This window comes from Nocardia sp. CY15 (assembly GCF_009829295.1).
Classification (GTDB): Bacteria; Actinomycetota; Actinomycetes; order Mycobacteriales; family Mycobacteriaceae; genus Nocardia; species Nocardia sputi.
The window spans coordinates 396,981-626,615 of the sequence record NZ_VUOT01000001.1 but is presented as its reverse complement, the minus strand read 5'-3'; the positions used below and the strand labels follow the sequence as shown (position 1 = coordinate 626,615).

217 protein-coding genes, 2 tRNA genes, 1 pseudogene and 1 riboswitch (2 of these 221 running past the window's edge) are annotated in these 229,635 nt (G+C 68.4%); of the genes and pseudogenes, 131 read left to right on the top strand and 89 right to left on the bottom strand.

The features are described 5' to 3' along the window. Positions 1–552, top strand: partial view of a LysR family transcriptional regulator gene (locus GVY39_RS03050; protein ID WP_159920103.1) — the 3' portion only. It extends 336 nt beyond the left edge of the window; 552 of the gene's 888 nt are visible here — the last part of the coding sequence; its start codon lies off the left edge, out of view; the stop codon is at positions 550–552. A 108-nt stretch (positions 553–660) separates the two neighbouring features. Here GVY39_RS03050 and GVY39_RS03045 read toward each other — a convergent pair whose 3' ends face one another. Beyond that, on the bottom strand, positions 661–1,767 hold the full coding sequence (locus GVY39_RS03045) for a PQQ-dependent sugar dehydrogenase (RefSeq protein WP_159920101.1): 1,107 nt from the start codon (positions 1,765–1,767) through the stop codon (positions 661–663). Between the two features lie 120 nt (positions 1,768–1,887). Here GVY39_RS03045 and GVY39_RS03040 point away from each other — a divergent pair, with 120 nt between their 5' ends. Next, a complete protein-coding gene (locus GVY39_RS03040; RefSeq protein WP_159920099.1) occupies positions 1,888–2,763 on the top strand; it encodes a DoxX family protein in 876 nt (291 codons plus the stop codon). Between the two features lie 94 nt (positions 2,764–2,857). Here GVY39_RS03040 and ilvD read toward each other — a convergent pair whose 3' ends face one another. Next, positions 2,858–4,699, bottom strand: a complete 1,842-nt coding sequence (ilvD, locus tag GVY39_RS03035; protein WP_159920097.1) for a dihydroxy-acid dehydratase — start codon at positions 4,697–4,699, stop codon at positions 2,858–2,860. A gap of 415 nt (positions 4,700–5,114) precedes the next feature. Continuing rightward, a complete protein-coding gene (locus GVY39_RS03030; RefSeq protein ID WP_201295135.1) occupies positions 5,115–5,609 on the bottom strand; it encodes a PH domain-containing protein in 495 nt (164 codons plus the stop codon). 425 nt (positions 5,610–6,034) lie between these two features. Between GVY39_RS03030 and GVY39_RS03025 the strand changes: the two genes are divergently transcribed. The 3 genes from GVY39_RS03025 to ilvC all read left to right on the top strand — a co-directional run bounded on the left by GVY39_RS03025 (position 6,035) and on the right by ilvC (position 9,698). Next, positions 6,035–7,969: an acetolactate synthase large subunit gene (locus tag GVY39_RS03025; protein ID WP_159920095.1), complete on the top strand. Its 1,935-nt coding sequence runs from the start codon at positions 6,035–6,037 to the stop codon at positions 7,967–7,969. Then, on the top strand, positions 7,966–8,469 hold the full coding sequence (gene ilvN / locus GVY39_RS03020) for an acetolactate synthase small subunit (protein WP_039799659.1): 504 nt from the start codon (positions 7,966–7,968) through the stop codon (positions 8,467–8,469). Before GVY39_RS03025 ends, ilvN begins: the two co-directional genes overlap by 4 nt. Before the next feature lie 227 nt (positions 8,470–8,696). Next, the gene (gene ilvC, locus GVY39_RS03015) at positions 8,697–9,698 is read left to right on the top strand and encodes a ketol-acid reductoisomerase (RefSeq protein ID WP_174188615.1); all 1,002 of its coding nucleotides are present in this window, start codon (positions 8,697–8,699) and stop codon (positions 9,696–9,698) included. 69 nt (positions 9,699–9,767) lie between these two features. On the opposite strand, the gene GVY39_RS03010 is transcribed toward ilvC, so the two are convergent. Further along, a complete protein-coding gene (locus GVY39_RS03010) occupies positions 9,768–10,055 on the bottom strand; it encodes a hypothetical protein (RefSeq protein ID WP_159920091.1) in 288 nt (95 codons plus the stop codon). Positions 10,056–10,514: 459 nt separating this feature from the next. Between GVY39_RS03010 and GVY39_RS03005 the strand changes: the two genes are divergently transcribed. Next, positions 10,515–11,510, top strand: a complete 996-nt coding sequence (locus GVY39_RS03005; RefSeq protein WP_159920358.1) for a hotdog domain-containing protein — start codon at positions 10,515–10,517, stop codon at positions 11,508–11,510. A 58-nt stretch (positions 11,511–11,568) separates the two neighbouring features. Here the strand turns inward: GVY39_RS03005 and GVY39_RS03000 are convergent, their stop codons facing one another. From GVY39_RS03000 to GVY39_RS02990, 3 genes are all read right to left on the bottom strand, one after another. After that, complete coding sequence (locus GVY39_RS03000) at positions 11,569–12,111, bottom strand: hypothetical protein (protein ID WP_159920089.1); 543 nt, start codon at positions 12,109–12,111, stop codon at positions 11,569–11,571. Between the two features lie 73 nt (positions 12,112–12,184). Beyond that, the gene (locus GVY39_RS02995; protein WP_159920087.1) at positions 12,185–12,787 is read right to left on the bottom strand and encodes a GNAT family N-acetyltransferase; all 603 of its coding nucleotides are present in this window, start codon (positions 12,785–12,787) and stop codon (positions 12,185–12,187) included. Continuing rightward, entirely contained in the window at positions 12,784–14,124 is a 1,341-nt protein-coding gene (locus GVY39_RS02990; RefSeq protein WP_159920085.1) for a hypothetical protein, read from the bottom strand. The genes GVY39_RS02995 and GVY39_RS02990 overlap by 4 nt, the downstream gene beginning before the upstream one ends. A gap of 189 nt (positions 14,125–14,313) precedes the next feature. On the opposite strand from GVY39_RS02990, the gene GVY39_RS02985 reads away from it, so the two are divergent. Then, positions 14,314–14,805, top strand: coding sequence for a DNA-directed RNA polymerase subunit beta (locus GVY39_RS02985; RefSeq protein WP_236565258.1), 492 nt, complete (start codon positions 14,314–14,316; stop codon positions 14,803–14,805). A gap of 306 nt (positions 14,806–15,111) precedes the next feature. Then, positions 15,112–15,408 carry a hypothetical protein gene (locus GVY39_RS02980; RefSeq protein ID WP_159920083.1) on the top strand — a complete coding sequence of 99 codons (297 nt, stop codon included), beginning with the start codon at positions 15,112–15,114 and terminating at the stop codon, positions 15,406–15,408. Between the two features lie 79 nt (positions 15,409–15,487). Here GVY39_RS02980 and GVY39_RS02975 read toward each other — a convergent pair whose 3' ends face one another. Continuing rightward, positions 15,488–16,375 carry an NgoMIV family type II restriction endonuclease gene (locus GVY39_RS02975; protein ID WP_201295134.1) on the bottom strand — a complete coding sequence of 296 codons (888 nt, stop codon included), beginning with the start codon at positions 16,373–16,375 and terminating at the stop codon, positions 15,488–15,490. Positions 16,376–16,741: 366 nt separating this feature from the next. On the opposite strand from GVY39_RS02975, the gene GVY39_RS02970 reads away from it, so the two are divergent. Further along, complete coding sequence (locus tag GVY39_RS02970; RefSeq protein WP_159920081.1) at positions 16,742–17,698, top strand: NaeI family type II restriction endonuclease; 957 nt, start codon at positions 16,742–16,744, stop codon at positions 17,696–17,698. Here GVY39_RS02970 and GVY39_RS02965 read toward each other — a convergent pair. Together GVY39_RS02965 and GVY39_RS02960 are read right to left on the bottom strand one after the other, a co-directional pair. Then, a complete protein-coding gene (locus tag GVY39_RS02965) occupies positions 17,692–18,849 on the bottom strand; it encodes a DNA cytosine methyltransferase (RefSeq protein WP_236565257.1) in 1,158 nt (385 codons plus the stop codon). The two genes, GVY39_RS02970 and GVY39_RS02965, sit on opposite strands and share 7 nt — an antisense overlap. Positions 18,850–19,378: 529 nt before the next feature. Continuing rightward, positions 19,379–20,743 carry a cytochrome P450 gene (locus tag GVY39_RS02960; protein ID WP_159920077.1) on the bottom strand — a complete coding sequence of 455 codons (1,365 nt, stop codon included), beginning with the start codon at positions 20,741–20,743 and terminating at the stop codon, positions 19,379–19,381. A gap of 123 nt (positions 20,744–20,866) precedes the next feature. Here GVY39_RS02960 and GVY39_RS02955 point away from each other — a divergent pair, with 123 nt between their 5' ends. After that, positions 20,867–21,334 (top strand): NUDIX hydrolase, encoded by a 468-nt coding sequence (locus GVY39_RS02955; RefSeq protein ID WP_159920075.1) that lies wholly within the window; start codon positions 20,867–20,869, stop codon positions 21,332–21,334. Between the two features lie 38 nt (positions 21,335–21,372). Here the strand turns inward: GVY39_RS02955 and GVY39_RS02950 are convergent, their stop codons facing one another. Together GVY39_RS02950 and GVY39_RS02945 are read right to left on the bottom strand one after the other, a co-directional pair. Next, positions 21,373–22,392, bottom strand: a complete 1,020-nt coding sequence (locus tag GVY39_RS02950; RefSeq protein WP_159920073.1) for a Gfo/Idh/MocA family oxidoreductase — start codon at positions 22,390–22,392, stop codon at positions 21,373–21,375. Between the two features lie 32 nt (positions 22,393–22,424). Further along, positions 22,425–23,438 carry a LacI family DNA-binding transcriptional regulator gene (locus GVY39_RS02945; protein WP_159920071.1) on the bottom strand — a complete coding sequence of 338 codons (1,014 nt, stop codon included), beginning with the start codon at positions 23,436–23,438 and terminating at the stop codon, positions 22,425–22,427. Positions 23,439–23,681: 243 nt separating this feature from the next. Between GVY39_RS02945 and GVY39_RS02940 the strand changes: the two genes are divergently transcribed. The 10 genes from GVY39_RS02940 to GVY39_RS02895 all read left to right on the top strand — a co-directional run bounded on the left by GVY39_RS02940 (position 23,682) and on the right by GVY39_RS02895 (position 33,731). After that, positions 23,682–24,578, top strand: a complete 897-nt coding sequence (locus tag GVY39_RS02940; protein WP_159920069.1) for a TIM barrel protein — start codon at positions 23,682–23,684, stop codon at positions 24,576–24,578. Positions 24,579–24,592: 14 nt separating this feature from the next. Next, on the top strand, positions 24,593–25,600 hold the full coding sequence (locus GVY39_RS02935) for a sugar ABC transporter substrate-binding protein (RefSeq protein ID WP_159920067.1): 1,008 nt from the start codon (positions 24,593–24,595) through the stop codon (positions 25,598–25,600). Positions 25,601–25,618: 18 nt separating this feature from the next. Further along, positions 25,619–26,659, top strand: coding sequence for an ABC transporter permease (locus GVY39_RS02930; RefSeq protein WP_159920065.1), 1,041 nt, complete (start codon positions 25,619–25,621; stop codon positions 26,657–26,659). After that, positions 26,656–27,438, top strand: a complete 783-nt coding sequence (locus GVY39_RS02925; protein ID WP_159920063.1) for an ATP-binding cassette domain-containing protein — start codon at positions 26,656–26,658, stop codon at positions 27,436–27,438. Before GVY39_RS02930 ends, GVY39_RS02925 begins: the two co-directional genes overlap by 4 nt. Before the next feature lie 20 nt (positions 27,439–27,458). Further along, on the top strand, positions 27,459–28,397 hold the full coding sequence (iolC, locus tag GVY39_RS02920; RefSeq protein WP_159920061.1) for a 5-dehydro-2-deoxygluconokinase: 939 nt from the start codon (positions 27,459–27,461) through the stop codon (positions 28,395–28,397). Positions 28,398–28,670: 273 nt separating this feature from the next. Next, positions 28,671–29,558: an aldolase gene (locus GVY39_RS02915; protein ID WP_201295145.1), complete on the top strand. Its 888-nt coding sequence runs from the start codon at positions 28,671–28,673 to the stop codon at positions 29,556–29,558. Between the two features lie 85 nt (positions 29,559–29,643). Further along, positions 29,644–30,534, top strand: a complete 891-nt coding sequence (gene iolB / locus GVY39_RS02910) for a 5-deoxy-glucuronate isomerase (protein ID WP_159920057.1) — start codon at positions 29,644–29,646, stop codon at positions 30,532–30,534. Further along, positions 30,531–32,372 carry a 3D-(3,5/4)-trihydroxycyclohexane-1,2-dione acylhydrolase (decyclizing) gene (gene iolD / locus GVY39_RS02905; RefSeq protein ID WP_159920055.1) on the top strand — a complete coding sequence of 614 codons (1,842 nt, stop codon included), beginning with the start codon at positions 30,531–30,533 and terminating at the stop codon, positions 32,370–32,372. Before iolB ends, iolD begins: the two co-directional genes overlap by 4 nt. Before the next feature lie 511 nt (positions 32,373–32,883). Next, a complete protein-coding gene (locus GVY39_RS02900; protein WP_014987157.1) occupies positions 32,884–33,087 on the top strand; it encodes a cold-shock protein in 204 nt (67 codons plus the stop codon). A 119-nt stretch (positions 33,088–33,206) separates the two neighbouring features. Beyond that, positions 33,207–33,731, top strand: a complete 525-nt coding sequence (locus tag GVY39_RS02895) for a helix-turn-helix domain-containing protein (RefSeq protein WP_159920053.1) — start codon at positions 33,207–33,209, stop codon at positions 33,729–33,731. A gap of 8 nt (positions 33,732–33,739) precedes the next feature. Here the strand turns inward: GVY39_RS02895 and GVY39_RS02890 are convergent, their stop codons facing one another. Both GVY39_RS02890 and GVY39_RS02885 read right to left on the bottom strand, forming a co-directional pair. Beyond that, a complete protein-coding gene (locus GVY39_RS02890; RefSeq protein ID WP_159920051.1) occupies positions 33,740–34,546 on the bottom strand; it encodes a nucleotidyltransferase domain-containing protein in 807 nt (268 codons plus the stop codon). Between the two features lie 51 nt (positions 34,547–34,597). Continuing rightward, positions 34,598–35,788 carry an MFS transporter gene (locus GVY39_RS02885; RefSeq protein WP_159920049.1) on the bottom strand — a complete coding sequence of 397 codons (1,191 nt, stop codon included), beginning with the start codon at positions 35,786–35,788 and terminating at the stop codon, positions 34,598–34,600. A 77-nt stretch (positions 35,789–35,865) separates the two neighbouring features. Here GVY39_RS02885 and GVY39_RS02880 point away from each other — a divergent pair, with 77 nt between their 5' ends. Further along, positions 35,866–36,807 (top strand): LysR family transcriptional regulator, encoded by a 942-nt coding sequence (locus tag GVY39_RS02880; RefSeq protein WP_236565256.1) that lies wholly within the window; start codon positions 35,866–35,868, stop codon positions 36,805–36,807. A 345-nt stretch (positions 36,808–37,152) separates the two neighbouring features. On the opposite strand, the gene GVY39_RS02875 is transcribed toward GVY39_RS02880, so the two are convergent. Next, complete coding sequence (locus GVY39_RS02875; protein ID WP_201295133.1) at positions 37,153–38,862, bottom strand: alpha/beta fold hydrolase; 1,710 nt, start codon at positions 38,860–38,862, stop codon at positions 37,153–37,155. Positions 38,863–38,935: 73 nt separating this feature from the next. Then, on the bottom strand, positions 38,936–39,490 hold the full coding sequence (locus GVY39_RS02870; RefSeq protein ID WP_159920045.1) for a TetR/AcrR family transcriptional regulator: 555 nt from the start codon (positions 39,488–39,490) through the stop codon (positions 38,936–38,938). Between the two features lie 143 nt (positions 39,491–39,633). Between GVY39_RS02870 and serA the strand changes: the two genes are divergently transcribed. Together serA and GVY39_RS02860 are read left to right on the top strand one after the other, a co-directional pair. Further along, positions 39,634–41,232 carry a phosphoglycerate dehydrogenase gene (gene serA / locus GVY39_RS02865; protein ID WP_159920043.1) on the top strand — a complete coding sequence of 533 codons (1,599 nt, stop codon included), beginning with the start codon at positions 39,634–39,636 and terminating at the stop codon, positions 41,230–41,232. Positions 41,233–41,485: 253 nt separating this feature from the next. Beyond that, positions 41,486–42,493: a 3-isopropylmalate dehydrogenase gene (locus GVY39_RS02860; RefSeq protein WP_159920041.1), complete on the top strand. Its 1,008-nt coding sequence runs from the start codon at positions 41,486–41,488 to the stop codon at positions 42,491–42,493. A gap of 300 nt (positions 42,494–42,793) precedes the next feature. On the opposite strand, the gene GVY39_RS02855 is transcribed toward GVY39_RS02860, so the two are convergent. Then, a complete protein-coding gene (locus tag GVY39_RS02855) occupies positions 42,794–43,975 on the bottom strand; it encodes an MFS transporter (RefSeq protein WP_159920039.1) in 1,182 nt (393 codons plus the stop codon). Between the two features lie 202 nt (positions 43,976–44,177). Between GVY39_RS02855 and GVY39_RS02850 the strand changes: the two genes are divergently transcribed. The 4 genes from GVY39_RS02850 (at position 44,178) to GVY39_RS02835 (ending at position 46,861) form a co-directional block, all read left to right on the top strand. Further along, positions 44,178–44,951, top strand: coding sequence for a fumarylacetoacetate hydrolase family protein (locus GVY39_RS02850; RefSeq protein ID WP_159920037.1), 774 nt, complete (start codon positions 44,178–44,180; stop codon positions 44,949–44,951). A gap of 13 nt (positions 44,952–44,964) precedes the next feature. Beyond that, positions 44,965–46,449: a glutamate--tRNA ligase gene (gene gltX / locus GVY39_RS02845; RefSeq protein WP_159920035.1), complete on the top strand. Its 1,485-nt coding sequence runs from the start codon at positions 44,965–44,967 to the stop codon at positions 46,447–46,449. Between the two features lie 121 nt (positions 46,450–46,570). Then, positions 46,571–46,642: transfer RNA gene (locus GVY39_RS02840), tRNA-Gln, on the top strand. A gap of 146 nt (positions 46,643–46,788) precedes the next feature. Then, positions 46,789–46,861 (top strand) — tRNA-Glu (locus GVY39_RS02835). Positions 46,862–47,920: 1,059 nt separating this feature from the next. On the opposite strand, the gene GVY39_RS02830 is transcribed toward GVY39_RS02835, so the two are convergent. The 3 genes from GVY39_RS02830 to GVY39_RS02820 form a co-directional block, all read right to left on the bottom strand. Continuing rightward, positions 47,921–48,100, bottom strand: coding sequence for a DUF5302 domain-containing protein (locus tag GVY39_RS02830; protein ID WP_159920033.1), 180 nt, complete (start codon positions 48,098–48,100; stop codon positions 47,921–47,923). Between the two features lie 140 nt (positions 48,101–48,240). Further along, a complete protein-coding gene (locus GVY39_RS02825; RefSeq protein ID WP_159920031.1) occupies positions 48,241–48,741 on the bottom strand; it encodes a PPOX class F420-dependent oxidoreductase in 501 nt (166 codons plus the stop codon). Between the two features lie 33 nt (positions 48,742–48,774). Further along, complete coding sequence (locus tag GVY39_RS02820) at positions 48,775–49,476, bottom strand: IclR family transcriptional regulator (RefSeq protein ID WP_159920029.1); 702 nt, start codon at positions 49,474–49,476, stop codon at positions 48,775–48,777. Positions 49,477–49,646: 170 nt separating this feature from the next. On the opposite strand from GVY39_RS02820, the gene leuC reads away from it, so the two are divergent. The 3 genes from leuC (at position 49,647) to GVY39_RS02805 (ending at position 52,520) form a co-directional block, all read left to right on the top strand. Beyond that, positions 49,647–51,068, top strand: a complete 1,422-nt coding sequence (gene leuC, locus GVY39_RS02815) for a 3-isopropylmalate dehydratase large subunit (RefSeq protein WP_159920027.1) — start codon at positions 49,647–49,649, stop codon at positions 51,066–51,068. Between the two features lie 39 nt (positions 51,069–51,107). Beyond that, complete coding sequence (gene leuD, locus GVY39_RS02810; protein ID WP_159920025.1) at positions 51,108–51,716, top strand: 3-isopropylmalate dehydratase small subunit; 609 nt, start codon at positions 51,108–51,110, stop codon at positions 51,714–51,716. Between the two features lie 156 nt (positions 51,717–51,872). Continuing rightward, on the top strand, positions 51,873–52,520 hold the full coding sequence (locus tag GVY39_RS02805) for an HU family DNA-binding protein (RefSeq protein ID WP_159920024.1): 648 nt from the start codon (positions 51,873–51,875) through the stop codon (positions 52,518–52,520). A 203-nt stretch (positions 52,521–52,723) separates the two neighbouring features. On the opposite strand, the gene GVY39_RS02800 is transcribed toward GVY39_RS02805, so the two are convergent. The 3 genes from GVY39_RS02800 to cofC form a co-directional block, all read right to left on the bottom strand. Continuing rightward, complete coding sequence (locus GVY39_RS02800; RefSeq protein WP_159920022.1) at positions 52,724–53,686, bottom strand: bifunctional NUDIX hydrolase/histidine phosphatase family protein; 963 nt, start codon at positions 53,684–53,686, stop codon at positions 52,724–52,726. Further along, positions 53,683–55,854: an RNA degradosome polyphosphate kinase gene (locus GVY39_RS02795; protein ID WP_159920020.1), complete on the bottom strand. Its 2,172-nt coding sequence runs from the start codon at positions 55,852–55,854 to the stop codon at positions 53,683–53,685. The genes GVY39_RS02800 and GVY39_RS02795 overlap by 4 nt, the downstream gene beginning before the upstream one ends. A gap of 71 nt (positions 55,855–55,925) precedes the next feature. Beyond that, positions 55,926–56,609: a 2-phospho-L-lactate guanylyltransferase gene (cofC, locus tag GVY39_RS02790; RefSeq protein WP_159920018.1), complete on the bottom strand. Its 684-nt coding sequence runs from the start codon at positions 56,607–56,609 to the stop codon at positions 55,926–55,928. A 31-nt stretch (positions 56,610–56,640) separates the two neighbouring features. Between cofC and GVY39_RS02785 the strand changes: the two genes are divergently transcribed. Continuing rightward, on the top strand, positions 56,641–57,636 hold the full coding sequence (locus tag GVY39_RS02785) for an NAD(P)H-dependent glycerol-3-phosphate dehydrogenase (protein WP_159920016.1): 996 nt from the start codon (positions 56,641–56,643) through the stop codon (positions 57,634–57,636). Between the two features lie 87 nt (positions 57,637–57,723). Beyond that, a complete protein-coding gene (locus GVY39_RS02780) occupies positions 57,724–58,827 on the top strand; it encodes a D-alanine--D-alanine ligase family protein (protein ID WP_159920014.1) in 1,104 nt (367 codons plus the stop codon). A gap of 322 nt (positions 58,828–59,149) precedes the next feature. Here the strand turns inward: GVY39_RS02780 and GVY39_RS02775 are convergent, their stop codons facing one another. Next, entirely contained in the window at positions 59,150–59,896 is a 747-nt protein-coding gene (locus GVY39_RS02775; RefSeq protein ID WP_223512545.1) for a DUF3515 domain-containing protein, read from the bottom strand. Positions 59,897–60,077: 181 nt separating this feature from the next. Here GVY39_RS02775 and thiL point away from each other — a divergent pair, with 181 nt between their 5' ends. Genes thiL through GVY39_RS02750 form a run of 4 tightly spaced genes read left to right on the top strand, consistent with a single transcriptional unit; the run spans position 60,078 to position 63,135 of the window. Further along, the gene (gene thiL / locus GVY39_RS34205) at positions 60,078–61,238 is read left to right on the top strand and encodes a thiamine-phosphate kinase (protein WP_236565255.1); all 1,161 of its coding nucleotides are present in this window, start codon (positions 60,078–60,080) and stop codon (positions 61,236–61,238) included. Between the two features lie 11 nt (positions 61,239–61,249). Next, positions 61,250–61,933 carry a uracil-DNA glycosylase gene (locus GVY39_RS02760; protein WP_159920012.1) on the top strand — a complete coding sequence of 228 codons (684 nt, stop codon included), beginning with the start codon at positions 61,250–61,252 and terminating at the stop codon, positions 61,931–61,933. A 52-nt stretch (positions 61,934–61,985) separates the two neighbouring features. After that, positions 61,986–62,213 carry a hypothetical protein gene (locus tag GVY39_RS02755; RefSeq protein WP_159920010.1) on the top strand — a complete coding sequence of 76 codons (228 nt, stop codon included), beginning with the start codon at positions 61,986–61,988 and terminating at the stop codon, positions 62,211–62,213. Between the two features lie 58 nt (positions 62,214–62,271). After that, positions 62,272–63,135 carry an alpha/beta fold hydrolase gene (locus GVY39_RS02750; RefSeq protein WP_159920008.1) on the top strand — a complete coding sequence of 288 codons (864 nt, stop codon included), beginning with the start codon at positions 62,272–62,274 and terminating at the stop codon, positions 63,133–63,135. Positions 63,136–63,142: 7 nt separating this feature from the next. Here the strand turns inward: GVY39_RS02750 and GVY39_RS02745 are convergent, their stop codons facing one another. The 3 genes from GVY39_RS02745 to rpmB all read right to left on the bottom strand — a co-directional run bounded on the left by GVY39_RS02745 (position 63,143) and on the right by rpmB (position 64,787). After that, the gene (locus tag GVY39_RS02745; RefSeq protein WP_159920006.1) at positions 63,143–63,931 is read right to left on the bottom strand and encodes an enoyl-CoA hydratase/isomerase family protein; all 789 of its coding nucleotides are present in this window, start codon (positions 63,929–63,931) and stop codon (positions 63,143–63,145) included. Between the two features lie 32 nt (positions 63,932–63,963). Beyond that, entirely contained in the window at positions 63,964–64,494 is a 531-nt protein-coding gene (locus GVY39_RS02740; RefSeq protein WP_159920004.1) for an N-acetyltransferase, read from the bottom strand. A 101-nt stretch (positions 64,495–64,595) separates the two neighbouring features. Next, a complete protein-coding gene (rpmB, locus tag GVY39_RS02735; RefSeq protein WP_011210730.1) occupies positions 64,596–64,787 on the bottom strand; it encodes a 50S ribosomal protein L28 in 192 nt (63 codons plus the stop codon). Positions 64,788–65,121: 334 nt separating this feature from the next. Between rpmB and GVY39_RS02730 the strand changes: the two genes are divergently transcribed. Continuing rightward, positions 65,122–66,906, top strand: coding sequence for a DAK2 domain-containing protein (locus GVY39_RS02730; protein ID WP_159920348.1), 1,785 nt, complete (start codon positions 65,122–65,124; stop codon positions 66,904–66,906). Positions 66,907–66,909: 3 nt separating this feature from the next. Next, positions 66,910–69,192: an ATP-dependent DNA helicase RecG gene (gene recG, locus GVY39_RS02725; RefSeq protein WP_159920002.1), complete on the top strand. Its 2,283-nt coding sequence runs from the start codon at positions 66,910–66,912 to the stop codon at positions 69,190–69,192. Positions 69,193–69,269: 77 nt separating this feature from the next. On the opposite strand, the gene GVY39_RS02720 is transcribed toward recG, so the two are convergent. Then, positions 69,270–70,733: an MFS transporter gene (locus GVY39_RS02720; protein ID WP_159920000.1), complete on the bottom strand. Its 1,464-nt coding sequence runs from the start codon at positions 70,731–70,733 to the stop codon at positions 69,270–69,272. A gap of 175 nt (positions 70,734–70,908) precedes the next feature. Between GVY39_RS02720 and sigJ the strand changes: the two genes are divergently transcribed. Further along, on the top strand, positions 70,909–71,844 hold the full coding sequence (gene sigJ, locus GVY39_RS02715; protein WP_159919998.1) for an RNA polymerase sigma factor SigJ: 936 nt from the start codon (positions 70,909–70,911) through the stop codon (positions 71,842–71,844). Here the strand turns inward: sigJ and GVY39_RS02710 are convergent. Further along, on the bottom strand, positions 71,823–73,244 hold the full coding sequence (locus tag GVY39_RS02710) for a short-chain fatty acyl-CoA regulator family protein (protein ID WP_201295132.1): 1,422 nt from the start codon (positions 73,242–73,244) through the stop codon (positions 71,823–71,825). The two genes, sigJ and GVY39_RS02710, sit on opposite strands and share 22 nt — an antisense overlap. 367 nt (positions 73,245–73,611) lie before the next feature. Here GVY39_RS02710 and GVY39_RS02705 point away from each other — a divergent pair, with 367 nt between their 5' ends. Then, positions 73,612–73,983 (top strand): limonene-1,2-epoxide hydrolase family protein, encoded by a 372-nt coding sequence (locus tag GVY39_RS02705; protein ID WP_159919996.1) that lies wholly within the window; start codon positions 73,612–73,614, stop codon positions 73,981–73,983. Positions 73,984–74,347: 364 nt separating this feature from the next. On the opposite strand, the gene metE is transcribed toward GVY39_RS02705, so the two are convergent. Next, positions 74,348–76,618, bottom strand: coding sequence for a 5-methyltetrahydropteroyltriglutamate--homocysteine S-methyltransferase (gene metE / locus GVY39_RS02700; RefSeq protein ID WP_370523775.1), 2,271 nt, complete (start codon positions 76,616–76,618; stop codon positions 74,348–74,350). 164 nt (positions 76,619–76,782) lie between these two features. After that, positions 76,783–76,971: riboswitch (cobalamin riboswitch) on the bottom strand. A 380-nt stretch (positions 76,972–77,351) separates the two neighbouring features. Here metE and GVY39_RS02695 point away from each other — a divergent pair. Genes GVY39_RS02695 through coaD form a run of 3 tightly spaced genes read left to right on the top strand, consistent with a single transcriptional unit; the run spans position 77,352 to position 81,854 of the window. Next, positions 77,352–80,756, top strand: a complete 3,405-nt coding sequence (locus GVY39_RS02695; RefSeq protein ID WP_159919992.1) for a pyruvate carboxylase — start codon at positions 77,352–77,354, stop codon at positions 80,754–80,756. Further along, the gene (rsmD, locus tag GVY39_RS02690) at positions 80,753–81,316 is read left to right on the top strand and encodes a 16S rRNA (guanine(966)-N(2))-methyltransferase RsmD (RefSeq protein ID WP_159919990.1); all 564 of its coding nucleotides are present in this window, start codon (positions 80,753–80,755) and stop codon (positions 81,314–81,316) included. The genes GVY39_RS02695 and rsmD overlap by 4 nt, the downstream gene beginning before the upstream one ends. A gap of 52 nt (positions 81,317–81,368) precedes the next feature. Continuing rightward, positions 81,369–81,854 carry a pantetheine-phosphate adenylyltransferase gene (gene coaD, locus GVY39_RS02685; RefSeq protein ID WP_159919988.1) on the top strand — a complete coding sequence of 162 codons (486 nt, stop codon included), beginning with the start codon at positions 81,369–81,371 and terminating at the stop codon, positions 81,852–81,854. Between the two features lie 34 nt (positions 81,855–81,888). Here the strand turns inward: coaD and GVY39_RS02680 are convergent. Next, positions 81,889–82,113: pseudogene (locus GVY39_RS02680) on the bottom strand (GtrA family protein); the annotation flags it as partial. Between the two features lie 249 nt (positions 82,114–82,362). Here GVY39_RS02680 and GVY39_RS02675 point away from each other — a divergent pair. From GVY39_RS02675 to GVY39_RS02620, 12 genes are all read left to right on the top strand, one after another. After that, positions 82,363–83,109 carry a DivIVA domain-containing protein gene (locus GVY39_RS02675; protein WP_159920344.1) on the top strand — a complete coding sequence of 249 codons (747 nt, stop codon included), beginning with the start codon at positions 82,363–82,365 and terminating at the stop codon, positions 83,107–83,109. Positions 83,110–83,207: 98 nt separating this feature from the next. Continuing rightward, complete coding sequence (locus GVY39_RS02670) at positions 83,208–83,837, top strand: DUF177 domain-containing protein (protein ID WP_159920342.1); 630 nt, start codon at positions 83,208–83,210, stop codon at positions 83,835–83,837. A gap of 52 nt (positions 83,838–83,889) precedes the next feature. Next, positions 83,890–84,072: a 50S ribosomal protein L32 gene (gene rpmF, locus GVY39_RS02665; protein WP_014987105.1), complete on the top strand. Its 183-nt coding sequence runs from the start codon at positions 83,890–83,892 to the stop codon at positions 84,070–84,072. A gap of 22 nt (positions 84,073–84,094) precedes the next feature. After that, positions 84,095–84,808 (top strand): ribonuclease III, encoded by a 714-nt coding sequence (rnc, locus tag GVY39_RS02660; protein ID WP_159919986.1) that lies wholly within the window; start codon positions 84,095–84,097, stop codon positions 84,806–84,808. Position 84,809: 1 nt separating this feature from the next. After that, positions 84,810–85,670, top strand: a complete 861-nt coding sequence (gene mutM / locus GVY39_RS02655) for a bifunctional DNA-formamidopyrimidine glycosylase/DNA-(apurinic or apyrimidinic site) lyase (RefSeq protein WP_159919984.1) — start codon at positions 84,810–84,812, stop codon at positions 85,668–85,670. Positions 85,671–85,734: 64 nt separating this feature from the next. Then, a complete protein-coding gene (locus GVY39_RS02650) occupies positions 85,735–86,316 on the top strand; it encodes a dihydrofolate reductase family protein (RefSeq protein WP_159919982.1) in 582 nt (193 codons plus the stop codon). Between the two features lie 3 nt (positions 86,317–86,319). Continuing rightward, entirely contained in the window at positions 86,320–87,381 is a 1,062-nt protein-coding gene (locus GVY39_RS02645; protein ID WP_223512592.1) for a PHP domain-containing protein, read from the top strand. A 65-nt stretch (positions 87,382–87,446) separates the two neighbouring features. Further along, complete coding sequence (locus GVY39_RS02640) at positions 87,447–89,030, top strand: PstS family phosphate ABC transporter substrate-binding protein (protein WP_236565252.1); 1,584 nt, start codon at positions 87,447–87,449, stop codon at positions 89,028–89,030. Positions 89,031–89,118: 88 nt separating this feature from the next. After that, entirely contained in the window at positions 89,119–90,228 is a 1,110-nt protein-coding gene (locus tag GVY39_RS02635; RefSeq protein ID WP_159919980.1) for a winged helix DNA-binding domain-containing protein, read from the top strand. A gap of 363 nt (positions 90,229–90,591) precedes the next feature. Further along, complete coding sequence (locus GVY39_RS02630) at positions 90,592–91,788, top strand: glycosyltransferase family 4 protein (protein WP_195139103.1); 1,197 nt, start codon at positions 90,592–90,594, stop codon at positions 91,786–91,788. Beyond that, positions 91,785–93,914, top strand: a complete 2,130-nt coding sequence (locus GVY39_RS02625) for a glycogen debranching N-terminal domain-containing protein (RefSeq protein ID WP_370523760.1) — start codon at positions 91,785–91,787, stop codon at positions 93,912–93,914. The genes GVY39_RS02630 and GVY39_RS02625 overlap by 4 nt, the downstream gene beginning before the upstream one ends. Before the next feature lie 98 nt (positions 93,915–94,012). Beyond that, the gene (locus GVY39_RS02620; protein ID WP_159919978.1) at positions 94,013–94,201 is read left to right on the top strand and encodes a hypothetical protein; all 189 of its coding nucleotides are present in this window, start codon (positions 94,013–94,015) and stop codon (positions 94,199–94,201) included. Between the two features lie 82 nt (positions 94,202–94,283). Here the strand turns inward: GVY39_RS02620 and GVY39_RS02615 are convergent, their stop codons facing one another. The 7 genes from GVY39_RS02615 to GVY39_RS02585 all read right to left on the bottom strand — a co-directional run bounded on the left by GVY39_RS02615 (position 94,284) and on the right by GVY39_RS02585 (position 99,348). Then, the gene (locus GVY39_RS02615) at positions 94,284–94,739 is read right to left on the bottom strand and encodes a DUF350 domain-containing protein (protein WP_159919976.1); all 456 of its coding nucleotides are present in this window, start codon (positions 94,737–94,739) and stop codon (positions 94,284–94,286) included. 65 nt (positions 94,740–94,804) lie between these two features. Then, complete coding sequence (locus GVY39_RS02610) at positions 94,805–95,971, bottom strand: glutathionylspermidine synthase family protein (RefSeq protein ID WP_159919974.1); 1,167 nt, start codon at positions 95,969–95,971, stop codon at positions 94,805–94,807. Further along, positions 95,972–96,760 (bottom strand): hypothetical protein, encoded by a 789-nt coding sequence (locus GVY39_RS02605; RefSeq protein WP_236565251.1) that lies wholly within the window; start codon positions 96,758–96,760, stop codon positions 95,972–95,974. Positions 96,761–96,791: 31 nt separating this feature from the next. Then, positions 96,792–97,070 (bottom strand): acylphosphatase, encoded by a 279-nt coding sequence (locus GVY39_RS02600; RefSeq protein WP_159919972.1) that lies wholly within the window; start codon positions 97,068–97,070, stop codon positions 96,792–96,794. After that, entirely contained in the window at positions 97,070–97,537 is a 468-nt protein-coding gene (locus GVY39_RS02595) for an OsmC family protein (RefSeq protein WP_159919970.1), read from the bottom strand. The genes GVY39_RS02600 and GVY39_RS02595 overlap by 1 nt, the downstream gene beginning before the upstream one ends. 102 nt (positions 97,538–97,639) lie before the next feature. Further along, positions 97,640–98,266, bottom strand: a complete 627-nt coding sequence (locus GVY39_RS02590) for an MBL fold metallo-hydrolase (RefSeq protein WP_159919968.1) — start codon at positions 98,264–98,266, stop codon at positions 97,640–97,642. After that, positions 98,263–99,348 carry an S-(hydroxymethyl)mycothiol dehydrogenase gene (locus tag GVY39_RS02585; RefSeq protein WP_159919966.1) on the bottom strand — a complete coding sequence of 362 codons (1,086 nt, stop codon included), beginning with the start codon at positions 99,346–99,348 and terminating at the stop codon, positions 98,263–98,265. The genes GVY39_RS02590 and GVY39_RS02585 overlap by 4 nt, the downstream gene beginning before the upstream one ends. 229 nt (positions 99,349–99,577) lie before the next feature. Here GVY39_RS02585 and GVY39_RS02580 point away from each other — a divergent pair, with 229 nt between their 5' ends. Beyond that, positions 99,578–100,003: a DUF1707 domain-containing protein gene (locus tag GVY39_RS02580; protein ID WP_159919964.1), complete on the top strand. Its 426-nt coding sequence runs from the start codon at positions 99,578–99,580 to the stop codon at positions 100,001–100,003. A gap of 58 nt (positions 100,004–100,061) precedes the next feature. On the opposite strand, the gene GVY39_RS02575 is transcribed toward GVY39_RS02580, so the two are convergent. Beyond that, a complete protein-coding gene (locus GVY39_RS02575) occupies positions 100,062–101,738 on the bottom strand; it encodes a hypothetical protein (RefSeq protein WP_159919962.1) in 1,677 nt (558 codons plus the stop codon). 430 nt (positions 101,739–102,168) lie between these two features. Here GVY39_RS02575 and smc point away from each other — a divergent pair, with 430 nt between their 5' ends. Beyond that, positions 102,169–105,789: a chromosome segregation protein SMC gene (smc, locus tag GVY39_RS02570; RefSeq protein ID WP_159919960.1), complete on the top strand. Its 3,621-nt coding sequence runs from the start codon at positions 102,169–102,171 to the stop codon at positions 105,787–105,789. A 199-nt stretch (positions 105,790–105,988) separates the two neighbouring features. Here the strand turns inward: smc and GVY39_RS02565 are convergent, their stop codons facing one another. Next, positions 105,989–106,906, bottom strand: a complete 918-nt coding sequence (locus GVY39_RS02565) for an NmrA family NAD(P)-binding protein (protein ID WP_159919958.1) — start codon at positions 106,904–106,906, stop codon at positions 105,989–105,991. Positions 106,907–107,012: 106 nt separating this feature from the next. Between GVY39_RS02565 and GVY39_RS02560 the strand changes: the two genes are divergently transcribed. Continuing rightward, complete coding sequence (locus GVY39_RS02560) at positions 107,013–107,786, top strand: TetR/AcrR family transcriptional regulator (protein ID WP_159919956.1); 774 nt, start codon at positions 107,013–107,015, stop codon at positions 107,784–107,786. Positions 107,787–107,915: 129 nt separating this feature from the next. Here GVY39_RS02560 and GVY39_RS02555 read toward each other — a convergent pair whose 3' ends face one another. Further along, positions 107,916–108,305, bottom strand: coding sequence for a DUF2237 family protein (locus GVY39_RS02555; RefSeq protein ID WP_159919954.1), 390 nt, complete (start codon positions 108,303–108,305; stop codon positions 107,916–107,918). Between the two features lie 193 nt (positions 108,306–108,498). On the opposite strand from GVY39_RS02555, the gene ftsY reads away from it, so the two are divergent. The 13 genes from ftsY (at position 108,499) to trmD (ending at position 122,317) form a co-directional block, all read left to right on the top strand. After that, positions 108,499–110,007: a signal recognition particle-docking protein FtsY gene (gene ftsY, locus GVY39_RS02550; RefSeq protein ID WP_236565250.1), complete on the top strand. Its 1,509-nt coding sequence runs from the start codon at positions 108,499–108,501 to the stop codon at positions 110,005–110,007. Positions 110,008–110,356: 349 nt separating this feature from the next. After that, positions 110,357–111,736 carry an ammonium transporter gene (locus GVY39_RS02545; RefSeq protein WP_304654067.1) on the top strand — a complete coding sequence of 460 codons (1,380 nt, stop codon included), beginning with the start codon at positions 110,357–110,359 and terminating at the stop codon, positions 111,734–111,736. Positions 111,737–111,741: 5 nt separating this feature from the next. Next, complete coding sequence (locus tag GVY39_RS02540) at positions 111,742–112,080, top strand: P-II family nitrogen regulator (protein ID WP_040868325.1); 339 nt, start codon at positions 111,742–111,744, stop codon at positions 112,078–112,080. Between the two features lie 145 nt (positions 112,081–112,225). Beyond that, positions 112,226–114,625 (top strand): [protein-PII] uridylyltransferase, encoded by a 2,400-nt coding sequence (locus GVY39_RS02535; RefSeq protein WP_304654068.1) that lies wholly within the window; start codon positions 112,226–112,228, stop codon positions 114,623–114,625. 137 nt (positions 114,626–114,762) lie between these two features. Further along, positions 114,763–115,077, top strand: coding sequence for a hypothetical protein (locus tag GVY39_RS02530; protein WP_223512631.1), 315 nt, complete (start codon positions 114,763–114,765; stop codon positions 115,075–115,077). A gap of 104 nt (positions 115,078–115,181) precedes the next feature. Next, on the top strand, positions 115,182–116,741 hold the full coding sequence (gene ffh, locus GVY39_RS02525; RefSeq protein ID WP_159919948.1) for a signal recognition particle protein: 1,560 nt from the start codon (positions 115,182–115,184) through the stop codon (positions 116,739–116,741). Positions 116,742–116,930: 189 nt separating this feature from the next. Continuing rightward, positions 116,931–118,025: an amidohydrolase family protein gene (locus GVY39_RS02520; RefSeq protein WP_159919946.1), complete on the top strand. Its 1,095-nt coding sequence runs from the start codon at positions 116,931–116,933 to the stop codon at positions 118,023–118,025. Between the two features lie 54 nt (positions 118,026–118,079). Further along, entirely contained in the window at positions 118,080–119,063 is a 984-nt protein-coding gene (locus GVY39_RS02515; RefSeq protein ID WP_195070441.1) for an LLM class F420-dependent oxidoreductase, read from the top strand. A gap of 49 nt (positions 119,064–119,112) precedes the next feature. Next, complete coding sequence (locus GVY39_RS02510; protein WP_159919944.1) at positions 119,113–119,850, top strand: class I SAM-dependent methyltransferase; 738 nt, start codon at positions 119,113–119,115, stop codon at positions 119,848–119,850. Between the two features lie 398 nt (positions 119,851–120,248). Beyond that, positions 120,249–120,677, top strand: a complete 429-nt coding sequence (gene rpsP / locus GVY39_RS02505; RefSeq protein WP_159919942.1) for a 30S ribosomal protein S16 — start codon at positions 120,249–120,251, stop codon at positions 120,675–120,677. 94 nt (positions 120,678–120,771) lie between these two features. Beyond that, positions 120,772–121,014, top strand: a complete 243-nt coding sequence (locus GVY39_RS02500; RefSeq protein ID WP_040708791.1) for an RNA-binding protein — start codon at positions 120,772–120,774, stop codon at positions 121,012–121,014. Further along, on the top strand, positions 121,015–121,539 hold the full coding sequence (rimM, locus tag GVY39_RS02495; RefSeq protein WP_159919940.1) for a ribosome maturation factor RimM: 525 nt from the start codon (positions 121,015–121,017) through the stop codon (positions 121,537–121,539). A gap of 70 nt (positions 121,540–121,609) precedes the next feature. Next, complete coding sequence (gene trmD / locus GVY39_RS02490) at positions 121,610–122,317, top strand: tRNA (guanosine(37)-N1)-methyltransferase TrmD (RefSeq protein ID WP_159919938.1); 708 nt, start codon at positions 121,610–121,612, stop codon at positions 122,315–122,317. 73 nt (positions 122,318–122,390) lie between these two features. Here trmD and GVY39_RS02485 read toward each other — a convergent pair whose 3' ends face one another. Then, positions 122,391–123,242 carry a LuxR C-terminal-related transcriptional regulator gene (locus GVY39_RS02485; RefSeq protein ID WP_236565249.1) on the bottom strand — a complete coding sequence of 284 codons (852 nt, stop codon included), beginning with the start codon at positions 123,240–123,242 and terminating at the stop codon, positions 122,391–122,393. A gap of 98 nt (positions 123,243–123,340) precedes the next feature. On the opposite strand from GVY39_RS02485, the gene GVY39_RS02480 reads away from it, so the two are divergent. The 12 genes from GVY39_RS02480 (at position 123,341) to GVY39_RS02425 (ending at position 136,810) form a co-directional block, all read left to right on the top strand. Beyond that, entirely contained in the window at positions 123,341–124,975 is a 1,635-nt protein-coding gene (locus tag GVY39_RS02480; RefSeq protein ID WP_159919934.1) for an AMP-binding protein, read from the top strand. Between the two features lie 2 nt (positions 124,976–124,977). Further along, a complete protein-coding gene (locus GVY39_RS02475) occupies positions 124,978–126,600 on the top strand; it encodes an AMP-binding protein (RefSeq protein WP_159920324.1) in 1,623 nt (540 codons plus the stop codon). Between the two features lie 105 nt (positions 126,601–126,705). Next, positions 126,706–129,078, top strand: a complete 2,373-nt coding sequence (locus GVY39_RS02470; RefSeq protein ID WP_159920322.1) for a Tex family protein — start codon at positions 126,706–126,708, stop codon at positions 129,076–129,078. 26 nt (positions 129,079–129,104) lie between these two features. Next, the gene (locus GVY39_RS02465) at positions 129,105–130,025 is read left to right on the top strand and encodes a hypothetical protein (protein WP_223512641.1); all 921 of its coding nucleotides are present in this window, start codon (positions 129,105–129,107) and stop codon (positions 130,023–130,025) included. A gap of 233 nt (positions 130,026–130,258) precedes the next feature. After that, entirely contained in the window at positions 130,259–130,600 is a 342-nt protein-coding gene (gene rplS / locus GVY39_RS02460) for a 50S ribosomal protein L19 (protein WP_011210681.1), read from the top strand. Between the two features lie 77 nt (positions 130,601–130,677). Next, on the top strand, positions 130,678–131,460 hold the full coding sequence (gene lepB, locus GVY39_RS02455) for a signal peptidase I (RefSeq protein WP_159919932.1): 783 nt from the start codon (positions 130,678–130,680) through the stop codon (positions 131,458–131,460). 27 nt (positions 131,461–131,487) lie between these two features. After that, entirely contained in the window at positions 131,488–132,294 is an 807-nt protein-coding gene (locus GVY39_RS02450; protein WP_321212474.1) for a ribonuclease HII, read from the top strand. Positions 132,295–132,340: 46 nt separating this feature from the next. Next, the gene (locus GVY39_RS02445; protein ID WP_011210678.1) at positions 132,341–132,646 is read left to right on the top strand and encodes a DUF2469 domain-containing protein; all 306 of its coding nucleotides are present in this window, start codon (positions 132,341–132,343) and stop codon (positions 132,644–132,646) included. Between the two features lie 101 nt (positions 132,647–132,747). Further along, on the top strand, positions 132,748–133,104 hold the full coding sequence (locus GVY39_RS02440) for a YraN family protein (RefSeq protein WP_159919930.1): 357 nt from the start codon (positions 132,748–132,750) through the stop codon (positions 133,102–133,104). Further along, complete coding sequence (locus GVY39_RS02435; RefSeq protein WP_159919928.1) at positions 133,104–134,612, top strand: YifB family Mg chelatase-like AAA ATPase; 1,509 nt, start codon at positions 133,104–133,106, stop codon at positions 134,610–134,612. The genes GVY39_RS02440 and GVY39_RS02435 overlap by 1 nt, the downstream gene beginning before the upstream one ends. Next, the gene (gene dprA, locus GVY39_RS02430; RefSeq protein ID WP_159919926.1) at positions 134,609–135,832 is read left to right on the top strand and encodes a DNA-processing protein DprA; all 1,224 of its coding nucleotides are present in this window, start codon (positions 134,609–134,611) and stop codon (positions 135,830–135,832) included. The genes GVY39_RS02435 and dprA overlap by 4 nt, the downstream gene beginning before the upstream one ends. A 54-nt stretch (positions 135,833–135,886) precedes the next feature. After that, positions 135,887–136,810, top strand: coding sequence for a tyrosine recombinase XerC (locus GVY39_RS02425; RefSeq protein WP_159919924.1), 924 nt, complete (start codon positions 135,887–135,889; stop codon positions 136,808–136,810). Positions 136,811–137,016: 206 nt separating this feature from the next. On the opposite strand, the gene GVY39_RS02420 is transcribed toward GVY39_RS02425, so the two are convergent. Continuing rightward, entirely contained in the window at positions 137,017–137,535 is a 519-nt protein-coding gene (locus GVY39_RS02420; protein ID WP_201295131.1) for a GNAT family N-acetyltransferase, read from the bottom strand. A gap of 169 nt (positions 137,536–137,704) precedes the next feature. On the opposite strand from GVY39_RS02420, the gene GVY39_RS02415 reads away from it, so the two are divergent. Beyond that, a complete protein-coding gene (locus GVY39_RS02415; RefSeq protein WP_159919922.1) occupies positions 137,705–138,391 on the top strand; it encodes an FHA domain-containing protein in 687 nt (228 codons plus the stop codon). 47 nt (positions 138,392–138,438) lie between these two features. Here GVY39_RS02415 and GVY39_RS02410 read toward each other — a convergent pair whose 3' ends face one another. The 3 genes from GVY39_RS02410 to GVY39_RS02400 all read right to left on the bottom strand — a co-directional run bounded on the left by GVY39_RS02410 (position 138,439) and on the right by GVY39_RS02400 (position 141,268). Next, positions 138,439–139,104 (bottom strand): serine protease, encoded by a 666-nt coding sequence (locus tag GVY39_RS02410; RefSeq protein ID WP_159919920.1) that lies wholly within the window; start codon positions 139,102–139,104, stop codon positions 138,439–138,441. Between the two features lie 199 nt (positions 139,105–139,303). Next, positions 139,304–139,681 carry a hypothetical protein gene (locus GVY39_RS02405; protein ID WP_159919918.1) on the bottom strand — a complete coding sequence of 126 codons (378 nt, stop codon included), beginning with the start codon at positions 139,679–139,681 and terminating at the stop codon, positions 139,304–139,306. A gap of 123 nt (positions 139,682–139,804) precedes the next feature. Then, positions 139,805–141,268: an MFS transporter gene (locus tag GVY39_RS02400; RefSeq protein WP_255466078.1), complete on the bottom strand. Its 1,464-nt coding sequence runs from the start codon at positions 141,266–141,268 to the stop codon at positions 139,805–139,807. 54 nt (positions 141,269–141,322) lie between these two features. Between GVY39_RS02400 and GVY39_RS02395 the strand changes: the two genes are divergently transcribed. The 5 genes from GVY39_RS02395 (at position 141,323) to GVY39_RS02375 (ending at position 146,100) form a co-directional block, all read left to right on the top strand. Then, positions 141,323–142,060, top strand: a complete 738-nt coding sequence (locus GVY39_RS02395; protein WP_159919916.1) for a TetR/AcrR family transcriptional regulator C-terminal domain-containing protein — start codon at positions 141,323–141,325, stop codon at positions 142,058–142,060. Between the two features lie 143 nt (positions 142,061–142,203). Next, positions 142,204–142,935: an acetoacetate decarboxylase family protein gene (locus tag GVY39_RS02390; protein ID WP_159919914.1), complete on the top strand. Its 732-nt coding sequence runs from the start codon at positions 142,204–142,206 to the stop codon at positions 142,933–142,935. A 548-nt stretch (positions 142,936–143,483) separates the two neighbouring features. Continuing rightward, positions 143,484–143,849 (top strand): YidH family protein, encoded by a 366-nt coding sequence (locus GVY39_RS02385; protein ID WP_159919912.1) that lies wholly within the window; start codon positions 143,484–143,486, stop codon positions 143,847–143,849. After that, on the top strand, positions 143,846–144,202 hold the full coding sequence (locus tag GVY39_RS02380; protein WP_159919910.1) for a DUF202 domain-containing protein: 357 nt from the start codon (positions 143,846–143,848) through the stop codon (positions 144,200–144,202). Before GVY39_RS02385 ends, GVY39_RS02380 begins: the two co-directional genes overlap by 4 nt. Further along, positions 144,199–146,100 carry an alkyl/aryl-sulfatase gene (locus GVY39_RS02375; protein WP_159919908.1) on the top strand — a complete coding sequence of 634 codons (1,902 nt, stop codon included), beginning with the start codon at positions 144,199–144,201 and terminating at the stop codon, positions 146,098–146,100. The genes GVY39_RS02380 and GVY39_RS02375 overlap by 4 nt, the downstream gene beginning before the upstream one ends. 87 nt (positions 146,101–146,187) lie before the next feature. Here GVY39_RS02375 and GVY39_RS02370 read toward each other — a convergent pair whose 3' ends face one another. From GVY39_RS02370 to GVY39_RS02355, 4 genes are all read right to left on the bottom strand, one after another. Beyond that, positions 146,188–146,673, bottom strand: coding sequence for a hypothetical protein (locus tag GVY39_RS02370; RefSeq protein ID WP_159919906.1), 486 nt, complete (start codon positions 146,671–146,673; stop codon positions 146,188–146,190). Between the two features lie 176 nt (positions 146,674–146,849). After that, positions 146,850–147,362, bottom strand: coding sequence for a DUF1990 family protein (locus GVY39_RS02365; protein WP_159919904.1), 513 nt, complete (start codon positions 147,360–147,362; stop codon positions 146,850–146,852). A 180-nt stretch (positions 147,363–147,542) separates the two neighbouring features. Beyond that, on the bottom strand, positions 147,543–148,076 hold the full coding sequence (locus tag GVY39_RS02360; RefSeq protein WP_159919902.1) for a M23 family metallopeptidase: 534 nt from the start codon (positions 148,074–148,076) through the stop codon (positions 147,543–147,545). After that, positions 148,073–148,354, bottom strand: a complete 282-nt coding sequence (locus tag GVY39_RS02355) for a hypothetical protein (protein WP_159919900.1) — start codon at positions 148,352–148,354, stop codon at positions 148,073–148,075. The genes GVY39_RS02360 and GVY39_RS02355 overlap by 4 nt, the downstream gene beginning before the upstream one ends. A gap of 381 nt (positions 148,355–148,735) precedes the next feature. Here GVY39_RS02355 and rpsB point away from each other — a divergent pair, with 381 nt between their 5' ends. The 5 genes from rpsB (at position 148,736) to GVY39_RS02330 (ending at position 153,119) form a co-directional block, all read left to right on the top strand. Next, complete coding sequence (gene rpsB, locus GVY39_RS02350; protein WP_159919898.1) at positions 148,736–149,548, top strand: 30S ribosomal protein S2; 813 nt, start codon at positions 148,736–148,738, stop codon at positions 149,546–149,548. 96 nt (positions 149,549–149,644) lie between these two features. Beyond that, positions 149,645–150,469, top strand: coding sequence for a translation elongation factor Ts (gene tsf, locus GVY39_RS02345; protein ID WP_159919896.1), 825 nt, complete (start codon positions 149,645–149,647; stop codon positions 150,467–150,469). Between the two features lie 194 nt (positions 150,470–150,663). Next, the gene (gene pyrH, locus GVY39_RS02340) at positions 150,664–151,392 is read left to right on the top strand and encodes a UMP kinase (RefSeq protein WP_040780648.1); all 729 of its coding nucleotides are present in this window, start codon (positions 150,664–150,666) and stop codon (positions 151,390–151,392) included. Positions 151,393–151,442: 50 nt separating this feature from the next. Next, positions 151,443–152,000 (top strand): ribosome recycling factor, encoded by a 558-nt coding sequence (gene frr / locus GVY39_RS02335; protein ID WP_040868343.1) that lies wholly within the window; start codon positions 151,443–151,445, stop codon positions 151,998–152,000. 108 nt (positions 152,001–152,108) lie between these two features. After that, positions 152,109–153,119 (top strand): phosphatidate cytidylyltransferase, encoded by a 1,011-nt coding sequence (locus tag GVY39_RS02330; protein WP_201295130.1) that lies wholly within the window; start codon positions 152,109–152,111, stop codon positions 153,117–153,119. 9 nt (positions 153,120–153,128) lie between these two features. Here GVY39_RS02330 and GVY39_RS02325 read toward each other — a convergent pair whose 3' ends face one another. Then, positions 153,129–153,473: a lipopolysaccharide assembly LapA domain-containing protein gene (locus GVY39_RS02325; protein ID WP_159919894.1), complete on the bottom strand. Its 345-nt coding sequence runs from the start codon at positions 153,471–153,473 to the stop codon at positions 153,129–153,131. A gap of 124 nt (positions 153,474–153,597) precedes the next feature. Here GVY39_RS02325 and rlmN point away from each other — a divergent pair, with 124 nt between their 5' ends. Beyond that, entirely contained in the window at positions 153,598–154,707 is a 1,110-nt protein-coding gene (gene rlmN / locus GVY39_RS02320) for a 23S rRNA (adenine(2503)-C(2))-methyltransferase RlmN (protein ID WP_159919892.1), read from the top strand. A 6-nt stretch (positions 154,708–154,713) separates the two neighbouring features. Here the strand turns inward: rlmN and GVY39_RS02315 are convergent, their stop codons facing one another. Continuing rightward, on the bottom strand, positions 154,714–155,127 hold the full coding sequence (locus GVY39_RS02315; protein WP_195070453.1) for a DUF5997 family protein: 414 nt from the start codon (positions 155,125–155,127) through the stop codon (positions 154,714–154,716). Between the two features lie 126 nt (positions 155,128–155,253). On the opposite strand from GVY39_RS02315, the gene GVY39_RS02310 reads away from it, so the two are divergent. Beyond that, positions 155,254–156,174, top strand: a complete 921-nt coding sequence (locus GVY39_RS02310; protein WP_159919890.1) for a LysR family transcriptional regulator — start codon at positions 155,254–155,256, stop codon at positions 156,172–156,174. Between the two features lie 63 nt (positions 156,175–156,237). Here the strand turns inward: GVY39_RS02310 and GVY39_RS02305 are convergent, their stop codons facing one another. Beyond that, a complete protein-coding gene (locus GVY39_RS02305) occupies positions 156,238–156,552 on the bottom strand; it encodes a hypothetical protein (RefSeq protein ID WP_159919888.1) in 315 nt (104 codons plus the stop codon). Between the two features lie 102 nt (positions 156,553–156,654). Then, the gene (locus GVY39_RS02300; RefSeq protein ID WP_159919886.1) at positions 156,655–156,924 is read right to left on the bottom strand and encodes a DUF2631 domain-containing protein; all 270 of its coding nucleotides are present in this window, start codon (positions 156,922–156,924) and stop codon (positions 156,655–156,657) included. Positions 156,925–157,070: 146 nt separating this feature from the next. On the opposite strand from GVY39_RS02300, the gene dxr reads away from it, so the two are divergent. From dxr to GVY39_RS02275, 5 genes are all read left to right on the top strand, one after another. Continuing rightward, entirely contained in the window at positions 157,071–158,210 is a 1,140-nt protein-coding gene (gene dxr / locus GVY39_RS02295; RefSeq protein ID WP_159919884.1) for a 1-deoxy-D-xylulose-5-phosphate reductoisomerase, read from the top strand. 166 nt (positions 158,211–158,376) lie between these two features. Further along, positions 158,377–159,576 (top strand): RIP metalloprotease, encoded by a 1,200-nt coding sequence (locus tag GVY39_RS02290; RefSeq protein WP_159919882.1) that lies wholly within the window; start codon positions 158,377–158,379, stop codon positions 159,574–159,576. 152 nt (positions 159,577–159,728) lie between these two features. Then, a complete protein-coding gene (gene ispG / locus GVY39_RS02285; RefSeq protein ID WP_159919880.1) occupies positions 159,729–160,886 on the top strand; it encodes a flavodoxin-dependent (E)-4-hydroxy-3-methylbut-2-enyl-diphosphate synthase in 1,158 nt (385 codons plus the stop codon). Between the two features lie 67 nt (positions 160,887–160,953). Next, positions 160,954–161,817, top strand: coding sequence for a GNAT family N-acetyltransferase (locus tag GVY39_RS02280; RefSeq protein ID WP_159919878.1), 864 nt, complete (start codon positions 160,954–160,956; stop codon positions 161,815–161,817). Positions 161,818–161,883: 66 nt separating this feature from the next. Continuing rightward, complete coding sequence (locus GVY39_RS02275; protein WP_159919876.1) at positions 161,884–163,671, top strand: penicillin-binding transpeptidase domain-containing protein; 1,788 nt, start codon at positions 161,884–161,886, stop codon at positions 163,669–163,671. 208 nt (positions 163,672–163,879) lie between these two features. On the opposite strand, the gene GVY39_RS02270 is transcribed toward GVY39_RS02275, so the two are convergent. The 16 genes from GVY39_RS02270 to GVY39_RS02200 form a co-directional block, all read right to left on the bottom strand. Beyond that, the gene (locus GVY39_RS02270; protein ID WP_159919874.1) at positions 163,880–164,881 is read right to left on the bottom strand and encodes a hypothetical protein; all 1,002 of its coding nucleotides are present in this window, start codon (positions 164,879–164,881) and stop codon (positions 163,880–163,882) included. A gap of 119 nt (positions 164,882–165,000) precedes the next feature. After that, entirely contained in the window at positions 165,001–168,933 is a 3,933-nt protein-coding gene (locus GVY39_RS02265; protein WP_159919872.1) for an IPT/TIG domain-containing protein, read from the bottom strand. Between the two features lie 324 nt (positions 168,934–169,257). Then, complete coding sequence (locus tag GVY39_RS02260) at positions 169,258–169,563, bottom strand: hypothetical protein (RefSeq protein WP_159919870.1); 306 nt, start codon at positions 169,561–169,563, stop codon at positions 169,258–169,260. Continuing rightward, complete coding sequence (locus tag GVY39_RS02255) at positions 169,560–169,997, bottom strand: hypothetical protein (RefSeq protein WP_159919868.1); 438 nt, start codon at positions 169,995–169,997, stop codon at positions 169,560–169,562. Before GVY39_RS02255 ends, GVY39_RS02260 begins: the two co-directional genes overlap by 4 nt. After that, positions 169,994–170,215 carry a hypothetical protein gene (locus tag GVY39_RS02250; protein WP_159919866.1) on the bottom strand — a complete coding sequence of 74 codons (222 nt, stop codon included), beginning with the start codon at positions 170,213–170,215 and terminating at the stop codon, positions 169,994–169,996. The genes GVY39_RS02255 and GVY39_RS02250 overlap by 4 nt, the downstream gene beginning before the upstream one ends. Beyond that, positions 170,212–171,300: an N-acetylmuramoyl-L-alanine amidase gene (locus GVY39_RS02245; protein WP_159919864.1), complete on the bottom strand. Its 1,089-nt coding sequence runs from the start codon at positions 171,298–171,300 to the stop codon at positions 170,212–170,214. The genes GVY39_RS02250 and GVY39_RS02245 overlap by 4 nt, the downstream gene beginning before the upstream one ends. Before the next feature lie 882 nt (positions 171,301–172,182). Continuing rightward, positions 172,183–172,785 carry a hypothetical protein gene (locus tag GVY39_RS02240; RefSeq protein ID WP_159919862.1) on the bottom strand — a complete coding sequence of 201 codons (603 nt, stop codon included), beginning with the start codon at positions 172,783–172,785 and terminating at the stop codon, positions 172,183–172,185. Further along, the gene (locus tag GVY39_RS02235; protein WP_159919860.1) at positions 172,770–173,615 is read right to left on the bottom strand and encodes a hypothetical protein; all 846 of its coding nucleotides are present in this window, start codon (positions 173,613–173,615) and stop codon (positions 172,770–172,772) included. Before GVY39_RS02235 ends, GVY39_RS02240 begins: the two co-directional genes overlap by 16 nt. A 2-nt stretch (positions 173,616–173,617) precedes the next feature. Next, a complete protein-coding gene (locus tag GVY39_RS34925) occupies positions 173,618–173,749 on the bottom strand; it encodes a hypothetical protein (protein WP_255466076.1) in 132 nt (43 codons plus the stop codon). Positions 173,750–173,929: 180 nt separating this feature from the next. Further along, positions 173,930–174,508, bottom strand: a complete 579-nt coding sequence (locus GVY39_RS02230) for a hypothetical protein (RefSeq protein WP_159919858.1) — start codon at positions 174,506–174,508, stop codon at positions 173,930–173,932. Between the two features lie 150 nt (positions 174,509–174,658). Beyond that, the gene (locus GVY39_RS02225) at positions 174,659–175,435 is read right to left on the bottom strand and encodes an ESX secretion-associated protein EspG (RefSeq protein ID WP_159919856.1); all 777 of its coding nucleotides are present in this window, start codon (positions 175,433–175,435) and stop codon (positions 174,659–174,661) included. A gap of 105 nt (positions 175,436–175,540) precedes the next feature. Next, positions 175,541–176,692, bottom strand: a complete 1,152-nt coding sequence (locus GVY39_RS02220; RefSeq protein WP_159919854.1) for a WXG100 family type VII secretion target — start codon at positions 176,690–176,692, stop codon at positions 175,541–175,543. Beyond that, positions 176,689–177,168: a hypothetical protein gene (locus GVY39_RS02215; protein ID WP_236565247.1), complete on the bottom strand. Its 480-nt coding sequence runs from the start codon at positions 177,166–177,168 to the stop codon at positions 176,689–176,691. Before GVY39_RS02215 ends, GVY39_RS02220 begins: the two co-directional genes overlap by 4 nt. A 34-nt stretch (positions 177,169–177,202) precedes the next feature. Continuing rightward, a complete protein-coding gene (locus tag GVY39_RS02210; protein WP_159919852.1) occupies positions 177,203–177,775 on the bottom strand; it encodes a DUF3558 family protein in 573 nt (190 codons plus the stop codon). Positions 177,776–177,981: 206 nt separating this feature from the next. Continuing rightward, positions 177,982–178,194, bottom strand: coding sequence for a DUF397 domain-containing protein (locus GVY39_RS02205; protein ID WP_159919850.1), 213 nt, complete (start codon positions 178,192–178,194; stop codon positions 177,982–177,984). Continuing rightward, a complete protein-coding gene (locus tag GVY39_RS02200; protein ID WP_159919848.1) occupies positions 178,191–179,072 on the bottom strand; it encodes a helix-turn-helix transcriptional regulator in 882 nt (293 codons plus the stop codon). Before GVY39_RS02200 ends, GVY39_RS02205 begins: the two co-directional genes overlap by 4 nt. A 357-nt stretch (positions 179,073–179,429) precedes the next feature. Here GVY39_RS02200 and GVY39_RS02195 point away from each other — a divergent pair, with 357 nt between their 5' ends. Together GVY39_RS02195 and GVY39_RS02190 are read left to right on the top strand one after the other, a co-directional pair. Next, entirely contained in the window at positions 179,430–179,786 is a 357-nt protein-coding gene (locus GVY39_RS02195) for a DNA-directed RNA polymerase subunit beta (RefSeq protein ID WP_223512750.1), read from the top strand. Then, positions 179,783–180,211, top strand: a complete 429-nt coding sequence (locus tag GVY39_RS02190) for a DUF4254 domain-containing protein (RefSeq protein ID WP_159919844.1) — start codon at positions 179,783–179,785, stop codon at positions 180,209–180,211. The genes GVY39_RS02195 and GVY39_RS02190 overlap by 4 nt, the downstream gene beginning before the upstream one ends. Positions 180,212–180,229: 18 nt before the next feature. Here the strand turns inward: GVY39_RS02190 and GVY39_RS02185 are convergent, their stop codons facing one another. Next, on the bottom strand, positions 180,230–180,727 hold the full coding sequence (locus tag GVY39_RS02185) for a peroxynitrite isomerase (protein ID WP_159919842.1): 498 nt from the start codon (positions 180,725–180,727) through the stop codon (positions 180,230–180,232). 152 nt (positions 180,728–180,879) lie between these two features. Here GVY39_RS02185 and GVY39_RS02180 point away from each other — a divergent pair, with 152 nt between their 5' ends. Then, positions 180,880–182,199 (top strand): TIGR03118 family protein, encoded by a 1,320-nt coding sequence (locus GVY39_RS02180; RefSeq protein WP_159919840.1) that lies wholly within the window; start codon positions 180,880–180,882, stop codon positions 182,197–182,199. Between the two features lie 49 nt (positions 182,200–182,248). Here the strand turns inward: GVY39_RS02180 and GVY39_RS02175 are convergent, their stop codons facing one another. The 3 genes from GVY39_RS02175 to GVY39_RS02165 form a co-directional block, all read right to left on the bottom strand. Beyond that, complete coding sequence (locus tag GVY39_RS02175) at positions 182,249–182,749, bottom strand: hypothetical protein (protein ID WP_159919838.1); 501 nt, start codon at positions 182,747–182,749, stop codon at positions 182,249–182,251. 8 nt (positions 182,750–182,757) lie between these two features. After that, positions 182,758–183,831, bottom strand: coding sequence for a MerR family transcriptional regulator (locus GVY39_RS02170; RefSeq protein ID WP_159919836.1), 1,074 nt, complete (start codon positions 183,829–183,831; stop codon positions 182,758–182,760). A 104-nt stretch (positions 183,832–183,935) separates the two neighbouring features. After that, positions 183,936–184,286: a helix-turn-helix domain-containing protein gene (locus tag GVY39_RS02165; RefSeq protein WP_236565246.1), complete on the bottom strand. Its 351-nt coding sequence runs from the start codon at positions 184,284–184,286 to the stop codon at positions 183,936–183,938. A 71-nt stretch (positions 184,287–184,357) separates the two neighbouring features. On the opposite strand from GVY39_RS02165, the gene GVY39_RS02160 reads away from it, so the two are divergent. The 3 genes from GVY39_RS02160 (at position 184,358) to GVY39_RS02150 (ending at position 186,271) form a co-directional block, all read left to right on the top strand. Further along, on the top strand, positions 184,358–185,101 hold the full coding sequence (locus tag GVY39_RS02160) for an SDR family oxidoreductase (protein ID WP_159919834.1): 744 nt from the start codon (positions 184,358–184,360) through the stop codon (positions 185,099–185,101). A gap of 105 nt (positions 185,102–185,206) precedes the next feature. Next, positions 185,207–185,557 carry a hypothetical protein gene (locus tag GVY39_RS02155; RefSeq protein ID WP_159919832.1) on the top strand — a complete coding sequence of 117 codons (351 nt, stop codon included), beginning with the start codon at positions 185,207–185,209 and terminating at the stop codon, positions 185,555–185,557. Positions 185,558–185,827: 270 nt separating this feature from the next. Next, positions 185,828–186,271, top strand: coding sequence for a DUF4254 domain-containing protein (locus GVY39_RS02150; RefSeq protein ID WP_223512788.1), 444 nt, complete (start codon positions 185,828–185,830; stop codon positions 186,269–186,271). On the opposite strand, the gene GVY39_RS02145 is transcribed toward GVY39_RS02150, so the two are convergent. The 3 genes from GVY39_RS02145 to GVY39_RS02135 all read right to left on the bottom strand — a co-directional run bounded on the left by GVY39_RS02145 (position 186,272) and on the right by GVY39_RS02135 (position 189,303). Beyond that, complete coding sequence (locus GVY39_RS02145) at positions 186,272–186,769, bottom strand: hypothetical protein (RefSeq protein ID WP_159919830.1); 498 nt, start codon at positions 186,767–186,769, stop codon at positions 186,272–186,274. It abuts the gene before it with no gap. A gap of 91 nt (positions 186,770–186,860) precedes the next feature. Beyond that, on the bottom strand, positions 186,861–188,249 hold the full coding sequence (locus tag GVY39_RS02140; protein WP_159919828.1) for an APC family permease: 1,389 nt from the start codon (positions 188,247–188,249) through the stop codon (positions 186,861–186,863). 184 nt (positions 188,250–188,433) lie between these two features. Further along, a complete protein-coding gene (locus tag GVY39_RS02135; protein ID WP_159919826.1) occupies positions 188,434–189,303 on the bottom strand; it encodes a helix-turn-helix transcriptional regulator in 870 nt (289 codons plus the stop codon). A 589-nt stretch (positions 189,304–189,892) separates the two neighbouring features. On the opposite strand from GVY39_RS02135, the gene GVY39_RS02130 reads away from it, so the two are divergent. From GVY39_RS02130 to GVY39_RS02120, 3 genes are all read left to right on the top strand, one after another. Next, positions 189,893–190,564: a PAS and ANTAR domain-containing protein gene (locus GVY39_RS02130; protein ID WP_159920304.1), complete on the top strand. Its 672-nt coding sequence runs from the start codon at positions 189,893–189,895 to the stop codon at positions 190,562–190,564. 329 nt (positions 190,565–190,893) lie between these two features. Further along, positions 190,894–192,006, top strand: a complete 1,113-nt coding sequence (locus GVY39_RS02125; RefSeq protein WP_159919824.1) for a terpene synthase family protein — start codon at positions 190,894–190,896, stop codon at positions 192,004–192,006. A gap of 119 nt (positions 192,007–192,125) precedes the next feature. Beyond that, a complete protein-coding gene (locus tag GVY39_RS02120; protein ID WP_223512794.1) occupies positions 192,126–193,412 on the top strand; it encodes a GGDEF domain-containing protein in 1,287 nt (428 codons plus the stop codon). 90 nt (positions 193,413–193,502) lie between these two features. Here GVY39_RS02120 and GVY39_RS02115 read toward each other — a convergent pair whose 3' ends face one another. Further along, entirely contained in the window at positions 193,503–196,925 is a 3,423-nt protein-coding gene (locus tag GVY39_RS02115) for a serine/threonine-protein kinase (RefSeq protein WP_159919822.1), read from the bottom strand. Between the two features lie 367 nt (positions 196,926–197,292). Here GVY39_RS02115 and GVY39_RS02110 point away from each other — a divergent pair, with 367 nt between their 5' ends. Next, positions 197,293–197,673: a DUF1304 domain-containing protein gene (locus tag GVY39_RS02110; protein ID WP_159919820.1), complete on the top strand. Its 381-nt coding sequence runs from the start codon at positions 197,293–197,295 to the stop codon at positions 197,671–197,673. 494 nt (positions 197,674–198,167) lie between these two features. Beyond that, on the top strand, positions 198,168–198,611 hold the full coding sequence (locus GVY39_RS02105; RefSeq protein ID WP_236565245.1) for a DUF4254 domain-containing protein: 444 nt from the start codon (positions 198,168–198,170) through the stop codon (positions 198,609–198,611). A gap of 195 nt (positions 198,612–198,806) precedes the next feature. On the opposite strand, the gene GVY39_RS02100 is transcribed toward GVY39_RS02105, so the two are convergent. Beyond that, positions 198,807–199,415 (bottom strand): DUF4126 domain-containing protein, encoded by a 609-nt coding sequence (locus GVY39_RS02100; protein WP_159919816.1) that lies wholly within the window; start codon positions 199,413–199,415, stop codon positions 198,807–198,809. A 54-nt stretch (positions 199,416–199,469) separates the two neighbouring features. Further along, on the bottom strand, positions 199,470–200,480 hold the full coding sequence (locus tag GVY39_RS02095) for an LLM class flavin-dependent oxidoreductase (protein WP_159919814.1): 1,011 nt from the start codon (positions 200,478–200,480) through the stop codon (positions 199,470–199,472). Between the two features lie 118 nt (positions 200,481–200,598). On the opposite strand from GVY39_RS02095, the gene map reads away from it, so the two are divergent. From map to GVY39_RS02070, 5 genes are all read left to right on the top strand, one after another. Beyond that, the gene (gene map / locus GVY39_RS02090) at positions 200,599–201,462 is read left to right on the top strand and encodes a type I methionyl aminopeptidase (protein ID WP_159919812.1); all 864 of its coding nucleotides are present in this window, start codon (positions 200,599–200,601) and stop codon (positions 201,460–201,462) included. A gap of 41 nt (positions 201,463–201,503) precedes the next feature. Continuing rightward, on the top strand, positions 201,504–203,042 hold the full coding sequence (locus GVY39_RS02085) for a cobyric acid synthase (RefSeq protein WP_159920300.1): 1,539 nt from the start codon (positions 201,504–201,506) through the stop codon (positions 203,040–203,042). An 88-nt stretch (positions 203,043–203,130) separates the two neighbouring features. Further along, positions 203,131–203,418, top strand: coding sequence for an AbrB/MazE/SpoVT family DNA-binding domain-containing protein (locus tag GVY39_RS02080; protein WP_223512809.1), 288 nt, complete (start codon positions 203,131–203,133; stop codon positions 203,416–203,418). Continuing rightward, positions 203,415–203,807, top strand: a complete 393-nt coding sequence (locus GVY39_RS02075; protein ID WP_159919810.1) for a PIN domain-containing protein — start codon at positions 203,415–203,417, stop codon at positions 203,805–203,807. Before GVY39_RS02080 ends, GVY39_RS02075 begins: the two co-directional genes overlap by 4 nt. Positions 203,808–203,862: 55 nt before the next feature. Then, a complete protein-coding gene (locus GVY39_RS02070; protein ID WP_159919808.1) occupies positions 203,863–204,426 on the top strand; it encodes an alpha/beta hydrolase in 564 nt (187 codons plus the stop codon). On the opposite strand, the gene GVY39_RS02065 is transcribed toward GVY39_RS02070, so the two are convergent. Then, positions 204,406–205,476, bottom strand: a complete 1,071-nt coding sequence (locus GVY39_RS02065; protein ID WP_159919806.1) for an alpha/beta hydrolase — start codon at positions 205,474–205,476, stop codon at positions 204,406–204,408. The genes GVY39_RS02070 and GVY39_RS02065 overlap by 21 nt on opposite strands. 298 nt (positions 205,477–205,774) lie before the next feature. Here GVY39_RS02065 and mqo point away from each other — a divergent pair, with 298 nt between their 5' ends. The 6 genes from mqo (at position 205,775) to GVY39_RS02035 (ending at position 212,745) form a co-directional block, all read left to right on the top strand. Further along, entirely contained in the window at positions 205,775–207,289 is a 1,515-nt protein-coding gene (gene mqo / locus GVY39_RS02060; protein ID WP_159919804.1) for a malate dehydrogenase (quinone), read from the top strand. Positions 207,290–207,308: 19 nt separating this feature from the next. Further along, entirely contained in the window at positions 207,309–207,764 is a 456-nt protein-coding gene (locus GVY39_RS02055; RefSeq protein WP_039799420.1) for a GNAT family N-acetyltransferase, read from the top strand. 159 nt (positions 207,765–207,923) lie between these two features. Beyond that, positions 207,924–209,924 (top strand): VWA domain-containing protein, encoded by a 2,001-nt coding sequence (locus tag GVY39_RS02050; RefSeq protein ID WP_236565274.1) that lies wholly within the window; start codon positions 207,924–207,926, stop codon positions 209,922–209,924. 227 nt (positions 209,925–210,151) lie between these two features. Continuing rightward, positions 210,152–210,766: a cob(I)yrinic acid a,c-diamide adenosyltransferase gene (cobO, locus tag GVY39_RS02045; RefSeq protein ID WP_159919800.1), complete on the top strand. Its 615-nt coding sequence runs from the start codon at positions 210,152–210,154 to the stop codon at positions 210,764–210,766. Positions 210,767–210,857: 91 nt separating this feature from the next. After that, positions 210,858–212,390, top strand: coding sequence for a cobyrinate a,c-diamide synthase (locus tag GVY39_RS02040; RefSeq protein ID WP_159919798.1), 1,533 nt, complete (start codon positions 210,858–210,860; stop codon positions 212,388–212,390). Beyond that, complete coding sequence (locus GVY39_RS02035; protein ID WP_195070477.1) at positions 212,377–212,745, top strand: cobalamin biosynthesis protein; 369 nt, start codon at positions 212,377–212,379, stop codon at positions 212,743–212,745. Before GVY39_RS02040 ends, GVY39_RS02035 begins: the two co-directional genes overlap by 14 nt. A 57-nt stretch (positions 212,746–212,802) precedes the next feature. Here GVY39_RS02035 and GVY39_RS02030 read toward each other — a convergent pair whose 3' ends face one another. Continuing rightward, positions 212,803–213,900 carry a hypothetical protein gene (locus GVY39_RS02030; RefSeq protein WP_159919796.1) on the bottom strand — a complete coding sequence of 366 codons (1,098 nt, stop codon included), beginning with the start codon at positions 213,898–213,900 and terminating at the stop codon, positions 212,803–212,805. A gap of 2 nt (positions 213,901–213,902) precedes the next feature. Continuing rightward, complete coding sequence (locus tag GVY39_RS02025; RefSeq protein ID WP_159919794.1) at positions 213,903–215,033, bottom strand: phosphotransferase family protein; 1,131 nt, start codon at positions 215,031–215,033, stop codon at positions 213,903–213,905. A gap of 250 nt (positions 215,034–215,283) precedes the next feature. On the opposite strand from GVY39_RS02025, the gene GVY39_RS02020 reads away from it, so the two are divergent. Continuing rightward, complete coding sequence (locus tag GVY39_RS02020; RefSeq protein WP_370523753.1) at positions 215,284–216,531, top strand: DoxX family protein; 1,248 nt, start codon at positions 215,284–215,286, stop codon at positions 216,529–216,531. Positions 216,532–216,759: 228 nt separating this feature from the next. Beyond that, positions 216,760–218,118, top strand: a complete 1,359-nt coding sequence (locus GVY39_RS02015; protein WP_236565244.1) for a DoxX family protein — start codon at positions 216,760–216,762, stop codon at positions 218,116–218,118. Between the two features lie 27 nt (positions 218,119–218,145). On the opposite strand, the gene GVY39_RS02010 is transcribed toward GVY39_RS02015, so the two are convergent. Next, positions 218,146–218,589: a nucleoside deaminase gene (locus GVY39_RS02010; RefSeq protein WP_159920292.1), complete on the bottom strand. Its 444-nt coding sequence runs from the start codon at positions 218,587–218,589 to the stop codon at positions 218,146–218,148. A gap of 492 nt (positions 218,590–219,081) precedes the next feature. Here GVY39_RS02010 and cobA point away from each other — a divergent pair, with 492 nt between their 5' ends. After that, positions 219,082–220,356 carry a uroporphyrinogen-III C-methyltransferase gene (cobA, locus tag GVY39_RS02005; RefSeq protein WP_159919792.1) on the top strand — a complete coding sequence of 425 codons (1,275 nt, stop codon included), beginning with the start codon at positions 219,082–219,084 and terminating at the stop codon, positions 220,354–220,356. A 43-nt stretch (positions 220,357–220,399) separates the two neighbouring features. On the opposite strand, the gene GVY39_RS02000 is transcribed toward cobA, so the two are convergent. Further along, positions 220,400–221,056: a LysE family translocator gene (locus GVY39_RS02000; RefSeq protein ID WP_159919790.1), complete on the bottom strand. Its 657-nt coding sequence runs from the start codon at positions 221,054–221,056 to the stop codon at positions 220,400–220,402. Positions 221,057–221,155: 99 nt separating this feature from the next. Between GVY39_RS02000 and GVY39_RS01995 the strand changes: the two genes are divergently transcribed. Further along, positions 221,156–221,551, top strand: coding sequence for a hypothetical protein (locus tag GVY39_RS01995; RefSeq protein ID WP_159919787.1), 396 nt, complete (start codon positions 221,156–221,158; stop codon positions 221,549–221,551). Positions 221,552–221,746: 195 nt separating this feature from the next. Continuing rightward, positions 221,747–223,207, top strand: coding sequence for an MFS transporter (locus GVY39_RS01990; protein WP_159919785.1), 1,461 nt, complete (start codon positions 221,747–221,749; stop codon positions 223,205–223,207). 1 nt (position 223,208) lies between these two features. Here GVY39_RS01990 and GVY39_RS01985 read toward each other — a convergent pair whose 3' ends face one another. Continuing rightward, a complete protein-coding gene (locus GVY39_RS01985) occupies positions 223,209–223,622 on the bottom strand; it encodes a PPOX class F420-dependent oxidoreductase (protein WP_159919783.1) in 414 nt (137 codons plus the stop codon). Positions 223,623–223,724: 102 nt separating this feature from the next. Then, entirely contained in the window at positions 223,725–224,468 is a 744-nt protein-coding gene (yaaA, locus tag GVY39_RS01980) for a peroxide stress protein YaaA (protein ID WP_159919781.1), read from the bottom strand. A 58-nt stretch (positions 224,469–224,526) separates the two neighbouring features. On the opposite strand from yaaA, the gene GVY39_RS01975 reads away from it, so the two are divergent. After that, entirely contained in the window at positions 224,527–226,284 is a 1,758-nt protein-coding gene (locus tag GVY39_RS01975) for a proline--tRNA ligase (protein WP_159919779.1), read from the top strand. Positions 226,285–226,462: 178 nt separating this feature from the next. Next, complete coding sequence (locus tag GVY39_RS01970) at positions 226,463–228,214, top strand: acyl-CoA dehydrogenase family protein (RefSeq protein WP_159919777.1); 1,752 nt, start codon at positions 226,463–226,465, stop codon at positions 228,212–228,214. A 118-nt stretch (positions 228,215–228,332) separates the two neighbouring features. On the opposite strand, the gene GVY39_RS01965 is transcribed toward GVY39_RS01970, so the two are convergent. Continuing rightward, the gene (locus GVY39_RS01965; RefSeq protein WP_159919775.1) at positions 228,333–228,767 is read right to left on the bottom strand and encodes a ferritin-like domain-containing protein; all 435 of its coding nucleotides are present in this window, start codon (positions 228,765–228,767) and stop codon (positions 228,333–228,335) included. After that, positions 228,764–229,312 (bottom strand): hypothetical protein, encoded by a 549-nt coding sequence (locus tag GVY39_RS01960; protein WP_159920290.1) that lies wholly within the window; start codon positions 229,310–229,312, stop codon positions 228,764–228,766. Before GVY39_RS01960 ends, GVY39_RS01965 begins: the two co-directional genes overlap by 4 nt. Before the next feature lie 209 nt (positions 229,313–229,521). Here GVY39_RS01960 and rimP point away from each other — a divergent pair, with 209 nt between their 5' ends. Continuing rightward, positions 229,522–229,635, top strand: partial view of a ribosome maturation factor RimP gene (gene rimP, locus GVY39_RS01955; protein WP_159919773.1) — the 5' end (the start) only. The gene runs 552 nt beyond the window's last position; 114 of the gene's 666 nt are visible here — the first part of the coding sequence; its start codon is at positions 229,522–229,524; its stop codon lies beyond the right edge, outside the window.

Below are 229,635 nucleotides of genomic sequence, written 5' to 3'. Positions count from 1 at the left end.
TTCCGCCTGCGGCACCCGCACGTGCGCATCAGCCTGCGGGTGGGCGCGAGCGAGGAACTGGTCGAGAAGGTCGAGCAAGGAGCCCTCGACGTGGCCTTCCTCGGCCTGCCGACCACCGCGCGACCCCGAGGTGTCGCCGCCCAGGAACTCGCCCGCGACCGGCTGGTCGCCGTGGTCGCGCCGGACCATCCACTCGCCGGCGAGCCGACGATCGATCTTCGCAGGTTGTCCACCGAGGTCTTCGTGGACCTGCCGGCCGGGACAGCCGGACGCCTCCAATCCGACCAAGCCTTCTCGGCCGCCGGTCTCGACCGGGACGTCGCCTTCGAAGTGACCAGCGCGGACTACATCGCTCGCCTCGTCAGACCCGGCCTGGCCGTGGCCATGCTCCCCTCCGGCTTCGCGCCACAGCTGGAGGGCGTAGTCACCATCGAAGTAGCCGACGCTCCGGCTCGCGTCGAATACGTCATCTGGAACCGCACCCGCACACCCGCGGCAACTGCCTTCCTCGCCATTCTCGGCATCCCCGCACAAGATCGACCCGACTCCTGAGGCGCCCCGCTGGATCTGCCACATGGCCAGCTGGTCCGGAGCTCGTGCAGCCAGGGGACCGCAAGCGACCGCGAATACGCCGCGCGAAGGCGCGGAATCGAATACCGCTCAGTCCGTTCCGCCGCCTCCGGCCTGGGGCGGCGGGATGCGTACGACGCGGTCGTCGAAGGGTCCCGGCTGGCCGTCGGTCTTGTTCACCGTGGTCACCCAGACGGTTCCGTCGGCGCCGACCGCCGCGCCGCCGAGCTGGCCGTATCTGTCCTGCGCCAACAGGGTCGGGGCCGCGGTGACCGCGTGGGTGTTCGGGTCGGCGGCGGCGATGGCGAGGGCTTTCGCGCGGGTCAGCGAGATGGCGACGCCATCGGGGGCCGCCGCGCAGCCCGCGACGCCGGGCCGGTCCGGCCAGGTCCACATGGTGGTGACCACGCCGTCGCCGCCGAGCCGCTGCAACCGGTCCTCGGCGGCGGTGCGGTCGGTGATCCAGATGCTGTCTTTGCTGTCGCGGCACACGTCGCCGGCGGTGCCTATGCCCGAGACGGCGATCTCCGGCGCGGGCGTACGGCCGGGCACCGGCGAGTTCACGCGCAGCAACTTGCCCGCGAGCGAGCTCGCCGACGCGGCCGCGCCGGGGTTGCCCGCGTCGCCGGTCAGCACGAGCATCTGGTCGGGTGAGACGAAGTCGATCGCGCCCCGGTTCCCGCTGTCGCCTTTCGGGATCCCGGTGAGCACGTCCTTCGGGGAGCCGCCCTCGCCGATGCGGACCACCCGGTTGTCGCTCGATGTGGTGATGTAGGCGTACATCAGGCCGTCTTCGCGGTAGGTGGGCGACAGCGCGATATCGCTGAGGCCGCCGTCGCCGGAGCCGTCCACGTCCAGTCGCGCGATCTCGACCGGCGGCTGCTCCGGGACCACCTTCATGATGCGGCCGGTCCTGCGCTCGGCGACCAGCGCGCCGTCGGCCAGGGTGACCAGGCCGCCGGTGGTGTCCAGGCACGTGGCCACGACCGCCGGGTCCGGGTCGATGCACGGGCCGCTGGGGCGGGTGGTGGAGGTGGGTGACTGGTTCGGTTTCTTCGGGTCGATGTCGGCTCCGCGCAGGGTCGGTTCCGGGGTGAACGGACTGGACGCCGAATCGTCGAACCGGGCGCACCCGACCAGCAGGGCGGAACCGAGCGCCAAGCTCGCCGCGACGCGGCCCACGACAACCAAACTCATAGTTCAGACGTTACGGAAATACCGTCGCCCGCGCCCCCTCCGGGTGGGGTGTCGCGCGCACACTGACACGCCACGCCGTTACTCGCCCGCTATAGCGCGGTGCCGCATAGGGTATTGGCCGTGACCGACAAGCCGAAAGACACGCCCGAATCCAAGGCCGGGAACGCCACGCCCTCCACGGCAGAGCAGTCGGCGGTGTCGTCCACCGGTCGAGGGGTGACCAGCCCGTACGATTCGCCGACCGAGCAGTTCGAGCGGGTGGACACGGCCCAGCGGCCGGGATTGCGCAAGGACGTCCCGCGCACCGAGGAGGAGCTCGGACTCGACCCGGAGGTCCCGAGCACCGCCGAGAGCAAGGCCGCCGGGGGCGCGGCGCCCACCTACGATTACGCCAGCATCCCGCCCGCTCCGGCACCGCCGAACGAGACCGGGCGTCTGCGCCGCCGCACCGGCGAGAACCGCCGGGGAACGCTCGATCTCGGTTTGCTGCTGTTGCGTCTGGTCGTCGGCGCCACCTTCCTCTACCACGGTCTGCAGAAGCTCACCGGCTGGTTCCACGGCCCCGGTCTGGACGGCACGCGCGACATGATGGAGCGCGGCGGCTGGGATCATCCGACGGTGTCCACCATCCTGCTCACCGCGGGCGAGGTCGGCGGCGGTGTCCTGCTGATCCTCGGGCTCGCCACCCCGTTGGCGGCGGGCGCGGTGCTGGCGGTGATCCTGGACGCCTGGGCCTGGAAGCAGGGCATGGCCCCCGGATTCCAGTACAAAGCCGGACCCGGAGCGGTGGAAATGGAGAGCATCCTCGCGGGTGTCGCCACCGTCATCATCCTGACCGGCCCGGGTCGCTTGTCCTTCGACCGCAACCGAGGCTGGGCGATCCGCCCCGCGGCGGGCTCCTTCGTCGTGCTGCTCCTCGCCATCGCGGCCGCGGTCGGGGCCTACTGGTACCTGCACGGCGGCAACCCGCTGACGGGCATCGGTCCCTTCGCCTGAGTTGCCGGACGAAGCGAAAGGCCCCTTCATCCGATCGAGGATGAAGGGGCCGTCGTGTTCGTAACGGAGCTGCTGCCCCGTGAAGACGCGGACCTTACGGCACGTGCCGGACCGCGCCCTTGTCTGCGGAAGTGGCCAGCGCGGCGTAGGCGCGCAGAGCGGTCGTCACCGGACGGTCGCGGTTGACCGGCTGCCAGGGCCGTTCGGAGGCTTCCATCTTCGCGCGGCGCTCGGCCAGGACGGCGTCGTCGACGAGCACCTCGAGAGTGCGGGTGGAAACGTCGATGCGGATCTGATCACCGTTCTCGATCAAGCCGATGACGCCGCCGCTGGCCGCCTCGGGAGAGATGTGCCCGATCGACAGGCCGGAAGTGCCGCCGGAGAACCGGCCGTCGGTGATCAGGGCGCACTGCTTGCCGAGCCCGGAACCCTTCAGGAAGGCGGTCGGGTGCAGCATCTCCTGCATGCCGGGGCCGCCCGCGGGGCCCTCGTAGCGGACCACGATCACGTCGCCGGGCTTGATCTTCTTGCCGAGGATGACCGACACGGCTTCTTCCTGCGACTCCACCACGACCGCCGGGCCCTGGAAGGAGAACAGCTCTTCGTCGATACCTGCGGTCTTGAGCACCGCGCCGTCGGGCGCGATGTTGCCGCGCAGCACGACCAGCCCGCCTTCCTTGGTGTAGGCGTGCTCGAGGTCGCGGATGCAACCGCCTTCGGCGTCGGTGTCCAGCGACGACCAACGGTTGTCGGTGGAGAACGGCTCGGTGGTGCGCACCCCGCCCGGCGCGGCGTGGAACAGTTCGATGGCTTCCCGGGAGGCCTTGCCGGAGCGGATGTCCCAGGTGTCGAGCCACTCGTCGAAGCTCGCGGTGTGCACCGTGGTGACATCGGTCTCCAGCAGCCCGGCGCGGCGCAGCTCGCCCAGGATGGCGGGGATGCCACCGGCGCGGTGCACGTCCTCCATGTGGTAGTCCGAGTTGGGCGACACCTTCGACAGGGTGGGCACCCGGCGGCTGATCTCCTCGATGGAGTGCAGATCGAAGTCGATCTCACCTTCCTGCGCTGCGGCCAGCGTGTGCAGCACGGTGTTGGTCGAGCCGCCCATCGCGACGTCCAACGCCATCGCGTTGCGGAAGGCTTTGACGTCGGCCACGTTCCGCGGCAGCACGGACGCGTCGTCCTCGCGGTACCAGCGGTTGGCGATGTCCACCACCACGGTGCCCGCCCGCTCGAACAGCGCCCGGCGCGCGGCGTGCGTCGCGAGGGTGGAGCCGTTGCCGGGCAGCGAGAGACCGAGCGCTTCGGTGAGGCAGTTCATCGAGTTCGCGGTGAACATGCCCGAGCACGAGCCGCAGGTCGGGCACGCCGACCGCTCGACCTCGGACAGGCCCTCATCCGAGACGGCCTGATTCGCGCTCGCGGAGATCGCGGTGACCAAGTCGGTGGGCGCTTGCGCGACGCCGCCGACGACCACCGCCTTGCCCGCCTCCATCGGCCCGCCGGAGACGAACACCGTCGGAATGTTCAGCCGCATGGCGGCATTCAGCATGCCGGGGGTGATCTTGTCGCAGTTGGAGATGCAGACCAGCGCGTCCGCGGTGTGCGCGTTCACCATGTATTCGACGGAGTCGGCGATGATCTCGCGCGAAGGCAGCGAGTAGAGCATGCCGCCGTGGCCCATGGCGATGCCGTCGTCGACGGCGATGGTGTGGAATTCGCGCGGCACGCCACCGGCGGCGCGCACCGACTCGGCCACGATCTCGCCGACGTTCTTCAGGTGCACGTGGCCGGGCACGAACTGGGTGTAGGAGTTCGCGATGGCGACGATCGGCTTGCCGAAGTCGGTGTCGGTCATGCCGGTGGCGCGCCAGAGTGCGCGTGCGCCTGCGGCATTGCGGCCGATGGTGGTGGTTCGTGAACGAAGCGGTGGCATTTCGATGGTCCTCGGGTCGCGGGGGCTGACGTGCGACGGCGCAGAGCCTGCTCGGCGGAGCACCACGTTACTCCCGGTAGGCGTGTCCGCCCGCCGGTGGTGCGGCCGCGGCGTCCATGGCTGTCAGCCGGGTTCGGTTTGCCGCCCCTGTGTGGTGTCGCGGGCGGCGACGGTGACGCCGGAGGTGCCGGACCGTCGAGGGTGGGGATGCGAAGGAGGATCACTGCTCCGGTGAAATCATCCCATCACCCGACCGCAACAGCTTACGTGGAGGGAATGTTCCACCTCGACGCGATCGCTGAGTTCACTGCGTACCTGCGGGGCATCCACGCGGCCCAGCGGGGCGGCGGGTTCGTCGTCGCCGGTCAGGTGCGGTCGGCCCCGCTCAGGATCCGGAGCCCTGCGCGAGTAATCGCTACGGCGTGTCCTCGCCGGTGGAGTCCTCGGCGGACTTCGCCGTCCCGTTGGTTCGCAGTCCGCCGTCGCCACTCGCGTTCGTGTCCGGTTCCGCGAATCCTGCGGGGGACTCGTCCTCCAGGGACGTGTCCGGCCGCGCGAACGGGTCCGGGATCCGTCCGCCGGAGGCCGCCGCCAGATCGCGCAGCCGGTCGTAGCTCACCGCGGGCAACTTCACCTCGGTGCCGTCGGTCAGGTCGGCGCGCACGTAGCCGCGCTTGGGGATGCGGACCCCTTTCACCTGTGACCAGTCGAGGTGACGCGAACCGAACAGCGTCCGCAGGTCCAGTCCCGCGCGGGAGACCGTGGTCTGGGTCCGCAGCACCCACACCAGCACCACGACGGGGAGCAGCAGCAGCCACCACAGTCCGGCCGGCCAACCGACGAACGGGAAGAACACGCACATCAGCAGGATGAACACGCCCAGGAAGGCCAGCCGTGGGATGCGGATCACACGGGCGTCCGAGACGCCACCCGTATCCGTTGTCGCGGCAGGAGTGTGGGACGATTCAGAAGGTGGCACGGACTGATGCGGTGATGACACACCACCATCCTCGCATCCTGGTGAAGGGCACAAGCATCCGCACTGTCCCACATAATGGGACACAAGGGGTCATCTGTTTGACTCTTCGGTTCACACCCGCTTAACGTCGTGCGCGTGAATCGAAACGAGTTGCTCGTAATCGGCCGGCGCGTCCAGCGTTGAGCCTGACACACTGAGTCGAATACGTCAGCTCGCGTTGCGACGCGCCACCCTCGATCAGCCCTGTGCTGTCGGGGGCTTTTTTATGTTCGGACTAATGTCCAGCATGGCGAAGCGCAAGACACCGCTGGCACAAATTCCGGGGTCAGAACCACAACCAGTAAGGAACGAAGACGGTGAGCGCACCTACCGCACGGCCCGGGCCCTCGGCCCGAAGGCCAGCGCCTTCGGCGAACCAGCAGGCCACGCCCGCTGCCAACCCGACCTCCGCGGCCAACCGCCGCCCGGTCCCGCCCGAGCGGGTCACCGGCGCGCAGTCGGTCGTCCGGTCGCTCGAGGAGCTCGGCGTCGACACCGTATTCGGCATCCCGGGCGGTGCGATCCTTCCCGTGTACGACCCGCTGTTCGATTCCACCAAGGTGCGCCACGTCCTGGTCCGGCACGAGCAGGGCGCCGGTCACGCGGCCACCGGCTACGCCCAGGCCACCGGCAAGGTCGGTGTGTGCATGGCCACATCCGGTCCCGGCGCGACCAACCTGGTCACCCCGATCGCCGACGCGCAGATGGACTCGGTCCCGATCGTGGCCATCACCGGCCAGGTCGGCCGCAGCCTGATCGGCACCGACGCGTTCCAGGAAGCCGACATCTCCGGCATCACCATGCCGATCACCAAACACAACTTCCTGATCACCGACGGTGTCGACATCCCGCGCATCATCGCGGAGGCGTTCTACCTCGCCGCGTCCGGCCGCCCCGGCGCGGTGCTCGTCGACATCCCCAAGGACGTGCTGCAGGCGCAGACCACCTTCAGCTGGCCGCCGGAGATGCGGCTGCCCGGCTACCGTCCGGTCACCAAGCCGCACGGCAAGCAGGTGCGCGAAGCCGCGCGGATGATCATGGAAGCCAAGGCTCCCGTGCTCTACGTCGGCGGCGGCGTGATCAAAGCGGACGCCTCCGCCGAGCTGCTGCGGCTGGCCGAGCTGACCGGCATCCCCGTGGTCACCACGCTGATGGCGCGCGGCGCGTTCCCCGACAGCCACCGCCTGAACATGGGCATGCCCGGCATGCACGGCACCGTGGGCGCCGTCGCCGCGTTGCAGCGGTCGGACCTGCTGATCACGCTCGGCGCCCGCTTCGACGACCGCGTCACCGGCCAGCTGGACTCCTTCGCGCCCGGCGCCAAGGTGATCCATGCCGACATCGACCCGGCAGAGATCGGCAAGAACCGGCACGCCGACGTCCCGATCGTCGGCGACTGCCGCGAGGTGATCGTCGAGCTCATCGAGACGCTGAAGGCCGATCCCGCCGCGGGCAATTCGCTGCCGCTGCCGTTGACCGACTGGTGGACCTACCTCGACGGCGTGCGCGACGCCTACCCGCTGGGCTGGACACCGCCCGCGGACGGCTCGCTGTCGCCGGAGTTCGTCATCGAGGCGCTGGGCCGGCTGGCCGGACCCGACGCGATCTACTGCGCGGGCGTCGGTCAGCACCAGATGTGGGCCGCGCAGTTCATCAAGTACGAGAAGCCGCGCACCTGGCTCAACTCCGGCGGCCTCGGCACCATGGGCTACGCCGTCCCGGCGGCCATGGGCGCGAAGATGGGCGCGCCGGACAAAGAGGTGTGGGCGGTCGACGGTGACGGCTGCTTCCAGATGACCAACCAGGAGCTGGCCACCTGCGCCGTCGAGGGCGTCCCGATCAAGGTCGCGCTGATCAACAACGGCAACCTCGGCATGGTGCGCCAGTGGCAGACGCTGTTCTACCAGGAGCGTTACTCCAACACCGACCTGGGCACGCACACCCTGCGCATTCCCGACTTCGTGAAGCTCGCCGAAGCCCTCGGCTGCCACGGCATCCGGGTGGAGCGCGAGGAGGACGTCGAGGCCGCCATCCGCGAGGCGCAGTCCATCAACGACCGTCCCGTGGTGATCGACTTCATCGTCGGCAAGGACGCCCAGGTGTGGCCCATGGTCGCGGCGGGCACCAGCAACGACGAGATCATGGCCGCTCGCGGCATCCGCCCGCTGTTCGACGAGGACGAGCAGGCCGCCGAGCCCTCGGTCATCCACGCGGCGATGTCGCACGAACAGAACAAGGTGAACAACGGATGAGCACCACGCATACCCTCAGCGTTCTCGTCGAGGACAAACCGGGCGTGCTGGCACGGGTCGCGGCGCTGTTCTCCCGCCGCGGCTTCAATATCGAATCGCTGGCGGTCGGCGGCACCGAGCTGCCGGAGATCTCGCGCATGACCATCGTCGTCACCGTGGAGGATCTGCCGCTGGAGCAGGTCACCAAGCAGCTCAACAAGCTGGTGAACGTCATCAAGATCGTGGAGCAGGACTCCGACAGCTCGGTGGCCCGCGAACTGATCCTGGTGAAGGTGCGCGCCGACGCCAGCGTGCGGACCCAGGTGATCGAAGCCGTCGGGCTGTTCCGCGCGAAGGTCATCGACGTGTCGCCGGACGCGCTCACCGTCGAGGCGACCGGAACCCGGTCCAAGCTCGACGCGCTGCTGCGGATGCTCGAGCCGTACGGCATCAGGGAGATCGTGCAGTCCGGTGTCGTCGCGGTGGGCCGTGGGCCGAAGTCCATCACCGCCACTCGGTGAGATAGCGAGCGGCACACCGATGGGGCCGACCGTCCGGCGGCGGCCACACGCTAGTCTTTCTGCGATCGACGGTTGGCGTGCCGCCTCCCCGCGTACGCGGGAATGATCCCCTCCCGCTACCGCGGAGGTGATCCGATCCAGAACAACGTAAATCCGCACCGGCGCAAGCACGGTGTGCCCCGCCTCGCGCGGGGATGATCCCGGAAGGAACCACAGTGGCAGTCGAGATGTTCTACGACGACGATGCCGACCTGTCGATCATCCAGGGCCGCAAGGTCGCTGTCATCGGCTACGGCAGCCAGGGGCACGCGCACTCGCTGAGCCTGCGCGACTCGGGCGTCGAGGTCCGCGTCGGCCTGGCCGAGGGTTCGAAGTCGCGTCCGAAGGCCGAGGAGGCGGGCCTGACCGTCGGCACTCCGGCGGAGGTCTCGGCGTGGGCGGACCTCATCATGGTGCTCGCGCCCGACACGGCGCAGGCGTCGATCTTCACCAATGACATCGAGCCGAACCTGAACGACGGCGACGCGCTGTTCTTCGGCCACGGCCTCAACATCCACTTCGGCCTGATCAAGCCGCCGGCCAACGTCACCATCGGCATGGTGGCCCCGAAGGGTCCGGGCCACCTGGTGCGTCGTCAGTTCGTCGACGGCAAGGGCGTTCCGGCGCTGATCGCGATCGATCAGGACCCGAAGGGTGAGGGCCAGGCGCTGGCGCTGTCCTACGCCAAGGGCATCGGCGGCACCCGCGCGGGCGTCATCAAGACCACCTTCAAAGAAGAGACCGAGACCGACCTGTTCGGTGAGCAGGCCGTGCTCTGCGGTGGCACCGAGGAACTGGTCAAGACCGGTTTCGAGGTCATGGTCGAGGCCGGTTACGCGCCGGAGATGGCCTACTTCGAGGTGCTGCACGAGCTGAAGCTGATCGTCGACCTGATGTACGAGGGCGGCATCGCGCGGATGAACTACTCGGTGTCCGACACCGCCGAGTTCGGCGGCTACCTGTCGGGTCCGCGGGTGATCGACGCCGACACCAAGAAGCGCATGCAGGACATCCTCAAGGACATCCAGGACGGCAGCTTCGTCAAGCGCCTGGTCGCCAACGTCGAGGGCGGCAACAAGGAGCTCGAGGCGCTGCGCAAGCAGAACGCCGAGCACCCGATCGAGGTCACCGGCGCCAAGCTGCGCGGCCTGATGAGCTGGGTCGATCGTCCGATCACCGAGACCGCCTGACCTCTCGGCTGATTCGCACGGGTGGCCCGCTCCGGACTCGGAGCGGGCCACCGGCGTCTTCACGGACTTCTAGCTGCTGCCGAACATGCCTGGCGCTTGCTGCCCGAAACCCTGACCGAAGGGGCCGCCGTACTGGTTGTCGCCCCAGTCCAACAGCGGGTTGTTGTTGCAACTCCAATTCTGGAACGGACCGAAGGCGCACCGGTCGTAATACGGGTCGTACCAGGCGTGAGTGACCCCGGGTGTGCCCGGGGTGGCCGAGGCAGGCATCGCCGACGCGGTCAACGGGATTGCGGTGATCGCACCGGCGACGGCCACGCGGGCCAGGGTGCGGCGTGCGCTGATTGTGGAGAACAACGTAAATCCTTTCGTTCTACGGTGAGTGTTTCGCTCACCATCCCCCCGTTGCGGGTCTGCCCACGGCCTTACCCCCGCAGACAGGTCTGGATCTACGGTCGCTGCTTCGCGGTCGCGCTCAACGACGGGCAGCGGCTGCTGTTTCACTCTTGCGCACTTGCCGCGAAAGGTCACGGGTGTTCGCGCCTTTGCGGGTGAAATCGAACCGCCGTATTAGGGGCGACCCCTATACGCGTTGCTCGCCGATCGCAGAAGCTTGTGTCTTCCCCTCGACGAGGTGATTGGCGGCGGCGCACTGCGCGGGCCCAGGCTGGTTACTCGCTCGTACCGACGGCAGCGCCTAGGGTTCTCCCGGACAACGGGGTCGAATAGCCGAGAATTCTCTGCCCGAACGGAGGGTGACCCTTGCCCGACTCGCCACACCCGCGCCCTGTCGCGACCGCCCCGAATCCGGCCTCGATCGGTCGGCGTCCCGAGGCGATCCACCGCTTCCTCGTCCAACCCGCCGACGCGGGCATCCTCGGATCGGTCGACGGCGGCAAACTCCTCGAATGGATCGACAAAGTCGCCTACGCGGCGGCGGCCCAGTGGAGCGGCCGCTACTGCGTGACCGCCTATGTCGGAAACATCCATCTCGACCGCCCGATCGCGGTCGGTGAGCTGGTCGAATTGCACGCCAACCTCGTCCACACCGGGCGCACCAGCATGCACATCCTCGTGACGGTCTATTCCACCGATCCCACCCGGGTGAAGCAGGTGCAGTCGGCGCAATGCCTGACGATCTTCGTCGCGGTAGACGAGGAGAGGCGCAATGTGGAAGTCCCGCAATGGAATCCGACGACCTTGCTGGAAATGCAGCGGCATCGGCAGGCGCGGGCCAGGATTTCGGTGCGCAAGCAGATCGAGGAGGCGATGGCCGCGCAGCGGTACACCTCCGCGGGCATCGCGCCGAGCGCCACGCTGCGCTTCCTGGCAGCCCCTTCGGACATCAACTGGGGCGGCAAAGTTCACGGTGGCCGGACGATGCGGTGGATCGACGAGGCGGCGTACGTGTGCGGCGCCGACTGGGCCGGGCAGCGCGTCCTCACCTCCTACTTCGGCGGCATCCGCTTCTACCGTCCGATCGTGATCGGCCACGTCGTCGAGGTCACCGCGCGATTGATCCACACCGGCCCGCGCAGCATGCATGTCAGCGTGCACGTGACCTCCACCGATGCCCACTCCGACGAACCGGCGCTGGCGGCGCACGGTCTCGCGGTGGTCGTCGCGGTGGACGACGACGGAAAAGCGCGTGCCGTACGCCAGTGGGAGCCGGTCTCCGAGGAGGATCGCGCCCTCGACACGCACGCCCGGCACCTGATCGACCTGCGCGCGCTGGTCGAGCCGTTCACCATGGCGAGCGCCGTGCCCTCCGACGCCGAACCGAGCCATTTCCGAGCGCCGGGGCCGAGCTGACGTCGAGCCTGCCTCGCTAGCTGTTCACCGTTCACGCTGCGGATGCGGGGCGGCGAGCTTATCTCCGGAGGTCTCTGACGATGACCCGGTCGTCCGGGGCCCGCAAAAGACTTTCGGCACGGGGTAGTACTGCCGTCACAGGAAAGTAGTCGCGGTTGAGTGTGCACGTTATCCGGGTGCCTGGACTTCCGGTTGGCTCTTGCTCGCGCGGCGATGAGATGGGTGTGGTCCCCGAGAACTCATGCAGCTGATGCCGATTCGCTGTGCGGATCTCGATCCAGGTTCGTGCGCTGACCGCGAGCAGCGGGTTGAGAACCCATCGCCGCAATGGCAAGCCATTCCCGTCGAGTTTGCCCATCTGGTTGACGATGTTGTCGGTGACGGTGAACCGGTGGTCCGACTCGAGGACCACCTCGACCCGAATGTCTACTTGATCCGGCTCCGACAACGCGTCCAGCACCACCGCATTGACAACAGCGCCGACCAGGCCGGCATTCTCACGGTGGCAGCCGAAATACATCTGAGGCCGGGCTCGAACATTTTCCTCGAACGACATCAGAACGATTTCGGTTGTCGAGTAGTCCTCCGGCTGCGCTGCCACAACCTCCATCCTTCCAGACCAAATCACCGGAAGGTGTCCCAACGCACTGAACGGAGACCGTGGGGTGACAGCACTAGCTCGCCTCAGCCTGCGGTTGATCGCGCATCAGAACGTCGAACTGCGGGGCTTCGTGCCAGCTCGGTCGCAGAGTGCCGACGCGGTACCACCCCCACCGGCGATACCTGTCATACGCCAGGTGATTATCCGGGCGAACCAGCAATGTCGCGCGCCGCTCGGGTCGGAACGCGAGCAGTTCGTCATGCAGGGCGCGCGCGATTCCCTTCCCGGTAAACGGTTTGCGCACCATGATCTCGCTGAACGCGAATGTGCGGGAACCATTCTCGGCAGTGAAGTCCGCCCGGTCGCCTTCATCGAGCCTCAGCCCGTCCCACCACGCGGTATCGGCAGTGAGCGGCCAACCCCACGCTTGGCCGCAGGGCTCAGCGTCGAGGCGGGCGATCACCAACTCGAACCCACCGGCGCGGGCGGGGTCGGTGTAGGCATCGAATCGGTGCATGAACGCCTCGGGGGATTCGAACTCTTCGCCGGACTCGATCGCATCGACGTAGGAGTCGCGGAAGATGCGTTCGACTTCGTCGCGGAGTTCGCGGGCTTGTGCTGCGGTGTAGTGCTGGAAGTGGATGCCGTCTATCGGCGCAAACTGCTCGGGCTTCACGCAGTGACCACCTTTCCCGCCAGTTCATCGAATCGGGTCGTGAACTCCTCGTAACGGCCTTCGGCTGCGATGCGCACCGATTCCAGCCGGTGCAGGGTGCGAATGGAGGACACGGAACCTTCAAGGTCGGCCAGAACAGAGATCCCTTGCTCGACGGCAGCGTCGATTTCACCGACTTCTGCTAGCGCCGTCGCCGAGCCTGCCCGATAGCACGCCGAGTTTCGAGCTCCAGCCTGTTCCAGAACAAGGCCGGCGTGCAGGTCGGCGGACTTCGCATAGTCGCCGAAATGTCCATATGCGCAGGCTTCGTGGTACCTGATTTCGCTGGTGTTGACGAATCGCACCCATGAGGGGCATTCGTCGTGCGTCTCGTGGTCGAGCGCGAAATCGAGTTCCCGCCATGCTGTGGCGATGGCTTTACCGAACGCGGCCCGGTCGCCGAGAATCCCGAACGCCTGCGCCTCGCGCGTGGCGATGAGGGCATGGATACGGCCGGGCGCGTCGCCACGGGTGAGTTCCCGGGCACGGTCGGAGAGGTTGAGCGCGCGATGGGGGTTCGTCTGTCCGCTGCGCTCACGGGACACCGCCAGCAGTGCGGCGTTCATACACACGTGTACGGTCAGCCCGTCGTTGCCTGCCTGGTTCGCCAAACCGAATGCGTCGGCGTAGCAGCGACGGGCGAGTGGGTAGAGTTCGGAGTCGTATGCCAGCCATCCGGCGATGGTCGCGAGTTCTCCTGTGGCGCTAATGAATGCGCGGCCAGCGTTTTCGGAGAAAGCGCACGTGTCGAGCAGGCGTTTCGCAGCTTCGAGCGCTTGGACGGCATCTTGCACGAGCGCCGCGCCGCCGATTTCCTGTTCGCGGTGGCACAGGTAGGCGGCGAAGTCATCGAGGCGTCGCGCGTCGGCGACACCTATGCGAGCCGGAACCGCATCACCATCGCCGCTGGCCGCTAGCAACGCGGCTCCCATCAGCATTCCGAATTCGCGTCGCTTCACATCAACCTCGGTTTCTGCCGTGCTGTGTTGGCCGCCCACAACCAGGCTATCGCCCGCCGCCTCGGTGGGGCGTCGACGAGCGAGCGGTATCGCGGCGTCGCGCAGGTCGTGAACCTCGGCTCGGAAGCGGGCACGCTGTTCGTCTGTGAGCCGAGCGAGTTCGGTGTCCAATGCGCTTGCGGAGTCATTGCGTACTGGCTTGTCCGCGGTGGCGCGCTCCCACTTGCGGATCGTCGCAACCTGAAAGCCTGTTCGTTCCGCGAACTGCTCCTGCGTCAGCCGAAGGGCCGCCGAGCGCAGCGCCTTGACTTCGACCTTCGTCCATTTGTTGACGATCATCCTCACCCCCTGATTCCCCTGCAATGCATGGTGGCGCAAGCGTATTACGTCTGTGCGGCTTCTATGGCTGGGATCACATGCCGAACATGGCGAAGCTGAAGGCAGCCCCACCGCCGGGTCGAATCGGACCTACACGGACTCCCCGGCGGTGGGTGCCTACCACGTTGAACCAGGCGGAGGGACGCCCGAATGAGTATGCCGAGCGACATCCAGGACACGCCGTTGTCGGTGTGCCATTTCTACCGAAAGGTGTGTGATCTGCCCGCTGAAGTAGACCCGCCGCATACGGGGCGGATCGTGATCCGAACCGGCGTTGTGTGCGGGCTGATGATGCCAGCCTTCATCGGCTCTGAAGTGAAGATGCGGATGCAGTGCCACGGCTGGCAGGTCGGCCCGATTCTGACGCATCCGCGCTCGCAAAGCTGGACATTCCTGGCGTGTGCGGATCTCCCGGACGCGATCGGGTTGTTCGCAGAGATGTCGCGGTTGCAGATCTCCATCATCCGTGGCGGAGGGATCATTGCCCTACCTGGGCCGGGCCAGCGCCCGGGTTTGTTTCGTGCGTGGGTGCAGCCGCCACGCGACCCGTTCCGCCCGTCCGGGACTGCAGTGATCGATGCGATTCGGCGATGTGTTGTGCAGCGTGCGAGCAAGCGGCGGGGCCTGGTGAACCATGTCTGATGGCGCGCACGGATGCGGTCCGGAATGCGAACCATGGATCACCGCAACGCATTGTGGCGTGACGAAGTTCGATCACGCGACAGGTGAACTTCTGGCAGTGCGCTGTCCGTCGAAGACCTGCTGTGACCTCGTTGTGCCGCTCACTGCAGGCCGGATCGCACCGCATGCCGCTCCGGTCGGTGTGACTCGCAGCCGGTGCCCGTGGATCGGTATGCGTGTGGTTGATGACCGCAACCCGTTCCAGACCGGAGTCGCCGAGCTACACCCGACCGATCTGTGTACTCCTGGGGAAGGGCGGTCCGAGTCGTGAACTACGACGCCCGATGCGAGGCGGAAGTCGACGTGCTCATGGACGTGCTGACAGCGCTCGCCAACACCGCCGAGAGACCCGCCATCTGCAATCTGAGCGAGGCCGACCGTGTGCGCCTGTTCGCCGTGGTGCTGTACGAGCTGATCGTCAGTGCGCGTAGCGTGGCCGGCCCCGACGCCGGACGGTTGTACGCCGCGCCGATCCTGGACCCGATAATCGAAGGTGTCGTCGAGGAGGTGACGCCGTTGGATCTGCTGATATCAGCGCTCCTCGGCCACCAGACCCCGACATAGAGGTCTCGAATTGCCGTGGATCGCAAAGATCGCGCCTCGATCGATCTGCGAAGATGCTTTAGTCACACGATCTATCGAGTCAAGAATTTTCTTCGCTCCCCGCGATCGCTGACTGATAGATAGGTAGGCGCCTAATCTCGTCAACTAGGTCTTGATACGGACGAACGCGCCGCTGTGCGACCATCCGCTCGAGGTTGACTCTAGGCAGCCAGATTCCGCCGCGCTGTGCTTCGATGGTTTGAGCGGCGATGCGAAGCTCAGGCAACGCCAGATGGTATACGCAGTCGACAGCACCCGATCCGTACGCGATGAGTTTCAGCATCGCAGGACGCGGCTCCATCGTCAGAACTGCGTAGTGAGGCATGTGCCCTCGGCGTAGATTGACCAGTTTCGCGCCCTGGGAGACGCAATCCTGGGCTCGGTCGGTGCGAAGGGTCCACTTAGAGGACAAGCCGACAAGCAACCGAGCCGGCGTGTTCGGCGCACTGACGGTGATGTCAATCTTGAGCATCGATTCCTCGGGCATTGTGCCCACGAGCTGAGACACAAGGCCGTGGTTCTCTTGGACGCCTTCTCTCACGGCTTGAAGGCGAACCGTGAGGTCGGCGATCGCCGGAGATGGGGGTAGCTGCTGTAGGTCTCGGAGGACGAGTTCCAGCTCGTCGGTCGGTTGGCGATATGACTTCTGGAACTGGCGAAACACGCCGAGGTGGCGGTACTGCTCGAAATCCATCGCTGGCCTGGACTGTCGAATAGCCAAGTCCGGTCGCACTGAGTTCAGGTGCTCCGCAGCGGCGTTCTCCATCATCCTGCCGACATTGGGAATCTCATGTCTCGCCGGCTCTACGCCAAGAGCCTGGAACATTGCGTGACCCCATTCGATCGACCCGGCATCGTTGTTGTCAGACGTCGACGGGTTACCGTTGCGACGGTAGCCGCAAAGTGCGGCTGCGAATGGTGCGGTCACGGCACAACCATGCCAGCTGCGAACCGGATTAGCGGCACCACCCCTCGGTCGTGGTGGTTGACGTCGACATCGGTGCGCTCACGGTGTCCTCCGTCAGCATGGAAACCTCGGCATCAGTCCAGTGGAGGCGTGATGGCACCGTCTGTACTGAGACCGTTGCCGGTCCCGGGGTGGTGGTGGCAGTGGCACCCCCGCAGGCGTACGCGGACCCGCAACGTGGCGTACTGGTCGCAGCTCACGGGGTCCATCAAGGTCGCCGGGATCCGAGATGCTCCCGCTCAATGCGGTTGTGCCTGTGGGGGATACAAAAGCCTCGGGAAGTCGGAAACGTCAGGAGGGCGCTATGCCTTGAGTTACGTTCTTACGGTGAGTGACCCAAGTGCGTTGTTTGAAGTTCAAACTCCATCCCAGCCTCGATCAGTCTCGATGCCTGCTGGCGAGGATGCAGGCTTGGATGAGGTCGTAGCGTGGTTTCGAGGTCAGAAGAACCTAGAGGCGCGTTTCGCTGCGGTTTTCCGACAAGCTCTCGACGAAGTTCTCGACGGACAGCGAACCGGTCGGTTTGATATTAATCAGCTTGCGAAGACCGAAAAGACCTATCTCGGCACCAAGGTTGAGATCGTTGTACGCGCTGCCTTCGAGCTTCCTCCCGGTGACCGCATGGACTACAAAGTTGCAGGCCACGACATCGATGCCAAGTTCTCCTTGTCCGGCGGGTGGGCGATACCGACTGAAGCCATGGGGCATCTCTGCCTGCTCATGGCAGCAAATGATCACAAGGGCGTGTTCGACGTGGGCATCATGCGGATACGAACGGACGTGCTGAACAAGGGCTTCAATAAGGATGGTAAGACAACGATCACCAAGAATGCTAGAGAGTCCATCGTCTGGTTGGCGCGAAACTCCTCCCTACCGCGCAACTTGCTGCTGTCGCTTCCGGAGAACGACGTCAAGCAAATCATGGGTGCCAGGTCAGGGCAGCAGCGGATCAATGAGTTGCTGCGTCGCGTGCAAGGAGTGATTATCGATCGCAACACGGCCGTGACGGTGGCTCAGCAGCATGACGGATTGAAGCGGTGCCGCGACGCACGTCCGGTACTGCGTCGGGAGGGCATTGCAGTCCTGGGTCATCAAAAAGACAGCCCGAGGATTGCTCGAGGGTTAGAACTGCCGGTACCGGCGAAGGGTAATTTTATCGCCGTTCGGCTTGTTCGTGTCGCCGACAGTGCTGTTGGTCGACCAGCAGTACTGATAGGTGGGCACCGCTATGCCGCAGCGCATCCCGAGGAGCCACTTGAGTACCTTCCGGACATCCTCTATTGATGCCCGTCGCACAACCGGCACGACGGCCGCCTTGACTTCTTTTTGCCCTGCTCTCCGGCTGTGCCACGCAGGTATGGCTTGAGGTGGTGAGCGATGGCCTCCGCGAGTATGGGCGGAACGGCGTTGCCGATCTGCTTTGCGACCTCGATCTTGCTGCCGCACCAACCGAACGAGTCGGGGAAGCTTTGCAGACGCGCTGCCTCATAGTGGGTGATCGGGCGATCCACGCTTCGGTCTGGATCGTGCCGGTCCCATTGAGGATGCAGGTACTGACCCTTCTCTGGCTTGTAAAACTCGGTCCGAATCGTGAGAGATGGCATATCCCACCGCATACGGCCCATGACGTCGGTCGTGCCGGTCTTCTTCTCCCTCCAGCACCGCGACAACAAATGGTCCGGCAGATCGAATCGGCCACCACCGGGCGGAATATGGCGATAGCGCTGCAGAGACAGGGCCGTCGGATTGCGTCCAATGTGTAGTTCCGGAGTCTTGAACACCCCTCGTACTCTCTCGCCGAAGACCTGAATCCAGGAGTCGGGCAGTTCCCGAGTCGGAGGGACCTCGGGGAGGCCTGTCAACACATCACTAGTCGTATGCCAGGCTGGCTCGTCTCCCATGGAGCCAGGTCGGCGATGCGTCGGGTTCGGCAGGGGGATCGATCCGATACGGGATCCGATGACAATCGTCCGCTTTCGCCGCTGCGGAACGCCGAAGTCGGCAGCCAGCAGTAACCCGGACTCTAGGTGATACTCCTCCAACAACCCTCCAGGCCGCGCTTCGGCTTGGAGGAGGGCGAACTCGCTGGAGGAGAAAAACCGATCGACATTCTCGATGACAAAGACCTTCGGGTGGGCGTGGCGGACGAAGCGGATGTACTCCTTCCACAGCTTGTTTCGTGGGTCGTCCACGTTCTTTGAGCCGAGGTTGGAGAAGCCCTGGCATGGGGGCCCGCCGATGACGATGTCGGCTTGCGGGATCTCGTCATCGCCTATATCGGCGATGTCGGCGTAGTGGGTGTGGCCCTCGCCGAAGTTCAGCGCATAGGTTGCTGCCGCCTCCAGGTTGAACTCCACCGCCATGACGGGCTTATAGCCCTTAGCGGCCGCAAAGCCTGAGGTCATTCCGCCGCAGCCTGCGAACAAGTCGATCATCGTTAAGGATCGTGAACCCACGGTTCGAGACATTAGCCGACCCCTCCGACAATCCGCCGGATTGCCTGTACAAGTTCGCTCCAGTGATTTGCTTGCAAGTCATCTCCCCAAGTCAGAGGTGGATATCCACCTCTGACTGTATCGCATGCTTCGATGGATATCCACCTGTAGGATGGTGGAACCATGCCCAGCCAACACCGCTTCCCTGCCGCGATCTACCGGGCCGACCCCCAGCTGCAACGAAGAGTGAAGATGGCTGTCAGTCAGTTGGATTCGGACGTCAACAGTCACATCGTGGCTTTTCTTCGTTGGCTGGTGCACGACACCGAAGAACTACCACCTCGACCAGCCAAGCCGGTACCGCGGATTGACAAGACAAAATGAGAGCGGGGTCCGAGATGGTGCCGCGATTCTGATTCGAACTGGTAGCTGGTCCTGAGTACTGCACCAGTCTGCGGCTGCGTCCGCTTGGCCTGTCCACGTCGCGCTCCTCGGCAACGCGAGACCTCCGCAACACAGCTGAGGACGTTCAGGCCGACGGCGTGGTCAGCGCTGCGTTACTCAACCGCACCGTCACCGGGAGGTGGTTCACTTCCAGGGTCGCGCGCGCAACTTCGTGCACAGCAGCTCCCGGCACCAACTCCAGCCGCGCCCGCGCAACGACCGTAGCCAAAATGGTGACCGCTTCGTACCACGCGAACGGTTCGCCGATGCAGTTTCGGTTGCCGAGGCCGAAGGGCTGGTATACCCCGGACCGGGTCACGGTCTTGCGGTATTCCGGCGTCCACCGGTCGGGGTCGAACCGTGCCGGATCGTCGAAGTACTTCGGGTTGTTGTGCAGCGTGTACGGTGAGTAGAGGAGCGTGGTGCCCGCTGGGAGTGTGACTCCGCCGAGGTCGAGTTCCTCGATCGTCTCGCGCGTGCCGAGCCAAGTGGGAGCGTATCGGCGCAGCGTCTCTGCCATCACTCGCTCGGTGTAATGGAGGTGCTGGATGTTGTCAGCGGTGACCGGGCCGCCGCGCAGCACCTCGGCGACTTCCTCTTCGACCCGCTCTCGCACATCCGCGCGCCGCGCCAGCTCGTAGAAGGCGAAAGCCATGGTGTTGGCGGTGGTGGCGAACCCTGCGGCATAGAGCGTCATCACCTCGTCGTGGAGCTCGCGATCGGTGAGTGAGGTGCCGTCGTCGAATCGCGCGGTGAGCAGCATCGACACCAAGTCGCCGTAATCGGTTCCAGCCGTCCGGTATTCGGCGATGATGTGGTCGATCGCATCGGAGAGCCTGCGCACCGCGGCATCGAAGGTGCGGTTGCGTAGCGGGATGTGAGCCAGCCACGGCATCATGGTGCGTTTCGGTAGCTCGTCGACGATCACCGGGAACGAGCGCAGCGACTCCGCGACCACCGCTTCGCCGAGTTCTCTGGCGAACAACGCCTTCGCGACGATCCGCATGGCCAGCACTCGCAACCGGTCATCGAGCTCCAAGCGGTCGCCGTCATTCCAGCTGTCGACCATCGCATCGACTTCGCGCTGTATGACCTGCACATAGCCGGCGATTTTCTCGTGGTGGAAGGCCGGTGCCATCAGGCGGCGATGCCGCAGGTGCTTGGGCTCGGCCGACACCGACAGACCATCGCCCAGCAGTGCGCGCATGGCCTCGAAGAACGCCCCTTTCTCGACGCTGTGCGCCGCCTTGCCGCGCAGTATCGAATCGATCAGCTCCGGGGCGGTCACCAGATAGGCGTCTCTGCTGCCCAATCGGATGCGCGCCAGGGGTTCCGGCGCCCGGTGCAGCTCCGCGAAAAAGTCCAATGGCCTGCGTCGTAGGGCTAGGCCGTGGCCGACGACCGGCCATGCTCGCTGGGCAGGGCGGCCGACAGCCGTATGCGCACTCATGGAGGCCCCTCGTGAGAGTTCCTGCGCCAATTTTCCCTTACCCGTTCGTGTTTGTCGCGGCTGTCGACAGCGAGTCGCCGGAGTGGAGGACGTTGGGATAGGGTCCGCCGGGAGGTGTCGGGGATGAGTTTCAGGCTGGCGGCCTACGCCGTCTGCATCGAGGATGGACGGGTGCTGCTCGTCCGTTACGTACCACCGAGGGGCGAGACCAACTGGACTCTTCCGGGCGGTGGGGTCGAGCACGCGGAGGACCCGTTCGACGCGGTGACCCGAGAGCTCGCTGAAGAAACCGGCTGCCACGGGGTGGTCGAACGTCTACTCGGCGTGGACTCGAGGGTAATTCCCGCGGCAGCCGCGCATGCCGGATCCGAGCACCAGAATATCGGCATCTTCTACCGGGTCCGCGTTACCGGCGGGCGACTGCGGCATGAGCCCAATGGTGAGACCGCCGAGCCGATCTGGACCCCGATTCCCGATGTCGCCTGGCTGCGCCGGTCATCACTGGTCGACATCGGTCTGGCGCTGGCTCGGACGGTTCCGGCAACCGGCCATGTCGCTCCCGTCCCGGTCGGCGGCTTGATCCAGCATTGAAGCGCGTCCAGCCTCTCTCGGGTCTTCCCGGCGACCTCTCAGCGCCGCACTTCAGCTATCTCGACAGCCCGGCCTTCCCGCCGGGACAGATCGCAGGCTTCGGCAACATAGAAGGCCTCCAATGCGTCGGCGGGAGGGCAGGGATTCTCGAGCTGACCGGTCGCGACTTCGATAAATGCCGCCAGTTCGTCGGCATAGGCTGGACGGAACCGCTCCATGAAACCCCCATAGGGGGGATAGGGGGAGGGGCTGTGGTCGGGCTCGACGGAAGTCAGCGGCGCGCGGTCGTCCAGTCCGACAATGGCGTTCCCCTTGGAGCCCATCGCTTCCAGTCGTACGTCGTACCCCGCCCCGTTGTAGCGGGTCAGTGACACAGTCGCCAGGGCTCCATCGTCCAAGCGCAGCAGCACCGCCGCTGTGTCGACGTCGTCTGCTTCGGCGAAGAACGACGCACCCCGGTTCGCCCCGAGTGCGAACACTTCGGTGACCTCCCGCCCCGTCACCCACCGGATGATGTCGAAATCGTGCACCCCGCAGTCGCGGAAGATGCCGCCCGAGCGCGGGATGTAGTCGGCGGGCGGCGGAGAAGGGTCGAGGGTGGTCGCGCGCAACGTATGCAGCCAGCCGAGTTCGCCGGACCGGACAGCGTCGCGGGCGGCTCGGTAGCCGGCATCGAAGCGGCGTTGGAAGCCGATCTGAACGGGAACGCGGGAGTCGCGGATGTGGTCGACCACGGCGAGGGTGCCGGTGATGTCGGCGGCCACGGGCTTCTCGCAGAAGACGGGGATGCCCGCGTCGACGGCGCGGATGATCAGGTCGGGGTGGGAGTCGGTGGCGGTGGCGATGATCAGGCCGTCGAGGTCGGCGTCGAAGAGGGCGTCGAGGTCGGCGGCGAATTCGATGCCGAGGTCGGTGGCGGCGGCGCGGGCGCGGTCGGGGACGGCGTCGGCGACCAGGACGGTGGCCACGTTCGGGAGTTTCCTCAGGGTGGCGGCGTGCGAGGTCCCGATGCGGCCGGTTCCGGCGAGGCCCAGTGTGACGGCTCGGTGGGAGGACATCGGCTCTCCTTCATGTGGGATCGCGACGGGCATCAGAGACCGGTTCGGCGTGGAGCGGTCGTGGTGGCGCGGACGATGAGCGAGGGTTCCACTCGGCGGCGGACCGGTGTGGTGCGGCCGTCGCGGAGGCGTTCGGCGAGGGCGTCGATCGCGAGGCGGCCCATCCGGATGCGCGGTTGGTCGATGGTGGTCAGCGCGACGTGCCGCAGGGCGGCCAGCGAGGTGTTGTCGTAGCCGACCACCGAGACATCCTCCGGCACCCGCAATCCCGCTTCCTCCAGCGCGGACATCGCCCCCACGGCGTTGAAGTCGTTGCCGCACACCAGTGCCGTGGGAAAGTTGTCGTGGGAGAACAGGTTCAGCAGTTTGCGCACCGCGGCCATGCCCGCGGAGTCGGTGTGCTCGCTGGGCACGACCATCGGTTCCAGGCCGTGGCGTTGCATGGCGGCGCGGTAGCCCTTGCGGCGCGGCGCGGAGGTGAAAGCGCCGCCGCCGTCCAAGTGGACGATGCGCCGATGCCCGAGCGAGACCAGGTGATCGACGGCGAGGGCGGCGCCTGCCTCGCCGTCGTCGGTGACCGTGTCGACAGCGGCGACGGTGGAGGAGCGGGAGACCAGCACCAAGGGAGCTTGGTGCGCCGCTGCGCGAATGGCGGCGGCGGGCAGGATGGGGGACAGCAGGATGACGCCGCCGGGCCGGAAGGAGAGCAGGCTCTCCAACGCGGTGCGTTCGCGCGCGGCGCTGCGCTGGCCGGTGTTGAGGATCAGTTCGAGGCCGGATTCCCGCGCGGCGGCGTCCATGCCCTCGACGACATCGGCGAAGAAGGCGTTGCGCAGGTCGGAGACCATGACGCCGACGATGTTCGAGGTCCGGCTGGCCAGCGACCGGGCCATGAAGTGCGGTTGGTAGCCGAGGTCTTTCGCCGCGTCCAGCACGGCGCGGCGGCGATGCTCGCTGACCTTCGGGGAGTTGCGCATGACGAGTGAGACCAGAGCGCGGGAGACGCCCGCGCGGGCGGCGACGTCCTCCATGGTCGGGCGTGCCATGTCGCCTCCGTTCCCGTCCGCCGAGCCCTGCCGGGACGGACGATACAAGGTGGGTGGGAGCGAGGCAATAGAGCGCTCTAATCGGACTCCCGGGACGCCACTACTCAGTCAAATCCGAAATATCCGCAGGTAGTGACGCTTTGGGCGATGAGTATGCGGCTCTTGACACGATATGACCTGCGTTACATAGTTGGAGCGCTCCAACAGAGCGCAGTCAACTCGACGTCGAAGGTCGGAGTGCCGATGACCGAATCCCTCTCCTCGCTGCGCATCGCGGCCGCGCCGATCTCATGGGGAGTCTGCGAGGTCCCCGGCTGGGGCCATGTGCTCGACGCACGCACCGTCCTGTCGGAGATGGCCGCGCTCGGCCTGACCGCCACCGAGCTCGGACCACCCGGCTACCTGCCGGGCGACCCGGGTGAACTGCGTCGGCTGCTCGAGAACTTCGGAATCGCTCCGGTCGGCGGGTTCCTCGCCGTCGTGCTGCACCGCGATCGGCAGTCGGCCCTCGCGCACGCCGAGCGCACGGCCGCGTTGCTGGCCGCCACGGGCGCGGAAGTCCTCGTGCTCGCCGCCGCGACGGGTCTCGGCGGATACGACGAGCGCCCGCGCCTCGACGACGCAGAATGGCGGGCCTTGGTCGACGCCTCCCGCGCCATCCGCGATGCCGCCGCCGCGCACGGCCTGCGCACGGTGCTGCACCCGCATGTCGGCACGCACGTGGCGAGCGAGGCCGAGGTCGAGCGGTTCCTCGCCGATTCCGACCTCGACATCTGCCTGGACACCGGGCATCTGCTCATCGGCGGCGCCGACCCGGTTCGGCTCGCGCGGCGACATGCCGAGCGGATCGGGCACATCCATCTCAAGGACGTCCGCGGCGCGCTGGCCGAGGAGGTCCGCGCCGGAACGCTGGAGTACAGCGCGGCCGTGCGCCGTGGGCTGTATGTCCCACTGGGTGAGGGTGACGTCGATATCGCAGCACTCGTGCGCACCGTGCAGGCCGCGGGCTATCGGGGCTGGTACGTGCTGGAGCAGGACACCGCGCTGTGGCCGGGCGACTCGGCGCGGCAGGCGAGCATCGACACCGGGCGCAGCCTGCGCCGTCTCGCGGACATCGCGCTGGCCGCGGCCGGGATCTAGAGGAAGCGACGAGGATGTTTTCGAGACCGCAACGCGGCGCGAGCGCGGGACGGCGGCGTTCGAGCCGCCTGTTGCCGTGGATCGCCACGGCCGCTCTTTTGGCCGCGTGCAGCGGTCCCGGCTCCGACGCGCCCGCCCCTACACAGCCGCCTGTCGCCGCCGGGACGGTGAGATCGGTAGCGGTGGTGACCCACGGCAGCCCCGGCGACGCGTTCTGGAATGTCGTCAAGAACGGCGCGGAGGCCGCGGGCGAGGATCTCGGTATCCGGGTGGAGTACAATGCCTCCGGTGATCCGGGGCAGCAGGCGAAGCTGATCGACAACGCGGTGGCCCAAGGCGTCGACGGCCTCGTCGTCTCCATGGCCAATCCCGAAGCGCTTCGCCGGTCCGTGGAAAAGGCTCTGGCCGTGGGTATTCCGGTGGTGACGATCAATTCGGGCGAATTCGAGAGCGCGAAGTTCGGCGCGTTCGTCCATGTGGGGCAAAGCGAGTCGCTGGCCGGGCAGGCCGCGGGCAAACGGCTCGCCGAGGCCCGGCGCACGAAGATGCTGTGCGTCATCCACGAAGCGGGCAATATCGGCGCGAACGAGCGCTGCGCGGGCGCGACGAAAGCGTTCGGCACCGCGGTCACGCTCCAGGTGGACATCAACAATCCGACCGACGCGCAGTCGAGGATCAAGGGCGCGCTCGAGGCCGACCGGTCCATCGACGCGGTCCTGACGTTGAACTCACAGGTCGCGGCGCGGGCCGTGGACGCCGTCCGGGAGGCCGGTTCGCCTGCCGCCGTAGCCACGTTCGACCTCAATTCCGAAGTGGTGGAGGGGATTCGGGCCGGAAGGCTGCTGTTCGCGGTCGATCAGCAGCAGTACGAGCAGGGCTACCTGCCGATCGTGCTGCTGCGGCTGTACCGGACGAACCTGAACACCGTCGGAGGCGGCGCGCCGGTGCAGACCGGGCCGGGCTTCGTCGACAAGAGCAATGTGGAAGCCGTCGCCGCGCTCGTCGCGCAGGGCACGCGCTGAGGTCGGGAGCCGAGGAAAATGACAGCCACCACAGAGACGTCCGAGAAGGCGCACGAGGGACTTTCACCGCTCCAACGTCTGGCCGTGCGGCCGGAGATCGGCGCGGCGCTGGGCGCTCTGCTGGTATTCGTGTTCTTCTCCCTCGTCACCGACCGGTTCCTCAGCCCGCTCGGCGTCGCGACCTGGCTGGACGACGCCTCCACGCTGGGCATCATGGCGGTGGCCGTGGCGCTGCTGATGATCGGCGGCGAGTTCGACCTGTCCGCGGGCGTGATGACCGCCTCCACGGCGCTGGTCACCGCGTTGCTCGCGGTGCACGCCGGGTGGAACGTCTGGTTCGCCCTACTCGCTTCGCTGGCGTTCGCCCTGGCCGTCGGCGCGTTCAACGGCTGGGTGGTGATGCGCACCGGCCTGCCCAGTTTCATCGTCACGCTGGGCACCTTCCTCGCCCTGCAGGGCCTGAACCTCGGCGTGACTCGGCTGGTCACCGACACGGTGCAGGTGTCGGGAGTGCGCAGCGCGGACGGCTACCAGTCGGCGGGTTGGGTGTTCGCCTCGACGCTCGACATCGGGGACGCGCACATCCAGGCCTCGGTGGTCTGGTGGATCGTGCTCACCGCGATCGCCGCGCTCGTCCTGGTCCGCACCAGGTTCGGCAACTGGATCTTCGCCGTCGGCGGTGCGCTGCCCAGTGCGCGCGCGGTCGGCGTGCCCGCCGATCGCACCAAGATCCTGCTGTTCATGGGCACCGCGTTCGCGGGCTGGGTGGTCGGCTCCTGCAACATCCTGCGGTTCGCGAGCGTGCAGGCCAACCAGGGCGTCGGGCTCGAACTGCACTACATCATCGCCGCGGTGGTCGGGGGGTGCCTGCTCACCGGCGGCTTCGGCTCGGCGGTCGGCGCCGCGATCGGCGCGCTGATCTTCGGCATGGCGCGCCAGGGCATCGTGTTCGCCCGCTGGGACAGTGACTGGTTCATGCTGTTCCTCGGTGTGCTGCTGCTGGCGGCGGTGCTGGTCAACAACAGATTCCAGAAACGAGCCGAAAGGGTGCGCCGATGACTCCCCTCATCGAGGCCGTGGACCTCGGCAAGAGCTACGGCGGTGTCGTCGCTCTGCGCGAGGTGTCCACGGTGGTGAAAGCGGGCGAGGTGACCTGCGTGCTCGGCGACAACGGCGCGGGCAAGTCGACGCTGATCAAGATCCTGGCCGGGGTGCATCGGCACGACCGCGGCGAACTGCGCGTCGAAGGAGTACCGGTCCGGTTCGCATCACCACGCGAGGCCTTGGATCGCGGTATCGCCACGGTCTATCAGGATCTCGCGGTGGTGCCGTTGATGAGCGTGTGGCGCAACTTCGTGCTCGGCTCCGAGCCCACCTTCGGCTACGGCCCCTTCCGGTTGCTGGACCGCAAGAAGGGCTGCGAGATCGCGCGAACCGCATTGGCGGACATGGGTATCGAGATTCGCGATATGGAACAGCCGGTCGGCACGTTGTCCGGTGGCCAGCGGCAATGCGTAGCCATCGCACGGGCCGTTCATTACGGCGCGAAGGTGTTGATCCTCGACGAGCCGACCGCCGCGCTGGGCGTGAAACAGGCCGGGGTGGTGCTGAAGTACGTCGTGCAGGCGCGTGAACGCGGACTCGGTGTCGTGCTGATCACGCACAACCCACACCACGCCTACCCGGTCGGTGACCGGTTCCTGCTGCTGAAGCGGGGCGCGGTGCTCGGTTCGTACGAGAAATCGGAGATCGAACTGCCGGAACTGACCCGACAGATGGCGGGCGGGGCGGAACTGGAGGCGTTGCAGCACGAATTGCGGCGCGTGGTGACGCCGTGAATACGCCAGGAGGCGAGTTCGTGACCGAACTGGAGGCGTTGACCGTCGGCCGGGTCGGGGTGGACTTGTATCCCGAACAGAGCGGCGTCGATTTGGCGCAGGTGCGTAGTTTCGCGAAATCGCTGGGCGGCACCGCCACCAACGTCGCCGTGGCCGCTGCCCGGCTCGGCCGTCGTTCGGCGGTGCTGACGAAGGTGGGCCCCGACGGCTTCGGCGACTTCGTGCGCACGGCGCTCGAGGACTTCGGCGTGTCGTCCCATTACGTGACGACCGCGCCGGACCTTCAGACGCCCGTGGTCTTCTGCGAGCTGATGCCGCCGTCGGATCCGCCGCTGCTGTTCTACCGTGCGCCGATCGCGCCGGATCTCACCATCACCGCGGATGACGTGCCCTGGGAAGTCGTGGACGCCGCGCCGCTGCTGTGGGTCACGGGTACCGGAGTGAGCGCGGAACCGGCGCGCGGCACGCAGCGGGAGATGCTGCTGCGGCGCGCTCGACGCGGGCACACGGTGCTCGACCTGGACTACCGGCCGATGTTCTGGCCCGACGTCGACACCGCTCGGGCCGAGATCGGGTGGATGGTCGACCACGTGAACGTGGTGGTCGGTAACCGCACGGAGGCCGAGGTGGCAGTGGGCACCGCCGACCCGGACGCGGCGGCCGATCGGCTGCTCGACCGTGGGGTGCGCCTGGCGGTGATCAAGCAGGGCGGCGACGGCGTGCTGGTGGCCACCGCCGAAGAACGCTGGACGGTGCCGCCGTGCCGGGTGGACGTGGTGTGCGGGCTGGGTGCGGGCGACGGTTTCGGCGGCGCGCTGATCCACGGCCTGCTCTCGGATTGGGACCCACAGCGCATCGCCACCTACGCCAACGCGGCGGGCGCGCTGGTCGCCGCGCGTCTGGCCTGCGCGGATGCGATGCCCACGGCGGCGGAGATCGAGGAATTGCTGTGCGGCTGAACCGGCGTGGAAATCGAGGAACCGCTGGGCGGCTGCGCCAGGACGGGAGTGGGGACACTGTTGTACGGCTGAGCGGGGCGCAGAGTGGAGACACCGTTGTGCCGCTGGGCGGAGTGGAGAGCCTGCTGTGCCGCTGAGCAGGGCGCGGGCAGGAGGAGCAGCTGTGCGGCCGAGTCGTACGCGGCATGGCGGAACTACTGCTGTGCCGCTGAGCGGGGCGCAGATCAGAAGAGCGGCTGAGTATCGAGCGCGGAAGGAGGCGCCGCCGTGCATGTGACCGACGAACGTTGGCGTGAGTTACTGCACGTACGTGCCACAGACCCGGCAGCGGTCGAACGGGCCTACGCGAAACGGGTGCGCCGCGCCGACCTGCTGGCGGGCAAACAGACCTTGTTCCTGGTCGCCGCCGATCACCCCGCTCGCGGCGCGCTCGGTGTCGGCGCGGACCGCACGGCCATGGCCGATCGGCGCACCCTGCTGGAACGGCTGTTGATCGCATTGGCGAACCCGGACGTCGACGGTGTGCTCGGCTCCCCGGACGTGGTGGAGGAGCTTCTGCTGCTGGACGCGCTGGACGACAAGGTCGTGATCGGGTCGATGAACCGCGGCGGGCTGGCGGGCGCGGAATGGGAGATCGATGACCGCTTCACCGGATACGACGCGGACTCCCTGGCTCGGTTCCGGCTCGACGGCGGCAAGATGCTGCTGCGCTTGGTCGATTCCGACGCGGGGACCGTGCCGACGCTGCAAGCCTGCGCGCGGGCGGTCTCGGCGTTGGCGGCGCACGAGTTGATGGCGATGGTCGAGCCGTTGCCGTACCACCGGGACGCCACCGGTGCGCTGGTGATGAGCAAGGACGCGGTGTCGCTGTCGAGGGCGATCACGGTGGCTTCCGGTCTCGGCGTCACCTCGGCCTACACCTGGTTGAAGATTCCCGCGCCGCAGGACATCTCGGTACTGGACGCGACCACCTTGCCGGTGGTGGTGCTCGGCGGCGCACCCTCCGGCGACCAAGCGGTGGATCGCGCGTTGTGGGGTGGAGCGCTCGGCCACGACGTGGTACGAGGACTCGTCGTCGGGCGCACCTTGCTGTACCCGCCGGACGGCGACGTCGCGCGGGCGGTGGACTCCGCCGCTCGTTTGCTGAAGGAAACCCGATGAAGCGGGGGAGTGTCGCCGGACATAACTGGGCACCGACCTCGCCGCCGTTCGCCGGTGTCCGCGAACCTTGTACGGAGGAGGCACGATGACACTTCATCGGCCCGACGGCTCGCTGTGCCGTGACGGCGATCCGATCCTGTTGACCCCCGAGGACGCCGGATGGACTTACGCGGGGCTGCGCGTCCTGCGGATCGGCGCAGGCGAGTCACGGACAGTGCGGACGGGGGAGTTCGAGGCGTTCGTCCTGCCGCTGGCCGGAGCGTGCACCGTGCGTGTCGACGGTGCGACCTTCACGCTGGTCGGCCGGGAATCGGTGTTCACCCGGGTGACGGATTTCGTCTACGTCCCCAGAGACGCCGAGGTGGAGTTGGTGGCCGAGGGCGGCGACCTGGAGGTGGCGCTTCCGATGGCCCGCTGCGCGAAACGGCTGGAGCCGCGATACGGCCCCGCCGAGCAGATCCCGGTCGAAGTCCGCGGTGCGGGCAGTGCGACGCGCCAGGTCACCAACTTCGGGATACCCGGCGTGTGGGAGCACGCGGACAAACTGAACGCCTGCGAGCTGATCACCCCGGACGGCAACTGGTCGTCCTATCCGCCGCACAAGCACGACGAAGTGAGCGAGTGCGAGGTCGTCAACGAGGAGATCTACTACTTCCGCATCGCCGGACCGGATGGGGTCACGCCGTCCCGCGAAGGATTCGGTATGCACCGGACCTACACGGCCGACGGCACGGTGAACGAGAACGTCGCGGTCGGTGACGGTGACGTCTTCCTGATCCCACGCGGCTATCACGGGCCGTGCGTCGCGGCGCCCGGCTACCCCATGTACTACCTGAACGTGCTGGCCGGTCCGGCGCCCGAACGATCGATGGCGTTCTGCGACGATCCGGCGCACAGTTGGGTGCGGGCGCGCTGGGACGACGAGCCCCTCGATCCGCGCTGTCCGGTCACCTCGCACGAAGGACGGGTGCGATGAGACTGACCACGGCGCAGGCGCTGGTGGCCTGGTTGATCGCCCAGCGTTCCGAGACACTCGACGGCAGCGAAGTGCCGCTGTTCCCCGCCGTCTTCGGCATCTTCGGTCACGGCAACGTGCTCGGCCTCGGCGCCGCGCTGCACGAGCGGCGCGCCGAACTCCCGCTCTGGCGCGGGCACACCGAGGAGGGGATGGCGCTCGCGGCCGTCGGCTATACCAAGGCCACCCACCGGCGTCAGGTCGGTGTCGCGACATCGTCGATCGGCCCCGGCGCGCTCAACATGGTGACGGCGGCGGGCGTCGCGCACGCGAACCGTCTTCCGCTGCTGCTGCTCCCGGGTGACACCTTCGCCGGTCGGGCGCCCGACCCCGTTCTGCAGCAGGTCGAGCACTTCGGCGACCCGACCCTCACGGTGAACGACGCGTTCCGGGCGGTGAGCAGGTATTTCGACCGCATCACCCGCCCGGAACAGCTGATCGCCACCCTGCCGCAGGCGGTCGGGGTGCTCACGGATCCGGCCGATGCCGGTCCGGTCGTCCTGGCGCTGCCGCAGGACGTTCAGGCCGAGACCTACGACTTCCCCGACGCGCTGTTCGATCCGGTGGCGCACCGGCTCACCCGGCCACGCCCCGATCAGCGGGCACTCGCCGCCGCCGGTGCCGCACTGCGCGCCGCGCGCCGCCCGCTGCTTGTCCTCGGCGGCGGTGTCCGCTATTCGGGTGCGGGACGCACCGTGCTGGAGTTCGCCGAGCGCCATCGCATTCCGGTCGTGGAGACCACCGCGGGCCGCACCCTCGCGCCGCACGATCACCCGCTGTTCGCGGGACCGCTCGGCATCACCGGCTCGGCGTCGGCGAACGCGATGGCGGCCGGAGCCGATCTCGTCCTCGCGGTGGGGACCCGGTTGCAGGACTTCACCACCGCGTCCTGGACGGTCTTCGCGCCGGACGTCCGGCTGGTGACGATCAACGTGGCACGTTTCGACGCCGTCAAGCACGGCGCTCTCGCGGTGGTCGGTGATGCCGAGGTCACCGTGCGTGAGCTGGCCGGGCAGCTGGGGCAGTGGCGCGTCGACCCCGGGTGGACCGCGCGCGCCGCCGCACTGCGCAGCACCTGGGACGCGCACATCGACGGTCTGCGCGCACCGACCCCGGGCACGCCCAGCTATGCCCAGGTCGTGGGCGCGGTGAACGACCTGAGTGAGCCGACCGATTACGTGATGACGGCATCCGGCGGGCTGCCCGGCGAACTCGTCGGCGGCTGGCGGGCCGGCGGCGGCGCGCCGACCATGGACGTGGAGTACGGCTTCTCCTGCATGGGCTACGAGCTGGCCGGCGCGTGGGGCGCGGCCATGGCGCACATCGGCGGCGTGGTGACGACCCTGCTCGGGGACGGCTCGTATCTGATGCTGAACTCGGAATTGTTCTCCGCGGCGTTCGCCGGGCACGCGTTCGTCGCGGTGGTGTGCGACAACGACGGCTACGCCGTGATCGCCCGGCTGCAAGAGGGCCAGGGCGGCGAGCCGTTCAACAACTTCTACGCCGACTGCCGCACCACGCACGAGCATCCGCCGCGCGTCGACTTCGCCACCCATGCCGCAGCGCTCGGCTGTTCCGTTTTCACCGCCCGCGACCTGACCGAATTCCGGGACGCCTACGCGCGGGCGCGGGCGGCGGCAACGGCCGAGCGCCGTCCGGCCGTGCTCGTCGTGCGCACGCAGCCCTCGGCGTGGACCGACGCGGGCGCTTGGTGGGAGGTCGGCGTGCCGGAGCATCTGCCGGGCCGCGAGAGCTACGAGGCGACGAAACCGCGTCAGGTGCGCTACCTCCGGTCGTGAACAGAATTTAACGAACAGTGCGCGCGGTGGCTCCGCGGACGTAGGCTGAAATGTCGACGCCTGCGTGGGTGAACTGGAATTCGTTGCGGCACAAGCGAATCGGTAGCACATGCGTATCGAGGCCGAGCCGCGTCGAAGAAGGAGTTCCATGATGTCGGGCGCGGTGGCCCCTCCGAATGGGTTGTGTTCGTCGAGGGAGGACGGCGGGTGTTATCCCGGGCGGAGTGTGGGTACCCGCGTGACGGGTCCGGTGGTGTTGCCCGGATCGGACCCGGACCGAACGTGGGAGGTGACAGGCGCAGTCCGCTCGTGAACGAGCGTCGGCAAGTGAACCAAGAACAGCGCGCGCGAGAGCGCAGACGAAGCTGTGCGCCCGCCGAGGCGACGTCGTGAGCGTTAGCTCACAGTTGATGGTCCGATACGTGAGGAATTCATCGGATCATGGCATCGTTGATCTACGAGGCCAGGGAATCTCATAACACCTCTCTGGCTCGTCTACAGAAAGTATGAAATGGCTCAAGGCATTGTGAAGTGGTTCAACAGCGAGAAGGGCTTCGGCTTCATCGCACAAGACGGCGGGGGGCCCGACGTCTTCGTGCATTACTCGGCTGTGAGCGGCTCGGGTTTCCGGTCCCTCGATGAGGGGCAGCGCGTGGAGTTCGAGATCGGCCAGGGACAGAAGGGTCCGCAGGCCCAGGACGTCCGCGTTCTCTGATCGCGACCTAGCTTCCGAAAGGCCCCGCACCGGGACGGTGTGGGGCCTTTCGCCTGTTCGGAGGCATGACTTCTGATTGTATATTGCAAGCAGTAGCCGCCGCTCGAGAGGAGTGCCGGATGAGGCAGGACGGACGGTCGGGGTGCCCGATCAACGCGACCATCGAAGTGATCGGCGATCGGTGGACGCTGCTGGTGCTGCGTGACGTGATGTTCGGCAACCGGCGCCACTTCCGCGAGCTGCTGGCCGGCTCGGAGGAGGGCATCGCCTCCAACATCCTCTCCGATCGGCTCAAGCGGCTGGTGGCGGCCGGACTGCTCAGCCGGGCGGACACCCGGCCCGGCCAGAAGGCCGAATACCGGCTCACCGAACCCGCTATCCAGCTGGTGCCCGTCATGGCCCAGCTCGGTGCGTGGGGATTGCGGCACCGCCCGACCACCGAGCATCTTCGGGTGCGGGCCGAATTGCTCGAGGCGGGCGGTCCGCCACTCTGGGGTGAATTCATGGACGAACTCCGTGAGAGCCACCTCGGTATTCCGCGCCCGGACCCGGATCGTCCGTCGGCGACGCACCGACTCGCGCAGGCTTACACGGACGCGGTGGCCGCGTCGGGCGACCCGGACGAGCCGAAAGCCGCGTCGTAGGCGCTCGGTCAGCCCGCCAGCGCCTCGGCGCGGAAGAACTCCGCGGTGATCGCCCGGGCATGCGTGAGATCGCGGGGCCCGGACTTGACGAACACCTCGGCGGCGCAGGCAAGTTCGCTGGTGATGAACGCGGTGACCGGCGCGGGAACCGACCCGCTGCCCATCTCGCGGGTCCGCGACTTCAGATCGGTCAACTCTGTCACCGCCGCCGACAACTCGGTGGGCAGATCGCACTGCCGCAGCAGCGTCGGCAGATGCATCGGCGTCACCGCCGCCGCGGGATGCTCGCGCAGCCACCGCAGCGCCATCGCCGGACGCAGCGCGTAGAACACCTTCTTCAGCGACCCGGTGCGCTCGAACAATGCCCACTGCTTGGCGCCCAAGTGCAGATAGTGCCGAGCGACCTTGTCGCGGTCGGCGACCTCGTCGGCCACCGCGCGCAGTCGGTCGCGGAACCCGGCGTCGCCCCGGTAGACGATCGGTGACATCAGCCACTCGATGAGCACGGCGTTGCCCTGCACCAGCAGCCGCAGCGCCTTGCCGAGATCCCAGCCGTTCACGTCGAGCAAGCCCGCCAGCGGCGTCTCCACCACGTTGCGGGTGCGCCACGGGGACAGATAGGTCTCCAGCGCCGCGACGTACACGAACCGGCAGTCGTAGTCGGAGTCGGGTGACGGGAATCCCCAGGCACGGCTGCCGCTCTCGATCGCCAGCCGAATCGACACCCGATGTTCCCGCTCGACCCGGTCCAGCTCCCCATCGATGGACCCGACCACCGCCGGGTCCATCGAAGCCGGTATCGCACGCAGAGACATGGACGAATGGTAGGTGCCCGAACGCGACTGTCGCAGCCGCTTTTTCGTCGGTCAGGGTCGGCGCGCGCCGCTGCCGAACGCGGCCACGAGCACGGCGACCACGGCGAGCGCACCGCCCAGCCACATGGCGGCGGCGACGGTGATCCCGTCCGCGGCCAGTCCGCCGGCCGATGCCCCCAGTGCGATGGCGGCGTTGAAGACCCCGGCGAACAGTGCCGAAGCGCCCTCCTCGGCTCCGGGCGACGCGGCGAAGACCCAGCTCTGGGTACTCACCGAGACGCCACCGTAGGAGACGCCCCATACGAACATCAGCACGAATGTCTGCGGGAGCGAGGCCCCGAGCAGGGGCAGGGCGATCGCGGCCGCGGCCAGGACCGAGCCGATAGCGATCAAGGTCTTCCTCGGTGCCCGCGCCGCCGCAGCGCCCGCGGCGAAATTCCCTGCTACCCCGGCAACTCCGTAGATCAGCAGCAGTGTGCCGATCGTCTCCGCGCCGACACCGGTAACCTCCTCCAGCACCGGCCGCACGTAAGTGTAGGCGGCGAAGTGACCGGTGACCAGGAACGCGACCGCGAGCAGGGCGACGCGCAAGCCCGGCTGCCTGGTCAGCCGTAACACGCCGCTCAACGCCACGGCATCGGTGGCAGGAAGACGCGGCAGCGAGGCCGCCATCGCCACGAGGACCAGCAGCGCGAGACCGGCGGCGGCGACGAACGTCGCCCGCCACCCGGCGAGCGCGCCCACAAAGGTTCCGGCGGGGATACCGAGCACCGAGGCGACCGCGACGCCGGAGAAGACCAGCGAAGTCGCGGCGGTGACCGACCGCGCGGGCACCAGCCGCGCCGCCAGGCTCGCCGCGATCGCCCACACCCCGCCCATGCCGACGCCGACCAGCACCCGCGCCCCCATCAGCACACCGAAGGTGGGCGCCCAGGCCGAACCGAGATTGCCCAGCGCGAGCACCGCCATCAACCCGCACAGCACCGCTCTGCGCTCGACCCGGCCCAGCGCCGCGGTGACCAACGGCGCCGACAGGGCGGCGACCAAGCCCGTCACCGTCAATGCGAGACCGGCGCGGCCCTCGCTCACCCGCAGCGCGGAGCCGATCGGGGTGAGCAGGCCGACCGGCAACATCTCGGAAGTGACCACCGTGAACGTCCCCGCTGTCACGGCGCCCACGCCGAGCCAACCGCGCAGCACCGAGACCGGCTGCGGCGCAACGACTTCCTGAACCTGTGTCATGTCTTCCAGACAAGAGCCCGGGAACGGAGGAAACAACGGCGAAGGTCTCATAGTTCTATGAGCTGGACTCATCGACCGTGGAAGGGAAGCTGATGGGTGGGCTGGAGGTCCGTGAGCTGGAGGCGTTTCTCGCGCTCGCCGAGGAATTGCATTTCGGGCGGGCCGGTGAGCGGCTGTATGTGTCGCAGAGCCGGGTCAGCCAGCTGCTGCGCTCGCTGGAGCGGCGCATCGGCGGGCGGTTGGTGGAACGGACCAGCCGCAGCGTCCGGTTGACCCCGCTCGGCGCGGACTTCCTCGCCGAACTGCGGCCCGCCTACGCGGCTTTGCGCGCGACGGTCGACAGCGCCCGCGCGGCCGCCAGAGGCACGGACGGGATCTTGCGCATCGGGTTTCAAGGTGCGGGCAGCGACCACCTGATGGCCGCGGTCGAGCTGTTCGGGCGGCGTCACCCGGAATGCTCGGCCGAGCTGGTCGAGATTCCGCTGGCCGATCCGTTCGGCCCGCTGCGGCGCGACGAGGTCGACGCCGCCGTCGTGTTGCTGCCGATGGGGGAGCCCGATCTGGTGCTCGGATCGGTGTTCGCGGGGCAGTCGCAGACGCTCGCGGTGGCCAGCTCGCATCCGCTCGCGGGGCGTGCGGCGCTGTCGGTGGAGGAGATCGCCGAGGTGCCGTTGATCGGAGTGCGGTCTCCGGCGCCGGAATACTGGCGCAGGGCGCAGGCGCTGGACGTGACGCCCGGGGGACGGATGGTGCGCAGCGGTCCGGAGGTCGGCACGCTGGAGGAGGGCCTCGCCGCGGTGGCGGCAGGCAGGGGGGCGATGCTGCTGTGCCATCCGACCGCGGAATCACACCGCAGGCGGCCGGTGACCTTCGTGCCGGTGACCGGGATCGCCGAGTCCCGCCTCGGGCTGGTGTGGCGTCGCCACGGCGAGACCGCACGGGTGCGTGCGTTCTCCCGTGCCGTGGCCGACACGCAGGGAGCGGGCGATGTGCGGTTGGTCACCGCGGAGGCGTCCTGAGCGTCCGGTATGCGGAGCCGCTCCAGCCGCCGGGTATCGGTGCCGGATGGCGTCGATAGGCGGGCGGGTATCCGACACCGGTAGCGCTTGCCCTGAACGGTCTTTTCAATACGCTCGACGCTGCTCTGCACGGCCTTGTCGACACCCTGTGGACGGGTTCCTTCGGCGGCCGCTGACCGACGTGACGGTCGAGCTGATCGGCCGGGTTCCACGCCGACCCACGGCGTGACCGAGCGGACCCTCGCACCGAGATGGTGCGGGGGCCCGCCGCTGTACGGCCTGGTCGCGGGGCAGCGGAAGGTGATCGAATCCGACGCCGCAACGGCCGGATCGCGCGAGACGCGATCAGCCGCGTGCCCCGACGGTGGACATTCGGGCGAGTTCCGCCGCCACGCGCGCGGGATGGGTCAACTGCGGATAGTGGCCCGCGCCTTCGATCGCGACCGAGTCCCGCGGCGTCGTGACGGTGAGCGGATCGGCGGAACCGGTGACGATTCGCACCGGCACTTCGATCCGTTCGAGCAGTTCGCGCAACTCCGCGCGTCGCGCGGTGGCGCTCGCGCGGCGCAGCGCGGCGACGGTGCGTGCGGCGACACCCGGCCTGCGGAGGTTCGCGGCGGCGCTCGCGATCGCGGCGCCGTCGGGCACGCCGAGCCGTTTCGCCAAGGCGGCGGCCGGCATCCGGCGCATCGCCGCCGTCATAAGTGGTGAGCGCAGCAACAGGCCCGATCGAGGCTGCAAGAACGCGGGGGCCACCAGCACCACGCCGGAGACGCGCTCCGGATGCTCCGCCGCGTATCGCAGCACCGGACCGCAGCCGAGCGAGTGGCCGACCAGCACGGGGCGGGTGCGGACCGAGGAGAGCGATTTCGGCAGCACGGCATCCTGGTCGCCGGGCGCCGAGCGTCCGAGGCCGGGCAGGTCGACGGCCAGGCTCGGCCCGTCCAACTCCGCGCGTACCGCGCCCCACGATTCACCGTCGAGCGGAAGCCCGTGCACAAGAACGTAGGCCGGGCGTTGCCGTTCGCCGCTCACCCAGACGCCATCGGCGAATCCGGCGGTCGGATCGTCGGCGACCGCGCCGAACCGGCTGGCCACCAGGTGGTCGGCCCAGGCAAACAGGGTGGCCTCGGTCGGAGGCATGGTGAGTCCGGCGCGGCGGGCCACGTCCTGCGCCGCCGAGGTGTCGTAGCGGTCGTCGGCGATGAAGGGCAGCGACTCGGGATCGGCGCCGGTCAACGCCCGCGGAAGTTTCTCGATGACACCGACCGGAATCGAGAACCGCGGCGCGGGGACACCCATGTGCCCGGCCAGCAGCCGCATCAGCTTCGGCAGCACCGGAGTTCGATCGTCGAGAACCGTGTAGGACCGGCCCGCGGTGTCCGGCAGGGCGGGCAGACTGATCAGGAAGTCGGTGAAGTAGTCCAGATCGACGATCGGCACGAACGTATCCGCCCCGCCGGGGGTGGCCGGGAGTCTTCCGTTCCACAGTTGCTCGACCACACCGGCGAGCCCGACGTATTGACCGGGGCCGATCACACTGCTCGGGTTCGCGATGGTCAGCGCGACGCCCAGCTCGGCGGCCCGCCGTCGCAGCAGCGGATCCGATTCGAACTTGGACGCGCCGTAAGCGCCCTTCTCCCAATACTGTTCCTCGGACTGCTCGACGGTGATCCGGTAGCCCGTGATGTGGACGAGCCGTCGCAGGCCGGGCAGGGCGGCGGCCCACTCCAGGACGTGCAGCGCGCCGGTGACGTTGACCGCGTACGCGTCCTCTGGCGTGAGTCCGAAGGCGAAGCGGGCCGCGCAGTTGTACACGTCGCGGATGCCGGACGGGTCGAATCCGGCGGGCAGACCCAGGTCCTCTGCGGTGACGTCACACGCGACGATTTCCAGCGCGCCCGAGTCGACGCCGCGTCCGCGCAGCCAACTGGTGAGCCGCTCCTCGCTGCCCGCACGCAAGGCGGCGGTGACGGAATGCCCCTGCTCGAGAAGCCGGGCGACCGCTGCGCGGCCGAGGAATCCAGCGGCTCCGAACACGATGCTGTCGGACATGACATGCTCCTTACTAGACCGGTCTACATATTTTGATGCCATGAAAAACGAAGCGGGTCGGGTGGAACCCGACTCAGAGCAGGGCGTGCAGAGTGCGTTCGACGCGTTCCAAAGGTTCGCGACTGCGTTGCGCGCGCGCCAGCAACAGCGCCCCCTCGACCATGGCGAGCACCGTGGCGGCCAGGTCGTCGGCGTTCTCGCGGCCATCGGCCCGCAACCGCAGCCGCAGCGCCTGTTGCCAGGCGGCGTACGCGGCGGCGCACTCGGCTTGGACCGCGTCGTTCGCCGCCGCCACGTCCAAGGCCACGGTGGCGACCGGGCAACCCTGTTGCCAGTCGGACGCTTCCAGCCGATCGCCGAACACGCGAAGCAGCCTGCTCGCGGCCGCTGCGGCGTCACCGGGTTCGATCGTGTCGATCAGCGCCGCGATCTCCTTGCCCGCTTGGGCGATCGCCGCCGCGACCAATTCGTCCTTGCCGCCGGGGAAGTGGAAGTACAGCGAACCGCGTGGCGCGCCGCTGGCCGCCAGGATCTGGTTGAGCCCAGCGCCGTAGTAACCGTGCCGCTCCACCAGCGTGCGCGCCGCGTCGACGAGTTTGCCGCGAGTCTCGATGCCTTTGACGCCCATATCCCGACTGTAGACCGGTCTTCATATTTTTTCCACCGGAAAGACTGAGGACGCCCGCCTACCAGGTGGTAGCCGACGCGGAAATCGCGCGCACTAAGCTGGTCGGCGGTAAATGCCGACCCCATTCCCCAGGAGTACTCCACGTGAGCCAAGCAGGCCGTCCTGTAGTTCTGATCGCCGACAAGCTCGCCCAGTCGACCGTCGACGCGCTCGGTGACGGTGTCGAGGTTCGGTGGGTAGACGGACCCGACCGCCCGGCCCTGCTGGCCGCCGTGCCCGAGGCCGACGCGCTGCTCGTGCGATCGGCGACCACGGTCGACGCCGAGGTCCTGGAAGCCGGGAAGAACCTGAAGATCGTCGCCCGCGCCGGCGTCGGCCTGGACAACGTCGACGTGCCCGCCGCCACCGAGCGCGGCGTCATGGTCGTCAACGCGCCCACCTCGAACATCCACACCGCCGCCGAGCACGCGGTCACCCTGATGCTGGCCGCCGCCCGCCAGGTTCCCGCCGCCGACGCCACCCTGCGCGAGCACACCTGGCAGCGCAGCAAGTTCAACGGCGTGGAGATCTTCGGCAAGACCGTCGGCGTCGTCGGCCTCGGCCGCATCGGCCAGCTGTTCGCCGCCCGCCTGGCCGCGTTCGAGACCAAGATCGTCGCCTACGACCCCTACGTGTCGCCCGCGCGCGCCGCCCAGCTCGGCATCGAGTTGCTGAGCCTCGACGAGCTGCTCGAGCGTGCCGACCTGATCTCGATCCACCTGCCGAAGACCCCGGAGACCAAGGGCCTCATCGGCAAGGAGGCCATCGCCAAGACCAAGCCGGGCGTGATCATCGTCAACGCCGCCCGCGGTGGCCTGGTCGACGAGGCCGCGCTGGCCGATGCCATCAAGTCCGGCCATGTGCGGGCCGCCGGTCTGGACGTGTTCGAGACCGAACCGTGCACCGACAGCCCGCTGTTCGACCTGCCGCAGGTCGTGGTGACCCCGCACCTGGGCGCCTCCACCTCCGAGGCCCAGGACCGCGCGGGCACCGATGTCGCGAAGTCGGTCCTGCTGGCCCTGGCCGGTGAGTTCGTGCCCGGCGCGGTGAACGTCACCGGTGGCACGGTCGGCGAAGAGGTCGCCCCCTGGCTGGACATCGTGCGCAAGCAGGGCGCGCTGCTGGGCGCGCTGTCCAACGAGCTGCCGGTCAGCGTCGAGATCCAGGTGCGCGGCGAGCTGGCCGCGCAGGAGGTCGGGGTGCTGGAGCTGTCCGCGCTGCGCGGCATCTTCTCCGCGCTGGTCGAGGACCAGGTCACCTTCGTCAACGCCCCCGCCCTGGCCAAGGACCGCGGGATCACCGCCCAGGTCACCACGGCGTCGGAGAGCCCCAGCCACCGCAGCGTGGTCGACCTGCGCGCCGTGTTCGGCGACGGCAGCACCCTGAACGTCGCGGGCACGCTGACCGAGCCGCAGCTGGTGGAGAAGATCGTCAACATCAACGGCCGCAACTACGACATGCGCGCCGAGGGCCTCAACCTGGCCATCCTGAACTACGAGGACCGGCCGGGCGCACTGGGCAGGATCGGCACCAAGCTCGGCGAGGCCGAGGTCGACATCCTGGCCGCGCAGCTGACCCAGGACGTCGACAAGGAAGGCGCCACCGTGGTGCTGCGCGTGGCCCGCGAGGTGCCCGCCGACGTGCAGGACGCGATCGCCGAGTCGGTCGGCGCGGCCAAGGTCGTCCAGGTCGACCTGTCCTGACCGGACGGGGCCGCAGCGTCCCGGCACCCGCGGAATCGGCGCCGCGCACGAACCACTCGTGCGCGGCGCCGGTCGCTCGGTCGGCGCGCGGACCCGCCGCGTCATCGCGCCCGGTGCTCGGCGCTCCGGCCGCGCCGAGTACCGTGACGATGCTGCGGTCACCCCGGCCGGACTGTCGTGCGCACCCCGGCGGTCATCTCCGGGCCGCACGTCGTGTCGGCCGTTACCGGCAACATCGAACGGAGCATTTGTCATGAAGCTTGCTGTCATCCCGGGCGACGGGATCGGGCCCGAGGTCATCGCCGAGGCGCTCAAGGTGCTCGACGTGGTCGTGCCCGGTGTCGAGAAGACCGAGTACGACCTCGGCGCGCGTCGCTACCACGCGACCGGCGAGATCCTGCCGGATTCGGTGCTGCCGGAGTTGAAGCAGCACGACGCGATCCTGCTCGGCGCGATCGGCGACCCGTCGGTGCCCAGCGGCGTGCTCGAACGCGGCCTGTTGCTGCGCACCCGGTTCGCGCTGGACCACCACGTCAACCTGCGTCCGTCCAGACTGTTCCCCGGCGTGACCAGCCCGCTGGCGGGCGATCCCGACATCGACTTCGTCGTTGTGCGTGAGGGCACCGAGGGCCCCTACACCGGCACCGGCGGCGCGATTCGCGTCGACACCCCGCACGAGGTGGCGACCGAGGTCAGCACCAACACCCGCTTCGGCATCGAGCGCGTCGTGCGCTACGCCTTCGCCAAGGCGCAGGCGCGGCGCAAGCACCTGACGCTGGTGCACAAGAACAACGTGCTCACCTTCGCCGGCTCGCTCTGGCAGCGCGCCGTGGACGAGGTCGCGGCCGAGTTCCCCGAGGTCACAACGGCTTACCAGCACATCGATGCCGCCACCATCCACATGGTCAACGACCCGGGCCGGTTCGACGTGATCGTCACCGACAACCTCTTCGGCGACATCATCACCGACCTCGCCGCCGCTGTCAGCGGCGGCATCGGGCTGGCCGCCAGCGGCAACATCGACGCCTCCGGGACGAATCCCAGCATGTTCGAGCCGGTACACGGCAGCGCCCCCGACATCGCCGGTCAGTCCAAGGCCGACCCCACCGCGGCGATCCTCTCGGTCTCTCTCCTGCTCAACCACCTCGGCGACACCGAGGCGGCCACGCGCATCGAGTCGGCCGTCGCCAAGGACCTCGAGTCCCGCTCGGGCACCGCGTCGACCGTGGAGATCGGCGACCGGATCGCCGCCACCCTTTGATCCCCGCCACCCGAAGGTCCCGTTTCCTCCTTGGGAAACGGGGCCTTCGCGCATCCCCGGCGAAAGGATCGCGACCACTCCGTTCCACGTGTCCGAGAGTGAGACGGCGTGCCGCTGGCAACTTCTTCATCGCCTCGCCTGGGAGACCAGCCTCCGCGCGGCACCGACCGTGCGACGCCGTCACCGTGATCCGATGCGGAGACATGGATCCACGTCCGCGAGAGCGTGCTGCTTGCCGCGGTTGCCCTGTATCAGGGTCGGGTCGGTGCGTATCCGGCTGCGCGGATCCGGATTCTCTCCTCAGTCCGGGTCGCGGGGGACCAGCGGGACTGCCGCGACGGCCGCGACAGCGGCCAGAAGGAAGGCGGCGGGGAAGCCGCTCGCGGTGATCAGAGCGCCGAACAGGGGCGGTACGGCGGCCATGGCCAGGTTCTGCCCGGTGTTCTGGACGCCGAGGCCCCGGCCGCTCCAGTAGGGGCCGGCGATCTCGGCGACCGCGGTGAAGGCCAAGCCGTTGTCGGAGACGCTGATCACGGACGCGGCGATCAGCAGCGGGATGGCGGCCCACCACCACTGGGTCCACGCGGTCAGCGCCAGCGCGGCCATGGCGAGCACGGCGGCGACCGCGATCGTGCGCAGGGGGCCCATCCGGCTGCCGGCGCGATCCGACCAGGCGCCCGCGCCGATGCGGCCGAGCGCGCCGAGGATCTGGGTGATCGTCACCAGCGCACCCGCGGCGGCGAGCGACCAGCCGATGTCGCGGTGCAGCCACAGCAGCGCGAACGTCCACACGGTGCCCTGCGGGACGACGAGCAGCACCGAGACCAGGTGGATGCGCCACAGCGTGGCCGAGTCGCGATAAGGGTTGGCTCGCAACGCCGGATCGGCGGCCGAAGCGGCGGGACGTGGCGGGTCGACGATGCCGGCCAGGCAGCCAAGGGCCGCCACGCCCGCCATCAGCGCGGGAACGAGAACGGCCGCGGGCACACCGTAGGCGGCGGCGACGGCCGGAATCGCCAACGCGCCGACGCCCACTCCCAGCGGCTGGGCGGTCTGCCGGATACCCATCGCGAGCCCCCGCCGATGCGGCGGGAACCACCCGACGATCACCCGGCCGCTGGCGCCGTTGGTGCTGGCCGCCCCGACGCCGCCGAGGAACAGCAACGCGCCCAGCGTGATGTCGTCGGTCGTGGCCGCAGCGACGCACCCGGCCGCCAGCATCAGCAGCGGACCGGCGACCAGCACCTTGCGCTCGCCGATCCGGTCGACCACGTAACCCCACGCGATCAGCGTGCACACCAGGCCGACGGTGGGCATGGCCACCAGCAGGCCCGCCGTCGCCAGCGGCATGCCGCGGCCGGTCAGCGCGGGCAGCAGAAACGGGACGCCGTGGATGAAGACCGCGCTGGAGGCCTGGGCGAACACGCCCAGCCCGAGCATCGACCAGCGACGTACCCCGTCGATCTGCGTAACGGTCGCCATCGACCTCACCTCAGAATCTCATTATTCGGGATTGTATTCCCACTTTGTGAACCGCGATGCTCACCGTACACCCCTCGGGCCATGCGATTCGACGCCCGGGGCTGTCGGACTGCTCACATGCGCCGTGGCCCCGCCCCGGCTGGTTCCGACCACTCGGTCGGGCGCGTTCGAGCAGGTGGCGGCGGGTCGATAGACTCCCGGCATGCGTCTAGGTCGAGTTGCCAGTCCCGATGGGGTCGCCTTCGTGAGCATCGAGGGCGACGGAAGCGACAGCGTGGCCAAGGAGATCGCCGAACACCCGTTCGGCACACCGACGTTCACCGGACGGAGCTGGCCGCTGGCCGACGTGCGGCTGCTCGCGCCGATCCTGGCCAGCAAGGTGGTCTGCGTCGGCAAGAACTACGCCGCCCATGCCGCCGAGATGGGCGGTCCAGCCCCCGCGGATCCGGTGATCTTCCTGAAGCCGAACACCGCGATCGTGGGGCCGAACGCCCCGATCATCCTGCCGCCCAGTTCGTCTCAGGTCGACTACGAAGGGGAGCTGGCCATCGTCATCGGCCGGCCCTGCAAGGACGTGCCCGCCGCCCGCGCGCTGGACGTGGTGCTCGGTTACACCGCGGCCAACGACGTCACCGCCCGCGACCAGCAACGCCACGACGGCCAATGGACCAGGGGCAAGGGGTACGACACCTTCTGCCCGCTGGGGCCGTGGATCGAAACGTCCTTGGACCCCTCGGATCTGGAGATCGTCACCGAGCTCGACGGCGAGGTGCGCCAGCGCAGCCGCACTTCGCTTCTGCTCCACGACATTCCGAAGCTCATCGAGTGGGTCACCACCGTGATGACGCTGCTGCCCGGTGACGTCATCCTCACCGGCACCCCCGAGGGCGTCGGCCCGATGCGGGAGGGACAGCAGGTGTCGGTGACCGTCGAGGGCATCGGAACCCTCACCAATCCCGTTGCCGCCAAACGCTGATCGAAAGAGAGCCATGACTGAAGTACGGGTCCGATTCTGCCCGTCACCGACCGGGACACCGCACGTCGGCCTGATCCGGACGGCGCTGTTCAACTGGGCCTATGCCCGCCATCACGGTGGCACATTCGTCTTTCGAATCGAAGACACCGATGCCGCACGCGATTCCGAGGAGTCCTACCGGGCGATTATCGACGCGCTGCGCTGGCTCGGCCTCACTTGGGACGAGGGACCGGAGGTCGGCGGGCCTTACGAGCCATATCGCCAGTCGCTGCGAAAAGATTTGCATCTGGATGTGGTTCGGCGTTTGCTGGAGGCCGGTGAAGCCTATGAGTCATTCTCCACACCGGAGGAAGTCGAAGCTCGCCATCGTGCCGCGGGACGCGATCCGAAACTCGGTTACGACAACTACGATCGTGATCTGACGCCCGAGCGGATCGAGGCGTACCGGGCCGAGGGGCGCGCCGCCGTGATCCGGCTGCGGATGCCCGACGAGGACCTGTCCTGGAACGACCTGGTGCGCGGCGAGACGACCTTCAAAGCGGGCAGCGTCCCGGACTTCGCGCTCACCCGAGGCAACGGCAACCCGCTGTACACCCTGGTCAATCCGGTCGACGACGCTTTGATGCGGATCACCCACGTGCTGCGCGGGGAGGACGTGCTCTCCTCGACCCCCCGGCAGCTGGCGCTGTACGCAGCGCTGCGCCGGATCGGGGTCGCCGAATTCACTCCCCAGTTCGGTCACCTGCCGTTCGTGATGGGGCAGGGCAACAAGAAGCTGTCCAAGCGGGATCCGGAATCGAATCTATTCGCCCATCGCGATCGCGGCTTCATTCCCGAGGGTTTGCTGAATTATCTCGCGCTACTCGGCTGGGGGCTGTCGGAGGACCGCGACGTGTTCTCCATGGCGGAGATGGTCGAAGCATTCGACATTTCGAAAGTAAATTCGAATCCGGCCCGTTTCGACCAGAAGAAGGCGGACGCGCTCAATGCCGAGCACATCCGATTGCTGGCGCCGGGTGATTTCGCGCACCGGCTGCGGGAGTATCTCACCGAGCACGGTCGTATCGGCGCGGAGATCGATGAGAAGGTGTTCGCCGCCGCGGCCGAACTCGTGCAGACCAGGATCGTGGTGCTGGCCGACGCGTGGGAACTGCTGCGTTTCTTGTTCGCACCCGCGGGGGAGTTCGCGATAGACCCCGCCGCGGGCGCCAAAAATCTGGGTTCCGACGCCGAAGAAGTATTGCAAGCCGCTATTGCCGCATTGCAGTCGCTGTCCGGGTGGACCGCCGAGTCGATCGAAGAGGTGCTGAAAAAGGCGCTGATCGATGATCTCGGGCTCAAACCGCGCAAAGCCTTCGCGCCGGTGCGGGTCGCGGTCACCGGGTCGCATATCAGCCCGCCGCTGTACGAATCGCTGGAACTGCTCGGTCGCGGCCCCACGATGGAGCGGCTGCGCGCGGCGCTGACCTGGCAAGCAGCGGGCCAAACGCCGTCCTGACGGCAAAAATATGGCTTTGACCAGGCGATTTGTAGTTAACCGGTAGCCGTTTGGTACTCTTCTTCTCGGCCCGGAACACGGTCTCGAGTCACCCAGACGCGAGGCTGAACAACCTGGTCATTGGGGTATGGTGTAATTGGCAACACAGCTGATTCTGGTTCAGCCATTCTAGGTTCGAGTCCTGGTACCCCAGCGGAGAGTGTTGTTCGACTTCGGTTCGCGGCCGGAATCAATCAGCATCCTGGCGATTTGGTCGCCGGGCCTCGGCCGGTTAAGCTAGCCGAGCCTCCTGATCGAAAGATCAACACGGCGCTCCTCGCGACAGTGAGAAGCAGTCCTGGCCCCGTCGTCTAGCGGCCTAGGACGCCGCCCTCTCAAGGCGGTAGCGCGGGTTCGAATCCCGTCGGGGCTACACGAGTGGAAGGCCCATGCTCATGGAGCATGGGCCTTTCTCGTTTCGCTATGTCTTGTGGGGGTGCAACCCCCACACCCCGCCCGGAGGGCTTCGCCCCCGGACCCCTGGCGAGGGCTTCGCCTCGCCTGGATGGTTGGGGTCCGGTGTTCCTGTGATCTGCGGACTGAGGCTTCGCCCCGCTTGGGTTGTGGTTCGGGGTGGCTGTGAGCTGCGGGTTGGGGCTTCGTCCCGAGCTGGGTGGCGGTGTGGCTGTGTTCTGCGGACTTGGACTTCGTCTCCCCGTGGTCGGTGTGTCCGTCCGGCGTGGTGGCTGGTGGCTCAGATGGTCGGTGGTGCTACAGGTGGTCGTTGGCGACAGAGGTGGTCGTTGGCGACACGGGGATCGTTGGCGACACAGGGGGTCGTTGGTTGGTCGCTGGTGACTCGCGTGGTCGCTGGTGACTAGGGTGGTCGCTGGTGACTCGGATTGACGGTCTTGACCCGCTCGGTCGAAGTGTCGTCTTGGGCGGCTTGGTTCTCGAAGGGTGTTCGCAGCAGACGCTCGTCGTGGTGCCGAAGAGGTTCGGGCTGGCGAGGAGAAGCCCCGAGTGACGAAGTTCATAAACCGACTGCACGGCAGTGCCGGCGGTAGTGAACGATTTCGGACGGGCGCGCCGCCTGCTTCGAGTCGGTAGGGGGTGCGGGCGTCAGCGTCGGATCGGTTCGTTCGGCGAGTTCGCGGGCGATCGCAGGGAATCCGCGACGTGGACCCGGCGAGTCGGTAGGCGGATCTTCCCCGTCGCCGAACATCCAGCAGGCCGCATGCGTACGGTGCGAGCAGATGATCCGGATCGTGCCTGCCGAGGTGCCATGGAGCCGTGTTGTCGGCTGCGCGACTGTTCGACCAGCTCCGGCGAGTTCGGTCCTGCTCGCCGCACCCACAATCAGAGCTCGAAAGTCTCGCCGGAAGGAGTTACCGGGCCGAATGGCCCGACTGCCTGCGGCGGGCCGCACGCCCCGGCGCAAAGATAAGGCCCTCCAGCGGTCTTGCCGGAGGGCCTTCGCCGTCTGCGCGGACTAGCCGCTCTTACGCCGGAATTCCCGCTTGTGGCCGACCGCGGTGTGAGCACCGGAGGCCTTGGACCGTCCGTCGAGGTGGTCGACCGCGCGGGCGTTCTGCTGGTTCTTGCGCTCCAGTGCTTCCCGGAACTTGCGCTTCACCTCGTCGGCGCCATTGGACTTACCCGAATCCGCCATCGCTGCTCCTCGTCGTCGCGGCCGCGCAGCGCGGGCTGCGATGCCCGGCCGATTCTTGTCGAACCCCCTGACGCTAGCCCGTGGGAGGTGGTTGTGTCAGTTCGATTTCGTGCGCGTCGCGCGGGCCGAGCCCGCTCCGGTCAGTCCAGCGACTGCGCGGTGGTGCCGCCGAGCGGCATGGCGGGCAGGCCGAGCTTGCGGTGATCCCAGCTGCGCGTGCGCTCGGGCACCACACGGACGGCGACCCGTTTGTGCAGCATGGCTTCCACCATCGGCCGCACCTCCTCGTTGTAGGGGCCGGTGTAGCGCTCCCAGACGCTCACGCCGACCGCGAAGAGTTTCTCGGCGTCCTCGACGATCTCGCCGCGGCCCTCGATCGATACGCCCCTGAGCTGGTCGTAGGTCTGGCCCGCCTCCACCATGCAGGTGATCCGAGGATCGCGGCGCAGATTCACCGCCTTCTGCGATTTGGCCTTGGTCTCGAACCAGATCTCGCCGTTGATGAGCGCGTACCACATCGCGGTCAGGTGCGGCGTGCCCTTCGGGCCGATGGTCGCCAGCGTCGCGATCCGGCTGCGCTGCAAGAACTCGGTGATCTCGGTGTCGGACATCACGATCTGTGCCCGTTGGTTGACTCCCATGGGCCAACTGTAGAGAGTCCGAATTGAAACGCGTTACAGGCGCTTGTGCAGGGCCTCGGCGGCCGCGACCAGATCCGCCGCCCACCGGGCGCCCGGCCTGCGGCCCATTCGGTCGATCGGTCCCGACACCGAAACGGCCGCGACCACGGTGCCTCCGGCGTCGCGCACCGGAGCGGAAACGCTGGCCACGCCCGCCGCGCGCTCGGCCGCGCTCTGCGCCCACCCGCGCTTGCGCACCTCCGCCAGCGCGCGCTCGCCGAACACCGCGTCGGCCAGGATGGTGCGCTGCAGCTCCGGGTCGGCCCACGCCACCAGTACTTTGGCCGCCGAGCCCGCGGTGAGCGGCAGCCGCGCCCCGATCGGCACGGTGTCCCGCAGCCCGGCGGGGGGTTCAAGCGCCGCGACGCAGACGCGCGCGTTCCCGTCGCGGCAGTAGAGCTGCACGCTTTCGCCGGTGATCTCGCGCAACCGGGGGAGGATGGCCGAGGCGGCCTCGAGCAGCGGGTCATCGGCGCTGGTCGCGAGCTCGGCGAGGGCCGGACCCGGCCGCCACGTGCCGTTGCCGTCGCGAGCGAGCAGGCGATGCACTTCCAGGCCGACGGCGAGTCGGTGCGCGGTGGCGCGGGGCAGCCCGGTGCGGGCGCACAGCTCGTTGAGACCCGACGGATGCTCGGCTACGGCGTAGAGGACCGCCACTGCTTTGTCGAGGACGCCGATGCCGCTATGCTGTCTCATAGAACGATACTAGCGTCTCGAATGCTGAGAATCGAGTGCTTAGAATCCCACCTTCGCGGATTCTCGCCGTCAGTGTTCGGACCAGGCACAGCCAGCCCAACTCGTGCAACCGTCGCCGCATCGCCAGTCCGGATCGCGGAACGGCTGCTTCGTCCGAAAGGTGATCGACAATGGCCGAACCGCGCACGCTGGCCGAGAAGGTATGGGATCAGCATGTGGTCGCTCGCGGGGAGGGCGAGGGCGCCTCGCGCGAACCTGACCTGATCTATATCGACCTGCACCTCGTCCACGAGGTGACCAGTCCGCAGGCCTTCGACGGGCTGCGCGCCGCGGGCAGGCCGGTGCGACGGCCGGATCTCACGATCGCGACCGAGGACCACAATGTCCCGACGATCGATATCGACAAGCCGATCGCCGACCCGATTTCGCGCACCCAAGTCGACACGCTGCGGCGCAATTGCGCGGAATTCGGTGTGCGGCTGCACCCGATGGGGGACCTGGATCAGGGCATCGTGCACGTGGTCGGGCCGCAGCTGGGCCTGACCCAGCCGGGCATGACCGTGGTGTGCGGCGACAGCCACACCTCGACCCACGGCGCGTTCGGCGCGCTGGCGATGGGCATCGGCACCTCCGAGGTCGAGCATGTGCTTGCCACCCAGACGCTCTCGCTGCGCCCGTTCAAGACGATGGCGATCACGGTGGACGGCGCCTTGCCCGACGGCGTGACCAGTAAGGACCTGATCCTGGCCGTCATCGCGAAGATCGGCACCGGCGGCGGCCAGGGTTACGTCCTGGAGTATCGGGGGGAGGCCATCCGGGCCATGTCGATGGAGGCCCGAATGACGATCTGCAACATGTCCATCGAGGCGGGCGCACGGGCCGGCATGATCGCGCCGGACGAAACGACCTACGAATTCCTCAAAGGACGGCCGCACGCGCCGCAGGGAGCCGACTGGGACGCCGCGGTGGCCGCCTGGGAGGCGCTGAAGACCGACGAGGGCGCCGCTTTCGACGCCGAGGTGCACATCGACGCCGCCGAGCTGACCCCGTTCGTCACCTGGGGCACCAACCCCGGCCAGGGCGCCCCGCTGGGCGAGGCCGTGCCCGACCCCGCCGCCATCGCCGACGAGGCGGCCCGCGAGTCCGCGGAGAAAGCTCTGCGTTACATGGACTTGGAGCCGGGTACTCCACTTCGGCAAGTACCGATCGACACCGTATTCGTCGGTTCGTGCACCAACGGACGCATTGAGGATTTGCGTGCGGTGGCCGGGATTTTGAAGGGACGTCATGTCGCCGACGGCGTGCGAATGTTGGTTGTACCGGGGTCGATGCGGGTTCGCGCACAGGCGGAAAAAGAAGGACTGGGCGAGATTTTCACCGCGGCGGGCGCCGAATGGCGGCAGGCGGGCTGCTCAATGTGCCTGGGAATGAATCCGGACCAGCTCGAGCCGGGCCAGCGTTGCGCGTCGACCTCGAACCGTAACTTCGAGGGCAGGCAGGGCAAAGGCGGCCGTACGCACCTCGTTTCTCCCCTCGTAGCGGCCGCGACGGCGGTCCGCGGAAGACTGTCGTCGCCTGCGGATCTGGACTGACCGCCCCCGATTCACTCATTCAAACCCAGGAGATTCGTAATGGAAGCCTTCACCGTGCACAAGGGCATCGGGGTGCCGCTGCGCCGCTCCAATGTCGATACCGATCAGATCATCCCGGCCGTCTACCTCAAGCGGGTGACTCGTACCGGATTCGAAGACGGGTTGTTCGCCGCATGGCGGGCCGATCCGGACTTCATTCTGAACACGTCACCATACAACAGGGGTAGTGTTCTGGTGGCGGGACCGGATTTCGGTACCGGGTCCTCTCGTGAACACGCTGTTTGGGCGCTGTCGGACTACGGCTTTCGGGTGGTCATCTCATCCCGGTTCGCCGACATCTTCCGCGGCAATGCGGGCAAGGGCGGGCTGGTGGCCGCTCAGATGTCACAGAACGATGTCGAAATGCTCTGGAAGTTGCTCGAGGAACAGCCCGGCTTGGAATTGGTTGTGGACCTCGAGGCGCGCACGGTGACGGCCGGAACCGTCGTGTTGCCGTTCGATATTGATGACTACACCAGGTGGCGTCTGCTGGAGGGATTGGATGACATCGGGCTGACCCTGCGCCGGGAGGACGCGATCTCCCGGTTCGAAAAGGCAAGGCCAACATGGAAACCCACTACCCTTCCAGCACATATTTCGCAGACGTAATCACCCTCGTCAGTTAGCTGGACAGCCGGAGTTGTGGTATCTGGACGTGTGCTAAACCACATGAATTTTGGCGTGGCACATAGACTCTTGCCCAAAGTGGGTTTACCGTGGTACCTAGTCGGTCCGACGACGGGCCATTAGTCTGCGGAGGATTCAATGAACAAGGCGGAACTGATCGACGTTCTGACCGAAAAGTTGGGTACGGACAGGCGCACGGCCACCGCGGCAGTCGAGCATGTGGTCGACACCATCGTGCGCGCGGTGCACAAGGGTCAGAGCGTCACAATCACCGGTTTCGGTGTGTTCGAACAGCGTAAGCGGGCGGCTCGCGTCGCGAGGAACCCGCGTACCGGCGAAACGGTGAAGGTCAAGCCCACTTCGGTGCCCGCGTTCCGCCCCGGCGCTCAGTTCAAGGCGGTGATCGCGGGCAAGCAGAAACTGGCCGCGACCGGGCCCGCCGTCAAGCGCGGGGTGAATGCGCCGGTGGCCGCCAAGAAGGCGGCGGCGAAGAAGACGGCGGCGAAGAAGACCGCCGCCAAGAAATCGACGCCGACCAAGGCGCCTGCCAAGACGACAGCCCGCAAGGCCGCCGCCAAGGCCCCGGCCAAGACCACCGCGCGCAAGACGACCGCTACCAAGACCGCTGCGAAGAAGACGCCCGCGAAGAAGACCGCGGTCGAGAAGAAGGCTCCGGCCAAGAAGGCGGCCACCAAGGCCACGGCGGCCAAGAAGACCACCGCCGCCAAGAAAGCACCTGCGAAGAAAACCGCGGCCAAGAAGGCCCCGGCTCGTCGAGCCCGCTGATCTCGAGCCACCGCCGGATCGGCGCTGAATGCGCGGCCCCACGACCGGGCCCCTTCGCCTCAACGTCGAGACGGCCCCGGGAGACACCCGGGGCCGTTTTCGGCTGTCCACCCACCGAGACCTCACGGTCGCGGCTCACCCGGGTCATCCTCGAGCGCGCGGCGACCGCCGACGCGCGCGGTGACGGGCGAGCTTCGCGCGTATCAGGACTGCGCCACGTAGGCTGACAGCGTTCGATCCAGATGGTCGGCGGCCACCAAGCGCTGGCCGACGAACGACAGCACCCACACACTGCCCTTGCGATTGCGCGCCGACGGCAGCGCGATTCCGTCGCGTTCGGCCAGCCATCCCAGCAGATCCGGGATCACCTTGCCCTGACTGCAGACGACGCGAACGGCATTGTCCGACACCAGGGCTCGAAGACGTTCCCGGGCCTCGTCCGGGTGCTCGGCGTACCCGGTCTCGGAAAATAATGGCTCCATGCCGATTTCGCGGCCGAGCTTCTCCGCCAGCGGCGCCATGGTCTGCACGCAGCGCAGCGGAGGGGCCGAGTACACCTCGGATGCGCCGAACGCCAAGAGATTCGGCGCCAGCGCACGTGCCTGCGTCTCGCCTTCGCGGTCGAGCGGACGCTGCTCGTCGGGACCGTTGAAGCGGTCCCTGCGGCCGGCTCGGGCATGCCGGACCAGCAGAAGGGTGTCGGTGCGTGCGGGCAGCCGGGTGAAGGCGCGCACCACTTGCCGGTCCATCGGATACGACAGTTGCTCCATCACCCGGTCCAGCGGGTGCCAGCTGAGCACGTCCACCTCGGAATTGGCGGTGAACTCCCCGCCCGCCACTTCGGCGGCCCAGTAGTCGACCCGCTTCAGCTTGCGATGGCCTGGAATCGGGTAGGTCACGTAGCCGAGATAGCGGCCCAGTCTGCACTCCAGGCCGGTCTCTTCGCGGACCTCGCGGACCGCGGCCAGCACCGGTGTCTCACCCGGGTCGAGCTTGCCCTTGGGCAGGGACCAATCCTGGTACTTGGGGCGGTGGACGAGCGCGATCTCGATCGCACCCGCAGCCGACTCCCGCCACAGCAACGCACCCGCCGCGTGGATGTTGGCGGTGACGCGGGGATCCCAGAACGGGCTCCCCCCCTGTTCGAACCCCGTTGTGGCGTTCACTGCTGCTCGGGCCTGCGCAGCCGCATCAAGAACTCCTGATGATCTCTGATCTTGTCCCCGTCCCCGGAGGAGCCCGGTGACGCCTGCCAGGTGCCGTCGGGTTGCAGCACCCAGCAGCGCGTGGTCGCCGACAGCGCGGAGTCGAACACCTCACCGAGTTGCTCGGTCAATCGCGGATCCTTCACCTGCGCCATCACCTCCACCCGGCGATCCAGGTTGCGGTGCATCATGTCGGCGCTGCCGATCCAGTACTCGTCCTGCGCCTGGAAGTGCATGACACGGGAGTGCTCCAGGAACCGGCCGAGGATGGAGCGTACTTGAATGTTCTCGCTCATCTCGGGCACACCGGGACGCAGCCCGCAGATGCCGCGCACCACGATCTGCACCGGTACGCCCGCCTGCGAGGCCCGGTACAGCGCGTCGATGATCTCCTCGTCGACGATCGCATTGGCCTTCAGCCGGATTCGGGCGTCCGCACCCTGCGCCGCGAGCTCGGTCTCGCGCTGGATGCGCTCGATGATGCCGGAGCGCACGCCGTGCGGGGCAACGAGCAGATTGCGGTAGTTCTCTTTCCGCGAGTAACCGGTCAGCGAATTGAACAGGTCGGTCAGGTCGGCGCCGATTTCGGGTGCGGCGGTGAGCAATCCGACGTCCTCGTAGAGCCGTGCGGTCTTCGGGTTGTAGTTGCCGGTCCCGATGTGGCAGTAGCGGCGGATGGTCGCGCCCTCGCGCCGCACCACCAGGCAGGTCTTGCAGTGGGTCTTCAGTCCGATGAGGCCGTACACCACGTGCACACCGGCCTGTTCCAGCGCGCGGGCCCATTTGATGTTGGCCTGCTCGTCGAACCGCGCCTTGATCTCGACCAGGGCGACCACCTGCTTGCCCGCCTCTGCGGCGTCGATGAGCGCGTTGACGATCGGGGAGTCGCCGGAGGTGCGGTAGAGCGTCTGCTTGATGGCGAGCACCTGCGGGTCGGCGGCGGCCTGTTCGATGAACCGCTGCACGCTGGTGGAGAACGAGTCGTACGGGTGGTGCACGAGCACGTCGCCCTCGCGCAGGGCGGCGAAGACGTTGCGTGGCGTCTCGCGCTCGCCGAACGCGGGCGGCGTGGCGGGGACGTACGGAGTGTCCTTCAGATTCGGCCGGTCCACGCCGTATACCTGCCAGAGGCAGGACAGGTCGAGCAGGCCGGGCACCTGGATCACGTCGCCGGGGTCGACATCCAGCTCCCGCAGGAGCAGATCGAGCATGTGTTCGGTCATGTCGTCGGACACCTCCAGGCGCACCGGCGAACCGAACCGGCGCCGGGCCAGCTCGCGCTCCAGCGCCTGCAGCAGATCCTCGTCGCGATCTTCGTCGACCTCGAAGTCCGCGTTGCGGGTGATCCGGAACGAGTGGTGCTCGACCACGTCCATACCGGGGAACAGCAGATCCAGGTGCGCGGCGATGAGCGCTTCCATCGGCAGGAAAGCGGCGATGGGTGAGCCGGAGTCGGTGCGGCGCACGCGGACGAACCGGTCGACGTTGTCGGGCACCTTGACGCGGGCGAAGTGCTCGCCGCCCGTGGCGGGTTCCTTCACCGTCACCGCGAGGTTGAGGCTCAGCCCGCTGATGTAGGGGAATGGGTGCGCCGGGTCCACCGCGAGCGGGGTGAGGACCGGGAACACCTGATCCTGGAAGTAACCGGAAAGACGCCTGCGTTCGTCGTCGTCCAGATCGCTCCAGTCGATGATCGCGATGCCCTCGGCGGTCAGCGCGGGCAGCACGCTGTCGAGGAAGACGCGGGCATGACGCACCGCTATCTCCTGTGCGCGCGCGGCGATCAGCTCCAGTTGCTCGCCGGGGGAGCGGCCGTCGGCCGAGCGCACCAGCAGACCGGTCTCGGCGCGGCGCTTCAATCCCGCGACCCGCACCATGTAGAACTCGTCGAGATTCGACGCGAAGATCGCCAGGAACTTCGCCCGCTCCAGCAACGGAAGCGACGCGTCCTCGGCGAGCGCGAGTACGCGGGCGTTGAAGTCCAGCCAGCTCAATTCACGATTGAGGTAGCGATCACGTGGCAACCGTGGCGCCACCGAGTCGGCGGACAAGGGTGTCGCCGCCGGGGGTGGCGTGGGAAGCAACGGCTGCTGCTTGACGATTTCCGTATCGCTCACGCCAACGATCATCCCTTACCGGACAGCTCATGTGCATCCCGTGAGCGTGATCGGTCTGTGTCTCACGCCACCATGGCGATCGTCTAGCACACGTGTGGAACGTGTTCGTGAACGCCGCCCGGCCAGCCGATGTCGTGCAGGACAGCACGAGTCGCGTTGCCGGCCCCCAGGGCCACCGCGCGGTCCAGATCGTCGGCGGTGTCGACGTCCAGGCGCAGTCCCGGCCAGTCCCCGGTGAGATCCACCGCGCCTGCCCCGATGTGGCTGCGGGCGGACCCGGGGCCGAAGCGGGGGTCGAGTGCGGCGAGGGGATCGCGCACCACCAGCGCGGCGGTGCCGCTGCCCTCGTGGTCGACCACGATCGAGCGCAGGCCTCGGGGAGCGGCGGCGAGCATGTCCGACAGTTCTTCCGGCCGCAACGCGGGCAGGTCGGCCTGCAGTGCGAGCAGATCGATCGGCCCGTGCGCATCGCGCAACGCGGCGGCGGTGGCGGCCAGCGCGGTGTTCAGCCCGCCCGAGCGCGGCCCGCGTGGTTCCGGATGGACGTCGGCGCCGAGCGTGCGAGCCAGATCGGCGACCGCGGGGTCGGGCGTGACCACGGTCACGGATACGACATCGCCTACCGCCGTGGTGGCGGTCACGGTGTCGGCGAGCATGGCCAGCACCAGCCGCGCCCGGTGCTCCGGGCGCAGCCGGTCGGCCAGTCGGCTCTTGGCCCGATCGAGGCTCTTGACCGCGATCACGGCATGCACGGCGTGCGGGCGCATGCGAGCAATCCTTCCATGGCATATTGGGCTGATGACGAGGGCGGCAGTGCTGGGCGCAGGATCGTGGGGCACCGCGTTCGCGAAGGTGTTGGCGGACGCGGGAACCGAGGTCACGATCTGGGCCCGGCGGCCCGAGGTCGCCGCGACGCTGGCCTCCGAACATCGCAATCCCGATTACCTGTCGGATATTCCGCTGCCGCCGATCGCGGCGACCCACGACCCCGCGGTGGCGCTCGCGGAAGCCGACATCGTCGTGCTGGCGGTGCCGTCGCAGTCGCTGCGCACCAACCTCGCGGAGTGGAAGGGGATGATCCCGGCCGATGCCACGCTGCTGAGCCTGGCGAAGGGGATCGAGACCGGGACGCTGCTGCGCATGAGTCAGGTCATCGAGGAGGTCACCGGGGCCGACCAGAGCCGGGTCGCGGTGCTGTCCGGGCCGAACCTGGCGCGGGAGATCGCGGTGGAACAGCCCGCCGCGACCGTGATCGCCTGCTCGGACAACGACCGGGCGGTCGCGGTGCAGCACGCCAGCGCGACCGGATACTTCCGGCCCTACACCAATACCGATGTGGTCGGCTGCGAGATCGGCGGGGCGTGCAAGAACGTCATCGCGCTCGCCTGCGGCATCGCCTCGGGCATGGGCCTGGGTGACAACTCGATCGCCAGCCTGATCACCCGCGGTCTGGCCGAGATCATCCGGCTCGGGGTGGCCCTCGGTGCGGAGCCGGTCACGCTGGCCGGGCTCGCGGGAGTCGGGGATCTGGTCGCCACCTGCACCTCGCCGCTGTCGCGCAACCGGTCCTTCGGCCATGTGCTCGGCGCGGGCGGATCCATGGAAGCCGCCCAATCGGCCACTCATGGACAGGTCGCCGAGGGTGTGAAGTCCTGCACATCGGTGCGCGCGCTGGCCGAGCGGCACGGCGTCGAGATGCCGCTGACCACCTCGGTGCACCAGGTCTGCCACGAAGGACTTTCCGTGCGCGAAGCCGTCGGCAACCTGCTCGGACGGCGGATGAAGCCGGAGTGATCCGGCTGCGCACGCCCTGAGCGGAGACCGCGGTGTCCCGGACGGTCAGCGGTGGGTGCGCGGGTCGAAACGGGTACGGTTCGGGTCATGACGAACCGGATCAGGGTAGCTGTGGTCTTCGGCGGGCGCAGTAACGAGCACGCCGTGTCCTGCGTATCGGCCGGTAGTGTGCTGCGCCACCTGGATCCGGAGAAGTACGAGGTCGTGCCGATCGGCATCACCGCGGAGGGCCGCTGGGTGCTCGGCGGTGCGGACGTGGCCGCGCTCGGCATCCACGATCGCGCGCTGCCGTCGGTGGATGCCACCGGCACGGCGCTGACCCTGGCCGCCGACCCGAGCCGCTCGGGGGCGCTGATCGCGCTCGACGATCCGAGCGCCGCTCTCGGCTCGGTCGACGTGGTCTTCCCGATCCTGCACGGACCGTTCGGTGAGGACGGCACCTTGCAAGGAATGCTGGAGCTGGCCGGGATCCCGTATGTCGGACCGGGGGTGCTGGCCAGCGCGGCGGGCATGGACAAGGAATTCACCAAGAAACTGCTCGCGGCGGAGGGACTGCCGATCGGCACCCAGGTGGTGCTGCGGCCCGGCACGGCGACCGTCGCCGAGGAGGACCGGCTGCGCCTTGGCCTGCCGGTGTTCGTCAAGCCGGCCCGCGGCGGATCATCGATCGGCATCACCAGGGTGACCGACTGGAACGAGCTGGACGCGGCCATCGCCGCGGCGCGCGCGCACGACCCGAAGGTGATCGTGGAAGCGGGCATCGTCGGACGCGAAGTGGAATGCGGGGTGCTCGAGCATCCGGACGGGCGGGTCGCGGCGAGCGTGGTCGCCGAGATCCGGATGCCGGAGACCGGCGTCACCGCCGAGCCTCCCGCGTTCTACGACTTCGATACCAAGTACCTCGACGACGTCTGCGAGTTCGACGTTCCCGCCAAGCTGGACGACGAGGTGTCCGAGCAGATCCGGGAACTGGCCGTGCGTGCCTTCCGAGCTCTCGACTGCCAGGGCCTGGCGCGGGTCGATTTCTTCGTCACCGACCAGGGCCCGGTGATCAACGAGATCAACACGATGCCGGGCTTCACCGCCATCTCCATGTACCCGCGCATGTGGGAGGCCACCGGTGTCGACTTCGCCGCACTGATCTCCACACTCATCGAAACCGCGCTCGCCCGCGGCACCGGCCTGCGCTGAGCGGTACCGCGCAATCGGCGCGGATTTGAGTTTGCGGAATAATTGCTGTGCACCGATCCGTAGGCCGCCGAGCCGGGTGACCCTGATGGATCGCACGTCGAAATTGATGCCCGGGCCACCGGGTTACCTTCGTCCGCGTCCTGGATAGTTCGGCACCACACAATCGCCTACGTGACCGACCGTGCCGGTCTGCGGCACAGATCGTGCAGCAGTGGTTCACCGCGTCGCGAATCCGGTCCGGGGGCACGGAGTGAAGCGATCGGCTGTCTGGCAGGCGTCCGCCGGGCTGCGATGACGACAACGCCGATCACCGAGCCGCGCGTCAGTTGGGCAGCGGTCCCGGATCGATCGGCTGGGCCGGGATGGTGGCGGTGACCATGTCGGAGACTTCTTGCAGCGGCGTCGGACCGGAGCCGTCGGGGACGGTGAGGGCGATGTAGGTTCCGCGGTCGACGGCGAACCAGGTGCTCACCTCGGCGGTCTGGTCGCGGACCTCGAACCACTGCACGCCGTTCACGACCTGCAACGGTGAGGCGCGGTTGAATTCCAGCGGTCGATCCAAACCGCAGCGCAGGACGATGGGGTCCCCGCCTTCGGCGCGCTGCCACGCGCGGGTGGCGGGCGGAGCGGGCTCGACCAGGGTCGATTTGGTGAACTCACCCAGGTCCGCGGGCAGCGCGGGCAGCAGGGCGGCGCAGGCTGGACCCTCCGCCGCAGGGGCAGGGACAGGGCCGAGCACCAGTGGTTCCCGCTCGACCGGCGCGCGGCTCGCGAGCACGGCGGCCACGAGCACCGCGACGACCAGCACGACGGGAAGCGCGACGGCGGTGGCGATGATCGCGGGCGAATATTGATGTGCGGGCGCGTTGTCCGGCTCGTCGGCTTCAGCGGCCGAATCCGCCGTCTGCTCCGCTGCTTCGGAGGCGGCGGCCTGCGCGTTCGAGTCCGCGGCGTCGGCGCTGCCTGCCGGACCGCCCGGTGCGGCGGGCTTCCGAGCGTCCGCACCGGCTTGCGTGCCGTCCGAATGCTCGCGTTCCGCGGAATCGCGGTCCGGCGAATCCGCCGCCATACAACACTCACCGATCCTTTCTCGTTCGCGCGTCGGCGCCGGTCGGTGGCCGCGCGATGGTGGCGCGATGGACCGGCCCGGTAGTACTCGAGGTGCCTCCGAAAGGGTACCGTCGGGCTCATTCCAGCAAGCAGCGCGCCGGAAAGGATCGGTCATCAGCGCCAGTAGGGGCCCGAGGACAGTGCGTGAACTGGGGGAGTTCGCGCTGATCGACCGCATCAACGCGGGCCGGGTGCAAGCGCCGGGTGTGCTGCTCGGCCCTGGCGACGACGCGGCGATGGTCGCCGCGCCCGACGGCCGGTTCGTGGTGTCCACCGACATGCTCGTGCAGGATCGGCACTTCCGGTTGGACTGGTCCAGCCCCGAGGACATCGGCCGCAAGGCGATCGCGCAGAACGCCGCCGACGTGGTCGCCATGGGCGCGACGCCGACCGCGTTCGTCGTCGCGCTCGGCTGCCCGGCCGACACTCCGCTCGAAGTCGTCGACGGGCTTGCGGACGGCATGTGGGCCGAGGCGGCCAGAGCGGGCGCCTCGATCGCGGGCGGCGACCTGGTCCGCAGCCGTGAGCTGATCATCTCCGTCACCGCGTTCGGCGATCCAGGGGAAGGCGCGCCGATCACCCGAGCGGGTGCGCGCGCGGGGGACGTCGTCGCGGTGGCCGGCCGTCTAGGCTGGTCGGCCGCGGGACTCGCCGCCTTCACCGCTGGGGTGACCGGACCCGAGGTCGCGGAAGCGCTTGCCGCTCATCGTGTCCCGCAGCCGCCGTACGCCGCCGTCCTGGACGCGCTGGGCCGCGGAACGCTCGACGGGTCGAATTCGACTGTGGCGCAGAAGTCTTCCGCGCGGTCGTGTCCCGGATCGATCGACCCGGCGGCGGACATGCCCGGTACCACGACAGGCGAGGAGCTTTCGCGGCGGCAGCCGCCGAACGGCGACCACGAAGCGCGAGTGGGAAGGTCGCGGGCCCGGACCGGCTCGACCGACGTGGGGTTGCGCGCGTTGACCGACGTGTCCGACGGGTTGCTAGCGGATCTGGGGCACATCGCATCGGCATCAGGTGTCGCCATCGATCTGGATTCGGCGGCGCTGCGCGACCCGGCGTTGGAGCACGTCGCCGCTCGGCTGGAAGCCGATGCAACGCAATGGATCCTGACCGGCGGCGAGGACCACGCCTTCGCGGGAACATGGGCGCCGGACCGCGCGCTGCCGTCCGGATGGGTCGCGATCGGGCAGGTTGTGGCCGGTCGCGGGCTTACCGTCGACGGCGTGACCCAGACCGGCGACGGCGGGTGGGAATCCTTCCGTGGGGCGGACTCGGCCCTCGACGGCGACCCACGCTAAGTTGTGCGGTCATGGGCACGAAACCATTGACGGAAATCATGGATCCGGGCTGGGCGAAGGCACTCGAGCCGGTGGCGGACCGGATCGCCGCCATGGGCGAATTCCTTCGTGCCGAGAACGCCGCGGGCCGCGGCTACCTGCCGTCCGGTGAGAACGTCCTGCGCGCCTTCCAGCGTCCGTTCGACGCGGTGCGCGTGCTCGTCGTCGGCCAGGACCCCTATCCGACGCCCGGCCATCCCATGGGGCTGAGTTTCTCCGTCGCGCCGGACGTTTCGCCGATCCCGCGCAGCCTGGCCAACATCTTCGCCGAATACAGCAAGGATCTCGGCCACCCCACGCCCTCCTGCGGCGATCTGAGCCCGTGGTCGGACCAGGGTGTGCTGATGCTCAACCGAGTGCTCACCGTTTCTCCCGGCAAGCCCGCCTCGCACCGGGGCAAGGGCTGGGAGGCGGTCACCGAACAGGCGATCCGCGCCTTGGTCGCCAGGGACGAGCCGTTGGTGGCGATCCTGTGGGGCAGGGACGCGGCGACGCTCAAGCCGTTGCTGGCAGAATCCGAGATTCCCTATATCGAGTCCGCGCATCCGTCGCCGCTGTCGGCGTCGCGCGGGTTCTTCGGTTCCCGCCCCTTCTCGCGAGTGAACGAACTACTCGACGAACTGGGGGCCGAACCGGTTGACTGGCGCCTGCCCTGAATCGGGCGTCTGTGTGTGATCGACCGAGAGAAAACGAGTGAGGAGCTCTTCCATGCACAACACCACCCTCCGCGGCGCTACCGCGACCCTGGCCTTCTGCGCCGCGCTCACCAGCGGCGCCGCTGTCGCAGGTGCGGCCCCCCTGCGGCTCGAGCCCGCCGCGGAGACCACGACGGCTCCGGTCGCCGAGGAGTACACCTCCAGCGGCTCCTCCACCATCTCCGCGTCGGTGAATGCCAAGATCGCGTGCCTGTTCTTCGTGGGCAATCTCGGCTGCTGAACCCTCGATTCGCCGGGTTCACGCCGGTGCGGACGGGCGTTGTGCGATCCTACAGATCGTGAGTAATGCGAACAATCTTCTCGAACCGTCCCGGCTCCGGCTGCGCGGTTCGGGCGGAATCGAGCTGGCCGCCGATCAGTTCGGCCCGGTCGACGGCCCGCTCGTCGTCTTCCTGCATGGTGGCGGGCAGACCCGGCACTCGTGGAAGCAGACCGGCGCGCGGCTCGGCGCGTCGGGAATGCGGGTCGTCACCGTCGACGCCCGCGGTCACGGCGACAGCCAGTGGGCGCCGGATCGCGACTACCGACGGCAGACCATGGCCGAGGACCTGCTGCGGGTGCTGGAACAGCTGGGCGCGCCCGCGGTGGTCGTCGGGGCCAGCATGGGCGGGATCACCGGACTGCTCGCCACCGCACGGCCCGGCGGGGAGGCGATCAGCGCTCTCGTTCTCGTCGACATCGTGACCAGGCCCGAGCCGGAGGGAATCGCCCGGGTAATCGACTTCCTCGGCAAGCATCGCGACGGCTTCGACACCATCGAGCAGGCGGCCGACGCGGTCGCCGAGTACCTGCCGCACCGTCCGCGCCCGAAGAGTACCGACGGCCTGCTCCGCAATCTGCGCGAGCGCGACGGCCGCTGGTACTGGCACTGGGACCCGGACATGCTCGGCGACCGGGTCGAGGACCCGTCGGCGATGACCGAGCCGATGGAGGACGCGGCGCGGGCGCTGCGCATTCCGGTGCTGCTGGTCCGCGGCATGCGTTCGGATGTGGTGAGCGCCGAGGGAGCCGAGGCGTTCCAGCGGCTGGTGCCGCACGCCCAGCTCGTGGAGATCGGCGGCGCCGCGCACACCGCCGCAGGCGACGACAACGACTCGTTCACCGACGCGGTGGCGAAATTCGTACTCGCCACCTGGGAATGAAGCCGGATCAGGCGAGTCCGGCGTAGTCGGGCTCACGCTTCGCCACGAACGCGTCCACGCCCTCGCGTCCGGTGGCGGAGCCGGCGGCCGCAGCGATGCCGTCGCGCTCGCTGTCGAGCTGATCGCTCAGCGTCGCGCTCTCGGACTGCCGCAGCAGCGATTTGATGCTCGCGTGGGTGGACCGCGGTCCCGCGGCGAGGGTGCGCGCCAGTCGCTGCGCCTCCTCGGCGATCTCGTCGTCGGCGACCAGCCTGCCCAGTACGCCGAGGCGCACCGCCTCGTCGGCGTCGAGGACGGCATCGGTGAGCAGGATCTCGCGGGCCCGCGCCCGACCGACGATGCGCGGCAGCGTCCAGGACATGCCGCCGTCGGGGCTCAGGCCGATTCCCGGATAAGCGGGGCGCAGCTTGGTGCCCGGACCGCCCAGGGCGATGTCGGCCACGCAGACCAGGCTCATGCCCGCACCCGCCGCCCAACCCTGGACCGCGGCCACCACCGGGAGCGGTACAGCGTCCAGCGCCCGGACGAATTCGTGCAGGTCGGTGGCCAGACCGTGAATGTGCGCCGAGCGGTCCTGCGCCGCGGCGAAGCCGCGCACGTCGCCGCCCGCACAGAAGTTGCGACCGGTGCCTCGCAGCAGCACCGCGCCCGCTTCGGAGCCGAGTGCGTTCAGCGCGGCGGTGCCCGCGTTGATGCCCGCGAAATCCATGGACGTGCCGTTGGCGGAGGTGGCGATGGTGATCTGGAGGACGCCGTCGACGGTTGTCACGTACCCGGCTTGCTCGCTGGAGGTCATGATCTGCACCTTAAGCGAAGGCGCGGATACGCCTAGCGAGTGCCGTCCGGTGCGGGGTCCGCGCGCATCGTCGGCTTACGCACCATGCGCACCTCCATCGCGGCGGTGAACGACTCGACCTTGCGGGTGCCGTCGAGCACGAAACCATGCCGCCGGTAGAACGCCTGAGCGCGCGCGTTCCGCTCGAACACCCAGAGCGAGCACGCAGCGGCCGGGTCGAGTGCGGCGCGGATCAGATCGTCGGCCACACCGCTGCCGTGCCAGCGGGATCGAACGTAGAGTGCGTGCAGTTCGAGTGGAGTCACCGCGTCCGCGTCATCGGGCGGGCCCGCGCTGGAGAATCCGATCACTTCGTCATCGATGATCGCGACGTGGGTGCGGCCCGGATAGCGCACCCGATCGCGTTCCCACTGCTCGGCCCGCCGCCCGACATCGAAGGCGTCGAGCACGTGCGCGGGCGCCAGTCCCCGAAACGCCTCGCGCCAGCAGGCGATGTGACATTCGGCGAGGCTGTGGGTGTACCCCGCGGCCAAGGGCTGGACTCGCCACGGATGTTCGCTCACAGTGGCCGCACTCGCTGACCCCCACAGTCATGACGACGCCCCGGACCACCCGATACGGGTGCCGGGGCGTGTGCCGGGGTGCTGGTCAGCCGGAGGGCGGATCAGCCGCGGACGACCTTGCCCGCCTTCAGGCACGAGGTGCACACGTTCATGCGGCGGGTGTTGCCCGGGGCGACCTGCGCGCGCACGGTCTGAATGTTCGGGTTCCAACGACGGTTGGTGCGCCGGTGCGAGTGCGAGACCGACTTCCCGAAGCCGGGGCCCTTGGCGCAGACGTCGCAGACGGCAGCCATAGTCGCGAACTCCTTCATGTCAATGGTGGGGACCGCCGCTTTCGCGGTGCGGCGCGTCCTCGTGCAATGTCGAGTGTGTGCCTTGTCGGCGGGGAGCCGACCAGCGCAGACCGGTGACGGCCGCGCGAGGCAACCCTGCAAGGGTAGCTGTGCCGACACCGATCCACCAAACCGGTCCCCGTGCCACGAGTGCCGGAGCGGTTGCTGGGCATCCCCAGTCTAACGGCGCGGTCTTGCCGGTCGCCTGTCGGGACCGCCCGCTAACCTGGCGGGCGGTGGTGGTGCGCAGGTGGCGGAAGGGAGTGAGGGGACGGTGTCCGGAGCGCGAGATGGGATGGACGGCACGGCATTGCTGCGCTGGGGCCGCACCTGTCTCGCCGGCCTGGAACACCGGCGCGCGGAGATCAACGCGCTCAATGTCTTTCCCGTCCCGGACGCGGACACCGGCACCAATCTGCTGGCCACCATGCGCGCCGCCGTCGAGGCGGGGGAAGCGGCCGCGGCGCAGCGGGCGAACTCGGGCGGGAGCGTGGCCCATGCCGTCGCCGTCGCGATGGCCCACGGCGCGACCATCGGCGCCCGCGGCAACTCGGGCATCATCCTGTCTCAGGTGCTGCGTGGCGTCGCGGATGCGGTGGACGGTGGTCCGTTCACGGCCGACAGTCTCCGGGCTGCGCTGACCAGGGCATCCGAACTGGTCCGCGAGGCGCTGAGCGTGCCGATCGAGGGAACCATTCTCACCGTGCTGGACTGTGCGGCCGCGGCGGCCGCGGGGTGCCCGGATCAGGCGCTCGGGGACGTGGCGCTCGCGGCGGCCGACGGTGCGGCCAAAGCGCTCGGCGACACGACCTTTCAATTGGGTGTGCTGCGGCAGGCCGGTGTCGTCGACGCGGGAGCTCGCGGGCTGGTCGTACTGCTGGACAGCTTGGTCACCGTCACACGAGGTGCGGCGCCCGCTCGGCCGGAGTACCCACGGCCCCCGACGGCGGCGCGAATCGCGCCCCCCGGCGAGGCCGAACCGCAGTACGAGGTGATGTACCTGCTGGCCGACTCCGACGAGCCGAAAGTGGCCGCGCTGCGCGCCCGTCTCGGCGAACTCGGCGACTCGGTCGTGGTCGTCGGCGACGGTGTCGGAGCCTGGTCGGCGCATGTGCACTGTGCCGACGCGGGTGCGGCGGTGGAGGCGGGCATCGCGGCGGGCAAGCTCAGCCGCATCCGCGTCGAGAACGTCGCCCTCGGGTCGCGCCCGGACGTGCTCGCCGGGTCCGGCGACCTCGTCGCGGCCGATCGCGGCGGGAGAGCACGAACAGAGGACAGGACCAACCCCGGCGACCGCGCCTGCGACTCTCGTGTCCCGCCGATGCGGACCGAAGACGTCACGGGATCGGCTCCGCCCGCCGATTCGACCCAGGTGGTGGCGGGTTCGCTCGGCCCGGCTACGGCGGCGGCTCCCGGGACTCCGGCCGATCGCGGAATCCTGGCGGTGGTCGACGGCGCGGGCGCCGCGACGCTGTTCGAGGACGCGGGCGCCGTGGTGCTGGCGGGCGACGAGCCGGTCGCCGCCACGACGCTGCTGGCCGCGATCCGGCGGATGCCCAACCGCGAGGTGCTGGTGCTGCCCAACGGCGCGCTGCCCGCGCACGAGTTGGTCGCCGTGGGCGTCGCCGCGCGCGACGCCCACCGGGACGTGCTGTTGCTGCCGAGCGCGTCGATGGTGCAAGGGTTGGCGGCCCTGGCCGTGCACGACCGCGGACGGATCGCGGTGGACGACGCCTTCGCCATGTCGGAGGCCGCCGCCACGACACGCTGGGGGTCGCTGCGCGTGGCGACCGAGCGCGCGCTCACCATGGTCGGCACCTGCGCGCCGGGCGACGGGCTCGGTCTGACCGGTCACGATGTCGTCGTGATCGAGCGCGACGTGCGCACGGCCGGGCGGACCCTGTTGGATCGGCTGCTCGCCTTCGGCGGCGAGCTGGTCACGCTGCTGATGGGAGCGGCGGCTCCGGACGACCTCGGCGACGAACTCGCCGCCCATATCGCACAGAACTTCCCCGGTGTCGAGGTGATCGTGTATTCCGGTGGGCAGCAGGGTGATTCGGTGCAGATCGGAGTGGAGTAGGGCATGGCGACACTGAGCGATCGGCTCGACCACATTCTCGGGGCCAAGGCGGCGGCCTCCCTGGCGGACGCGTTCGACATGCAGACCGTCGAGGATCTGCTGCGGCACTACCCCCTGCGGTACGCGACGCAGGGCCAGCCGCTCACCGAGGAGGCGCCGGAGGACGGTTCGCACATCACCGTCATCGGACGGATCACCAAGGCCGAGCTGCGTCCGATGCGCAACCGCCGCGGTTCCCTGCTGAAGGTGGTGCTCGACACCGGCTCCGGTCGCGGCGTCGACGTCACCTTCTTCAATGGCGACAAGGTGAAATACGTTGTTCGCGAAGGCCTGCGCGCGATGATGTCGGGCACGGTGAACTACTGGCGCCCCGGGCAGTGGAATCTCAGCCACCCCGGCTACCTGATTCTGCCGGAAGCCGAGGACGACGCCGCGTCGGTCGGCGCGCTGACGAAGGTGCGCGGCGGCGGTGACCTGCGCGGTCTCGCGGAGAGCGCGAAAGGCGCGGGGGGCGTGGACACCTCTTTCATGGAACGCGAGTTCATCCCGGTCTACCCGGCGACGGCCAAGGTGCAGAGCTGGGACGTGCTCGCGTGCGTGCGTCAGGTGCTCGATCAGCTCGATCCCATCGAAGATCCGCTGCCGGAGGACGTGCGGGCCGAACGGGCCCTGCCGAACCTGTCCGACGCGCTGCGCCTGATCCATCTGCCCGAACACAAGTCCGACATCGATCAGGCCAAGGACCGGCTGCGCTTCGACGAGGCGCTGGCTCTGCAACTGGTGCTGGCCGAGCGCAGGCACGAGGTCTCCGGACGCCGCGCTCGCGCCTGCGCGCCGCGCGCCGACGGCATCGCCGCCGCGTTCGACCAGCGGTTGCCTTTCGACCTGACCGCCGGGCAGAAGCAGGTCGTGGCGGAGATCTCCGCCGATCTGGCCCGCGAGCAGCCGATGCACCGGTTGCTGCAAGGTGAGGTGGGCTCCGGGAAGACGATCGTCGCCCTGCACGCCATGCTGCAGGTGGTCGACGCCGGCCTCCAGTGCGCACTGCTCGCCCCGACGGAGGTACTGGCCGCGCAGCACTACCGGTCGCTGCGCGGCATGCTCGGCGAACTGGGCGCCGCCGGCGAATTGGGCGCGGCCGACAACGCCACCCGCGTGGTGCTGGTGACCGGGTCGATGTCGGCCGCGGCCAAGAAGGCGGCGCTGCTGGAGGCGGTGACCGGCGAGGCGGGCATCGTGATCGGCACGCATGCGCTGATCCAGGACAACGTCGAGTTCTTCGACCTCGGCATGGTCGTGGTCGACGAGCAGCATCGTTTCGGTGTGGAGCAGCGAGATGCTCTGCGCGCCAAGGCGAAAGCGGGTGCGAGCCCGCATCTGCTGGTGATGACCGCCACCCCGATCCCACGCACGATCGCCATGACCACCCTCGGCGATCTGGAGACCTCCACGCTGACCGAACTGCCGAGAGGCCGCTCGCCGATCGTCTCCAAGGTGGTGCCGCGCAGGCAGCACCCGAACTGGGTGGATCGTGCCTGGGAGCGGATCGTGGAGGAGGTCGCCGCGGGACGTCAGGCGTACGTGGTGTGTTCGCGCATCGGCGAGGACGAAGATACGGCGGGCAAGTCCCGCAATGGACGCTCGAAGTCCGGCGACGGCGAGAAGGAGGCTTCGAACACCCAGGCGGTGCTGGACGTGTTCGAGATGCTGCGCGGCGGGCCGCTGTCGGGCGTGCGGGTGGGCCTGCTGCACGGCCGACTGCCCGCCGACGAGAAAGACCAGGTGATGCGCGCGTTCAACGACGGATCGGTGGACGTGCTGGTGTGCACCACGGTGGTCGAGGTCGGTGTGGACGTGCCCAACGCGACGGTGATGGTGATCGTCGACGCGGACCGGTTCGGCGTCAGCCAGTTGCACCAGCTGCGTGGCCGGATCGGCCGGGGCAAGCACCCTGGATTGTGCTTGCTGGTCACGGATGCCGCGCCGGGCGGGTCCGCGATGGCGCGCTTGGACGCGGTGGCCGCCACCACCGACGGCTTCGAACTCGCGGTGCTCGACCTGCGTACCCGCCGCGAGGGCGACGTGCTCGGCGCCGCGCAGTCCGGTACGGCCCGTTCGCTGCGGCTGCTGTCGCTGCTGGACGATCTGGAGGTCATCACCGCCGCTCAGGAATTCGCCCGGGCCGTGGTGGCATCCGATCCCGGGCTGCGCAGGCATCCCGGTCTCGCGGGGATGATGCACGCCGCCGTCGATTCCGAGCGCTTGGAGTACTTGGCCAAGTCCTGACACCGGCTGTGCCGGTTTATCGGTCGAGCTGTTCGTGCGTGTGATGGCCGGGAGCCGCTCGGCTCCCGGCTTCCTCATCAGACCGCGGCGGTTTCCGCGGCGGACGTAGTGGGTTCGGCGTCCCCGCGCGCGTTGACGGTCCGCAGCCCCACGATCGCGGCGGCCACCGCGATGACGCCGCCGACGAACAGCGCCCGGCCGAAGCCGGCGTTCAGGGCCTCGATCGGCGCGTGACCGGCCGCGAGTCGCGTGTCGGTGTGCGAAGTCGCGATGGCGGTGAGCACCGCGAGACCCAGCGCCCCGCCCACTTGCTGCCCGGTGTTGAGCAGGGCGGCGGCCAGACCGGCCTGCTCGGGTGGCACGCCCGCGTTCGCCGCCGTGGTGTTCGCGACGAAGACCGCGCCCGCCCCCACCGACAGCACCAGCATGCCCGGCAGCAGATCGGTGAGGTAGGAGCCGTCGACGGACATGCGCGACAGAAGCAGCACCCCCAGCCCGCACAGCAGTGACCCGAGCACCGTGAAGATCCGGGTTCCGGTCTTGGCGAAGTATTTCGTCGCCAGCCCTGCGGCGATGCCGATCGTGCAACTCACCGGAAGATACGCGACCCCTGCCTGGAATTCCCCGTAGCCGAGCACCGTCTGCATGTACAACGTGACGAAGAAGAACATCGACAGCATGCCCGCGGCGATCACCAGATGCGTCAGATTGGCCGCGGCCAATCCACGCACACCGAAGATCGACAGCGGGACCAGCGGGTCCGCCGCGGCGCGCTCGTTGGCGACGAACGCGACGAGCAGCGCTGCCGCGATACCCAGCACACCGATCGTGCGCGCGTCGCCCCACCCGTATTCGGGCGCCTTCACCAGTCCGAACACGAGCGTCATCAGGCCTGCGGTCGCCAGGACCGTCCCCAGCACGTCGAACCCGCGCCGGATGTCGTTGCGCTGATCGTCCGGGATCAGCAGGGGGATGGTCACCAGAACCAGTAGGCAGACCGGCGTGTTCACGTAGAAGACCCAACGCCAGCCCGGCCCTTCGGTGATCACCCCGCCGAGGAACACGCCGGCCGCCGACGCCAGTCCGGCCGCGCCGCCCCAGACTCCGACGGCGGTGTGGCGATCGGAGCCCTCCCGGAAACTGGTGGTGAGAATCGACAGTGCGGCAGGCAGCATCAGCGCGGCGCCGATCCCCTGGGCGAATCGAGCCCCGATCAGCGGGCCGCTACTGTCGGCCAGTCCGCCGAGCGCGGAGGACAGACCGATGATCACGGTGCCCGCGATCAGGACGCGGCGGCGTCCGAGCAGATCGGCCAGCCTGCCGCCGAGCAGCAGCAATCCGCCGTAGGTGAGCAGGTATCCGCTGGTGAGCCACTGCAGCGTGGGCACCGACATGCCGAGTTCGCGCTGAATGGTCGGCAGCGCGACGTTGACGATGGAACCGTCCACGAAATCCAGGAAGGCCACCGTGCACAGCAGTGCCAGCAAGAGTTTGCCGCGGCGGGTCGCCAAGGACGACGGTGTTTCGGTGGGTGCGCGCACTCCTATTTTCCTCTCTCGAGACGGACGAACCTTGTCCTCCGTTGCGAACCGAGAGCGACGGCATCCGGTGGATGTGACACGGCGACGCGCAGGCGAGAGGCAGATCACAATTCGGGCACGCACGTCACAGAACGCGGCGCTGCCGCGCTCCTATCCGTGAGACCGGAGGAGACCGATGACCGAGACCGCGGACGAAGCCGCCACACGTGTGTTCGCCGACCACAGGGAGTTGCTCTTCTCGATGGTCTACTCCATGCTCGGCAGTGTCGCCGACACCGAGGACGTGTTGCAGGAGACCTGGCTGTCCTGGGCCGCGCGCCTACGCGACGGCGGTGCCGAAATCCGGCATTCCCGGGCGTATCTGGTGCGCGTCGCGGTCAACCACGCGCTGGCCCGGCGGGCGGCGATCAATCGGCGGAGGGAGACCTACGTCGGCCCGTGGCTGCCCGAACCGCTGGTCACCGACGGGGCGAGCGGACATCTCGTCGAAGACGCGGCGCAGGGCGCGCTGCGCGCCGAGTCGGTGTCCATGGCCGTGCTCGTCGTGCTGGAGACGCTGACCCCGCTGGAGCGCGCGGTGTTCGTGCTGCACGAGGTGTTCGGCTATCCGCACGCCGACATCGCCGAGATCCTCGGCCGCGCGCCCGCCTCGATTCGCCAGCTCGCGCATCGCGCAAGGGAGCATGTGCACGCTCGGCGGCCACGGTGGCGGGCCGATCCGCACACGCAGCGGCGGGTGACCGAGAAGCTCCTCGCCGCACAGCTCGACGGTGATCTTGCCGGACTGCTGGAACTGCTCGCGCCGGACGTAGCGTTCTGGTCCGACGGCGGCGGAAAGCAGCAGGCCGCGCTGCGGCCGATCTACGGCAGGGACAAGGTCGCTCGCCTGATCGTCAGCCCGGCCGTGCGCCGTCACGTGCCCGATCTCGGTGTCGCATACCGCTTCGTCAACGGCGACGCGGCCGTGCTGATCTTCTCCGCGGGCGCGCCGTTCGCGGTGGTCGTGCTCGACATCGACGTGCCCACCGAGCGGATCGGGGCGATCTACGCCGTGACCAACCCGGACAAGCTCACCAGGATCGGTACCGGTCAGCGCCCGAGCCGTGGATAGGGCAGGTCGGTGCTGGTGTGCTCGGCTACTGCCAACGGGCTGCCGATGTGCGGGAAGGCGCGCTGCGGGCACGCGGGACGCTCGCACACCTTGCAGCCCGCGCCGATCGGGACCGCGGCGGCCGGGTCGTCCAGTGGCAACCCGGCCGAATACACCAGGCGGTCGGCGTATTCGATGTCGCAGCCGAGTCCGATCGCGAAATTCTTCGCCGCCGCGCCGAACCCGTGCGGCGCGACCGCCGCGGTACGGGCGACCCAGAGATAGCGGCGGCCGTCCGGCATCTCCGCCACCTGGGTGAGGATGCGGCCGGGATGCGAGAAGGCTTCGTGCACCACCCACAGCGGGCAACTGCCGCCGACCCGGGAGAAATGGAACGCGGTGGCGGACTGACGTTTGGAGATGTTGCCCGCGCGATCGGTGCGGACGAAGAAGAACGGGACCCCGCGCTGCCCCTGCCGCTGCAAGGTGCTGAGCCGATGGCAGATGGTTTCGAAGCCGACCTCGAAACGCAGGCCGAGCAGGTCGATGTCGTAGCGCAGCTCCTCTGCCGAGCGCAGGAATCGCCCGTACGGCAGCACCAGCGCGCCCGCGAAGTAATTGGCGAGTCCGATGCGCGCGAGCGTGCGGGATTCGCCACTGAGCGAAGGGGTCTCGGCCAGTACGGCATCCAGCTCGGCCCCGTAGAGCAGCAAACCGAGCGTGGTGGCGATCTGGAAGGCGCGCTGGCCGGGCCGCAACCGCCGGGCCAGCGTGAGCGTCCGGCTCGCCGGGTCGTAGTGCCGTTTCGGGACGTTCGGGTCGGCGCCGTCGCCGCGCACCAGAACGGTGACTCCGGCGCGTTCCTCGGCGATCCGGGCGAGCTGGCGATCGAGCGAGCCGATGGTCAGCCCGTGGTTCTCGAACAGCTGCTCGGCGGCGATGTCGAGCTGCGGTATGTGGTTGTGGTGGTCATAGAAGAAGTCGCGCACGTCCTCGTAGGGCATGGGCACCCCGGGCGCGCCCGCGGGTGCGGACACTCGCGCCGACAACAGGTCGAGCTGATCGGTCGCGGCGCGTAGTCGGCGATGCATCGCGACGACGATCCTGGCGACCTCCGGCTGCCGGGTCGCCAGCTCCTCCACCTCGGTCAGCGGCGCGGTGTGCCCGCCCGCGGCGTCCACCAGCACTTCGTGCAGGTCGGACACGAGGCGCGCGTCCGAATCGGCGGCGAAGAACTGGACGTCGAGGTCGAAGGTGGAATTGAGTTTCAGCAGTACGGGAATGGTGAGGGGGCGCTGGTCGCGCTCGAGCTGGTTGAGGTAGCTCGGCGACAGATCCAGCGATTTCGCCAGAGCCGCCTGAGTCATTCTCCGCTCTTCACGCAATCGCCGAAGCCGGGCGCCCGCATACATCTTGCGCACCTGCACGATGGTAGCTGCGATTATTCGCAATCATCGCAAGAACGCGCGCTATTACCCGCCAATATACGATTTTTCGAGGTGTTCAGCATCGTGTCCGATCTGCGTAGCGTGCGAAGAGAGGGGCGTTCGCTCCGCACGTCCGCCGCGAAACCCTCGATCACCCGGTGCCTGGAACGGGCGCCGCGGACTGCGAAAGGGATCGTCTGTTGGGGGGCCTCAGTTCTCGTCCAGGATCACCGCCTATTGCCGGGCACGTCCCCGTAGGCGCGGGCGGCTGTCGATCGCCCCTTCCCTACCGAACGATTGCTTGGTTGAATCGAGGGCGGCGGCACTCCGCCCTTCGGTAGCAGGAAAGCGAGTCAAGCGAATGCCCGATCCCGACGAACTCGTGCGCGCGATGTGCCGAAGCTGGTCCGACCCCGATCCGGATCGAATCAGCGCGTACTTCGCCGAGGACGCCGTGTACCACAACATCCCGATGGAACCCATCGTCGGCCGCACCGCCATCCGCGATTTCATCGCGGGCTTCCTGACCACCTTCGACTCCATCGACTTCGACATCCACCACCAGATCGCGGCAGGGGGCGTGGTGATGAACGAGCGCACCGACACCCTGCACTCGGCCGGACGCGCGACCCCGCTCCCGGTCATGGGTTTCTTCGAAGTCGCCGACGGCGCCATCACCACCTGGCGCGACTATTTCGACATGGCCGCCATCAATCGGGCCTTCGGACTGTGAGGCTCGGCCGCCACCGATGTCTGTGGCGAAACACGGCGCGGGTGCGGGAACCGATTGGAGGATGGGCGCGTCGAAGTAGGTAAGCCGGAAAGACGGTGTCGTGGTCGACATGTGAGGAGGGGTAGCCGGTGGAACGTTGTTCGGGGTGTCATACGGCGTGGCGGCGGGGGATGCGGGCGCGGGCGCGGGAGTTACCGGTGACGCGGCGGGAAGAGCCGTGTGATCGGTACACCTCGCGGCGGCGGCAGCCGCCACGGCCGGAGCCGGAATCCGACTGAGGCCGTCGATGTTCGGTGCCCCCTTCGTCAGGCTCCTCGCCCGGAATCCTGGAAGGGGGCACCGATCTTCGATCAGGCGGGCAGGGTCACCGCACGGCCGCCGCCGCGGCGACCATGTTGCGCAGCGCGGCTTCCACCTCCACGCGGCCCCTGGTCTTCAACCCGCAGTCCGGATTCACCCAGAGCCGTTCGGCAGGAACCGCCTTCAGTGCCGCGCGCAGCGCCGTGGTGAGCTCGTCCACACTCGGCACCCGCGGTGAGTGGATGTCGTACACGCCGGGGCCTACGCCGAGGTCGAACCCCGCCGCGTTGAGGTCGTCGAGTACCTCCATGTGGGAGCGCGCCGCCTCGATCGATGTGACATCGGCGTCCAGCCCGGCGATCGCATCGATCACCTCGCCGAATTCCGAGTAGCACAGGTGGGTGTGGATCTGCGTCGCGTCGGACACCCCGGAGGTCGCCAGCCGGAACGACCGCACCGACCACTCCAGGTACGCGGCCTGATCGGCCGCGCGCAGCGGAAGCAGCTCACGCAGCGCCGGTTCGTCGACCTGGATGATCCGGATGCCCGCCTGTTCCAGATCCACGGTCTCGTCCCGGATCGCCAGCGCGACCTGCCTGGCGGACTCGCCGAGCGGCTGGTCGTCGCGTACGAACGACCACGCCAGAATCGTCACCGGGCCGGTCAGCATGCCTTTCACCGGCTTGTCGGTGCGCGACTGCGCGTAACCGATCCACTCGACGGTCATCGGCTCGCGCCGCGCGACGTCTCCGAACAGGATCGGCGGCCGCACGCAGCGCGTCCCATAGGACTGCACCCACCCGTGTTCGGTCGCCGCGAACCCGTCGAGTTGCTCGGCGAAGTACTGCACCATGTCGTTGCGCTCCGGCTCGCCGTGCACCAGCACGTCGAGTCCCAGCTCCTCTTGTAGCGCGATGACGTCGGCGATCTCGGCGCGCATCCGGCGCGCGTACTCGGCCTGGTCGATCTCGCCCTTCCGTAGCGCGGCTCGTACCTGTCGGATAGCCGAGGTCTGCGGGTAGGAACCGATCGTCGTGGTCGGCAGCGCGGGCAGCCGCAAACGGTCCCGTTGCAGTTCCCGGCGTTGTTCGGCGGGAGCGCGGCGGGTGGCGTCCGGCCCGAGCGCGGCCAGCCTGGCGCGCACCCGCGGATCGTGCAGCCGTGAATCCGACCTCCGCGAGGCCAGCGCCGCACGCGCCGCGGCCAAGTCGGCCGCGATCGCCTCCGTGCCTTCGTTCAGTCCCGTCGCGAGCAGGCGCACTTCGGTCACTTTCTCCGCCCCGAACGCCAGCCAGGACCGTAGCCGCTCGTCCAAGCGTGTCTCCGCCGCCAGGGTGTAGGGCACGTGCAGCAACGAACACGAGCTCGAGACCGCTACGTGCGCGGCCGAGCCCAGCAACGTACCGAGGGTGGCCAGGGCGCGGTCGAGATCGGTGCGCCACACGTTGCGACCGTCCACGACCCCCGCGACGACCAGCTTGCCCGCCAGCGCGGGCACGGACGCCACCGCGGAGACGTCGGTCCCGGCGGTGAAGTCGAGGGCTACTCCTTCTATACCGGTGCCCGCCAGCGCGGTGAGCGCGGCATCCGGCTGCCCGAAATAGGTCGCCACCAGGATCGCCGGACGATCGGTGGCATCGGCGAGTTCGTCGTAGGTGATCTGCACCAGGCCGATCTCCTCCGCCGTGAGGTCGGTGACCAGCACCGGCTCGTCGATCTGCACCCACTCAGCACCGGCGACGGCCAGTCTGCGCAGCAGTTCCCGATACAGCGGCAGCAGCTCGATGAGCCGCGCGAGGGCGGGTCCGCCGGTCGCTTTGGCCAGCTTCAGGAAGGTGATCGGGCCGATCACCACCGGCCGCGCGGGCACGCCGAGCTCGAGCGATTCCCGCACTTCCGCCAGCAGCTTGTCCGGGTGCAGCGAGAACGCGGTCTGCGGACCGATCTCCGGAACCAAGTAGTGATAGTTGGTGTCGAACCACTTGGTCATCTCCAGCGGCTCGACAGTGTCGGTGCCGCGCGCGGCGGCGAAGTAGCGTTCCAGCGGGTCCGCGATCCCGGCGACCCGTGCGGGCAGCGCGCCGAGCAGGACGGCGGTGTCGAGCATCTGGTCGTAGTAGGAAAACGTGCCGACCGGGATCGAGTCCAGTCTCGCGGATCGCAATCCGGTGAGCTGGGCCTGCCGCAGGTCGCGCGCTACGGCGTGCAACTGTCCGGCGTCGATCCCACCTGCCCAATAGGCTTCGGTGGCCCGCTTGAGCTCACGCCGGGGCCCCACTCGCGGTAGCCCGAGAACCGTTGCGGTGAACGGCTTTTGCTGTGCAACAGTCACGATGTTTCTCCATTGCCGAGGACGAGAAGCCATCGCCGTACGGGCAGGCGGAGACCTGCGACATGCCGGTGATATCCCGGCGAGGAGCCCGACACGTCAGCTGGTGATCCGCACGCCCAATCCACGAGGCGGTGGCCGCCGGGTACGGCGTACCCGGCACGGCTGGCAGGTCTTCGGACTCGCGGGCACCGGCCGGGGAACCGGCATACGCCGGGGTGCTCCCCGATGGCCGACCTACTGGCCGTCGCTTCCCGAGTCGCGAAGCCTTCCGGCTCCGCTGAACTCAGTGCCTGGTGACGGCGGTCGTTCCTGCATACCGCTGCGGGACAGTCCCGGATTCCCACCGGGTTCCCTCTCACCCGCCGTGACGTCGCCGCCCGGGCGGGCTCGACTCCGTCGCGCGACGTCGGGGCTCCATCTCGTCGCACTGCGGTGAACCAGCTGCCCCCTCAGCATAGGACGCGGCGGGCCCGAGCGGGGCGACCGGCCCGCGACAGAGCGCCGATGGCCGGGACATCAGCGGCTCGGGCACGAGGTGGACGCTGCGACCCCGAACCTTCACCACCGCCCCCCGAGCCGGAAGTCGGCGTTCGGACAGCACACCGGTTGCCGGCGCGCCGCCCATGTGTCGGCGCGATGAACGCAACTTCGCAACGGTGTTAGTCGGCGTTGTGAAGAGGTTTACGAAGGGGGATTGCGTGTCGGTGCGGTTCACGCAGCCGGGTACCTTAGTTCAATGTTCTCGAAAGTCTTGGTTGCCAACCGTGGCGAGATCGCCATTCGAGCCTTCCGCGCGGCTTACGAACTCGGCATCGGGACGGTCGCCGTGTTCCCCCACGAGGACCGCAATTCGGTCCACCGGTTGAAGGCGGCGGAGTCGTACCAGATCGGGGAGCCCGGCCATCCGGTGCGGGCTTACCTGTCGATCGAGGCGATCATCGCGGCGGCCAAGTCGGCGGGGGCGGACGCGATCTATCCGGGCTACGGGTTCCTGTCGGAGAACCCGGACCTGGCGGCGGCCTGCGCCCGCGAGGGCATCACCTTCATCGGCCCGTCGGCCGAGGTGCTGGAGCTGGCGGGGAACAAGGCGCGCGCCATCGAGGCCGCCAAGGCCGCAGGCCTGCCGGTGCTGCGCTCGAGCGCGCCCTCGTCGGACGTGGAGGAGTTGCTGGCCGCGTCGCGGGAGCTGGAGTATCCGATCTTCGTCAAGGCGGTCGCGGGCGGCGGCGGGCGCGGCATGCGCCGGGTCGCCGCTCCCGAGCAGCTGCGCGAGTCGATCGAGGCGGCGTCGCGGGAGGCGGAGTCGGCGTTCGGTGACCCGACGGTATTCCTGGAGCAGGCGGTGGTGAACCCACGCCATATCGAGGTGCAGATCCTCGCCGACCAGCACGGCAACGTCATGCACCTGTTCGAGCGGGACTGTTCGGTGCAGCGCAGGCATCAGAAGGTGATCGAGCTCGCGCCTGCCCCGAATCTGGATCCCGCGCTGCGGGAACGGATCTGCGACGACGCGGTCGCCTTCGCCCGGCAGATCGGTTACTCGTGCGCGGGCACTGTGGAATTCCTGCTGGACGAGCGCGGCAACCACGTCTTCATCGAGATGAACCCGCGAATCCAGGTGGAGCACACGGTCACCGAGGAGATCACCGATGTGGACCTGGTGCAGTCGCAGCTGCGCATCGCCGCGGGGGAGACGCTCGAGCAATTGGGTCTGAGCCAGGACGCGGTGACGATCCGGGGCGCGGCATTGCAGTGCCGGATCACCACCGAGGACCCGGCCAACGGCTTCCGTCCCGACACCGGGCGCATCACCGCCTATCGCACGCCGGGTGGCGCGGGTATCCGCCTCGACGGCGGCGCGAACCTGGGTGCGGAGATCGGAGCCTACTTCGACTCCATGCTGGTCAAGCTCACCTGCCGTGGCCGCGACTTCGGTGCGGCGGTGGCGCGGGCGAGCCGGGCACTGGCGGAATTCCGCATCCGCGGTGTGGCGACCAACATTCCCTTCCTGCTCGCGGTACTGGACGATCCCGACTTCAAGGCGGGCCGGGTCACCACCTCGTTCATCGACGAGCGCCCGCAGCTGCTGACGCTGCGCCGGTCCGCCGACCGCGGCACCAAGATCCTCGACTACCTGGCGGATGTCACCGTGAACAAGCCGCACGGTGAGCGGCCGACCACGATGTATCCGCACGAAAAGCTGCCCGGGATCGATCTGAGCGTACCGCCGCCGGACGGCTCCCGGCAGCGGCTGCTGCGGCTGGGACCGGAGGGTTTCGCTCGGGCTTTGCGTGAGCAGAAGGCGGTCGGCGTCACCGACACCACGTTCCGGGACGCGCACCAGTCGCTGCTGGCCACTCGCGTGCGCACCAACGGCCTGCTGGGTGTGGCGGGGCATGTGGCGCGGCTGACCCCGGAGTTGTTGTCGGTGGAGTGCTGGGGTGGGGCGACCTACGACGTGGGGTTGCGGTTCCTGTACGAGGATCCATGGGAGCGGTTGGCGGCGTTGCGGGAGGCGATCCCCAACATCTGCCTGCAGATGCTGCTGCGTGGCCGTAACACCGTCGGTTACACCCCGTACCCGGAGGCGGTGACCCGAGCGTTCGTGTCCGAGGCGACCGCGACGGGTATCGATATCTTCCGCATCTTCGACGCCCTCAACAACGTCGACCAGATGCGCCCGGCCATCGACGCGGTGCGCGAAACGGGCACCGCCGTCGCCGAAGTGGCGATCAGCTACACCGGGGACCTGTCGAATCCGGACGAATCGCTCTACACCCTGGACTACTACCTGAAACTGGCCGAGCAGATCGTCGACGCGGGCGCGCACGTGCTGGCGATCAAGGACATGGCCGGACTGTTGCGCGCTCCCGCCGCGACCACACTGGTTACCGCGTTGCGCCGCAATTTCGATCTGCCGGTGCACGTGCACACCCACGACACCCCGGGCGGGCAGCTGGCCACCTACCTGGCCGCCTGGCAGGCCGGCGCCGACGCGGTCGACGGCGCGAGCGCCGCGATGGCGGGCACCACCAGCCAGCCCGCGCTGTCGGCGATCGTCGCCGCGGCAGCGCACAGCGAGTACGACACCGGGTTGAACCTGCAGAACGTCTGCGATCTGGAACCGTACTGGGAAGCGCTGCGGAAGGTGTACGCGCCGTTCGAGTCCGGGCTGCCCGCGCCTACCGGCCGGGTCTACACCCATGAGATCCCCGGCGGGCAGTTGTCCAACCTGCGTCAGCAGGCCATCGCGCTCGGCTTGGGTGACCGGTTCGAGGAGGTCGAGGCGAAATACGCCGCAGCCGACCGGCTGCTGGGCCGCTTGGTGAAGGTCACCCCGTCCTCGAAGGTCGTCGGCGACCTGGCGTTGGCGCTGGTCGGCACCGATGTTTCGGTCGAGGACTTCGCCGCCGACCCCGGCCGCTTCGACATCCCGGACTCGGTGATCGGGTTCCTGCGCGGTGAACTCGGCACTCCTGCCGGTGGCTGGCCCGAGCCGTTCCGCAGCAAGGCGCTCGCCGGGCGCGGCGCGGCCAAACCCGAAACCCCGTTGACCCCGGCGGACGAGAAGGGGTTGGCCGGTAGCTCCGAAGAGCGGCGCGCGACGTTGAACCGGCTGCTGTTCCCCGGCCCCACCGCCGAATTCCTCGCCCACCGCGAGAAGTACGGCGACACCTCCGGCTTGTCGGCCAATCAGTTCTTCTACGGCCTGCGCCGCGGCGAGGAACACCGGGTGCAACTGGAGAAGGGCGTCACCCTGCTCATCGGCCTGGAAGCCATCTCCGAACCCGACGAGCGCGGCATGCGCACGGTGATGTGCATCCTCAACGGGCAGCTGCGTCCGGTCTCGGTGCGCGACCGGTCCATCGCCAGCGAGATCCCGGCCGCCGAGAAAGCCGACAAGACCAACCCGGGCCACATCGCCGCGCCGTTCGCCGGTGTCGTGACACTCGCTGTGTCCGAAGGTGATTCGGTCGCCGCGGGCGACACCATCGGCACCATCGAAGCCATGAAGATGGAAGCCGCGATCACCGCGCCCCGCGCGGGCACCGTCGGCCGGGTCGCCATCGGCGCCGTGCAACAGGTCGAAGGCGGCGACCTGCTCATCGAGCTGGCGGTACGGGAGTCGTCCGCCGGATGACGCGGATCGTCGCGGGTACGGCGGGCGGGCGGCGCCTTCGAGTGCCGCCGTCCGGCACCCGACCGACCTCCGACCGAGTACGGGAGGCGCTGTTCAGCGCGTTGGACGCCCGGCTGGACTTCGCGGGCGCGCGCGTCCTGGACCTGTACGCGGGGTCCGGCGCGCTCGGGCTGGAGGCGCTCTCGCGTGGCGCCGAGCACGCGTTGCTCGTCGAGTCCGACCGCAAGGCGGCCGCCGTGGTGCGCGGCAACATCGCCGACCTGGGGCTGCCCGGCGCCGAACTGCGGGTCGCGACGGTGGCCAGTGTGCTGCGGCTGGGCGGGGCGGGCGGCTTCGACGTCGTGTTCTCCGACCCGCCCTACGCGGTGGACGACGCTGCCGTGCTGGCCGACCTGCACGCACTGACCGAGCACCGTTGGCTGCGTCCGGGGGCGTTGGTCGTGCTGGAGCGTTCGTCGCGCTCGCCCGAAACGGCTTGGCCCGCAGGCTTCCTCCCGGCCAAGTCGCGCCGGTACGGCGAAACCCGGATCGATCTCGCGGAGTTCGATCCGGACGGGTAGGCGCGGTCCGGCCCTGCGTGCCGCGCGGGGCTCGCCCTGCTAGCGTCGGCTCATGGCAGGAGCACTGTGCCCCGGATCGTTCGACCCCGTGACCTACGGACACCTCGACGTCTTCACCCGGGCAGCGGCCCAGTTCGACGAGGTCGTCATCACCGTCATGATCAACCCGAAGAAGCAGGGCATGTTCACCGTCGAGGAGCGCATGGAGATGCTGCGCGAGTCGACCGCGCACCTCGGCAACGTCCGGGTGGAGTCATGGCAGGGGTTGACGGTCGACTTCGCGCGGGAGCAGGGCATCACCGCGATCGTGAAGGGCCTGCGCGACGCGGGCGATTTCGGCTACGAACTGCAGATGGCGCAGATGAACAAGAAGCTCTCCGGCGTGGACACCTTCTTCATCGCCACCAATCCGTCTTTCAGCTTCCTGTCCAGCTCCCTGGTCAAGGAGGTCGCCGCGTACGGGGGCGACGTCAGCGACATGCTGCCCCCGTCGGTGCACAAGCGCCTGGTCGACCGGCTGGCCGAGCGCAAGAGCTGATACCCGGCGCTAAGGCGAGAGCCCGCGCCGGACCCTAGAACACCAGGCCGCGCAGGGCGAGGAAGCGCATGCCACCCACGGCCGCGGTGATCGCCAGGACGGCGGCGGCCTGGGCGGTGTCCCCGAGGCCGGGCGCCCACACGCCCAGCGAGGCCAGCGCCGCGGTGGTGATGCCCAGACCGACCAGCGCGAGTCCGCCGCCTTCCCACTGTGCGGTGAACCAGCCGACGCGGCCCGCGGCGTGGAAGGTGAGCACTCGACGGCGGGTTGTCCACACCTCCGGCTTCCTCGTCCGCGGTCGGGCATGGCCGCGGTTGGTGCTGAAGATCTTGATCCGACCTTCCAGAAAAATGTAACACGAAGCGGAGAGGCGGTCTCCACTTGACTTGTGTGGCGTGCGAGACACTGGCACGACACACCGGAAAGTGACTCGGCACGAGCCGTGACGAGGGGCACACTGGGCTGCGGGCGGAGAGTTTCGCCGTGAGTCCGCAGGAGGGTAGTGAGCATGTATCGCGTATTCGAAGCGCTCGACGAACTGGTCGCCATCGTCGAAGAGGCGCGCGGCATCCCCCCGACCCGCAGCTGCATCGTGCCGCGCGGCGACGTGCTCGAACTACTCGACGACGTCCGGGACGCGCTGCCCGGCGAACTGGACGACGCCCAGGACGTGCTCGACCATCGCGACAAGATCGTCTCCGATGCCAGGACCGCGGCCGAGGCCACCGTGACCGGCGCGAACGACCAGGCCGAGCGCACGATCAGCTCGGCGCGCGAGGAAGCCGATCGCATCCTGGCCGACGCCAAGGCCCACGCCGACCGGATGGTGGCCGAGGCGAGCGCACACGCCGATCACCTGGTCGCCTCCGCCCAGGAGGCGGCCGATCGCGTGGTGGCCGACGGCAACGCGGAATACGAGGCGGTGACCGGCCGGGCGCGGATCGAGTCGGAGCGGATGATCGAGGCGGGCAAGGCCGCCTACGATCGCTCCGTCGCCGAAGGTCTCGCCGAGCAGGAGCGGCTGGTCGCCCAGACCGAGGTGGTCCGCGCCGCGCACGCCGAATCGGCCAGGGTGATCGATGCCGCCCACGCCGAAGCGGATCGCCTGCGCGAGGAATGCGACCACTACGTCGACTCCCGGCTGGCTGATTTCGAGGAGACGCTGGCCAGCACGCTGCGCACGGTCGGGCGCGGGCGTCACCAGCTGCGCACCGGGGCGGGAGTGCCCGACTACGCCGACGAATTCCGCAGGTAGCGCTACGCGGCGATGATCAGCCGCGTTTGGGTGGGCGCCACCCGGTCGCGTATTGTTGGGTGGTTGCCCATATCCCCTCGATCGTGAGTGAGTTCGTGATGTCCGCCGGTTCCGGTTCCGCGTCGCGTCCCCGATCGGCCAAGCGCCGGTCGCCGGACGCGGCTTTCGTGCTGGACGCCCGCAGCCTCGGCCGCAGGGCCGGGACCATGCGCGAGCTGCGCCGCACCGTCACCACGCAGGAGCGGATCGGTTTGGATCTGATCGCCGTTCCCGTGGGCGCGCAGGTGGAGCTCGACCTGCAGTTGCAGGCGGTGTCCGAAGGAGTGCTGGTCACCGGGACGGTGGCCGCGCCGATCGAGGGGGAGTGCTCGCGCTGCCTCGAGCCGTTCACCGGCGAGGTCGCCGTGCGGCTGACCGAGCTGTTCGCCTATCCGGACAGCACCACCGAGCAGACCACCGAGGACGACGAGGTCCACCGCCTGGTCGACGACCTCATCGACCTCGAGCCCGTCGTGATCGACGCCGTCGGGCTGGAACTGCCGCTGCAGCCGTTGTGCACGCCCGATTGCGCGGGACTGTGCCCGGAATGCGGCATCCGGATGGCGATTGCGGGATCCGAGCACCGGCATGAGATACTTGACCCTCGCTGGGCCGGGCTGGCTAACTTCGCCTCCGGATCGCCCGGCACCGGCAGCCCCGACGAGGGTGCGGCCGACCGAGACCACTGAGCAAGACCGATCAGCCGAACCGGCAGAGCAATCAGACAGAGGAGAAGTAGTCGTGGCCGTTCCCAAGCGCCGGATGTCCCGTTCCAACACCAGGTCGCGGCGCAGCCAGTGGAAGGCCACCGCGCCGACCCTGATCACCTGCCCGAACCGCGCTTGCGGCGAGAAGACGCTGCCGCACATCGCCTGCCCGTCCTGCGGCACCTACAAGGGCCGCCAGGTCACCGCAGCGGTCTGATCGTTCGACCTGTCGTAGCGACGTGACCGACGAACCCGACTCGTCCGGTGAACACGCGAGCCTGCTCGCAGCGCTAGGCGTCGACCTACATCCGGATCTGCTGCGTCTCGCGCTGACCCACCGGTCGTACGCGTACGAGAACGGCGGTCTGCCGACGAACGAGCGTCTCGAGTTCCTCGGCGACTCCGTGCTCGGCCTGAGCATCACCGAACGGCTGTATCACGAGCATCCCTCGAAAAGCGAGGGCGAGCTGGCCAAGCTGCGCGCGAGCGTGGTGAACATGCGCGCGCTCGCCGAAGTCGCCCGCGGCCTCGGCGAGGGCGGCCTCGGTGCGCACCTGTTGCTCGGTAAAGGTGAGGAACTCACCGGTGGCCGGGACAAGGAGAGCATCCTCGCCGACGGCATGGAGTCGTTGCTCGGCGCCGTGCATCTCGAGCACGGCATCGAGGTGGCGCGTGCCGTGGTGTTGCGGCTGTTCGCCGAGCTGCTCGAGCGCGGCCCACGGATGGGCGCAGGCCTGGACTGGAAGACCAGCTTGCAGGAACTCACCGCCGAGCGTGGTCTCGGTGTGCCCAGTTACGAGATCACCTCGACCGGGCCGGACCACGACAAGGAATTCACCGCCACCACGGTGATCGGCGGACGGGCATACGGGCAAGGCGTCGGCCGGTCCAAGAAGGAAGCCGAGCAGAAGGCCGCGGGGGCCGCCTACGAGGCGCTGACCGCCGAAAGCTGACGTGCCCGAACTTCCCGAGGTCGAGGTCGTACGCCGCGGGCTGGCCGAGCATGTGGTCGGCCGGGTCGTCGAATCGGTGGCGATCACCCATCCCCGCTCGGTGCGCCGCCATCTCGAAGGCGCCGCCGATCTCGCCGCGCGGCTGACCGGCCTGACGGTCGAGTCGGCCGAGCGGCGCGGCAAGTTCCTCTGGCTGACTTTCGACGACCCGGAAGCCGCTTTGGTCGTGCATCTGGGCATGAGCGGTCAGATGCTGGTCCAGCCCGCCGACGCGCCGCTGGAGAAGCACGCGCACATCCGCGCCACCTTCGGCGATGGCACCCAGTTGCGGTTCGTCGACCAGCGGACCTTCGGCGGCTGGGCGCTCGCGCCCCTGGTCGAGGTGGACGGCACCCTGGTGCCGGAGCCGGTCGCGCACATCGCCCGCGATCCGCTGGATCCGCGTTTCGACATCGAAACCGTGGTCGCCGTCATCGGGGGCAAGCAGAGTGAGATCAAGCGTGTCCTGCTCGATCAAGGCGTCGTCTCCGGGATCGGGAACATCTACGCCGACGAGGCGCTGTGGCGCGCCGGAATCCACGGTGGCAGGCCTGCCTCGGGGCTGTCGCGGCCCGCGGTGCGCCGGTTGCTCGCCGAAGTGAGCGCGGTGATGGGCGAAGCGCTCGCGGCGGGCGGCACGTCGTTCGACGCACTTTATGTGAACGTCAACGGCCAGTCGGGCTACTTCGAACGGTCCCTGGCCGTATACGGTCGGGAGAACGAGCCGTGTCGCCGGTGTGGTGCGCCGATCATCCGGGAGCGGTTCATGAACCGCTCGTCCTACTCCTGCCCGCGCTGCCAGCCGAAGCCTCGCCGTCGCTAGCTCGCGCGAGCTACCGTTTCCTCAGGGCGGTTCGGAATGTCACCCCGACCGTGAGGAAGGAAGCATGCGCAAGCTCACCTATTACGTCGCGTCGACCATCGATGGATTCATCGCCACCGAAGAGGGCTCGGTCGACTTCTTCCCGGTCGGCGGTGATCACGGTCCGTCGATCAACGCGCAGTACCCCGAAACCCTGCCGACCAAGGTGCGCGAGGCGATCGGGGTGGAGGAGCGCAACTGCTACTTCGACACGGTACTGATGGGACGCAAGACGCACGACTTCGGCGTCCGCACCGGCACCTCCAGCCCCTACTCGCATCTGCGGCAGTTCGTCGTCTCGACCACTCTGCCGGAGAGTCCCGATCCGGCCGTCGAGCTGATCTCCCGGGATCCGGTCGAGAAGGTCCGTGAACTCAAGCGGGAGAGCGGGCTGGGCATCTGGCTGTGCGGCGGCGGCGAACTGGCGCAGGTGCTGCTGCCGGAAATCGACCAGATCTTCCTCAAGCTCTATCCGATCGTGCTCGGCCGGGGCCGGGCACTGTTCGGCACCGGGTCGCGGCTGCCGGAACCGGCCAAGTTCCGGGTGATCACCAGCACGGTGTTCGAGGACGGGGTGGCCTTCGTGAAATACAGCCGGGTGCGATAGCACGTGCCCGACCCGGATCCCAGTGGTATACCGGACCGCGCCACGGCGCCCGGTCCGGAGGCGGCGCTGCGGGAGATCGGTTTCTGGTTGGAGCGCTCCCGGGCGGAAACCCACCGGGTCAAGGCCTACCGGCGCGCCGCCGACGTCGTCGCGGGATTGTCCGCCGACGAGCGCGAGGCGCGCCGGGCGGCGGGCAACTGGACCGAGCTCACGGGCATCGGTCCCAAGACCGCGGCCGTGATCGAGCAGGTCTACGCGGGTGTGGTGCCGCGCTACCTGGCCGAATTGCGCGCTGCCGCGCAGCCGATCGGGGCGCCGGGCAAGCCGTTGCGGGAGCGTCTGCGCGGTGATCTGCACACGCACTCGAACTGGTCCGACGGCGGCAGTCCGATCGAGGAGATGATGCGGGTCGCGTCCGCGCTGGGGCACGAATACTGTGCCCTGACCGACCATTCGCCGCGCTTGACCGTGGCCAACGGTCTGTCCGCCGACCGGCTGCGCAAGCAACTGGACGTGGTCGCCGAACTCAACGACCGGATGGCGCCGTTCCGGGTCCTCACCGGCATCGAGGTGGACATCCTCGACGACGGCGCCCTCGACCAGCGGGCGGATCTGCTCGCGCGGCTGGATATCGTCGTGGCCAGCGTCCATTCGCGTCTGCGCGACGACAGCGCGACCATGACCAAGCGCATGGTGCACGCGGTCGCCGACCCGAATGTCGACGTGCTCGGCCACTGCACCGGCCGCCTGGTCGCGGGTGGACGCGGCACCCGGCCGGAATCGACGTTCGACGCCGAGGTGGTGTTCGAGGCGTGTCGCACCTACGGCACCGCCGTGGAGATCAACAGCAGGCCCGAACGACTCGATCCCCCTTCGCGATTGCTGCGTCTGGCCGCCGAGATGGGTTGTCACTTCTCGATCGACACCGACGCGCACGCGCCGGGACAACTCGACTGGCAGGGGTACGGGTGTGAGCGCGCGCTCGCGAACGGCGTTGCGGCGGAACGGGTGATCAACACCTGGCCTTTGGCGGATCTGCTGGCCTGGACTCGCGAGAGCGTATGACCGAGGGGTTAACTGTTGCCGAACAGTTCGACTCTCGGTGTGCCGGAAGGTGATCGGCGCCGAGAATGAGGGCATACGGATTTCTCGGGGAGTGGGATCATCTGGTGGGTGACTGGCCGCTCGACACCGTTCTGGAACTCATAGGTACCGCGGCGGCGGTGGTAGCCCTCCTCGTAGCGGTCGCCGCCTTCCTGCGTGAGTTCGTCTTCGCCGGGCGTAAACGGCTCGGCTACCGGGTACAGATGGATACGCCGGTCACCGGCGAGATCGAGTCCCGATTTCCCGGTGTGCTCACGCAACTGCGTCCCGCCGCCGACGGAGCGACCCCGGACCTGAAGGACGTCTCGGTCGTCCTGGTGCGCATCGAGAACGCGGGCATCACCCGGATCGACACCGAGGACTACACGGCGCCGACCGCTCAGATCGGTCTGCACCTGCACTTCTCACAGCGGCGGGTGATCGGCATGGCGGTCAACGAGCTGAGCGACCCTTCGTCGCTGGCCGACCACCTCGGCCGCAACTCCGGCATCGACGTGCGCGAGGAGAACGCCGGCGGCCCCACCGGCGTGATCGATCTGCCGAAGGTGCCGCTCGGCAAGAGCGATCACTACAAGATCCTGGCCATCCTGGAACGCTCCGGCGGCACGGGGAACTATCCGGATCCGGTGCTGCGCGGCGGCATCAAAGGCGGCAGGATCATCGAGACCCGGGCGGGCACTTCCCGACGGCTGGTCGTGTTCACGGTGGCATTGGTGCTGGTCATCGGGTTCCTGCTCGTGGTGGTCTGGCGGGAGCCGTCACCGACGCCGATGGAATGCGAGTCGGGCAAGCTGACCGTGATCGGATCCTCGGCGTTCGGCCCGGTGCTCCGGGAGGCGGCCGAGCAGTACCGAAAGCGTTGCACCCGGGCGGATTTCGCCTTCGAATTCGAAGGGACCGAACGCGGTCTGGACCGGTTGGCCGAGCAAGGCACGGGGAACTCCGGGCTGCTGGCCATCAGCGACGGTCCGAAAGGCGCCGGTTATCCGGCACTGGTGTACCGTCCGCTCGCCTTGTCGCTGTTCACCATGATCGTCCATCCCGACGTCGGGGTCCGGGGCCTGACCGTCGCGCAGATCCAGGATCTCTACCGGGGCAAGATCGGCAACTGGCGTGAGGTGGGCGGCCCGGATCTGCCGGTAGTGCTGGTCAACCGCATACCGGGTTCCGGTTCGCGAAACACGTTCGAGCGCAGGTTGCTCGACGGCACGCAGCCGGATCGCTCGCACGTCAGCTGCACGGCGCTGAAGGGCACGGTCACCGCCGCGCTCACGCACTGCGAAGTGCAGGTGACGGCCGACATGAGCAAAGCGGTGGCCGACATCCCGGGTGCCATCGGCTATTCGGAGTTCTCCGAGGCTGTCGAGGCGAAGCTGCCGACCCTGGCCATCGACGGTGTGAGTGCAGGCCGGGACGCGGCTGTCCACCGCACCTACCCCTTCTGGGGCGTCGAGTACGCCTACAGCAACGGCGAGTTGCCCGGAGACTCGCTGGCAGCGAGCTTTCTGCACTTCCTGACCGATCAGATGGGCAAAGAAGTGCTGCGCGCGCACGGCAACGCCCCGTGCGCCGACCTGCCCGATCCCGGCCGGTGCCTGCCGGATCAATAGCCGGCGGCCCGTACCCCCACCCCCGCAGCACGGCGGAGTCGCGTCGCCTCGGCACCGAGATGTCGGTGGGCTGGGCGAGGATGGACGCATGACGGAACTAACGCTGCGCGAGCTGAATCGGACGCTACTGGTCCGGCAGAAGCTGGTGGAGCGGGTGGCGCTGCCCCCGCTCGAACTCGTCCGGCATCTGGTCGCGGTGCAAGGCCAGGAGCCGAACTGGCCCTATGTGGGGTTGTGGTCGCGTCTGGCGGGGTTCCGGCACGACGATCTGGCCGCGCTGCTGCGTGATCGGCGATTGGTGCGCTCCACCATGATCCGCCGGACCGTGCACCTCGCCGACGCCGCGGACTTCCGCTGGTTGCGGCCCACGGTGCAGCCGGTGGTCGACGCCGCGCTGAAGGCGTCGTACTACCGAGACGAGATCGATGGTGTCGACCTGGACGAACTCGCCGCCGCCGGACGCGAACTGCTGGCCGGACAGCGGCTGCGCCGCCGGGAACTGGGTGAAGCGCTGGCCCAGCGCTTCCCGGACCGGCACACGCGCAGACTCGCCGAGACCGTCGAGTTGCTGGTCCCGTTGACGCACGGCCCGGAGACCGGTGCGTGGGGACGGTGGCGCAATCGGTACGTCACGGTCGGGTTGGCCGAGGAGTGGACGGGCGCGCCGATGGCCACGGCGCCGCGGCCACAGACGCTGGTGCTGCGCTACCTGGCCGCGTTCGGTCCGGCCACGGTGGCCGACATGCAGGCGTGGGCGGGCATCACCCGGCTCGCGGAGGTCGTCGACGACCTGCGCGAGCGGCTGCGGGTGTTCACCGACGACCGTCACCGCGTGTTGTTCGACCTGCCGGACGCGCCGCTGGCCGAGCCGGATCTGCCTGTGCCCGTGCGCTTTCTGCCCGCTTTCGACAACGCGGTGCTCGGCCACAAGGACCGCCGCAGGATCATCAGCGAGGAGGACCGCAAGCGCACCGCCGCGGAGGCGTCCGCGGGCGTACCCGTGTACCTGGTCGACGGTTTCGTCCACGGCCGCTGGTCGCTCGACGGCGCCACGCTGCGCGTCGTGCCCTGGCACCCGTTGTCGGCGGCCGACGAGGCGGCGGTGCGCGCCGAGGCGGAAGATCTACTGGCGTTCATCGTGGCGGGCGGCGATGCTATCACGCCGGACCGCGACCCGCGGGTTGTCATCGAGGCATGACACGCCGGATCCGATCGGTCGTCCGGTGTCCGGCCGAAAGGAGGGACACCGGACTACCCATCGGTTGCTGAACGAACGCTGGGTGGCGCGATTTTTCCCGAACTGTTTGGTTTGAAGGATCCCGCCTGAGGTACCTCCCACTCGGCCCCCCTGTTCATGCCGGAGGCGTGACCAGGCCAACCAAGCCCCATGGACGGCGGTGCAGCTAGGTCTTCACCCCCGCCGCGGCGGCCACTTAGTTCAGTTCGGCGCCCGGTACTCCGAGTGCTGGGTGAATGCGAGTGCTACTTGGTTGTCCCTGGAAGGAGGGTCATGAGCGCGCTTTCCGTGCCTATTTCCGCGCAGGCGTCGTCCGATTCGGAGATGCCGTCGTCCGACTACCTGTCGACAGATCGTTCCAGCGGCCCGTTTCGTATCGCGATGGTGGTGCCGCCGTACTTCGACGTCCCGCCCAAGGCATATGGCGGTGTCGAGGCCGTGGTCGCCGATCTGGTCGACGCATTGGTGGCCCGTGGCCACGACGTCACTCTGTTGGGCGCGGGGGAGCCGGGGACGAAGGCCAAGTTCGTGCCGGTGTGGGACCGCGCGCTGCCAGAGCGCCTGGGCGAGCCGTTCCCCGAGGTCGTGCACGCGTTGCGAGTGCGCCGCGCCATCGAGGAACTCGCTGCGACATCGGGTATCGACCTGGTGCACGACCACACTTTCGCCGGACCGCTCAACGCGTCGGTCTTCCAGAGCATGGGCCTGCCGACGGTGCTGACCGTGCACGGGCCGGTGGAGGACGACATCTATCGCTATTACCAGGATTTGGGCGACGAGGTGGCGCTGGTGGCGATCAGCGACCGCCAGCGTGAACTCGCGCCGGGGCTCAATTGGACCGGACGCGTGCACAATGCGCTGCACGTCGACGACTGGCCGTTCCGCGTCGAGAAGGACGACTACGCGCTGTTCCTCGGCCGGTTCAACGAGTGCAAGGCCCCGCACCTGGCGCTGGAGGCCGCGCACGACGCGGGCATCCCGCTGGTACTCGCGGGTAAGTGCAGTGAACGTCCCGAGCAGGCATACTTCGAGGCGAAGGTGCGCCCGCTGTTGACGGAAAACGATCACGTGTTCGGTCTCGCCGACGCGGCGGCCAAGCGTAAGCTGCTCGCGAATGCGCGTTGCCTGTTGTTCCCGATTCGCTGGGAGGAACCGTTCGGCATGGTGATGATCGAATCCATGGTCTGTGGCACGCCGGTGGTCGCGCTGCGCGGCGGGGCGGTGTCCGAGGTGATCGTCGACGGCGTGACCGGCCGCATCTGCGAGGACCCCGCCGAATTGCCTACGGCCATCGAAGAGGTCCGGGCGATGGATCCGTACGCCTGCCGCGCCCACGTGCAGGCCAAATTCGGCTCCGACACGCTGGGCTTCGGTTACGAACAGGTGTATCGCCGGCTACTGCGCTCCAAGAAGCGATTCGGCGCCGCGCCGCTGGACATCGCGGTGCCCGCCGCCGCGCCGCTCGACGCCACGACGCCGGGGCCCGCCCCGGTCAGGATCGCGGCGAGCGGACTGGCGTGACCGGTACCGCACCGTTGGGCCCCGCCCCCCTGAACTCCGGTGAGCCGACCGGGTTCGGGGGGTGCGGCTCGGTCACCCTCGTCGAAGGCGGCACGTTCTGCCTGTCCAATCGACTCGGCGATGTCGAGACGGGCAAGCCGCACGGTTTGTTCTTCCGGGACGCGCGGGTGCTGTCGCGCTGGGAGTTGCTGGTGAACGGCAGACCCGCCGAGCCGCTTTCGGTGCTGAGTCCAGAGGCGTTCGCCGCCAGGTTCGTGTTGCGCAGGCCGCCGCAGGCGGGCCTGGCCGACAGCACGCTGCTGGTGGTGCGCGAACGGATCGTGGCCGACGGCATGCACGAGCTGATCACGCTGGAGAACATGGGCCGCGAACCCACGGCCGTGCTACTGGAACTGCACGTGGACGCGGACTTCGTCGACCTGTTCGCGGTGAAGGAAGGCCGTGCCGGGCATTCGCGGGCCGACGTGACGGTGGCCGACGGTGAGCTGGTGCTGCACGATCACGCCGACCGCAGCCGGGGGATCTCGATCTCGGCGACCGTGGAACCCGAGGTCATGCCGGGTTCGCTGGTGTGGCGGGTGATCGTGCCCGTCGGTGAATCCTGGCAAACCGAGATCATCGCCCAGCCGACGGTGGGCAACCAGCGATTTCAGGCCATCTCACCGGGTGAGCACTACGGGGTCAGCGCGCCGGGCCGCAAGATCGAGGCCTGGCGGGACACCGCCACCGACATCGCCGCGTCCGACCCGGCGCTCACCCGGGTGCTGCGGCGCACCGAAAGCGATCTGGGCGCGTTGCAGATGCACGACGAATCCGGCGACGCCCGGCCGTTCGTCGCCGCGGGCGCGCCGTGGTTCATGACCCTGTTCGGCCGTGACAGCCTGCTCACCGCGTGGATGGCGCTGCCGCTGGAAGTCGACCTGGCGCTCGGCACGCTCCAGCAGCTCGCGGAACTGCAGGGGCAGGAGGTCAATCCGCTCACCGAGGAGGAACCGGGGCGCATCATGCACGAGATGCGCCGTGGACCGGCGGGCGGCCAGGTGTTCGGTGGCAACATCTACTACGGGACCGCTGATGCCACACCGCTGTTCGTGATGCTGCTGGCCGAATGCCATCGCTGGGGCGGCGATTCGGAGGTGATCCGGCACTTGCTGCCCGCCGCCGACGCGGCGCTGCGCTGGATCACCGATTACGGCGACCGGGACGGCGACGGCTTCGTCGAGTACCGCCGCGCCACCGACCGCGGCCTGATCAACCAGGGGTGGAAGGACAGCTTCGACGGAATCAACGACGCCACCGGCCATATCGCCGAGGCGCCCATCGCGCTGTGCGAGGTGCAGGGGTACGTGCACGCCGCGATGCTCGCCCGGGCCGAACTCGCCGAGGCCTTCGACGACCTGCGGCTGGCGGGTCAGCTGCGGGAACGCGCCGCGGAGTTGCGCGTCAAGTTCGCCGAGCAGTTCTGGCTGCCCGACCGCGGCTGGTACGCCGTGGCGCTGGACGGCGGCAAGCGTCAGGTCGACGCGCTGACCAGCAACGCCGCACACTGCCTCTGGTCGGGCGTCGCCACCGACGAGCACGCGGCCGAACTGGTCTCGCGGATGGCGGGTCCGGAGATGGATTCCGGCTTCGGGCTGCGCACTCTGGCGTCGAACATGGGCGCCTACAACCCGATGAGCTACCACTGCGGCTCGGTGTGGCCGCACGATACGGCGATCGCGGTGGCGGGTCTGTTGCGCTACCGGCACGTTCCCGGTGCGGTCGAACTGGCGACTCGGCTGGCCACCGGTCTGCTGGACGCGGCGGCGGTGTTCGACGGCCGCCTGCCGGAGTTGTTCTGCGGCTTTCCCCGATCGCGGTTCGCCACGCCCGTGCCGTATCCGACGTCCTGCTCGCCGCAGGCGTGGGCGAGCGCGGCGCCGCTGTTGCTGGTGCGCTCGTTCCTCGGCCTCGATCCCGACGCTCCGAACCGGACGCTCACTGTTCGACCGCAGCTGCCGGCGCGGTGGGGCAAGATTTCCTTGCGCGCGTTGCGGCTCGGTGCGACCACTGTCGACCTGGAGGCCGAGGGAGCGCAGATCACCGCGGCGCGCCTACCCGACGACTGGCGAATGGTAACCCGGTGACGCGCATCGGTTGCCGAGAGCCCCGAGCGGGTATGCCTCCGGCGTAGAGACATTGGCAAGCCTTCTCGCACTGATATGCAGGCAACGGGAGGTGCACGATGCAGACATCGCTGGATACACAGGACTTGTGGCGGTCCCAGCACCGGGACTGTTCCGCGGAGCCCTCGACGGATCTCGATCTGGATCGCGCGCTGTTCATCCGCAGCGTGCATGCCGGTCACGGTCCGGAGTGTCGCCAATACCTTGCCGCGGCGGCGTATTGCCTCGACCACGCGGACGAGCCCTGATCCAGCGGTTTCGCGGCAGGACGCGGCCATCGGACGGGGGATGATCCTCCCGCCCGATGAGGTTCGCGGACCGCGGTGACGCCTACAGAATCGCGAAGGCGACGACGAGCCCGAGCGCGAAATGCGCTGCCGCCACCACGAGTACCTCGGTGGTGTAGGTGTCGGCGTGCAGTGCGTTGCCGATGTCGATGCCGATGGCCCGTTCGATGACGCGCACCGAGATGACCTGGGCGACTATGCCGACCAAGCCGAACACCAGCGCGGCGATCAAGCCCTCGGAGAGTTTGCCGCCGCCGCCCACGGCGAAGATGGCGAGCACGACGATGAACGCCATGCTGATCATGCCCGCGGCGGTGACGATGATGGCGTTCGGCTTGCCCGCCATCACCAGCTTCCGCAGCTTGCCCGGCGTGGTCAGGTCGATGGCGTAGAAGCCGACGAGCATGAGCACCAAGCCGATGAGGGCGTAGAGGACGATCGCTCCCACACCCTCGCCCAGCGAGCTCCAGTACCCCGATTCCAGGGCGACTGCGGTCATCTTGATCCTTCCGAGACGGGTTGGCGTGCGGCCGAGTTTGGATGGGTGATTATCGGTGACGATGCTCAGTCGGTGACGATGCGGTGCGGGACGAATGCCGAGCCGTCGTCGGTGATCAGCCCCGCGGTCTCGCGGATGCCGAGACCCGCCGCGGCGTCGCCGACGATCCACGCGCCGAGCACCGGGCGCATGTCGTCGAACTCCGGCAACGGGTCCAGCAACTGGTAGACGTAACCTTCCTCGCCGTAGACGCCGCCGGTCGCGGTCTCCAGACCGGCGCCGACGATGGTCATGTTGGCGCCCTCTCGTCCCAGCTTCGGTTTACGGATGTACTCGGTGAGCTCGTTGGGCTGGTCGAGGTAGGCGGGCAACAGATTCGGGTGGCCCGGATACATCTCCCACAGCACCGCCAGGATCGCCTTGTTGCTCAGCAGGGTTTTCCACAGCGGTTCGATCCACATGGTCTGTGGCAGGCTGTCGACGACGCGCTTGCCGAAATCGTCGTCGAGCACCCACTCCCACGGGTAGAGCTTGAAGACGGCCTCGATCGGAGCCTCCGCCAGATCGACGAAACGCTCCAGTTCCGAGTCGAATCCGACTTCCTCGATCGGCAGCGCGACGGTGTCGAATCCGGCCTCGGCCGCGGTCTCCTGCATATAGGCGGTGGTGACGTTGTCCTCGCCGGTGGCGTCCGCCCCGGACCAGGTGAAGTGCAGCTGCGCGGTGGGCAGCACGTCACGCAGCTCACCCCACCGCTCGACCAGCTTCTCGTGCAACGAGTTCCACTGGTCGCCGCCGGGGTAGCGATCGGTCAGCCAGTGCCACTGCACGATCGCGGCCTCCAGCAGGGAGGTCGGCGTGTCCGCGTTGTACTCCAGCAGTTTCGCCGGACGCCGCGCGTCGTAGCGCAGGTCGAAGCGCCCGTACACGTGCGGGTCGGAGCGTCGCCAGGATTCGGCGATCGGGCCCCAGCTCCACTCGGGCAGGCCGAAATCGGCGAACCGTTCGGTGAGCACGATGTGCTCCACCGCGTTCAGGCACATCGAGTGCAGCAGTTCGACGTCGGCCTCCAACGCGAGGATCTCCGACATCTCGAACTCGTAGTGCACCGACTCGTCCCAGTAGGGCCGTGGCTGACCACTCGCGTCCCGCCCAGGGGAGCCGTAGACCAGGCCCTGGCTTTCGGTGATCTGCTGCCAGCCCGGCCGGGGCGTATCCCGCACGCGCCGCATCTACGACCCTCCGCCGGTGCTCTTGCTGCCCAAGCCGCCGCGCTGGATCGTGGTGCCGCTCTTGGTCTTGATCTCGGCGCTCTTGGGCTTGATCGTGGTGCCGCCGGTCGGGGGTCTGCCGACGGTGCCGGTGCCGCCGTAGTAGTAGCGGTATTGCGGCCCGCCGCCGAGGATGATCAGACCCGGGCTGACTCCCGGGCTGGTGTCGCCGACGAAGCCGGGACGGCCGTCGCCGCAATAGGAATCCTCGACCACGATCTCTTGACCGTTCTCGGTCTTCACGCAGTGGGCCGTGACGCGGTCGGGCGCGGTGAGTGCGCGATAAGCCAGGTAGCCGCCGCCGACCAGGGCGGCTACGCCGACGATGGCGACACCGCCGATCATGACGCGCTTGCGGTTGCGCTTCTTGGCTTCTTCGGCCCAGGCGGCCGCGCGCTGTGCTTCCTCGGCGCGCCTGCGTGCCTTCTCTCTCGCCCGTGCCTCGGCAACCGTGGGTGGGCGGGGCTGCGTGATGCCCGGTTCCTGGCGCTGGATCCGGCCGGGGCGCGGCGGTTGCTCGGCGTCCGGACTCGTGTCGCCGGGCGGCACCGAAGTCGGGGTCGACCAGTCGATCTCGGGCTGCTCGGCGGCGCCACCCGGTGCGGAGACGGGCGTCGACCAATCCTGCTCTTCGCCCGGCACGGGCGTGGCGGGGGTGGGCGACGGCTTGTCCTCGGCTGGGTGTTCCGGGCCGGATGAACGCTCGGGTTCGTCCCGGCGCTCGTCGTCACCGGGATTCCGCGTGCTCACCGCTGTGCCCCCCTCGTCACCCGAATCACCACTACCGCTCCTCGAAACCGGTCAATTCACCCCGCGCGGGCTCCCAGCTTTCCACAACCAACCTCACCTGACCAGGTGTATCACCGGAACGCAAGCGTTCGAGCAACTCCTCGCAGGCCGGTCGCGGTCCCTCGGCGACCACGTGCACCCGGCCGTCGGTGGCATTGGTCGCGTGCCCGACCAGTCCCAGTTCCAGCGCCCGCGACCGGGTCCACCAGCGGAAACCCACGCCCTGCACCATGCCGTGTACCCAGGCGCTCAAACGGACCGGGTCGTCCATCAGGCCTCGACGTCGAACGACAGTGACACCCTCGATCCCGCCTTCAGCGTCCGTCCCACCGTGCAGACCTTGTCGATCGCACGCTGCACGGTGACCAGCAACCGTTCCCTGGCCTCGTTGTCGAGGTCGCTGAGATCGAGCTCGAACACCTCCTCCAGGTGCGGGTAGACCTCGTTCTCCCGGTCGGCGTCGCCGGAGACCCGGATCGTCGCGTCGAAGTTGTCGCCGAGCTTGCGCGACAGCGGGAAGTCCGCGCTCAGGCCCGAGCAGGCGGCCAGCGCGATCTTCAGCAGCTCGCCGGGTGTGAACACACCGGGTACGCCCTGCGAACCGATCAAGACCTCGGCGCCGCGGGAGCTGCGGCCGGTGTAAGCCCTGGTGCCGGTGCGCTCGACCCACAGCGTGGTCGGCTCCGGCGTGATCGGCGCCGCGGTGGCGGTGGCGGGTGTAGCGGTCTGTTCAGCCATGAGTCTGATCCTGCCATTGTCGTCGCAATGAGTTCGCGCGCCTGGCAACGCCGCGCCCGGTCGCGCCATTCCACGCGGGCCGGCCACCGTGGCGGGGATAACTCAGTGGCCGCGGGCGATCCATTCGGCGAGGAACGGCTTCTCCGTGCCGATGGTGGTGGAGTCGCCGTGTCCGGTGTGCACCGCGGTGTCCTCCGGGAGCGTCAGCAGGCGTTCGCGGATCGACTCGATGATCGTGCCGAAATCGGAGAACGAGCGACCGGTCGCGCCGGGCCCACCGGCGAACAGCGTGTCTCCCGTGAACACCGCCGTCGCGGCGGGCAGATGCAGCGAGACCGATCCAGGGGAGTGGCCAGGGGTGTGCAGGACCCGCATCGAGGTGTTCGCCACCGGGATTTGCTCGCCGTCCGCGAGGGGACGGTAGCCGGCCTCCGGGTGGGTCATGCGCCACAGCGGTTCGTCGTCGGGATGTAGCAAGATCGGCGCGTCCAAGCGCTCGGCGAGTTCGGGAGCGACCGTCACGTGATCGTTGTGCCCGTGGGTGCACACGATCGCGCGGACGACGCGGCCCGCGACCGCCGCGACGATCGGGTCGGCGTCGTGCGCCGCATCGATGACGACCACCTCCTCGTCGTCACCGACCAGCCAGATGTTGTTGTCCACTGCCCAGGTGCCGCCGTCCAGACAGAAAGCGCCGGAGGTGACGACGCGGTCGACGCGGGCGCTCACCTGACCACCACCGACCGCAGTACCTCGCCGGCGTGCATCTTGGCGAAGGCCTGCTCCACCTCATCGAGTCCGATGCGTTCGGTGACGAACCGGTCCAGCGGCAACCTGCCCTGGCGGTGGAGGTCGATCAGGGTGGGGAAGTCGCGTTCCGGCAAACAGTCGCCGTACCAGGAGGATTTCAACGCGCCGCCACGGGAGAACAGGTCGAGCAGCGGCATCTCGAGGGTCATCTCCGGGGTCGGCACGCCGACGAGGACCACCGTGCCCGCCAGATCACGGCCGTAGAACGCCTGCTTCCAGGTCTCCGGCCTGCCGACCGCGTCGATCACCACGTCGGCGCCCCAGCCGTCGGTGAATTCCTGGATCTTCTCCACCACGTCCTCGCTGGACGCATCGATGGTGTGGGTGGCGCCGAAGTCCTTGGCCCAGTGCAGTTTCCGGGAGTCCCGGTCCACCGCGATGATGGTCGCCGCCCCAGCCAGCTGGGCTCCGGCGATCGCGGCATCCCCGACGCCGCCGCAACCGATGACCGCGACGGTGTCGCCGATCGAGACGTTGCCCGTGTGCAGCGCCGAGCCGAGGCCTGCCATCACCCCGCAGCCGAGCAGGCCCGCCACCGCGGGGTCGGCCTCCGGATCCACCTTCGTGCACTGGCCCTCGTGCACCAGCGTCTTGTCGACGAATGCCCCGATGCCCAGCGCGGGGGTGAGCTCGGTCCCGTCGGCAAGCGTCATCTTCTCGCTCGCGTTGCGACTGTCGAAGCAGTACCAGGGGCGGCCTCGCTTGCACGCCCGGCACTCGCCGCAGACCGCGCGCCAGTTGAGGATGACGTAGTCGCCCTCCGCCACATGGGTGACCGCGGCGCCGACGGTCTCCACCACACCGGCGGCCTCGTGGCCGAGCAGGAACGGGAAGCTGTCGGTGATACCGCCCTCGCGGTAGTGCAGGTCGGTGTGGCAGACGCCGCACGCCCGCACCCGGACCACCACGTCGTGCGGGCCTGGATCCGGGATCACCACGTCGACGATCTCGACCGGTGCGCCTTTGCTGCGGGCCACGACCCCGCGGACGATTTCGGACACCTGTGCCTCCTGAGCGAATTCGCTGGTGACGCGGATCCGGCCGCTCCGTGGATCCGCGCGCTGAACAGCTGTCCATACAGCTGTTCCCGATCTTCGAACCCTACCGCCGGAACGAGGGCGGTCGCGAGGTTTCGGGAGGGTGATCGCGGAAGGGTTGACATTCCACATAGGAGGGTTATGCTGAGCAACATTCCACTATGGAAGATGAATTTCGTCGATAGGACCAAGCATGGACATCTCCACCGGCATCCGCGCCTCGAACGCCGAACGCGACGCCGTGGTACGCCTGCTCGGCAGGCACATGGCGGACGGCCGCATCGATCTGCCCGAGTACGACCAGCGCGTCGCGCAGGTGTACGCCACTACCGACCGTGACGATCTGCGCTCGGTGCTGTCCGATCTGCCCGAGCTCGGCAAGGATGCCGCCGCACCGGCGTCCGCGCCCCCGCGTATCCCGATCTGGCAGCGCATCGAGGGCGGCACCTGGCTCGCCGTGAGCGTGCTCGTGCTCGTCATCTGGGGCGCGATCTCGCTGGGAGTCGGCGCTTTCACCTACTTCTGGCCGATGTGGGTGATCGGTCCTTGGGGCGCCGTCCTCGCGTTCCGTATGGTGGCAGGCTTCGAGAACGGCCGCTTCGGGCAACGCGCGAGCTGAGGTTCGTCTTCGCGGCGCTGCCATCCGGATCACCGGGTGGCAGCGCCGTATTCGTGTTCTACCGTCCGTGCCGCGAAGTGCGCTCCTGCGAGTTGGCGCGGGTATCGGGCCGTGGCCGTGGTTCGCCGCGATGGCGGCGACTCGGCGGGGGTGGGTCGTAGGCCGGTTCCGGCGGTGTCGACCGGTTGCGGTATCCGGGATCGACCCGATCCGGTCGCGCGGGTCCGGGCTCGAAATCCGTGGGCGCTCGCCGATTCGTTGGGGTTCGGCGGCCCTCGGCGTCGCCCGGGTAGCGATCCGGCTGCCGGGCGGTGCGGTGTGCGTCGTGCAGGTCGTCGTCGGCGAGTTCGCGGCGTCGGCGTCTCGGTAGTTCGGGACGGCCGGGCGCGGGACGCACGGGCAGGTCGGGATCATTCGCATCGGTCGGCGGGAACCGATCGCTGGGCCGAGCCGGTTCGGGCTCGTCGCGGTGGCGGCGTGCCGGGCGCGAGCGGGCGGGGGAATCGTAGTCGTCGGACCAGCGATTTCGCTGTGTGGCGGGCTCGGCCGCGTGGCCGCGATGCCACCGATCGGCATCCGCGTCCGGGGATGACTGCCGTGGATCAGCGGCTCTCCGGTGTGTAGAGCGGCCATCGCGGCGTATCGGCGGGCTTTCGAGAGATCGGGTGTCAGTCGGCGGACGTGTGCGGCGGGCCGGGTACCGAGCGTGATCGTCCACTTCGGCGGACCCGCGTGCGGTCCCGAATGAGTCGTTCGGCGACGACCGGCGAGGCATTCCCGCCCGGGGCCGTTGCGGCGGACGCCCGGGCCGGAGGACCGGAAGTTCGCGGGTGACCTGCGTGGCGCTGACGCCTTTCTCCCGGTAGGTCGCGGGAATATCGTGGGCGCGCAGCCATGCGCCGGGGTCCCGGCGCGCGTCGGCGTCCAGCCACGGAATGGTGTCCTCGAGCAGATCGAGAAGGTCGCCGGGTCCCTCGCCGAGCGCGGCGCGGATGGCCTGGAAGGCGTCGGGCTGGAATGTCCATTTCCATTCCGACCGTCCGGCGTGCGACCGGCCGTGCAAGACGAGGTCGCCGGAGCGCGAGATCTTGGCTCGCACCGTTCGCCCGCTGGACTCCACGACGAGTTCCCCGGTCTCGGTGCGAGTGATCTGCTCGATCTCGTCGTGGTCGTCGATTTCGTCGGGCTCGGTGTCGTCGTCGCGGTCGATACGGCGCATCCACTTGGTCACCGCGCTCAATGCGAGCGGCGGCGGCCGTTCGTCCTCGGTGCCGGGGCGGGCGATCCGCAATGTCCGCGCAATCCCGGCGACGATGTCGGCGGGCCCGGCGGATCGCGTGAGTTCGGGCTGGTCGTCGTCCTCGTGGTGCGCCACGGGCTCCGGTCGGCCGGCGGGGCGGGTGCGCCCGGCCGGCTCGCCGTGGCCGTGGGCCCGGTCCGCGGACCGTCCGGATCGACCGGGAAAATTCCCACGCCTGGGGGTTTGGTCCGGCTCGTGCTCCTCCCACGGCGGGTCGTCGTCCTGCTCCTGCGCCCGCAGCTTGATCTCGAACCACGCCGCGGCCAACGCGGCGGCGCCGAGCGCGGCCGCGATCGCCACCTCCACCCGCACATCGCTGAGCAGTGCGCTCTTGCTGCGCTCACAGGCGTGCAGGAACACCAGGCTGCCGAGTACCAGGCCCGTGATCCGGGCAAGGCGGAACCGGGTGCTTGTCCCTGGTGAGGGGGCAGACATCGTGGTGCGCTCCCGAACGTTCCGCTGGCGAATCAGAGGGATCGTATGTGGCCGGAGGGCGCGGCGTCAGTGCCAGTTCGAGACCGCCTGAATCGGCGGAGACCGAGGTCGGTGGAGACCTCTGGTCGGTCCGACGCGCGTTTCGCCGGTCGCGGCGCGCGGACCGGAGGAGCCGCCCTGCTCGCGCCGCGTCCATCGACCGGGCGTGACGGGTAGCGCGGGGGGCGTCCCGCAAACCTCGGGCACATTGATGCGCCCCAACGGGAGGCGACTCGATAACCTACCGATATCGCCGCACCGCTACTCGGTCGCGTGCGCCGCCGGGCCCCCGCAGCTCCCGGCACGCGACCGATACCATGACTGGTCGCCGGATACGCTGCCTCTACCACGCGGAACGCCGACCGGGCAGAACACGGAAAGGCCGTCGAACTTGCACCTGAAGAGCCTGACGTTGAAGGGGTTCAAATCCTTCGCGTCCGCGACGACGCTGCGGTTGGAGCCGGGCATCACGTGCGTTGTCGGTCCGAACGGATCGGGCAAATCGAACGTCGTCGACGCGCTCACCTGGGTCATGGGCGAGCAGGGTGCGAAGGCGCTGCGAGGCGGCAAGATGCAGGATGTGATCTTCGCGGGCACCGCCGGGCGCGCACCGCTCGGCCGCGCCGAGGTCACGCTCACCATCGACAATTCCGACGGCGCCCTGCCGATCGACTACGCCGAGGTGTCCATCACCCGGCGCATGTTCCGCGACGGCGCGGGCGAATACGAGATCAACGGCAACTCCTGCCGCCTGATGGACGTGCAGGAACTGCTCAGCGACTCCGGCATCGGACGCGAGATGCACGTCATCGTGGGGCAGGGTCAGCTCTCGGCCATCCTGGAGTCGCGCCCGGAGGACCGCCGCGCCTTCGTCGAAGAGGCCGCTGGTGTGCTCAAGCACCGCAAACGCAAGGAAAAGGCGGTACGCAAGCTCGAGGCCATGCAAGCCAACCTGGCTCGTCTGACCGACCTCACCACCGAACTGCGCAGGCAGCTCAAACCGCTGGGCAGGCAGGCCGAGGTGGCGCGCAGGGCGCAGACGGTGCAGGCCGACCTGCGCGACGCCCGGCTGCGCCTGGCCGCCGACGACCTGGTCACGCGCCGCGAGGAGCTAGCCGGTCAGCAGAGCAAAGAGGCTTACGCGCGCGAGCAGCAGATCACGGTGCAATCCGAGCTGGACGCGGCCAACGCGGCGCTGGCGCAGCAGGAATTCCAGCTGTCCCGGCTGACGCCGAGCGCCGAGGCCGCCGCCCAGATCTGGTTCCAGCTCTCCGCGCTGGCCGAGCGCGTCAACGCGACGATCCGCATCGCGGGTGACCGGGCGCGGCACCTGGACGCCGCGGCTCCGGTCGGCACCGGCCGCGACCCCGAGCAGTTGGAGGCCGAGGCCGACCGCGTCGAAGCCGAGGAAGCCGAACTGCGCGAGGCGGTCGAGATGGCCGCCGAGGTCTTGGAAGCGGCACGGGATCAGCTCGCCGAACGCGAGCACGTCGCCAAGGCCGCCGAACAGGCGCATCTGGCGGCCGTGCGGGCGATCGCCGACCGGCGCGAGGGTGTGGCCCGGCTGTCCGGCAAGGTGGACACCTTGCGGGCCAGGGCGCAATCGATGGACACCGAGATCGCACGACTCTCGGTCGCCATCGCCGACGCCCGCCACCGCGGCGAGACCGCCCAGGCGGAATTCGACACGGTGCAGGCCGAACTCGCGGAACTCGATGCGGGGGAGGAGGGCTTGGACGCCCAGCACGAGCACGCGGTGCAGGCACTGGAACTGGCCGATCAGCGTGTCACCGAATTGCGCGAACAGGACCGTGACGCGAGCAAGCGGGTCGCGTCGCTGGGCGCGCGTATCGAGGCGCTCGGGATGAACCTGGCACGCCGGGACGGTGTGGCCTGGCTGGTGGAGCATCGCGAGCAGGGGTTGCTCGGTCCGCTCTCGGCCCTGCTCCGCGTGCACGGTGGCTATGAGGCGGCGGTGGCCGCCGCGCTCGGCCCACTGGCCGACGCCGTCGCCGCCGACACCGGCGAGTCCGCGCACGCCGCGATCCAGGCGCTCAAGGAGGCCGACGGCGGCCGCGCCGCCGTCGTCTTCGGCGCCGAGAGCGCCGATCGGGCACAGCCGGGCGCGTTGCCCGACGGCGTCCGCTGGCTGATCGACGTGGTGGAGTGCCCCGGCACCGTGCAGGGAGCGATCGCGGCGCTGACCGCGGGCATCGCCGTGGCCGACGACCTGCCCGCCGCCCGCGCGCTGGTCGCGGCGCGACCCGACCTGCGCGTGGTGACTCGCGACGGTGACCTCGCCGGAAGCGGCTGGCTGCTCGGCGGTTCGGATCGCGCGCCCAGCCAATTGGAGATCCAGGCCGACATCGATGCCGCCGAGGCCGAGTTGGTGGCGGCGCAGCGGCGCGCCGAGGAACTCGAGGCCGCGCTGTCCGGCGCGCTCGAGGAGCAGGCCGACCGCAAGGACGCCGTCGACCAGGCGCTGCTCGTCCTGCACGAATCCGACCAGGCGCTGGTGGCGATCTACGAGCGGCTGGGCCGTCTCGGCCAGACCGCCCGCACCGCGCAGACCGAAAGCGAGCGGCTGCTGCGCCAGCGCGACGAGGCCGAGGCCGGCCGCGAGGAGGCGCTCGCGTCGCTGGCCGAACTGGAGGATCGCCTGCGGCACGCGGAACTCGAACAGTCCGAGGTCGACGCCGACGGCGCGGGCGCGGCCGGCACCGAATCCGCCGGTCGCGCACGGGAAGAGGCAGCGGCCGCGCTGGCCGAGGCGCGCGCGATGGAGGTCGAGGCCCGGCTGGCCGTGCGCACCGCCGAGGAACGAGCGGAATCGGTTCGGGGCAAAGCGGATTCGCTGCGGCGCGCCGCACGTGCCGAGCGGGAAACCCGCGCCCGCGCCGAACGCGCCCAGGCCGCGCGTAAGCAGGCCGCCGAGCTGGCCGCCGCCGTCGCGGAGTCCGGTGCGAAGATCGCCGCAGAGCTCGAGCAGGTGGTCGCCGAGGCGGGCGCTCGCCGCGACGAGCTGGTGCGCAGGCGCACGGAGTGCGCCGCGCAAGTCGAGCAGATCAAGGAGCGGGTGCGGGCCCTCACCGCGCAGCTGTCCCAGCTCACCGACGCGGTGCACCGGGACGAGGTGGCCAAGGCGCAGGCCGCGCTGCGCATCGAGCAACTGGAGGCGACCATCGCCGAGCAGTTCGGCATCGCGCTGAACGATCTGATCGCCGAGTACGGCCCGGATGTGCCGTTGCCGCCCACGGCGCTGGAACTACAGGAGTACGAGCAGGCCAGGGAACGTGGCGAGCGGGTCAGCGCGCCGGCCCCGATGCCCTACGACCGGCAGACCCAGGAGCGTCGCGCCAAGCGGGCGGAGAAGGACCTGGCCACTTTGGGCAAGGTGAATCCCCTCGCGCTGGAGGAGTTCGCGGCGCTGGAGGAACGCTACAACTTCCTGGCCACCCAGCTCGAGGACGTCAAGAGCGCGCGCAAGGATCTCCTCGACGTCGTCGCCGAGGTCGACGCCCGCATCCTGGAGGTGTTCACCGAGGCCTACGCCGACGTCGAGCGCGAGTTCGTCCAGGTATTCGCGAAACTGTTCCCCGGCGGCGAGGGCAGGTTGCTGCTCACCGATCCCTCGGACATGCTCACCACCGGCATCGAGGTGGAGGCCCGTCCGCCGGGCAAGAAGGTCAAGCGGTTGTCGCTGCTGTCCGGCGGGGAGAAGTCGCTGACCGCGGTGGCGTTGCTGGTGGCCATCTTCCGCGCCAGGCCCTCGCCGTTCTACGTGATGGACGAGGTGGAAGCCGCGCTGGACGACACCAATCTGCGCCGCCTGATCGGCTTGTTCGAACAGCTGCGGGAGAAGAGCCAGCTGATCGTCATCACCCACCAGAAGCCGACGATGGAGATCGCCGACGCGCTCTACGGCGTCAGCATGCGCGGTGACGGCATCACCCAGGTGATCTCCCAGCGGCTGCGCGGGGAGAATCTGGCCCCGGTCGGCGCGGTGGGCTGAGCGGCTCCACTTTCGCGCCCACCGGGTCGCGTCGAGAACGACCGGATCTCCTGCGCAGGCGTACCACCATGTCGACGGTACGCCCGGCAGCCGCGTTACCTCCACGAGCAGCGCGAATGCGTCGCTCTTCATCCGTCACCGCGCTATTGCTTCCCCCCGACGCGCACGGATCAGCCCGGCGCGGGTGCTCCGGATCGAATCACTCCGCGACACCAGCCTTTTCGCTTTCCAGTACGGCTTTGATCTGCGCCGCACCGGTTTCGGCCAGCCAGGTGTCGAAAGTCCGCAAGCCGGGATGGATCTCGCGGATCTCCTCGATGTCGGCCCGCCAGCCGCCGGTCCGGCGCAGCAGTCGCCAGGTGTTGCCGATCGCCACGCCGAGCGCGTCCGCGTCTGCTTCGCCGATCTCCTGATAGCGGACCGGATGGCCGGTGGCCGCGCTGATCGCCGCGGCGGCCGCGGGCGGGGTGAGCGCGTCGCCCGCGAGTTCGAGGACGCGACCGTGAAATCGGCCCGGATCGGCGAAGACGAGACCGGCGATGTCGCCGATATCGGCCAGGGCGATCACCTTCATCGGTCCTTCGGCCGGGAAGAGGTGCCGGTGGACGCCATCGTGGATGCCGTCGACCGGTGACGTGCGCAGCAGGTAGTTCTCCATGAAGCGCACCGGGCGCAGCAGGGTGTAGCGGGCGCCGCTGGCGATGACGGCGTCTTCGATGCGCTTCTTGCCGCTGGCGCCCCAGGAGACGTCGTCGTTCATCGAGGCGATGCCGGTGAACACGATCTGCCGGACACCAGCCTGGCGCGCCGCGGCGACCAGCGACTCTCCGCGCGCGGCTTCCACTTCGACATCCCAGCCCTGCGGGCTGTACGCGGCGGGCGGCACCAGGAACAATCCGGTGGCACCGTCCAGCGCCGCGGGGAACGTCTCGGGCGAGTCGAAGTCGCCGACGACGAGTTCGGCGCCCGCCGCGGCCAACTGCTGTGCGGCGGGCGCATGCGCGTCGCGGACCAGCGCGCGCACCGCCGTGCCGTCCGCCAACAGCCTGCGGGCGGTCACGCCGCCCTGCTTGCCGGTGGCTCCGGTGACCAGGATCAGGTTGTGCTGAGGGGACATGCTCCGCCTTCTCTGCTCGATAGAATCGGGTCGTGTGACCCGGATTCGGACGATACGGGTGGCTCGACCCGATCGACCAGGTCCCTTTTCGGAGAGGCGTAACGAAATGACCACATCTCTCGCCCCGGGCGGGACATCGCGAGCTGATGCCCGGCGCAATCGCGCGCTCGTGCTGGCAGCCGCGCAGCGCGCCTTCGCCGAGCAGGGCGCCTCGGTCTCGCTCGCGGAGGTGGCCCGCCGGGCGGGCGTCGGCGCGGGCACCGTCTACCGGCACTTCCCGACGAAGGCCGACCTGCTCGAAGCCGTTATGCAGCAACGCATCGATCGGTTGGCGAAACTGGCCGCCGAGCATATCGGCGCACCGGACCCGGGTGCGGCCTTCTTCGATTTCTGCACCGCGGTGATCGCCACGACGCCTGGTAACCAGGCGCTCTGTGACATGGTCCAGTCCGACGACGGCTGGCCGCGCGCACTCCTGCACAGCGCGGGCGTGCGTTTCCACCGTTCGCTGGAAGCCCTGCTCGCCGCGGCCAAGCAGGCGGGTGCGGTCCGAGCCGACATCGAGCTCGACGACGTGCTGGCGATCTTCACCGGATGCGTCGCTATCCAACAGCTCCGCAAGACGCGGGGGAGTGTGGACCGCACCGCGGCGATCGTGCTCGACGCGCTGCGCGCTCGGCCGGATCAGCCGGGAGTGACGAAACCGGAGGTTCGGCCCGAGAACCGTAACGAATCATTGGACCGTAACGAAACTGGAAGTGGGCGCTGTCCGATGTGTCACGGGGAGGTGCCCCGGGCCGGGACGGGCCGCCGGGCCAGGTACTGCTCCGCGGCCTGTCGTCAGAAGGCTCATCGTCGGCGTGTCGCGTCGGCTCGCTAGCCGGATGGCGCATTTGTGTCATCCGGTGCTCTGATGCGCCACGGACCGATCGGGGCCCGGTCCGCGATCGGCGCGAGCCGGTGGTCTCGCGGCGCCCGCCGCGGGCCGAAGAGGGGGTTTACGGGTTGCTCACAGCAGGTCGCTGACGTCGTCGGGCACGTCGACGGCGTACTTGCGCAGGATGTCCATCGAGATCACTTCCAGGGCGTTCTCGTGCGTGGCCGCCAGCACAACGGGCGCGGCGACGCCGTCCTCGTGTGCGTGCAGCCACCGTACGGCCACCACGCACCACCGGTCGCCCGGCTGCAGGCCGGGGAAGTTGTTCTCCGGTCGCGGCGTGCTCAGGTCGTTGCCGATGGAGGTTTGATGCTCCAGGAACTCTGCCGTGACGACGGTGCACACGGTGTGGCTGCCCAAATCCTCCGGCCCGGTACTGCAGCAGCCGTCCCGGTAGAAGCCGGTGAGAGGATCGGTGCCGCACTCTTCCAGCGGCCCCCCAAGCACGTTTCGATCGGTCACGTCGCCGATCCTATTGTCCCTTCGCGAGAAGTTCCGCAGGACAAGAAATCTGGAGGGCTGTGTCGGTGCCCGCGCGGGCGGGTCCGAGGCCCGGTACCAGCGGTGTTCACCGAGTTCGCGGCGTCGGCGCGGTGGCGCGACTCGCGCGCCGGGTGCGGCTCGGGGCCGAACACGTGACGGTCGGTCTGCAAGGATGGTCCGCGTGAGTCCCGAAGTCTGGATCCTGATCGCCGCGGTCGCCGCGCTGCTGCTCGTCGTGCTCGTCGCCGGTTTCGTCCGGTACAAGCGCGGCCGCGTGTCGCTGACTCCGCCCACGCCGGACAAGGAGGTGACCGACCGGTCCGGTGGGTACACCGCCTCCGGCGGATTCAACTTCAGCCGGGGCGGGACGGCGACCGAACCACAACCGGTCGAGCGCACCGATACCGAAGGACAGCCGCACGTCGGCGACGACGCCGCGATCCCGCGCGACGCGCCCAAGCGCGGTATCACCAACGTCCCGTTGCCGGAGGCCGACGTCGCCGAGACGCCCGCCGCGTCGGGTGGCGCCGAACCCGCCACCGCACCCGGGGCGGACGCGTCGACGGCCGAGACAGTGCCGCCGACGGCCGATGAGGTCCAGTCGCCGGAGAGCTCGGTAGCCGACACCGCACCGGCCACGGCCGACGCCGAGCCCGCCACCGCCGAAACCGCTGCTACCGACGCGGTCGGCGCCGCTCCCGACGTGGTCGCTCCCGACACGCCCGCGGGCGTCGAGGCTCCCGCCGCGCTGGAGGAGATCGAGCCCCCCGCCGGTCGCCTGGTCCGCCTGCGGGGGCGGTTGTCCCGGTCGCAGAACGCTGTCGGCAAGAGCCTGCTCGGCCTGCTCGGCGGCGGCGACCTCGATGACGACTCGTGGGAAGAGGTCGAGGACACCCTCGTTCTGGCCGACCTCGGCACCGCGAGCACCACGGCCGTCGTCTCCCGGCTGCGCGCCGAGATGGCGGCGCGCAGCGTGCGCAGCACCGATGAGGCGCGCGCCGTCCTGCGCGACGTGCTGATCGAGCAGTTGCGACCGGAACTGGACCGTTCGGTGCGCGCGCTGCCGCATCCGGATCACCCGTCGATCCTGCTGGTGGTCGGCGTGAACGGCACCGGCAAGACGACCACCACCGGCAAGCTCGCGCGCGTGCTCGTCGCCGACGGCCGCCGCGTGCTGCTGGGCGCGGCCGACACCTTCCGCGCCGCGGCCGCCGATCAGCTGCAGACCTGGGGCGAGCGGGTCGGCGCCGACACCGTCCGCGGCCGCGAGGGCGCCGACCCGGCCGCGGTCGCGTTCGACGCGGTGGCCGCGGGTGTCGAGCGCGGCGTCGACGTGGTGCTCATCGACACGGCGGGCCGGCTGCACACCAAGACGGGTCTGATGGACGAGCTGGGCAAGGTCAAGCGCGTCGTGGAGAAGAAGGCCGCCGTCGACGAGGTCCTGCTGGTGCTGGACGCGACCGTCGGGCAGAACGGACTGACCCAGGCCAGAGTGTTCGCCGAAGTGGTCGACATCACAGGCGTCGTGCTGACCAAGCTGGACGGGACCGCCAAGGGCGGCATCGTCTTCCAGGTCCAGCACGAACTGGGTGTTCCGGTGAAGCTGGTCGGGCTCGGTGAGGGCGCCGACGATCTGGCCCCGTTCGAGCCTGCCGCGTTCGTGGACGCGCTGCTGGGCTGAGCCTCCCGCTCGCCGAGCCCCTCGAAAAGGCTCGCGCCCGCGCTGTTTCGGGCAGTGGCGCGCACCCGGACGCCGAGCACTCGCTGGCCGCCCGGGTGCGAGGTCCATCACACCCCGAATGTTTGCCGACTCCTCTTCCGCCGTAACGAATGTCCGATTCGGCGGACGCTGTACTCACAGCGTCGGAGAACCCTCGGTGTAGGTGACGAAACGTAGTGGCAACACAGCTGCGTCATCCGTTCACGTAGGTGAAACACGACAGCTCTACGGATGAAACACCGAGTGAGGACCCTTCTGTTCAGGTCCATTTGCCGGAATCGGCTGGGCCCGAGATGAGGAGGACATTAAGGTGGCTTTTCCACTTACCGGTGCACCGGATACCGGTGACACCGCCTGGATGCTGGTGAGTTCGGCGCTGGTGTTGCTGATGACCCCGGGCCTGGCTTTCTTCTACGGTGGCATGGTCCGCTCGAAGAACGTGCTCAACATGATCATGATGAGCGTCAGCGCCATGGGCGTGGTCGGCGTGCTGTGGTCGCTGTACGGATACTCGATGGCTTTCGGCGACAACATCTTCGGTGTGATCGGTGACCCAACGCAGTTCTTCGGGCTGAAGGGCTTGATCGGTGGTAACTCCGTCGCCGAGGCCAAGGACGCGGCGGGCGCCATCACCACCGAAGCGGTGAACATCCCGCTCGCGGGCACGATTCCGGCGACCGTCTTCGTCGCCTTCCAGCTGATGTTCGCCATCCTCACGGTCGCCCTCATCTCGGGCGCGGTCGCCGACCGCATGAAGTTCGGCGCGTGGCTGCTGTTCGCGGGCATCTGGGCCACGGTGGTCTACTTCCCGGTCGCGCACTGGGTGTTCGACTTCGACGTGAAGGACGCCGACGGCAACATCGTGCACGAGGGCGGCTGGATCGCCAACAAACTGCTCGCCGTCGACTTCGCCGGTGGCACGGCGGTGCACATCAACGCGGGCGCCGCCGGTCTGGCCCTTGTGCTGGTGCTCGGCAAGCGCAAGGGCTGGCCGGGCACGCCGTTCCGCCCGCACAACCTGCCGTTCGTCATGCTCGGCGCCGGTCTGCTGTGGTTCGGCTGGTTCGGCTTCAACGCCGGTTCCGCGGTGACCTCCGGTGGCCTCGCCGGTTCGACCTTCATCATCACCGCCATCGCGACCTGCGCCGCCGTGCTGGCCTGGCTGCTGGTGGAGAAGATCCGTGACGGCAAGCCCACTTCGCTGGGCGCGGCGTCGGGCATCGTGGCCGGTCTGGTCGCCATCACCCCGGCGTGTTCCTCGGTGAACGTGCTCGGCGCGCTGGTCGTCGGCGCGGTCGCGGGCGCGCTGTGCGCACTGGCGGTCGGCCTGAAGTTCAAGTTCGGTTTCGACGACTCGCTCGACGTGGTCGGCGTGCACCTCGTCGGCGGCATCGTCGGCACCCTGCTGGTCGGTTTCGTCGCCGCGCCCGAGGCGGGTGCGGCCAAGACCGGCCTGTTCTACGGCGGCGGATTCGACCAGCTGTGGCGGCAAGCGGTGGGTGCCGGTGTGGTACTTGTCTTCTCCTTCATCGCGACGCTGATCATTGCCTATATCGTGAAGTTCACCATTGGGCTGCGCGTGAGCGAGGAAGCAGAGTCGGTGGGCTTGGACGAATCCGAGCACGCGGAAACCGCCTACGACTTCGCCGCTCTGGGTAGCACGGCACGTTCGGCCGTCAAGGAGGCATGACGAACATGAAACTGATCACCGCAATCGTCAAACCGTTCACGCTCGAGGACGTGAAGTCCGGGCTCGAGCAGGCGGGTGTGTTGGGCATGACCGTCAGCGAGGTCCAAGGGTACGGCAGGCAGAAGGGGCACACCGAGGTGTACCGCGGCGCCGAGTACTCCGTCGATTTCGTGCCGAAGGTCCGCGTCGAGGTCGTCGTGGACGACGCGTCCGTCGACAAGGTCGTGGAGGTGATCGTGGAGGCTTCCCGCACCGGCAAGATCGGCGACGGCAAGGTCTGGGTGACTCCGGTGGAGTCGATCATCCGGGTGCGGACCGGCGAACGCGGCACCGACGCGCTGTAGCGGAATATCGAGTCGAGCGGCGGCCCCGCTCCCGCCGGAGCTCCCGGTCGGGGCGGGGCCGCGCGCATGAGATGGGCGGTGGGTTGTGGGAAGTCGGCACGAACACGACGGTGGTCCGAAGGGCGCCGAAGAAGGCAACGGCAGGGTGTCCAACGGGGCGGCCGACCTGGTCCGCGCGCGAAGACAACTGCTCGACGGCGGCCTGCCCCGCAATCCCCGGCTGGATGCCGAGTCGCTGCGCCAGGCCTTGGTCGACCTCTACGAACTCTGGCTCACCAGTAAAGGCGCCGAACTGGGCATAGGGCCCGACAGCGGCTTGGCCGTGGTGGCCGTCGGCGGTCTCGGCCGCGGCGAGATGCTGCCGTTCTCCGATCTGGATCTGGTGCTGCTGCACGACGACGTGGATCCCGCCCGGGTGGCCGAGGTCGCCGACCAGCTCTGGTACCCGCTGTGGGACGCGCATATCAAACTCGACCACAGTGTGCGGACCGTGCCGCAGGCGTTGCGGGTGGCCGCCGACGATCTCATCGCCGCCCTCGGCATGCTCGAGGCCAGGCACATCGTCGGCGACCAGGAACTGAGCAATCTGCTGATCGGCGGGGTGCGCCGGGAATGGCGTACCGGTATCCGGTCCCGTTTCGATGATCTCATCGCCCAGGCGCAGGCCCGATGGGAGCGCAGCGGTGAGATCGCCCACCGCGCCGAGCCCGATCTGAAGAATGGGCGCGGCGGCCTGCGCGACATCCAGCTGCTCGACGCGCTGGCCATCGCCCAGCTGACCGACGCCATGCCCGGACTGGGGCCGGACGTGCCGGGCGGCGGATTGAAGCAGGCGCACCGGCGTCTGCTGGACGTGCGTACCGAACTGCATCGCGTGGCGGGCCGTTCCCGTGATCAGCTGCGGGCGCAGGACGCCGACGAGATCGGCGCGGCCCTGCGCATCGGCGATCGGTTCGATCTGGCCCGAACCCTGAGCGACTCGGCCCGGACGGTCAGCTACTCCGTGGACGTCGGGCTGCGCACCGCGGCCAACGCGCTGCCCCGAAGGGGATTGGCGCGCCTGCGCCGGATGCCGGTGCGCAGGCCGCTGGACGAAGGAGTCGTCGAGCATGCCGGTGAGGTGGTGCTGGCCAGGGACGCGCGCCCCCAGCGCGACCCCGGCCTGATCCTGCGCGTCGCGGCGGCGTCGGCGCAGACCGGCCTGCCGATGTCCGCCACCACCTTGAACCGGCTCTCGGAGGACGCGCCCGAGCTACGCGAGCCGTGGCCCAAGGACGCCCTCAACGACCTGCTGGTCCTGTTGGGCGCGGGCCGCGGCACCATCGATGCGATCGAGGCGCTGGACCGGACCGGCCTGTGGGGCAGATTGCTCCCGGAATGGGGCGCGGTCCGTGACCTGCCCCCGCGCGACGCGCTGCACACCTGGACCGTCGATCGTCATCTCATGGAGACGGTGGCCTACGCGGGCGCGCTCAGCACCCGGGTGGCCCGTCCGGACCTGCTCGCCCTCGGCGCGCTGCTGCACGACATCGGCAAGGGCCGCGCGGGCGATCACAGCCTGGTGGGCGCGGAACTCGCCACCCACATCGGCCGCAGGCTCGGTCTGTGGCCGTCGGACGTGCGCACGCTCAGCGCGATCGTCCGGCATCACCTGCTGTTGCCGGAAACCGCCACCCGGCGCGACCTGTCCGATCCGGAGACGGTGCGCTCCGTCGTCGACGCGCTCGACGGCGATCCGCAGCTGCTGGAACTGCTGCACACCCTGGCCGAGGCCGACTCACTGGCCACCGGGCCGGGTGTCTGGGGGGACTGGAAGGCCTCGCTGATCGGCGAGCTGGTTCGGCGCTGCCGGATGGTGATGGCGGGCGACCAGCTGCCGACGCCCGAGCCGATCGCACCGGAACTGGTCGAGAAGGCCAGGGCGGGCGGGGTGCACGTCGACCTGAAGCCGGGGGAGAGCAAGCACACGTACACGGTGACCGTCATCGCGCCCGACAGCCCCGGGCTGCTCTCCGACGCCGCCGGCGTGCTGGCGCTGCATTCGCTGCGGGTGCTGTCGGCCGCGCTCGGCGTGGAAGGCGCTTCGGCCGTGGACACGTTCGTCGTCGCCCCGAGATTCGGCGACCCACCGGACCCGGGGCTGCTCCGCCAGGAGTTGATCCGTGCCACGGCAGGCGAACTGGACGTGCCCGCGGCGCTGGCCAAACGCGAGCGTGAGGCGAGCACCGTCGGCCGGAGCCGGTACGCCCAGGCCCAGCCCCGGGTCATCTGGGCGGACACCGCGGTGCCCGGCCAAGCGATCCTGGAACTGCGCGCGGAGGACCGGATCGGCCTGCTCAGCCGCTTGGCCGCCGAACTCGCCGTCTGCGGAGCCGACGTCCGATGGGCCAAGGTGGTCACGATGGGGTCCGCTGTGGTCGACAGCTTCTGCCTCGAGCTGGGAGCCGAGGACGGTCCGGCGCGCCGGGAAGCGATCGAGAAAGCGATTCTCGCGGTGGTTCCCAGAACTGCGCCGAAGCCGCCTGTCGAGGGTGCGGAGAAATAGGAAAGCGGCGACCAGCTGTACTTCTACCCAGTGACCAATCTGTTGCGGGATATTTGCTACATCTGAGCTCCGCTCCGGTGACCGACCCCTACGATCTAGTGCGTCCGGGCTATCGCGAGCACGAGGGGAGCAGGTCGGTGGCAATTGAAGTCGTTTCGGCGTCCACGATGACGAGTGACGAGACCACGCACATGGCGCGCTGCGTCGGCGGAGACCGGTGGGTGGTCTCCTGGCTTCCGGGTCGCACCTTGACCGGGCAACAGGCGGTGACCGCGATGACGATCGCCTCGACGGTCGCCACCTCCCTCATCCCCAGCACGGCGGAATGGGCCGTGCTCGACGACCTGGCCCACGAGCTGGGCCTGACCGCCAACGAGGCGGTCTTCATGGTGGCCGCGGAGAACCGCGACTACCGCAAATCGGTCAAACCGCGCCGTCGTGTGCTCGACTAGCAAGCCCCTGGCGCACGGAAGGACGCACCGCCTGCGCGAACACGCGGGTGAGCCCATTACCCTGGGAGAGAATGTGACGTCCCCCGAGATCAGGAGCGCGATCGGTGTTCGAATCCCTGTCCGACCGGCTTACCGGTGCCCTCAAGGATCTGCGCGGTAAGGGGCGTCTGTCACCGGCCGACATCGACGCCACCTGCCGCGAGATCCGCCTCGCACTGCTCGAGGCCGACGTCGCGCTGCCCGTGGTCCGCGGTTTCATCGGGCGGATCAAGGAGCGCGCCAAGGGCGCGGAGGTCTCCGCGGCGCTGAACCCGGCCCAGCAGGTCGTGAAGATCGTCAACGAGGAGCTCGTCGGCATCCTCGGTGGCGAGACCAGGCGGCTGAACCTGGCCAAGAACCCGCCGACGGTGGTCATGCTGGCCGGTCTGCAGGGTTCCGGTAAGACCACGCTCGCGGGCAAGCTGGCGCGATTGCTGAAATCGCAGGGCCATCAGCCGCTGCTGGTGGCGTGCGACCTGCAGCGTCCCGGCGCCGTCACCCAGCTGCAAGTCGTCGGTGAGCGCGCGGGCGTGCCCGTCTACGCTCCGCACCCCGGCACGTCCGTCGGCAGTGGCGAGAATCCGCTGGGCATCTCGGCCGCCGATCCGGTGAACGTGGCGCGCGGTGGTGTCGAGGAGGCGCGGCAGAGGCAGTACGACGTGGTCATCGTCGACACCGCGGGCCGCCTCGGTATCGATGAGGAGCTCATGCGGCAGGCCGCGGGCATCCGCGACGCCGTGCAACCGGACGAGACCCTGTTCGTGCTCGACGCGATGATCGGTCAGGACGCGGTCAACACCGCCGAGGCGTTCCGCGACGGCGTCGGCTTCACCGGCGTGGTGCTCACCAAGCTCGACGGCGACGCCCGCGGCGGCGCGGCGCTGAGTGTCCGCGAGGTCACCGGCGTCCCGATCCTGTACGCCTCGACCGGTGAGAAGCTCGAGGACTTCGACGTCTTCCATCCGGACCGCATGGCCAGCCGCATCCTCGGCATGGGTGACGTACTCACCCTGATCGAGCAGGCCGAGCAGGTCTACGACGCCAAGCAGGCCGAGGAGGCCGCACGCAAGATCGGCAGCGGCGAACTCACGCTCGAGGACTTCCTGGACCAGATGCTGGCCATCCGCAAGATGGGCCCGATCGGCAACCTGCTCGGCATGCTGCCCGGCGCCGGTCAGATGAAGGACGTGCTCGCGCAGGTCGACGACAAGCAGCTCGATCGGGTGCAGGCGATCATCCGCGGCATGACGCCGGCCGAACGGGAGAACCCGAAGATCATCAACGCCTCTCGCCGCCTGCGCATCGCCAACGGTTCCGGCGTCCAGGTCTCCGAGGTCAACCAGCTCGTGGACCGCTTCTTCGAGGCCAAGAAGATGATGGCGATGATGGGCCGCCAGATGGGGCTGCCCGGCTCCCGTCGCGGCAACGCGAAGAAGGGCAAGAAGGGCAAGAAGGGTCGCGGCCCGACCCCGCCGAAGGTACGCGGAGGTTTCCCGGGGATGGGCGGTATGCCCGGAATGCCCGCCGGAATGCCCGACCTGTCGAACATGCCCGCCGGCCTGGATCAGCTGCCGCCAGGCTTGGACGGCTTCGATTTGTCGAAGCTGAAGTTCCCGAAGAAGTAGGACAGCGCACCTCCGTTCCGCACGCCAGAGCTGCTCGTTGCATTCCCTGGTTCGGGCGCGCCCGCAAGCGGGCGCGGCGGAGCGGTCCGATCGGAGGACGTAGCCGTCCCGTAGCCGCTTCGTGCGCGGATGACCGCCTTGGGCGTCGGCCAGTAGGTTGGAGGCAGCTACGAGGCCCAGGAGGTTGCTGTGCATCTGCGAGGTGTTGTTCTCCCCGAAGACGAGGTGCGCGATCTCTGGGTGCGCGACGGCCTGGTGTCCTTCGAGCCCGTGCCCGGAGCCGAAACCCTGTGCGGCACAGGGTGGATCGTGCCGGGTCTGGTGGACGCGCACTGCCACGTCGGTATTCGCTACGGCGGCGGTCACGAGGACCGCGCCGGAGCCGTCGCGCAAGCCGAGACCGAACGCTCGGCCGGTGCGCTGCTGTTGCGTGACGCGGGCTCGCCGATCGACACCCGCTTCATCGACGACCACGAGGAGCTGCCGCGCATCATCCGCGCGGGCCGCCACATCGCCCGGCCGAAGCGCTACATCCGCGAGCTGGGCATCGAGCTCGACGACGAGCGCGACCTACCGGAGATCGTCGCCGAGCAGGCCCGCCTCGGCGACGGCTGGGTGAAGATCGTCGGCGACTGGATCGACCGCTCCGTGGGCGACCTGCGCCCCCTGTGGAGCGATGCGATCCTGAAGGAGGCCATCGACGCCGCGCATGTCAACGGCGCCCGCGTCACCGCCCACGTGTTCGGCGAGGACGCGCTGCCCGGCTTGATCAATGCCGGTATCGACTGCCTGGAGCACGGCACCGGCCTCACCGACGAGACCATCGAGATGATGGTCGAGCACGGCACCGCCTTGGTCCCCACCCTGGTCAACATCGACACCTTCCCCGATATCGCCGACAGCGCGGGCAAATTCCCCGTCTACGCCGCGCACATGCGCGATCTGCACCGGCGGGTGCGCGGCACGGTCGCCGCCGCGCACGAGGCGGGCGTGCCGATATTCGCGGGCACCGACGCGGGCGGCTCCATCCGTCACGGGCGAATCGCCGACGAGATCGCCGCGCTGGCCGCCGCGGGCCTGTCCCGGCACGACGCGCTCGGCGCGGCCTCCTGGAACGCCCGCGACTGGCTCGCACGGCCCGGCATCGAACCCGGCGCACCGGCGGATTTCGTCGTCTACCAGGAGGATCCCCGCATCCACCCGGACACGCTCACCACGCCGTACGCCGTCGTCCTGCGCGGGCGCGTGTACGACCGGCGCGGTCCGGTCACCAGCCATCGCTGACTCGTCACCGCGGTTGTCTCGTGCGTTTCTCGATACGGCGTAAGGTCGGATTCTGTGACAATTCGCCTCGGATATCAGATGCCCAACTTCAGCTACGGCAAGTCGGTGCGCGAGCTGTTCCCCACGGTAGTCGCGCAGGCCCGAGAGGCCGAAGCCGCCGGTTTCGACACGGCCTTCGTCATGGACCACTTCTATCAGCTGCCCGGCATCGGCACGCCAGACGAGCCGATGCTCGAGGCGTACACCGCGCTCGGCGGCTTGGCCACGGCAACGGAACGAATCCAGTTGTCGGCGTTGGTGACCGGCAACACCTACCGCAACCCGGCCATGCTCGCCAAGACCGTCACGACGCTGGACGTGGTCAGCGGCGGCCGCGCGGTGCTGGGCATCGGCGCGGGCTGGTTCGAGCTCGAGCACCGTTCCTACGGATACGAGTTCGGCACGTTCACCGAACGCTTCCAGCGGCTCGAGGAGGCGTTGGGGATCATTCAGCCGATGCTGCGCGGTGAGCGCCCCACCTTCCACGGCGAGTGGTACCAGGCGGAGAACGCCATGAACGAACCGCGCGTGCGCGACGACCTCCCCATCCTGCTCGGCGGCAGCGGCGAGAAGAAGACCTTCGGCTTGGCCGCCCGCTTCGCCGACCACCTCAACATCATCTGCAACGCCTCCGAGCTGCCGCGCAAGATCGAAGCGCTGCACGCGCGCTGTGCCGAGGTCGGCCGGGATCCGCAGACCCTGGAGACCAGCTACCTGTGCTTCGTGATGATGGACTCCGACGGTGATCTGGTGCGCAAGCAGCAGCGGGACTACCTCGGCCGCATGGGAATCGATCTGTCGGCGATGTCGGACTCCGAGCGCGCGCAGAGCCCGGCCGACCGCCAGTTCGTCGGCACGCCGGACGAGGTTGCCGAACAGCTGCGGACCCGTGTTCTCGACCAGGGCGTCGACGGCCTCGTCATCAACATGGTGTTCAACGGGCACGAGCCGGGCGCTGTCGAACTCGCCGGGCGCACTCTTGCTCCGCTGGTGCGCTGACGAGCGCGAACCCGGCGCGAATGCCGTTGGCGCTGGATACAATCGGCCGATGATAGCCCCTCCGTGGCGAGCGTCGTACGGGATCGACGCGCCGTCGGTGCTGCTGTTGCTCGGAGTTCTCGCGGTCGGATATCTCGCCGCCGCTCTGGTGGTGGCACTGTTCCAGCAGGTCCGTCCGAGTCTGCTGCTCCTGCTGATCGGTGTGGTGCTGGCCGCGCAGTTCGGGTTGTTCCTGCACACGACCCGCCGGGGCAAGTTCCGGGTATGGGCCGGTCTGCTCGACGACCTCGCCCTGCGCGGCGACGAACGACTACTCGACATGGGGTGCGGCCGCGGCGCGGTGCTGCTCGCGGCCGCGCGCCGCCTGCCTGCCGGGCGCGCGGTGGGCCTGGATCTGTGGTGCTCGGCCGACCACTGCGGCAACACCCCGGCCACCGCCGAGCAGAACGCCCTCGCCGAGAACGTCGCACACCGGGTCGAGCTGCGCACCGGCGACATGACCCGCATGCCGTTTCCGGACGGCGCGTTCGACGTCGTCGTCTCCAGCTTGGCGATTCACACCATCAGGACCGCCGAGGGCCGTGCGAAGGCGGTGCGGGAGGCGTGCCGGGTGCTGCGCCCCGGCGGCAAACTGGTCATCGTCGATATCGGCAGGACGCGCGAATACCGCGCCGTCCTGGTGGCCGACGGCGCGACGGCTGTCACGCTACGCGGCGTGGGGTGGCGGATGTGGTGGGGCGGCCCGTGGGTGCCCACTCGCGCGCTCACCGCCACCGCTGCGGCGTAATCGCACCGCTGCGGGTCGTCCGCCGACCCCAGTCGAGGGCGCGGACGAGGCCCGAGGCCATCAGGCGCAGCACGCGGAACACGCCGGCGCCACATACTCGACGGCGGCCTCCTGCCCGAGTTCACTCGCGAGTGATGCGCGCGGGCCGCCCGCGGTTGCGTCGGACGAGCCTCATGCCTGGTAATGACGGGCGGACGCCGTTTCGTGAACACGGGACGCGATTTCCGGCGTGATCGCCGGGTCTGGCACAATGGACCACCGTCCTTCCGGACAAGTGTCAGCCCGTCTCCGGTTCCGTACCGCGCGGCGGTCACACACTCCAAAGCGCAAAACCGGGCTCGCAGACCATGCGGGTCGCCGAATTGCGTCGTGACCAACCAACGAAAGGCAGATCAGCAGTGGCTGTTCGCATCAAGCTCACCCGCCTGGGCAAGATCCGCAACCCGCAGTACCGCGTCGTCGTCGCGGACGCGCGCACCCGCCGGGACGGCCGGGCCATCGAGTCCATCGGCAAGTACCACCCGAAGGAAGAGCCCTCGCTCATCCAGATCGACTCCGAGCGGGTGCAGTACTGGCTCGGCGTCGGCGCGCAGCCGACCGAGCCGGTCCTCCAGCTGCTGAAGATCACCGGTGACTGGCAGAAGTTCAAGGGCATCGAGGGCGCCGAAGGCACCCTGAAGGTCAAGCCGGCCAAGCCGTCGAAGCTGGACCTGTTCAACGCCGCGCTGGCCGCCGCCGACAACGAGCCGGTCGCCGAGGCGGTCACCCCCAAGAAGAAGGCCAAGAAGGACGCCGAAGAGGCCGAGTCCGCCGAGGCCGCCGAGTAATGAGTCGACGTTACCCGTCCACGGGGTACCCGTCCGGAGCCGTACATCGGTCGGCCCCGACGACGGGTGAGTCGCGTCTCGAGGTGATGGATCAGTGAGCGCCGTCGTCGCCGATGCCGTCGAGCACTTGGTGCGCGGCATCGTCGCCAATCCGGAGGACGTCCGGGTCGAGCTGATCACCGGTCGCCGCGGACGCACCGTCGAGGTGCATGTACATCCCGATGACCTGGGCAAGGTGATCGGCCGCGGCGGACGCACCGCGACCGCGCTGCGCACCCTGGTCGCCGGCATCGGCGGCCGGGGGATCCGGGTCGACGTGGTCGACACCGACCAGTAGATGGAACTCGTCGTCGGACGGGTCGCCAAGTCGCACGGCGTGCGCGGCGAACTCGTCGTCGAAGTACGCACCGACGAGCCCGAGGCGCGCTTCGCGCCGGGTGTCACGTTGCGCGGCAGGCTGCCGCGAGCGGCGGAGCTTCGCGACTTCACCGTGGAGTCGGTCCGGGAACACTCGGGCCGGCTTCTGGTGTTCCTGGCCGGTGTGAGCGACCGCGCCGCGGCCGACGCGCTGCGCGGCATGCTCTTCGTGGTCGACAGCGCGGACCTTCCGCCTTCCGAGGACCCGGACGAGTTCTACGACCACGAGCTCGAGGGGCTGGAGGTCCGGCTCACGGACGGCACCGTGGTCGGGTCGGTGCGCGAAGTGTTGCATTCCGCGGCGGGGGAACTGCTCGAGGTGCGCGCCGCCGAGGACGGGCGAGAGATCCTGATCCCGTTCGTCACCGCCATCGTGCCCACGGTGTCGCTCGCCGACGGCGTGATCGTGATCGATCCGCCCGAGGGTCTGCTCGACCCGGAATGAGGCGGTCGAAGACTCGTGCGCGTGGCGCGCGCCCGGCCGGCGCGGTGCGGCCCGGCGACAGGAGACACGGATGAAACTCGACGTCGTCACGATCTTCCCGGAGTATCTGGAGCCGCTGCGCACGGCACTGCTCGGTAAGGCGATCGACCGGGGACTGATCTCTCTCACCGTGCACGACCTGCGTCGCTGGACCCACGACGTGCACAAGTCCGTCGACGACGCGCCCTACGGCGGGGGGCCGGGCATGGTCATGAAGCCGACCGTGTGGGGCGACGCGCTCGACGAGGTCTGCCCGGATGACGCGCTGCTCGTGGTCCCCACCCCAGCGGGCGTGCCGTTCACCCAGGCCACCGCGCACCGCTGGGCCGCGGAAGAACATCTCGTCTTCGCCTGCGGCCGCTACGAGGGCATCGATCAGCGCGTCTTCGACGACGCCGCCCGCCGAGTGCGGGTGGAGGAGGTCAGCATCGGCGACTACGTGTTGATCGGCGGCGAGGCGGCGGTGCTGGTGATGGCCGAGGCCGTGGTCCGGCTGCTGCCCGGCGTGCTCGGCAATCAGCAGTCCCATCAGGAGGATTCGTTCTCCGACGGTCTGCTGGAAGGTCCCAGCTACACCCGCCCGGTCTCCTGGCGCGGCCTGGACGTCCCGCCGATCCTGCTGTCCGGCGACCACGCCAAGGTGGCAGCCTGGCGGCGCGAGCAATCCCTCGCCCGGACCCGTGAACGCCGCCCCGACCTGCTCGCGGGGCAGGACGCAGCCGACGGCCCCGGGCGATAGGCGGGGACCGCTCCGCGCTCGAGGCCATGCCGGGTCAGCCCTGACGGTCACCCGGTCGGCGGCTACTTCGTCCTCACGGCAGCAGCCCGTGGCGGCGGGCCGCCACCACCGCTTCGTGCCGGGAGTGGGCGTCGAGCTTGACCATCGCGCTGCGGAGGTAGCTCTTCACGGTCTCCGCGCCGAGTGAGAGGCGTTGCGCCGCTTCTTGATTGGTACAGCCGAGGGCGACCTGGGAGAGGACGTCCAATTCGCGGCGGGACAGTTTCGGGCTGTCGGGGTGCGGCTCGCCGACCAGGACCCGGGTCAGTCGTTCGCACACAGCATGCAGGCGTCCGCGCAACCGGTCGTCTTCGGCGGAGCGCGCCATGCCGCGGAGTTCGGCGTGGATGTCGCGCAGTTCCTCGCTGACAGCCGGTGCGGTCTCGGTCGCCGGTGTGGCCAGTTCCAGCATGCGCAGGCGGCGGTCGACCTCGTCGCGAACGGCGATCTCGGTGGCCAGGCGGCGCCCGGCCTGGACGACGAGATCCGCTGTGCGATCACCCAGCGGGCTCGCGCCACGGGTCGCGGCGTAGAGGACGGCGCGGGAACGGCGGTCCACCACCACGGGGACGGCGAGCACGGAACGGATGCCCTCGCCGGAGACCGGCCCGTCGTAGTCATGGGTGATCGAGGAGGCGCGGCGATAGTCGGTGACCGCGGCGGGACGTCCGGAATCCATCACCCGGCCACCAAGTCCTGACGTCCGCACGACGGCCAGGCCGCGCAGGCCGTTGGTCAGCGTGCCGACGAATTCCGACAGCAGCAGCGCGTCGCCGTGCACTTCGCCACCGAACGCCACCGGCACGCCCGCTGTGCCGGCCACCCACCGGATCTCGGCACGCAGAGCGTCGCCGTCGCGCGGACGCAGCAGAGCGGTGTGGGTCACGAGACTCACCCCTTTTCGGGGGTAGTGGGCAGCGGGGTGTGACCCACATCCTATTGCACACCCGGGTTGCGCTGGATCACAGAACGAGGAGAACGAAGATGGGCACCGATCTGAATCGGCGGGTGCGCGAACTGCTGGACTGTTACGACAGCGGTGACGCATCGGCGGCGGACCTGCTGTGCGATCGGCACCCGGCCGACCGGGTCGCCTTCACCATTGTCGAGGCCGACTTGTCCTCGACCGACCTCACCTACGGCGAACTGCGCGAACGTTCCGCCCGCTTCGCCGCCGCGCTCGCCGGACTCGGCGTCGAACCCGGCCACCGGGTCGCCACGCTGATGGCGAAATCGGCGGACCTCGTGGTCGCGCTGCTCGGCATCTGGCGCCGCGGGGCGGTGCACGTTCCCCTCTTCACCGCGTTCGCGCCGCCCGCCATCGCCCTGCGGCTGGAGGCGAGCCGGGCTTCGGTCGTCATCGCCGACGCCGACCAGGCGCCGAAACTGGCGCCCGGCCCGGATCTGCCCGCGAACCCGTCCTGGCGATTGATCGTCGCCGGGGGTGCGGCTCCCGAGGGGGCGCTGCGGATGGACGAACTGCTCGGCACCCACTCGGCCACCCACCCGCACGCTCGCGCGGTCGCGGTGGGCGGCGACGGACTGCTCGTCCAGTTGTTCACCAGCGGCACCACCGGCACGCCCAAGGGTGTCCCGATTCCGCTGCGCGCGCTCGCCTCCTTCCACGCGTACCAGGAATTCGCGCTGGACGTCCGGCCCGACGACGTCTTCTGGAACGCGGCCGATCCGGGCTGGGCCTACGGCCTCTACTACGCCATCCTCGCCCCGCTGGCCACCGGCATCCGCAGCATCCTGCTGCACGCGGGCTTCTCCGCCGCGCTGACCTGGCAGGTGCTGGAGACCTTCGGCGTCACGAACTTCGCCGCCGCACCGACGGTCTATCGCGCGCTGCGTGCCGATGGCGCCACGCCGCCGGTGCACTCCCGGTTGCGGCGCGCGTCGTCGGCGGGGGAGCCGCTGACACCCGAGGTCGTCGCTTGGTCCGTGGAGTACCTGGGTGTCGCCGTGCGCGACCACTACGGCCAGACCGAGCACGGCATGGTCATCTGCAACGCCTGGCACGAGGACCTCGACACCGAGACTCCCGCGGGATCCATGGGCCGCGCGTTGCCGGGATGGACTTGCGCCGTGCTCGCCGACGACGCCGACACCGTGGCTCCGGCAGGAGAACTGGGCCGGGTCGCGATCGACACCGAAGGCAGCCCGTTGCTGTGGTTCCTCGGCTACCTCGACGCTCCGGAACGCACCGCACAGCGTTACACCGCCGACGGCCGCTGGTACCTGACCGGCGACGCGGGCTCTCAGGACGCGGACGGCTGCTTCCGTTTCTCCGCCCGCGACGACGACGTGATCATCATGGCGGGCTACCGCATCGGCCCGTTCGAGGTGGAGAGCGTGCTGGTGCTGCACGAGCAGGTCGCGGAGGCGGCCGTGGTCGGCATGCCGGACGAGCTGCGCGGCGAAGTGCTCGAAGCGTTCGTCGTGCTGCGCGACGGTGCCACGGGCGGTCCCGCGTTGGAAGCCGAATTGCAGAGCCTGGTGAAGAAGAAGTTCGCCGCGCACGCCTACCCGCGCAAGGTTCATTTCGTGCCGAGCCTGCCGAAGACGCCCAGTGGCAAGGTGCAGCGGTTCGTGCTGCGGCAGGGCGGTGCCCGGTGACGATGCCCCTGCCCAGCTACGCCTCCGGCGTGTCCGACGTCCCGCTGCTCGGCGACACCATCGGCGGTAATCTCGATCGCGCGGTGGCGGCGTTCCCGGATCGGGAAGCGCTGGTGGACCGCCCGACTGGCCGGCGCTGGACCTATCGCGAACTCGGCGCCGCGGTCGACGCGCTGGCCTGTGGACTCGCAGGCCAGGGCATCGCCAAGGGAGACCGGGTCGGCATCTGGGCGCCGAACTGCGCGGAATGGCTGCTCGTACAGTACGCCACGGCGAAGATCGGCGCGATCCTGGTCAACCTCAACCCCGCCTATCGCACCGGCGAACTGGAGTACGTGCTGCGCCGAGCGGGTGTGCGGATGCTGGTCGCCGCCGAGCGGTTCAAGTCTTCGGACTACGTCGCGATGATCGAGCAGGTCCGGCCGAACTGCCCGGCACTGGCGCAGGTGCTCGTGCTCGGCACAGCCGGGTGGGAAGCGCTGACGCGCACCGAGATCGACGCCGACCGGCTCGCCACGCTGGGCGCGCAGTTGTCGGCCGACGACCCGATCAACATCCAATACACCTCCGGAACAACGGGATTCCCGAAGGGCGCCACGCTCAGCCACCACAATATCTTGAACAACGGCTACTTCGTCGGTGAGCTGTGCGGATACACCGAGCGAGACCGGATCTGCGTCCCCGTGCCGTTCTACCACTGCTTCGGCATGGTGATGGGGAACCTGGCGAGCACCAGCCACGGTGCGGCCATCGTGATCCCAGCGCCGTCGTTCGATCCGAAGGCCACGCTTGCGGCGGTCGAGGCCGAGCGCTGCACCTCCCTCTACGGCGTGCCGACGATGTTCATCGACATGCTCGCCGAACTCGACACGGCCGCCGCGGATCTGTCCACGCTGCGCACCGGGATCATGGCGGGCTCGCCGTGCCCGGTCGAGGTGATGAAGCGGGTGATCGACCGGATGGGCATGCGCGAGGTCTGCATCTGCTATGGCATGACGGAGACATCCCCGGTCAGCACCCAGACCCGTCGCGACGACGACCTCGACCGGCGCACCGCAACGGTCGGCCGGGTCGGGCCGCATCTGGAAGTCAAGATCATCGATCCCGCAACGGGTCTCACCGTGCCACGCGGCGTACCCGGCGAGCTGTGCACCCGTGGCTACTCGGTGATGCTCGGATACTGGGACGATCCGGACAAGACCGCCGAGGTCGTCGACGCCGCCCGCTGGATGCACACCGGCGACATCGGCGTGATGGACGACGCGGGGTACCTGGCCATCACCGGCCGGATCAAGGACATGGTCATCCGCGGCGGCGAGAACATCTACCCGCGCGAGATCGAGGAATTCCTCTACACCCATCCCGACATCCTGGACGCACAGGTGATCGGCGTGCCGGATGCGAAGTACGGCGAGGAGTTGATGGCCTGGGTCCGGATACGCGAGGGCGCAACGCCGTTGGACGCGGCGGCCGTGCGCGAGTTCGCCACCGGCAAGCTGGCGCACTTCAAGATTCCTCGTTACGTGCACGTGGTCGAGGAATTCCCGATGACGGTCACCGGCAAGATCCGCAAGGCCGAGATGCGGGAGCAGTCCCGGCGACTGCTGGGACCGGGCGAGGACTGATGTGGGGAGGTTCACCTGGGTGTGGATCGCCTGTCAGGCGGCGACGGTAGTGTCTCCGACGTGACGACAGCGCCCGAGACTGCCAGTGCAGAGTCCAACCCCGCCGTGCCGCGCTCCGACACCGCGGGCCCAGCCAGCGTGAACCGTCGCATCGCCGAGGAACTCGCGGTGCGCGAGACCCAGGTACGCGCCGCCGTCGAGCTGCTCGACGCGGGCTCGACGGTGCCGTTCATCGCCCGGTACCGCAAGGAGGTCACCGGCGGGCTGGACGACGCGCAGCTGCGCCTGCTCGACGAACGTCTGCACTACCTGCGGGAACTCGACGAGCGCCGCGCCGCGATCGTCGAATCGATCCGCGCCCAGGGCAAACTCGACGCCGCCCTGCACCAGCAGCTCCTGCTCGCCGAGACCAAGGCCCGCCTCGAGGACATCTACCTGCCGTACAAGCCGAAGCGGCGCACGAAGGCGCAGATCGCCCGCGAGGCAGGGCACGAGCCGGTGGCCGACGCCCTGATCCAGGACCCGAACACCGATCCGGCGCAGTACACCGCCGAGCAGCTCGACGGCGCTCGCGCCATCCTGGTCGAGCGTTTCGCCGAGGACGCCGACCTGGTCGGCGAGCTGCGCGAACTGATGTGGAACCGCGGGCAGGTCACCTCGACCGTGCGCCCGGGCAAGGAGGAGGCGGGCGCGAAGTTCGCCGACTACTTCGAGTTCAGCGAGCCGTTCGACAAGCTGCCCTCCCACCGCATCCTCGCTCTGCTGCGCGGGGAGAAGGAAGAGGTGCTCACCCTGCACCTCGAGCCGGACACCGAGGAGCCGCAGCCGGGCGAGCGCACCATCTACGAGGGCCGCATCGCCGCCCGCTTCGGCATCGCCGACCGGGGCCGCCGGGCCGATTCCTGGCTGCTGGACACCGTGCGCTGGGCTTGGCGGACCAAGCTGCAGGTCAGCCTCGGCATCGACACCAGGATGCGCCTGCGGCAGGCGGCGGAGAAGGACGCGGTAGACGTATTCGCCACGAATCTGCGCGATCTGCTGCTCGCCGCACCCGCGGGCACCCGCACGACCATGGGCCTGGACCCCGGCTACCGCACCGGCGTGAAGGTCGCGGTGGTCGACGCCACCGGCAAGGTGGTCGCCACCGAAGTGATCTACCCGCACAAACCGCAGGGCCAGACCGAGAAGTCGCTGGCGGTGCTCGGCGCGCTGGTCGCCCGGTTCGGCGTGGAACTCATCGCCATCGGCAACGGCACCGCCTCGCGCGAGACCGATGCCCTTGCCGCCGAGCTGATCTCGCGCATCCCGGAGAACAAGCCCACCAAGATCGTGGTGTCGGAAGCGGGCGCTTCGGTGTACTCCGCCTCGGCCTACGCCTCGCAGGAACTTCCCGACCTGGACGTGTCGCTGCGCGGCGCGGTGTCGATCGCGCGGCGGCTGCAGGACCCGCTGGCCGAGCTGGTGAAGATCGACCCGAAGTCCATCGGCGTCGGCCAGTACCAGCACGACGTGTCCGAATCGCTGCTGGCCCGCTCGCTCGGCGCGGTGGTCGAGGACGCGGTGAACGCGGTCGGCGTCGACGTGAACACGGCTTCCGTGCCGCTGCTGTCCCGGGTCTCCGGCATCGCGGGCTCGGTGGCGGAGAGCATCGTGGCGCACCGGGACCAGAACGGGCCCTTCCGCAGCAGGACCGCGCTGCTGGACGTCCCGCGCCTGGGGCCGAAGGCGTTCGAGCAGTGCGCGGGCTTCCTGCGCATCCGCGGCGGCGACGATCCGCTGGACACCTCCGCGGTGCACCCGGAGGCGTATCCGGTGGTCCGGCGCATCCTCGAATCGACCGGCCGCCCCGTCGCGGAGGTCATCGGCAACACCACGGTGCTGCGCTCGCTGCGCGCCGGGGACTTCACCGACGAGCGCTTCGGTGTCCCGACCGTCACCGACATCATCGCCGAGCTCGAGAAGCCGGGCCGCGACCCACGGCCGGAGTTCAAGACCGCCGAGTTCGCCGCGGGCGTGGAGAAGGTCGCCGACCTGAAACCGGGCATGGTGCTCGAGGGCGTGGTGACGAACGTGGCGGCATTCGGCGCGTTCGTCGACGTGGGCGTGCATCAGGACGGCTTGGTGCACGTCTCGGCCATGTCGCACAATTTCGTCAAGGACCCGCGCGACGTGGTCAAGTCCGGCGACGTGGTCAAGGTGAAGGTGCTCGAGGTGGACGTGGCGCGCCAGCGCATCGGGCTGACCCTGCGCCTGGACGACGAGCCAGGTACGCCCGCGAAGGGCGGCGACAACCGGCAGCGCGGCCAGGGCGGCCGACCAGGCGGAGGCGAGCCGCGGCAGCGGCAGAGCGGTCAGAACAAGCAGCAGGGCCAGGGCCGTGGTCAAGCGCAGGGGCGCGGCGGCAACCAGCGCCGCAACGCCCCCGCACCGAGCGGCGCCATGGCGGACGCGTTGCGCAGGGCGGGCTTCGGTCAGTAGTCCGGTGCGCGGGAGGGAGTAGCGGCATGCGACGGTGGCTCCAAGAGGACGTGATCGCCCAAGGGCGGCTGCCGTTGCTGTGCTTCCTGCTCGGCTTCATCGTCGGATTCCTGTTCATCCGCCTCAGCGTCCGCATGATCCGCGCACGGGTGCGCTGGTGGCCGGGCAACCTGCGGGCCGGTGACACCCACATCCACCACATGGTGTTCGGCGTGATCCTCGTGCTCGCCTCGGGCATCGGCATGGTCACCGAATACCAGAGCGCCGACACGACCACGGCCAGCGTCCTCGCGGCCGTCTTCGGCGTGGGCGCCGCGCTGGTCCTCGACGAATTCGCGCTGATCTTCTACCTGCGCGACGTGTATTGGGAGGAACAGGGCCGCACGTCGGTGGACGCGGTGTTCGTCGCGCTCGCGGTGACGGGATTGCTGCTGCTCGGCTTCCATCCGCTGTGGATGCTGGACATCAACGACTTCCGGCGCGATCCGAGCATCGAGGTCCGCCTGTTCGTCGTCGTGTTCGCCGTGGTCAACCTCGGGCTCGCCGCGATCGTGATCGCCAAAGGAAAGATCTGGACCGGCCTGTTCGGCATGTTCTTCCTGCCGCTGCTGTTCGTCGGCGCGCTGCGGCTGAGTCGTCCCGGCGCGCCTTGGGCGCGCTGGCGTTACGCCGACCGCAGGCGCCTGATGTACCGCGCCATCGTCCGGGAACGGCGATATCGCCGCCCGGTGATCCGAGCCAAGATCTTCGTCCAGGATCTGGTCGCGGGGAAACCGGACGTCGAGCACGTCCGCACGGCGGCGGAAGCGGAACTCACCCGCACGGTGGTGCCCGCTCCGCCCGCTCCGCACCGGCACCATTCGCTCTGGCACCCCGATCACGGTCCGCTGCATACTCCTGGCCCCCCGCCCGCCCAGGACGCGATCTCCGGCGAACAGAACCACTGAGAAGGGCCGCCCGCGGTTCGCCGTGGCCGTGCACCGTGCCGGGCGTACCGTGAAGGAGCACCGACGCGCCGCCGCTGCGGGCCGATTTCTTCCGCGTCGCGCCGATCTGGCACAATGCTCAGGTTGCCCTGGGTGGTTGTCGACCCGGCGCACCCCCTTAATCGGAGCATGAACCGGCCGAGCACGCACAGTGCCGCCAGGGTCCTCTGTTCGCGCGAACCAGAAGGATGAAAATGAACACCCTTGACTTCGTCGACGAAAAGTCGCTGCGCAGCGACGTCCCCGACTTCCGGCCGGGCGACACGCTGAACGTGCACGTGAAGGTCATCGAAGGCTCGAAGGAGCGCATCCAGGTCTTCAAGGGCGTCGTGATCCGCCGCCAGGGCGGTGGCATCCGCGAGACCTTCACGGTCCGCAAGGTGTCGTTCGGTGTCGGCGTGGAGCGCACCTTCCCGGTGCACAGCCCGAACATCGACCACATCGATGTCGTGACCCGCGGTGATGTCCGCCGCGCCAAGCTGTACTACCTGCGCGACCTGCGCGGCAAGGCCGCCAAGATCAAGGAAAAGCGCTGAGCTAGCTCTTCGGCTCAACAGATCTTCCTCAGCCCGGCATCGGACCTCGGTTTCGCTGCCGGGCTAATCTGTTCGGCGTGGCAGACGAAAGTGGGTCGGTGTCGGTGTCCGAATCGGGCGACGAGGGTAGGCGGTCGGGTCGCGCAAAGCGGCGGTCGCAGAAGAAGCAGCGGCCGTTCTGGCAGGAATTGCCGATCCTCATCGTGATCGCGGCGGTGATCGCCGCGCTGATGGTCACCTTCGTCGGACGGCCGTACGTGATTCCGTCGGAGTCGATGGAAACCACGTTGCACGGGTGCGCCGGATGCACCGGCGACCGCATCTACGTGCAGAAGCTGACCTACTACTGGGGTGATCCGCAACCGGGCGACGTGGTCGTGTTCGTCGGCCCGCCCTCCTGGAACACCCACTACAAGTCGATCCGCTCGGACAACCCCGCCATCCGCGGCGTGCAGAACTTCTTCTCGTTCTTCGGCCTGGTGCCGCCGGACGAGAACGACTTGGTGAAGCGAGTGATCGCGGTCGGCGGTCAGACCGTGGAGTGCTGCGATCCGCAGGGCCGGGTCATCGTGGACGGCAAGCCGCTGGACGAGCCCTACGCCCGCTACCTCGCCCCGTACGTGCCGGGCCAGCCGTATGGCGCCGGTGGCGGACGCGAGTTCAAGCCCGTGAAGGTGCCCGAGGGGCACTTGTGGGTGATGGGCGACAACCGCAACCAGTCCGCCGACTCCCGCGCCCATATCAACGACGAGCTGCAGGGCACCATCCCCGTGGACAACATCCGCGGCAAGGCGGTGTTCAAGATCTGGCCGCCCGGCCGGATCGGACCGGTGAGTTCGGAGAATCCCCAGCAGAACTGATCGGTCGGGGCGCAGGATAATCGGAGGGTGGGGCAAGGTCGAGTGCCGGTGGGTAACGGTTGGCCGCCGCGCGTGGTGATGCGCAGGGCCGCAGGGCTGCGCACGCTCGAGGCGGCATTGATCCGCAGTGGCTTGGGGCCGGTCGCCGGCGTCGACGAGGCGGGCCGCGGTCCCTGCGCGGGACCGCTCGTGGTCGCGGCGTGTCTGCTGGCCCCGAAGGCGTACGACAAGCTGGCAGGCCTCGACGACTCCAAGAAGCTCACCGAGGCCACTCGCGAAGAGCTGTATCCGGTGATCGTCCGTCTGGCGCTGGCCTATCAGGTCGTGATCATCCCGGCCTGGGAGATCGACTCGATCGGCATCCATGTCGCCAATATCGAAGGAATGCGCCGCGCCGTGGCCGGGCTCGGCCGGACGCCCGGCTACGTGCTGACCGACGGTTTCCGGGTGCCCGGCATCCCGGTGCCCTCGCTGCCGGTGATCGGCGGCGACGGTGCGGCGGCGTGCATCGCGGCGGCCAGCATCCTGGCGAAGGTCACCAGGGACCGGATCATGGTCGAGTTGGACCAGCGATTCCCCGGCTACGGCTTCGCCGCCCACAAGGGCTACAACACGCCCGAGCACACCGCCGCGTTGCGACGTCTCGGTCCCAGCAGTGAGCACCGGCGCTCCTGGCGCAACGTGCGCGAAGCGGCGGGACTGCGGCCGGTCGCGGCGGTGGCCGACGACGCGGACGCGGTGCTCGCGGGCGGACTGGACGAAGCGCTGTCCGAGCAGTTTCCGAATGAGCGTACGGCTGGCCGAGTGGCTACCGACGCAGCGCATGCGCGATGATGTCATCACACGACGCGATGCGGCGAGAAGGAGGACGTCCCACCCGATGAGTGCCGAGGACCTCGAGAAGTACGAAACCGAGATGGAGCTCTCGCTGTATCGCGAGTACAAGGACATCGTCGGTCAGTTTTCGTACGTGGTGGAGACCGAGCGCCGCTTCTACCTGGCCAATTCCGTGGAGCTGCGGCCGCAGAACGCGGACGGCGAGGTGTATTTCGAGGTGCGGATGAGCGATGCGTGGGTGTGGGACATGTACCGCCCGGCTCGCTTCGTCAAGCACGTGCGGGTCATCACCTTCAAGGACGTCAACATCGAGGAGCTGGAGAAGCCGGATCTGCGGCTGCCGGAGTGAGCGGCCGCGGAGTTCTCCACAGCGACTCGGTTATCAACAGGTTTTCTGTTTTCCCAGGTCGGCGGCGCTGACCTGACGCGGTCCCGGCGCACGCTGGCCGGGTGACTGACAAACAGGCGCTCGGGGCGCGCGGGGAGGAACTGGCGGCGAAGTTTCTGTGCGCCGCGGGGATGGAGATCGTCGCCAGGAACTGGCGTTGCCGATACGGCGAGCTGGATCTGATCGTCCTGGACGGGGACGTGACCGCGTTCGTGGAGGTCAAGACGCGTTCCGGTCTCGGGTACGGCACGCCCGCCGAGTCGGTCACCTTCGCCAAGCAGCAGCGGATCCGGCGGCTGGCCCTGCTGTGGCTGGCCGAGCAGGACGGGCCGTGGCGCCGCATCCGGTTCGATGTGGTGTCGGTGCTGGTTGCGCACGGTCGCGCACCGGTCATCGATCATCTCGAGGCGGTGTTCTGATGGCTCTCGGGCGGGCGCATTCGGTCGCGGTCACCGGTGTCGACGGTCTGCTCGTCGAGATCGAGGCGGATATCGGGCAGGGCCTGCCCTCCGTTCACCTGGTCGGGCTGCCCGATACCGCGTTGCAGGAATCGCGTGATCGGGTCCGCTCCGCGGTGGCGAACTCGGGGGAGAAGTGGCCCGACGGCCGGGTGGTTCTCGCGCTGTCGCCCGCGACCTTGCCGAAGCTGGGCAGCGTCTACGACCTGGCGCTGGCGGTCGCGGTGCTGGACGCGTCGGGCTCGGTCCCCTCCGAGCGGCTCGCGAAGACGGTACTGCTCGGTGAACTCGCGCTCGACGGGCGAGTGCGGCGGGTGCGTGGCGTCCTGCCCGCCGTGCTCGCGGCGCGCAACGCGGGCTGGTCGACCGTCGTGGTGCCCGCGGTGACCATGGCCGAGGCCGGGCTGGTCGAGGGGATCGAGGTCTTCGGGGCACGCAGCCTGCGCGGTGTCGTTGCCTGGCTGCGCGGCGAAGGCACGCTCGACGAGCCGGACGGCGATCTGCCGGACGCCGTGCGGCAGAGCGGCGATCTGAGCGAGGTGGTGGGGCAGGACGAAGCTCGCTGGGCATTGGAGGTGGCCGCGGCGGGCGGGCACCATCTGCTGCTCACCGGGCCGCCCGGCATCGGTAAGACGATGCTGGCGCAACGGCTTCCGAGTCTCCTGCCACCGCTCACGGAGATCGAGGCGCTGGAGGTGACCGCGATCCACTCCATGGCGGGCACGCTCGCCGGTGACCACCCGTTGATCACCGCGCCACCGTTCGTCGCCCCGCATCACTCGACCTCGGTGACCGCGATGATCGGCGGCGGTTCGGGGACCGCCCGGCCGGGCGCGGTCAGCCGGGCCCACCGCGGCGTGCTGTTTCTCGATGAATGCGCCGAACTCGGCACGAAGGTGCTGGAGGCGATGCGAACGCCGTTGGAGGAAGGGGAAGTGCGCATCGCCCGCCGCGACGGTGTCGCGCGCTACCCGGCCCGTTTTCAGCTCGTGCTGGCGGCGAACCCGTGCCCGTGCGCCCCGGCTCGCGATGTCGACTGCATCTGCGCGCCGCTGGCTCGCCGGCGCTACCTGGGCAAGCTGTCCGGGCCGCTGATGGATCGGATCGACATCTGGGTGCGGATGCACGGGCAGTCCGGTGCCGCATTCAGCACCGACGAGGCCGAGAGCAGCGAAGTCGTCCGCAGCCGGGTCGCCATCGCGCGGCGCGCCGCGGCTGAGCGCTGGCGCGAGTACGGGTGGCTCACCAATGCCGAAGTGCCCGGTCACATCTTGCGCCAGCGGTTCCGGTTACCACGCGAATCGCTCGCTCCGGTCGAGGCCGCTCTGCGTCTCGGTCGCATGTCCGCGCGCGGCGCGGACCGGGCCATCCGGGTCGCGTGGACCATCTGCGATCTGCGCGGCGGCGAACTGCCCGCAGCGCAGGACGTGCTGGCCGCGTTGAATTTTCGTCAGCGGGGTGCGCAATGAGCACGACGGTGCCGACCGAAGGCACGGCGGCGGAGGCGGCTGGGGTGGTCGACGCGCCGGCGTCGGATTCCGGGTCGCCGTCCGGCGAACTCGACGCCCGGCGGCTGGCGTGGGTCTACCTGTCGAGGGTGGTGCAGGGGCCGTGTGCGCCGCTGTCGGCGCTTATCGAGTCGGTCGGGGTGGTCGAAGCCGCGCGTGCCGTGCGGGAGTGCGCGCTGCCCGAAGCGCTGCGCGGGCCGACGGCGCAGCGGCGCCATAGTGATGTCGCGGAGCGGGATATCGAGACCATCGAGCGGATCGGCGGGCGCGTGGTGACACCGGACGACCCGGAATGGCCCGCCTGGCGCATGCTGGGCCTCGCGCAGCTCGAGCCGGGCCGGGACCGCGACGGCGCCGTACCGCTCGTGCTGTGGGTGCGCGGCCCACGCTCGCTGCTGGAGGCCAGCGAACGCGCGGTGGCGGTGGTCGGGGCGCGGTGCAGTACCGGGTACGGCAATCGAGTCACGGGGGAGATCGCGGGCGACCTGGCCGCGCAGGGGTGGACCATCGTCTCCGGGGCGGCGTTCGGGGTCGACGGCATGGCGCACCGGGCGGCGCTGGCGGTGCACGGCCTCACGATCGCCGTGCTGGCCTGCGGCATCGACCGGCCTTATCCGGTGCAGCACGAGCGCTTGCTGGTCGACATAGCCGAATCCGGCTTGGTGGTCAGCGAATATCCGCCTGGGGTGACCGCGCAGAAATACCGATTCCTCGCGCGGAATCGCTTGATCGCCGCCCTCGCCGACGGTGTGCTCGTCGTCGAGGCAGGGTTGCGCAGCGGCGCGCGTAACACCGTCAAATGGGCCCGCCGCATGGGCCGTCCCGCCCTGGCCGTGCCGGGCCCAGTGACCTCGGCCGCTTCGGTGGGCTGCCATCGCATGATCCGCGACGGCGAAGCTCTCCTGGTGACCCGGGCCGAGGAAGTCGTCGACGAGGCGGGGCCGTTACGGCTGTCGCTTCCCGCAGCGGCGGCGGCCGCCGATCCGGAAAGTCGGCTGACCGGCGACGAGGCGCTGATTTTCGCCGCGCTCCCACGGGTCGGTTCGCGGTTGCCGCTGGAGCTGTCCAGACAGTGCGCGTTGCCCCTTCCGGTGGTTTGTGCGGTGCTGTCTGCCCTCGAATTGGCGGATCTGGTGGTCGGCGACGAAAGCGGTTGGCGGCGAGGGGCTCACCGCGCATGAGCGCGTCCGGCGCGGGGGCTTGCCATCGGGGGCGCGGGTCGGGACGGTAGAAGGATGGAGGAGCTGCCCGAAGATCTGGAAGCGCTGCTGGTGGAGTACGGCAGGCATCTGCGCCTCGGGCGCAACCGCTCGGAGCACACTGTGCGCGCCTACTTGGGGGATGCGCGATCGCTGCTGGAGCATCTGTACTCGCGGTCGGCCGATTCGGCGATCCGCGAGCTGGACCTGTTGTTGCTGCGGTCGTGGCTGGCACGGCAAGCGGCGGTGGGCGCGGCGCGAACGACCCTGGCCCGGCGGGCGTCCTCGGCGCGCACGTTCACCGCCTGGCTTACCGCGACCGGCCGGTTGCCCGCCGATCCGGGACTGCGCTTGGGTTCGCCGAAGGCCCATCGCGTCCTTCCCGCCGTGCTCGGTCGCCAACAGGCGCTGGGCGCCATGGATGCGGCGGAATCCGGCGCTGCCCAGCGTGATCCGATGGCACTGCGCGATCGGACGATCGTGGAATTGCTGTACGCCACCGGCATCCGGGTCAGCGAGTTGTGCGGGCTGGATATCGAGGACGTGGACCGCGAACGGCGCGTGGTGCGTGTGCTCGGCAAGGGCAACAAGGAGCGCTCGGCGCCGTTCGGCGCGCCCGCCGACGAGGCGGTCGGCAACTGGCTGCGCTACGGGCGCCCGGCCTTCGCCACCGCGGAATCCGGTCGAGCGCTGCTGCTCGGTCGCCGCGGCAGACGCCTCGATCAGCGTCAGGCCAGAACCGTTGTGCACGAGGTGGTCTCAGCCATCCCCGGTGCACCGGACATGGGTCCGCACGGTTTGCGGCACACCGCCGCGACGCACCTCCTCGAGGGGGGAGCGGATCTGCGTGTGGTCCAGGAACTCCTCGGCCACGCCAGTATGGCCACCACCCAGCTCTACACACACGTCTCCATCGACCGCCTCAAGAAGGTGCACGACCAGGCCCACCCTCGCGCCTGACGCAGCCGGCCGACCGCATGGCACGCGCCGGGCGCCTCGTCCCATCCCAACGACCAGGCCGACGACGAGCCATACGCCTGGGCCAGAAGAAGCCGTCTAGGGCAACGGCGTACGAGCGCACCCTGCCTCCACCGACCGCGCGCGGATGCTCGCTCGAAGGCGCCGCACCGCCCGAGCAAGGCGGAGGACAGTGCGTCGGTCGCGGTTCACCATGACGATCCGTGCCTTGACGGGCTGACGTAGTAGTGCACCCGAGCCTCTTGCCCGTTCGCCGTGTACCAACCGCCGGATCCGCTGTGCACGCGCAGCCACCCACTCCGCTCGTACATCGCGATCGCCGCAGCGCTGCCGGACTCCACGGTGAGCACTGCCCGCTGCCCACGGCTCTCGGCTACGCCGACCGCCGCCGCCAGCAAGCGCGCGCCCACTCCGGTCCGACGCGCACCCGGGACCACGAACAGCCGGATCACCGAGACGACAGCCGCCGTGCCGACCGCATCCCGCACCGCTTGCGGTGTTCGGCCGCTCACGCCGAGACCGATATGCCCGATGACCATCCCGTCGCGTTCGGCGACAACGGCCGCGAGGAGCTTGGGCGGCGACAGCCAACCCACCGGGTCCGTGGGCCAGAGTTCCGGATATCGGTCGACGTCGTGGACCTCGCGCAAGGCCGCGACGCAGGCGTCGAGGTCGGTGCCGGTCCGCGGTCGGATCATGACGCTCATCCGACCATCCTGATCCGCCTTTCGCTGCGGGCGCACAGTCGATGGCCGCACGTCCCGGTCAGGCATCGAAGTAGGCGAAACCGTATGTGATCACCGCCGAAGAGGCGCACCCTGAAGAGAGCGAATCGGTGCCCGCAGTTCACGACGTACTTCGATGGGAAAACGAACGATGTCTACGTTCAGCGGACCACAGGCCCTGCATCGCGGAACATACCCATTGGCAGGGCAGACCGCGTGGCGGCAGTCCGCCGCCATTTCCACTACCTCCAAGCCCGTCGGCCCCGAAACGGCGCGCGAGATTTCTCTGGACGGGGGAGTGTCGAAAGTGACCATCGGGCGGTCCGCCGCCGCCGATATCGCCCTGACCGACGTGACCGTCTCCCGTTTGCACGCCATTATCGAGCGGGTGGGCGGTTGCTGGGTCATCGTCGACGACGGGCTGTCGAAGAATGGGACATTCGTCAATGGTGAACGCGTCGGCGGGCGGCGGAAACTCGACTCCGGCGACACCATTCGGGTGGGGCGATCGGTATTCGTCTTCAAGGCCGCGTCATCCTCCGACGAGGAGATGACGCTTGCCCATTCACCACTGCCGAATCGCGATTCACTGACCCCGGCTCAGCATATGGTCCTCGAGGCGCTGTGCCGACCCTACGACGCGCGCAACGGGTATGCGTACCCCGCCTCCAACAGCCAGATCGCACACGATTTGTGCTTGAGTATCTCGACGGTCAAGACGCATATGCGAGCGCTGTTCCGGATATTCCGGGTCGAAGCCTTACCCCCGAACCAAAAGCGGCTGTTCCTGGTCGAACGCGCCATCGAATTCGGCGTTGTCACAGATCAGGAGAGGTAAAGGATTCGGCCGGACCGGATGCGGGATCGGGGCACCGGTGTGTCCGATCAAATCGGTTGGAAACCGGCCCCTGCCTCGCCGCGAGCGTTCGCGTCGGCGACGACCGCGCTGAAGTCGGTTCCGAGTTGCGGTCCGAGGCACGGTACGACCAGGTAGCCGTTGACCATGCCGACCAGGGTGGTCCCGACCACTACCGGCCCGCCCGAATCGCCCTCGACGACACACGTCTGCGTCCAGGTCGCATTGCCGGCCGTGAAGACATTGCCATAGGCGGGCCCGCAGGTCCGCCCGGTTGTCCGGCCTTCCTTGCAGACGAAGTCCCCGGATTGGGCGGGACCGCCCAGATCGGTGATCGTCGTACCGCCCACCTGATTGACCGGCACGACCATTTCCGGATCGAACACGATCACGGCATAGTCCAAACCGCTGTCGGCATAGGCGACAGTGCCGACGGCGCCGGCGTCCCGGTTGGATTCGGCCACGACCGTTGAGTTCACTTCACCGCAATGCGCTGCGGTGAATCCGACCAACCGGCCACCGGAATCACGTCCGATAGTGGTGAGGCTGCAGATGTTCTGACCGCCGACGACGATGCCCGAGCCGCCGCCCAGAACGGACGGAGACTCGGCGTGTGCGGCCCCGGGCGCCCCGAACAGCGCCGTGCCTGCGGCGAGTGCCGCGGCAGCGCTCACGAGTTTCCTGAACTTGGCCATCCGGTAATTCAACCGCACTTATCCGAGCCGCATGATTGATTCGCAGAAGTTCCCTGACCGGGTGCGCCGGTGGACCGGCGGCCATATCGGCAGGCCCATCGACGGAGAGCCCGGTCAGGGTATGTGCGAGCCACTTACGACACGATCCGAGACGAGTCGCATCGTGCCCTGGTCCTCAGCTCCCTTCTCGGAAGTCGGGTCAGGCGGCGCACACGAATACGGCCACCGCGTTGACGACCGGCGGAAGCAGCAGGAGAGGAGCACAGAAAATACCCAGCGGCCAAACCAGGCCCAGCGTCGCGGGTTCGACCTGCGCCGGGATCGGCGTCGAATTATCCGCCACTGGTCCCGGGGATACGTCCGGGGCAGCGGAAGCAAAACCTGAACCGAGTGCGATGATCGGTGCGAGCGCTACCGCCGCCGCCGTTGCGCGCATTTTGTTCGTGGTCATGATGTCTCCAGAGGATTGATTGCTTTCACTAGCCCTCGTTTGTTGAAGGCCGTCAGATGTGAACACCTTCAACTTTGCTCGGAGGACACGCGCAAGACCATCAACCCCCGGGTCGGAATCATTCATACCGGGGGATCCGGGAAGGCGTCGCCATCGCTACTCGACGCGAACCGGAGGCCCACCGTCCGGGGCGGCTGCGCCGTGACGGGCGGATGACGCGCACGCGCCCGTCACGGCTCACCGGCACGGTCAGGCGTTCGCGACCGGGACGGTCTCCGGCTGTTCGGCCGGCTTCGGTCGCCGTGCCCGCAGCAGGCCCGCGCCGAGCAGGGCGGCCGCGATACTGAATCCGGCGCTGATCCACGCGCCGGTGGACATGGCGGCGGTGAATGCCTCCTTGGCGGGCTCGATGTAGCCGAGCTGGAAGGCGGCGCCGATGGATTCACGCGCCATGTCGGGCGCGTCGGCGGGCATGTGGGAGGTGAACACACCGGCCAGCACGCTACCGAGGACGGCGATGCTGATCGCCATGCCGACCTGCTGGATGGTGTCGTTCATCGCGGAGCCGACACCGGCGTGCTGCAGCGGGATCGCGCTCATGATCGCCGCGTAGGCGGCCGGACCCGCCAAACCGCCGCCCACGCCCATCACGAGCATGCTGACCAGAATCCAGAGATAGCCGGTCGCGAGGGCGAGGATGCCGAAGGCCACGCCCATGACGAGCAGACCGGACACGATGAGCGTCTTGTTGCTCAGCGTTTTGCCGAGAGTCGCGCCGAGGCCGTTGCAGACCGCCGCGGCCACGGCGTACGGCAGCAGCGCCAGACCCGCTTTCATCGGCCCGTAGCCGAGCACGAACTGCAGGTACTGCGTGAGCATCAGCATCACCGCGCCCATCCCGAACACCATCAGCAGCAGGGTGAAACAGGTGCCGGTGAAGTCGCGACTGCGGAACACCGCCAACGGCAGCATCGGATGGACGGACCGGCTCTCCCATACGACGAACGCGGCCGCCGCGACGGCGGCCAGCACGAGCACGGGAATGTTCCATTCCCGCTCGATGATCACGTAGACCGTCGCGGTCAGCGCCACGACCGAGAGCACGACGCCGACCAGGTCGACCGGCCGTTGCTCCCCGGTGGTCTCCGGCATCAGCACGACGGCCGCCACGATCGCGAGAACCGCCACCGGGATGTTGAGCAAGAAAACCGAACCCCACCAGTAGTGCTGGAGCAGGAATCCGCCCAGCGTCGGTCCGGCGACGATGCCGACCATGGAGACCGTCGACCACGCCGCCATGGCCGTACGCCGTTCGTCCTCGGCGAAGGTGGTCATCAAGATCGACAAGGTCGACGGCATCAGCAGCGACCCGCCGACGCCCATCGCGACGCGCGCGGCCACGACCTGCCACGGTTCGGTGGCCAGTACGGCGGCCAGCGACGCCACACCGAACACGGCCAGCCCGCAGATCAGCGCTCGCCTCCGGCCGAAGCGGTCGGACAGGCTGCCCGCGGTGAGCAGGAGACCGGCGAAGACCAGCACGTAGGCGTCCAGAATCCACTGCACGTCCGACGGAGTGGCGCCTAGCTCCCGGATCAGCGACGGGATCGCGAGATTGAGCACGGTGCTGTCGAGCATCAACACGAGCAAGGACAGACAGAGGACCCCCAGGACCCACCACCGGCGGGGGTCTCGTACAACGTTCGATTCCACTCGCACAGCGTACGAGAAAGTCGAACGGTGTGCGAGCGAATATAGGATCGTGTCGTGACCAAGCAGCAGTTCTCGTCGGTATGGACCAAGCAGCCGCGCCAGCCCAGGACGTCCGGGCTGCACCGGGAGCAGATCATCGCCGCGGCGGTCGAGATACTCGATGCCGAAGGGCTGGATTCGCTGAGCATGCGCAAGCTCGGCGCGAAGCTGGGTGCGGGAGCGACCAGTCTCTACTGGCACGTCTCCAACAAGGATGAGCTGCTGGAGCTGGTGCTCGACGAGTTCTGGGGCATGGTCCGGACCCCGGAGCCCGAGCAGGCGTCTTGGCGGGAACTGCTGACCACCTTCGCCTACAGCTTTCGCGCGACCATCCGGGAGCATCCGTGGGTGGCGTCCTTGGTCGGGCGATTGCCCAGTATCGGCCCGAATTCCCTGCGGCTGAGCGATCGGCTGCGCCGCGCGTTCGTCCAGGCGGGTTTTCGGGGTGTGGACATCTATCTGGCCAGCGGATCGGTGATGTGTTTCGTCCTCGGCCAGGTGATTCCCGAAATCGCTTGGGACGCGGCGTCCCAGGGAGCCGAGATGGACACCGACGGCATGCTGCGCGTGATGAACGAACTGGCCGGCGACTATCCCGAAATGCTCGCGGACTATGAGGCGGCCGTGCCGACCGACCCGGAGGTCGCGCGCGCGATGGCCTTCGACTTCGGCCTGCTGTGCGTCCTCGATGGCCTGGAAGCTCGCCTGCGTAACGCGCCGAAGTCGTCCGAGGTTCGTGTCGCGGAGGAGTGAGCCCATCAGATTGAAACGTGTTCCTTGCGACTGAAATCGCATGGAAACGTGCATTGCGTCGATAAACTGATACGTGTTCCATATACATGACCAGTGGACACGCGATCCGGCGCGCCCGTGCCGATGCGCAGAAAGGCGTCGACGTGAGCACGCACACCGTTCTCGGTCGTGAGATACACATGCCGGTCCGTATCCGGCTCGCGCACGCCTTCATGGCCACCTACCTGGTGCCTGCCGGGTCGGCTCAACGCCTCATCGACTACTCCGGGCTGCGAATCCTCCGGCTACCCGGCGGGCGGGCGATGTGCACGCTGGTCTTCGTCGACTACGTCGACGGCGATCTCGGCCCTTACAACGAGTTCGGTGTCTCGTTCATGGTGCGACACCACACCGCGGGAACGGCGGAGCGTTTCGGTGATTCGAAGGCGCTGGTGACCGGGCGTGCGGGCGTACTGATCCACCGGCTGCCGGTCGACGGGGATTTCACCCTGGCCGCCGGGCGCGGCATCTGGGGGTTTCCCAAGGAACTCGCCGAATTCGTCGTCGACCACGGTGCCCGCACGCGCAGTGGCGCGCTGCACCAGAACGGGCGGCTGATCGCGGATCTCCGGGTGCGGCCCGGGTTCGCGACCCCGAACGGACGCGCTGCCGCCTCCTCGTTCGACGCCTACTCGCACATCGACGGTGTCACCCGTTGTACGCGCTGGGAAATGCGGCCTTCCGGCATGCGAGCGCGGGTCGGCGGAGCGGAACTGAAACTCGGCGATCACGAGATCGCCGCGGAACTCCGGTCGCTCGGCCTGCCGCGGCGCGCGCTGATGTCCTCGTCCGTGGCGCGGCTGGCCATGACGTTCGAGAACGCGATCGTGATCTGACACCCCGCTCGAATCGCGCATAACCAGCCGGTCACGGGAGGGGCGGAGCGTGGACGGGTCCCGTGGCGCCGGTTACGCTGACGTAGCTGATTATTTGCCAACGCTACCAGCTATGGAGTGGTGCCCGTGAGCGTCACCAATCGGAGCTACCCGGCGGAGAAGCGCTGCGAACTGGTCCGATTGCGTGATATAGGCCAGCGAACACGAGACGCGCGCCGTTCCATGTGCTCCACTGGAGCCTTGATCCGGGGCGGTCCGGGACTGATCTGGCTTTCGATCAGCTATCCTCGTAACGCGGCGGCGAGCGAACCTTCTGTGGCGAGGTGTCCGGCGTGCGTCCCCACATCGATCGTGTTCCCGCGGTCGGCGACGGTGTCCCGCGAGTTGCCGCGATCCGCACTAGCGTGGTGTGCCGTGAGCACCGTGCAGTCCGGCGTGATCCCGTGCACCGGAACGTCGCCGCATCCCGGGCGCCGTGCGCTTCGGCGCGAGTGGGCCGGTCGCACGCGGTCGCGCACCCGGGTTCTTCCTATCCGAGCCGAGGCGGCGTGACGCTGCCGAATCCCGAAGCCGAATCGGAAGACGGTGAAGAGGAACTCGACTACCGCTTCACCCTCGCGAACGAGCGCACCTTCCTCGCGTGGATGCGGACCTCCTTGGGGTTGCTGGCCGGTGGTGTCGCGGTGCACACCCTGGTCCAGTCGTTCCGAATCGCGGGACTGCGGCGCGTGATCGCGCTGAGTTGCCTGGTCTTGGCGGCGGTCGTCGCGGTCGGCGCGTACGCGCACTGGCGGCGCGTCGGCGTGGCCATGCGGCGCGGTGAACCGCTGCTGGACACGGTGCTGGTGCCGATCCTGTCGGCGGGCATCGCGGTCGTCTCGGTGCTGGCGGCGGTGGCGGTGCTGCTGCGGTGAGCGCGCCCCATCTGTCCGCCGAACGCACCGCACTGGCGTGGCGGCGCACCGCCGTGGCGGCGATGGTCGTCGGCACGCTGTTCGTGCATCAGGCCCTCGGCAGCGGGTGGCGTGCCTCCGCGTTCGCGCCCGTCGCGGCCGCGCTCGCGATGGCGGCGCTGGCCGGGGCCTGCTACCTGCGCAACCACGGTCTTCGCCGGGGTCGCTACGCCCATGGCGGTCGCATTGTCGCCGCGACGGCCGCGGCGGTGGTCGTGGTCGCGGTGACCGCGGCGGCGGCCGGCTCCCTCGAACCGCTACCCGAGCAGGGTGGCGGCTCAGCAAGGTCCGAGACGACAGGAGGACGACAATGAGCACAGCGAGCGAGCCGAGCGATTTCATCGTCGCGGAGCACCAGCGTGCGGCCGCCGCACTGCCCTTCGCCGACACGACCGATCCGGCCGACGCCGAGCGCGGATTCATCGCCGCGCTGACACCCGGCGTGGTCGCCTCCGAAGACGGAACCGTCGTGTGGGACAACGACTCCTACGCGTTCCTGCGGGAACCCTGCCCCGCGTCGGTGCATCCGAGCCTCTGGCGGCAGTCCGGCCTGCTCGTGCGGCAGGGGTTGTTCGAGGTCACCGACGGCATCTACCAGATCCGCGGGCTCGACCTGTCCAACATGACGCTCGTCGAAGGCGCAACCGGCGTCGTCGTCATCGATCCGCTGATCTCGGCCGAGACCGCGGCGGCGGGTCTCGCGCTCTACCGCGCCCATCGTGGCGATCGCCCGGTGACCGGGTTGATCTACACGCATTCGCACGTCGACCACTTCGGCGGTGCGCACGGAGTCGTCACAGCGGAGGCGGTCGAGCAGGGGCGCTGTCCGGTGCTGGCGCCCGCCGGTTTCCTGGAGCACGCGGTCGCGGAGAACGTTTACGCGGGCACGGCGATGGCGCGCCGTGCGGGGTACATGTACGGCGCGGTGCTGCCGCGCGGTCCGCTCGGCGCGGTGGGCTCCGGGCTCGGCCAGACCACGTCGGTCGGCACCGTCACACTGATCCCCCCGACCGTCGACATCACCGCGACCGGTCAGGAGGAGACCATCGACGGGATACGAATGGTCTTTCAGCTCACGCCCGGCACCGAGGCACCCGCGGAAATGAACTTCTACTTTCCCGACCGCCGCGCGCTGTGTATGGCCGAGAACGCGACCCACACTCTGCACAATGTGCTCACACTGCGCGGTGCGGTGGTGCGCGACGCCCACGTCTGGGCGAAATACCTGACCGAGGCGATCAACCTGTTCGCCCGGGACTCCGACGTCGTCTTCGCCTCGCACCATTGGCCGACCTGGGGCACCGAGCGCCTGGTGGAGTTCCTCGCACTGCAACGGGACCTGTACGGGTACCTGCACGACCAGACCGTCCGTCTACTGAACCAGGGGTACGTGGGCGCGGAGATCGCCGAACTGATCACGCTTCCGCCCGCGGTCGCCGAGGCCTGGCATGCGCGCGGATACTACGGTTCGGTCAATCACAACGTGAAGGCCATCTATCAGCGCTACATGGGCTGGTTCGACGGCAACCCGGCGCACCTCTGGGAGCACCCGCCGGTCGAATCGGCCCGGCGGCACGTGGAATTCATGGGCGGTGCGGAGGAGGTGCTGCGCAAGGCCCGGGCTTCCTACGAGGCCGGGGACTATCGCTGGGTGGCGCAGGTGCTCGATTACGTCATCTTCGCCGACCCGGACAACGATGCAGCGAAAGCGTTGCAGGCCAGTACCTTCGAGCAACTCGCCTATGGTGCGGAGAACGCGACCTGGCGCAATTTCTATCTCAGCGGAGCCTACGAGCTGCGCTACGGTTCGTTCGGCACGCCGGCCAAGCCCGAATCGCCGACCATGGTCGCGGCGCTGAGTATCGACCAGATCTTCGACGCCCTGGCGCTGCGCGTCGACGGTCCCAAGGCGTGGGACCATCGGCTCGTCACGGATTGGATCCTCACCGACCAGGACCGCCCGCACCGGCTCGAACTGCGCAACGGTCGCCTCACCCACTTCGATGTCGCCCCCGGCATGCGGCTACCCGAACCGGACGCCACATTCACGCTGGCCAAAACCACCCTGATCCGGGTGTTGCTGGCCGGCGACGACTTCGGCGTCGCGGCTGCCGCCGGCGATATCGTCATCGAGGGAGATGTCACCAAGCTCGCCGAACTGGTGCACATCTTCGACGCCCCGGATCCCGATTTCGCGATCGTCACACCGTAGGCGTCCGGCCGGTCACGCCACAGGCGGCCGGTCCTCGGGCGGGCGCCGGTGTCGGCCCGGTCGCCGATACGAGAGCCTGCGAGCATCTCATCTCGACTCCCGCCCGAAGAAGTAGCCGACGACGATCCCGGCAAGGCCGGATACCGGCGCCAGATATTGCGTCAGCTCCTGCGCCGGTACACCTTTGACAATGCCGAACATGACTCCGGCGACCGTACCTGCCACGAGCGCCGTGGCCAGTCCAGCGCGGTAGCGCGATTCGAGGATCTTGTTCCTCGCTTCCGCCTCTTCCTTCGCCAGTTCGGTGCGCCTCGACTCCGCCTGCAACTCGTGGTCGCGCCGGGCGCGGTCGACGGCTTCGGTGTCCGAATACGCGGATGCCTGGTATTCGCGCTTGGCCGTGATGTAGGTCATCAACTGATCGAACGACATGGAATCGAGGCCCATCAGCCGTGAAGATTCGATGATCTCCTGGATCTCGACACGGGCGTCAAGCATCTCGTCGTAGACGGGCGACGCTGGATCTACCGGAAGATTCGAGGGCTCCCCGGCCATCTCGGGTTCGGCGGTCACCGGAAAAGTATCGCGCGCCTCTTGGTCGATCGATGGACAGTCGGAAGTTCTGATAGAAGCGATTTCAGACGCCGCGGCCACATGCCCAGCCGTGTGTGGCGAGGCCTTGCATGCCGAGGCTCGGGTCCTGACCGAACTGCTGTAGGTCTCCGCCGCGCCGGACGGAGACGTCTCACTCAAACAGACTTCGGTAAGGCTGCCAGGTACCTGCTCGCGACGAAGCGCTGGATCAGCCGGACCGCGGGTCCGCCGAGGCGGGTGTACCAGGTGGCGGGGCGGGAGAACGCGACGATCAGTCCGTACACCGCGTCGTCTGCGGCGTCGTACTCGACGGCGAACAGTTCCTCGCCGGACGCGGGGTGTCCGGGCAAGGTCCCGTACGCGAAGCCTCGCCTGTCGGGTTCGTCGAGGACGTACACCACCCGGCACGGCGCGACGATCCCGAACGGACCGAATCCCAGGCGCACTGTGATGGTGGTGCCGGGCTCGGCGGTCGGGGTGTCGGCGGATCGAAAGATCCCGGTGCCCTTCTGCACCCGATAGGCGCGGATCTCCGCACCCGCGTGCTCGAACAGTGCTCGTCCGCGCCCGATGCGCCGCCGCAGCCGAAACCCGTGATATCCCTCCGGCAGCGGCCCTCGGGTCGCGCCGACCTCGGAATACGTGAACGCTGACAGCCCATCCTCCATGCCCTGATCTTCACCCCGCCCACCCGGTACCGCCAGCTCTCCCCACCGACACGCCGATTCGTGGAGTGGGCTTCCGCGACGCCATGGGCCCATGTCCCCAGCCGCATCGCACCTGGCACCGCCGGCGGCGCGCCACCCGCCCCTGAGTGCGCGAAGAAGCAACGAATCCAGGCGCCCGGTTCAGGGACGCACAGGTTTGAGCCGCAGGGGAGCGAGGTACAGGAGCCCCAGGGGGTCCAGATACTCACGGCTGCGTCGGCTATCGCCCTCGGCGCGTGCGCCCCAGTGCAGGCACGGCGTCGCGCATCCGGGATGCCCGGCCTCCAGCGCGCCGATCGGGGTGCCCCGGCCGACGCGCCTGCCGACGGGAACCTCGGCGCGAACCGGCTCGTAGGTCGTGCGCAGCCCGCCGGGGTGGGCGATGGACACGACCGGCTTGTCGGCCACCGTCCCCGCGAACACGACGATCCCTTCCCCCGCGGCGAGCACGGCCTGCCCCTCGCTGCCGGCCAGATCGACCCCCCGATGCCCCGGCAGCCAGTTCTGCGCCGGCTTGTCGAAGCGCTGTAGCACCGCGGGGCGCGGTTGTAGCGGCCACCCGAACCGGCCGGGTGCGGCCGTCGCCATCGGCTCCGTGGCGGCGACCGCGGCGACGGCGATTCCGAGCAGCGGAGCAAGCCACCGGCCCAGCCGCCTGCCGTGCGGCGATGTCATTCCCGCCGTACCGGGAAGTCCGTCTCCGGTCGCGATGCCGGCTCGGCGGAAGTCGTCTCGAGTCGGTCGTGCCCACCGGCGTCGCGGCCGGATTGCCGGAACGGGCGAGGCGCGCGCCGCAGCAGATCGGAGAGCGACGGCGGGCAGACCGAACCCGCGCACGCCCCGAGCACGGGTTCCGGCGCGGGCGCCTCGGCCCCGGCCGGCGGCGCGACGACGACGCCGAAGACGAACAACAGTGGAACCAGGAAGGTCGTCACGATGGAAATCGGTTTCATGCCCTCCACCCTCCCGTGGTCGAGTCGCGGCCGACGGTCGGATCCCCGGAATGGGGATAACTCGCTTGCCTGTGGAAAGCCTCCGTTCCGCCTGGTCAAAGGGTTCCGCTCGGATCGATTTAGGTCTGCGTGCGGCGAGGCCGTAAACTGATCGAGCGGTCTGTGCCTGCATGGACCGACTTCGCGCGCCACCCGTGCTTGTTCCTAGCGGCGCTGTCCGAATCGAGCCCGAGATTTCCGGGTTCGCGGCAGCGTGTTCGGGACAGTGAATCGCCGGCTGGTCCCCGCCTTCCCGGCCGGGTCCGACGATTCGGCGGCGCCAGGGCAGCGGATCGCCGATTCGCTGCGTCAACCGGCAAATGAAAGAGAGATACGGGAGCTATGGCTGTCGTAACCATGAAGCAGCTGCTCGACAGCGGCGCACACTTCGGACACCAGACCCGGCGCTGGAACCCGAAGATGAAGCGGTTCATCTTCACCGACCGCAACGGCATCTACATCATCGACCTGCAGCAGACGCTGACCTACATCGACAAGGCCTACGAGTTCGTCAAGGAGACCGTCGCCCACGGCGGCACCGTCCTCTTCGTCGGCACCAAGAAGCAGGCCCAGGAGTCGATCGCGGCCGAGGCGACTCGCGTCGGGATGCCGTACGTCAACCAGCGCTGGCTGGGCGGCATGCTCACCAACTTCTCCACCGTGCACAAGCGCCTGCAGCGCCTCAAGGAGCTCGAGGCCATGGAGCAGACCGGTGGTTTCGAGGGTCGCACCAAGAAGGAAATCCTCATGCTGACGCGTGAGATGAACAAGCTCGAGCGCACCCTCGGCGGTATCCGCGACATGCAGAAGGTGCCTTCGGCCATCTGGGTCGTCGACACCAACAAGGAGCACATCGCCGTCGGCGAGGCGCGCAAGCTGAACATCCCGGTCATCGCGATCCTGGACACCAACTGCGACCCCGACCTGGTCGACTACCCGATCCCGGGTAACGACGACGCGATCCGCTCCGCCGCCCTGCTGACCAAGGTGGTCGCCTCCGCGGTGGCCGAGGGCGTGCAGGCGCGCGCCGGCGCGTCCGCGGGCGACGAGAAGCCGGAGGCGGGCGCGGGTGAGCCGCTGGCCGAGTGGGAGCAGGAGCTGCTCGCGCAGGCCGCGCCCGGTGCCGAGGCCGCCGAGAGCTCGGCCGAGGCCTGAGACTCTTCATCCGCTGTTTCGGCGGCGATCACGAGCGAGTGCCATCGTGATCGCCGCTGCCAACACCCACACTTCTCCGAAGGAGGCTCGCCGAGAATGGCGAACTACACCGCTGCCGATGTGAAGCGGCTCCGGGAGCTGACCGGCTCCGGCATGATGGACTGCAAGAACGCGCTGGCCGAGACCGACGGTGACTTCGACAAGGCCGTCGAACTGCTGCGCATCAAGGGCGCGAAGGACGTCGGCAAGCGTGCCGAGCGGACCACCGCCGAAGGCCTGGTCGCCGCCAAAGACGGCGTCATGGTCGAGATCAACTCCGAGACCGACTTCGTCGCGAAGAACGCGGAGTTCCAGCAGCTGGCCGAGCAGGTCGTCGCCGCGGCGGCGGCCGCCAAGCCGGGCGACCTGGAGTCGCTGAAGGCGCTGGACCTCGGCGGCAGGACCGTCGAGGAGGCCGTGCAGGCGCTCGCCGCGAAGATCGGTGAGAAGCTCGAACTGCGCCGCGTCATCTCGCTGAACGGCCCGGTCGCCACCTACCTGCACAAGCGTGCCTCGGACCTGCCGCCCGCCGTCGGCGTGCTGGTCGAGTACACCGGTGAGGGCGATGCCGCGGCCGAGGCCGCCCGCGCCGCCGCCATGCAGGTCGCCGCGCTCAAGGCCAAGTACGTGACCCGCGACGAGGTCCCGGCCGACATCGTGGAGAACGAGCGCCGCATCGCCGAGCAGACCGCTCGCGAGGAGGGCAAGCCCGAGGCCGCGCTGCCGAAGATCACCGAGGGCCGGGTCAACGGCTTCTTCAAGGACGTCGTGCTGCTGGAGCAGCCGTCGGTCACCGATTCGAAGAAGACCGTCAAGAAGCTGCTCGACGAGGCCGGTGTCACCGTCACCCGCTTCGCCCGCTTCGAGGTCGGCGCGAACTAAGTCCCGCCGCACCCCCAGCGAGCAGGCCCCCCGCCGACCGAACGAACGCCGGTTGACGGGGGGTCTTCTGCTGCCGCCGGAACCGAGTAAGGCAGGATGGATGCCGCTCTGCCTAGCTCCACGCCACGGGCTCCCGCCGTGCGCGCCGAATCGCCGCAAATCGACAATCCATCGCCGAAGGAGACTGGAGACCCATGACGGACCCGGGGACCGATCGCCCAGGATATCGCCGGGTGCTGCTGAAACTCGGTGGGGAGATGTTCGGCGGAGGCAAGGTCGGGCTGGACCCGGATGTGGTGCAGACGGTCGCCGAACAGATCGCCGAGGTGGTCGCCACCGGCGTCCAGGTGGCCGTGGTGATCGGCGGCGGAAACTTTTTCCGCGGCGCCGAGCTCGAGGAGCGCGGCATGGAACGCGCGCGCTCGGACTACATGGGCATGCTCGGCACCGTGATGAACAGCCTTGCCCTGCAAGATTTCCTGCAACAGCAGGGCGTGGACACCCGGGTGCAGACCGCGATCACCATGGGCCAGGTCGCCGAGCCCTACCTTCCGCTGCGCGCCAAGCGGCACCTGGAGAAGGGCCGCGTGGTCATCTTCGGAGCCGGCATGGGCATGCCGTACTTCTCCACCGACACCACGGCGGCGCAGCGCGCGCTGGAGATCGGCGCGGACGTGGTGTTGATGGCCAAGGCGGTCGACGGAGTGTTCACCGCCGACCCGCGCGTCGACGAGACCGCGACCATGTACTCCGAGATCACCCACAAAGAGGTCATCGAGCGCGACCTCAAGGTCGCCGACGCGACCGCATTCAGCTTGTGCATGGACAACCAGATGCCGATTTTGGTGTTCAATTTGTTGACCAAGGGCAATATCGCCCGCGCGGTCGCCGGTGAGAAGATCGGCACACTGGTTAGGTCCTGATACCCGCTGACCGCGGATCGTGACATGACGACGCTGTGGAGGAAACGGTCGTGATTGAAGAAGCGCTCTTCGACGCCGAGGAGAAGATGGAAAAGGCCGTCTCGGTGGCGAAGGACGATCTCGGAACCATTCGTACCGGTCGGGCGAATCCGGGGATGTTCTCCCGGGTCGTCGTCGACTACTACGGATCGCCGACCCCGATCACCCAGATGTCCAGCATCACGGTGCCGGAGCCGCGCATGGTCGTGATCAAGCCCTACGAGGCGGGCCAGCTCGGGGCGATCGAGACCGCGATCCGCAACTCGGATCTGGGCGTCAACCCCACCAACAACGGTGACATCATCCGGATCTCGGTGCCGCAGCTGACCGAGGAGCGCCGCCGCGAACTCGCCAAGCAGGCAAGGGGCAAGGGCGAGGACGCCAAGGTCGCCATCCGCAATGTCCGTCGCAAGGCGATGGACGAACTGTCGCGCATCCAGAAAGATGGCGAGGCGGGGGAGGACGAGGTCGGGCGCGCCGAGAAGGAGCTCGACAAGACCACCGCCAAGTATGTCGGCCAGGTCGACGAACTGGTCAAGCACAAGGAAGCCGAACTGCTCGAGGTCTGACGCGGATCGGTCGGCAGGAGTGACGGGCCCGGAGGAGGCCCGGTCACCGCGAGTGCCGCCGGAACCCAGCGGAGGCCCGCCCGGGCGGGGGACGAACGGAACGACGAGTTGAGCGACGGGACAATCGTGGCCGAGAACGCCGCCGCGGCCGGTGCGGCAGAGGAGCCGCCGGTGAACGGGACAGCCGATGCGATGCACGAGCAGTCGCACGATGCTGCTGCGTCCGGTCATGAACCGTTAGGCTCCGCCGCGGCGTCGGGGTCGGATGCCGCGGCCGCCCGCACCGCCGCGCCGTCGAGTGGTTCGCGCGCGGGTCGTAATCTGCCCGCCGCGCTGACCGTCGGCTTCGGTCTGGGTCTTTCGCTGATCGCCATCCTGCTGTTCGTGCCGAAACTGTTCATCGGCGTCGCGGCGGCCGGTGTGGGCGTGGCGACCTGGGAGGTCGCCAAGCGCCTGCGTGAAGCCGACGTGCTCGTCCCGCGGGTTCCGCTGATCGTCGGCGGCCAGGCGGTGTTCTGGCTCGGCTGGCCCTACGGCGCCAGCGGTGTCGCGGGCGCGTTCGCCGCCACCACCTTGATCTGCATGGTGTGGCGGCTGTTCGACCACGGTTTGCAGACCGCGCCGCGAAACTTCCTGCGTGACACCGCCATCACGGTGTTCACGCTGGCCTGGATTCCGCTGCTCGCCTCGTTCGCCACGCTGCTGCTGCTCGAGCCGGACGGCAACCTGCGAGTGCTGACGTTCATGATCCTGGTGGTCTGCTCGGATGTCGGCGGTTACGTCGCAGGCGTGCTGTTCGGCAAACATCCGATGGTGCCTTCGATCAGCCCGAAGAAGTCGTGGGAGGGCTTCTGCGGCTCCCTGGTGTTCAGCGTGATCGGTGGTCTGCTCACGGTGACGCTGCTGCTGGAGGCCAACTCGATGATCGGCGTCGTCCTCGGCGTCGGCCTGGTGCTGGTGGCCACCTGCGGGGATCTGATCGAGTCGCAGATCAAGCGCGAACTCGGCATCAAGGACATGGGCACGCTCTTGCCGGGCCACGGCGGCATCATGGACCGTCTCGACTCGATGCTGCCTTCGGCGTTCGTCTCCTGGCTGGTGCTGTCGACGCTGCTGTGATCCGGCGCGTCAGCCTTTCTTGGCGGCGCGGCGCAACTGCAGGATGCGGGCGCCGCCCACGGAGGCCATGACGAGCGCGCCGCCGATCATCGACAGCAGCACGGTGACGCCGAGCGGCAGCGAGAAGTCCCAGAAGAAGAAGCGCACTTGAATCTGCTCCAGGTTCTGCAGGATGAAGATCAGCAACAGAACCAGGATCAGGACGCCGGTGACGAGCCCGGTCCAGGTGTAACCGGTACGCGACGACAGGGACTTCGTCGGTGTCGGCGTGATCTGAGCGTCCGGTTGTGGAGCGCGCCCGCCACGCGAGAGATCCGGATCCGGTTCGTGCGGGTATTCGGAGTGGGTGGCCATGTCTCGATCATGGCCGACCGCTGTCGCGGACGTGGGCATTTCCCGCATGCGGCTCGGCATGTCGGGCTGCTCGGACGCGGTCGAGTGTGCGACCGGTTCGCACGGATGGGAGAATGGAGCGATTATGACCGTCTCCCTGCCCCTGGTTTTCGACGCTCCGCGCCGCGGCATGCCGCCGCGCCATCTCGCCGACCTCGATGCCGAGGGCAGGCGCGCGGCCGTCGAGGAACTGGGCCTGCCCAAGTTCCGCGCCGATCAGATCGCCCGGCAGTACTACGCGCGGTTGCAGGCCGACCCGGCACGGATGACCGATCTGCCCGCCGGGGTGCGGGAGAAGATCGGCGAGGCGTTGTTCCCTCCGCTGCTGAGCGTTGTCAAGCACGTCGCGTGTGACGACGGCGAGACCCGGAAGACATTGTGGCGCGCTGGAGACGGCACGCTGCTGGAAAGCGTCCTCATGCGCTACCCGGACCGTGCGACCCTGTGCATCTCCAGCCAAGCCGGCTGCGGCATGGCGTGCCCGTTCTGCGCCACCGGCCAGGGCGGGCTGAACCGCAACCTGTCCACCGCCGAGATCGTCGACCAGGTGCGTGCCGCGGCCGCCGCGTTGCGGGACGGGGAAGTGGCGGGCGGTCCGGGCAGGTTGTCCAACATCGTCTTCATGGGCATGGGCGAGCCGCTGGCCAACTACAAGCGTGTGGTCGCCGCGGTCCGCCGGATCACTTCGCCCGCACCGGACGGCTTGGGCATCTCGCAGCGCAATGTCGTCGTCTCGACCGTGGGGCTGGCTCCCGCCATCCGCAAGCTGGCCGACGAGGGCCTGTCGGTCACGCTCGCGGTCTCGCTGCACACGCCGGACGACGAACTGCGCGACACCCTGGTCCCGGTCAACAATCGCTGGCCGGTCGCCGAGGTGCTCGACGCGGCCCGCTACTACGCCGACACGACCGGCCGTCGCGTCTCGGTCGAGTACGCGCTGATCCGCGACATCAACGACCACCCATGGCGCGCGGACATGCTCGGCGAGAAACTGCACAGGGCGCTCGGCTCCCGCGTGCACGTCAACGTCATCCCGCTCAACCCCACCCCGGGCTCCAAGTGGGACGCCAGCCCCAAGCCGGTCGAGCAGGAGTTCGTCCGCCGCGTGAACGCGCAGGGGGTGCCGTGCACGGTCCGCGACACCCGCGGTCAGGAAATCGCGGCCGCCTGCGGACAACTGGCCGCGGAGAACTGAAACGCGCTAGCCGCGGTTCTTCGCCGGGCGGTTGGTGGCGGCGCGACGTTCGGCTTCCTTCGCCTTGATGCGCGCGTTCTCCGCGCGGACCGCGGCGTAATTCTCGCGCTCGCGCACGAGCCATTCCGGCGGGTCGGCGAGCAGGGCGTCGATCTCGTCGGCGGTGAGGTGATCGGAGACCTCGGCGCGGGTCAAGCCGGTGTTGGAGACGCCGAGCTTGCGGGCCACCACGTCGCGCGGGAACGGGCCGTTGCGCCGCAGTTCGGTGAGCCAGGCAGGGGGATCGTCGCGCAGCGCGTCGAGCTGGGCGCGCGAGATCGGTGCGGTGCGGAACTCCTCGGGCGCGGCCGGAAGGTAGATGCCGAGTTTGTTCGCCGCCGTCAGCGGCTTCATCGTCTGCGTTTTATTGTCCGGGCTCACCGATACAGCCTAACGGGCGCCGCCGGACGGATTCGTCCGCAGTCCGACTCGCGCAACGCGGAGGCGGGCAGCCGCTACTCGGCGGCGCGGGCGGTTCCCATCGGCCATTGGCATACGCTTCCACGAATGAGCCGGTTGGAGTCGATAGATGTGGTGCGCCTGCGCTGGTTCGTCGCGGTCGCGCAAGAGTTGCACTTCGCGCGCGCGGCGAAGGCGCTGCACATCTCGCGGCAGAAGCTGAGCCATACCGTCATCGACCTGGAGAACGAACTCGGCACGAAGCTTTTCGTGCCCGGCGCGCAACCGACCCGGCTCACCGACGAGGGACGGGAGTTGCTGGAGCAGGCGGGTGAGATCATCGCGCGGGCCGAATCGGCGGTGCGGCAGCAGGCGGAGGCTCCGGCTGTCCTGCGTGTGGGTTTCGTGCCCGGGGTCACCGTTACCAAATGGACCCGGATCTGGGCTGAGCGGTATCCGGGCACACCGCTCGAGGTGATCGCGCTGCCGCAAGCGGAGCAGGAGGCGGCCTTGCGCGAGGGACGCGTCGACCTCTGCTTCGTCCGGCTGCCGATCGACCGCGAAGGCATGAGCGCGATCCCGCTCTATCGCGAGGTCCCCGTCGTGGTGGTGCAGAAGGAACACCCGCTCTCGGTGTTCGACGACGTACGCATGGACGACCTGGCCGATGAGCATCTGCAGGACACGTCGGACGTCGACGCGGTGGCCGGCGTGTTGGAACTCGTCGCCGCGGCCGGTGGGGCGGCGATCGTGCCCCACTCGCTGGCTCGTCTGCACCATCGCCGCGACCTCGTCTACCGCACGATGCTCGGTGTCTCCGACACGGAAATCGCGCTGGCCTGGCCCGCTGATCACACCACCGAGGCGGTCGAGGATTTCATCGGCGTCGTGCGCGGCCGCTCCGAGCGCAGCTCACGCGCCCCGGCCCGGGCCGACACGAACGAGCCGCGGAAGAAGCCTTCGGCCAAGAAGACAGGCGGTCGTCCGGCTCCCGCCAAGAACAAGCCCGCCCGGCGGCGCGGGCGCTAGCCGCTTCGTGCCGCCCAGGACTGGCGGCGGTGCGAACCCCGGCCGGTCCGCACCGCCCGGCGATCAGCCGTTGCAGACCCGGTTCAGTTCGTCGGTCGCCGGGTTCAGATTCGTGACCTCGTCGTCGGTGAGGGCGTGGGCGTAGGCGGCGATGGCGTCCTTCTCCGCACCTTCGGCCGGGATCGCCGACAGCTCGGCGGCCAGGGATTGCTGCACGGTCGAGTCCAGATTCCCGCCCGACTGGTCGATGGCGGCGTTGATCGCGTCGATGGCCGCGCCGCACGCCGCCGACTGGGCGTACGCGGGCGCCGCGGGCAGCAACAGCAGCGAGCCGAAGGCGCTCGCGACGAGCAGGGCGGCGGAACAGGTCTTGATCATTGCGTCCTAAAGGTTCGGGTGAATAGAAATCGAGGCCCGCGACCCGGTTGGGACGCGGACCTCGGACGCACACGGTACCGGGGCGCGGCTACGCGGTAGTGACTAGCGCGGCTTGCGCTGCAACAACGAGTCGCGGATCAGGATGCCCACGATCAGGGCGGCGAAGCCGACGAGGAAGAGGTTCTCGACCTGGCCGCTGTGGTTGCCGACCAGCATGGCCAGCAGGATCAGCGCGACGATCCAGCCGGCGACCCGGAAGGTGCGCCGCGACTCGCCGCTCCAACCCCAGGCCGCGGAGGGAACTTCGGCGGGGTCCACGCGAGTGACGATGCCGCGCTCGGTGTCGGCGTGTTCGAGTTCCGTGGCGGCCACGATCGCTCCTTAGCTGTTCCTTCGTACCGCGATTCCGGTACGCACTCGATGAGCTACTGCCGCATATCGTGGCATACGACGGTGCGTCGTTGTAAGTCGGCCCGCGCCCGTCGAACACGGTGCGGCGGGTAGGACACAATGAAGTCGTGTCCGACATCGTGAGAGTCCTGCTGCTGGGCAGCACCGGATCCATTGGCACCCAAGCGCTCGAGGTGATCGCCGCCAATCCCGACCGCTTCGAGGTGGTCGGACTCGCCGCGCGCGGCGGCAACACCGAGCTGCTCGCCGCCCAGATGGCCGCCACGGGCACCCGCAATGTCGCAGTCGCCGACCCGGCGGCGGCCCAGCGGTTGGATCTGCCGTTGGGTGGTCCTGGGGCGGTGACCGAGCTGGTGCGCCGCACCGAGGCGGACGTCGTGCTCAACGCGCTGGTCGGCTCGCTCGGGCTGGAGCCGACCCTGGCCACCCTCCAGTCGGGCACCCGCCTCGCCCTGGCCAACAAGGAATCGCTGGTCGCGGGTGGTTCTCTGGTGACAAGGGCCGCTGCTCCCGGGCAGATCGTCCCGGTCGACTCGGAGCATTCCGCGCTGGCGCAGTGCCTGCGCGGCGGTCGCGCCGACGAGGTCGACCGGCTCGTGCTGACCGCATCCGGCGGCCCGTTCCGCGGGTGGACCGCCGAAATGCTGGAGTCGGTCGAGCCCGCCGAGGCCAAGGCGCATCCCACGTGGTCGATGGGCTTGATGAACACCCTGAACTCGGCTTCGTTGGTGAACAAGGGACTGGAGCTGATCGAGACGCACCTGCTGTTCGGGGTGCCCTACGACCGCATCGACGTCACCGTGCACCCGCAATCGATCGTGCACTCGATGGTCACCTTCACCGACGGTTCCACGCTCGCCCAGGCCAGTCCGCCGGACATGAAGCTGCCGATCGCCCTGGCGCTGGGCTGGCCGGACCGGGTGCCCGGCGCCGCCGCGGCCTGCGATTTCGGCGCCGCGTCCACCTGGACGTTCGAACCGGTCGACAACGAGGTCTTCCCGGCGGTCGAGCTGGCCCGCGCGGCCGGGCAGGCCGGGGGCAGCGTCAACGCGGTCTACAACGCCGCGAACGAAGTCGCGGTGCAGGCCTTCCTCGACGGCGCCATCCGCTTCCCGCAGATCGTCGGCACGGTGGCCGCCGCGGTCGAGGCGGCCGACCGGTGGCGCACCGAGCCGGATTCGCTCGAGGAGGTTCTCGCCGCGGACGCCTGGGCGCGGGAGTTCGCCGCCGCTCGGGTAGGCGGCTGAGACCGCTCGATGACGGATCGGACGCGCGCAACGACGGCGTCCTGGCACACTGAAGACACAGGGCAGGTCTCTGTCCGGTTAGGGTGATCAGAGTGCTCGCGGCCAGGAGCGGACGCGTGCGTGCGGGATATTCGAGCTGCGCAAACGCAGGAGGGCTGTAGAGCAAATGGTGTTCGCGTTGGGATTCGTGCTGTTCGCGCTGGGCATCACGGTGTCGATCGCGCTGCACGAATGTGGGCACATGTGGACTGCCCAGGCGACCGGCATGAAGGTGCGGCGGTATTTCATCGGATTCGGGCCGAAGATCTTCTCGTTCCGCCGCGGTGAGACCGAGTACGGCTTGAAGGCGCTTCCGCTCGGTGGTTTCTGTGACATCGCGGGCATGACGGCGCTGGACGAACTGCGCCCCGAAGAACTCGACCGCGCCATGTACCGCCAGGCCACCTGGAAGCGGCTGCTGGTCATGTCCGGCGGCATCGCGATGAACTTCGTCCTCGGCTTCATCCTGATCGTGGTGCTCGCGGTCGGCTGGGGGTTGCCGAACCTGAAAGAGCCGCCCGCCACCGCGCTCGGCACCATGAGCTGCGTCGCGCAGCAGAACGCCGACGGCTCCACCGAGCCGTGCACCGGCACGGGCCCGGCGCAGCGCGCCGGATTGCAGCGCGGTGACATTGTCAAACAGGTCAACGGCGTCGAGGTGGATACCTGGCGGGAGTTCCAGTCCGAAACCCAGAAGCAGACCGGCCCCTTCACCTACGTCATCGAGCGGGATGGCCGCACCCTCAGCATTCCGGTCACCCCCGAGCGGGTCGTCCGCTACCCCGAGGGCGGTGGCGCGGGCCGCGAAGTGTCAGCCGTCGGCGTGGCGCCGGACCGCTACGAGCCGGTGCAGTACGGCCTGCTGGCAGCCGTGCCCGCCGCAGGCGCCTTCACCGGTGACATGTTCGTGCGCACGGTCGACTCGCTGACCCAGATGCCCGCCAAAGTGTCCTCGCTGTGGGACGCGGTCACCGGCGGTGAGCGGGATCCGGAGACTCCCGTCAGCGTCTACGGCGCCAGCAAGATCGGTGGCGAGACCGCCGAACGCGGCCTGTGGAACTTGTTCATCCTCGTGCTGGCCAGCCTGAACTTCTTCCTCGGCGTCTTCAACCTGCTGCCGTTGCTGCCGCTGGACGGAGGGCACATCGCGGTGGTGCTCTACGAGAAGGTCCGCAACACCATCCGCGGCTGGAAGGGTCTCGCGCCCGGCGCCCCGGTGAACTACCTGAAATTGCTGCCCGCGACCTATGTGGTCGTGGTGATAGGCGGCGCCTACATGCTGTTGACGCTGGCCGCCGACATCGTGAACCCGATCAAGTTGTTCTGACCGGGGCCCCAGGCCGGTCGGCGCGGTCGGCGGCATGGCCTGTCGAGGTCGGCCGGGGAGGCCTTGTCATTGCTGTCACAAGGTGGGCGTCGTCTGCCACGGCTAGACTCGGCAGCGAACCGGCCGGACACGATGAAAGTAGGCAGCCGAAGGTGACCAGCACAATCGGATTGGGGATGCCGACCGCTCCCGCGGCGGTGCTCGCTCCCCGGCGTAAGACCCGCCAGCTGATGGTGGGCAATGTCGGGGTGGGCAGCGCTCACCCGATCTCGGTGCAGTCCATGACCACGACCAAGACGCACGACGTGAACGCCACCCTGCAGCAGATCGCGGAGCTGACCGCGTCGGGGTGCGACATCGTGCGGGTGGCCTGCCCGCGTCAGGAGGACGCGGACGCGCTGGCCACGATCGCGCGGAAATCGCAGATTCCGGTGATCGCCGACATCCACTTCCAGCCCCGCTACATCTTCGCGGCCATCGACGCGGGCTGCGCGGCGGTACGGGTCAACCCCGGCAACATCAAAGAGTTCGACGGCCGGGTCGCGGAGGTCGCCAAGGCCGCGGGCGCGGCGGGCATCCCGATCCGCATCGGCGTGAACGCCGGTTCGCTGGACAAGCGAATGATGGAGAAGTACGGCAAGGCCACGCCGGAGGCGCTGGTGGAGTCGGCGCTGTGGGAGGCGAGCCTGTTCGAGGAACACGGGTTCGGCGACATCAAGATCTCGGTCAAGCACAACGACCCGGTGATCATGGTGGAGGCCTACCGCCAGCTGGCCGCGCAGTGCGACTACCCGCTGCACCTCGGCGTCACGGAGGCGGGCCCGGCCTTCCAGGGCACGATCAAATCCGCCGTCGCGTTCGGCGCGCTGCTTTCGGAGGGCATCGGCGACACGATCCGCGTTTCGCTCTCGGCGCCGCCCGCCGAGGAGGTCAAGGTCGGCGGGCAGATCCTGCAGTCGCTGAACCTGCGCCCGCGCAAGCTGGAGATCGTGTCGTGCCCCTCCTGCGGTCGTGCGCAGGTGGATGTGTACACCTTGGCCAATCAGGTGAGCGCTGGTCTGGAGGGTATGGCGGTGCCGCTGCGGGTGGCCGTCATGGGCTGCGTCGTGAACGGGCCCGGCGAGGCGCGCGAAGCGGATCTGGGCGTGGCTTCCGGCAACGGCAAGGGCCAGATCTTCGTCAAGGGCGAGGTCATCAAAACCGTTCCCGAAGCGCAGATCGTCGAGACGCTCATCGAAGAGGCGCTGCGCATCGCCGAGGAGATGGGTGCGGACGCCGGCGCGGGCGAACCCGTCGTCACTGTCAGCTGAGCAGCCGCTCACCAGCGCTTTCGGCATAGCCATACCGCATCGCGCCGGTTCGTGGCAGGCTGTCACCGTGCGGAGTCTGCTGGAGCCGGCGCGACGGGCCAAATATGCCCCTGCGCGGCAGCTCGCTAATCGAGACCTTGCTCAGGTGCTGCGTGTGCTGGATGCCGATCCGGTGGCTTCGTGCATGGTCGCCGCCCGGTTGCAGGAGTTCGGCCTGGACACCCGGTGTGGTCAGGGCGAGCTCTGGAGCCGGGGCGGCCCCGCGGAGTCACTGTGTTTCTCGGGTGCGAATCTGGTGCCGCTGCTCGGCGACCGAGACGCACTGCGCGCGTTCGCCGACCGGGCGATCCGCTGGCCGCGGATCTGTTCCTCGGTGGTCGGGCGCAGAGAGCTGGCGTTGCCGCTGTGGGAGATGCTGGCCGGACATTGGGGCCCGGAACGGGAACTGCGCGGGGAACAGCCGCTGCTGGCGCTGGCCCAGCCGCCGCTGGCCACGCCCGACCAAGAGGTTCGCCGCGTACGTCAGGACGAACTCGACCGATACCTCTCGGCGGCGATCGCCATGTTCATCGAGGAGGTGGGCGTCGATCCGCGCGCGGGCGACGGCGGTCGCGGCTATCGCCGCCGCATCCAGAGCTTGATCGAATCCGGCCGCGCCTGGGCCCGTTTCGAGGACGGGGAAGTGGTCTTCAAGGCCGAGGTCGGGTCGCTGTCCAGGCGCACGGGCCAGATCCAGGGGGTCTGGGTGCATCCCGATCACCGTGGGAAGGGGCGTGGCACCGCGGGCACCGCGGCGGTCGCGAACGCCGTGGTGGCCTCCGGCCGCACCGCGAGCCTGTACGTGAACGACTTCAACGCGATCGCCCGCCGCGCCTACTGCCGGGTCGGGTTCCGGCAGATCGCGACCTTCGCCACCGTCCTGGTCGACTGAGCACGCCCGGCGAATTCCGGAGTGCCGCAGGCGTTTGCCCGTCAGTGACCATTACGATCGGTGCCGATGTCGACTCGGATGCTCTTCTCGCTCACCGTCGCGGCCCTCACGGTGGCCGCCGCCGCGTGCGCGAGCGAGCCGCAAGGACCCGTTCCCGCCGCGGACGCGTTCGTCAAAGCTTTTGCCGAGCACCGGGTCGGCGCCGCGGCGGACCTGACCAACCTGCCGGAGAAGGCCAGCGGCGCATTGCGTTCGGCCTGGGATCAGCTGCAGGCCGAACAGCTCACCGCGCGCACCGGCGCGGCCCGCGTAACCGGGGACACCGCGACCGTGGAGTACACCTACGAGTGGCGGCTGCCCAAGAACCGGATGTGGAAGTATTCGGGCCTGTTGCAGATGGGCCGGAGCAACGGACGCTGGATGGTCCGGTGGACCTCGTCCAACATCCACCCCAAACTCGGTGACACCCAGACCATGGCGTTGCGGTCCAATCCGCCGCCGCGGGCGCGGGTCAACGAGCAGTCCGGCAGCGACGTGATGGTGCCCGGCAGAGTGTCCCGGGTGGCGTTCGCCGCGGCCGACGCCCCCGATCCCGCGACCGTGGCCACCGCGCTGGCGGCCTCGTTGCACCGTTTCGACAAGTCGCTGACGCCGGAGTCCATCCTCGACGCGGCGAAGGCCGCCGCGGGCGCCTACACCGTCGCCCTGCTCAACGAACACGAATCCGGCCAGGTCACCACCGATCTCATCGGGCTGCCGGGGGTCACGCTGACCCAGCAGTGGGATCTGGTCGCCACCGACCGGGAATTCGCGCCCGACCTGCTCACCCAGGTGCGCAAGACGGTGATCGCGGAGGTGGACGGCAAGGCGGGGTGGAGCGTGGTCACCATGAACGCCAACGGCGCCGACACCGATGTGCTGATGGAGGTACCTTCGCAGCCCGCGCCGTCGTTCTCGCTCAGCGTCGACCGCCACGTGCAGAATGCCGCCCAGCGCGCCGTGCAGCCGCGTACCGAGCAGGCCATGATGGTGGTGCTGCGCCCGTCCACCGGCGCGATCCTGGCGGTCGCGCAGAACAAGGCGGCCGCTCGGGAGGGGCCTATCGCGACGATCGGCCAGTACCCGCCCGGCTCGGTGTTCAAGACGGTGACCGCGGCCGCGGCCATGTCGAACGGTCTCGCGACCCCGGATACGGTGCTGCCGTGCCCGAGCCGCATCGTCATCGGCGAGCGGACCATTCCCAACTACAACTTGTTCACCGTCGGCAACGTGCCGATGTCCACGGCCTACGAGCGCTCCTGCAACACCTCGTTCGCCAAGCTCGCCAGTGAGCTGCCCGGTCCCGCTCTGCACGAGGCCGCCGCGAAGCTCGGTGTCGGGCCCGCCTATTCGATAGTGGGGCTGCCGACGACCTCCGGCTCGGTGCCGTCGGCCGACGACCTGATCCAGCGCACCGAGGACGGCCTCGGCCAGGGCAAAGTGGTGGTCAGCCCGTTCGGCATGGCGCTCATGGCCGCGACCATCGCACACGGCTCGGCGCCCGTGCCCTACCTGATCGCGGGACGGCCCACCCGGATCGATGGCGACCGTCCGGCTCTCGCCCCCGACGTCGTCGCGGGGTTGCGCGCGATGATGCGCCAGGTGGTCGTCGGCGGCACGGCGGAACGGATCGCCGATCAGGGCGAGGTATACGGCAAGACCGGCGAGGCCGAAGTCGACGGCGGCTCGCACTCCTGGTTCGTGGGCTTCCGCGGCGACATCGCGTTCGCCACGCTGCTGGTCAAAGGCGGTAGCTCCGACAATGCCGTCGCGGTGACACGGGACATGCTGGCAGCCTTGCCCGCCGGGTACTGATGCGCCTTCGCTCCCACACGGGGACGACCCAGAACCGGAGTTCACGGTCTCGTGGCCGGGGAAGCCGGGCCACCCGAACAAGTGTCGACCGATAGTTCACGGAGTCCTCCTTCGTCAGGCCCGGCCCGATACGTGCGCAGGCACGGGAGCCGAGGCATCCGCACCGGCCCGGACAGTGGTCATGGCGACTGTCCGGGCCGACGGCGGCCTACCGTCGATCCCGCTCGGACGACGCGATCAGCAGATGTTCCAAACTGGTCGTCCGGTCGGAGTACTCGTCGACGCCGATGACCGCAACGAACTCGCTGTCACCGACACGGTGCTGGAGGGGTAACCACGAGTTGGCGAGATACCAGCCCGCTCCTGCGGTGCCGCGCGGCCCCAAACCCCCGCAATAGATCCAGTACCGATCGGGATGCTGATCCGGGCACGGCCGCACTCGCGCGATGACGCCGAGGTTGCGGTCGTCGCCCGAGTCGTACCGGCTTCCGTCACTGAGCTCCAGGTGCACCGAGTCGTCGCCGCTGTCCCGGATGGTGAACAGCGGGTGCTCGACGATTCGCGGATACAACTGTGTGCAGTCGTTGCCGCTCAGCCCGAAACTGATGTACGGGCGATCGTGATGGGTGACCATGTAGCGGTCGCTGCGAACCTCGGCGCGGATGTTGGTGTAGCGCTGCAGCAAGGAGAACACATACAGCAGCCCGCGAAAATCGTTCTCCGACAGCACGGAGGGAATGTCGACGGGACGCTCCGGGAAAGCACCCTCCTGCTTCCCCAAAACTCGCCGACGGGAGATCCCCGCCGCCCGCAGTACTTCCACGGACGACCTGGACAGCTCGAACGACGGATACACCAGAGTTGTGCCCCTGGTGCTGGTCTCCACCCCGAGGAATGCCTCGAGCCGGATGTCGGTGCCGGTAGGACCCGACCCGAGTGACCGCGTGCCTTCCGGTGTCGAGTTGGCCATTTGAAACAGTCCTTCAACAGTCCAGCCGGGAAACATCTTCTCGAGCACCCGGCAGTGATAGTCGCGAGGAAGCCCGACCATACGGCCCGACAGCCACTGGTAGTACTGCGCTTTCGCCGGCCCATGCCCTGGGGGAATGGGCGGGTCCAGCTGCGCCGCGCATCTGTCGTACGCGGCAAGGAAATCCGGATGACTTTTCAGATGCCGCTCCGCTAGCAGCATCTTCAGTACGGTCGCCAACGAAACCCCCTTACCCCTGCAGCCTCTGTCGACGATGACGGAGGCTCTCTTGTATTGGCTCACCGCAACGAAACTGGGCCGTCGGCAAAAGCCTGCCGACGGCCCAGCCGCATCAGCCGTCAGATATAGATGAATGGAAGACCATTACTGGTTCCTGCGGACGTGGTTGCGGTGACTTGCACTGTTCCCGTTCCAGCGGGAGTGACGGCGGTGATCTGTGACGCGGAGTCGACGGTGAACGAGGTCGCCGGTGTGCCGCCGAAATCGACGGCGGTGGTGCCTGTCAGGTCGGTCCCGGTGAGGACGACTGTCGTTCCGCCGGCCGCCGGTCCTACATTCGGAAGCACGACCGCCAGTGTCGGTACCGCGATGTAGGTGTAGGCGAGGCCGTTGCTGGTTCCGCCGGAGGTGGTGGCGGTGACTTGCACCGTACCGGTCCCGGCGGGTGCCACGGCGGTGATCTGGGTCGGTGAGTCGACCGTGAACGAGGTCGCCGGTGTGGCGCCGAAGTTCACGGCTGTGGTCCCGGCCAGGTCGGCACCGGTGAGAACGACGACCGTTCCGCCCGTTTCCAAACCTACGTTCGGCAGCAAAGTCGCCAGGCTGGGCGCCGCCAGGTAGGTGAAGGCGACGCCGTTGGTTGTTCCGCCCGGGGTGGTGGCGGTGACCTGCACGATCCCGGTTCCCGCCGGTGCTACGGCGGTGATCTGTGTCGCGGAGTCGACGGTGAACGAGGTCGCCGGTGTGGCACCGAAGTTCACCGCGGTGGTTCCGGTCAGATCGGTTCCGGTGAGAACGACCGTCGTGCCGCCCGATGCCGGGCCTACGCTCGGAACCCCCACGGTGAGGGAGGGCACCGGAACATAGGTGTAGGCGACGCCGTTACTGGTCCCGCCCGCAGTGGTGGCGGTAACCTGTACGGTCCCCGTCCCCGCCGGTGCTACGGCGGTGACCTGGGTGGCGGAGTCGACGGTGAACGAGGTCGCCGGTGTGCCGCCGAAGTCGATCGCCGTGACTCCGGTCAGTCCTGTGCCGGTGAGCACGACGGTGGTTCCGCCGGATGCCGAGCCCAGGTTCGGAACCGCCGCCGCCAGGGTGGGAACCGCGACGTAGGTGTAGAGAACGCCGTTGGTGGTTCCGCCCGGGGTGGTGGCGGTGACTTGCACGATCCCGGTTCCCGCTGGTGCTACGGCGGTGATCTGGGTGGGAGAGTCGACGGTGAACGAGGTCGCCGGTGTGGCGCCGAAGTTCACCGCTGTGGTGCCGGTCAGATTCGTTCCGGTGAGAACGACTGTCGTGCCGCCGGATACCGAGCCCAGGTTCGGAACCGTCGTGGTGAGGGTGGGAAGCCCGACGTAGCTGTAGGCCACGCCGTTGCTGGTGCCACCCGCGGTGGTCGCCGTGACTTGAACCGTCCCGGTGCCCGCCGGTGCCACGGCCGTGATCTGGGTGTCGGAACCGACGATGAACGAGGTCGCCGGTGTGGCGCCGAAGTTCACCGCTGAGGTGGTGGACAGCCCTGTCCCCGTGAGGACGACGATCGTCCCGCCGGCCACCGGGCCCACGTTCGGAACCGCCGTGGTGAGCGCGGGTACCGGCACATACGTGAAGGCCAAGCCGTTGCTGGTTCCACCGGGCGTGGTCGCCGTGACTTGCACGGTGCCGGTCCCGGCGGGTGCTACGGCGGTGATCTGCGTGGCGGAGTTGACGGTGAACGAGGTCGCCGGTGTGGCGCCGAAGTTCACCGCTGTGGTGCCGGTCAGATTCGTTCCGGTGAGAACGACTGTCGTGCCGCCCGATTCCGACCCCACATTCGGAACCGCTGCGGTCAGTGCGGGCACCGCGATGTAGGTGTAGGCGACGCCGCTACTGGTTCCACCCGGTGTGGTGACCGTGAGTTGCACGGTTCCGGTTCCGGCGGGAACGATGGCCGTGATCTGGGTGTCGGAGTTGACGGTGAACGAGGTCGCCGGTGTGGCGCCGAAGTTGACCGCGGTCGCCCCGGTCAGCCCCGTTCCGGTGACGATCACCGTCGTGCCGCCGGTCGCCGGGCCGACATTCGGAACCACCGTGGTGACGGCGGGCACCGGGATGTAGGTGTAGGCGACGCCGCCGCTGGTTCCGCCGGGTGTGGTGACCGTGAGTTGCACGGTTCCGGTTCCGGCGGGTGCGATGGCGGTGATCTGGGTGTCGGAGTTGACGGTGAACGAGGTCGCCGGTGTGGCGCCGAAGTTGACCGCGGTCGCTCCGGTCAACCCTGTGCCGGTGACGACCACTGTCGTCCCGCCCGCTTCCACACCTGCGTTCGGCACCGCCGCGGTGACAGTAGGCACTGCGACGTAGGTGTAGGCGACGCCGTTGCTGGTTCCGCCCGGTGTGGTGACGGTGAGTTGCACCGTTCCGGTTCCGGCGGGTGCGATGGCGGTGATCTGGGTGTCGGAGTTGACGATGAACGAGGTCGCCGGTGTGCCACCGAAGTTGACCGCGCTCGCTCCGCTCAGTCCCGTTCCGGTGATGACGACGGTCGTCCCCCCGGTCACCGGCCCCACGCTCGGTACCGCCGCGCTGATGGCGGGCACTGCGACGTAGGTGTAGGCGACGCCGTTGCTGGTTCCGCCCGGTGTGGTGACGGTGAGTTGCACCGTTCCGGTTCCGGCGGGTGCGATGGCGGTGATCTGGGTGTCGGAGTTGACCGTGAACGAGGCTGCCGGCGTCGCGCCGAAGTTGACCGCGGTCGCTCCGGTCAGTCCCGTTCCGGTGATGACGACGGTCGTCCCTCCGGTCACCGGTCCGACATTCGGTACCGCCGCGGTGATGGCGGGCACCGGAATGTAGGTGTAGGGGAGGCCGTTGCTGGTTCCGCCCGGAGTGGTGACGGTGACCTGTACGGTCCCGCTGCCGGCCGGCGCGACCGCCGTGATCTGGGTAGCCGAATTGACCGTGAACGAGCTCGCCGGTGTGCCACCGAAGTTGACGGCCGTGGCTCCCGTCAGATTCGTGCCCGTGATGACGACTGTCGTCCCGCCCGTAACCGGACCGGCACTCGGCACCAGCGTCGTCAGGGTCGGCACCGCCACGTAGGTGAAGGGGAGTCCATTAGTGGTCCCTCCAGGTGTCGTGACGGTGACCTGCACGGTCCCCGTTCCGGCGGGTGCTACGGCGGTGATCTGGGTGTCGGAGTTGACCGTGAACGAGGTCGCCGGAGTGCCGCCGAAGTTGACCGCGGTGGCGGTCGACAAGCCCGTTCCGGTGATGATCACCGTCGTCCCGCCGGTTGTCGGACCGGTGGTGGGCACAAGGCTGGTGAGTGCGGGGACACCGGCATAGGTGTAGGAGACGCCGTTGCTGGTTCCCCCGGAGCCGGTGACCGTCACCTGCACGGTGCCCGTTCCCGGGGGTGCGACGGCGGTGATCTGAGTGGGCGAGTTGACCGTGAAAATGGTTGCGGTATTGCCGAACCGGACGGTCAGGGGACCGGTGAATCCGGTGCCGGTGATCGTGACAGTGTTGCCGCCCGAGGCGGGACCGGCGGTCGGCACAATCGACGTGATGGTCGGAACGACGACGTAGATGAACGGCACCGCGCCGCTGGTACCACCCGGTCCGGTGACGGTGACCGGAACGATCCCGGTCCCGGCGGGCGTCACAGCCGTGATCTGCGTGTCGGAGTTGACGGTGAACGAAGTCGCCGGTGTGCTACCGAAGTTGACCGCGGTGGCTCCCGTGAAGCCCGAGCCGGTGAGGGTGACCGTCGTCCCGCCTCCGGTGGAGCCCTGGTTCGGGTTGATGCTGTTCAACGCGGGGACCGGAACATAGGTGTAGGGAAGGCCGTTGCTGGTTCCCTCGGAGCTGGTGACGGTGACCTGCACCGTACCGACCGATCCGGCGGGAGCTATGGCCGTGATCTGGGTGGGGGAGTTGATAGTGAACGTGGTCGCGGTACCCCCGAACCGCACGGTCATTGGACCGCTGAAACCGGTACCGGTGATCGTGACATTGGTCCCCCCCGTGGTTGGGCCTGAGGTCGGGGAGAGGGAAGTGATGGTAGGCATGGCTGCCTCCTATTTGCCGTGGTGATGATTCCTCTGCACCGGGGGGCGCCCGCCGCTGTTCAACGGCCCGGCTAATTCCATTAACACCTCTGGAGCGATGCCTGGCAACGTGTCTGGCGCTCCGTTTTGGTCCGTTTTCGAATCGCCATCGGTGCGGCAGGTTGCGGCACGAACTTCCTGGCAGACGGTGTGGCAGCGATGTTTTCGGCAGCGCTGTGCCGCCGTCTGCCGGAGGGCGGCTCCTTCTGAGCCGCGGTCCCGGCGAACGATTGGCGACCAAGCGGAACGTTCGTCAGCGTCCGGCCAGGAAGGAAACTTCCGGTCTCACAGGAACAGTTCGGGTGGGTCGTCGAACTCGATGCCCGCCTGCCGTGCCCTGGTCACCATCTTCCGGTCCCACTCCCGGTGCGCCCGCAGCGCCATCCGGAACGCGCCCATCTGCTCGGACATCTGCTGTGTCTGCGAAATGGCCAGGTCACTCAGCACTTTCGCGGCGTCGGCTTTCGTCTTCGTCATGGTGGCGTCGACGTCGCCGCGCTTGAACCACGCCGTCACGGCCGCGGACAGCACCGACGAGCTGGCGATGAGCACCAGCGCCGCGAAAATCGGAGACTGCTGGATCACGTTCATGACGCCTCCCGAATCTTCACCGCGTGCAGCGTCCTGACGTCCTGCAGTACCTGTCTGCGCTTCCACAGGAAAGCGATCCCCAAGGCGATGGGCAGCGGACCCCCGAGAACCGTGGCCGGACCCAGGGTTCCATGCTGGACCTGCAACAGCAGCAGTTGCGCACCGAAGGCCACCAGTGACCAGCCCAGCGCCCCTAAACCGATTTGTTCGACCAGGTAACCCCAGACACGCCGGGCGAACACACCGGTCAGCGTCGCCACGCAGCCGATCAGCATGAGGATCAGCCACAGCGTGCGGAAATGCGAGGGCATGGCCGCGATCGCCGAACCCGATGGCGGGCCATAGACGCACTGCAACACCATCGAGACGCCGAAGACGGCGCACAGCACTACTTCGAAGGGGTCGTGTCGGGTCTTCTCCTTCGGGGTTTTCATGCTGGTTCACCGCTGTCGGGTGGCGCGGGGCTCACCCGGTGCCGTGCCGCCTCGACCGCGGGCAGGCCCAGCGCCGCCGCGACGACGGCGAGAACGAATCCGGAAAGATCGGACGAGACGACGCCCTTGGTGACGCCGTATCCGATCAGCGCTACCAGCAGCGGGTACAGCAAGGCGCGGACGGGCTCGCTGCGCAGGATGGTGATGACATTGTTCATCGGTTTTCCCTTTCTCCATTGTGTGGGTCGTGCAGGGGTTCATCGATGCCGTCGGCGGTCACCGTGGCCAGGGTCTGGCGCGGCGTCCAGTAGACGAGACCGTTCTCGAAGTTCTGGTAGGTACCGGTGTCCCAGGGAATCTCGTCGGAGGTCGGCCAGCCGAGGCGGCCGTTCTCGGAGCCGCTGCGGTTCCAGCGGTCGCGGATCGCACCGTGCATCCAGTAGGCCTTCGCGCCGTCACGCCGGTACAGCGCACCGCCTTGGAAGCCCTGTACCTCACCCCACGGCAGGCCGTCAGGTCCGTCCAACACGGTGCAGTCGGTGACCGGATATCCGAGCGGGCCTGCTTCCCAGCCCAACTCGCCGAACTTCTGCCACAACGTGTGCGGGATCGGATGCGCGCCGGTCGAGGGATGCCAGTAGATGAAGCCGTGCTCGAACTGGGCGTATCGGCCCACTCTGTCCGAAGTGACGGACTCGCCGCCGCTGATTCGGTCTCCGAGCCAGGGATTGACGGCGTAGATGTCATCGATCGCGTCCGGCGGCGCTGCGGCGGGTGCACCGGCGGCGTATTCCTGGACATAGCCTATGAAGCGGGTCCAAGGGAAGTTGAAGCCCACGTCGGTGTGTGTGCCGAGGCCGAGGCATTCCGTCACGTAATTGTGGTCGCTCACGCCCTCGCGCTGCTGGTAAGGCGGTGTGATGACGTCGATGGCGAAGCCGTATCTCCTCGCGTCCTGGACAGCCAGCCACGCCGCGATCCGAATGTCTCCGTCGATCTGTGCCCAGTCGTCCGGTCCCCACCCCGCGCGGCTTCCGGCGAAGCACAAGTTGATCGTGTACGGGTTCGCGTCCAGCACCGACCAACTCGCGAGGTCGGTGTCGAGGACATCGCACACGATGCCATCCCGCACGGTGTAGTGATAGCTGACCCCGTGGCCGGGATCGTTGAGATAACTGGCCAGGCTCTCGGCCGTGCCGTCGCCTTCCTGCGTGTGCAGCAGGAAATTGGTGATCCGCGCTCCGTGGCGCGAAGACCCCGATGCGCCCATACGATTGAGTTCTGTGTATTCCGGTGGCATCATTCCGTGCCTCCCGATGATCGGATTGCGGTGCGGCGACCATCGGTCGCCGAGGATGGGTCGAAGCAGGACGACGGGGGAGCCGGACTGCACCCGGTAGGGGGAGTAAACCCGCGCGTCGGACTGCGTCGTGACGTCGATTCGCCGAAGGACCGGGGAATCTAGTTGAACCCGTATGCGAAGGAGGAGGGTTCGTGGTGTCGCGCTTCCGCGTGTACCGGGGTGTCGTCCGCCGAGACGCCGGTCGCGGTGACACGGGGACCCCACCATTGATGTCCCGAGGACGGGAAGAGGAAAGTAGGCATGTCGCTGCCTCTCTGTTTGCTGGTTCCTCTATACCGGGGGGTGCCCGACTCTGTGTGTGGCCCGGTTACTTCCATTAATGCCCTAGAAACAGCGCCTCGGCAACGCGTCCCGGCATCCGTTTTTGTCCGTTTTCCAGATCGTTGCCAGGCGTTGACCGGTGGGGGGTGCTCCAGTGTGGACACCTTGTCCGGCCTTGCTGCGGCGTAGTTCTCGGGAGCGCGACCGACCGGAGTATGTTGCCGAGATTTCGGCCGCCACGCTAGGAGACGAAGATCAGTCGCACAGTGCCTGCGGCCGCCTGCGAATCCGTCTGCTGGGCAGTGCTTTACGAGAGCACAACCGAGCATCCGAGGTGCGCAAACGACTGGGCCGTCGACGAGATTCCGGCGACGGTACACGGGCAGCCGCAATCAGACGTGGGTCTAGGTGAGGGCATACCTGTTACCGCCCGAATCTGTGACGGGTGCTCTGCGCAGCTCCGGACCCACCCGGCGCGACGGCCGCGATCTGTTCCGAGAGCAGGAGTTGTGCTTGCCATGCGGTCAGCGCGTTGTCGCTCCACGTGCCGAGCGGGAGCGGTCAGCCCTTCAACGTGCGGATCATGTTCACCAGTGCTTGGCCGCCTTCTCGTATCAGTTGATCATCTCTCGTCGTTTGATCTTCGGTGGCTTTGAAGTGGAGTTCGCCCTCCCAGCCATCGATCGTGGCGGTGAGGTCGACGTCGAGCAGCGTGGTGGCGTGATCGCCCCCCTTGGGCAGTGGCTCGGTAGCCACCTCGACGGTCGCGCCGTCCACGGTAACGACCTTGGTCGAGTAGTTCTCTGCCGTCGACGGAGATTCGGAGAGGGTGTTACCACTGACGATGACGCGAAACAGCGATACGTACCCGTGGAAAGACGGCCACGCGGACCCGTCGGCCTCCTCATAGAAGCACCCATTGCCGGTGCCGACCTCATCGGTCAGTGCTTTTCCGCCGGCACCGGGGCTAACCTTCAGGTTCTCGGCACCAGCTCGGGTGACGAAAAACTGTTTCGTAGAGTCGCATAACTCCTGGATGGTGTGGCTGCTCGTCGGTATCTGATACTTGTCGGGATGAGCGTGCGAGAACAGATCGCAGGCCGAAACCAGCGCCGACAGCGCCGAAATCACCAGAAGCCTTCGCGGGTTCATGTCGCCTGCCATTCGGAGCCGGGATAATTGATGTTGAAGTCGTCGGAAGTGCTACGCGGCCAACGATCGTTATGGAATCCTTTCTGGCTTTCTGTCGACTCCTTTATTTTGCTGATGCTCTGCCTTTGCGATAGGAGGGCATCTATGAGAGTTTTCGTATACGCGACGGCGCTGCTTATTACTTTTCCGAGGATATCAATCGCATCGGAGACTCCGATTGGAGCGGCGACAAAGGTGGCTATCTTGGTAAGAGATTTCCCGAGCTTTACGAGCAGGTCCGCGATATCTGTGACGATCTTGGAGTAGAAGTCCCAAGCGATGTCCGAGACTTCGGCGAGTGCTTCGGCCATCTTGTCGCAGGTCGATTTCGCGGAGTCCATGGCTGTGTCTTGCAGTGTCCGCGCCGTTGTGTATTTGAGTGCCGCCGCTCCTGCCCAGTAACCGGTGACGCTCCCGTTGTTCACCTCGTTGTTCTGCGCGCCGCCGATCTTGCCTTTCAGCGTCGTCCATGCCTCGCTCGTCTGCAGGAAGGCGATTGGCGCCTTCAAACTGTCGACCGCACCCTGCAGTTTGTCCAAGAGTTCTTGGATCTTTTTCTTGATCGCTTCCTTGTGGTCCTGCATGTAGCCGGTGAAGTCATCTTCGGTGATCGCGCCGTAGAGGGCACCTGCCACCGCACCGGCCGCTCCGAAGAATGTCGCCGCCTCGACCTCGGCGGCGGCAATCGCCGCCTTCTGGAACGCGTCATCCACCTTTGCGGGCTGGTTCCTGATCTCCGCGATCTGGTCCGAGAACCTATCGAGTACGGAGTTGATCTCGTCCAGAGATTTAGTGGCGCCCATGGCTAGTCCGCCTCCAGTTCGATCAAGACGTTCGCGAAGTTCTGGTCCTGCTCCTGATAGACCTTGGCGACATGGTCCAGAACCTTGGCGATGGAATCGGTTTCATCTCTTCCCTCGACCAATCTGTCGTACATATACCGTGCAGCGGCCATCTGAGCGTCCCAAGTTTCTTGGAACAGCCCCCAGGCGACGTCCTGGTGACTGAAAATGGATACTCTGCGCCTGCGTCGCGGCGACGGTGAGGGTGTCCGACGCGTGATCCCAGGCTCGGGCAGCCTTCACCAACTGGTTCAGATCCGCTGCGAAATCGACCATTACAAGTTCCTCATCAGGTAGCGCTTGTATTCCGCGAGTTCGTGTTCGAGCTCATCGTCGGTGCGGTCGGCCCATGACCCGTCTTCGTGGAACCGTGGGCGCTGTTGCCGGATCTGGTTCGCGCAGTCGAGGATGTCGTGCGCGATGTAGGACGGGCTGGCCGTGGCAGCCCACCGCGGATCTACCTCGATGCTGCCGATGCGAGAGATGCTCGCGACCATCGTGATCGATGGCCCGCCGAAATCGGTCACTGGCCCTCGCCCGACGAATTCATCACTCAGCCGTAAGTAGCGTTCGACCATCTCGAATTCGGCGAGCGACCGGGTGTCGAGGAGCGTGATCAGTTCTGTGCGGCGAGACTGGGATACGGTCAATTCGGTCCATCTGCCCGATGCGATGACCGGCGCGTCATGCCGCCACAGCGCCAGATAATAGCCGGTCATCGCCGCCGCGGAGAAGTCCGGTGGATCCAGGCGGTCGTGGATATTCCGGCTCACACCGACATCCACCGGAAGGCGTCCGTCGTCGAGATGCATCGTGAACAGTCCCACGCCGATCGAACGGGTGAACTCGCTCATCGAATTCCTTCGTCTCTCGATAACGACCCGCTGTGGGAACACCGTCTTCGGCACTGCGGCTCTCTTCCTCGGTCACTTCTGTCGGCTTGTGGTAGTTGCCTGCGTACAGAGTTGGACGCCGAGGGACCCGGTTCGGTTCCGCCGGCCTCGTTACCAACTTTCCGGGCGGGCGGCTGCCAAGCGTTGGAGGGCTTGGTCGATCCAGGTTGTGAAGTGGGTTGTCAGGTCGGTGGGGGTGGTGGGGCGGACGGTGATGTGGTCGGCGCGGTGTTCGGTGTAGCGGCCGTCGTCGGAGATGTCGTGCCACTGGAGGACTTTGGCGGGCTTCGTCCGGGTGTGCAGGGGAGCGGTGAGGAGGACGGCGGTGCCGCCGCCGTCGACCGGGCGGCCCAGGAGGCGCTGGTACTGCTCGCGGGGGGTGTTGCGCGCGTTGTCCTCGAGGTAGGTGTCCCGGCGGGGGATCAGGTCGTCGGGATGGAACGTGGCGGGCTTCTCGGCTCCGGGCGCGCAGGCCGGAACGGCCTTGACCAGGCGGACGGGGAGTTGCTCGGCGGGGAACATGCGCACGCGGATCGGGCCGTGCTTGTGGTGGTTGCCCGCTTGGCTCAGAACGACAGCGCGGTAGCTGTCGCGGGCGCCGAGGATCCGGTACTCGCGGACGTCCTGGGTGCCGGTGCTGTTCTTGTGCTTGCACGTGCCGCCGAGGATCTCGATGCGGAACTCGGAGGCGCCCAGGATGTGCAGGGCCGCGTTGATCTCGTCGAGTTCGTCCGCGGAATAGTGCCCCCACACGGCCGCGCGGTGGGCGGCGAAGTCGTCGCGGAAGGCGAAACGACTGGTGTAGCGCAATGGGCCGGGGATCCGGTCGTGCGCGTCGCCATACCAGAGCGCGGCGAAATCGTCCGGTTCCCAAATCCATTCAGCCATGTGCGATCCCATCCGGCCGTGTCGGAGCGGCCAATGTCCACGCGCACACGCCTGCCGCCGAGCTGTGGTGCGGGAGTGTGCCGAGTCGAGAGTATGTGGCCCCGATCAGGTCTGCGTGCCGCCGATGACGCCACCGGGCACGGTCTTCGCAACCTCGCCGAGCAGCTCGTCGGTGTTCTCCTGGGTGATCAGGTAGTCCGGCGTCTTGTGCTCGGATTCGTCGTCCTTGCCGCCGCCGCGAGCGCCGGGCGCCATCATGCCCGGCATACCGCTCATACCTCGCGCCGCCGTGGCAGCCGACGCGGCGGCCTGGTTCATCGATGTGGTCGGCATCCCAGGTGCGCCCGCGACGCTGCGTCCCGGTTGCGGCTGGTTGGGTGTGCCAGGACTGCCAGGTGTGCCTGGACTGTGCGGCGACGGGGTGCCAGCCGGCACTGTCTTGGTCGGGTCCGTGGTGGTGGCGGGGGTTGTAGAGGCGGGGTCCACGCCGGTGGGTGTGGTCGAAGTGTCGGAAGCTGTCGTGTCGGAGGATTGCTGGTCCTGCGCCGACTCGTCGGTGGACTGCTGTTCCTCGGTGCTCGTCTCGTCGGGCTCGCCGTCGCCGTCCTTGTCACCGGGAGTGCCCGAATCGGTGGCGGCAGGACTGGTGCCCGGGTCGTTCGAGCCCGGACCGTTGTTGTCGCCACTCTGGTACCCACCTGGCGGAGGCGCGGGAATGTCCACCGACGCGGTCGGACCGACCGGAGTGGGCAGCACCGGAATCTTGCCGTCCATCTCACTGAACGGCTGTACGTAGAACTCTTTCATCGCCGCCCGCGCGGCCTGCTCGGCCTCGGACCGCTCGTCCGACAGACTCCAGCGCGTCGGGTGGAAGACCCGCTCGCGGAAGGAATAGTCGACGGTATCCGGGAGGGCTCTCTTCGTATTGGCGATGGCGGTAGCGGCGTCACGGACCCGGCAGTACAGCTCCTCCAAGGAGTTCGTGAGATTCTGCGCGTCGCTGGTGTACTTGGCGATCGCGTTCTTGGATTGTTCCGCAGCGGGGCCGGACCAGGCTTGGGCGATGGAGGTCTGGATGGAGCGGGCGAAGGTTTCTACACCCTGCTCCCACTGGATGCGGGCCTTCCAGTACTTGTCTGCTTGGTTGACTGCATCAGTGATATTGAGTGGATCAAAGGCTTCCTTGATCCGTGAGTGTTCCCAACTGTCGGAGTGTTCGCCACCATTCGGGATACGTGGGCTTTCGTAACCGCTCATTTCCCAGTCCCGTCCGGGAGGGATACCGGTCCGTGAGGGAGTTGGACAGGTGGGCGTTCGGGAAGTGACGTATTCAGCCTGTTGAACTCTGCGGCGAAGTCGCTATCTGCCTGCATCATTCGATCGCGGACGATCTTGTAGGTATCTTGGATGTCCTCAACGATGCGGTAGTGATCATCAAGGATCTCGAATACGCTATTGCGGTCATCCGCAAGGCTCGCCTTCTTCTTGAACCGCCCCACCAATGTACGCGCCGAGACCATGCCCTCGGTTTTCTCGCCGAGCCCCCATTGATCGTGGCGACCTACCTCGTTCATGATGACCTGAATACGCCTGATAGCGTCCTTGAAGTAGTTGCAGTCACGATCGATATAGACGAAGTCCTCGGCCTTCATCGCTACCGAGAATTGGCCTTCTCGTGCCGCCGCCAGCATGTTCGCCATAGGCCGTGTCTGTGGCGGGTCGTCGTCGCTCATTTGTTCGCCCCTCCCGACGAGATCGGACTACTGGTTATACGTTGGTGGGCATGGTCGGAGCGATCTTCTCGGCGAGTGTCCGAGCGATCACGCATGAATCTATCTGCCCCGTATCTCGATTCGATGCCGGATTCAGAATGCTGATGTCGAGGCTGCCACTGGTCATCTCTACGTTCGCCACACAGGCTTCTTGGCGGCCCTCTGTTTGGCGGCTGGTGATTATCCTGCGGCCGCTGGCAAGAAATTCTGCAGTGCCCGGAAATTTCTTATCTAGCGTCATGCCGACAGTCACGTTCGTCGTTGTGATGGTGGCGAAATATCCGTCGGTGCGGCCGTACACGCACCCGCGCCATCTGAGTCCGCCGTTGGCATCTGAGTTGGCGGTGTCCTGTCGACGCAACCTTTCAGAGTCCAGCACCGACTGGGGGATGTCTTTGCAGGTGTCGTATCCGGACGGAACATCAGGTGCGACGCTGGGATTGGTCGACGCCGCTCCATAGCCTGTTGGCCGGTCGTTACTATCCGCGAAGGATCCGCAGCCCGCTAGAGCAAGTGCAGCACCGAGGGCGAGAACTGCGGATCGAAGAGGCTTGGACCTACTTGTCATCCGGTTCCCCTCGCGCCGGGTTCGCTGCATCTGGCTTGGGCCGGACCGGCTTCTCCGTCCCCCCGCAGTGACTGCCGACGCTACCGGTGGGTTTGGCCGGGTGCAAGCGGTCCGACAGGCGAATTGACGGTCTCAGAGTCGTTCTATCGGGGGGAGTGCCCGGACCTCATAGAAGGAGGCCCGGAACATGCCCATGACAGACTCGGTTAAAGCTGCGGCCGACCGAGGTCACCTTTAGCCATGCGATCAATGAAGGAATCCCACTCGCTTGGTGCGAACAGGAGGGATGGTCCGGCGGGGTTCTTCGAGTCGCGTACACCCACTGAGCCTTCGATGAGGAACGCGACCTCAACACAGTCCTTCTCGGCACTGCTATAGCTGCTCTTGAACCAGGTGATGTCGGATCGGCTGATGCTCACTCGGCGTACTCCTTCGCGATCTTGTCGATGAGAGCTCGGCTACGCCCTTGGTCCAGTGCCGATCGCTGGATATCGGCGTACGCCTGGCGGTATCGCCGGATCTCCTCGGGCTTCTCAAGATACAGGTCGCCGGTGAGCGCCTGCATGTAAACGACCGGTGGCTCGGTGAGATGAGCGGTCGGGTGCTTGGGGAAGTCGAGCATTACAAACGAGCCAGCGCCCAGCCCTGCGTACGTCTCCGCTGCCAGGGGAACTACTCGCACTGAGACATTAGGTCGTTCACCGATTCTCATCAGGTGTTTGAGCTGTTGCTCCATGATCGACGGACCTCCGATCGCACGGCGAAGCGCAGACTCATCGATGACAGCCTCGAGCAGTACAGGCTCCGAGTCGGTATCCAAGCGTGCCTTTCGCTGTCTGAACATCTCGATCCTCCGTTCGACTTCAGGGCTGGGTATCGCAGGCAAGTCGACCCAGATCAGCGCGCGCCGGTACTCGTCGGTTTGCAGAAGTCCGGGCATAAGAGTGGTCTGGTAGGAGACGAGACGCTTGGCCACCGCCTCCAGTTCCACGAACAGGCTGAACTCCTCGGCGATGGTGTCTCCGTAGGCATGCCACCACCCGGTGCGCTTGGTCTCTTCGACCAGGTTGAGCAGGACCGCGGTTCGTTCCTCCGATGCCCCGTACACCTTGCACAACCGCTCGATGAACAGCGGATTCAGCCGGACCGGCTGCCCGGTCTCCATCCGCCACAGGGTTTGTTTCCCCACGCCGATCGCATGGCGGGCGTACTCCGCGCTGACGCCCGAGTTGACCCGCAGCTCGCGCAGCTGCCTGCCGAGCATGCGGCGGGGGAGGGTGGATCCGGTTGGAGTCACGACGAATTCCCTTTCGTAGCCTAAGTATTGGCCAGGTATCTAACTGGAACCGTTGTGGCGGGGGGCCTTGGAACCTGGGCGGTTTTCGCCCGGTTCCACCACTGAGAAAGTTCCCGCCCAGCAATATCCGGTGCTCTACTGAACGCGACCGGCACGAATCGAAGAAGTGCTGAAACCTTAACCGCGACAACGGTTACAGGTCCAGCGGCCGGCATTCTCCGCTTACCGAACTATGTGAATCGAGGCTGGCGAATGAACTATGCGGCATTCGCGGACACTCCCGCGTCTCGCTGTGCGTTTTACCGCCGCACCTGTGGGCTGCCCGCCGGGATACACCCGGAGATCGGCCGGATCGTCGTGAAGGCCGGCGTGGTGGGCGGGATCACGATGCCCGACAGGCTGGGGCAGTGCGTGCGCGACGACATGCTTTTCCGTGGCATGCCGTTGGGGCCGGTGATCGCGCATATCCGTTCTCGGCGGTGGACTTTCCTGTGCCGACCCGATCTACCCGACGACATGCGGCTGTTCGCGGCCTTGTTCCGGCTCGACGTTTCGATCGTGCCTTTCGGCAGCGAAATCGCGCTGCCGTCGCCCGCCGACGCGAACGGCGTATTCCGCCGATGGGTGGTGGCGCCGCGCGACACGTTCCGTCCGTCCGGAATGGTGATCGTGAATTGCCTGCTGGCCCGCGCGGGCGGGAAAGACGCGCCATGAGCGAGGGCTTGCCGACGCGAACCCAGCTGCTGCGGGCCTGCCGGGAGGGTGCGCCGCCGCCGGGGCATCCGGTGCTGTCGCGGGCGCGCGCCCTAGCGGAACTGCATGTTCGCCGGCTCCGCACGGAACGGGAATGTGCGTGCGCAATCGATGAGCGCCGGGCCCGGCTGGTTCGTGACGTCGACCGCTGGGTCGAGTCCCGGTTGCCCGTGGCGCGTGGCGGAGCCTATCTGCACACCGAATCGCTCGGCTCGGTAGTCGACCGACTCGCCCAGCTGAGCGCGTGCGCGTACACGGCCATGGCCGAGGACCAGGAGTGGGACCTGTGGTTCGCGTGGGAGCGGCTGGCCGAACTGGCTGTCGGCTATGAGGATCTGGTCACCGAACTGACCAGCGGGCGCCGTCGATTGCCGAGCGCTTCCTAGACCGTGGCGTGCGCCGGTTCAATCGCGCCGCAAGGTGGCGGCGAGGTGGTGTTGCAGTGGCTCGCCGACCGCCGCCATCCGCAGGGAGTAGTCGATGGTGTCGCCGGACAGGCGCAGCGAACGGCCGAGGGCGGTCACGAGTTTGGCGGTGGTGCTGCGCCCGATGTTGGTGGAGTCCAATTCCATGCGCAGCATGCCGTCCTCGACCGCGAGCGAACCCTCGCAGATTTCGGTGATACCGGTGGGATGCGCGAGGATCAATTCGACGCGGTCGGGGCGTGGGCAACGCAGATAGCCGGTTTCGGCGTGCAGCGGCCGGCCGTCGTCGGTGGCGCGGGTCTTCTGACGGTAGGTGAGGAACGGGCGGCCGAGATGGCCGAACCGGATTTCCTCGACATAGCCGAACGGAGGAATGGTCGGGTATTCACCCTGTCCGTTCCCGCGCCAAGTGCCGAGCAGTGGAGCGAGCGGAGCGATATCGGGATGCAGGGTAATAGCAGGCTGGGGTTCGACCACGGCGAACAGCCTAAACCCGTGCCCGTCCAACCGTTCGGGTACTCCCGAAATTGCCGCGCGCTAAGGTTAGCTTCGCCTTATCACCAATGTGGTGTGGTCGGAAAGGAAACAGGAAGTTGAACGGACGCTGGAAAGAGTCGCGCCGTGGCGGTATGCCTCGGTCGCGGACCCGAAGTGGTCTGCTGCGCGTGTCGGCGCTCGGCGCCGCGCTGATCGTGGCGGCGGGCTGCTCGGACTCGAAGCCGGACGAGGTGCCCGCGCTCGACGGCAACAAATACGTCCAAACCAATCTCGCGGCCAACAACGCGGAGTACAACGCGCAGTTCGTTTTCCCCGACCTGGTGAACGCCTGGGGGCTCGCCGACCGACCCAAGGGCGCCGGTGGGCACTTCTGGGTGGGCGCGGGCGGCAAGTCGTTCCAATTCGTCGGTGACGTGACCAAGTCGGCCGACGAGAAGGTGCAGAAGCTCTTCCAGGACCAGTTGAAGATCGTCACCATCCCCGGCGCCGACGCCGACACCTCGGACAAGAGCGCGGGCAAGACCACCGGCGTGGTGTTCAACCCGGCGCCGATCACCTCCGATCTGTTCGTCGTCCGCGACCAGCCGGTCGAGGCGGAAGGCGGGCCGCTGAACGGCTCGGCGCGCTTCATCTTCGCTACCGACTCCGGCAAGATCTCCGCCTGGACCGAGCAGGGCTTCGAGGGCCGGATCGTGCGCCACGACGGCCCGGCCAACCTGGTCTTCGACGGCGCGCCGCAGGGTATGCAGTTCTTCGGGATCGCGCTGGCGCCGTCCGGGGACACGCTGCTGGCCGCCGACTTCGGCGCCGACCCGCAAGTCCGGACATTCGACAGGAACTGGCAGCCGATTCCGACCGTCGGCTTCGCCAACCCCTTCGCCACCGGCGACGCGATCGACCCGGCCGCGCCGGAGAAGGGTAAGAAGGCCAAACCCGGCGATCCCGCGCCGTTCAACGTCTCCACCATCGGCGACCGGGTGTTCGTCGCCTACGCCACGACGCAACCGGACGAACAGGACGCGACGAAGTTCGACGCCGGCGAGGAGGATTCGCTGGAGAAGGACGAAGAGCGGGAAGCGGGCGGCGAACCGGACAAGGGCAAGCTCGCCGAGTTCGACGCCACCGGCAAATTGGTGCGCATCATCGACGACGGCAAGCGCCTGAACGCACCCTGGGCGGTGACGATCGCACCGGAGGGCTTCGGTCCGCTCAGCGGGAAACTGCTGGTCGGCAACTTCGGCGGTGCCGGGCACGTGCTGGCCTACGACGACACCACCGGCAAGTTCGCCGACTACCTGCGCGATGCCGACGGCAAGCCGGTCGCGATCGAAGGGCTGTGGGCGCTGATGTTCGGTAACGGCGAGAGCCTCGGCGACGCCGACTCGCTGTACTTCACGGCGGGACCCGACGACGAGAAGGACGGTCTGTTCGGCAAGCTGCGGTTGAAGTAGATCCGGTTCGTGGCAGCCCGCGCCGACTCGGCGCGGGCTGCTCGTGCTTCTACCGGCCGCCGGTCGGTGCCGAGGCTCGGCGTTTGGTGCGTCGCTCCTGGATAGCCGACTCGACCTCGTCGACCGCCGTTCGTATCGTCGCCCCGTAGCCGTCCTCGGCGAGGGTGTGCACCCGTGCACGGGCGGCGTCGATCTGGCGCTGCGCGGCGTCGAACGAGCCGAGCCTGCGATAGTCGTCGGCGAGATTCAAATGCAGTGACGGGTAGAACGCGGCCACCCGCAGCGATCCGTCATAGGTTTGCGCCCGATCGTCCGAGAGGCTGTCGGCGGCGTCGAGCGCCCGGATGTCCCAAGTGAGCGCTTCGGCGGCGTCGTCGTACAAGTCGGCCAGATAGTGGGCGAGCGTGCACCGGTGCAACGGGTCGCCCTGCGGACCGAGCGAGGCCCACACGGCGAGCAGAGCGTCCCGCGCGTCGTCGGGACGCCCCTCGTGCCCGAGCGCGACCGCGCTGGTGATGGTGTTCATGGTGTCGTCCGAGGTGGTGTTCATCAGGTCTCCTAGACCCTGGTAGTAGCGACTGCTATTTCGTGGTCGATGGGTCGCACGGGCATCGCCAGGGTGGTGAGGTCTCCGTCGGTCGCGGAGCGCAGGACCACCGGCTGATCGGCGGCGATGATGTCGAGCATCAGATCGGGGCCGAGCGCGGTGCGGACGGCGGGCAGCAGTGTGGCGGGATCGAACGACAGTGTGATGACGGAGCCGGTGACCGTCGCGGGCAGGCGGTGCGCCGTGCCGGGTGCGGACGCCGCGATCTCGGTCGGCCGGATCGCGAATCGCACCACGGCGTCGAATTTTTCGAGAAGCTCCAGCACCGCCTGCCGGGCGACGATCACTCGGGTTCGGACCGGCCCCAGCCCCGACAGCAAGGCTCGGTGGTCCGGGAAGGTCGCCTGAATGACGGCCGACTGGTATTCGACGCCGTCGCCGCTGAGGAGCAGTCCGTCGTCTGTCGAGGTGACGACGACCTCGTTCCTGCCGCACAACCACTCGATGAGCGACTCGAGTCCGTTCGGATCGAGCACCACGGACCACTCGCCGCCGTGCTGCCGGTGCGCCACCACGGTCCGGGTGGACAGGCGGTAACGGTCGGTGGCCGTGAGCGTCACCGCGTTACCACCCGCTTCCAGCAGAATGCCCGCCAGCACGGGTATCTCGCGGGTCCGCGCCGCGGCCCCGCGGACCTGCTCGAGCGCCTCGGCCAGCGCCGCGGCGTCGATCGCCACGTGGGCCACGAGCGACTGCTTGACCACCGCGGCGACGCGCGCGGCCTCGTGCGCCAGGCGAGTCAGTTCCGCCACGTGACGGTCGAGCAGGCGGGGTACGTCCGCGGGGTCGCCGGAGAGAACTTTCGCGATCGTTTCCAGGGGGAGGTCGATCGCGCGCAACTGGCGGATGAGGGCCGCTCGCTCTCGCTGCGCCTCGGTGTAATAGCGGTATCCGGTCAGCGGGTCGACCCGAGCCGGAACGAGCAAGCCGCAGTCGTCATAGAACCGCAGTGCGCTCGCCGTTAGCCCGCTTTCCCGCGCGAGGACGCCGATCGTGATCAACCCTGCCGATTCCGAACTCGCCACCCGGCAATCATGGAGCCTCAACCAACTCGAAGGTCAAACCCGTGTCGCCCCCGCCGACTGGGCAGTTCCAGGTACCTGGTGTCCGCACGGTCCGATGCGGCTGGTCAGTCGGCTTGGGAGTCGGTGGGGGTTACGCGCCAGCGGCGTGACCAGTCCCAGACCGAGCCGAGTGCCGCGCCCAGCTCGATGCCCGCCGTGGTCAGTTCGTAGGACTTGTCGGGGTTCTTCGCGATCAGTCCCGCCGACTGCAGAGTTTGCAACCGCACCGACAGCATGCTGGAGGAGCAGTTGCCCATGCGGCGGCGTAACTCGAGGAAGCCGAGACGCTCGGGTTCCAGTTCCCACAGGATGCGCAGGATCCAGCGTTGGCCGAGGAGATCCATCGTGGCCAGCAGCGGCGTGTTCGACGGGTCGTCCCGGCCGCGCGGCGGCCTGGCTTCGTTTGCACTTCTCATTTAGAACCAGCATAGTGATTCTGAATTAGAAGCACCGGCCGGGGCGCCGGGCGGACCGAGAGGATGACGGCATGACCGGACGGCGAATCGTCCTGATCACGGGCGCGTCCCGCGGCATCGGCGCGGAGACCGCTCGGGTGCTCGCAGCGCGCGGCGACCATGTGGTGATCAACTACCGGGAGAAGGCCAAGCGAGCCGAGGCACTGGCGGAATCGATCCGGCAAGCGGCCGGTAGCGCGTCCACTGCGGGCGCTGATATCGCCGACGCGGATTCGGCCCGCGCGCTGGTCGCCGGGGTGGCGGAGGCGTTCGGCCGGCTGGATGTGCTGGTGCTCAACGCATCCGGCGGGCTCGAGCGCGATGCGCGGCCCGGTTACGCGATGGCCCTCAACCGTGACGCGCAGGAACGCCTGGTACGGCTGGCCGTGCCGCACATGCCGTCGGGCTCGCGGATCGTTTTCGTGACCAGTCATCAAGCGCACTTCCACGGCCGCAAGCCGGTGCCCGCCGACTACGAACCCATCGCCGCGAGCAAGCGCGCGGGCGAGGACGCGCTACGCGCCATGATCCCGGAACTCGGTGCCAGGGGCGTCGCCCTGCACGTCGTCTCCGGCGACATGATCGACGGCACGATCATCGTCCAATTGCTGGAGCGCCGGAATCCCGACGCTGTCGCCGCACGGCGCGATCAGGGCGCCCTGCCCACCGTCACAGAGTTCGCCACCGCCGTCGCCCTGGCCACCACCGCCCCCGCCGATCCCGGCCACACCACCTACATCGGCGGGCAGGACTACTTCGCCGCGTCGGAGATCTAGCGGCCAGTGCGAGCTCGGGCATCGCGGGTAATTCGGTGGTGATCCGGGTCTGACGAATTGGCCGAGTTGGAAGCCTCGTGGACGGCGGTATCGGCGGGAGATACGTTGCTGCACAAAGACCTTCGGCCGGACAACATGGTGCGGCGAATGGATGGTGCGGTGCTGGCGGTGGATTGGGCGTGGGCGTGCCGGGGTGCCGCGTGGATCGACCTCGTCGCGCTCGCTCCGACGATCGCGGCCGCTGGTGTCGACCCGGATCCGATCATCGCCACCCATCCGGTCACCCGCGACGTCGATCCCGCGGCGGTCGACGCCTTCGTCTGCGCACTCGCCGGCTATTGGGCAGCAGCCTGCCGGAAGCCGGAACTGCCGCGTTCGCCGCGTTTGCGCGACCATCAGTCGGTGTTTGCTCGTATCGCTAGCCAGTGGCTGGCGTGTCGGCTCGAGTGGCAATAGCCGCAGTAAAGACGGCTCTATTGTCGAGAAATGCGAGGTCACTGAATGTTTGCCCTTGCTTGTGGCATCGGCTCGTGCTCCGCCGATCCGGTCGATGGGCGTGTCGCGCGAGTGGAAGTGGCCGAAACCGACGTGGGAGGCACGGCTCTCGGCCAAGCTGGTCTCATGTGGATGTTCGGGCAGTGCCGGGACACCGGCGGCGCAAGGCATCGAGGACGTGACCGAGACGCGTCCACCCTGATCGAATTGGGGGTGTGGAAAGTGGGTCAGGTGTCCGAGGCTCGGGTCATTCCCGGCAAAGAACTGCTGCTGGCCGCGTTCCGGGGTCTGCCGCACATGGATCATCCGATGCTGGAGGCGGCCGGAGAATTGGCTCAGCTGCATCAGACTCGCGAACGGACCCCGGCGAGCCGGTGCGACAAACTCGACCGGCGTCGCGCGCAGCTCCTACGCGGCATCGACCGCTGGGTCACCTTGGCCGCGCCGATCCCGCCGCCCGCCGCGCCCGAACACTTCGAGACGGTCGGTCGCATGGTGGACCGACTGGCGATGCTGGCTGCCCAGGCATTCGTGGCGCTGGCGCATGCGCCGGAATCGGTCTTCTACGACGCGTGGATCCAGATCGATGAATTGGCCGACGGCTACCAGGATCTCGTCGACGACCTGCGCACCGGGGCGAGACGACTACCAGAGGGGCGCTACGACCGCTGGTAGCTATCTGCCGCGCCCGAACAGCCGGAACGATCGCTGGCGCTTGCGTGGCAGAGTCGCGTACACCATGGTCATGTCGGCGAAGACTTCCGCTTCCCGCTCACGGTCGACGCCGAATTCGGCACGGCCGAGGACGTGTTCGATCGAGTGCGGCGAAATAGAGGGCAGGAGGACGGCCAGCGACGGCGGCAGCGGATCGCTGCGCTCGTGGTCTTTGTGATGACCCAGCAGCATGTGGCCGATCTCGTGCAGGATGACATGATCGGCGTTGCGGCCGGTCGCCGCGGCGTCGTACACGATGATGTCGTCGTGCTTGCGCGCCACCCACAGTCCGCCCCCGCCGCAGCCGGTGTCGGCCAACATCGCCTTGGGTACGGGGTGCAGACTGATCGAGCGTCCGCGATGGGCGGCCACCGCGGCCAGATAGGCGGTCAGATTCCACGGATTGGGGAGGGGCACGATCCGGGTGGCATCACCGAAACGGGCTTCCATGCTGGTCATCGGCGCCCACCTTACCTACCGGGCAGCGACTAGTCACCTGCGGGAATCGGACATACCGGCGGATGCGGTCCTGCGCCGGTAGCGCGACCGGTCACTCCGCGGGCGGCTTGCTGTCGAGTGGTTGTGCCCGGATAGCGCGCAGGGCAAGGTAATTCAGGCCCCACAGCGCGACCCCGATGGCCAGTAGTACGCCTGCGATGGCGTATTGCGCCGGATTGCGGCCGGTGAACGGCGTGACGAGAAAGCCGCAGGTCAGCGCACCCAGCACGGGCAACGGCGTCGGTGTCTTGAAGTGATAGTGCGCCACCGGGTCTCGGCGCAGCACCAGCACCGCGACGTTGACCACGGTGAACACCGCGAGCAGCAGCAGGGCCGTGGTGCCGCCGAGTTCGGGCACTTCACCGACGAACAGGATCAGCCCGAGGGCGAGCAAGGTGGTGAAGATGATGGCGTTGTAGGGCGTCCGGCGGCGCTCGTGAACGCGGCCGAACGGCCGGGGCAGCACTTGCTGCCGGGCCATGCCATAGATCAGGCGACTGGCCATCAGCATGTTGATCAGCGCGGAATTGGCGACGGCGAACATGGTGATGTAGGCGAAGACGTGGGTCGGGAAGTTCGGCGCACCGGCCTCGACCACCTTCAGCAAGGGCGTGTCCCCCTGGCCGAGCTGGTCGGCGGGAACGAGCGCGATCGCGCTGATGGACACCAGCACGTAGATGAGCCCGGTGATGAGCAGCCCGGCGAGCAGCACCTTCGGGAAGATCCGGCTCGGCTCCTTGCATTCCTCGGCCATGTTCACCGAGTCCTCGAATCCCACCATCGCGTAGAACGCGAGCGTGGTGGCCACGATGACGCCGCCGACCGCGTTGCGTTCGCCGGTCTCGAATTCGACGATGCGCGAGAAGTCGCCGTCGCCGACCCCCAACGCCCAGCAGCCGATCGCGATGACGATCAACAGGCCGGTCAGCTCCACGCAGGTGAGCACCACGTTGAGCTTCACGCCCTCGCTCACGCCGCGCAGGTTGACCGCCGCCACCACCGCCATGAACACCAGCGCGATCACCGTCACCGCGACGCCGGTGCCGAGGTCCAGGTCGAACGCTTCGGCGAAGTTGGCCGCGAAGGCGCGCGAGGCCGTGGAAGCGGAGGTGATGCCGGAACTCATCACCGCGAACGCGACCATGAAGGTGAGGAAATGGATGCCGAACGCCTTGTGCGTGTAGAGCGCCGCGCCCGCGGCATGCGGGTACTTGGTGACCAGTTCGAGATAGCTGAAACCGGTGATGAGCGCGACCAGGAACGCCACCAGGAACGGCACCCACACCGCCCCACCCACCTCGTTGGCCACCTTGCCGGTGAGCGCGTAGATGCCGGTACCGAGGATGTCGCCGACGATGAACAGCAAGAGCAGGCCCGGCCCCATCACCCGTTTCAGCTCGGGCCCGGATTCGGATATCGGATTCGCAGTGACTTCGGACATGCGTCCTCCCCTCGGCAGTAAGGGCGAGGGTACCCATTCGGGGGGCGGAATAGTCGTCACCCGGGCCGTTTCCCGCTGAGATTGTGCGTGCCCAGCCGGGGCGGAAGCGTGGAGCGTGGCTGTGTGGGGGTGGGGGAGGGTCGGCTCCGGCCGTCAACGGCCTCCGCCGCCGTAGGATGCCCGGCTAATCCGCCTGGTCCATCCGGCGCGCGGCCTCCACGATCATGGCCGCGGAGTCGCGTGGGCTCAGCGCCATGGCGCGCAGCTGGTCGAAGATCACCCCGAAGCGCCGGATCTCGGTGTGGCCCTCGATCAGCTCGTCACCGGCCATGCCCTCCACGTAGACCAGTTCGGGATCGGCGGGATCGGGGAAGTCCAGCAAGGTGAACGAGCCCGCCATGCCGGGGTGGGCGCCCGCGTCGAACGGCAGGATCTGCAAGATGACGTTCTTGCGCTTGATCTCTTGCAGCAGCCGGTCGAGCTGGCCGCGCATCACCGCGGGCCCGCCGACGGTCCGACGGATCGCGGCCTCGTCCATGACCACCCACAGTTCGAGCGGCTCCTCTTTGGTGAGGTTGACGGCGCGATCCATCCTGGCCTTGGCTCTGCTCTCCATGACCGACGCCTCCAGCTTCGGCATCGAGGTGTCGATCACGGCCGTGGCGTACTCGTAGGTCTGCAAAAGCCCAGGGACGAAGGATGTTTGGTAGTGCCGGGCCGACAATGCCTCGGACTCGAAGTTGATGTAGGCGGCGTACACCTCCGACACGCTGCCCTCGTAGGCGCGCGACATGCCGGGCTTCAGTGCGTCCGACAGCAGCTCCAGGGCGTCCTCGCGCTGTTCCTCGCCGATGCGGTACAGGTCGAGCATCGCCATGAGGGTGCGACGCTGGGGGCGGGCCTGCGCGGTCTCGATCCGGTACAGCGTGGTGACGTTGATCCCGGTCTTCGCACTGACCTCTTCCTTGCTGAGCTGGGCGTTCTCGCGCATTTCGTGCAACATCGCCGCCAGCCGGCGCAAGCGGACGGTCAGGACGGTGCGCTTGCCTGCCATCAGTACTACCCCTTCGGTCCGCGCACTCGCTGGAACGCGTTACGGCGTTCGCCCTCGAATGCGCCCTACGTGCAGCGGATCTGTGCCGATGTGGGCACAGCAACAGAGACTACCTCCAGTGATCCACGTTATGGTCACTGTTTTCCGTGGGCGTTCGCGATGAGGGGCAATACTGCGGGGCTAACCAGACCGGCTACTCGATTGCGACGCGGAGCGAAGACTCGCGGACCTGCTCGGCGTGCTCGCGCAGACGACGGGAACGCCGTGCTGTCGAAATGGGGACGCGGGTTGCCGGGGTTCGGTCGATCCCCGGCGGCGGGCAGGATGGGGTTCGCGTCGAGTTCTGCCGGGACGGGGTGGACGAGCTGCCTCCGCCGTCGGGTTCGCGGCCACCGTCGGCAACAGTTGCCAGACCAACGGCCCGCTATTGCCGATTGATTGCTCATTGAAGGATGTGACCGCACATTTAAGGCTATTCCCAGGATGTGACATCCAAATGTGAGTGCTAGAAGTTTGCCACAATTTGGTTTCGTCTCGTGTTCCGTCCCGTCGCGTGTGGACGCCGATGGATAATGACCGCGTGACGAGGATGGATCACCTCGCGCTGAGAAGCGCCTCCGCGATCGACAGCGTCATCGCGGGCACGCCACAGAGCGTGGGTAGCTTCCGCTTCTGGTTCGAGGATCAGCGATGGGAATGGTCGGAGGAAGTGGCCGCGATCTACGGCTACCCCGCGGGAAGCACGCGACCCAGTACGGAGTTGCTGCTGGCGCACAGGCACCCCGACGACCGCGCGCTCGTCGACCGGTCCATCGTCACCGCCGTGCGAACCGGTGAACCGTTCTGTGGCCGCCACCGCGTGATCGACACCGCCGGGCGCACCCGCCACGTCATCGTCGTCGCCGACCGCATGCTCGACGACCGGAAGTCGGTGGTCGGCACCGCCGGCTATTTCATCGACGTGTCCGGCACCCTCGAGGAGAACCGGCAGGAAGTTCTCGACGACACTTTGCCCGAACTGGTCGAGTCCCGAGGGGTGATCGAGCAGGCCAAGGGCGTGCTCATGGCCGTCTACGGCATCAACCCCGAACAGGCTTTCCGGGTGTTGCAGTGGCGCTCCCAGGAAACGAACATCAAGTTGCGGACGCTGGCGCGTCAGTTGGTCGGCGAGGTGCCCGCCATGGGCGGCGGTCCGGCATCGCAACGGGCCCGGTTCGACCATCTGCTGCTGACCATGCACGACGTGGCGGCGGCGAAGTGAGCCTCGGCCCGGCTCCTGTGCCGGGCCCCGTGGCCGCCCCCTTGTGAGACGGCCTTCAGTGGCGGTTGCCCGCGCGCGGCGACGTGGATCGGAGTGCCGGGCGCCTCACGTCCTCCACCGGCCGGTTGCCTCTTTGCGCCACGGCCACCCCGTGCCGCGGCCACGCCATTGGACGAACGCCCAGTTCGCTGCGGTGTCGCCACCGAATGCCCGGCGCGCGAACATCATCGAGCGCTCCGATGTTGCGTGATCTTCGCTCTCGGGCCGATCCCAGCCCCGATAAGTCGGAGACAATTCATTAGAAGTAACCATAGTGGGAGGGAGTCGTTGTGGTCAGTGAGTACACATCGGCGCTCGAGCGGGAAATATCGGACATGCGCGGACAACACGAGCAGTTGCTGCGCAGCGGGCGACAGTGGTCGTTGCGCGAGATGTTCGGTACGCCCGACTGGGACATCGTCGATTACTGCCGTGACTTCCGGCCCAACCGGTTCGGGGCGCAGGCCTGTGCGGAGGTCGAGCGCTTCTGCCGCGAGCACGGGATCTGGCTCGAGCCCGCAGGCCCCCACTACAACAGCATGACGCCCTATCTGCATCCCGGTGCGGTCAGCGCCGAGCGGATGACGATCATCGGTCTCTACAACGCGATCCTGTTCTGGCTCAACGACACCGTCGGCCGGGAGAAGTTCGGGCATCTCGGCGACGACGAGCAGCAGCGGGCGCGCGTCGCGGTCGACCGGCTCTGTGTGCTCCTGCGTACGCGCTCGGCGCCGCGGGACCCCACCCCGTTGGAGGCTTCGACGTCGGCGTTTCTCACCAGGCTGTCCGCCCTCGCGGACCCGGCCTGGCTCGACCGGTTCATCGAGTCCACCATCGAGCATCTGCGGCCCGCGATCCGAGACCAGAACGCCCGTGCGCGCGGCGGGTTGCTCAGCGTCGAGGAGTACATCGATCTGCGGGGTCAGGTCTCGGGCATGTATCCCGCGATCGCACTGTGTGAGTTCGGGCGGAACGACTATCTGCCCTGGGACCGGATCGGCCACACCGGGTTGGCTGCTGATCTGCGTCGGCTCCGGGTGCTGACCGTGGAGATCGGAGCGCTGATGAACGACGTCTTCTCCTTCGAGAAGGAGTGCATCATCGATCTCGCGGACTTCAACTTGATCCCGGCGGTTCTGCTCAACCACCCCGGCTGGTCGCTGGAGGACGCCGTGCGGGGCGCCACCGAGATCGTGCGCGCAAGACTCGTGGAATTCCGGAAGGTGGGCGCGACGCTCGCCGAACAATGCGACCGCTTGGGCATCGAAGACGCCGTTTCGGCTGCTACCGTCTCGACTCACATCGCCGATCTGATCGCCTGTGTACAGGCGACCTGGGTCTGGCAGATCAAGACCTTACGGTACAAAGGTGCGTCGATATTCAGGGAGAACGGGCTGAAATAGGCACACCGCCCTCACCGTGCTCGCCGAATACTTCCGAGCGGGAGTACTCGACGGTCTCGAACATGTGTGGATACGATGCGTCGGGGGCTATCTCCGGCCTGAATGGTGAGGGGGTTGCGGTGGAACAGATCGAACTCGCCTCGATGGCGAACGTTTGGTGGCGCGCTTTGCAGGCCGTCGCCGGTGGGTCCATGTCGCTACCGGACCCCGAGGCCGTACTGCTCGGCATGCTCGAGGAGTTGGTGGCCGGCCTGGAGGCCGAACCCTTCGACGCGAGCGTCGGTCTCCGCGTGGGCGCGGCGCTGGCCTCCGCCGGGCTGGTCGGCCCGGCCGTGCCCAGCACGTCCGCGCAAGTCCTGTACGGGTTGGCCGAACGCGGAGTCGCGGATACCGGGCGGCGGCTCGCGGCGCTGCTCGCGGCGGTCGGTCAGGGATACGAAGCGCAGTCGCGCTCGCACGAGGACGCGGCCGCCGAGGCGACCCGCGCCGCCGACGAGCGGTTCCGCGTCGTCTTCGACAACGCCGCCATCGCGATCGCCATAGGTGACACCGACGGGACACTGCTGGATGTCAACCGGGGCCTGGCCGAGATGATCGGAGTCCCGGTCGACGCCCTGCGCGGGGTGTCCGTCTACGATTTCGCCCACCCCAACGACCGGGAGGGCATCCGCACGCTGGTGTACGACAAGCTGGTCCCCGCCGGGGAAGGCACGGTGAAGCTGGAACAGCGGATCCGCCGCGCCGACGAAAGCTATGGGTGGGCGTCGTTCGCCATCACCTTCGTCAAGGGCGTGGACGGGCAGAGCGACTATCTGCTCGCGGTCGGGGAAGACGTCACCGAGCAGCACCGGATGCGCGAAGAGTTGCACCGCCAAGCCCGGCACGACCCGCTCACCGGTTTGCCGAACCGTCGGCATCTGATCGAGCGGATCGACGCGATGATCGCCGACGCCCGCAACGGGGACCGCGCGGGGTTGTGTTTCGTCGACATCGACCGCTTCAAACACGTCAACGACCGCTACGGCCACGGCACGGGTGACCAGATCTTGACCGCGGTCGCCGGCCGCCTGCAGGACAGCGTGCGCGGATCAGGATGTCTGGTCGCCCGGATCGGCGGCGACGAGTTCGTCGCGCTGATCCCGCCGCCTGCCAGCGACCACCGGGTGGCCACCGTGGCCAACAGCCTGCTCGAGGCCTTGGTCGATCCGATCACGGCGGGCGATCGGAGGCTGCGCATGTCGATCAGCATCGGCGCGGTCGTCACCGCGGTCGCGGGCGCGGACGCCGAATCGCTGCTCGACGCGGCCGACACCGGTCTGTACCGGGCGAAGGCCGACGGCAAGGGCCGGTGGGTGTTGCACATCCTCGACACCGACACCTCGCGCGGTCCGCAACCGGTGTTGTGAACGGAAACGATCGAATGCCAGGTGACGCGCACCTAGCGGTTCCGGGCCGATGATGTCCGGCGTTCGCCATGGCGCGGCGGGGCGACGCTTTCAGCGGGCCAGCAGCCGGTGCAGGAACGCCGGTGGGACCATCGGACGTTCTTCGTGCCAACGGCCTTCGCGCAGGTCGTAGCTCAGGCTGTGCAACAGCGACATGATCCACGGCCCCTCGTCGAGCAGCGGCCTGACGACCCCGGCATCGGCGTACCGGATCACTACCGGCACCAATTCGTCCTTGGCCGCTTCGGGCTTTCCAGCGGCCGCGAGGCAGGAGGCGAGCAGCAAGGAGGCCTGTGCGGCAGCCCGTGGACGCCGGGCGGCATCGATGGAATTCCGCAGGTATTGCGCGCGCGCACCAGCGGCGGCGACCCTTTTTGCGGCTCCGGAACGCAGCAGCATCCGGATCGCGGAATCCTCGCGTAGTTCGGCGGCCATCGTGGCGATACCGCCTACTCCGGCCGGGGGTTCGGTGACGTAGGTGGCGGTCAGGCCGAGCCGGACCTGCTCGTTGGCGATGCGGGTGGCCAGTCGCGGCAGCTTCAGGGCCCGCGCGACCTCGGCGCCGTCGTCCAGTCGCCGCGCCGCGGACGCCAGATCACCGCGCAAAGCCTTGATCCGGGCGCCGGTGGCGTAGTTGGCCATCAGGAAGTCGACGGGGCCGCCCTCGGTGCCGAGCCGGCCGGCCTCGTCCAGCAGGCGCTCGGCCGCCGGGAGCTGGTCGCGTTCGTAGAGCAGCTCGCCGAGCAAAGCGCCTGCCAGACGCGCGGCGTAGGACTGCGGGCCCGAAGAGGTGGTGGCGATCTCGAGCGCGGTCCGGAAACTGCGTTCCGCCGTCGTGATGTCGAGCTGTTCACGCGCCGCGACGCCGACCAGACTGTGGCTGTACATCAAGATGAACGTGCTGCGGTTCTGCCGGTAGAAGGGGGTGGCCCAGTCGTGCCATTCCCGCGCCCGCTCGTAGTCGAACCGGCTGATCGCGGAGAACGCGGCGAGGTTCGCGGCCGCGGCCAGCGCCCACGGACCCAGCGTGTCCGCCCGGCTCAGGCACTTGTCGACTACGGCGTCCACGCCTTCGGGGTGGTCGGCGAACGTGCGTTCCACGCATGCGATGAGGTCGGCTTCGAGCGCGAGATCGGGGTCGGCGGCCGGAGCCTTCTCCCGCGACGCCCGGACCAGCCGTAACGCGGCATGCAGTTCGGTGGGCCTGCGTAGCAGCGCGTTCGTCCAGGCGATGCCGACCTGGAGCCGGGGGCGGTCGGCGGCGGCCGCCGGAGGAAGTTTGGCGACCAGTCCCAGAAACGTCGCGAGCTGGGCTTCCTGCACCAGATCACGAGATTTCGCCTCGAGTATGCCGACGGCCTTCTCATCGTCGTCGGCGGCCAGCGCGTGTTCGATGGCCTCGCTGAGCATCCCGTGGTCGCCGAACCAGGCGGCTGCCGTCCGGTGCAGACCGGGCACTTGCTCGGGGCGGTCGCGTTCGAGTCGCCTGCGCAGGAACTCCGCGAACAGATGGTGGTAGCGGAACCATTCGCCGTCTTCGTCGACGCGGCGCAGGAACAGATTGCGGCGTTCGAGATTCTCCAGGAGGGACTGCCCGTGCGGTCCACCGGTCAGCGCCGCGGCGAGGCTACCGGAGATCCGTTCGGGCAGCGAGGTTTTCAGCAGGGCGTCGAGGAGCTCGGGCTCGACGGTGTCGAGCACGTTCTCGGCCAGGTACTCGGCGATGGCGTGATGGTGCCCGGACAGGTGGGCGATCAGCGAGGCCGGGTCGGGGTGCTCGCGCAGCGACAGCGAGGCCAGTTGCAAGGCCGCCGCCCAGCCCTCGGTGTAGTCGCGCAGCTCGGCGCTCTCGGCGTCGGCCAGGCTCAGGCCGGTCTGCTCGGCGAGGAACGCACGAGCCTCCTCGGCGTCGAAACGCAATGCGGCGGCATCGATCTCCACGAGCTGGTGGCGCACGCGCATGGTGCCCAACGGCAGACTTTCCAGCGATCGGCTGGTCAGGATGATCTGAAGGTGGTGGGGGCCCTGCTCGAGCAGGTAATGCAGCGCATCGACGGCGGCCGGGTCGGTGATCCGATCCCAATCGTCGATCACCAGGGCGAATCGCTCGTCGCGGGCGTGAATCGCGTCGATCAGCGTGGTGAGCACATAACGCGCGGCGGCGTCGTCGCCCTCTTCCAGGACCGCAGCCAGGTCGGGCGCCAGTGCGGGGGTGACGCGGTTGAACGCCTCGATCAGGTGCGTCAGCAACCAGACGACGTTGTTGTCGTCGCGGTCGACGTTCAACCAGGCCACGGCCACGTGCTCGGTCTCGGCGAGACGCTTCGCCCATTGGGCGGCCAGCGTGCTCTTGCCGAACCCGGCGGGGGCATGGATGACGGCCAGGCGCGGTCGCGGCTCGGCTTGCAACGCGTTGATCAGGCGGTCGCGTTGGACCAGCGGCCGAGTGGGCATCGCCGGGCGGAACTTGGTCTCGGGTGTCGGCGGTGTCCTGGGGTGGGGAGTGGGAAAGCGCGCGGTGGCGATCAACGGCCGCGTGCTGAGGTCTCCGGCGGCCGGATGATCGGCGGTGGGGAGGGTCATGTGCTCCACCGGCATGTCGTTGCCGCGCTGGATCTCGCGCAGCATCTCACCGAATGCGGCGGCCGAGGGCGGACGGTCGGCGGGATCGTGCGCCATGCCGGCTTCGACGGCGGCGGCTATGTCGTCGGGGATGCCGTCGAGCCGCAGATCGGGGACCGGGTCGGCGGCGATGCGGAGGAACTGTGCGACGACCTGCTCGCCGGACCGGCGCTCGTACGCCGCGTGACCGGTGATCATGGCGAACAGCGTCGCGCCGAGCCCGTAGACGTCCGAGGCGACCGACGGAACGCCGGAGCGCAGCACCTCCGGCGCGGTGAACGCGGGGGAGCCGGTCACCACGCCCGTGGTGGTCTCGAAACCGCCTTCGACACGGGCGATCCCGAAGTCGGTGAGCTGGGGCTCACCGTAATCGGTGAGCAGGACATTCCCCGGCTTGATGTCGCGATGCAGAATTCCGGCGCGGTGCGCGGTCTCCAGGGCGCCGGCCAATTTGACGGTGATCGCGAGCGCGTCGGGCAACGGCAGGAATCCTTCCCGGCGGATGCGGTTCTCCAACGAACCCTGCGAGTGATACGGCATCACCAGGTAGGGCCGTCCGCTGCGCGTGGTCCCCACTTGCAGGATCGGGACGATGTTCGGGTGCCCGGACAGCGCACCCATCGCCTGCTGCTCGCGCAGGAATCGTTCGACGTTCTCCGGTTCGACATCCGGCCGTGCGGTGAGCACCTTGACCGCGACGCTGCGATTCAGCGCCCGTTGCCGACAGCGGTAGACGACCCCGAACCCGCCCTTGCCGATCAGTTCGGGGTCGTCGAGACCCGCGCCCTCCAGTTCGCGCTCGATACCTGGAGGCCGATCGTGCTGTGTGGCGAACGGGTCCGAACCGGCCATGGCCCTGCTCTGTGTCGGATGTGGTAGTCCTGCGGTAGATACCCAGTTTATGCCTGGCGAACCTCGGGTTGGTTATTACGGGTGATATAGAGAGGGAGGTTGGCGCGGGCAAGTGTCGCTGGAACGATGTCGGCGAGCGGTGCCGAGCTCGCGTCGGCAACAGGTATCGCCCGCGATGGTCCCGGGGCTGTGGGGCTCTCGCCGATCGGACCGGGTCGGGCGGCGGCGTGTCGGCGGTGTGTTGCGCGACCTGCCATGGCTGCGGCCATAAGATGCCTCGGCACGCCGGAGCCGGCCCGGCCGTCGCGCGGGCCGCACGAGATCCGTTGTCAGCGTCCCCGGTCGGTGCGCTTCGTGAGGAGGTGGAATGCTCTGGGTTGTTCAAGTGCTCGCCGTCGCGGCCGCACTGCTCCATGTCGGCATCTTCATCATGGAGTCTGTTCGGTTCACCGATCCCAAGGTGTACCGGGGGGTCTTCCGGATCTCCGAGGCAGAACTGCCCGCGGCGCGGCCGTGGGCGTTCAATCAAGGCTTCTACAACCTGTTTCTCGCGGTGACGACACTGGTCGGCGTGGCGATCCTGCGGGCGGCGCCGGAGGCGGGATGGGCGCTGGTGGCGACCGGGTGTGGGTCGATGCTCGCCGCGGCGGTGGTTCTGGTGGCGCATGACCGTCGGTTCGCCAGAGGCGCCATAGTGCAAGGAGTTCTGCCCGCGCTGACCCTACTCACCGCGCTGACCCAGCTCTGAATGCGGCCATGCGGTCGAAGATCGATCGCATCGCCGGTGCGACGCTTCGGGATCGGCACGGCGGCTCGACCGGTGATGCCGACCGCGAAGTATCGCCTCGCGAGGTTCGGCCGAACCGCCCGGATGCCGCCGGAAACCGAAGGTCCGTGGCGATAGGAAAATTCGTACCGACTTTGCGGTATGCGACGGGGGAAATGACCGGAAATCATGGCAAGAGCAGCGGTTGCCAGGCATGCTTTCGGGATAGCCGATCGGTGTGGCGAGGCTCGGCCGATAAGCCGAAAATTGTTGCGGCGAGTGTGCTCTGGGCGTGAAATCGCCGTCAGGAGTCCTTGACCGCAGAAATGCAGACGCAATCTTGCGTTCTTGCATCTGTACGTGCATGATCCAGCTAGCCTAGTTGTGACAACGATCCGATGACCGGGATAACGGAATCGAGAGCCAATTATGTTGGTACAAGAAGCGTTGGTGTCGGGAGAACTCGGAGTGCGGCGGTGAGCGCGCCGACAGTCGGCGTCTTACCGACCGCCCCGCAATTGCTGTGCGCTTTCCAAGGACGTCGTATCCAAGACCGGGAACTACTACGGTCCGCGCACGCACTCGCCGAGTTGCACCAGCGTCGCGCGCAGGTGGTGGACGCCGCACTCGTCGCCGAAATCGACTGCAGGCGCCGCGAACTCGTCGACGAGATCAACGACTGGGTCGCGCAGGAGATCCCGCAGCATCGCAACGGGTCCTCGCTGCACACCGAAAGTCTCGGTTCCGTAGTGGATCGTATGGCGCGCAGCTGGGTGGACGCGAATCAGGTCATCCACACCGAGGGCGGGCGCAGCGACAATACCCATAAACACTGGTATCAACTCGCCGAACTGGTCGACGGATACACTGATCTGGTAACCGACGTGGCCGGTGGCCGCCGCCGTTTGCCCGAGCAATGAGCTCGAACAACCAGCTCGTCGCGACGGTGGTCTCGTCCGAGTGGTGACGTCCCGGTGCCGAGTCATCCGACCAGTGGCTCCATCCGGGCAACAGCGTCGCCGGCACAGTGACGGCGGGCGCAATGGGGCGCCCCGCCCGGCGTGCCGCGTGGTCGACTGGCGCGGCACGCCCGTACCGATTCCGCTATGTGGCAATTATTCCGCAACTAGTGTGGGCTGACCTCTGCGTGCCGCCCGGCGGGCACGCCGTTGCTTGCGGAAGCGGCGAATCCGGCTCGCGAAGAAGTACACCAGCGTCACCCCGATGACGAGCAGGACCGCCGCGACCACCGCCGCGGCCACCGGGTGGAAGACGGCGAGGGTGATCACGCCCGCGACGGTCACGTCCTCGGCGGTGCTGACCACGATGTTGCTGGCGGGCTCGGGAGAGGTGTTGACGGCCATCCGCGTTCCCGCCTTCACCAGGTGGCTCACCAGCGCGGCCACACCCCCGACCGCGCCCGCTGCGAGTTCGGGGAGCGATCCGTCCTGCCCGGCCAGCAACGCCGCCACCACGGCCCCCGCGACCGGCCGCACCACCGTGTGCACCGCGTCCCAGAACGAGTCGAGATACGGGATCTTGTCCGCCACGGCCTCGAGCAGGAACAACACCGCGGCCGCGATCAGGACATCGGTGCGCTGCAACGCATCCGGCACCGAATCCGCGAATCCGAAACGGCCGAAGAGTCCGAGGAGCAGGACCACCGCATAGGCGTTCACGCCGCTGGCCCAGCCCGCGGTGAAGATGAGAGGTAGTGCGGACACGCGCCCATGGTAGGGCGATCCACCGACACAGGAGCTGTCGTCCGCGCGACCGGCTCAGCGCACCTGCGGGGCGACCTTCTCACCGAGCAGGTCGATGGTGCGCAGGACCTTTTCGTGCGGCAGAGTGCCGACGCTGGTGTGCAGCATGAAACGGTCCAGCCCCAGCGTGCGGCCGACGGCGGCGATCTTCTCGGCGACGTAGTCGGGTGAGCCGACGAACAGCGAGCCCTCCGGCGAGCGCAATCCGTCGAACTGCGTGCGCGTCATCGGACCCCAGCCGCGCTCGCGTCCGATGACGCTCATCGCCAGCGCGTACGGCTCGTAGAAGTCGGCGACGGCTTGCTCGTCGGTGTCGGCGACGTACCCGTGCGCGTGCACCGCCACCGGCTGCTCGGAATGGCCGCCCTGTTCCAGAGCGCGATGGTAGAGCTCGACCAGAGGCTTGAACCGGGCAGGCTGTCCGCCGATGATCGCGATGGCCAGTGGAAGCCCGAGCAGTCCGGCGCGGATCACCGACTCCGGGCTACCGCCCACCGCGATCCAGACCGGCAGCGGTCGGTGGTCGGTGCGCGGGTACACGACCGCGTCGCGCAGCGGCGGCCGGAACTTGCCGCTCCAGGTCACCGGCTCGTCCTGGCGCAGGCGCAGCAGCAGCGCCAGCTTCTCCTCGAACAGTTCGTCGTAGTCCGCCAGGTCGTAACCGAACAGCGGGAACGACTCGGTGAACGAACCGCGTCCGGCCATCAGCTCGGCGCGGCCGGCGGACAAGCCGTCCAGCGTCGCGAAATCCTGGTACACCCGGACCGGATCGTCGGAGCTCAGCACGCTGACCGCACTGGTCAGCCGGATGCGTTCGGTGCGCGCCGCGATGGCCGCGAGTACCACCGCGGGGGCGGAGGCGGCGAAGTCTCTGCGGTGATGCTCGCCGACGCCGTAGACGTCGAGACCCGCCCGCTCGGTGGTGACGGCTTCCGCGACGACCTGGCGCAGCCGCTCGGCCGCGGTCGGCGCGGGCCGGTCGCCGACGGGATAGAGCTCGGCGAAGGTCGTGAGTCCCAATTCCACGGCACGAGCCTCCTTCCTGACTGGTTTCAATGTCAACCATTTACGAAACGGACCGTGGTCCGAAACTATTCCGCCTGGCTCTCGGCATCGGCGCGGTCGTCCGATTACGCTGTTCGCTATGTCTGTCCGCACTCGCAAGCCGCTCGTTCCCGGCACGTTGTCGCCCACCCGTGAAGTCCCGCGCACCATCGAGCGCCCGGAATACGCGTGGAAGAAGACCGCCAACGAGGGACGCGAGCCGTGGGTGCAGACCGCGGAGACGATCGAGAAGATGCGGATCGCGGGCAAGATCGCCGCGCAGGCGCTGGAAGAGGCGGGTAAGGCGGTCGCCCCCGGCGTCACCACCGACGAGCTCGACCGCATCGCGCACGAGTACATGTGCGACCACGGGGCGTACCCGTCGACCCTGGGGTACAAGGGTTTCCCGAAGTCGTGCTGCACCTCGCTGAACGAGGTCATCTGCCACGGCATCCCGGACTCGACCGTGATCGAGGACGGCGACATCGTCAACATCGACGTCACCGCCTACATCGACGGGGTGCACGGCGACACCAACAAGACCTTCCTCGCCGGTGATGTCGAGGAGGAGGTGCGCCTGCTGGTCGAGCGGACCGAAGAGGCCACCATGCGGGCCATCAAGGCGGTACGGCCGGGCCGGGCGCTGAACGTGATCGGCCGCGTCATCGAGTCCTACGCCAACCGTTTCGGCTACGGCGTGGTGCGCGACTTCACCGGCCACGGTGTCGGCCCGACGTTCCACAGCGGTCTGGTCGTGCTGCACTACGACCAGCCCGCGGTGGAGACCATCATCGAACCGGGCATGACGTTCACCATCGAGCCGATGATCAACCTCGGCGGCATCGACTACGAGATCTGGGACGACGGCTGGACCGTGGTCACCAAGGATCGCAAGTGGACCGCGCAGTTCGAGCACACGTTGGTCGTCACCGAGTCGGGGGCCGAGATACTGACCCTCCCGTGACGGACGGCCTGGCCGGTCGCACACCGGAGGATTCAGCCGTGATGAAGGGCGCACTGCTGGTCGCGGGCACGACCTCGGATGCGGGTAAGAGCGTCGTCGTGGCCGGGATCTGCCGGATGCTGGCTCGGCGCGGCGTGCGCGTCGCGCCGTTCAAGGCGCAGAACATGTCCAACAACTCCGTGGTCACCCTCGACGGCGGGGAGATCGGGCGGGCGCAGGCGTTGCAAGCCCAGGCGTGCGGGTTGGAGCCGAGCGTGCGGTTCAATCCCGTCCTGCTCAAGCCGGGCAGCGACCGGCGGTCCCAACTGGTCGTGCGGGGGCGGGCGATCGGCACCGTCGGGGCTGAGGACTACTTCCGGCATCGCCAGGAGTTGCGCGGCGTAGTGGCCGCCGAACTCGCCGCGCTGCGCGCCGACTTCGACGTGGTCGTCTGTGAGGGCGCCGGATCGCCCGCCGAGATCAACCTGCGCGCGACCGACCTGGCGAACATGGGTCTCGCGCGGGCCGCGGGCCTGCCGGTGCTGCTCGTCGGGGACATCGACCGCGGAGGCGTGCTCGCCCACCTGTTCGGCACCGTCGCCATTCTGGAACCGGAAGACCAGCAATTGATCTCCGGTTTCATCGTCAACAAGTTCCGCGGCGCGGTGGAGCTGCTGCGGCCGGGGCTGGAGCGCCTCACCGAACTCACCGGCCGCCCCACTCTGGGTGTGCTCCCGTATGCCGAGGACCTCTGGATCGACGCGGAGGACTCGCTGGGCACCCTCGCCGACGCGCCGGTCGGCCGTCCCCGTCCGCCGGTGGGCGCGGAATGGCTGACCGTCGCCGCGATCCGGCTCCCGCGCATCTCCAACTCCACCGACGTCGAGGCGCTGGCCTGCGAGCCCGGCGTCGCGGTGCGCTGGGTGAGCGAGCCGTCCCGGCTGGCGGACGCCGATCTGGTGGTGCTGCCCGGCAGCAAGGCGACGGTGTCGGATCTGCGGTGGTTGCGGCGTACCGGCATCGCCGACGCTCTGCGGGCGCGCGCCACGGCGGGCGGACCGATCCTGGGCGTCTGCGGCGGATATCAGATGCTCGGTAGCCGCATTGTCGACCGCGTCGAGTCCGGCGCCGGCGTGGTCGACGGCCTCGGGTTGCTGGATCTGACCGTCGAATTCGCCGAGTCGAAGGTGTTGCGCCGCACCGAAGGGCACGCCGCGGGACTCGTGGTGCGCGGCTACGAAATCCATCACGGCCGTGTCACCCACCGCGGCGACCCGGCGTGGCTCACCGTCGACGGAGAGTCCGAGGGCAGTGTGCGTGGCACGGTGTGGGGCACGCACCTGCACGGACTGCTGGAGTCCGACGAGTTCCGCCGCGGCTGGCTCCGCGCGGTCGCCGCGTCGGCGGGCCGGTCGGGTTTCGTTGTGGCCGAGGATGTCTCGGTCGCGGGAGTGCGTGCCGCACAGCTGGATCTGCTGGCCGACCTGATGGAAGCCCACCTCGACCTCACCGCGCTCGAGCGCCTGATGGCCGAAGGTGCGCCCGCCGGTCTGCCCGTCCTGGCCACTGAGGCGGTCCTCGCGCGCGACCGTATCGGTTGACGCGAGCCACCCAGCGCCTTACCTTGCAGTAAGGAATTCGGCGCCAGGTAAGATCTGGGCTGATCGAGCACGGTCGGGTGTGAGGACGATGGCGGCGGAGAAGAGGCCGGGCAGCCGAGGGGGCAATGTGGTGTCGGCGACGGTGACCAGTAAGGGACAGATCACCATCCCGATCGACGTGCGCGTGGCGATGGGCTTGCGCACGGGCGTGCGGGTCGCGTTCGTGCCGACACCGGACGGCACCTACGAATTGGTGCCGGAAACCCGCACGATCAAGGCGCTCAAGGGCATCGTGGGCTGGTCCGGCTCGCCGATCGGCCTGGCCGAGATGAACGAGGCCATCGCGGGCAACGTCGTGGAAGGCAAGGCGCGATGATCGGCTTGGACGCGAATGTGCTGATTCGCTACCTCACCCAGGACGACCCGGAGCAATCCGCCCGGGCCAATCAGGTGATCGACGGGCTCAGCGAGAGCAAACCCGGTTACGTCACGATGATCGTGCTCGCCGAGATCCACTGGGTGCTGCGCCGCGGGTACAAGCAGGACCCGGAGGCCGTCACCGACGTCCTGCTCGGACTGCTCGACTCCAGCGAAATCGTGGTCGAGCGCGCCGACACCGTGCGTCAGGCGCTGCGCCGGGCCGCCGACGGCGCGGACTTCGCCGACGCGCTGATCCAGCAACTCGGCCAGGAGGCCGGATGCGACCTGACGGTCACCTTCGATCACAACGCGGGTGAGCGGGCCGGGATGCGCCTGCTCGCCTGAACCCGGCCCCCCGACCCACCGCCGCGGTGGCGTGATCCGTGTAGCGTGATTCGGCATGGAATCTCGGCAGATCACGGTCGGTGACCGGGCGTGGACCGTGCGGATCGACGGACCGGAATCCAGGCACAGCGTGCTGCTGCTGCCCGACGCGGGTGACTCGGCGGACGTCTTCGATCAGGTGTGCGCGCGCCTGCACACCTCGGATCTGCGCACCTACGCCGTGGAGTCGATCCACGATCTCGATGCGGCGGGTGTGACCGCGATCCTGAACGAACTGGGGTTGCCGTGGGTCAACCTGGCCGGGCGCGGCGCGGGCGCGGTACTGGCCTGGCAGGCGTGCGCGCGCGGATTCGGCCGCTTCCAGAGTCTGGTAGTGGCCGATCACGGCCACCCGGCAGCACCGGGCGCCGACGGCGCGGTGCGGGACGCGACCATCGGCCCGGTCGAAGTGCCGACCACGCTGTTGGTCACCAAGAATCTCCCGCGCTCGGTGGCCGACAGGTCCGGGCGATTCGTCTACGGCGAGTTCCGGGTGGTCGAGGTCGACGTGACCAACGTGGCCACCGAAGCCGACCACGAGCTGGCCACCGAGATCGTGCTACGCACCAGCCTCTGGTGAGCTCGCGCCCGCCGGGGCCTGGTAGCCCGCGAGCCAGTCGAGCCAGCTGTCGAGCTCGGCGAACGCCTGGGCCAGCGGTTCGGGGCCGGACAAGAACACGTCGTGCCTGGCGCCGTCGATCGGCACCATGTTGGTGCGGTCGCCCAGGCAGCCCGACCAGCGCTGGATCTGCTTGACGTCGAGCACGGCGTCGGCCACGTCCACGGCGGGACCGTACTGCCGGGCGAACTTCGTCATCCGAGAGCGCAGAATCAGCGAAGGCACCCCGATGTCGAGGCCCTGGTGCAGCTGGGCGTGGCCGTTGCGGATCGCGCGCAGCCAGCCGAGCCGAACCGGGAAGCCCTCCAACGGCTTCCAGTCCAAGTTGTAGTTCCACTCGCCGGACACCGAGTGGTGCAGGCTGTCGCCGTAGGTGCTGATCTTCGCGCCCGGCAACCGGACCATCTTCCGGAACCGCCCGACCGCTTTGATGATCGGCGTGCCGATCGTCCGGTAGTACGCGGGACCCTGCAGGTCGAACCACGGGCTGTTGAGCACGACGCCGGTGATGCCCGCGGCCGCCGTGCCCCGGGCACGGTTGAGCCGATCCAGCCACAGCGACACGACCAGACCGCCGGTGGAGTGAGCGTTGAGCACTACGGGCGCGCCGGTCTCGGCCCGGATGATCCGCAGCGACTCCGCGAGCTCGCGGTCGTAGAAAGCGAGATCCGTCACATAGTGCGGGGTGTGTCCCTCGCGCAGCGAGCGACCACACTTACGCAGGTCGAGCGCGTAGAACTGGAAGCCTCGCGCGGTGAAGTGCTCGGCGAGATGCTCTTGGAAGAAGTAATCGGTGAAGCCATGGACGTAGAGCACCGCCCCAGCGGTCTGCTCGACGGCGCCATTGGGCACGTAACGCACCAGCGTGGCGACCACCTCGCCTTCGCCGTCGGGATCGGGCCCCAGGGGCAGCGTGCGCTGCTGGTAGTGCGGGCCTAGGACGTCGGGGCGCCAGCCCCCGCCATCCGGAGAGGTGCTGACCGGCTCGGCAAGCGACTGTTCGTTCGTCACGCGACCAATCTATTGGACGCTGTCAACCGCTCACAGGCCACGACCGTCTCCCCGCCGCCGAAGTGACGACGATCTCTGTCGCATTCGGCACATTCCTCGGGCTCGCTACCGGGCCGCAGCGTGGTGAGGTGCACAATTGGGCTTAGGTGAACGGCGGGTAACCTAATTCCCGCCATGCCGTTCGGGGCCGGTGGACGCCGGAACCGAGCCACAACCACACCGTGCCCAGGCTGGTCCACCCGCCGGTGGACCCGCGCAGAAGGACAAGGAAGTCGATCTACCCGTGCCGAACGCTGCCATGACTGAAAAGACCGATGTAGTACTCATCGGTGCCGGAATCATGAGTGCCACTCTCGGCGCGCTGCTGCGGCAGCTGCAGCCGGACTGGTCGATCTCCCTGTTCGAGCGGCTCGACGCCGCCGCCGCGGAGAGCAGCGATCCGTGGAACAACGCGGGCACCGGGCACTCCGCCCTCTGCGAACTGAACTACAGCCCGCAGCAGCCCGACGGCTCGGTGGACATCACCAAGGCCGTCGACATCAACGAGCGCTTCCAGGTCTCCCGCCAGTTCTGGTCCTACGGCGTGGAGAACGGCATCCTCGCCGATCCATCCGCCTTCATCAACCCGATCCCGCACGTCAGCTTCGTGCACGGCGCCGACAACGTGGACTACCTGCGCAAGCGGTACGAAGCGCTGGCCCCGCACCCGCTGTTCGAGGGCATGGAGTACATCGACAGCCCCGACGAGTTCACCCGGCGCCTGCCGCTGATGGCGCGTGGGCGCGACTTCTCCGACCCGATCGCGCTGAACTGGACCGACGGCGGCACCGACATCGATTTCGGCGCGCTCACCCAGGAACTGCTGGCCTATCTCGGCGCCTCCGGCGTGGACTTGGCCTTCGGGCACGAGGTGCGCGACCTGTCCAAGCAGTCCGACGGATCCTGGCTGATCACCGTGCGCAACGTCCGCACCCGCCAAACCCGCAGGCTGATCAGCAAATTCGTGTTCGTCGGCGCGGGCGGCGGCGCGCTGCCGCTGCTGCAGAAGGCGAACATCAAGGAGGCCAAGGGATTCGGCGGGTTCCCGGTCAGCGGTCAGTTCTTCCGCTGCGTCAACCCGGCGCTGATCCACCAGCACGAGGCCAAGGTGTACGGCAAGGCCGCGGTCGGCGCTCCGCCGATGTCGGTGCCGCACCTGGACACGCGCGTGATCAAGGGCAAGCCCGGCCTGCTGTTCGGCCCGTACGCTGGCTGGACGCCGAAGTTCCTCAAGGACGGCAAGAACACCGACCTGTTCAAGTCGGTGCGGCCGAACAACATCTTCTCGCTGCTCGGCGTCGGCGTCACCGAGCTCGGTCTCACCAAGTACCTGATCAGCGAGCTGCTGAAGTCCGAGACCGGCAAGGTGACCACGCTGTCGGAGTTCATCCCGCGGGCCGCGGGCAAGGACTGGGAGCTGATCACCGCGGGCCAGCGCGTGCAGGTGATCCGCCGCAAGGGCGTGGGCGGCGTGCTCGAGTTCGGCACCGCCGTGATCGCCGCGCAGGACGGCACGATCGCCGGGCTGCTCGGCGCCTCCCCGGGCGCCTCCACCTGCGTCACCGCCATGCTGGACGTCTTGCAGCGCTGCTTCCCGCAGGAGTACGCCGAGTGGACGCCGAAGCTGAAGGAGATGGTGCCTTCGCTGGGCGTGAAGCTCTCCGACAACCCCGCTCTGTTCCACGAAGTGTGGGATTGGACCTCCAAAGCGCTCAACCTCGTCGACGGCGGTGACAACACGCCTCGGCACACAGGGGTCGCGGCGAACGCCTGAGTTGTGATAGCAAGGCGCGATGATGTCAACGGTTGCTCTGAAACGCTCCTGGGCGCAGGATCTCGATACCGCGACGCTCTACCAGCTGTTGAAACTTCGCGTCGAAGTCTTCGTCGTCGAACAGAAGTGCGCCTATCCCGAACTGGACGGCAAGGACCTGCTTCCCGAGACCAGGCACTTCTGGCTCGACGACGAGGGTGAGGTCATCGCCACGCTGCGGCTGTGTGAGGAGCACCGGGACGGGGTGAAGAGCTTCCGCATCGGCAGGCTCTGCACCGCGGCGCCCGCCCGTGGGCACGGATACACCACGCGACTGCTGCAGGCGGCGCTGGCCGAGGTCGGTTCGGCCACGGTCCGGCTGAGCGCCCAGAGCTACCTGATCGACCTGTACACCAAGCACGGCTTCAAGGTCGACGGGCCGGAATTCGAAGAGGACGGTATCCCCCATGTGCCCATGCGCAGGGGCGGGGAGTGATCGTCGTCCCACCGCCGTTCGCACCCGCTCCGGGCATCTCCGGGGCGGGTGCGGCGTTTTCGGCGGCCTGTCCGCATCGGTTCTGAATCGAAGGGCACTGGCGGACGGGTGAGGCGGCGCGCTTAGAGTTGGGGCGTGTCCGTGTCCCATGCCGAAACAGTGCCGACGTCCGACCAGCACAGCCGCACGCGTTCCGGAGCGGACGGTGAGGTGGGATTCCCCTTCTCGGCGGTGGTCGGGCAGGAACGGCTGCAACTGGCGTTGATCCTCTGCGCGGTGCATCCGGGGATCGGCGGCGTCCTCGTGCGCGGCGAGAAGGGCACCGCGAAGTCCACCGTGGTGCGCGCGCTGGCCCAGCTGCTGCCGCCGGTGGTGGACGAGACCGGGGCGCGGCCCGCCCGGCTGGTGGAGTTGCCGGTGGGCGCGACCGAGGATCGCGTGGTCGGCTCGCTGGACCTGGAACGGGTGCTGCGCGACGGGGAGCAGGCCTTCCGTCCCGGTCTGCTGGCCGCCGCCCATCACGGGGTGCTCTACGTGGACGAGGTCAACCTGCTGCACGACCATCTGGTGGACGTGCTGCTGGACGCCGCGGCGATGGGCCGGGTGCACATCGAACGCGACGGCGTCTCACACTCGCATCCGGCGCGTTTCGTGCTGGTCGGCACCATGAACCCGGAGGAAGGCGAACTGCGTCCGCAGCTGCTGGACCGGTTCGGGCTGACCGTCGACGTGGTCGCCTCGCGGGATGTGGACGTGCGCATGGCCGTGGTGCGCCGCAGGCTGGACTACGAGGCCGACCCGGCCGGTTTCGCGGCCCGGTACGCCGAGGCCGACCACGAGGTGGCCGAAAGAATCCTCGCCGCCCGCGACCGGGTGGGCGCAGTGACGCTCGACGACGTGGAACTGCGCCGGATCGCCGCGCTGTGCGCCGCGTTCGACGTCGACGGGATGCGCGCCGATCTGGTCGTCGCACGCGCCGCGACCGCGCATGCCGCCTGGCGCGGCGCCGACGCGGTGACCGAGGACGACGTACGGGTGGCCGCCGAACTGGCGTTGCCGCACCGGCGCAGGCGCGATCCGTTCGACGAGCCCGGCATCAGCGAGCAGCAGCTGGACGACGCCATGCGTGACGCCGCGGCGCAGGCGCAGCGCGCCGAGCAGACGGCCGAGCCGGACCGGACGCCCCAGGATGCCGGGGAGCCGGACGGCGCGACAGCCGACGACGCGGATTCGGGCGGCACTTCCGGCGACGACCCGGACGGTGGCCCCGAAGACCCGTCCCCGCCCGAGGGGCCGGGCGGAGGAGCGCGTGAAGGACGCAGCGGCGCACCGGTTTCCGCCGCCGCGCGAACACCACGGTGGGAGGTTCCCGGCGTCGGCGAAGGCGCTCCCGGGCGCCGCTCCCGCGCGGAATCGCGGCACGGGCGAGTGGTGCGCTCCAGAGCCGATACCTCTTCGGGCCTGCATCTGCTCGGCACTGTCTTCGCGGCCGCGCCGCATCAACGTTCCCGTGGCCGCGGCGACGGGCCGTTGCGGCTGGCCGCCGCCGATCTGCGTGGCGCGTATCGGGAAGGGCGAGAAGGCAACCTGGTCGTCTTCGTGGTCGACGCGTCTGGTTCCATGGCCGCCCGCGACCGGCTGTCGGCCGTCACCGGCGCGGTGGTCACCCTGCTGCGGGACGCCTACCAGCGCCGCGACAAGGTCGCCGTCGTCACCGTGCGCGGCGCGCAGGCCGAACTCGTGCTGCCGCCCACGTCGTCGGTCGACATCGCGGTGCGCCGGTTGTCCGGGATGCGCACGGGCGGGAAGACGCCGTTGGCCGCGGGCTTGGTGAAGGCACGCGAGGTCGTGCTGCGCGAGCGTGTGCGCGATCCGCGCCGCAGGCCGATGCTGGTGCTGCTCACCGACGGTCGCGCCACCGGCGGCGTCGATCCGGTTCCCCGCGCCCGAGCCGCCGCGGCATTGCTCGCCAGGGACGCGGTCACCTCGATCGTGGTCGACTGCGAACGCGGCATGATCCGCCTCGGCCTTGCTGCGGATCTGGCCCGTGACCTGCGGGGAAACTATCTGAAGCTGGCCGAGCTCACCGGCGATTCGGTCGCGGACCTCGTCCGGGCGAGTTCCGGGTCCCCGAGCGGTACCTCGGTGCGGGCGGCTTGAGCAACCGGGAGAGTCGCCGTCGAACGGCGCGCGCCGCTCGGCTTCTCGCCGGGGACTGCGCGATCCGCCCGGTCGGCGGCGCCGGCTCCGCGCGGATGTCTCGCGACGGCGTGCCCGGCAATGGCCCGACACCGGCGCCGGACGGGGAAACCCGTGCGCTCGCTGCTGGACGCGGAGTCGAGTGCGGATCGGATCGTGGTGATCCGAGGACAAGCTAAGGAGATTCGATGCCCAAGGGTGTTCCGGAGACCGTTCCCGACGACGGGCTGACCACGCGGCAGCGGCGCAATCAGCCGGTGCTCGCGGTGCACACCGGGCCGGGTAAAGGCAAGTCGACCGCGGCGTTCGGGATGGCGTTGCGGGCCTGGAACCAAGGCTTCGACGTCGCGGTGTTCCAGTTCGTGAAAAGCGCCAAGTGGAAGGTAGGGGAGGAGGCGGCCTTCCGTGCCCTCGGCACGCTGCACGAGCAGACCGGAGCGGGCGGGCCGGTCGAGTGGCACAAGATGGGCGAGGGCTGGTCCTGGACCCGCAAGCAGGGCGACGAGTCCGACCATGCAGCGGCCGCCCTGGCCGGTTGGCAGGAGATCGCCCGCCGCCTGCGGGCTCAGCAGCACCGCTTCTACGTCCTCGACGAATTCACCTATCCCCTGAAATGGGGCTGGGTGGACGTCGCCGAAGTCGTCGACACCCTCCGCGACCGCCCCGGCAACCAGCACGTCGTCATCACCGGCCGCGACGCCCCGCAACCACTGCTCGAAGCCGCCGACCTGGTAACGGAAATGACCAAACTCAAACACCCCATGGACGCGGGCCGCAAAGGCCAGCGAGGCATCGAATGGTAGACGTCCCACCCTCCCCGCCGAGTGGCACATCGCCGGGGCGAGTCGCCGGATGCCGCCACGGTGGAGTGCCACTCGCGCAGCGGGGGCGGGGATGAGGGCCGTGGTGGTGGCGGCGCCGGCGTCGGGGAGCGGGAAGACGACCGTTGCGACCGGGTTGGTGGGGGCGCTGCGGCGGGTGGGGCATCGGGTGGCGCCGTTCAAAGTGGGGCCGGATTACATCGATCCGGGGTATCACGGGTTGGCGGCGGGGCGGCCGGGGAGAAACCTGGATCCGGTGTTGGTGGGTGCGGATCGTGTCGCCCCGCTGTACCGGCACGGCGCGCGGGGATGCGATCTGGCGGTGGTCGAGGGCGTGATGGGGCTGTTCGACGGCCGGATCGATGAGCGGTACTCCGGCCCGGCGGCCGAGGGATCGACGGCGCAGGTCGCGGGCCTGCTCGGCGCCCCGGTGGTGCTGGTGGTGGACGCGCGCGGCCACAGCCAGAGCCTGGCGGCGCTGTTGCACGGATTCGCCACCTTCGACAGCGGCGTCCGGCTGGGTGGGGTGATCTTGAACCGGGTCGGCAGCGAGCGGCACGACCAGGTGCTGCGCGCGGCCTGCGATCGGGTCGGGCTGCCGGTGCTCGGGTCGCTGCCGCGCCTGGCCGAACTGGAGGTCCCCTCCCGGCATCTGGGCCTGATTCCGGCCGTGGAACACGGTTCGGCCGCGACGGCGGCGGTGGCGGCGATGACCGACCTGGTCGCCGCGCACGTGGACCTGTCCGCCATCGCGGCACTCGCTCGCTCGTCGGTCACCGGGCCCGCGTGGGATCCCGCCACCGCCGTGCGTGGTCCGGAAGGTAGCCACGATGCATCCACCGGGCCGCTCCTCGCTGATTCGGATACGCGCGTCGCGACGCTCCTCGGCGGTGACTCGTGCGGTACCGCCGGGACGCTGCCTGGCGGTGCGTCACGGCCCGCCGACGAAAGCGTTCGCGATCCGCTCGCCGGGCGGGACGGCCCCCTGATCGCCATGGCCGGTGGCCCGGCCTTCACGTTCGGTTATGCCGAACATCGTGAGCTGCTGGTGGCGGCGGGAGCGCACGTGGCGGTGTTCGATCCGCTGCACGACGAATTGCCCACCGGCGCCGCCGGACTGGTGCTTCCGGGCGGTTTTCCCGAGGAGCACGCCGCGGAGCTGGCCGCGAACTCCGGTCTGCTGCGGGGGGTGGCCGACGCCGTCCGGCACGGCATGCCGGTGCACGCCGAGTGCGCCGGACTGTTGTATCTGACCCGGTCGCTGGACGGGCACCCGATGGCCGGGGTGGTGGACGCCGACGCCGCGTTCGGGCCGCGCCTGACACTCGGTTACCGGGACGCCGTCGCGTTGGCCGACTCGCCGTTGTGGCGGGCAGGGGAACGCGTTCGTGGACATGAATTCCACCGCACGCGACTGGTCTCCGAGCCGCCACGGGATCCGGCGTGGGGCTGGCGCGGTGCGACGGGAGAGCCTGCGCGGGAAGGGGCGCTGGTCCGGAATGTGCACGCGTCATATCTGCATACGCACCCGGCCGGATATCCCGAAGCGGTAGCTCGATTCGTCACCGCCGCCGCGGAATTCGCGAGTTCTCGTGCTCTCGGCTGAGTTCGTCGTCGGCATCGGGTTGCGGCCGCGCACACCGGCCGACACGATCCGTGCCGCATTGCGCGAGGCGGCGGGCGATCACCGGATCGCGTGTCTGGCCACGCTCGCTCAGCGCGGCGCCGAGCCCGGCTTGCGCGCGGTCGCCGCCGAGCTGGGGGTACCGCTGCGGTCTTATTCCGCCGCTGAACTGTCCGCGGTCGTCGTGCCCAATCCAGGAAGCCGGACGCGCTCGGCCGTGGGGACGGCGAGTGTCGCCGAAGCCGCTGCCCTGCTGGCTTCTGACGGTGGGCCGCTGGTCCTGCCCAAACGCGTTGTGCGGGGCGTGGTGCTGGCGGCGGCGCTGCACCACGGATAGATCTTACGATCGACCGGGAACAACCACCGAAGTCACAGCGCGGCGGACGCCGGTGGTTCAGGGTGCGACCGAGCCCCAGTCGGCGAAGCCGGTGGGGTCGTGGCGGCCGATGCTGGCGTGTTCGAACAGGCCCCAGCCCTCCGCGTCGCCGCAGCGGGCGTGGGCGACGTGGTCGATCACGCCGAAGGGGGTGCGGGCGGCCACCGCCGGGTCGGTGAGGTCGTAGCGGCTGGAGGAGGACCAGTCCCGGCCTTTCCACTGGCCGTGCTGCCAGTCGGGATCGCCGCCGTAGCCGCAGCCCACGTGCAGCGGGACGCCGGTGCCGGTGGTGATCTCGATCTCGATGGGCTTGCCGTCGGGCGTGGTCAGCTCCAATCGCGCACCGACGGGAAGTCTTGTGCCCGGACGATAGTCGATCGAGATGCGGGGCCAGCCGAGCTGCTCGGTGCGTCCGTCGGGCCAGACCCGGGTCGCGTCGTTGAGTGTGCGCGTGCCGTCCGGCTCCTCCTGCACGATGACCACGACGGCGAAGTTTTCGAACCGCAGCGGCGCGTACAGCCACCAGAAACCGCCCGCGGGTTCGGCGGCCGCGCGTCCGGGCGGCTCGGTCTCGCCGACCGGGCGGATGCCCCACGAACGGTCTCTCGTTCCGGTCCACACCGCCCGGTCGACCGGTATGTCGTCGCTGTCCACGTGCAGTGTGCCCGCCCAGGAGCCGACCTGCGCGAACCGGGACGCGTCGATGATCGGGCGGTTGCCGGAGAGGATCAGATGCGGTTGTTCCTGAACCGCGGGAAAGGCGCCGGTCCAGGTGAGATCGAAGCCGAGATCGTCGTGGTCGCAGACCACGCGGATGCGCCGCAGCGGCTCGAGCACCTCGACGCGGTAGCCGCCGACGCGCTGGTCGAGGCTCCGGTCGCCGAGCGCGTCGGAGAACCGCACCGCCCGCAGCGCGTCACCGCGGCGGACGGCGGCGTAGGCGTCGGTCACGCCGAGGTTGGGATACACGCCGAAACCGGTGATCAGCAGGGTGCCGCCGGCACGGTCGTGGGCGTTGAAGTAGCTGCGGTCGTAGAAATTCCGATCGCTGGAGGCCACCCGCGCCAGCGAGAGCGGGGTCTGGTGGATGGGGTACTCGTCCAAAGGCACAGGCATGGTCAGTCCCATTCGTAGGTTCCGTCGAGCAGCGCTTCCAGAGCGGCCCGGTGCATGACGTAGTCGTCGCGGTCGGGAGTGTCGCTGTCCTCGCCGAAGTGGATCATCCTGCGCTTCACCCGCGCCATCACGATCGCGTGCCGCAACGCGGCGTAGACGAGGTAGAAATCGAGATCACGCACCGTGTGCCCGGTCAACCCCTCGTATCTCGACACCACGTCGTCGCGGCGGAGGAAGTCGGGGAGCCCGGGCTGTCCGAAGCGGGTGGCCAGATCCTGGAAGAACCGGTGGATGAAGATCACCCAGCCCAGGTCCAGTTCGCGCGGCGCCAGCGCGGCCATCTCCCAGTCCAGCACCGCCACGGGCTCGAATTCGCGGTAGATGATGTTGCCCGGCCGGGCGTCGCCCCAGCTGAGCACGTCCGGGCCGGGGTCCGCGGGCCAGTGCTCGTCGAGCCAGGCGAAACTCCGCTCGATCAGCGGGATCGCGAATCCGTCGTCCGCGAGCCCCCACCGGTACCACGAGCGCTGCGCGGCGACATGCCTGCGCAGCGCGTCGCCCGGCCCGCTCAGCGCGGGGAACAGCGCCGCGGGATCGGGGATGGCGTGGATCTTGGCGATCACCTCGACCGTGTTGTGGGTGAGCCGGAGACGTTCGGCGGGAGTGGCGTCGAACAGCCAGCCGACGAAGACGTACGGCGGGTTGTCCGAGGGCACGCGTCCGTCGACCCGGCGCATCACGAAGAACGGAGCGCCGAGCGGTTCGTCGTCGTTCTCCAGCCAGCAGAGGCCGGGCACCGGCACGTCGGTCGCCGCGGCCACGCCCGCCATCACCTGGTACTGCGTGGGCAGGTCGTAGGTCTGGAACACCGGAAACGATCCCGCGTCGGGCGCCATACGCGCGACGAACGACCCGCGCTCCGGCCGCCCTGCGGCGCTCCATTCGGCGTCGAACAGGATGGTCGTGCTGGACATGCCGCCGGACTGCGGACGTGACAACCCGGAGATGCGTGGCAGGTCGTCCGCGGAGACCTTCGTGTCCAGCCAGCGCGCCAAGTCGCCGGCCAGCGTGTCCAGGTCGCGTTCGCTGACGGTCAGTTGCTGTCGCTGCGCCGGGTCCGGATCGTCGGTCATGGTGTCCTCCTGACACGTGCGGCCCGGGTGCACCGTCCCGCGATGCGCCGGGATACGCGACTGTAACGCGTTCTAGTTGTCGGCGGGGCGGAACCGGTGACGAATTCCGGTGCGGCATGGGCGCCGGGCGGTGGGGCAGGCACGTAGACCGAAAGACGTACCCGGAAATCCGGGGTTTTCCCTGAGGTCATCCCATGATCGGGTCGGATACGTTCGGCTCGCGGAAAGTGTTGTCGGCGAGGGGAGCGGTGTGAGTACGGTCGGAACGGATGTCGTCGAGGGCGGCAGTGGCGAGGCTCCGGCCGGCGACCAGCGGCGGCCCTGGAGCCTGCCGGCCCGGATCGCGTTCCGCTTCGTCTTCGCCTACTTCGGGCTGTTCTGTGTGGTGTTCGCGCAGATCTTGTTCGTGTTCACCGGAATCGTGAGCAAGTGGCTGCCGGATACCGCGATCATGTGGCAGATGCGCGCGACGGGCCCGCTGGTCGGTTGGGTCGGCGAGCACGTCTTCGGTGTCGAAGCCGTCCTGCGCGAGGACTCGGGCAGCGGCGACCAAGCCGGTATCTGGGTGCTGATCTTCTGCGAACTCGTCGCGGCGGTGGTGATCACTCTCGTCTGGTCGATCCTCGATCGACGCCGCCGGGACTACACGACGCTGCGCAACTGGTTCGTCCTGTTCGTCCGGCTGTGTCTGGGCGGCCAGATGCTCTTCTACGGTATGGCCAAAGCGGTTCCGTCGCAGATGCCCGCGCCGTCGCTGACCGCGCTGCTGCAACCGTACGGGACGATGAGCCCGGCCTCGGTGCTCTGGAACCAGGTCGGCGCCGCGCCCGCGTACGAAATCCTGCTCGGCACAGCCGAAGTGCTCGGCGGCCTGCTGCTGTTCGTGCCACGCACCGCGACGGTCGGCGCGCTGCTCAGCCTGGTGAGCATGGCGCAGGTCTTCGTGCTGAACATGACCTACGACGTGCCGGTGAAGATCCTGTCGTTCCACTTGCTGCTGCTGTCGGTGCTCGTGCTGGCGCCACAAGCCGGGCGACTGGCCGACGTGCTCGTGCTGTCCCGCCCGGCCGAGCCGGCCACGCAACCGGCGTTGTTCGCTTCCCGCCGCGCGAATCGGATCGCGGCGGTGATGCAAGTGGCCGTCGGACTGTGGGTGCTGCTGGGCACCGTGTTCATCACCTGGGAGGCATGGCGCGAAGCGGGAGACGGCGCGCCGAAGCCCGCGCTGTACGGCATCTGGACCGTCGGCGAGTTCACCAGGGACGGGCATCCGGCGCCACCGCTGCTCACCGACGACAGCCGTTGGCGCCGGGTGATCTTCGACCGCCCGGGCACGACGGTGCAGAAGATGGACGACTCGTTCGTGCCCGTCGTCGCCGAGATCGACGAGGCCGCGCACACTCTCTGCTGTCGGCGCCGCCACAGTCGCCGGACTCGCCGCCGTCCCGCTTGGCCGCCTTCACCTTCGCCCGGCCCACGACGGACACGCTGGAGCTGACCGGAGAACTGAACGGAACGCCGGTGACGCTGTCGCTCGACCGGATGGACCTGAATTCCTTCCCGCTGCGCAGCCGCGGCTTCCACTTCGTCCAGGAATACCCGTACTTCCGCTGATCTCGGAGGTCCGCGGCCGTGAGTCCGGTACGGCGATCCCGCCGAAACCCCGTGCGCGCGCCGCACTTTTCGATACCTTCGGTCTGCATCAATTCGGACTGGAGGGACCGCCGTGACCGAAGCGATCCTCGAGCGGACCGACACCGGCACCGACGCGGAGGAGTCCGGTGCCCGGCCCTGGCTCGGCGCGACCCGAGTGGCGTTCCGCTTCGGTGTCCTGTACTTCGGGCTGTTCTGCCTGGTGTATCCATCGATCGTGCCCGAGTTCCTCGGACTGGCGCGCGAATGGCTGCCGGAGTGGGTGAACTACGGCGTCGCCCGTGCTCTGCGCCCGGTGGTCGAGTGGACCGGGGCCCAGGTGTTCGGCGCGTCCGTCACGGCGAACACGGCGTCCATCAGCGGCGACCAGGCCTACTTCTGGGTGCTGATATTCGTCGTCCTGGTGGTCGCGGTGCTCGCAACGGCGATCTGGAGCGTGCTGGACCGCGACCGCCCGCACTACCGGGCCGCGCAACCGTGGTTCCTGCTGTTCGTGCGCTTGTGCCTGGCCGGGCAGATGGTGGCCTACGGCATGGCGAAGGTCATCCCGACCCAGATGCCGCCCACACCATTGAGCCGGCTGCTCGAGCCATACGGGAATTTCAGTCCGATGGCGGTGCTCTGGAACCAGATCGGTGTGTCGCCGCAGTACGAGATCCTGCTCGGCTGCGCGGAATTGCTCGGCGGCGTTCTGCTGTTCGTGCCGCGCACCGCCTTGCTGGGAGCGATGCTGAGCCTGGTGTGCACGACACAGGTGTTCGTGCTCGACATGACCTACGACGTGCCCGCGAAGATCTTGGCGTTCCACCTGATGCTTTTGTGCCTGGTGCTGCTGGCGCCGGAGGCCGGGCGCCTGGCGAACGTGCTGGTGCTGAACCGGCCCGCCGGACCGTCGGTCATCCCGCCGCTGCTGGGCACGCGACGAGCCAACCGGATCGCGGTCGCCGCGCAGATCGCGCTCGGGGTGTGGCTGCTGTTCTCGAACGCGTACAGCGGCTGGGAGAAGTGGACCGAACAGGGTGCTGGACGGCCGGAACCTCCGTTGTACGGCATCTGGGCGGTCACCGAATTCAGTGTGGACGGCAAGCCGCTTCCGCCGCTGACCACCGACGCACTGCGCTGGCAGCGCCTGGTGTTCGACCGGGACGTCGCCACGGTGCAGCGCATGGACGGCCAACTGATCCCGGTGCTCGCCATGGTCGATCCCGAGGCGCGCACCCTGGTCATGGTCGCACCGCCGACAGCCGTGGGCGCACCACCGGAACCCCTGGGCAGTTTCGGTTTCGATCGGCCGCAACCCGAGCGGCTGACCTTGACGGGCACGCTCGCCGGGCAGCCGGTCTCGGTCGCGCTGAGCTCGGTCGCGCTCGACGACTTCCCCTTGCGCAGCCGCGGATTCCATTGGGTGCAGGAATACCCGTACTTCCGCTGACTCGCCTGGCTCGCCCGACGGCCCCCGTCACGCCTCGAGATCGTCGGCCACGCCGATGTCCTCGTACCACAGCGCGGGATGCTCGGCGATGAATCGGGTCATCAGATCGATGCAGCGCCGGTCTTCCAGAACGGTGACGGCGACGCCGTGCCCGGCCAGCCACTCGTGCCCGCCCGAGAAGGTCCGCGACTCCCCGACCACCACCGACCCGATGCCGAACTGGCGGATCAGACCGCTGCAATACCAGCACGGCGAGAGCGTGGTGACCATGACGGTGGCGCGGTAGTCACGCCGCCGTCCCGCCGCGCGGAAGGCGTCGGTCTCGGCGTGCAGGCTGGGATCGCCGGACTGCACCCGGCGGTTGCGGCCGCGCCCGAGCAGCGTTCCGCCCGCGTCGAACAGGGCGGCGCCCACCGGGATCCCGCCTTCGGCGAGTCCGCGCAGTGCCTCCTCGTAGGCGACGTCGAGCAGTCGTGCCGGTGTCACCTGTGTCATCGGTTCGCCTTTCCGATCGAGACGGCTCCACCGCAACCTACCGCCGACGGCTGCCGAATCGTTGGTTACCGCTGGTCACAGCGGTGTTCCGGGGCAGTGAGCACCGCCCGGCCAGCGGCACCCCAGCGGGCACGAGCGTGCCCGTCCGCCCGTCTCGGATCCGCCGCCCACTGCCGGCCGCCCTCGTTCCGGATCGTGCGTCGATGGTGTTCCGACGGTCCGTTCCGGTGGCCGTTCGGCCGAGGGCGTCCGACGCCGCGACGCTGATCCTCGACGTCTCGCCCGCTCGCGCGTGGAGCTCGTCGACCAGGGAAGCTGTCCACTGATCGCTCGCAGTTCGCCGAAGGGGCGCCCATCGCCGGTCGCACCAGGACCGCCGTGATCGTGGCTTGCGCTCCAGGGAACCCGCGAAGGCGGGGTGCCGGTCGATTGCCGGTGCCGAACCACCACGCCGTAGGCTCGAAACTTGTGCCGAACACGTCAGACGCAACGCAAGACCAGCCAACCGGCGACCCGAACTACCTGGTCGGGCTCGATCTGCACGGACGGCGCGTCGTCGTGGTCGGTGGCGGCACAGTGGCGCAGCGCCGACTGGGGTTGCTGATCGCCTCCGGCGCGGACGTCCACGTGGTGAGCCGTGCGGTCACGCCCGCTGTCGAGGGGATGGCGACCTCCGGGCAGATCACCGTCACCCTGCGCGAGTACGCCGACGGCGATCTCGACGGCGCCTGGTACGCGATCGCCTGCACCGACGAGCCCGAGACCAACGCGGCCGTGGTGGCCGAGGCTACCCGGCGGCGGATCTTCTGCGTGCGCGCCGACAACGCGCGGCTGGGCACCGCGGTCACCCCGGCCACCGCGCGCTACGACGGACTGACCCTCGGTGTGCTGGCCAGCGGGGAGCACCGGCGCTCGGCGGCCGTGCGCAACGCCTTGCTGGAGGCCCTGCAATCGGGTGTGGTGAGCGATGACTCGACACCGATCGCGCCCGGCGTCGCCCTGGTGGGCGGCGGCCCCGGCGATCCCGATCTGATCACCGTGCGCGGGCGGCGGCTGCTGGCCAGGGCAGACCTGGTGGTCGCCGACCGGCTCGCGCCGCCGGAACTGCTCGCCGAACTCGGGCCCGAGGTCGAGGTGGTCGACGCCGCGAAGATCCCGTACGGACGGGCGATGGCGCAGGAGGCGATCAACAACGCGCTGGTCGAAGGCGCGAAGGCGGGCAAATTCGTGGTGCGGCTCAAGGGCGGCGACCCGTATGTGTTCGGGCGCGGCTACGAGGAAGTGGAGGCCTGCGTCGCCGCCGGGGTGCCGGTCACGGTGGTGCCGGGCGTCACCAGTCCCATTTCGGTACCCGCCGCGGCGGGCATCCCGGTGACGCATCGGGGCGTCACCCACGAGTTCGTCGTGGTGAGCGGGCACGTCGCGCCCGACCATCCGGATTCGCTGGTGGACTGGCCCGCGCTCGGTCGTCTGCGCGGCACCCTGGTGCTGATGATGGCGGTCGAACGGATCGAACAGTTCGCCACGGCACTACTGGACGGCGGACGCCCCGCGGGCACACCCGCCACGGTCATCCAGGAAGGAACGCTGCGCACCCAGCGCGTGCTGCGCGCCGATCTCGGCACGGTGGCCGCCCGGGTACGTGAGGTAGGCATCCGTCCGCCCGCGATCGTGGTCATCGGCCCGACCGCCGGATTCTCCGCCGACACCCTCGCCCCGCAAGTCGATTCCGCGGCGGGATAAGGCTCACCCCCGTTCACGGAGTGAGCCCGATCTCCCGACGCTCTCATGCCTGGGCGCGACCGGTGGCCGCGAGCGCCCCGCCCAGGCCGGTCAGCGCGATCCCGGCAGTGGTATCGAGCGCCATACGTGGCCCGCGGCGACGCAACACTCGACGGAAACGAGCGGCGGTCAGGACGAACAGCAGCCACCAGAGGCACCCGATCGCGATGTCGACAGCGCCCAGCAGCAGGATCTGGGGTGCCGCCGCGGACGCGGGGGACACGAACTGCGGCAAGACCGCGACGAAGAACAGCGCGGCTTTCGCATTCAACACGTTGGCGGTGAATGCCTGCGCCCATATCCGCGCCGGCGCGGAATCCGCCGACGGCGATGAGGTCGTCGAAGAACTGTCGCCGAGGTCGTGGCAGCGCCACCCGTGATAGGCGTCGCGCAACGCCTGAAAACCCAGGAAGACCAGGTATGCGGCGCCGGCGAGTTTGACGATGGTGAACACCTCGGCGCTGGTCGACAAGATCGCTGACACACCGAGCGCGGCAGCGGTCATGTGCACGATCAACCCGGTCTGCACACCGACCGCCGCGCTGATGCCCGCGGTGGGTGACCGGGTGGCATGACGCAGCACCACAAACCAGTCCGGGCCTGGAATCACATAAGCCAGTAGCGCTGCGACCACGAAGCCCCACAGCAAGTGAGTAGCCACGTGCACCCTCCATTCTGTGTCCGGTCTCGCTTCGCCGAGTCTCGTAACCCGTTGACGGAAGCGAGCATTGGGCGAACCTGTTTCCGATAGGGTTCGATTGTGGCGAAAAAACGAATCAACGCACCCATTCTGCTGGCAGCGTCCGCCGCGCTTGTGGCGTTCGGCCCGGTCCTCGCGCCGGCGAGCGCGCAAACACAGCTGCAGGCTCCCGAGGTCGGCTTCGCTGGCACCGCGCCGGGAGTCGTGACCGCGACCGTGCACAACCCCAACGGCACCGGCCGGTGCTGGGCCGAAGCCGGTGTCGGCCCCGAGAACAATCACCGCTTCTTCGGCAACGGCGGCCCGGAGTCGATGGCAGGTCCCGGCCAGACCGTGACCGCGACCCTGGAAGGCCTCGAATCGGGCACGACCATCACCGCCCGGGGCGGCTGTTTCGATGACACCCCCACCGGCGGGATGCCGTTCAGCGAGCTGGTGACGGTCACCGTCCCCTGATATGCACGCCGAGGCGACCGACACTGTCGCGGCACGGTTCGCCGGGCCGATACCGCGCGCGATGCGCGTCGACGGCGGCTCGCCGGATCGGCGAGAGCGCCGCTGGTCGCGGCTCCGGCCGGATCAGTGGGTGGGCGAAGGTGGTCGCGGCATCAATTACAGTGACTCACTGTGCTTCGGAACCCCGCTGCGACGATGCAGTATCCAGTGACGCAGCGGGCCTTCGGGCTCGCCATCCTAGTGCTGAGCGGATTGCAGCTCATGGTCGTGCTGGACGGCACGGTGGTGATCTTCGCGTTGCCGCGGCTGCAAGAGGAGATGGGGCTGTCCAGCGCGGGTAGCGCCTGGACGGTGACGTCCTACGGGCTCACCTTCGCGGGTTTGATGCTGCTCGGCGGCAGGCTCGGCGATGCTTTCGGCCGCAAGCGCATGCTGGTCGTGGGCGTGGCGCTATTCACCCTGGCCTCGCTGCTGTGCGGGCTCGCGCAGAACCAGGCCATGCTGCTCGCGGCGCGGGCCTTGCAGGGCGCGGGCGCGGCGATCGCGGCGCCGACCGCGTTCGCGCTCGTGGCGACGACCTTCGCGCCGGGCAAGGCGCGCAACCAGGCGATCGCGATCGTCGGCTCCATGGTCGGCATCGGTTCGGTCGGCGGGCTCGTGGTCGGCGGCGCGCTGACCCAGTTGTCCTGGCGGTGGATCTTCCTGATCAACGTCCCGATCGGCGCGCTGATCATCCTGGGCGCGGCCTACAAACTCGCCGACACCGAACACCACCGCTCGGCTCTCGACATCCCCGGCGCGTTCCTCGGCACCATCGCCTGCGCGTCCATCGTGTTCGGCGCCACCGAGGGACCGGAGATCGGGTGGGGACACCCGGCGATCATCGGTTCGCTGATCGCGGGTGTCGTGCTGCTGATCGTTTTCGTGGCGCTGGAACGGCGGGTGGACGACCCGCTGTTGCCTTGGTCGCTGTTCGACAGCCGCGACCGCATCGCCACCTTCCTGCTGATCTTCCTGGCCGGCGGCGTGCTCGGCGCGATGACCTTCTTCGTCGCCCAGTTCATGCAGAACGTCATCGGATACGGCCCGCTCAAGGCGGGCGTCGCGGCGATCCCGTTCACCGTCGGCATCGGCGTCGGCGGCGCGGTCGCCTCCAAGGCGGCGCTGTACATCGCGCCGCGCTGGCTGCTCGCGGGCGCGGCCGTGGTGCTCGGCGTCGGATTGCTGTTCGGCTCGACCCTCGACGGCGAGGTGCTGTACTTCGCGACGCTGCTGCCCCTGCTGGTGGTCATCGGCTTCGGCGTCGGCGTCGCCATGGTGCTCTCCCCGCTGTGCGTGCTGGTCGGCGTGCCCCCGGCCAATATCGGTCCGCTGGCCGCGGTCGGGCAGATGTTCATGAACCTGGCCACGCCGGTGGCCATCGGCCTGCTCACCCCGATCGCCGCCTCCCGCACGCTGTCGCTGGGCGGCCGCACCGAAAAGGTGACCGGGATGACGCCCGCCGAGATCTCCGCGCTGGGCGACGGTTACACGCTGGTTCTGTTCGTCTGCGCCCTCATCGCGTTCGCGACCGGATTGGTCGCTCTGACGCTGCGGTTCACCCCGCAGCAGCTGGCGATGGCCCAGCACGCTCAGGAGGAAGCGCAGCAAGTCTGAGTCAGAACCTGCCCGCCACTCGCCTCGGCGTCACGCGCACGATGACGCGCGGTCCGTCGGCGGAGGAGGCCGGATTGAAGTCGGCGTACTTGCGTCCGGTGTACTTCACCGACAGTTCGTCGGGCAGCGTCTTGTCCGGGTCGGGGGTGATCGTCGCGGTGCCCCGGATCTCCGCGTAGACGTACGGGTTGTCCGGCGGGTTGATCAGCACGGTGATCCGTGGGTCGCGGGCGAGGTTCTTGCCCTGCTGTCGATCGGTGGTGGTGGAGAAGAGCAGATCGTCGCCGTCGCGCTTCAGCCAGATCACGGTCAGGTGCGGCTGGCCGTTCGGGCCGTTCGTGGCCGCGGTGGCGAACACTCGCTCTTCGTCCAGGTACTTCTTCAGGTCATCGGAAAGCACTGCGGTACTGGTCACGTTCGGGGCGAACAATACAGTGCCGCATTGCATTCCCCGCCGCGGAAACGTCGAGTCACCGTCTGCTCGTTTCCGCGGGAACCCGAGGTAGCGGCGAGCCGGTCAAGTGATGATCACCATTTCGGTGGGCGAGGCGATCTCGGCGCGCAAACCGGCCTTGGCGGCCACCCGCGCGACGCCGCGGATGTCGGCCGGTTCGGCCCTGGTGAGCACCAGGGCGCGCGCGAGCAGGCCCTTGTGGTGCTTGTTGAAATGACTCACCACCGTGCGTGACCCGTCCGGATGCTCGGTGAGCACGTTCGCGGTGATCGCGCCGGGCACCCGGCCCAGTTGCTGATAGGTCCCCGAGCGCAGGTCGACGACGAGTTCGCCCGCGGCTTCGGCGAGCAGCGCGGCGGCCAGCTCGTCGCGCCAGACGGCCGAAAGGGACGGCAGCCCGGGCAGCTTGGAGCCGCCGGACAGCCGGTAGGCGGGGATCGGGTCACCCGCGCGGACCGCGCCGAACAGGGCGGAGCCGATGCCGAGCCGGGCATAGGCCTTCGCTCGTTGACTTTTGGTGAACGAGCGTGCGTCGAGCGCGTCGTAGAGGACGCCGGTATAGCGCTCCAACGCCGGCCGGGTCGGTGCGGTGCGCAGTGCGGCGTTGCGAGCGATCTCGCCGTCGGCGGCCTTGCCGAGCCCCAGGGCGGTCCGTGAGCCTTCCGGATCGGCCGCCAACCGCACCACTTCATCGATCAGTCTCGCGCGCACCGCCGTGAGCTGCGGCATCGCCAGCGAGTCCAGTGCGAGCGGCGCCCCGGCTCCGCCGTCGGACTTGGTTTCGGAAGGAGGCAGCAGCACCAGCACGAACGAATACGGTAATGCGCTGCGACCAGCGTCCGGCCAGCGACTACCCTGTGCTTCCGTGATCACCCGCCTCTCCCGCCTGTTCCTGCGAACCCTCCGTGACGATCCCGCCGACGCGGAGGTGGCCAGCCACAAACTCTTGGTCCGTGCCGGCTACGTGCGCCGCGTCGCCCCGGGTGTCTACTCGTGGCTGCCGCTGGGGTTGCGCGTGCTGCGCAAGGTCGAGGACGTGGTACGCGAGGAGATGGACGCGATCGGCGCTCAGGAGATCTCACTACCGGCGCTGCTGCCGCGCGAACCCTACGAGACGACCAACCGGTGGACCGAGTACGGCGACGGTCTGTTCCGGCTGCGCGACCGCAAGGGCGCGGACTACCTGCTCGGCCCGACCCACGAGGAACTCTTCGCGCTCACCGTGAAGGGCGAGTACAGCTCCTACAAAGACCTTCCGGTCACGCTGTACCAGATCCAGACCAAATACCGCGACGAGGAGCGTCCGCGCGCGGGCATCCTGCGCGGGCGGGAGTTCGTGATGAAGGACTCCTACTCCTTCGACCTGGACGAGGACGGGCTGAAGGCCAGCTACGCCGCGCACCGGCAGGCCTACCAGCGCATCTTCGACCGGCTGCGGGTCGAGTACGTCATCGTGGCGGCCACCTCGGGCGCGATGGGCGGCAGCGCGTCGGAGGAATTCCTCGCCGACAGCCCCGTCGGCGAGGACACCTACGTGCGCTGCCCGGAATCGGGCTACGCGGCCAATGTGGAGGCGGTGGTCACGCCCGCTCCCGAGCCGTTGCCGATCGAAGGGCAGCCCGAGGCCGTCGTGCACGACACCCCTGACACCCCGACCATCGCGACACTGGTCGACTGGGCCAACGCCGCCGGGATCGCCGAGCGCTACGGTCGGCCCGTCACCGCGGCCGACACCCTGAAGAACGTCATGGTCAAGTTGCGCCATCCCGACGGCAAGACCGAGATCATCGGCATCGGCGTCCCCGGTGACCGCGAGGTGGACGACAAGCGCCTCGGCGCCTCGGTCGAACCGGCCGAAGTGGAGCTGCTCACCGAAGTGGACTTCGCCGAGAATCCGTTCCTCGTCAAGGGTTACATCGGCCCGAAGGCATTGCAGGCCAACGGTGTTCGCTACTTGGTCGATCCTCGCGTCGGCACCGGCACCAGCTGGATCACCGGCGCCGACGAACCGGGCAAGCACGTCGTCGGCTTGGTCGCGGGCCGCGACTTCACCCCCGACGGCACCATCGAGGCGGCCGAGGTCCGCGACGGTGATCCCTCGCCCGACGGGCGCGGCACGCTGGTGGCGGCCCGAGGCATCGAGATCGGCCACATCTTCCAGCTCGGCAACAAGTACACCGACGCGTTCGAGGTGGACGTGCTCGGTGAGAACGGCAAGCCGGTCCGGCTGACCATGGGTTCCTACGGCATCGGCGTCTCGCGGATGGTCGCGGTGATCGCCGAGCAGCAGCACGACGACAAGGGGCTGCGCTGGCCCGCGTCGGTAGCGCCCTACGACGTGCATGTCGTCATCGCGAACAAGGACGAGGCGGCCCGCGCGGGCGCCGAAGAGGTGGTCTCGGGGCTGCACGCCCAGGGCCTGGACGTGCTCTTCGACGATCGCACCGCTTCGCCCGGCGTGAAGTTCAAAGACGCCGAGCTGCTGGGCATGCCGTTGGTGCTGGTGATCGGCCGCGGCTGGGCCGAGGGCAAGGTGGAACTGCGTGACCGCTTCACCGGCGAGACCGAGGAAGTCCCTGCCGCGTCGGCGGTGGACGCGGTGGTGGCCGCAGTCCGGGGCTGAGGTGTCTGCGAACGGCTCTCGGCCGATCCCGCTGGGAGCCGTTCCGTAGGGCGGCCATCGGGTCTGCGCAAACCCGTGGAGCCGGATGCGCCACCTACGCCACCGTAACTGGAATTTGCTGGTCACGGATCCACAGACGCTGTCCACGCTGCCGTTACCCGCTGGTAAGTTAACCGGCATGACAAACACCGACGCGCGGCTGTTCAATCCCGCCACCTATGACCCGCAGCAGTTCGACGCCGAGACGCGGCGCCTGTTGCGCGCCACCATCGAGTGGTTCGAGGGCCGGGGCAAACAGCGTCTGCTCGCCGACGACGCGAACGCGGTGTGGACGGCGGACTTCCTCGACTTCGTGAAGAAGGAGAAGCTGTTCGCCACCTTCCTGACTCCCGCGGCCTACGCCGACGGCGACCCGAACCGCCGCTGGGACGCCGCGCGCAACGCGGCGCTGTCGGAGATCTTCGGCTTCTACGGCCTGGCGTACTGGTACGCCGAGCAGGTGACCATCCTCGGCCTCGGCCCGATCTGGCAGAGCGACAACGAGGCGGCCAAGAAGCGCGCGGCAGCCGATCTGTCCGACGGCGAGGTGATGGCATTCGGCCTGTCCGAGCAAACCCACGGCGCCGACATCTACAACACCGACCTGGTGCTCACTCCGACCGAACCAGGCAGCGCGGACGCCCAGGCCGGAATCCTGTTCCGCGCCAACGGCGAGAAGTACTACATCGGCAACGGCAACGTCGCCAGCATGGTGTCGGTGTTCTCCCGCCGCGCCGACCTCGAGGGCGCCGACGCGTACGTCTGGTTCGCCGCCGACTCCCGGCACGAGAACTATCGCCTGCTCGGCAACGTGGTGCACCAGCAGATGTACGTCAGCACCTTCCGCCTGGAGAACTACCCGGTGCGCGCCGAGGACATCCTGCACACCGGGCCCGAGGCCTTCTCCGCGGCGCTGAACACCGTGAACGTGGGCAAGTTCAATCTCTGCCACGGCGGCATCGGCATGGTCGAGCACTCGTTCTACGAGGCGATCACGCACGCGAACAACCGGATTCTCTACGGCAACCCGGTCACCGACTTCCCGCACGTGCGTGGCAACTTCGTCGACGCCTACGCGCGCATCGTCGCGATGAAGCTGTTCAGCGACCGCGCGATCGACTACTTCCGCAGCGCGAGCCTCGAGGACCGCCGGTACCTGCTGTTCAACCCGATGACGAAGTCCAAGGTTACCTCCGAAGCCGAGACGGTCATGACGTTGCTGCTGGATGTGCTGGCCGCCAAGGGCTTCGAGAAGAACACCTACTTCGCCGAGGTGCAGCGGCTGATCAACACCCTGCCCCGGCTCGAGGGCACGGTGCACGTGAACGTCGGGCAGATCCTGAAGTTCATGCCGAACTACCTGTTCGACCCGCAGGACTACCCCGAGATCGGGACCCGGCAGGACGCGGCCGACGACGCGTTCTTCTGGCGCCAGGGCCCGGCCCGCGGCGCGGGCAAGGTCCGGTTCGCCGACTGGACGCCGATCTACGACAAGCACGCCGACATCCCGAACGTGGGCCGGTTCTACGAGCAGGCGCGGGCGCTGCGCGCCCTGCTGACCACGGCGGCGCCGGACGCGAGCCAGCAGAAGGACCTGGACTTCATGCTGACCATCGGCCACCTGTTCTCCCTGGTGGTCTACGGCCAGCTGATCCTGGAGCAGGCCGCGATCACGGGCCTGGATCGTGACCTGATCGACCAGATCTTCGATTTCCAGATCCGCGATTTCAACGCCTACGCGACCGCGCTGTACGGCAAGCCGTCGGCAACTCCCGACCAGCAGGGCTGGGCGGCGTCCGCGCTGCGTCCGCCGGTCGCCGATCGTCCGCGCTTCGACCGTGTGTGGGCCGAGGTGGCCTCCTACGACGGCGCCTACGAGATGCGGCCGTAGATCGCGTACGTCCAGCCGACGGCGGTCACGGGCTGTCCCTGGGCCGCCGGCGGCTCGACAACACCCACGGCGCGTCGGATCCGGGGTGACCGCGCCGATGCCGGCGATCGGGTCCCGGTCAGGCTTTGCCGGGGAACGCGACGGTGGGCGGGTTGGCGCCGAGGATCGACTGCCACGTGGCCAGCCGGAGGGCGGCCTCGGTGAGCGCGTCGACACCGGTGCGCCGGATGGTCATGGACGCACCGCGTTCGACCACCGACCGCCAGGCGACGGCGACATCGGACTCGACCGTCACGGCCAGCCGCGCGGCCGAGATCGGATCGGTGACCGGAAACGGCACCGTGTAGGCGGCGTCGGGCGGCGGCACCGTCGCGCCGCCCAGGGCGAGGACGTCGGCGGTGGTGTCGCGCCGGGCTCGATGCGCCGCGGTGTGTTCGGCGATCAGCCTGGTGCGCTCGGGCGAGGCGTAGGCGGCGATCACCCCGTAGGCGTACACCGCGCCGTACTCGGCGTTCAGCGCGTCGATCAGCGCTCGGCGCTCGGTCTCCGTCATGCCAGCAGCACCCCCGCCTGCACCGCGCAGGCCGCGCTGATCGAGGCGAGCAATCCGGCCCGGTACCCGGACAGGGCGCGGGCCAGATCGGCGGCCGCTCTCCGGGACTCGGCCAGCTGCGCGCGCAGCGCCTCGACGGTCGGCGGCGCGGTGGGCGGCACGGCGCTGCCCGAAGCCACCGCCGACGGGCCGGATCCGCCTGCTCGGGTGCGATGCGCCGGTTTCGTGCCGTCGGCGTAGACGCCGATCACGCGGTCGATCTCGGTGCGCAAGGCATCGGCGTGCGCGGTGCGCTCGGCCGCGATCGCGGTCAACGCGGCGTGCCGATCGGGCGCGATCGCGATGGCCGCGGTCGCCGCGGCGGCGTCGGCGCGGGCCGCGATCTCCTGTGCGGCAAGCGGATCCGGTTCGTGGACCACGTCGTCGCCGGTGCATCCGGCCAGGGCGCCGAGGGCGAGGACGCCGACTGTTCCGCCCCCCGCGAGGCGTAGTGCGCTGCGACGATCCAGGGCGGCGAGACGGGACTCGTGCCGGTCGGACGGCATGCCGGAGATGCGCCCGGCACGCGGCGGGGCGGGAAGGCGGATGGGCACGGCACCATCGTGCCAGATTCGCGGTGCGCCACCGGACCAGCGTCGGCCGTGGCGCACGGACTCCTCGACCGCTGGTCCTTTACACTCTCGTGGCGCGTTACGCTAGACCTTCGGTAGAGAATTCTCCCGCCGCGTCACAACTGAACCAGGAGCCGCCCCACATGCCGATGCCGACCGAGGAAAGGGTGAGCCAGCTCGTAGCTGGTCTCGTAGAACGCCGGGGATTCGACCTCGAGGGCGTCGAGATCTCGACGGCCGGCAAGCGCGAGGACACG

Bases quoted from the DNA above. Each gene is read 5' to 3' on its own strand.
- GVY39_RS02410 (WP_159919920.1), bottom strand. From the start codon at position 139,104: ATGGCCAAGTTCAGGAAACTCGTGAGCGCTGCCGCGGCACTCGCCGCA.
- cofC (WP_159920018.1), bottom strand. From the start codon at position 56,609: ATGCGCCCGCACGCCGTGCATGCCGTGATCGCGGTCAAGAGCCTCGAT.
- leuD (WP_159920025.1), top strand. From the start codon at position 51,108: ATGGAAGCCTTCACCGTGCACAAGGGCATCGGGGTGCCGCTGCGCCGC.
- rpmB (WP_011210730.1), bottom strand. From the start codon at position 64,787: ATGGCTGCCGTCTGCGACGTCTGCGCCAAGGGCCCCGGCTTCGGGAAG.
- GVY39_RS02425 (WP_159919924.1), top strand. From the start codon at position 135,887: ATGGAGGAGCTGCCCGAAGATCTGGAAGCGCTGCTGGTGGAGTACGGC.
- GVY39_RS02115 (WP_159919822.1), bottom strand. From the start codon at position 196,925: ATGGCCGGTTCGGACCCGTTCGCCACACAGCACGATCGGCCTCCAGGT.
- GVY39_RS02365 (WP_159919904.1), bottom strand. From the start codon at position 147,362: ATGGAGGATGGGCTGTCAGCGTTCACGTATTCCGAGGTCGGCGCGACC.
- GVY39_RS02580 (WP_159919964.1), top strand. From the start codon at position 99,578: ATGGACATCTCCACCGGCATCCGCGCCTCGAACGCCGAACGCGACGCC.
- GVY39_RS02745 (WP_159920006.1), bottom strand. From the start codon at position 63,931: ATGACCTCCAGCGAGCAAGCCGGGTACGTGACAACCGTCGACGGCGTC.
- GVY39_RS02630 (WP_195139103.1), top strand. From the start codon at position 90,592: ATGCCGTCGTCCGACTACCTGTCGACAGATCGTTCCAGCGGCCCGTTT.
- iolD (WP_159920055.1), top strand. From the start codon at position 30,531: ATGAGACTGACCACGGCGCAGGCGCTGGTGGCCTGGTTGATCGCCCAG.
- GVY39_RS02775 (WP_223512545.1), bottom strand. From the start codon at position 59,896: ATGGCGGCGGATTCGCCGGACCGCGATTCCGCGGAACGCGAGCATTCG.
- GVY39_RS02260 (WP_159919870.1), bottom strand. From the start codon at position 169,563: ATGAACGTGATCCAGCAGTCTCCGATTTTCGCGGCGCTGGTGCTCATC.
- GVY39_RS02510 (WP_159919944.1), top strand. From the start codon at position 119,113: ATGATAGCCCCTCCGTGGCGAGCGTCGTACGGGATCGACGCGCCGTCG.
- GVY39_RS02080 (WP_223512809.1), top strand. From the start codon at position 203,131: ATGGCGGCGGAGAAGAGGCCGGGCAGCCGAGGGGGCAATGTGGTGTCG.
- GVY39_RS02220 (WP_159919854.1), bottom strand. From the start codon at position 176,692: ATGAGCGGTTACGAAAGCCCACGTATCCCGAATGGTGGCGAACACTCC.
- GVY39_RS02945 (WP_159920071.1), bottom strand. From the start codon at position 23,438: ATGGCACGCCCGACCATGGAGGACGTCGCCGCCCGCGCGGGCGTCTCC.
- sigJ (WP_159919998.1), top strand. From the start codon at position 70,909: ATGACCGAGACCGCGGACGAAGCCGCCACACGTGTGTTCGCCGACCAC.
- cobO (WP_159919800.1), top strand. From the start codon at position 210,152: ATGCCCAAGGGTGTTCCGGAGACCGTTCCCGACGACGGGCTGACCACG.
- GVY39_RS02235 (WP_159919860.1), bottom strand. From the start codon at position 173,615: ATGGGCGCCACTAAATCTCTGGACGAGATCAACTCCGTACTCGATAGG.
- GVY39_RS02160 (WP_159919834.1), top strand. From the start codon at position 184,358: ATGACCGGACGGCGAATCGTCCTGATCACGGGCGCGTCCCGCGGCATC.
- GVY39_RS02830 (WP_159920033.1), bottom strand. From the start codon at position 48,100: ATGGCGGATTCGGGTAAGTCCAATGGCGCCGACGAGGTGAAGCGCAAG.
- GVY39_RS02705 (WP_159919996.1), top strand. From the start codon at position 73,612: ATGCCCGATCCCGACGAACTCGTGCGCGCGATGTGCCGAAGCTGGTCC.
- GVY39_RS02930 (WP_159920065.1), top strand. From the start codon at position 25,619: ATGACAGCCACCACAGAGACGTCCGAGAAGGCGCACGAGGGACTTTCA.
- GVY39_RS02305 (WP_159919888.1), bottom strand. From the start codon at position 156,552: ATGATCAAGACCTGTTCCGCCGCCCTGCTCGTCGCGAGCGCCTTCGGC.
- GVY39_RS02875 (WP_201295133.1), bottom strand. From the start codon at position 38,862: ATGTCCGACAGCATCGTGTTCGGAGCCGCTGGATTCCTCGGCCGCGCA.
- GVY39_RS02435 (WP_159919928.1), top strand. From the start codon at position 133,104: ATGGCTCTCGGGCGGGCGCATTCGGTCGCGGTCACCGGTGTCGACGGT.
- GVY39_RS02075 (WP_159919810.1), top strand. From the start codon at position 203,415: ATGATCGGCTTGGACGCGAATGTGCTGATTCGCTACCTCACCCAGGAC.
- GVY39_RS02850 (WP_159920037.1), top strand. From the start codon at position 44,178: ATGCGTCTAGGTCGAGTTGCCAGTCCCGATGGGGTCGCCTTCGTGAGC.
- GVY39_RS02780 (WP_159920014.1), top strand. From the start codon at position 57,724: ATGACGAACCGGATCAGGGTAGCTGTGGTCTTCGGCGGGCGCAGTAAC.
- GVY39_RS02785 (WP_159920016.1), top strand. From the start codon at position 56,641: ATGACGAGGGCGGCAGTGCTGGGCGCAGGATCGTGGGGCACCGCGTTC.
- GVY39_RS02595 (WP_159919970.1), bottom strand. From the start codon at position 97,537: ATGGCTGAACAGACCGCTACACCCGCCACCGCCACCGCGGCGCCGATC.
- GVY39_RS02175 (WP_159919838.1), bottom strand. From the start codon at position 182,749: ATGAACACCACCTCGGACGACACCATGAACACCATCACCAGCGCGGTC.
- GVY39_RS02610 (WP_159919974.1), bottom strand. From the start codon at position 95,971: ATGCGGCGCGTGCGGGATACGCCCCGGCCGGGCTGGCAGCAGATCACC.
- GVY39_RS02615 (WP_159919976.1), bottom strand. From the start codon at position 94,739: ATGACCGCAGTCGCCCTGGAATCGGGGTACTGGAGCTCGCTGGGCGAG.
- GVY39_RS02375 (WP_159919908.1), top strand. From the start codon at position 144,199: ATGAGCACAGCGAGCGAGCCGAGCGATTTCATCGTCGCGGAGCACCAG.
- GVY39_RS02760 (WP_159920012.1), top strand. From the start codon at position 61,250: ATGGGCACGAAACCATTGACGGAAATCATGGATCCGGGCTGGGCGAAG.
- GVY39_RS02650 (WP_159919982.1), top strand. From the start codon at position 85,735: ATGCGCAAGCTCACCTATTACGTCGCGTCGACCATCGATGGATTCATC.
- GVY39_RS01960 (WP_159920290.1), bottom strand. From the start codon at position 229,312: ATGCCGTCCGACCGGCACGAGTCCCGTCTCGCCGCCCTGGATCGTCGC.
- GVY39_RS02940 (WP_159920069.1), top strand. From the start codon at position 23,682: ATGACCGAATCCCTCTCCTCGCTGCGCATCGCGGCCGCGCCGATCTCA.
- GVY39_RS02225 (WP_159919856.1), bottom strand. From the start codon at position 175,435: ATGGCTGAATGGATTTGGGAACCGGACGATTTCGCCGCGCTCTGGTAT.
- GVY39_RS02210 (WP_159919852.1), bottom strand. From the start codon at position 177,775: ATGACAAGTAGGTCCAAGCCTCTTCGATCCGCAGTTCTCGCCCTCGGT.
- GVY39_RS02180 (WP_159919840.1), top strand. From the start codon at position 180,880: ATGCCTCGGTCGCGGACCCGAAGTGGTCTGCTGCGCGTGTCGGCGCTC.
- coaD (WP_159919988.1), top strand. From the start codon at position 81,369: ATGGCAGGAGCACTGTGCCCCGGATCGTTCGACCCCGTGACCTACGGA.
- recG (WP_159920002.1), top strand. From the start codon at position 66,910: ATGGCGACACTGAGCGATCGGCTCGACCACATTCTCGGGGCCAAGGCG.
- rimM (WP_159919940.1), top strand. From the start codon at position 121,015: ATGGAACTCGTCGTCGGACGGGTCGCCAAGTCGCACGGCGTGCGCGGC.
- GVY39_RS02290 (WP_159919882.1), top strand. From the start codon at position 158,377: ATGGTGTTCGCGTTGGGATTCGTGCTGTTCGCGCTGGGCATCACGGTG.
- GVY39_RS02165 (WP_236565246.1), bottom strand. From the start codon at position 184,286: ATGAGAAGTGCAAACGAAGCCAGGCCGCCGCGCGGCCGGGACGACCCG.
- GVY39_RS02670 (WP_159920342.1), top strand. From the start codon at position 83,208: ATGTCCGCCGGTTCCGGTTCCGCGTCGCGTCCCCGATCGGCCAAGCGC.
- rlmN (WP_159919892.1), top strand. From the start codon at position 153,598: ATGACCGTCTCCCTGCCCCTGGTTTTCGACGCTCCGCGCCGCGGCATG.
- GVY39_RS02860 (WP_159920041.1), top strand. From the start codon at position 41,486: ATGAAGCTTGCTGTCATCCCGGGCGACGGGATCGGGCCCGAGGTCATC.
- GVY39_RS02560 (WP_159919956.1), top strand. From the start codon at position 107,013: ATGACCACATCTCTCGCCCCGGGCGGGACATCGCGAGCTGATGCCCGG.
- GVY39_RS02950 (WP_159920073.1), bottom strand. From the start codon at position 22,392: ATGTCCTCCCACCGAGCCGTCACACTGGGCCTCGCCGGAACCGGCCGC.
- ilvD (WP_159920097.1), bottom strand. From the start codon at position 4,699: ATGCCACCGCTTCGTTCACGAACCACCACCATCGGCCGCAATGCCGCA.
- GVY39_RS02795 (WP_159920020.1), bottom strand. From the start codon at position 55,854: ATGATCGTTGGCGTGAGCGATACGGAAATCGTCAAGCAGCAGCCGTTG.
- tsf (WP_159919896.1), top strand. From the start codon at position 149,645: ATGGCGAACTACACCGCTGCCGATGTGAAGCGGCTCCGGGAGCTGACC.
- GVY39_RS02475 (WP_159920324.1), top strand. From the start codon at position 124,978: ATGCCCCTGCCCAGCTACGCCTCCGGCGTGTCCGACGTCCCGCTGCTC.
- GVY39_RS02635 (WP_159919980.1), top strand. From the start codon at position 89,119: ATGACGGAACTAACGCTGCGCGAGCTGAATCGGACGCTACTGGTCCGG.
- trmD (WP_159919938.1), top strand. From the start codon at position 121,610: ATGAAACTCGACGTCGTCACGATCTTCCCGGAGTATCTGGAGCCGCTG.
- ftsY (WP_236565250.1), top strand. From the start codon at position 108,499: ATGGTCCGCGTGAGTCCCGAAGTCTGGATCCTGATCGCCGCGGTCGCC.
- GVY39_RS02245 (WP_159919864.1), bottom strand. From the start codon at position 171,300: ATGATGCCACCGGAATACACAGAACTCAATCGTATGGGCGCATCGGGG.
- GVY39_RS02965 (WP_236565257.1), bottom strand. From the start codon at position 18,849: ATGATCGACTTGTTCGCAGGCTGCGGCGGAATGACCTCAGGCTTTGCG.
- GVY39_RS02405 (WP_159919918.1), bottom strand. From the start codon at position 139,681: ATGAATGATTCCGACCCGGGGGTTGATGGTCTTGCGCGTGTCCTCCGA.
- GVY39_RS02695 (WP_159919992.1), top strand. From the start codon at position 77,352: ATGTTCTCGAAAGTCTTGGTTGCCAACCGTGGCGAGATCGCCATTCGA.
- GVY39_RS02040 (WP_159919798.1), top strand. From the start codon at position 210,858: ATGAGGGCCGTGGTGGTGGCGGCGCCGGCGTCGGGGAGCGGGAAGACG.
- GVY39_RS02070 (WP_159919808.1), top strand. From the start codon at position 203,863: ATGGAATCTCGGCAGATCACGGTCGGTGACCGGGCGTGGACCGTGCGG.
- GVY39_RS02935 (WP_159920067.1), top strand. From the start codon at position 24,593: ATGTTTTCGAGACCGCAACGCGGCGCGAGCGCGGGACGGCGGCGTTCG.
- GVY39_RS02620 (WP_159919978.1), top strand. From the start codon at position 94,013: ATGCAGACATCGCTGGATACACAGGACTTGTGGCGGTCCCAGCACCGG.
- GVY39_RS02085 (WP_159920300.1), top strand. From the start codon at position 201,504: ATGAAGGGCGCACTGCTGGTCGCGGGCACGACCTCGGATGCGGGTAAG.
- GVY39_RS02415 (WP_159919922.1), top strand. From the start codon at position 137,705: ATGTCTACGTTCAGCGGACCACAGGCCCTGCATCGCGGAACATACCCA.
- GVY39_RS02565 (WP_159919958.1), bottom strand. From the start codon at position 106,906: ATGTCCCCTCAGCACAACCTGATCCTGGTCACCGGAGCCACCGGCAAG.
- GVY39_RS02870 (WP_159920045.1), bottom strand. From the start codon at position 39,490: ATGGGCGTCAAAGGCATCGAGACTCGCGGCAAACTCGTCGACGCGGCG.
- GVY39_RS02240 (WP_159919862.1), bottom strand. From the start codon at position 172,785: ATGGCAGGCGACATGAACCCGCGAAGGCTTCTGGTGATTTCGGCGCTG.
- GVY39_RS02825 (WP_159920031.1), bottom strand. From the start codon at position 48,741: ATGGGAGTCAACCAACGGGCACAGATCGTGATGTCCGACACCGAGATC.
- GVY39_RS02990 (WP_159920085.1), bottom strand. From the start codon at position 14,124: ATGATCGTCAACAAATGGACGAAGGTCGAAGTCAAGGCGCTGCGCTCG.
- GVY39_RS02480 (WP_159919934.1), top strand. From the start codon at position 123,341: ATGGGCACCGATCTGAATCGGCGGGTGCGCGAACTGCTGGACTGTTAC.
- GVY39_RS02255 (WP_159919868.1), bottom strand. From the start codon at position 169,997: ATGAAAACCCCGAAGGAGAAGACCCGACACGACCCCTTCGAAGTAGTG.
- GVY39_RS02895 (WP_159920053.1), top strand. From the start codon at position 33,207: ATGAGGCAGGACGGACGGTCGGGGTGCCCGATCAACGCGACCATCGAA.
- GVY39_RS02985 (WP_236565258.1), top strand. From the start codon at position 14,314: ATGAGTATGCCGAGCGACATCCAGGACACGCCGTTGTCGGTGTGCCAT.
- GVY39_RS02755 (WP_159920010.1), top strand. From the start codon at position 61,986: ATGCACAACACCACCCTCCGCGGCGCTACCGCGACCCTGGCCTTCTGC.
- GVY39_RS02130 (WP_159920304.1), top strand. From the start codon at position 189,893: ATGGATCACCTCGCGCTGAGAAGCGCCTCCGCGATCGACAGCGTCATC.
- GVY39_RS02140 (WP_159919828.1), bottom strand. From the start codon at position 188,249: ATGTCCGAAGTCACTGCGAATCCGATATCCGAATCCGGGCCCGAGCTG.
- dprA (WP_159919926.1), top strand. From the start codon at position 134,609: ATGAGCACGACGGTGCCGACCGAAGGCACGGCGGCGGAGGCGGCTGGG.
- GVY39_RS02190 (WP_159919844.1), top strand. From the start codon at position 179,783: ATGAGCGAGGGCTTGCCGACGCGAACCCAGCTGCTGCGGGCCTGCCGG.
- GVY39_RS01965 (WP_159919775.1), bottom strand. From the start codon at position 228,767: ATGACGGAGACCGAGCGCCGAGCGCTGATCGACGCGCTGAACGCCGAG.
- GVY39_RS02360 (WP_159919902.1), bottom strand. From the start codon at position 148,076: ATGACATCGCCGCACGGCAGGCGGCTGGGCCGGTGGCTTGCTCCGCTG.
- GVY39_RS02925 (WP_159920063.1), top strand. From the start codon at position 26,656: ATGACTCCCCTCATCGAGGCCGTGGACCTCGGCAAGAGCTACGGCGGT.
- GVY39_RS02420 (WP_201295131.1), bottom strand. From the start codon at position 137,535: ATGAGCGTCATGATCCGACCGCGGACCGGCACCGACCTCGACGCCTGC.
- ilvC (WP_174188615.1), top strand. From the start codon at position 8,697: ATGTTCTACGACGACGATGCCGACCTGTCGATCATCCAGGGCCGCAAG.
- GVY39_RS03045 (WP_159920101.1), bottom strand. From the start codon at position 1,767: ATGAGTTTGGTTGTCGTGGGCCGCGTCGCGGCGAGCTTGGCGCTCGGT.
- GVY39_RS02265 (WP_159919872.1), bottom strand. From the start codon at position 168,933: ATGCCTACCATCACTTCCCTCTCCCCGACCTCAGGCCCAACCACGGGG.
- GVY39_RS02110 (WP_159919820.1), top strand. From the start codon at position 197,293: ATGCTCTGGGTTGTTCAAGTGCTCGCCGTCGCGGCCGCACTGCTCCAT.
- rsmD (WP_159919990.1), top strand. From the start codon at position 80,753: ATGACGCGGATCGTCGCGGGTACGGCGGGCGGGCGGCGCCTTCGAGTG.
- GVY39_RS02820 (WP_159920029.1), bottom strand. From the start codon at position 49,476: ATGAGACAGCATAGCGGCATCGGCGTCCTCGACAAAGCAGTGGCGGTC.
- GVY39_RS02640 (WP_236565252.1), top strand. From the start codon at position 87,447: ATGAGGGCATACGGATTTCTCGGGGAGTGGGATCATCTGGTGGGTGAC.
- GVY39_RS02025 (WP_159919794.1), bottom strand. From the start codon at position 215,033: ATGACCGACGATCCGGACCCGGCGCAGCGACAGCAACTGACCGTCAGC.
- rpsB (WP_159919898.1), top strand. From the start codon at position 148,736: ATGGCTGTCGTAACCATGAAGCAGCTGCTCGACAGCGGCGCACACTTC.
- pyrH (WP_040780648.1), top strand. From the start codon at position 150,664: ATGACGGACCCGGGGACCGATCGCCCAGGATATCGCCGGGTGCTGCTG.
- GVY39_RS02275 (WP_159919876.1), top strand. From the start codon at position 161,884: ATGTCGACTCGGATGCTCTTCTCGCTCACCGTCGCGGCCCTCACGGTG.
- leuC (WP_159920027.1), top strand. From the start codon at position 49,647: ATGGCCGAACCGCGCACGCTGGCCGAGAAGGTATGGGATCAGCATGTG.
- GVY39_RS02325 (WP_159919894.1), bottom strand. From the start codon at position 153,473: ATGGCCACCCACTCCGAATACCCGCACGAACCGGATCCGGATCTCTCG.
- GVY39_RS02900 (WP_014987157.1), top strand. From the start codon at position 32,884: ATGGCTCAAGGCATTGTGAAGTGGTTCAACAGCGAGAAGGGCTTCGGC.
- ilvN (WP_039799659.1), top strand. From the start codon at position 7,966: ATGAGCACCACGCATACCCTCAGCGTTCTCGTCGAGGACAAACCGGGC.
- GVY39_RS02135 (WP_159919826.1), bottom strand. From the start codon at position 189,303: ATGGCAGGCAAGCGCACCGTCCTGACCGTCCGCTTGCGCCGGCTGGCG.
- GVY39_RS02145 (WP_159919830.1), bottom strand. From the start codon at position 186,769: ATGACCAGCATGGAAGCCCGTTTCGGTGATGCCACCCGGATCGTGCCC.
- GVY39_RS02250 (WP_159919866.1), bottom strand. From the start codon at position 170,215: ATGAACAATGTCATCACCATCCTGCGCAGCGAGCCCGTCCGCGCCTTG.
- GVY39_RS02805 (WP_159920024.1), top strand. From the start codon at position 51,873: ATGAACAAGGCGGAACTGATCGACGTTCTGACCGAAAAGTTGGGTACG.
- GVY39_RS02540 (WP_040868325.1), top strand. From the start codon at position 111,742: ATGAAACTGATCACCGCAATCGTCAAACCGTTCACGCTCGAGGACGTG.
- GVY39_RS02600 (WP_159919972.1), bottom strand. From the start codon at position 97,070: ATGGACGACCCGGTCCGTTTGAGCGCCTGGGTACACGGCATGGTGCAG.
- GVY39_RS02355 (WP_159919900.1), bottom strand. From the start codon at position 148,354: ATGAAACCGATTTCCATCGTGACGACCTTCCTGGTTCCACTGTTGTTC.
- GVY39_RS02055 (WP_039799420.1), top strand. From the start codon at position 207,309: ATGATGTCAACGGTTGCTCTGAAACGCTCCTGGGCGCAGGATCTCGAT.
- iolB (WP_159920057.1), top strand. From the start codon at position 29,644: ATGACACTTCATCGGCCCGACGGCTCGCTGTGCCGTGACGGCGATCCG.
- GVY39_RS02675 (WP_159920344.1), top strand. From the start codon at position 82,363: ATGTATCGCGTATTCGAAGCGCTCGACGAACTGGTCGCCATCGTCGAA.
- GVY39_RS02310 (WP_159919890.1), top strand. From the start codon at position 155,254: ATGAGCCGGTTGGAGTCGATAGATGTGGTGCGCCTGCGCTGGTTCGTC.
- GVY39_RS34925 (WP_255466076.1), bottom strand. From the start codon at position 173,749: ATGTACGACAGATTGGTCGAGGGAAGAGATGAAACCGATTCCATCGCC.
- GVY39_RS02030 (WP_159919796.1), bottom strand. From the start codon at position 213,900: ATGCCTGTGCCTTTGGACGAGTACCCCATCCACCAGACCCCGCTCTCG.
- GVY39_RS02575 (WP_159919962.1), bottom strand. From the start codon at position 101,738: ATGTCTGCCCCCTCACCAGGGACAAGCACCCGGTTCCGCCTTGCCCGG.
- GVY39_RS02465 (WP_223512641.1), top strand. From the start codon at position 129,105: ATGCGACGGTGGCTCCAAGAGGACGTGATCGCCCAAGGGCGGCTGCCG.
- GVY39_RS02215 (WP_236565247.1), bottom strand. From the start codon at position 177,168: ATGAGCGACGACGACCCGCCACAGACACGGCCTATGGCGAACATGCTG.
- GVY39_RS02890 (WP_159920051.1), bottom strand. From the start codon at position 34,546: ATGTCTCTGCGTGCGATACCGGCTTCGATGGACCCGGCGGTGGTCGGG.
- GVY39_RS02885 (WP_159920049.1), bottom strand. From the start codon at position 35,788: ATGACACAGGTTCAGGAAGTCGTTGCGCCGCAGCCGGTCTCGGTGCTG.
- map (WP_159919812.1), top strand. From the start codon at position 200,599: ATGTCTGTCCGCACTCGCAAGCCGCTCGTTCCCGGCACGTTGTCGCCC.
- GVY39_RS02855 (WP_159920039.1), bottom strand. From the start codon at position 43,975: ATGGCGACCGTTACGCAGATCGACGGGGTACGTCGCTGGTCGATGCTC.
- GVY39_RS02445 (WP_011210678.1), top strand. From the start codon at position 132,341: ATGAGTGCCGAGGACCTCGAGAAGTACGAAACCGAGATGGAGCTCTCG.
- GVY39_RS01990 (WP_159919785.1), top strand. From the start codon at position 221,747: ATGCAGTATCCAGTGACGCAGCGGGCCTTCGGGCTCGCCATCCTAGTG.
- mqo (WP_159919804.1), top strand. From the start codon at position 205,775: ATGACTGAAAAGACCGATGTAGTACTCATCGGTGCCGGAATCATGAGT.
- GVY39_RS02230 (WP_159919858.1), bottom strand. From the start codon at position 174,508: ATGAGCGAGTTCACCCGTTCGATCGGCGTGGGACTGTTCACGATGCAT.
- GVY39_RS01970 (WP_159919777.1), top strand. From the start codon at position 226,463: ATGACAAACACCGACGCGCGGCTGTTCAATCCCGCCACCTATGACCCG.
- gltX (WP_159920035.1), top strand. From the start codon at position 44,965: ATGACTGAAGTACGGGTCCGATTCTGCCCGTCACCGACCGGGACACCG.
- GVY39_RS02730 (WP_159920348.1), top strand. From the start codon at position 65,122: ATGGACGGCACGGCATTGCTGCGCTGGGGCCGCACCTGTCTCGCCGGC.
- rplS (WP_011210681.1), top strand. From the start codon at position 130,259: ATGAACACCCTTGACTTCGTCGACGAAAAGTCGCTGCGCAGCGACGTC.
- GVY39_RS02955 (WP_159920075.1), top strand. From the start codon at position 20,867: ATGAGTTTCAGGCTGGCGGCCTACGCCGTCTGCATCGAGGATGGACGG.
- GVY39_RS02960 (WP_159920077.1), bottom strand. From the start codon at position 20,743: ATGAGTGCGCATACGGCTGTCGGCCGCCCTGCCCAGCGAGCATGGCCG.